Genomic DNA, 200616 nt, shown 5'->3' with positions numbered 1-200616 from the left:
CGGGTGTGTAAGCGTAGCGATACGTTGAGCTAACCGATACTAATGAACCGTGAGGCTTAACCTTACAACGCCGAAGCTGTTTTGGCGAAGAGACGACACTCAGTCAGCTTGATACAGATTAATACCTGACGTGGACAAAGAAGACCACGACAGGTAAACAGAATTTGCCTGGCGGCGATAGCGCGGTGGTCCCACCTGACCCCATGCCGAACTCAGAAGTGAAACGCCGTAGCGCCGATGGTAGTGTGGGGTCTCCCCATGTGAGAGTAGGGAACTGCCAGGCATCAAATACAGAAGTATGGCACTGACCTTTGAGGCAGTTCACTACTCGAGAGAGAGTAGGACAAAAGCGAAAGCTTTTGAACGTTGCGAAGCAACGGCCCGAAGGGTGGATCACCGAGTGATTCATAAACTGCCAGGCATCAAACCAGTAAGAAGCCCATCCTCGCGGATGGGCTTTTTGCGTTTTCAGAACAAGGAACAACAGCAAAGAATCTGCCGGTGCAGGCAACATAAAAGCCTGCTGTAGCCGCCACCTCACCATATTTCACTTTATCCCCGCCCATGCTGTAGTGTTAATTCCGAAAACCACGTTACGAAAAAAAATGTGAATTCAATCACATATAATTCAATAACAATTATATAACATTTGTTTTACTAATTGATTTGTCTCAGTGACGTGGTACGCCCGACAAGACAGATTGCAGTCTTTGCTGGAGCATAATTACAATGGCAGAAAGTAGTATTAACGAACGGGGATCGCACGATCATAGCGATACCCGTCGCCGTATATGGGCAATTGTGGGAGCATCTTCGGGGAATCTGGTTGAATGGTTTGATTTTTATGTCTATTCATTCTGCTCTCTCTACTTTGCGCACATCTTTTTCCCTTCCGGAAACACCACCACTCAGTTATTACAAACCGCCGGGGTATTCGCTGCCGGCTTCCTGATGCGGCCAATTGGCGGCTGGCTGTTTGGCCGGATAGCCGACCGTCGTGGGCGTAAAGCGTCAATGCTTATCTCAGTATGCATGATGTGCATGGGATCGTTAGTAATTGCCTGCCTGCCAGGCTACGAGACGATTGGTACCTGGGCCCCGGCATTATTACTGCTGGCCCGGCTGTTCCAGGGGCTCTCCGTAGGCGGTGAGTACGGGACTAGCGCTACCTACATGAGCGAGGTCGCCATTGAAGGTAAGAAAGGCTTCTACGCTTCATTCCAGTATGTCACCCTGATTGGTGGACAGCTGCTGGCCGTACTGGTCGTGGTTGCGCTGCAACAAATTCTCAGCGATCGGCAGCTGCATGCCTGGGGATGGCGTATACCTTTTGCCCTGGGAGCCGTTCTTGCCATCGTGGCGCTGTGGCTGCGCCGTCAGCTGGATGAAACCTCTAAGCAGGAGACACGCGCGTTAAAAGAGGCGGGCTCCTTCAAGGGGCTATGGCGCAACCGGAAAGCCTTTATGATGGTGCTTGGTTTTACCGCCGCCGGTTCGTTAAGCTTTTATACCTTCACCACCTATATGCAGAAATATCTGGTTAATACGGCAGGGATGAGCGCCAGCACGGCCAGTATGATTATGACCGCTGCGCTGTTTGTTTACATGCTGGTGCAACCGCTGTTCGGGGCGTTGTCGGATAAGATGGGACGCCGGACATCAATGCTGTGCTTCGGCTCATTAGCGACGCTCTTTACCGTGCCGATTTTAAGCGCGTTGCAGGGCGTGACTTCACCGTATGCGGCGTTTGCGCTGGTCATCTGTGCATTGATGATCGTGAGTTTCTATACCTCGATCAGCGGGATCCTGAAAGCGGAGATGTTCCCGGCGCAGGTTCGTGCGCTAGGGGTGGGGTTATCCTATGCGGTGGCGAATGCGCTGTTCGGCGGTTCGGCAGAGTATGTGGCACTGTCGCTAAAATCCGCCGGAATAGAACATGCCTTTTACTGGTATGTTACGGTGATGGCGGCGATAGCATTCCTGGTTTCCCTGATGCTGCATCGTAAAGGTAAAGGGCTACGGTTGTAGGTTTATTGGTGCGCCAGCTGCCACACGGCATAGCCCGTCGTGGCACCGGCCACATCCCAGGCAAAGTCCTTCCAGCTCCAGCCGCTTCCTGCCGGGCGGCTGTCCCAAAGCTCTTTCGACGCCCCCAGGCTGACGGAAAACATAAAGCCGATAGCGGCGCTTCGCTCACGACTGTATCCCTGATGCCGGGCATATTCGTTGCCTGCGGCAGAGAGCATGGCCGAGGCAAGAAAGTGCTGGGCTTTATCCTGGCCGCTCCAGGCGTCATTGGCCATATGGCTACAGCCGGTGAGCAACAGTGGGGTAATCAAGATGAGTTTACGCATAGTCATTCCAGAAAAAAGCCCCGACGATGCGGGGCCGATATTCAGAGAATACGACTGATCAGCCGGTCGATACGGATCCGTCTTAGCCGACGAATCAGTTTGCGTACTTTTACCGGATAATCAGCAATGCTTTGCAGATCGCGATAGTGTTTCACGACGGTGGTGTGCTGGCGAATCAGATGCAGTTCTTTTTCACGCATAGCGCCCAGTTGATGCTGCGGATCGTGAATAAGAATGGCGTTTTCCAGATCCAGGCGCCAGGCCCGCGGATTGAGGTTATTACCCGTCAGCAGCATCCACTCGTCATCGACCCACATCCCTTTGAGGTGATAGCTGTTATCGTCATCTTTCCACAGACGCACAATCAACTGCTCGGTATTGACGTAATACTGCAGTCGACTCAGAAAACGACGCAGATTGATTTCATACAGATAGGGGAGGGCGCCGATAATTTTAAACGGCTGATCTTCCGGAATGTAGAAGTCATTTGCCGTTTTATCGCCAACGATAATCTCCACCTTTTTCCCGCTGCGCAGCAGCTGAATGATGTTACGTACCAGCAGAGCCGGCAGGTTGAAGTAAGGGGTGCAGATAGTCAGCTTATGCTCGGCGCAGGGCATTAGATGAAAAATGGTTTTATTCAGCAGGCTTGATTTGCCCAGACCCACCAGCGGCGTGACCGACAGCTGATCATCATCGGCGTTGCCGAGAAAATGATAGCTGCTGTCGCGAAGCTCCTGGCGGTACTGACGGATATCATTTTTGATTTCCGGGCTTTTCGGGCGAGCGGCGCTGTCAAGGCGGTTCACACCGCGCCCCTGGACCAGGTTGTGTTCGACCCAATCGAACATCACATCGGCCATTTTGCCGTTGCGAATACATTGGTAGCGGTCGTAACGATATTTGTCGTGCTGATGCAGATAAACATCGTTCAGGCTTGCGCCGCTGTAGAGGACGCAATCATCGATAATGAAACCTTTAAAATGCAGAACGCCGAGCGCTTCTCGCGTATTGACCGGCACCCCGTAGACCGGGATATCGACCCCCGGGTTTTCCTGAGCCATACGGCAGTACCAGTCGGCGTTGGTGTTGGCTGCCGCCGCGCCAATACGCCCACGCTGGGCGCGATGCCAGTCAACCAGAACGCGAACGTCTAACTCAGGGCGCTGGCGTTTGGCGTCATACAGCGCCTGCAGAATTCCTTTGCCGCCATCATCCTGTTCCAGATAGAGCGCAATAATGCAAATACGCTGGGTGGCGTGGGCTATCCTGGCCAGTAACGCTTGCCGAAAATCCGCAGGAGCGTAAAAGAACTCGATATCATCAACTGACTGAGAAAGCTTAGGGAGTTGGGCAAGGTGTTGTTGATGTTTATTACGCTTAAATTTTGACAACATCACAGTGCGTTTCTTCTCTGTTTATTGAAGGGTCTTCTGTACCATGCAGACGACGTAAGCGGGCAATAATAACATTACTGCTCGCGAATGTGGTCAACAATTGCGGCCGCCGGTTTATGATTGCTGTGGTGCAAACTGCAGGGACAAACTCACAATCCCCTCTTCCAGTTGAATATCAACGGCAAACCCCAGCTTCCTGGCGAGGCCGATCATGCCTCTGTTATTGGGCATGGTGATCCCATTCAGACGCTGCAGGCCGTGGTTTTGCGTATAGGCAATCAGCTTTTCCAGCAGGCGCCGGCCTAAACCTAACCCTTTTAAATCGGAACGCACCAGTACGGCAAATTCCGCATCAATATTATCCGGATCGGAGATAGCCCTCGTGACGCCGAGGATCTCATTCCCTCCGGCGGTCGCGCGAACGGCAACAAACGCCATTTCTCGATCGTAGTCGATCTGCGTCATATTGGCTAAATCATCATGGGTAAATTCATTGATCTCGCTGAAATAGCGGTAATAAAGATCTTCCTTCGTAACCTGAGCGATAAAGGCCACCAGCAGCGGTTCATCTTCCGGCAGGATCGGGCGGAACAGGCAGCGCTCGCCATTTTTCATGACCACCCACTCTTCTTGCTGCTGCGGATAGGGGCGTATCGCCAGCCGGCTTTCACTGTCGCCGGTAAAGGGAGCAAGGCTTAAGGTGACATCGAGGGCGGTAAACTCGTTACCGGAGGCCAGTAGGGGGTGGATATCCAGTCGCTGGATCTCCGGGCAGTCGACGATAAGATTCGATACCTGAACCAGCAGTTGGCTCAAGCCCGGGACGTCCAGCGGGCGCAGCGGGCTACGACCGCGGATCTTCTTGCTCTTGATCGCCTGGATCACCAGATAGCGGGCCAGATTCATATTTAACGGCGGCAGGGCGACGGCGGCCTGATCTTCAGCACGCCATTCTACCCCGCCTTCACCTAACATAATCAGCGGGCCGAACACCGGATCGTGCTCGACGACGACGCGTAGCTCCTGCGCGCCGGCGCGGTTTGCCATGCTTTGCACCAGCAGGCCGTGAATTCGCGCCTGCGGCCAGGTCATTTTTACGCGGTCGAAAATGGCGTCCGCCGCCTGCTGCACTTCTGCGGCGGTACGAAGATAGAGCATGACGCCCTGAACTTCCGATTTGTGCGGGATATCCGGCGAACGTAGCTTGAGCGCGACCGGGTAACCAATTTGCTCAGCGATATGTACCGCTTCAGCGCTGTCGGCGGCAATCCAGGTCGGTAGGGTGTGGATGCCGTAAGCGTGCAATACCGGGCTCACCTCATGCGTATCTAATGAACCGGCACCCTCGCTAATTGCCCGCTGCAACAGTATATGGGCTTCCGCGGTATTAGCTGTCACCATGTCTGACAGCACCGGCGTCTCCCGCAGCTGTTTCTGGTTACGTCGGTACTCCACCATATGCATAAAGGCGGTAATGGTCCCTTCCGGCGTGCGGTAGGTTGGCAGACCGGCATCGCTGAACAGACGGCGGGCCTCCTGGGAAGAGTATTCCCCGCACCAGTTGGTCAGTACAGTAACGTACTTACCGCGCGGATGCTGCTTCAGGGCGTCAATCAGCGCCAGCGCGCTTTCAGTTCCGGGGGCTGCAGCGCTGGGGGAATGAATCACCAGCAGGGCGTCGTAATCCTGGCTATCCAGCAGTACGTTCAGCGCCTTGAGATAGTGCTCGCTGCTGGCATCATCACGCAAATCCAGCGGGTTGGCGATGCTAACCCCACCCGGTAGCGCCAGGCGCAGTTTGTCGCCGGTCTCTGCGCTGAGGGTGGCAAGCTTGCCTTTGCGTAGCCACAGCTCATCCAGCGCCAGCGCGGCAGGAGCGGCGCCGTTGCTGATAATCATTAATTTCTCGCCGCGCAGCGGGCGCATATGGCTGAGGGTTTCGACCGCCGAGAAGAGCTCATGCGTATCCTGCACCCGCAGTAAACCTGCTCGTTGAATAGCGGCATCCCAGGCCGGATCCATACCTGAATTGACGTGCAGCAGTTTTTGCGCGGCCGGGCTACGACCGCTTTTGATCACCAGAATCGGCTTATTGCGCGATGCGCTGCGGGCTGCGGAAACAAAACGGCGGGCATCACTGATGTGTTCAAGATAGAGCAGAATGGCGCTGGTTTTGCTATCGCGCGCCAGAAAGTCGAGCAGATCGTCAACGTCGATATCCAGGCTATCTCCCAGCGCGATAAAGTAAGAAAACCCCATTTCGCGCTGCTGCGCCCAGTCCAGAATGGTATTGGAAACCGCGGCGGACTGCGAGATAAACGCCAGCTTGCCGCGATGAATCGGCACCGGGGAAAAGCTGGCATTCAGTCCTTGCCAGGGGGCCAGCAGGCCGAGACTGTTAGGGCCCAGCAGGCGCATCTGGTAGCGGGCGGCGCATTCGAGCAGCGCGGGGGACTGTTCCGCTGGCGAAGAGAGAATAATACAGGTCTTACACCCCTTTTGCCCCAGGGCCTCCAGCAGTTCGGGATTGCGCCGGGCGTTGGTGCAGAGTACGGCGAGGTCGGGAGTGAACGGCAGACTATCGATAGTGGGCCAGGCCAGCACCCCCAGAACAGCTTTCCAGGCCGGCGTGACCGGCAGAACCGGGCCGTTGAATCCACCGCCCAGCAGGTTGCGCATCATCAGATAGCCGGCACGCTGTGGTTTCATTGATGCGCCAATAACGGCGATCGATTTTGGTCGCAGCAGCGCTTCCAGGCCTCGTTGGCTCATACCGGTCTCCTTTGATCCCCAGTGACCGAATGATTTTAAACGTTTTCTACCGATTGTGCTGTGATGCTGCCCTTATGCTGAGTCTTTCCTGCCAGATAGCGGGTACGGAACAGGCTAAAGTGGTCCCCGAGCGCGCGGGCCGCCGTTTCATCCCCCGCCAGATCCAGCAGCGCAATGGCGACTTCCGCAGTGCAGTATTGCCCCTCGGCATGAGCTTCTCTCAGGTGATAGGCGGAGATGCGTGACAGATCGACGGAGATAATCGGAAGTGCATCGAGATACGGGCTTTTGCGAAACATTTTTCGCGCTTCCGTCCAGGTACCGTCAAGCATGATAAATAGCGGTGGTTTACCCGCTGGCGGGGCGCTCAACACCTGGCGTTCCGTTCCTGCATATGAGGCCGGAAAGACGACCATGGGCTGGTAATTCGCATCGGCGACGACATCAAGCAACGCCTGCGGCGGTTCAGTTCGCGACCATTGAAATGCTTCGGTGTCCGGCAGGATATCCGCGATTAACCGCCCGGTATTGCTGGGCTTCATTGGTTCGGTATCGAACATTACCAGGCAGAAACGGCTGGCGGCCTGCGCGGGCGCCAGAGTTGCGCACAGGCACTGCTTCAATGGCAGCAGACAGCGTTGGCAGCGGTGAATGCGGTTACCACGGGCCAGAAACGGCCGGGTCGCGCGAGCGAGACGTTCGGCGCGAAGACGAAGGACGGCGTTATCAATCATTAAAGTGTCGCTAAGGAAAAACGCCATTGTCGCAGAGCAGAAAAAGGGGCACAAGCGGTGCCCCTGGCGGTTTATTGCTGGTTGGCTTCGTTTAACCAACTGTCGAATGGCGCTTTGGGTACGGCGCCGTTCAGCATGTCGATGACTTCACCATTTTTAAACATCATAATGGTCGGGATACTGCGGATGCGGAAACGGGCGCTCAGCTCGCGTTCGGCTTCGGTATTCACTTTGACGAAGCGCATCGTGCCGCTGCGTTCTTCCGCAACGTCTTCAAAGATCGGGGCGAAATTACGGCAAGGGCCGCACCATGGCGCCCAGAAATCAACAACAACGGGTAGATCGTCCTTCAGCAGTTTATCCAGCGTTGCCCCGGTCGCGTTGATGACGTCGCCGTCAAAAAGATCGTGGCCGCAGCGTCCGCACTTAGCGCCATCAGCGCTACGTTCGTCGGGGATGCGGTTCAGAGCCTGACAACTGGCACAAACGGTATTCATAACTAACCTCTGGTTATAGGTTGCAGCATGGCACGTGGCCGATTTGTATCTTTAATGTTACATATTATCGATTAGCGACTCTTAAACAACAATGTGTTTTGTTCAATGAATACGATAGACCCTATCTTTTAAACGAAATCATGGCGCAGCGGTGACACATCGGGTAATCTGCGCGCTTCGCGCAGCGCAGGTGGAGAAAATTGATGAGCGACGAACTGAAAAATAAAAGCGGCAAGGTCAAAGTGATGTATGTCCGCAGTGATGATGATTCTGACAGACGCACCCATAACCCGCGTACCGGGAAAGGGGGAGGGCGTCCAGGAAAATCTCGTGTCGACGGCCGTAGCCGCCCTGCCCGCGATGAGCGAAACAGCCGCGGTGATGACCGCAAACGTGACGATCGTAAACGTGATGATGCCGATCGCGAGAGTTCCTCCCCGTGGCGTACGGTGTCGCGTGCGCCAAATGATGAAGCGGCGCTGAAGCCCGATCACGGCGGCATCAGCGGCAAAAGCTTTATCGATCCGGAAGTCCTGCGTCGTCAGCGCGCGGAAGAGACCCGCGTTTACGGTGAGAATGCCTGTCAGGCGCTGTTCCAGAGCCGCCCGGAAGCGATTGTGCGGGCCTGGTTTGTCCAGAGCGTCACCCCGCGTTTCAAAGAAGCGCTGCGCTGGATGGCGGCGAACCGCAAAGCCTATCATGTTGTTGATGAAGCTGAGCTGGCAAAAGCCTCCGGCACAGAACACCACGGCGGCGTTTGCTTCCTGATTAAGAAACGCAACGGCACCTCGGTGGCCCAGTGGGTCGCTAAAGCCGATGCAGAAGACTGCGTACTGGCGCTGGAAGATGTTGGTAACCCGCATAACCTCGGCGCAATCATGCGTAGCTGCGCGCATTTCGGCGTGAAGGGCGTGGTGGTACAGGACGCCGGCATGCTGGAGTCTGGCGCGGCGATCCGTACCGCAGAAGGTGGCGCAGAACACGTAGAACCGATCACCGGCGACAGCTTCCTCGATACGCTGGAGCAGTTCCGTCAGGCCGGCTACGCCATCGTTTCCACCTCCAGCCACAACGGTACGCCGCTGCATAAAGCCGAGCTGCCGAAGAAAATGGTACTGGCGTTAGGCCAGGAGCGTGATGGTCTGTCCGATGCGGCGATTTCCAGCGCCGATCTTAACGTTGCCATTCAAGGTACCGGAAATGTGGAAAGCCTGAACGTCTCCGTCGCGACCGGTGTTTTACTGGCCGAATGGTGGCGGCAGAACAAGGCCTGACGGCTGAGTTCACGCAAAAAAATGCCAGCGCGAGGCTGGCATTTTTGTTTCTGCCGCGTTGCGCCAGCGTTATTCCTGCGCGGCGGGCAGTACCGGCATCCAGTCAATGGGCGCTTCGCCACGCTCGGCCAGCCACTGATTGGCCTGCACAAAATGATTACTGCCAAAGAAGCCGCGATGGGCGGAAAGCGGCGATGGATGCGGCGCTTTCAGTACGCAATGACGCTGGCGATCGATAATCGCCCCTTTCTTCTGCGCATGAGACCCCCACAGTAAAAACACCACCCCTTCCCGATGTTCATTTATCAGCGAAATCACTTTATCGGTAAAGGTTTCCCAACCCAGGCTGGCATGTGAATGCGCCTGGCCTGCGCGCACCGTTAAGACGGTGTTGAGCAGCAGTACGCCCTGTCGCGCCCAGCTTTCGAGGTATCCATGGGGAGGGCGGCTGAATCCAGGGACGGTTCCCTCCAGTTCTTTATACATATTCAGCAGCGACGGCGGCGTCTGGATACCGGGGAGCACGGAGAAGGCCAGACCGTGCGCCTGCCCGGGCCCGTGATAGGGATCCTGCCCAAGAATGACCACTTTAACATCGCCCAGTTCGGTATAGCGAAAGGCATTGAAGACGTCTTTTTGCGGAGGATAAATCGTGATACCCGACTGGCGCTCTTCGGCGACGGTTTTCAGAGTATTGACAAAATAGGGCTGCTGCTTCTCTTCCGCCAGCACGTCGTGCCAGGTCAATGGTGTGGTCATCCTGCTCTCCTGCAAAGTGTTATGGCTATAGCTTAACTGCTTCTTTCGGCATAACAAAATAGGTACTGCGCGGCTGACGTTTTACATGCAAAAAAAATTGAAATTTTACAAAAATATTTTGCGTGGGATATGGCGTAACTTGATGTAAAACAATAATATCCCTCTATACCCATTTTTATTACATGGTTTTTATTGATTTAAGTCAATGAATGCCCGGTGTTTGACTGATATACATACACTCAGACAACATTGGTTTTACCAATTGGCCGGGAAAGGGCCAATAAGACGAATAAAAATTGCCTAAGGGAGGCATCAAATGATTACTGGTATCCAAATTACTAAAGCTGCAAACGACGACCTGCTGAACTCTTTCTGGCTGCTGGATAGCGAAAAAGGCGAAGCGCGTTGCCTGTGTGCAAAAGGCGGTTTTGCTGAAGATGATGTGGTTGCGGTCAACAAACTTGGCGAAATCGAATACCGTGAAATTCCGCTCGACGTTAAGCCGGAAGTGCGCGTTGAAGGTGGCCAGCACCTGAACGTGAACGTGCTGCGTCGTGAAACGCTGCTGGATGCGGTTGAGCATCCGGAAAAATACCCGCAGCTGACCATTCGTGTCTCTGGCTATGCGGTGCGCTTTAACTCCCTGACGCCAGAACAGCAGCGTGACGTTATCGCGCGTACTTTCACTGAAAGTTTGTAAGCGTTAGCAAAAACCCCCGGTTCAATCGATCCGGGGGTTTTTTATTATGTCGGGCTACGGTTCCCGTCTTACCAGCAGCGTAGTGAGCGTGAACGACAATAGTATGGCGATAGCCACGCCTGACAGCGCAAAGATAAAGTAGGGACCGATGTAAGCCGGCAGGCTAAAAATGCTCGATAAAATATAACCGTACAGCCGTACTCCGAAGAAAGCGATAAAGGCTGAGGCCAGCGAACTGGCAATGGTTGCCGCGACGAACGCTTTTTTATAGCGCGTTAAGACGCCAAATAGCGCGGGCTCGGTGATCCCCAGCAGCGCGGAAACTGCCGCGGACAGCGTGACCGTACGCTCCTGCCGGTTTTTGCTTACGCGCCAGATCGCAAAGGTGGCGCCCGCTATCGACATATTGGCCATAAACATCATCGGCATCAGCATGTCGTAACCGCGATCGCTGAAGTTCTGCAGGGCAATGGGCGTCATCGCATGATGCATCCCCGTCAGGATCGCGACCGGGCGGATAGCGCCCACAACCAGCCCGGCAAAACCGGCGGATATGCCGAACAGACCTTCAATAAACCACGCCAGCGCTTTGCCAAGCCAAATGCCAACCGGACCAATAATCACCAGCGCCGCCAGCGCGCCGAGAAACAGCGCCAGCGTCGGCGTGAACACGGTTTTCAGCACTTCGGGCATAATGCGATCGACCCAGGCGTGGATATATTTCAGCGCCAGCACGGAGAAGATAACCGGGATCACGCTGGAGGCGTAGTTGAATACGGGGATGGGAACGGCGTTTAGCAGCCACAGCGCGGAAGCGGCCCCCTCGTGATGGGCTGCCAGCGCCTTCGCGGCATCAATCAGGGTTGGGTACATCAGGCAGGCGGCAACGGCGACGGCCAGATACTCGTTGGTCTTAAAGATCTTTGCCGCCGAGACGGCAAGGAAAAAGGGCAGGAAATAGAATACACCGCTGGCGATAAGGTCGATGATCATAACGGTGTCGCTATTTTGCGGCACCGCCTTCAGCGCGATCAGTCCGGCCAGCAGGCCCTTTATCATCCCGGCTCCGGCAATGGCTGGCACGATTGGGCCAAAAACGCCCGAGACGGTATCCATAAACAGCGACACTGGCCCCTTACGCTGGCGGGGCTTTTCGGCGGCCTCTTCGCCGACGGTACCTAATGCCGCGAGCAGGCGTTCATACCAGTTATTAACCTTCGGCCCGATGATAATTTGAAACTGATCGCTCTGCAGCTGCGCGCCGAGCACGCCGGGCAGTTTCTTAATCTCTTCTTTTTCTACTTTGTTATCATCAATTAAATCAAAGCGTAATCGGGTCATACAGTGCCAGACGTTATTAATATTTTCTTTTCCGCCAATCAGCAAAATAATTCTGCTAATTGCATCTTGCGTCTCCATACCGGCTCCTGAAGCAATATGTTGTGCTGTTTACGTCGTGAAATGGTAAATAAGCCGATTTATAAAAACAAACCAATAAAATATGAGCTCAGTCACAAATTGCCGCGGTTATAGGTAGTATTAGTGGGTTTTATCTAAATTGGTCCGTTTTTTAATGAAATTAAATCTGTTTTACGAACCAAAATTTTATTAAATAAAAAGGTTTACCTTGCGTAATAAATAGGGTGAAGATAATTGGCATCACCTTTTATTTTTGCCGCAGGGAGCCTTGCCGTGAACGCTACGCTAATTACCGATATTGAGTGTTTTATCACCCGCCCCGATCGCCATAACCTGGTCACGGTGCGCGTGACCACCGACAAAGGGGCCGTGGGCCACGGCTGCGCGACTTTCCAGCAGCGCCCGCTGGCGGTCAAAACGATGGTTGATGAATACCTCAAGCCGCTGCTGCTTGGCCGCGATGCGAACAATATTGAAGACCTCTGGCAGATGATGAACGTCAACGCCTACTGGCGAAACGGGCCGGTAATGAATAACGCTATCGCCGGCGTTGATATGGCGCTTTGGGATATCAAAGCCCAGCTGGCGGGAATGCCGCTGTACCAGCTTTTTGGCGGCAAATCCCGTGACGCTATCCCGGCTTACACCCATGCCAGCGGTGAGACGGCGGAGGCGCTGTTTATATCCGTTGAGCGTCTGCTGGAAGAGGGCTATCGCCACATTCGCTGCCAGCTCGGTTTTTACGGCGGCACAGCGCAGGAGATACATACGCCGGAGAACCCGACGCCGGGCGCCTATTACGATCAGGATGAGTACATCAGGAATACGGTGGAGATGTTCCGGCTGCTGAGAGCGCGCTACGGGCACCGTTTTCATATCCTTCATGACGTCCACGAACGGCTCTTCCCGCAGCAGGCGCTGCAGCTGGCGAAGCAGCTCGAGCCCTATCAGCCGTGGTTTATTGAGGATATTTTAGCGCCGCAGCAGAGCGCATGGCTGGCGCAGATCCGCCAGCAAAGCGCAATTCCGCTCGCGATGGGGGAGCTGTTTAATAATCCGGCTGAATGGCATGACCTGATTGTTAACCGGCAGATTGATTTTATCCGCTGCCATATTTCGCAGATTGGCGGGATTACGCCGGCCCTGAAGCTGGCGGTGCTGTGTCAGGCATTCGGCGTGCGCGTGGCGTGGCACGGGCCCGGCGATATGACGCCGATTGGGGTTGCGGTCAATACCCACCTGAATATCTACCTCAATAATGCCGCAATTCAGGAATTTATACCGCGTTCTGCCGCTACTGATGCGGTATTCCCCGGAGCGCCCAGCGTCAATAACGGGTTTATCTATCCACCCACGGCGGCAGGGATTGGCGTCGGCTTTAACCAACAGCTGGCGCAGACGTATCCTGTGGTCTATCGTCCGCACGAATGGACGCAGAGCCGCCTGCCTGACGGTACGATCCATACGCCATAATTAGTCCGAGGGCGCCTGGCGGAAGGTTAAGTTATCGCGATTATGCGGAATAACGTAGGTACAGGAGTAGTTGATATCGATAATATCGCTGATTTCATACACCTGCCCGCCGTCGAGGATCCCTCGATTGTTAATATGCATGGCCGGAATGCCCTTTTTGCAGCCCAGCAGGGCCGCCTGTTCCCGGCTGACGCTCACCGCCTGATAGGTGGTGAGCAAATGTGAAATTTGATAGCCCCTGGAAAGCACGTACTGCTGCAGCGAGCGTTCGATAACCTCCCGGCTAAGATCGGCAAAGGCGGCGGCCGGCATACGCGAAATCTCAATCTGCACCGCTACGTTATCAACGAAGCGCAGGCGGCAAAATTGCCAGATAAACTCCTCATCCGTTATGCCGAAAATCTGCTGCTCCTCGCGGTCGGGGCGCTTTTTATGCAGGCTGATTGTCTGATAGCGCATCCGATCGAAGCGTTTTTCGGTGATGGAGTTATATACCAGCGGGTTGTTGCTCATTCGCTCGTTTATCCAAATCCCTGAGCCCTGTACGATACGTATGACGCCGATGTCAGCGAGTTTTTCCAGCGCCTGGCGAATGGTAAACCGTGAGACGCCATACTCCTCCGCCAGCCGGCGTTCAGGCGGGAGTTTACGGGGGCCGGGGTCATTGTGCTGGTAGATTTTGCTGAGCAGATCCTGGGTGACGAAATCTTTTTTTTTCATGATGACGCATTCCTCACTCAGCGGCCCACAGGGTAACGCTGCCTGTCGCTCCCCGCGGCGCTGTCGCCAGCGGATGTAAATGCAAGAACGCCGGGATATCCCGGCGTTCTTGTACTCTTAGCTCGACTGCTGCGGCGTATCGCTGCCGCTCGGCTTACGACGCTTGCCGATATTCTTAGCATCACGGTGACGTTTCTTCACGCGCGGCTTCTCTTTTTCTTCTTTTTTCTTCTCTGCGCGTTTGGCCAGCACTTTCTTAGACGGTTTGCCGGTTTGCTTCTCGCTCGGCGCACGGGTGGATGGGCGCAGTTCGTCGATAACGCGCGCCTTCAGCGGCTCGTCGATGTAGCGACCAATCTTGCCCAGCAGCAGGTGGTCATGGGCTTCAACCAGAGAAATGGCCACGCCTTTTTTCCCTGCGCGACCGGTTCGCCCGATACGGTGCAGATAGGTATCAGCGGTGCGCGGCATATCGAAGTTGAAGACGTGGCTAACGTCCGGAATATCAATTCCGCGGGCGGCAACGTCTGTCGCAATCAGCACGTTCATACGACCATCGGTCATACGTTTAATCGCTTCGTTACGTTTTGCCTGGACCATCTCGCCTTCCAGCCAGCAGGTATTGATGCCGGCTTCGCGCAGCCATGACGCCAGTTCATGAACACGCTCGCGTTTACGCACAAAGACGATAGAGCGGGTGGCGTCCGGCTGTTTTAGCAGGTTAACCAGCAGGGCGGTTTTATGCTTGACGTCATCGGCGCGATAGTACCATTGATGGATTTTTTTACGTTCGCGAGTGGACGGATTCGCCGACACTTCAACCGGCTCTTCCAGCAGACGCTCGGCAAAATCTTTAATCGCATCGCCTTCAAGGGTGGCGGAGAACAGCATGGTCTGCTTACGCCAGCGGGTTTCACCGGCAATGTGCTCGATATCCTGAGCGAAGCCCATGTCCAGCATACGGTCCGCTTCGTCGAGGATCAGCGTTTCCACCGCCCGGCAATCGAAGTTTTCTTCTTTAATATACTGCAGCAGTCGTCCGGTGGTGGCGACCACGATATCCTGATTCTCGCTGAACACTTCCGCGTGGTTCATATACGCAACGCCGCCGGTGATGGTGGCGATATCCAGATGGGTATGGGCAGCCAGCTCGCGCGCGTGGTCGGCAACCTGCATTGCCAGCTCACGGGTTGGCGTCAGGATAAGAATACGCGGCGGCCCCGACTTCTTACGCGGGAAATCAAGCAGATGCTGCAACGCTGGCAGCAGATATGCCGCTGTTTTACCGGTGCCTGTTGGGGCTGAACCGAGAATGTCACGGCCATCAAGCGCAGGCGGAATAGCGGCGGCCTGAATGGCTGTCGGGCGTGTGAAACCTTTTTCCTGGAGGGCTTCCAGCAGGTTTTCGTCGAGTTCAAGTTCGGAAAAAGTCGTTACAGTCATTATCTACCTCTGAGTGGACCGACGATTATAGACGTTACGGGCACAATGTTCATCTGTTTGTAAGGCTATCTGTTCTCCGGTATTGTGCATAGCCTTAAGCTCCGGAGTTTTTAGCCCGCAAGGTAGTTGAGGATGTCTCAGTCGAAGTTTGCGCTGCCGCGCAATGGTTTTACGTTTAAACAGTTCTTTGTGGCTCACGATCGCTGTGCGATGAAAGTCGGTACCGACGGTATTCTGCTCGGCGCGTGGGCGCCAATCGCGCAGGTAAAACACGTGCTGGATATCGGGACCGGCAGCGGTTTACTGGCCTTAATGCTGGCTCAGCGCACCGATGCGCGGGTAACGCTTGACGCAGTGGAACTTGACGGAGATGCTGCGGAACAGGCGCGAGACAACGTGGCGGCCTCTCCGTGGCCCGCGCGCATCGAAGTGCATCAGGCCGATATTCAACAGTGGCAGCCGCCGCAAACCCGGCGCTATGAACTGATTGTCAGCAATCCGCCGTTCTTTGCCGAAGGCGTGCCTTGCGCGACATCGCAGCGCGAGCAGGCGCGATACACCACCACGCTCGATCACGTGACGCTACTCACCTGCGCCGCGGAGTGTATCACAGAAGAGGGCTTTTTCTGCGTGGTGCTCCCGGTGGATATCGGTAATGAATTTGTGCAGCGCGCGCGCACCCTGGGCTGGCATCTGCGTTTACGTACCGATGTGGCGGAAACGGAGATGCGCCCACCGCATCGGGTGCTGTTGGCCTTTTCGCCGACGGCGGGGGAGTGTTTTAGCGATCGGCTGATTATCCGTGGGCCAGAGCAACAATACTCCGAGGGATTTACTGCCCTGACCCAGGACTTTTATCTCTTTATGTGAACCTGAGGGGAGAGGATTGACGGCCCGCTCTCCGCGAGCTGCTCCGGATAATCCAGCGTATAGTGCAACCCGCGGCTCTCTTTGCGCTGCATCGCGCAGCGGACGATAAGTTCGGCGACCTGCACCAGGTTGCGTAATTCCAGCAAGTTGTTGGAGACGCGGAAGCGGGCATAGTATTCATCGAGCTCTTGTTGCAACATGGTGATTCGGCGCAGCGCGCGCTCCAGGCGACGGGTGGTGCGCACAATCCCGACGTAGTCCCACATCAGCAATCTCAGCTCGTGCCAGTTATGCTGAATCACCACCAGCTCATCGGGGATCTCAACCTGGCTCTCATCCCAGCATGGCAGCCCGTTGGCCGGCTGGGCTGACGGCAGGCGCTGAATAATATCCTCGGCGGCGGACCAGCCGTAGACCAGGCATTCGAGCAGCGAATTGGAGGCCATGCGGTTAGCGCCGTGTAGCCCGGTGTAGCTGACCTCGCCGATAGCGTACAGCCCATCGACATCGGTACGACCGTTGTCATCAACCATCACGCCGCCGCAGGTATAGTGGGCGGCAGGTACGATAGGCACCGGCTCTTTGGTCAAATCGATCCCCAGTCCGAGCAGTTTTTCATAGATCATCGGGAAGTGCTGGCGGACAAAGGCTTCAGGTTTATGACTGATATCGAGATACATACAGTCGACACCGAGGCGTTTCATCTCATGATCAATGGCGCGGGCGACGATATCGCGTGGGGCCAGTTCGCCGCGCTCGTCAAAATCGGGCATAAACCGGGAGCCATCCGGGCGTTTCAGGTATGCGCCTTCGCCGCGCAGCGCCTCGGTCAGCAGGAAATTACGCGCCAGCGGATGATACAAGGCGGTGGGGTGAAACTGATTAAATTCCAGATTGGCAACGCGACAACCCGCGCGCCAGGCCATAGCAATCCCGTCGCCGGAAGAGACATCCGGATTGGTGGTGTACTGATACACTTTTGCCGCGCCGCCGGTGGCCAGGACGACGGATTTCGCGCTACAGGTTTCCACTTTTTCTTTATTACGGTTCCAGATCCAGGCCCCCATCACGCGGCGCGTACCGGGCAGACCGATTTTATCGGAAATGATCAGATCGACTGCGTTACTGCGTTCCAGCACGCGAATATTCGGGTGCGAGAGCGCTTTGCTGACCAGCGTGGTCTCCACCGCTTTGCCGGTGGCATCGGCCGCGTGAAGGATGCGACGGTGGCTGTGCCCGCCTTCGCGGGTCAGGTGATAGCTCTGTTCGCCGTTGGCCTGGGTCTGAGTATCGAACAGCACGCCCTGATCGATCAGCCATTGCACGCAAGATTTGGCATTGCTGGCCACGAAAGAGACGGCATGGCGGTCACACAGACCGGCTCCGGCGATGAGCGTATCTTCAACGTGGGATTCCACGCTGTCCGTCTCATCAAAAACGGCGGCGATTCCGCCCTGCGCGTAGAAGGTTGAACCTTCGCTGATGGGGCCTTTGCTGAGTACGGTAACGGAACTGTGCTCCGCCAGACGCAGTGCAAGGGACAAACCGGCGGCGCCGCTGCCGATGATCAGCACATCACAAGAGTAGTCAGGAGTTGTATTCATGGCCTTTGTTTAATTTACTAAACACGATTGGGCCACAATAGCACCAGGTCGTGATAAATCGTACATTTTTTTTACCGTTCGTTGTGGGGACTAAACATCGGGGCGCGGGCGGGCGAGGTGTAAACGAAAGAAAATATTTGCGAAGCAGATCGTTAGCTTCAGATTTTATAGTGAAATAAAAGCAAGGTTACGTTACCCTTCTGGCGGACCTTACGCTTTTTCATCATCATCTTATCAGGCGTTGAGTAACGGGACATATAATGAGAGATAACAAACCGTCCGCCGTTGCCAGACAAAAATCAAAGGCGTAACGGAACTTTATTGTTTTCAGACACTCCAATCGTCTGCTTGCTCATAATGCAGTGATTGGGTAGTGCTTTGAAGATGCATGGGAATTAGGTTTGGGGAGACATTACCTCGGATGAGCGAGCAGTTAACGGATCAGGTCCTCGTTGAACGGGTCCAGAAAGGAGATCAGAAAGCGTTTAATCTGCTGGTGGTGCGCTATCAGCATAAGGTCGCGAGCCTGGTCTCCCGCTATGTGCCACCGGGCGATATCCCTGACGTTGTTCAGGAATCGTTCGTAAAAGCATGGCGCGCGCTGGAGTCCTTCCGGGGGGATAGTGCTTTTTATACCTGGTTGTATCGTATCGCCGTCAACACGGCGAAGAATTATCTGGTAGCTCAGGGGCGCCGCCCACCGTCCAGCGATGTTGACGCCAACGAGGCGGAAAACTTCGAAAGTGGTGGAGCACTGAAAGAAATTTCGAACCCTGAGAACTTAATGTTGTCAGAAGAACTGAGACAAATAGTTTTTCGTACCATTGAATCGCTCCCGGAAGATTTACGCATGGCAATTACGTTGCGGGAGCTGGATGGCCTGAGCTATGAAGAGATAGCCGCCATCATGGATTGTCCGGTAGGGACAGTACGTTCGCGTATTTTCCGGGCACGAGAAGCTATTGATAATAAAGTTCAACCGCTAATCAGGCGTTGACGATAGCGGAATACTGAAAAGGGTATCAGGCATGCAGAAAGAAAAACTTTCGGCTTTAATGGATGGTGAAACGCTGGATAATGAGCTGCTCAATGAGTTGAGCCGTTCTTCTGAAATGCAAAAGACCTGGGAGAGCTACCATCTCATCCGCGATTCGCTGCGAGGCGATACCGCTGAGATGCTCCATTTTGATATCTCAGCCCGCGTCATGGCCGCCATTGAAAATGAGCCCGTTCGCCAGACGGTGCCGCTTATTCCCGAATCTCAGCCGGCACCACACCAGTGGCGTCAGATGCCTTTCTGGCAGAAAGTGCGTCCATGGGCCAGCTCATTGACTCAGATGGGGGTGGCTGCCTGCGTATCGCTGGCGGTTATCGTCGGCGTCCAACAATATAATGGGCAAAGCGACTCATCTCAGCAGCCTGAGGCACCGGTTTTCAACACCATGCCAATGATGGGTAAAGCCAGCCCGGTCAGTCTGGGCGTTCCGGCTGATGCGTCGGCGGGCAGCGGTCAGCAGGTGCAGGTGCAAGAACAGCGCCGCCGTATTAATGCTATGCTGCAGGACTATGAATTGCAGCGTCGCCTGCATGCAGAACAGCTTCAGTTTGGACAAGCCCAGACTCAGCAAGCCGCTGTTCAGGTGCCGGGTTATCAAACTTTAGGAACGCAATCGCAGTAATGAAGCAACTTTGGTGTGCCATGTCGCTCATGGCAGGCAGCCTGTTCTTCTCTGTCAACGCCTCGGCTGATACATCGTCCGGGGCGTTGTTGCAGCAGATGAACCTGGCCAGCCAGTCCCTTAATTATGAGCTCTCCTTCGTCAGCATCAACAAACAGGGCGTTGAGTCGCTGCGTTATCGCCACGCGCGGCTGAACAACCAACCTCTCGCTCAGCTTTTACAGCTCGATGGCCCGCGCCGGGAAGTGGTGCTGCGGGGCAATGAAATCAGCTATTTTGAACCGGGACTCGATCCGTTCACGCTGAACGGTGACTATATCGTCGATTCATTACCTTCGCTGGCTTATACCGATTTCAAACGTCTGGCTGCCTACTACGACTTTATCTCCGTAGGGCGTACCCGCATTGCCGATCGGCTGTGCGAAGTGATTCGCGTCGTGGCGCGGGACGGCACGCGCTATAGCTATATTGTCTGGCTGGATGCGGAAACCAGGCTACCGATGCGTGTCGATCTGCTCGATCGCGATGGCGAAACCCTGGAACAGTTCCGGGTGGTCGCCTTCAGCGTCGGCGATAAAGTCAGCAGCAGCATGGAAACGCTGGCGAAGGCGAACCTGCCTCCGCAACTGTCGGTGCCGGAAGGGGGCGATAAAGCCAACTTTAACTGGGCGCCTACCTGGCTGCCGCAGGGCGCGGCCGAAGTTTCCAGTAGTCAGCGCCGCCTGCCGACATTTGACGGTCCGGTGGAATCCCGCCTGTATTCAGATGGATTGTTTAGTTTCTCTATCAACGTGAATCGCGCCACGGCCAACAGCAGCGATCAGTTGCTACGCACCGGGCGCCGTACCGTTAGCACAACGGTACGCGATAACGCCGAGATTACCGTGGTTGGCGAGCTGCCGCCACAAACGGCGAAGCGCATCTCCGACAGCATCAAGTTCAAGGCAGTACAATGATTAAAGAGTGGGCAACCGTCGTTTCCTGGCATAACGGCATGGCGCAGGTGCACTGTGACGTGAAAGCCTCCTGCAGCAGCTGTGCTTCGCGTGCCGGCTGCGGCAGTCGGGTATTGAACAAGCTGGGACCGCAAACCAGTCATACGATTAGCGTTCCCAGTGAACAACCGCTATCCGCGGGGCAGAAAGTCGAGCTGGGGATTGCCGAAAGCAGCCTGCTGGGCTCTGCCATGTTAGTGTATATGGCGCCGCTGGTGGGGCTGTTTGTCATGGCATCCCTTTTCCAGGTTTTGTTCGCCAATGACTTCGCTTCGCTATGCGGAGCGCTGCTCGGCGGCGTCGGCGGTTTTCTGGTTGCCCGCGGGCTTTCTCCAGGGCTGGCGGCTCGTCAGTCATGGCAGCCCATCATTATCAGCGTTGGTCTGCCGCCAGATTTGGTGCGCGTAGAGACACCTTCTTCAGAGCCAGGCCAGTGATTCCACTGGCCTTTATTTTTTATTTACCACTCCCGCAGGATCTCGCCATTTATGGCGGTTATGCTGGCGGTAAGAGCATTTCCTGGTTTCGCGGATGTAGTGTAGAATGCGGCGTTTTCGGATTAAAAAACGTCAGGCACAGAACAGCGGCCTCATGATACGCGTAAGGCATAATTAACTCTAAATATGAAGAATATACGTAACTTTTCAATCATCGCTCATATCGACCACGGTAAATCGACGTTGTCTGACCGTATCATCCAGATTTGCGGTGGCCTTTCCGATCGTGAAATGGAAGCCCAGGTACTGGACTCCATGGATCTTGAACGTGAGCGTGGCATCACCATTAAGGCGCAAAGCGTCACCCTGGATTATAAAGCGACCAATGGCGAAACCTATCAACTGAACTTTATCGACACCCCAGGGCACGTTGACTTCTCTTATGAGGTGTCACGTTCTCTCGCCGCCTGTGAAGGTGCGCTGCTGGTGGTCGATGCCGGTCAGGGGGTGGAAGCCCAGACCCTGGCTAACTGCTATACCGCCATGGAAATGGATCTGGAAGTGGTGCCGGTCCTCAACAAAATCGACCTGCCTGCGGCCGATCCGGAGCGCGTAGCGGAAGAAATTGAAGACATCGTTGGCATTGATGCTGCCGATGCAGTGCGCTGTTCAGCGAAAACCGGCGTGGGTGTTCCGGACGTTCTCGAACGTCTGGTGCGCGATATCCCGCCACCGGAAGGCGACGCGGATGCTCCGCTGCAGGCGCTGATCATCGACTCCTGGTTCGACAACTACCTCGGAGTCGTTTCGCTGGTGCGTATTAAAAACGGCACCATGCGTAAAGGCGACAAAATCAAGGTCATGAGCACCGGGCAGATCTATAACGCCGACCGTCTGGGCATTTTCACGCCAAAACAGGTTGACCGTAACGAGCTGAAATGCGGCGAGGTAGGCTGGCTGGTCTGCGCGATTAAAGACATTCTCGGCGCCCCGGTAGGGGATACCCTGACCACGTCCCGTAACCCGGCAGACAAAGCCCTGCCAGGCTTCAAGAAAGTGAAACCGCAGGTGTATGCCGGTCTGTTCCCGGTCAGTTCTGATGATTACGAAAGCTTCCGCGATGCGCTGGGTAAACTGAGCCTGAACGATGCTTCCCTGTTCTATGAGCCAGAAAGCTCCACGGCGCTGGGCTTCGGCTTCCGCTGCGGCTTCCTGGGTCTGCTGCACATGGAAATCATTCAGGAGCGTCTGGAGCGTGAATACGATCTGGACCTGATCACCACTGCGCCGACGGTGGTCTATGAAGTTGAAACGACGTCGAAAGATGTTATCTATGTCGATAGCCCGTCCAAGCTGCCGCCGCTGAATAATATTCAGGAACTGCGTGAGCCGATTGCGGAATGTCACATGCTGCTGCCGCAGGAGTACCTGGGTAACGTCATCACGCTGTGTATTGAGAAACGCGGCGTGCAGACCAACATGGTTTACCACGGTAAACAAGTCGCGCTGACCTATGAAATTCCGATGGCGGAAGTGGTGCTCGATTTCTTCGATCGTCTGAAGTCAACCTCCCGCGGCTATGCGTCGCTGGACTATAACTTCAAACGCTTCCAGGCCTCCAACATGGTGCGTGTGGACGTGTTGATCAACGGCGAGCGCGTCGATGCGCTGGCATTGATCACCCACAATGACAACACGCCGTACCGTGGCCGCGAGCTGGTGGAGAAGATGAAAGAGCTGATCCCACGTCAGCAGTTCGATATTGCTATTCAGGCCGCTATCGGCAACCACATCATTGCCCGTTCCACCGTCAAACAGCTGCGTAAAAACGTACTGGCGAAATGCTACGGCGGTGACGTCAGCCGTAAGAAAAAGCTGCTGCAGAAGCAGAAAGACGGTAAAAAACGTATGAAGCAAGTGGGTAACGTTGAGCTGCCGCAGGAAGCGTTCCTCGCCATTCTGCACGTCGGTAAAGACGGAAAATAATTTAAGGAGTTGGCATGGCGAACATGTTTGCCCTGATCCTGGTGATCGCAACCCTGGTGACGGGGCTTTTATGGTGCCTGGATAAATTTATCTTCGCCCCAAAACGTCGTGAACGTCAGGCCGCTGCCCAGGCAGCGACCGGTGATAGCCTCGACAAGCAGACGCTGAAGAAAGTCGGCCCGAAACCGGGCTGGCTGGAAACGGGGGCCTCGGTGTTCCCGGTGCTGGCAATCGTGCTGGTGGTGCGCTCATTTATCTATGAGCCGTTCCAGATCCCGTCCGGTTCGATGATGCCAACGCTGCTGATCGGCGATTTTATTCTGGTGGAGAAGTTTGCCTACGGCATTAAAGATCCTATCTACCAGAAGACGCTGATCGAAACCGGCCATCCGCAGCGCGGCGATATCGTGGTCTTTAAATACCCGGAAGATCCGCGTCTGGACTATATTAAGCGCGCTGTCGGTTTGCCGGGCGATAAAATCACCTATGACCCGCTGAGCAAACAGGTCACCATCCAGCCAGGCTGCAGTTCCGGCCAGGCATGTGGTAACGCGCTGCCGGTGACTTATTCCAACGTTGAGCCGAGCGATTTCGTCCAGACTTTCTCGCGGCAGAACGGCGGCGAAGCGACCAGCGGATTCTGGCAACTGCCAAAAGGCGAAAGCAAGGATGATGGTATTCGTCTGACCGAGCGTAAAGAGACGCTGGGTGAGGTGACTCACCGCATCCTGACCGTGCCGATTGCCCAGGATCAGGTCGGGATGTACTACCATCAGTCCGCTCTGCCGCTGGCAACCTGGATCGTGCCGCCGGGCCATTACTTCATGATGGGCGATAACCGCGATAACAGCGCTGACAGCCGTTACTGGGGCTTTGTGCCAGAAGCCAACCTGGTGGGTAAAGCCACGGCGATCTGGATGAGTTTCGAAAAACAGGAAGGTGAGTGGCCGACCGGCGTGCGTTTATCACGTATTGGCGGCATTCATTAATTTCCCTGCCTGATTCACGCTGCCATCGCAATATTGGCAGCGTGAATTATTTAATATTTAAATCTATTCAAACTAACGACATCCCTTGTCGTTGCGTATAGAATATCCCCCCGAAGTTTTGGTTGTCTCTCGGAAGAGTGACACTGCACACGAAACCGCGTTGGTTGATTTTACTCTGAATAATTTGGGTTGCAGGAAAGCGGCAGGTTAGCGCACAGGCAATCTGAAGGTTGGCAGGGCTGCCCAGGTCGGTTTCGTGTGCTGCATTTTTGACGCATTCATTTACTGGTAACGCATGAACCCCATCGTAATTAATCGGCTTCAACGGAAGCTGGGCTACACTTTTCATCATCAGGAGCTGTTGCAACAGGCATTAACTCATCGCAGTGCCAGCAGCAAACACAATGAGCGCCTGGAATTTTTAGGTGACTCAATTTTGAGTTTTGTGATCGCGAATGCGCTCTATCATCGTTTCCCACGGGTAGACGAAGGGGATATGAGCCGTATGCGCGCGACGTTGGTACGCGGCAACACGCTGGCGGAAATCGCCCGTGAGTTTGAGCTGGGTGAGTGTCTGCGTCTTGGGCCGGGTGAGCTGAAAAGCGGCGGTTTCCGTCGTGAGTCTATTCTGGCAGATACCGTTGAAGCTTTAATCGGCGGGGTTTTCCTCGACAGCGATATCCAGAACGTCGAGCGCTTGATTCTCACCTGGTATCAAACTCGTCTGGACGAAATCAGCCCGGGCGATAAGCAAAAAGATCCGAAGACCCGTTTGCAGGAGTATCTGCAAGGTCGCCACCTGCCGCTGCCGTCTTATCTGGTGGTGCAGGTGCGCGGTGAAGCACACGATCAGGAATTTACTATCCACTGCCAGGTCAGTGGCCTGAGTGAACCGGTGGTTGGCACAGGTTCCAGCCGTCGCAAGGCGGAGCAGGCTGCCGCCGAACAGGCGCTGAAAAAGCTGGAGCTGGAATGAGCATCGATAAAAGTTATTGCGGGTTTGTCGCCATCGTTGGCCGCCCGAACGTGGGTAAATCCACGCTGTTGAACAAGCTGCTTGGGCAGAAGATTTCGATTACTTCCCGCAAAGCGCAGACCACGCGTCACCGTATTGTCGGTATCCATACCGAAGGGCCGTATCAGGCCATTTATGTTGATACCCCCGGTCTGCATATGGAAGAAAAGCGGGCGATTAACCGCCTGATGAACAAAGCGGCAAGCAGCTCGATCGGCGACGTTGAGCTGGTGATTTTTGTGGTTGAAGGCACCCGCTGGACGGCGGATGATGAAATGGTGCTGGGCAAGCTGCGTGATGCCAGAGCTCCGGTCATCCTGGCGGTCAATAAAGTGGATAACGTGCAGGAGAAGGCCGATCTGCTGCCGCACCTGCAGTTCCTGGCAAGCCAGATGAACTTCCTCGATATCGTACCGATTTCTGCGGAAACCGGGATGAACGTGGATACTATCGCCGGGATCGTGCGTAAGCATCTGCCGGAGGCGATTCATCACTTCCCGGAAGATTACATTACCGACCGTTCGCAGCGCTTTATGGCCTCCGAAATCATCCGTGAAAAGCTGATGCGTTTCCTCGGCGCCGAACTGCCGTATTCCGTTACGGTAGAAATCGAGCGATTCCAGACCAATGAACGCGGCGGTTATGATATCAACGGCCTGATTCTGGTGGAGCGCGAAGGGCAGAAGAAGATGGTGATTGGCAACAAAGGCGCCAAAATCAAAACCATCGGTATTGAAGCCCGTAAAGACATGCAGGATATGTTCGAAGCGCCGGTTCACCTCGAACTGTGGGTGAAAGTGAAATCCGGCTGGGCCGACGACGAGCGCGCGCTGCGCAGTCTCGGTTACGTTGACGATCTCTGAGTTTGCTACCCTATGGCTTTCGAGGTGCAGGCAGGCGGCAAGACCGCGCGTCCCCGGGAGCTTATTTTAGTCAGTGACCGGGGAGAGTGGGCGCAGCCAACGCCCCGGCAAGCTGAAAGACGACGCGTATGATGGAAGGCTGGCAGCGCGCTTTCGTTCTGCATAGTCGTCCCTGGAGCGAAACCAGCCTGATGCTGGACGTCTTCACGGAAGAGTCGGGTCGCGTGCGCCTGGTAGCAAAAGGCGCCCGTTCCAGACGCTCCAACCTCAAAGGCGCACTCCAGCCTTTTACCCCCTTACTTCTCCGCTTTGGCGGTCGTGGCGAAGTCAAAACGCTACGCAGCGCCGAAGCCGTCTCGTTAGCCCTTCCGCTCAGCGGCATCACGCTTTACAGCGGCCTGTATGTCAATGAGCTGCTGTCACGTGTGCTGGAACATGAGACGCGCTTCTCTGAACTGTTTTTCGATTACCTGCATTGTCTGCAGGCGCTGGCGGGCGCAAGCGGGACGCCGGAACCGGCCCTACGTCGTTTTGAACTGGCGCTGTTGGGGCACCTGGGTTATGGCGTCGACTTTCTTCACTGTGCCGGCAGCGGCGAAGCGGTGGATGACACCATGACCTATCGCTATCGTGAAGAAAAAGGCTTTATCGCCAGCGTGGTTATTGATAACAACACCTTTACCGGGCACCATTTGAAAGCGCTGGCTAACCGTGAATTCCCGGATAGCGATGCGCTGCGTGCCGCAAAGCGCTTTACCCGTATCGCCCTGAAGCCGTATCTTGGCGGTAAACCGCTCAAGAGTCGGGAGCTGTTTCGCCAGTTTATGCCCGCACGAGCGGCGCGAGCAGATAAAACGAATAACGATCAATGAGGATTGTCATGGCTGAATTACTGTTAGGGGTCAATATTGACCATATCGCGACGCTGCGTAACGCGCGTGGCACCGCCTATCCGGATCCGGTTCAGGCGGCCTTTATCGCCGAGCAGGCCGGCGCTGATGGCATTACCGTTCATCTGCGCGAAGACCGTCGCCATATTACCGACCGTGATGTCCGCATCCTGCGCCAGACGCTCGACACCCGAATGAATCTGGAGATGGCGGTCACCGAAGAGATGCTGACCATCGCCTGCGAAACTAAACCGCATTTCTGCTGCCTGGTGCCGGAAAAGCGCCAGGAAGTGACGACGGAAGGTGGCCTGGACGTCGCCGGCCAGCGCGAGAAAATGCGCGATGCCTGCACGCGTCTTGCCGATGCCGGTATTCTGGTCTCGCTGTTCATTGATGCCGATGCTGAGCAAATTAAAGCGGCGGCGGACGTCGGCGCGCCGTATATCGAAATCCATACCGGTTGCTACGCGGATGCCGAAACCGACGCCCGGCAGGCAAAAGAGCTTGAGCGTATCGCGACGGCGGCAACCTATGCCGCGAGCCTTGGTCTGAAGGTTAATGCCGGCCACGGCCTGACCTACCATAACGTGCAGGCGATCGCCCGGATCCCGGAAATGCACGAGCTGAACATTGGCCACGCGATTATTGGCCGTGCGGTGATGAGCGGCCTGAAAGAGGCGGTGGCGGAGATGAAACGGCTGATGCAGGAAGCCCGCGGGTAATGGCTATTCTGGGGCTGGGCACCGATATTGTAGAAATTACCCGTATTGAAGCGGTGATCGCCCGGAGCGGCGATCGTCTCGCCCGGCGCGTACTCAGTGACAGCGAGTGGGCGATATGGCAACAGCACCAGCAGCCGGTCCGTTTTCTGGCCAAGCGCTTTGCGGTGAAAGAGGCGGCGGCGAAAGCCCTGGGGACCGGTATCCGTAACGGATTGGCTTTTAATCAGTTTGAAGTTTACAACGATGAACTGGGGAAGCCTAAGCTACGTTTATGGGGCGAGGCTAAGAATCTGGCGGAGCGTCTGGGGGTCAGTAGCATTCACGTGACGCTGGCCGATGAGCGCCATTACGCCTGTGCGACGGTGATTGTTGAGAGTTAAAGTGCCCCGGCCGCGGTTTTAGATTTTATCCGCGTGGTGCATTAAGACAAACTTGTCCCACAGCTGCTCTTCATTTTCGACGTGTGCCGGGTCTTTCTGAATCGTATTCGGGATCGGGCACACTTTCTGGCAGGTCGGGGTCTCATAATGGCCCACGCACTCCGTGCAGCGGTCGCTGTTAATTTCGTAAATGCTATCACCCATCGAAATCGCCTCGTTCGGGCATTCCGGCTCGCACATATCGCAGTTGATACATTTTTTGGTGATTAACAGCGCCATCAGGAAATTCTCAGAAACAACACAAACAGGGCGGGCATTATACGCCCATTTTCTGCTCACACCAGTTTTTTCACCAGCGCCTCGCTGTGGCGGATCCGATCCGGCGCATGTTCCAGATCCTGCTGAACCAGCGCCATAAACAGCAGATCGGTAAGCATCATCTGCGCGCTGGTGGAGGAGATCGCGGCGCTGCGGGTCGCTTGCTCTTCGGCAATAGTATACAGACACTGCGTGGCCTGCTGTTGCAGGGCGTTGGGGGTGAAACCGGTGATCGCCAGGATCCGGCAGCCGACGCGTAGCGCTTCCCCGGCGGCCATGTTGATTTCACGGCGTTCGCCGGAATAAGAAATTGCCAGCAGCAGATCGTCAGACGACATCGCCTGCACGGTGGCGAGCAGGGCATGCATATCCTGTTCAGAGACGGCGTTAATCCCGATTTTCATCAGCTTCCAGCTGAAATTGCGCGCCACCAGGCCCGACGCGCCGATGCCGGTAACGATCACCCGTCGGGCGTTGCGCAGGAGGGCAACGGCTTCAAGCAGCTTCTCTTCGCTGTTGACATCCAGCGAGGCGTGCATCGCCGCCACGTTATCCTTTATCAGCTTCTCGCCGACCAGGCGCAGCGGATCGTCGCCGCGGATCTGGTTATGCACCGGGACCGACTGCGGATCGGGCGCGCTGGCCAGCGCTTCGCTTAATGCCAGCTTCAGCGCCGGGAACCCTTTAAATCCCATCTTCTGCGCGAATTTCACGACGCTGGACTGGCTGACGCCAGCCTCACCCGCCAGCTGCTGTGAACTGAGGTGGCGGGTCTGGTCCGGCTGGGCCAGAATAAAGTCTGCCAGCTTCTTATCGCTTGCCGCCAGCGACGGGTAACGCTGGCGAATGCGGATTAAACAGTTCATCGGTTTTCCTCAGGACAACTTTCGCCCTCTGCTGAAAGAATATTGTATTCGATTATAAGAGGATTACTGCGAATTAAAAATTCTACCGGCGAGATTTATTGGCGGCAGCGAACGACCTAAACCCAGGCTTAACGTCGGCGGATGTTTTTAATATTCCTGGCGCAAGACTGTTAAGCTATCGGCACCAGATTCGATTACCGGTAAAAAAGAGGTCAGGTTTGAATAGCAGCATACGGCGAGTGGTCTTTTTTGATCTCGATGGGACTTTGCACCAGCAGGATATGTTCGGCAGTTTCTTACGCTATGTCCTGCGTCATCAGCCGCTGAACCTGCTGCTGGCGATCCCGTTACTGCCGCTGATTCTGGCGGGGCTATTATTGCACGGCCGGGCGGCGCGCTGGCCGATGAGCCTGCTGCTGTGGGCGGCGACGTTCGGGCACCGCGAGGCCACGCTCAAGCGCCTTGAGGCCGATTTTGTCAGCTGGTTTCGCCAGCATGTGACGGCCTTTCCGGTGGTGCAGGCCCGGCTCACGGACTATCTGACCAGCAGCGACGCCGACGTTTGGCTGATTACCGGGTCACCGCAATCGCTGGTTGAACAGGTCTATTTTGATACCGCCTGGCTGCCGCGGGTGAATGTGATCGCCAGCCGGATGGAGCGCCGCTGCGGCGGCTGGGGCCTGACGTTACGCTGCCTCGGCCATGAGAAAGTCGCCCAGCTGGAGCAAAAAATCGGCGCGCCGCTGCAGCTGTACAGCGGCTATAGCGACAGCGAGCAGGATAATCCGCTGCTCTGTTTTTGCCAGCACCGCTGGCGGGTCACGCCGCAGGGCGATCTTCACCAGTTAGAATAGTGTGTCCTGGCGATCGGCCATGTATAATGCGCCCCGCTTTTTCCGCAGGAGTACCCGCTTTGTCTGACCATGAACTGAACGATGAATACTGGATGCGTCACGCGTTGACGCTGGCGAAACGCGCCTGGGAAGAGGGCGAAGTGCCGGTGGGCGCCGTGCTGGTGCACAACAACCAGGTTATCGGCGAAGGTTGGAACCGTCCTATCGGGCGGCATGACCCAACGGCGCATGCCGAGATCATGGCGCTGCGTCAGGGGGGGCTGGTGCTGCAAAACTACCGTCTGATCGACGCGACGCTGTATGTCACCCTCGAACCGTGCGTGATGTGCGCTGGCGCGATGGTCCATAGCCGGATTTCACGGCTGGTGTTTGGCGCCCGGGACGCAAAAACCGGCGCGGCCGGTTCGCTGATCGATGTCCTGCACCATCCCGGGATGAACCATCGGGTGGCGATCAGCGAAGGTATCCTGGCGGCGTCGTGCTCAGGTATGCTCAGTGATTTTTTTCGCTGGCGGCGCGAAGAGAAAAAGGCGCAGAAAAAGATGCGTCAGGGCGGGGAGGCCTAGTGCCCCAGTCCCGGGATTTTGAATCTGGCGTTGTCGACTAAGGTTTCCGCGCGAAACTGGAAAAAGGGCGCCGGGCGTTCTTCTTTATCGAGTTCTTCCGGCATCACCGCCGGATAGTCGCCGGCAATCGCCAGCCGCTGCTCATCCTTTTTCTCTTTCTCGGACAGATAGCCCACCAGGCTGATGTGGTATTTGCGGATATTCTCGACGTAAGCATAGGCCTCATGACCGCGGGCGTAGCCATATTTCAGCCTGCTGTAATAAGGCTTCTGGCTTAATAGCGGCAGGCGCTGCTTGACGTCCGCCCAGCTGTCGGGGTTGCCCTTCTGTTTTTTCGTCAGGGTGATTGCGTCAAGGATATGGGCGTAACCCATATTGTAAGCCGCCAGCGCAAACCAGATGCGTTCATCTTTGGGCACCGAGTCTGGTATCTTGCTCATCATATCCTGCAGGTAGCGCATGCCACCGCTGAGGCTTTGCTCGGCATCGGTCCGGTCGGTCAATCCCAGACTCTGAGCGGTGTTTCTGGTGAGCATCATCATCCCGCGGACCCCGGTCGGCGAGGTCGCCTGCGGATCCCAGTGTGATTCCTGCCATGAAATCGCCGCCAGCAGGCGCCAGTCGATCTGCCGGGCGTATTTCTCAAACATCGGCTGCAGGTCCGGCAGGACGTTTTCGACGGCACGCAGGAAAGTCCGCGTATCGACATAATCGAAATCGTTGCCGTGACCGAGGTACTTTTCTTCCAGTCGCGCCAGCGTGCCGTCCTCATTCATCGTGTTGAAGAAATCAAGCATCGCCGCGGACAGCGAATTGTCCTCGCTCCTGGCGCTAAACCAGGTGACCGGCTGCTCATCGCTGATATCCAGCGCTACCGCCAGCTCCGGATGCACACGCTGGAACAGACTCACCGCCACCGAGTCGGCAATGGTGTAATCCAGCTCGCCATCAATCACCGCCTGCATCAGCGACGTTGTCCCGCGTTTCTCATCAACGCGCCAGTCGAGGTCCGGATATTTATTGCTTTTCAGGGCCTGCAGGTCATTTATCGCCACATGACCCGGGGCGATCAGCAGCTGTTGTGCCGTGAGGTTGGCGAGGCTACGCGGCCGCAGGCCGCCAACCCGGTAGACCAGCTGCTGCGATACCGAATAGTAGCTCGGCCCGGGCTGATAGTTTTTCACCCGCTCTGAGTTGTAGACCAACCCGGCGGCCAGCATATCGGCGTTGCCGTCATCGAGGTCGTCAAATAGCTGGCTGATATTCTGCCGGACGGTCACTTTCAGCTTCACCCCGAGGTAGTCGGCAAACTGTTTTGCCAGTTCGTAATCCAGCCCGTAGGTGTTGTCATTGATGCTCGCAAAGGTTAGCGGCGAATTGATGGTACTGATGCGCAGCTCGCCGCGCGCCATTATCCCCGCCACCCGGTTCTCGGGTTTGCCGGACCACGGGATCGACGGCCACAGGGCGGCCGCCAGCAACAGGGTCACAATGCCGATGAGCAGATAATTAATCTTTAATTTTTTCAGAGAGTTAATCTTCTGCAGCTCTGTGTTCCTCAGCAGGCTATGAGCGGAAAAGTAAAAAGACAGTCGATGAATGAGCGGCATTTTGCTTAAGAATGCGCCAGTTGGCAACTTATTCGCGAGGCAGGTCACATTAAATGATAAAGCCAGGGAATGATTTTATTTCCACGCAAACGGTTTCGTCGAGGCGCAGGATTCACTATAATGGCGCCCGTTTCCCCCCTGGCTCATATTGAAAGCTGCGAAGACGAGAGACTTATGATGGAAATTTTGCGTGGTTCACCTGCACTGTCGGCATTTCGTATTAACAAACTGCTGGCACGTTTCCAGGCGGCCAACCTGCCGGTTAGCACACTATATGCAGAGTATGTTCATTTTGCCGATCTGAACGCGCCGCTCAGCGCTGACGAACGTGAGAGGCTGGTGCGACTGCTCAAGTATGGCCCCAATTTAAACAGCCATACCCCAACCGGTAAATTACTGCTCGTCACCCCCCGCCCTGGCACCATCTCCCCCTGGTCTTCTAAAGCTACCGATATCGCGCATAACTGCGGCCTCGCACAGGTGGTGCGCCTGGAGCGCGGCGTAGCGTACTACGTTGAAGCAGGTACCCTGAGCGAAGAGCAATGGGCCGTGGTCGCGAGCGAACTCCACGACCGGATGATGGAAAGCGTATTTGCTACCCTGGAAGAGGGCGAGAAGCTGTTCGCTCAGCATCAACCGACGCCGGTAACCAGCGTCGATCTGCTGGGCCAGGGCCGTCAGGCGCTGATAGACGCTAACCTCCGTCTGGGGCTGGCGCTGGCGGATGACGAAATCGACTATCTGCAGGACGCATTTAAAAAGCTCGGCCGCAATCCGAACGACATTGAGCTGTATATGTTTGCCCAGGCGAACTCTGAGCACTGCCGTCACAAAATTTTTAACGCCGATTGGGTCATCGATGGCGAACAGCAGCCGAAGTCGCTGTTTAAGATGATCAAAAACACTTTCGAAAAGACGCCGGATTACGTCCTGTCCGCCTATAAAGATAACGCCGCGGTGATGGAAGGCTCCCGGGTGGGGCGCTTCTTTGCCGATCGTGAACAAGGGCGTTATGACTACCACCAGGAAGCGGCTCACATCCTGATGAAAGTGGAAACCCACAACCACCCGACGGCCATTTCTCCGTGGCCGGGCGCGGCGACCGGTTCCGGCGGCGAGATCCGCGATGAAGGCGCAACCGGCCGTGGGGCGAAACCGAAGGCGGGGCTGGTTGGTTTCTCGGTCTCTAACCTGCGTATCCCGGGCTTTGAACAGCCGTGGGAAGAGGATTTCGGCAAACCGGATCGTATCGTTACCGCTCTGGATATTATGACCGAAGGCCCGCTGGGGGGCGCCGCGTTTAACAACGAATTTGGTCGTCCGGCGCTGAACGGCTACTTCCGTACCTATGAAGAAAAAGTCACCAGCCACAACGGCGAAGAGCTGCGTGGATACCACAAACCGATCATGCTGGCGGGCGGCATCGGCAACATCCGCGGCGAGCACGTGCAGAAAGGTGAGATCAGCGTTGGAGCGAAGCTGATTGTCCTTGGCGGCCCGGCGATGAATATCGGCCTGGGCGGCGGGGCGGCCTCCTCTATGGCCTCCGGTCAGTCTGACGCCGATCTCGATTTTGCCTCGGTCCAGCGCGACAACCCGGAAATGGAACGTCGCTGCCAGGAGGTGATCGACCGCTGCTGGCAGCTGGGCGATGAGAACCCGATTCTGTTTATCCACGACGTCGGCGCCGGCGGCCTGTCCAACGCCATGCCGGAGCTGGTCAGCGACGGCGGCCGCGGCGGCAAGTTCCAGCTGCGCGATATCCTGAGCGATGAGCCGGGGATGAGCCCGCTGGAAATCTGGTGTAACGAATCGCAGGAACGCTATGTGCTGGCGGTGGCGCCAGAACAGCTGCCGCTGTTTGATGAGCTGTGTCGTCGCGAGCGTGCGCCGTACGCGGTGATCGGTGAAGCCACCGAAGCGCTGCATCTGAGCATGAGCGATGCCCATTTCAACGACCAGCCGATCGATCTGCCGCTGGATGTGCTGCTGGGTAAAACGCCGAAAATGACCCGTGACGTGCAGACCCTGAAAGTTAAAGGCGAAGCGCTGGACCGGCAGGAGATCACGCTTGCGGATGCTGTCAATCGCGTCCTGCATTTACCGGCCGTGGCGGAGAAAACCTTCCTCGTCACCATTGGCGACCGCACCGTGACCGGGATGGTGGCGCGCGATCAGATGGTGGGCCCATGGCAGATCCCGGTGGCGAACTGCGCGGTGACTACCGCCAGCCTCGACAGCTACTACGGCGAAGCGATGGCGATAGGTGAACGTGCGCCGGTCGCCCTGCTGGACTTTGCCGCTTCCGCCCGCCTGGCGGTCGGCGAAGCGCTGACCAACGTGGCGGCCACGCAAATTGGCGCTTTAAATCGCGTGAAGCTCTCCGCTAACTGGATGGCGGCTGCCGGTCACCCGGGTGAAGATGCCGGTCTGTATGAAGCGGTGAAAGCGGTGGGTGAGGAGCTGTGTCCGGCCCTGGGGCTGACCATTCCGGTGGGTAAAGATTCGATGTCGATGAAAACCCGCTGGCAGGAAGGCAGCGAGCAGCGCGAGATGACTTCCCCGCTGTCGCTGGTGATTTCCGCTTTTGCTCGCGTGGAAGATGTGCGTCGCACCGTGACTCCGCAGCTCTCCACCGAAGATAACGCCCTGTTGCTGATTGATCTGGGTAAAGGTCGTAACGCGCTTGGCGCTACCGCCCTGGCGCAGGTCTACCGCCAGCTGGGCGATGCCCCGGCTGACGTGCGCGATGTGGCGCAGCTGAAGGGCTTCTGGGATGCGATGCAGGCCCTGGTGGCAGAACGTCAGCTGCTGGCTTACCACGACCGTTCCGACGGTGGTTTGCTGGTGACGCTGGCCGAGATGGCCTTTACCGGTCACTGCGGCCTGACGGCAGATATCGCCGCGCTGGGCGACGATCGTCTGGCGGCGCTGTTTAACGAAGAGCTGGGGGCGGTCATTCAGGTTCGGGCGGCGGATCGCGAGGCGGTCGAAGCGCTGCTGGCCTCGCACGGTCTGGCGGATTGCGTTCATTATCTGGGCCAGGCGACCGCAGGCGACCGTTTTGTTATCACCGCCGATGGCCATCCGCTATTCAGTGAAAGCCGCACTACGCTGCGCGTCTGGTGGGCAGAAACCACCTGGCAGATGCAGCGTCTGCGCGATAACCCGGAGTGTGCCGACAGCGAACACGATGCGAAAAGCCGCGATAACGATCCGGGCCTCAACGTTAAGCTCTCTTTCGACATCAACGACGATATTGCCGCGCCGTATATCGCCACCGGCGCCCGTCCGAAGGTGGCGGTGCTGCGTGAGCAGGGCGTTAACTCGCATGTCGAAATGGCGGCCGCTTTCCACCGCGCGGGCTTTGATGCCATCGACGTACACATGAGCGACCTGCTGGCGGGCCGCACCGGACTGGCCGATTTCCAGGCGCTGGTGGCCTGCGGCGGCTTCTCATATGGCGACGTGTTAGGCGCCGGCGAAGGCTGGGCGAAATCCATTCTGTTCAACGAGCGCGTGCGTGATGAGTTTGCCACCTTCTTCCACCGTCCGCAGACTCTGGCGCTGGGCGTGTGTAATGGTTGCCAGATGATGTCTAACCTGCGTGAGCTCATCCCGGGAAGCGACCTGTGGCCGCGCTTTGTGCGTAACTATTCCGACCGCTTTGAAGCGCGCTTCAGCCTGGTCGAGGTGACGCAAAGCCCGTCTCTGCTGCTGCAGGGCATGGCCGGCTCGATGATGCCGATTGCCGTTTCCCACGGCGAAGGGCAGGTGGAAGTGCGTGACGGCGCGCATCTGGCGCAGCTGGAGAGTAAAGGTCTGGTGGCGCTGCGCTTTGTCGATAACTTCGGTAAGGTGACGGAAAGCTATCCGGCTAACCCGAACGGTTCCGCGAACGGGATCACCGCCGTGACCAGCGAAAGCGGTCGTGCGACGATTATGATGCCGCACCCGGAGCGCGTATTCCGCACCGTGGCGAACTCCTGGCACCCGGAGAACTGGGGAGAGGATAGCCCCTGGATGCGTATCTTCCGCAACGCGCGTAAGCAGCTGGGCTAACCCAGATTACAGGCCTCTCTGATGAAGGAGAGGTCTTCTGCGCGTTACCCAGCACCATTAAGCCTTCTGCTCCGGCAGGGGGCTTTTTTGTTTGTGACGGCGGTCGCCTGAAGGTGTCGGGATTCGCCGACAAACCCAGGAGAAGGGTGTCGCCAGATGGAGACACTTAATTCATTGATTTTAAATAGAGCTGTGGATCGGGCATTTATGTGTTGCTAAAGAGCGACAGTGTGGGTGAAAAGCAACCATGCCGGATAATGAAGACTAATGCTATAAAATCATTATATTTCATTGTGTTAATAAAATGTTTTGTGATGTGGCATAGTTCATGCATAATAATAGCCAGTGGCTCATTCACCTTCTTATGTCAGCCCCTTCGGGACGCGCTACATAAACTTCGAATGACGCACAACAAGGTGCCTGCCGTCCAACTCCTGATAATAGCTCTGCTTTATCAGCCATCGGGCGAAACGTCGAGTTAGGCACCGCCTTATTCCAGAACAAAGCCAGGCTTTTTGCCTGGCTTTGTTTTATCCGTGAGATTTGTCGTCTTCGCGCGGCAGATCGGCTGATTGTCTCTGTTACTCTGCGGCGTCCTCAGTTAGCATCGTCATTAAGCTAATGATTGGGACCCTATCCTTGAAGCGTATCTCTCTTTTTCCCCGTTCGCTGCGCCAGCTGGTCACATTATCCTTTGTACTGATTCTGCTACCGCTGCTGGTGCTGGCCTGGCAAGCCTGGCAGAGCCTGAATGCGCTCAGCGCCCAGGCCGCGCATATCAATCGCACGACGCTGGTCGACGCCCGACGCAGCGAGGCGATGGTTAACGCCTCGCTGGAAATGGAGCGAAGCTACCGGCAGTACTGCGTGCTGGACGATCCGACGCTGGCGAAGGTTTACCAGAATCAGCGCAAACGCTACAGCGAAATGCTGGAAGCCCATGCCGGGGTGCTGCCGGACGAAAAAATCTGGCAGGCGCTGAGGCAGGAACTGAGCGATTTAGCGCAGATCCGCTGTCAAAACAGCAGTCCTGATGCGACATCGGGGGCCAGCCTTGAAGCTTTTGCCGCCGCGAACAGCGAGATGGTGCAGGCCACCCGCACGGTAGTCTATTCCCGCGGACAGCAGCTGCAGCAGGAAATTGCCGAGCGCGGGCAGTTCTTCGGCTGGCAGGCGCTGGTGCTGTTTTTGCTCAGTCTGGCGCTGGTGCTGCTATTCACCCGGATGATTATCGGCCCGGTAAAGGGGATCGAGAAGATGATTAACCGGCTGGGGGAAGGGAAGTCGCTGGATAACGCGGCGCTGTTCACCGGCCCGCGTGAACTTCGCTCGGTCGGCGAGCGTATTATCTGGCTCAGCGAACGCCTGGCCTGGCTGGAATCGCAGCGCCATCAGTTTTTGCGCCATCTTTCCCACGAGCTTAAAACACCGCTCGCCAGTATGCGCGAAGGTACGGAGCTGCTGGCCGATTGCGTCGCCGGACCGTTAACCGCCGGGCAGCGGGAGATTGTCGAGATTCTCGATAGCAGTAGCCGCAATCTACAAAAACTGATTGAGCAACTGCTCGATTATAACCGCAAGCAGGCGGATGGCCCGGTTCCTCGTGAGACGGTCGATATCGCTGAACTGGTCGAAAACGTGGTGGCGGCTCACAGTTTGCCCGCACGCGCTAAAATGATGCATACCGATATTCAGCTGGCCGAAGGCAGCTGCCTGGCGGAACCGGCGCTATTGATCAGCGTGATGGATAATCTCTATTCCAATGCGGTGCACTATGGGGCTGAATCCGGTAACATTCGTATTCATAGCTACCGGCACGGCGAGCAGGTCCGCATCGAGGTGATTAACCGCGGCGAGCCAATACCGCCTGCGGAAAAAAAGATGATTTTTGAGCCTTTTTATCAGGGAAGCCATCAGCGTAAAGGGGCAGTAAAAGGAAGCGGCCTGGGTCTAAGTATTGCCCGGGACTGCGTTCGACAAATGCAGGGAGAATTAAGCCTGGAAGATGATGAGCCCGGGTTTATCTGTTTCCGCATCACGCTACCCGCCGCTGAGCCGGGAAAAACCAACACATGAATCAATAATGGGTGAATATGTCCCACTTTTTCGTAGTGGTTCGTGCTTTCAAAGGATGGCTGTTGTCCGGTATGTCGTGTCTGGCGCTGGCGGGCTGTTCCGCCGCTTTTTCGCCGCACAGCGCAAATGACAAAGCACAACCTGAACTGCCGCAGCATCAGGTTGCGGATTTTCTCTCCGTCGACTGTAGCGATATCTGGTCGCTGGAAAGTGAAGCCAGCGATAAAAATCCGCTGTACTGGCTGCGCGGGATTGATTGCGCGGATCGTCTGGCGCCGGTGCAGGCGCGCGCGGAGGCCAAACTGCACGGCGGCGACAGCTGGCAGGATGCGTTTAAACGCGGCATTTTGCTGGCAGACGCCAGGATTACCCCGGACGAGCGCCGCGATCTGGTTTCACGCCTGGATTCCTTCAGCCCGCAAATCGCCGTGCAGGTCCGCCCGCTGTATCAGCTGTGGCGTGAAGGTCAAAACCGCCAGCTTCAGCTGGTGGAGGAACGTTCCCGCTATGCGAAGTTACAGCAGTCCAGCGACGTCGAACGCGAAACGTTGCGCCAGCAGGAAGAGCAACTGCGCAGCCAGCTGGAGCTGACGACCCGCAAGCTGGAAAACCTGACCGATATTGAACGCCAGCTTTCCAGCCGTAAACCGGGGGGCAATTTTAATAGCGATGGCGGTCACGGCGGCGATAAAGTTCCAGAGGTGATTCATGACGATCCGTAAATCTGCGCATCTGCTGCTGGTGGATGACGATCCCGGCCTGTTAAAACTGCTGGGTATGCGTCTGACCAGCGAAGGCTATAGCGTCGTCACCGCTGAAAGCGGCCCGGAGGCGCTGCGTCTCCTTGGGCGTGATAAAGTTGATCTGGTAGTCAGCGATTTACGGATGGATGAAATGGACGGCCTGCAGCTGTTCAGCGAAATCCAGAAGGTGCAGCCGGGAATGCCGGTGATCATTCTGACCGCTCACGGCTCCATTCCTGATGCGGTCGCCGCCACCCAGCAGGGGGTGTTTAGCTTTCTGACCAAACCGGTGGACAAAGACGCGCTGTATAAAGCCATTGATGATGCGCTGGAACATAGCGCGCCGACGACCGATGAGCGCTGGCGGCAGGCGATTGTGACCCGCAGTCCGCTGATGCAGCGCCTGCTGGAACAGGCCGGGATGGTGGCGCAGTCGGATGTCAGCGTGCTGATCAACGGCCAGAGCGGTACCGGCAAAGAGATCGTCGCCCAGGCGATTCACAACGCCAGCCCCCGCCATGACAAACCTTTTATCGCCATCAACTGTGGCGCGCTGCCGGAGCAACTGCTGGAGTCCGAACTCTTTGGCCATGCCCGCGGGGCGTTTACCGGTGCGGTCAGTAATCGGGAGGGGTTGTTCCAGGCTGCTGAGGGAGGGACGCTGTTCCTTGACGAGATCGGCGATATGCCGCTGGCGTTGCAGGTGAAACTGCTGCGGGTTTTGCAGGAGCGTAAGGTCCGTCCGTTGGGCAGTAACCGTGATATCGATATCGATGTCCGCATTATCTCGGCAACCCATCGCGATCTGCCGAAAGCGATGGCCCGCGGCGAGTTTCGTGAAGATCTGTTCTACCGCCTCAACGTGGTGAACCTGAAGATCCCGCCGTTGACCGAGCGGGCTGAGGATATTCCGCTGCTGGCTAACCACCTGCTGCGCCAGTCCGCCGATCGGCATAAGCCGTTTGTCCGGGCGTTTTCAACCGATGCGCTGAAACGGCTGATGGCCGCCAAATGGCCCGGGAACGTGCGCCAGCTGGTGAACGTGATTGAGCAGTGCGTGGCGCTGACCTCCTCGCCGGTGATCAGCGATGCGCTGGTTGAACAGGCGCTGGAAGGGGAAAATACCGCGCTGCCGACCTTCGTCGAAGCGCGTAATCAGTTTGAGCTCAACTATCTGCGCAAGCTACTGCAAATTACCAAAGGTAATGTGACGCATGCGGCGCGGATGGCCGGGCGCAACCGGACTGAATTCTATAAGTTGCTGTCGCGCCATGAGCTCGACGCCAACGACTTTAAAGAGTAGCTCCGCAGCATGACGCAAGTTATGATACGGTAAGCAACCGGTTACGCGACAAAGACAGGAACACCATGAAAAAGATTGATGCGATTATTAAACCTTTCAAACTGGATGACGTGCGTGAAGCGCTGGCGGAAGTCGGCATCACCGGGATGACGGTAACGGAAGTGAAGGGCTTTGGCCGTCAGAAAGGCCATACCGAGCTGTACCGCGGCGCGGAATACATGGTGGATTTTCTGCCGAAAGTGAAAATCGAAATTGTAGTGACTGACGATATCGTCGATACCTGCGTCGATACCATTATCCGTACGGCGCAGACCGGCAAAATCGGTGATGGTAAAATCTTCGTCTTCGACGTGGCGCGCGTTATTCGTATCCGCACCGGTGAAGAGGACGACGAGGCGATTTAAGCCGCAGCGTCAACGCCCCGTTCTCCGGCCAGCGTCGTGCGGCCGGGGATTCGCCCGGATGACGATATGATGCGTCGCATCCGGGTTATTTCATCACAGCACCTTATGCGGGCCGAAGCATTCGTAATGGATATGGTCGGTGCTGATGCCCTGCGCCACCAGCTGTTGCGCCGCATGTTGCATAAAGGCCACCGGGCCGCAGAGATAAAACCGCATCTGCGGGTCACGCAGCGTGTCGGCCAGCGCCGATAAATCCATCAGACCTTCGCTATTGAACCGTTCTGCCTGGCGGTCTGCTGCCGTCGGCGTGCGATACCAGACGTGGGAAGCAAATTTCGGCAGGCTGGCGCCGAGCGTGGCGACTTCATCGGCAAAGGCGTGAACATCGCCATTCTCCGCCGCGTGGAACCAGTTTACCTGGGCCGGATGCTGCGCTTTTGCCAGCGTGTCCAGCATTGCCAGCATCGGCGTCTGGCCAACGCCGCCGGAAAGCAGCGTAACCGGCGTTTCTGGCTCGACCGCGAGGAAGAAATCACCCGCCGGCGCCGCCAGATACACAATATCGCCTTCACGCGATGTATTGTGCAGCCAGCTGGACACCTGGCCGCCGTTTTCGCGTTTCACCGCGATGCGATAACCTTTGCCGTCCGGCTTACGGGTCAGTGAATACTGACGAATCTCCTGATACTCAAATCCTTCCGGCTTCAGCCAGATAGCCAGATACTGGCCCGGCTGGTAATCCGCCACCGCTTGGCCGTCTACCGGCTCCATGTCGAAACTGGTAATCAGCGCGCTGCGCGGAGTTTTCCGGACGATACGGAACGCGCGGGTACCTTCCCAGCCGCCGGTCTTGCTGGCGTTATCGCGGTAGATCTCAGACTCACGGTTGATAAAGACGTTCGCCAGCACGCCGTAGGCTTTGCCCCATGCGTCGAGGACTTCCTGGCCCGGGCTGAACATTTCGTCGAGGGTCGCCAGCAGATGGCCGCCGACGATGTTGTACTGTTCCGGCTGGATCTGGAAGCTGGTGTGCTTCTGGGCGATTTTCTCCACCGCCGGCAGCAGGGCCGGCAGATTCTCGATATTGCTGGCGTAGGCGGCAATGGCGTTAAACAGCGCTTCGCGCTGGTCGCCGTTACGCTGGTTACTCATGTTGAAGATCTCTTTGAGCTCCGGGTTATGCGTAAACATGCGATCGTAAAAATGGGCAGTCAGCTTCGGACCGGTTTCAACAAGCAGGGGAATAGTGGCTTTGACCGTAGCGATGGTTTGAGCGTCGAGCATAGCAGCTTCCTTTAGCATTATCTTAATGATGTATTTTATATGCATCTTATAAAAATAACCCTGCACTGTAAATGGTTCTTTAACGCTTTTCCCGCAGACGGTAACAACATGAATAATTTGCATCACAAACCTGAAAAGAAATCCGTTGATAATCGCTGATGCGTTATTGCTCAAAGCCTTGTGTCATGCGGAGCCAATCGTTTGCGTAAAATCCTTTGTCAAGACCTGTTATCACACAACGATTCAGTTATACTGTGGGCCGTCGCCCAAAAAGGCCCCCTTTTAGAGCTGTAATCTATTGTTAGCTGAGCAGGAGATGCGGATGTTAAAGCGTGAAATGAACATTGCCGATTATGATGCCGAACTGTGGCAGGCTATGGAGCAGGAAAAAGTACGTCAGGAAGAGCACATCGAACTGATCGCCTCCGAGAATTACACCAGTCCGCGCGTTATGCAGGCACAGGGTTCTCAGCTGACCAACAAATACGCCGAAGGTTATCCGGGCAAGCGCTACTACGGCGGTTGCGAATACGTTGATGTCGTTGAGCAACTGGCTATCGACCGTGCAAAAGCGCTGTTTGGCGCTGACTACGCCAACGTCCAGCCGCACTCAGGCTCCCAGGCTAACTTCGCGGTCTACACCACGCTGCTGGAGCCGGGCGATACCGTGCTGGGGATGAACCTGGCGCACGGTGGCCACCTGACTCACGGTTCTCCGGTTAACTTCTCCGGTAAACTGTATAACATCGTGCCTTACGGTATCGATGAGACCGGCCATATCGATTACGCTGACCTGGAAAAACAGGCAAAAGAGCACAAGCCGAAGATGATCATCGGCGGCTTCTCCGCATACTCTGGCGTGGTTGACTGGGCGAAAATGCGTGAAATCGCTGACAGCATCGGCGCTTACCTGTTCGTTGATATGGCTCACGTTGCCGGCCTGATCGCCGCTGGCGTGTATCCGAACCCGGTTCCGCATGCTCACGTTGTGACCACCACGACTCATAAAACCCTGGCGGGTCCGCGCGGCGGCCTGATCCTGGCGAAAGGCGGTAGCGAAGAGCTGTACAAAAAACTGAACTCTGCCGTCTTCCCTGGCGCCCAGGGCGGCCCGCTGATGCACGTTATCGCGGGTAAAGCCGTGGCGCTGAAAGAAGCGATGGAGCCGGCGTTCAAAACCTACCAGCAGCAGGTTGCGAAAAACGCCAAAGCGATGGTGGAAGTATTCCTGAACCGTGGTTACAACGTGGTTTCCGGCGGGACTGACAACCACCTGTTCCTGCTGGATCTGGTTGATAAGAACCTGACCGGTAAAGAAGCTGACGCGGCGCTGGGCCGAGCAAACATCACTGTGAATAAAAACAGCGTGCCGAACGATCCGAAGAGCCCGTTTGTGACTTCCGGCGTGCGTATCGGTACCCCTGCGGTCACCCGTCGCGGTTTCAAAGAAGCCGAAGTGAAAGAGCTGGCTGGCTGGATGTGTGACGTGCTGGACAGCATTAACGATGAAGCGGTTATCGAACGCGTGAAGGGTAAAGTGCTGGATATCTGCGCACGTTTCCCGGTTTATGCCTGACGCATCGCTACACAGCGTAAAGAAAAAGGCCGCAAATGCGGCCTTTTTTACGTCCAGGGTTCTGCGTTTAGCGGCGGTCGAGGGAAATCGATCCCGGCCCGGTTATCGCCAGCAGCAGGAACGCCCCGGCAATACTGATATTTTTGTAGAAGTTAATCATATTCGGCATCACCGCATCGCCGGTCATGTCCCAGTAATGGTGGCCGATGATCGCGGTACCAATCGTGTAAAAGATAAAAATCACCGCCAGCGGGCGGGTGAAAAAGCCGAGAATAATCAGGATAGCCGCCGGAACCTCCATCAGAACAGCAATAATGGCCGAGAGTGTCGGAAGCGGTGCGCCGGAGGAGGCCATGTACTGTACCGTGCCGCTAAAGCCCAGCAGTTTGGGGTACCCAAACAGAATAAACAGCAGTACCACGGCAATACGGGCGATCAACAGCAGAACCGGGCGGGAGGAGCCAAAGTCAAAATAGCGTAGCGTGTTCATAATCAATCCGTTGTGAAGATGAGTGATTTAAACGTAATACACATTTTTGCTCTTCGCCACGTCCCTGCCGCTATCCACTCAGTGTCTGCAGTTGCTCTTCAACATACAGATAACCAATGCCCAGCAGCTGTTGCTGACGGCTCAATTGTCCAAAGCCAATCTGCGTGGCTCTGGTACGCGGTGTGTCATGGTGATCGAAAGGGTTAAACCCCGTTTGTCTGATAATGGTATTTAACCATGTCTCACCAAAAGCACAACTGCGGCCATATAGTAAAATCTGGTTAATATTGAGTATGTTAAGGAAATTATAGAGGCTCAGGCCAATGGCATTTGCGGAATCTTCTACCCAGTTTTGTAGACGCAAGTCTCCCTGACGCCATTTTTCTATCAGCCCCTGTGTGGTGAGTTCTTCAGGATTACCGGCGATGTCCGGCTGCACTTTGAGCCAAATTCTGGCCTGTTTTTTTAATGCGCTCAGTGACGCCACCGTTTCGAGGCAGCCGTAGCGTCCGCAGTCGCAGGCAATCCCATCGGGATTAATAATGGTGTGTCCTATTTGTCCGCTACCGTAGAGGCTACCGCGCCAGACCTGATCGTTGATGACAAACGATGAACCAATCCCGTAATCGACATTGATAACGCAAAAATCTTGTTGATGTCCGTCATTCTGCCATTTTTCCGCCAGAGCAAGCATGACGCAGTCATTGTCGACCATGACCCTGACGTTGAGTTTCTCCTCCAGCAGGTACTTCATTTCCACCGGCTGTTTCCACGGCGCTTGCGGCATGGTCTGCGATACGCCAGTTCCCGCATCGACCTGGCCATGTACTGCCAGCGCCAGATTGATTTTGCGATTGGGCCAATTTTTACGGAACTGGTGCCAGTATTTTTCAATAGCGGAAAGTAATGCTTTGGGAGAGGGGGCGTCGATGGCGTGGTATTCAAGATCTCCCTTGGGACTCAGGCAGGCATTGCCTAGCTGACACTCGATACTGGTTGGCGTGATATTCATGCAGAGCGTCCAGTCGCCCTCGGGGGCAATAAGCCACGATCCGCTACTGTGGCCGCGGGTCAGGTGTTCGTCCTGAACGTTAATTACTCTGCCTTCTGCTTCCAGCTCCTGAAGAATATTGCTGACTGCAGGAATCGAAATTTGTGCCAGCCGGGCAAGCGTGGATTTGCTCGCCCGTTTTTGGCGGTACAGATATTCAAGGAGCACGCCTTTATTGTAATGGCGTATTTGCTGGTTGTTAATGCAGGCTTTCATAAAAGTAAACCTTGTTAACTATATTGCGTGATTATTGTGCATAAACTACCTGATATTGTCTATTAAACTGCCCACATAATTTCAAATCAGTATGTCTTGTTAACTTTGAGGGCATTATGAGTTCAGTAAACGTGTGGCAGGAAACAGTCCATATTCCAACTTATGAAACCGGCGCTCAGGATATTCATCCAATGTTTCTTGAGAATCGGGTTTATCAGGGTTCCTCTGGCTCGGTGTACCCCTACGGCGTAACGGATACGCTTGGTGAGGAGAAGACGCTGAAGGCCTGGCAGGCGGTGTGGCTTGAAAATGACTATCTCAAGATTATGATCCTGCCGCAGCTCGGCGGGCGCGTACATCGGGCATGGGATAAAACCAGACAGCGCGATTTTGTTTATCACAATGAGGTGATCAAACCGGCACTGGTTGGCCTGCTTGGCCCGTGGATCTCCGGCGGGATTGAGTTTAACTGGCCGCAACATCACCGCCCGACCACCTATATGCCGGTGGATTTCTCGCTAGTAGAAAATGATGATGGCTCGAAAACCGTTTGGGTTGGCGAAACGGAGCCGATGCACGGACTACAGGTGATGACCGGCTTTACGCTTCGCCCTGAACGCGCCGCGCTGGAGATTGGCAGCCGGGTCTACAACAGTAATGCGACGCCGCGCCACTTTTTATGGTGGGCGAATCCGGCAGTGAAGGGCGGCGAAGGACATCAAAGCGTATTTCCACCGGACGTCACCGCCGTATTTGATCATGGCAAACGGGCCGTCTCGGCTTTTCCGATCGCAACCGGAACCTATTACAAGGTGGACTACTCTACCGGCGTCGATATATCACGTTATAAAAATGTGCCGGTTCCCACTTCTTATATGGCGGAGAAGTCAGAATACGATTTTGTCGGCGCCTGGAGTCATGATGAAAACGGTGGCCTGCTGCACGTTGCCGATCACCATATTGCACCGGGTAAAAAACAGTGGAGCTGGGGCTACAGCGAATTTGGTCAGGCGTGGGATAAAAATCTCACCGATAAAAATGGGCCCTATATTGAGCTGATGACCGGTATTTATGCCGATAACCAACCAGATTTTACCTGGCTCGATCCGTTTGAAGAGAAACGATTCGAACAGTATTTCCTGCCTTACCACTCCTTAGGGATGGTACAAAATGCCTCGCGTGATGCGGTTATTAAGCTTGAGCGCAACGATGGGAAGATCGACTGGGGAGTTTATGCCATTGCGCCTCTTCGCGCGCACCGTTTGACTATCTGTGAAGAGGGGAATCCGCAGCCGCTGCTTGATGAAGCGGTTGAACTGACGCCGTGCGCCGTCGCCCAAGGAACGCTGACGGTGGTCGATTCTTCACGTCTGACAATCGAGCTGCTGGATAGCGATGGAAACCGGGTTTTGCATTATCAGGAGCATCAGCCGCAGGAGATGCCGCTGCCGGAGGTGGCGAGTGCGCCGTTAAGCGCTGACGAGATTTTAAGCGTCGATGAGGCATGGTTTATCGGGCAGCACCTGGAACAGTATCACCATGCCAGTCGTTCCCCTTTTGACTATTACCTGCGTGGCGTTGCGCTGGATCCTGAGGATTATCGCTGTAACCTCGCGCTGGCAATGCTGGAATACAACCGGGCGAACTACCCAAAGGCGGTTGATTACGCAACCCGGGCGCTATCACGTGCGCACCGTTTGAATAAAAATCCGCAATGTGGACAGGCCAGCATGATCCGCGCCAGCGCCAGAGAGCAGATGCGGCAGTGGCATGAGGCGCAGGAGGATTTTTGGCGCTCGGTATGGAGTGGTAATAGTAAAGCGGGGGGATTCTACGGTCTTGCTCGTCTGGCGGCGAGAAAAGGCCGCTACGATGAGGCGCTGGATTTTTGCCAGCAGAGTCTGAGGGCCTGCCCAACCAACCAGGATGTGCTCTGTCTCGAAACATGCCTGCTGCTTCTGCTTGGGCGCCGTGCTGCGGCGCTGCAACAGAGTGATTCGTTGCTTAACTCATATCCGCTCAATCCTACGCTGTGGTGGCTGAAGGCGGAAATTACCGGGGCTGAAGCCGATTTTGAACGTTGGAAGACACTCTGCCAGTCGCGGGATATTAACGCACTCCTGACGGCCGGACTGTTGTTAAGTTGGGGGATGGATGCACGTGCAAAAAGCGTGTTGACCCATCTCGGTTGTCAGAAAACGCTGCCGCTCTATTTACAGGCCAGTCTGAGCGACGGCGATGAGCGTGCCGCGTTGTTGAGTCGGGCTCGCGACGCATTCCCCAGTTTTGTTCGTTTTCCCAATACGTTCGTTGAGGTCACGGCCCTGGAAAGCGTAGCGGAGTGCTATTTTGCCCGCCATCTGCTTGCCTGCTTCCATTACAACCGCCGCGATTATGCAAAAGCGACCGCGTTGTGGCAGCGGTGCGTCGAAATGGCCCCTGACTTTGCGGACGCCTGGCGTGGGCTGGCGATTCATGCGTGGAATAAACAAGGCGACTCGCGCCTCGCCGCACAATATCTGGATAAGGCTTGTGCCTTGCAGCCTGAAGATGCCCGCCTGCTGTTTGAACGAGATTTGCTGGATAAGCTGGTCGGTGAACAGGCGGAAAAACGGCTTTCCCGCCTGGAAAGCCGTCTCGCATGTGCGCTCAAGCGAGATGATTTGACGGCGGAACTGCTGCATCTTTGGCATCTGGCAGGAAAAACCGAGCAGGCGGCAGAGATCCTGTCCCAGCGTAAGTTTCATCCCTGGGAAGGGGGAGAAGGCAAAATCACCAGTCAGTTTATCATCAACCATCTGCTTCGCGCCTGGCAGTTGATCGGTCAACAACGACCAGGAGAAGCCACGACGCTGCTTCTATCCGCCCTGCATTACCCGGAAAATCTGAGTGAAGGTCGTTTGCCTGGACAGACGGATAACGATATCTGGTTCTGGCTCGGCATCTGCGCCCGACAGCAAGGCGAAATGGCGCAGGCGACGGACTATTTCCGCAAGGCCGCAATGGGCGATCGGTCTATCAATGTGCACAGTTACTACAACGATCAGCCCGTGGATTATCTCTTCTGGCAAGGTGTCGCGTTACGCATGCTTGGCGATGTCCAGGCCAGTGAACGGATTTTTAGCGAAATGCTGAACTGGTCTCAGCATATGGAAATAGCGCAGATTGAGGCGGATTTCTTCGCCGTCTCACAGCCCGATCTCCTCTCGCTGTACGCGAATATCCAGCAGCAGCATCAGGAGAAGTGTCTTTTTATTCGGGCTCTGGCGGCGGCTGGTCTAGGCGACGGCGCGGGATATGAACAAGCGATAGCCAGGCTGGATTTGTTAAATCCGGCATGGGCTAAGGCGGCGTTATTCCGTCAGGTTATGCCCTTTGTTCTGCACCTGATTAACTAAAGAGCGTTAACTGTAATTTTTGAGCGGCCTGACCCGCCGCTCGAAGCGAGATGTTTAGAATATGTGAAATTTGTCAGCGTCGAGCCTTGGTTGTCGCTGAACCTAAACAACAATAAATGCCTGACCCTACAGGAGGCTCACATGTGTAAAAGTAAAATCTTCTCCCTCGTATCCTGGTTATTGTTAACGTTATTAAGTTTTTCATTCCCAGGCTATAGCGCAGAGAAAGCGCTCACCGTCGGGGCGATTTACCTTGATACTCAAGGCTATTATGCCGGCGTACGTCAGGGGGTTCAGGATGCGGCCAAAGCATCGCAGTCCAGGATCCAACTGATTGAAACCAACGCTCAAGGGGACATTTCCAAAGAGAGCTCGTTTATCGATACGCTGGTAGCGCGCAACGTCGACGCTATCATTTTATCCGCCGTTTCTGAAAACGGCAGCAGTCGCGCTATTCGTCGCGCCAGTGAGGCGAGCATTCCGGTGATTTGCTACAACACCTGTATTAATCAGAAAGGGGTGGATAAATATGTCGCCGCTTATCTGGTGGGCGACCCGCTTGCATTTGGCAAAAAGTTGGGCGATATCGCGGCAGATTACTTTATTGCCAACAATATCAATGCGCCGAGAATCGCGGTGATCAACTGTGAAGCGTTCGAAGTATGCGTGCAGCGGAGAAAAGGTTTTGAACAGGCGTTGAAGGCTCGTCTGCCGGGGATGCAGATCGTGGCGAATCAGGAAGGTACCATTCTGGATAAAGCGATTTCAGTCGGTGAAAAACTCATTATCTCATCATCAGGTCTGGACGCCATTATGGGGGAATCCGGCGGGGCGACGTTAGGGGCAGTCAAAGCGGTACGCAACCAAAATCAGGCTGGGAAAATTGCCGTTTTTGGTGCCGATATGACGACTGAAATTGCCCAGGAGCTGGAAAATCATCAGGTCCTGAAAGGCGTTGTGGATATTTCTGGCAAGAAAATGGGCAATGCCGTTTTTACCCAAACAATTAATGTCATTAATAAACAGCCACCGGCTAACAAAATTATTCCGGTTGATATCGATTCCTACATGAAAGCAGAAGACGGAAAGCAGTGGTTGGCGGCACATGTTGACGGTTTACCTTAATGCCCACGCTCGACGACTTGAGGTAGCGATTGTATGACGGTAGCAGAAAAAATGCGGGTGCCGGTGGCGAGAATCACCGGGGGAAATAAACGTTACCCCGGCGTCGTGGCGCTGGATAATGTCAATTTCACCCTGTCCCAGGGTGAAGTTCGGGCGCTACTTGGTAAAAATGGGGCTGGAAAATCGACCTTAATCAGGATGTTAACCGGTAGCGAAAGTCCTGATAGCGGCGAGGTGTGGCTAGGGGATACCCGACTGGAGGGCAATGAAGCGACGCTTACCCGTCGGGCGGCGGAGCTAGGCGTCAGGGCGGTATATCAGGAACTGAGTTTGGTTGAAGGATTGACGGTTGCGGAGAATCTTTGCCTGGGTCAATGGCCGCGTTGTGGCGGCATGATTGATCGGGCGCAAATGCGCAAACAAGCCGAGGTAGCCCTGGAAATGCTGGGCGTTGATATTCCGTCTGATGCCGTGGTTGATACGCTGAGTCCGGCGCAAAAGCAGCTGGTTGAAATTGCCCGGGTGATGGCGGGCGAGCCGCGGGTCGTCATCCTGGATGAACCTACCAGCTCGCTCGCCAGCACTGAAGTGGACCTGGTCATCAGCGCGGTTAAAAGGATCTCTGCGCTAGGCGTCGCGGTTATTTACGTTAGCCATCGAATGGAAGAGATCCGGCGCATAGCCTCATGCGCCACGATCATGCGTGATGGTCAGATCGCGGGCGATGTCGAGCTGAACAGCACGACAACCCGGGAAATCGTGTCGTTGATGTTGGGCCGTGAGCATATTGATTTACCTCAGGTGACGCCTGCAATGCCGTTAACGATTCCCGTTCTGCATGTTGAACGGCTCAGACATCCGCCGAAGTTAGAAGACATTAGTTTTACTTTGCATCGTGGTGAAGTGCTGGGGATCGCTGGGTTATTAGGATCGGGACGGAGCGAATTACTTAAGGCGATTGTCGGGCTGGAGACGTTTGTTGACGGTGATATTACGCTAAATGACAGGCGTATCACCCGCCCTGAATATAGCAATATGCTGAAAGGCGGCATTGGCTATACGCCGGAAAATCGCAAAGAAGCGGGTATTATTCCTCTTCTGGGCGTTGATGAAAATACGGTGATGACTAACCGGCATAATGTCAGTCGACGCGGAATATTGAACTGGCAGCGCATCCAGCAGATGACCGCTTCGGTCATGGAACGTATGACGGTGAAGGCGGCGAGCACGCAGACTCCGGTCGGGACATTATCCGGTGGCAATCAGCAAAAGGTCGTTATTGGCCGTTGGGTTTATGCCGGAAGCGACATTTTGTTACTTGATGAACCGACACGTGGAGTGGATATCGAGGCCAAACAGCAGATTTACCGTATTGTACGGGAACTGGCTGCTGAAGGAAAAAGCGTGATATTTATTTCCAGTGAGGTCGAGGAATTGCCCTTAGTGTGTGACCGTATATTACTGCTGCAAAATGGCACATTTACCCGTGAGTTTTTCGCACCGGTTAACGTCGATGAGTTAATGTCGGCGATTTTATCCACACATTAGCCAGAACGTTTACTGAGGAATTAACCGATGTCTGCCTTATCCATAACGCTGCCGCAAGGCAAAAATATTGCAGTTAAACAGTTCATCAGTCGCCATATTAATGTCATTGGCCTGCTGGTGGTCATCGCTATTTTATATCTGGTCTTTTCTTTTAATGCTCCCGGTTTTATCTCGTTAAATAATCAAATGAATGTGCTGCGCGATGCCGCGACCATTGGTATTGCCGCATGGGCAATGACGCTTATTATTATTTCTGGCGAAATTGATGTCAGCGTTGGGCCAATGGTGGCGTTTATCTCTGTCTGCCTGGCATTCCTGCTACAGTTTCAGGTACCGCTTGCCGTTGCCTGCCTGCTGGTTTTAGGGCTTGGCGCGGTCCTCGGGACTCTCGCCGGGGTTTTGCGCGGCATATTTAATGTCCCAAGCTTTGTCGCAACCTTAGGTCTGTGGAGTGCATTGCGAGGAATGGGGTTATTCATGACGAATGCCCTGCCGGTGCCGATCGATGAAAATGACGTCCTGGACTGGCTGGGCGGTCAATTTATGGGTATCCCGATCTCCGCATTGATCATGTTGCTACTGTTTCTGATCTTTGTCTTTATCAGTCGTAAGACCGCATTTGGTCGCTCCGTTTTTGCTATCGGCGGCAATGCGACTGCGGCCCAGCTTTGCGGTATTAACGTTAAGCGAGTTCGTATTTTGATTTTTACCCTATCCGGATTACTGGCGGCGATTACCGGCATCCTTCTCGCCGCGCGCCTCGGATCGGGCAATGCCGGAGCAGCCAATGGTCTGGAGTTTGATGTCATCGCAGCAGTGGTGGTTGGCGGAACAGCGCTTTCTGGAGGCCGTGGTTCTTTATTTGGCACGCTATTAGGCGTACTGGTGATTACGCTGATTGGCAATGGCCTGGTATTGCTGGGAATTAACTCGTTTTTCCAGCAGGTCGTTCGCGGAGTAATTATCGTGGTGGCCGTATTAGCGAATATATTACTGACTCAGCGTAACAGTAAAATTAAAAATTAATCTTCATTACTGAATCCAGAGGGAATTATGAAAACGATGTTGGCTGCATATTTACCAGGAAATTCGAGCGTTGAGCTCAGAGAAGTGGCGATACCCACTCCGGGGATTAACCAGGTTTTAATAAAAATGAAGTCTTCAGGTATTTGCGGCAGCGATGTGCATTATATCTATCATCAGCACCGCGCGACTGCTGCTGCGCCAGATAAACCGCTATACCAGGGATTTATCAATGGTCATGAGCCCTGTGGGCAAATCGTGGCGACGGGGGCCGGCTGCCGGCATTTTAAAGCTGGCGATCGGGTACTTGTATACCATATTTCAGGCTGCGGTTTTTGCGCCAATTGCCGTCGTGGATTCCCAATCTCTTGTACCGGAGAGGGTAAAGCAGCCTATGGCTGGCAGCGTGACGGCGGGCATGCGGAGTATCTGCTGGCGGAAGAGAAAGATCTGATTCACCTGCCGGACGCGCTGAGCTATGAAGATGGCGCCTTTATCAGCTGTGGTGTGGGAACCGCATATGAGGGAATTTTGCGCGGGGAGGTTTCCGGCAGTGATAACGTGTTGGTCGTGGGGCTGGGGCCCGTCGGCATGATGGCGATGATGCTGGCGAAAGGGCGGGGCGCGAAGCGTGTAATCGGTGTCGATATGCTACCGGATCGTCTGGCCACAGCAAAACAGCTTGGTGTCATGGATCACGGCTTTCTGGCAACCACCGAAAACTTACCGGCGTTAATTGCCGGGTTGACCCACGGCGGCGCTGACGTCGCGCTGGATTGCTCCGGCAATGCTGTGGGCCGCTTGCTGGCGCTTCAGTCCTCAGCCGACTGGGGGCGAGTGGTTTACATTGGTGAAACCGGGAAAGTTGAGTTTGAAGTGAGCGCCGATTTGATGCACCACCAGCGGCGTATCATTGGCTCCTGGGTCACCAGTTTGTATCACATGGAAAAGTGCGCGCGCGACCTCGCCGACTGGAAGTTATGGCCGCATAGCGCCATCACCCATCGTTTTTCGCTGGAGCAGGCGGGAGAGGCGTACGCACTAATGGCGAGTGGGAAATGCGGCAAAGTGGTGATTAATTTTCCCGATTAAGGAGGTAGAATGGCGCTTTATACCTTGAACAATGGTGAACTGCAGTTGAAGGTTGCGGATTGCGGTGGCGTCATTGAAGGCCTGTGGTGGCAGCATGAAGGGCTGGCGCTTCCGCTGTTACGCACCGGCTTACAAAGCGGTGTCGCGGTGGAGTCTTCCTGCTTTCCGTTAGTTCCGTTCGGCAATCGCGTCAGCGGTAATCGTTTCTCTTCAGCGGCAGGGGAATATCAGCTTCATCCTAACGTTGCATGGGATGACCATTATCTCCATGGCGACGGTTGGTTGAATGTCTGGCATGGATTGGCACAGTCGCCGACGCAGCTCACATTAGAATATGTTCATCGACAGGGGGTATACCACTATACCGCGCAGCAGCATTTTACTTTAACGGGCAACGCGCTGATGGTGGAACTGGTGGTGACGAATGAAAGCGAGGCCACACTGCCGTTTGGTCTGGGCTGGCATCCCTATTTTCCATTAACGCCGCAAACGAAATTGCAGGCCGATGCGAACGGCTACTGGCTGGAAAGAGAGCAATGGCTGGCCGGAGAGTTTCAGTCTCAGATACCGCCTGAGCTCGACTTTAATCATCCTTCGCCGCTGCCGCAACGCTGGGTGAATAACGCCTTCTCCGGCTGGGACGGAAGAGCGACGATTGACCAGCCGGAGCTCGGATATCGGTTGTCATTGACCACTGAGCCACCAGCTCCCTGCTACTTTATTTTCGTTTCTGATCCCGAATTTGATCGGGGCTATGCATTTGATTTTTTCTGTATTGAGCCGATGAGCCATGCGCCGGACGATCACCACCGTTCTGAGTTTGGTCAGCTAACTCTGCTCTCTACCGGAGAAAGTATGCGTCAACAAATGACATTGCAGGTCTACGTTCCTTGAGTCTGACCTGCCCGGAAACGGGCAGGTATAACTTCACCTTGCGGCCTTCGCGCTTTATCGCCAGACTAGCGATTCCATTCGGGAGGGAATCATGGTCTTGCAATCCACGCGCTGGCTGGCGCTGAGTTACTTCACCTACTTTTTTAGCTACGGAATTTTTCTACCTTTCTGGAGCGTGTGGCTGGCAGGTACCGGCTTAACGCCGGAAACCATCGGCATGCTGCTGGGCGCCGGGCTGGTGGCCCGTTTTCTCGGCAGCCTGTTGATCGCCCCGCGGGTGAGCGATCCCGCCCGGCTGATTTCCGCCTTGCGGATTCTGGCGCTGCTGGTGCTGCTGTTTGCTCTGGCCTTCTGGGCCGGTAACCACGTCGCCTGGCTGACCGTCGTGATCGTCGGCTTCAACCTCTTTTTCTCCCCTCTGGTGCCGCTGACCGATGCGCTGGCGAATACCTGGCAAAAACAGATCACCATGGACTACGGGCGCGTACGTCTGTGGGGATCGGTGGCGTTTGTTATCGGCTCGGCGCTCACCGGCAAGCTGGTCAGCCTGTTTGATTATCGGGCGATTCTGCTGATGCTCAGTCTGGGGGTTGCCTCCATGCTGCTGGGCATGTTGCTGAAGCCGTCGGTGATGCCGCAGGGCGAATCCCGCCATCATGAAGGCGCCGGGCTTGCGGCGTGGCTGCGGCTGGTGCGCCAAAGCTGGCGCTTTCTCGCCTGCGTCTGCTTGTTGCAGGGCGCGCACGCCGCCTACTACGGCTTCAGCGCCATTTACTGGCAGGAAGCCGGCTACTCCGCCTCTGCGGTGGGCTACCTGTGGTCGCTGGGCGTGGTGGCGGAAGTGGCTATCTTTGCGTTGAGTAAAAAAGTGTTTAGCCGCTTTAGCGCCCGCGATCTGCTGCTGCTTTCTGCGGTGTGTGGTCTGATTCGCTGGACGCTGATGGGCGCGACCACGGCGCTGCCGTGGCTTATCGTCGCGCAGATTCTGCACTGCGGGACCTTCACGGTCTGCCACCTGGCGGCGATGCGCTATATTTCAGCCCGTCAGGGGAGCGAGGTGATTCGTCTGCAGGCGGTCTATTCCGCCGTGGCGATGGGCGGCAGTATTGCGGTGATGACGGTCTTTGCCGGTTTCCTCTACCAGCACCTCCATCAGGGCGTATTTTGGGTGATGGCGCTGGTGGCGCTCCCGGCGCTGGTGCTGCGGCCGAAAGCGGTCGCCTAATCCTCAAGCATTTTACAAATATGCTGCCGTTGATGATCGCTGAACGCCTCTTCAGCATGAAACAGCGGCGGCGAAAACAGCGGCAATGCGGTGGCATAGGGCGTGACCACCAGCGCCACCCCTTTCGGGGCGCCTTCCCTCTGAAAGGCATGTACGCTCTGGTATTTAATATTCAGCGGCAGGAGGGTCAGCTCGCGTAGCTGCAGCTCAAGGGCCTGTTCAAGGTCGGGATTATCGTGGGTAAGCAACACCACCTGTTTTTCATGCAGATCGGTTTTCTGCATCAGCCAGGCGCCGAAAATCACCGCAATCAGTCCCACCTCCTCCTGATTAAACCGGATCCCATAGGCCGCTTCAAACTCGCCCAGCGCCGCCTGGGTGGTGCGCATCAGGCGCGGATAGAGACGGCTTATCTCTTCCGATAGCGCGTTATCGATACCGATGGCAAAAACGCTACGATTGAGCGCCTGTGACAGATGGATATAGAGCTGATCGCTGAGCCCCCGATCGTCGCTGAACGGGCGACCGGCCAGATCCTGGAAGCGATGAATCAGGCGGGCGATAGCCAGATGCAGCCGTCGGTCCTGGTGGTGGCCATCGCGAATAGGATCCGGGGTTTTCAGCAGCATAAACAGCAGCGTCAGAAACAGCTGCTCGCCGGCGTGCGGCGGCGATGAGACCCGGCGTTGCCAGTGGCGCACAATCTCCTGAGCAAGAGTGAACTCCGCCGCTTGTTGCGCCCAGCGCTGTTGTTCCGCGGTGAAGTCCGGCGTCAGCCCGAGGTGGTGCTGCAACAGGCAGTATTGCAGATACAGGCGCAGGAAATGAATGTCCCGACAGTCAAATTGCCGGTTGAGCATCCGCGCGCAGCGGTTGACCAGCGCCTGCAGATTTGTATCGTCATACAACGTCCGCGCGATGCCCTGCAGTTTAAGCTGCGTTTTTAATGCGGGCGTAAAATGGTGATGAATAAAATGCGGGCATAAGCGCAGCGCTCGCCGCAGGCCGTGCAGCAGGCACAGGCGTTGATCGATCACGGCACCTTCAATCCGATAGCTGCCGTCCACCTGCGACGAGAGCGTCAATCGGTGGTAACGCTGGATTTCGCGTCCCGTCTCCGCGATATCTTGCCGGGCCGTTGCTTCATCAACAAGGTTGATGTGGCTCAGCCGCTCGGGCGTAACGGGCTGCCCGGGCAGATAAAACATCAGGAGAACCTGGCTACGGCGCTGTGGACTGGAAAGCGCAGATGGTGGTTCAATGACGGTCATCATCTGGTAAGTTCCAGTTAGGGTTTTCGCTAAGAATAGCCAATGGATGCGTGGAGATCAGGGCCGTTCGCCCCCTTTACGTCAGGATTGCAGGCTAAGTTCACAGAATTTTTCACGTGAGGAACGGATGAAGAGAGTGAAACAATGCACCAGTGCGGCATTTTTCATGGTTTTATCATTTAGCGTGCTAGCGCACCCGCATAGCTTCATCAGCCTGAAAACGCAAGCGGTGGCGGATAACGGACTGCTCACCGGTTTTAAAATGCGCTGGACTATGGATGAGATCACCTCCGCGGATCTGCTCTACGATGCGGGGAATGCACAGCCCGGCGATGAGGTGTGGAAAAAGCTGGCGGCGGAAGTGATGGCCAACGTGCTTGGCCAGCATTACTTCAGCGAGCTTTGGCATAACGGTCAGCGGGTGAAGTTTGACAACCGGCCCGCTGGCTATGGCCTCGAACGCGAGGGGCACCAGGCGGTGCTGACGTTTACCCTGCCGCTGGCAAAGCCTCAGCCGCTGGCCGGACAAACGCTGACGTTATCGACATTTGACCCGACCTATTACGTCGATATGCACTATGACAAAGCGGGCGATTTCTCGCTGCCCGCCGGGCTGCAGGCGGGATGTAAGGTCAAGGTGGTCACGCCGGAGCCGAATGAAAAAATGGCCGCTTTTGCCCAGTCTCTCGATAAAGCCGACGCGCCGCCGGAGGATATGGAACTGGGAACCTATTTTGCGCAGAAGGTAACGCTGACATGTCAGTAATTTTCTCTCCCGCCACACGCGTTTCGCGTCTGCGTCAGCTGTGGCCGCTGGCGCTTTTTTTACTGCTGGCGATAGCGGCAGGATGGTGGCTATGGCAGGCCTGGCCTCGGGTGATGCTGCAAAGTGCCGTCTGGCAGCGGGATCTGAATCTTGAGCTGAGCCATCTGCTGAAAACGGTTGCGGAAAACCCGACGGCGGCCGGATTTTCGCTGCTGGCCTTCAGTTTTGTCTATGGGGTGCTGCACGCGCTGGGGCCGGGGCATGGCAAAGTGGTGATTACCACCTGGCTGGCGACGCATCCGACAAAGCTTAAATCAAGCATCGCCCTGACGCTGGCGGCCTCGCTTCTGCAGGGGCTGGTAGCGATTGCGCTGGTGGTGGTGGTGCTGTCCCTCCTGCAGCTGCCCGCCCGGGAGCTGCATCTCAGCAGCTTCTGGCTGGAGAAGGGGAGCTATCTGCTGGTGGGGGCGCTGGGCTTGCTTCTGTGCTGGCGGGCGCTGAAAAAACTGCGGACGGCGTTACGACGCCCGACGTTCATCGCCTTTACTCCGCACCACGTCCATCATGCTCATTGCGGCTGCGGGCATCAGCATATGCCCGCGCCGGAGCAGCTACAGGGCGACGATGACTGGCGCGCGCGGCTGGTCATCGTCCTTTCTATGGGGATGCGGCCCTGTTCCGGGGCGCTCATGGTCCTGCTGTTCAGTAAAGTGATCGGCGTCTTCAACTGGGGAATGGCGGCGGCGCTGGCGATGGCGGCGGGCACCTCGTTGACAATCTGCGGGCTGGCGCTGCTGGTGCACGGTTTTCGGCAGCTGGCGGTTAAGCTCAGCGGCAATAAGACGCCGCCGTTATGGCAACAGGTTGGCTGGGCGACGCTGGCGCTGGCGGGGGGGCTGATTTTAGTCGCTGCGGCGGCGGTGATGTGGAGCAGCGCGGTGCCGGTCGGCAGGGGATTACGGCCGTTTTGAGAAGATATCTCGCCCCGTGAACCGGGGCGAGAGGAGAGATTAACGCTTCAGCGCTTCGCTCAGTTCGTCGCGCATATTCGCCAGCATGGCTTTCACGACGCGCGGGTTACCTGCAACGATGTTGCCGGTGTGCATGTAGTTATGGCCGCCGGTGAAGTCGCAGACCAGCGCGCCCGCTTCACGAGCAATCAGTTCACCTGCTGCGAAATCCCACGGTTTCAGCGCGATTTCAAAATAACCATCAACGCGGCCAGCGGCCACGTAAGCCAGATCCAGAGCGGCAGAACCGGTGCGGCGGAAATCAGCGCACTCGGTAAACAGCTTACCGAGAATATTCATGTATGCCGTCGCGTGCTGTTTTGCTTTGAACGGGAAGCCGGTCGCCAGAATGGTGCCATCCAGATCGCGAGCGTTGCTGCCGCGCAGACGATAGCCGTTCAGCTGCGCGCCCTGGCCGCGGGTCGCGGTGAACAGTTCGTTACGCATTGGGTCGTAAACCACAGCCACTTCGGTACGGCCTTTGATGCGTACGGCGATGGATACGGAGAAGTGTGGCAGGCGTTTAACAAAGTTGGTAGTGCCATCCAGTGGATCGATAACCCATTGAACATCCTGATCTTCACCTGCGTGTTCACCGCTTTCTTCGGTGATGATGGTGTGCTGCGGGTAAGATTTGCGAATGGTTTCGATAATCAGCGCTTCAGCTGCTTTATCGACGTTGGTCACAAAGTCATTGCTGCCTTTCTGGCTCGTTTCTACGGAGTCTGGGGTTTCGTAGTGCTTGGCAATTAAATTACCCGCCTTGCGCGCTGCGCGCACGGCGATGTTCAGCATCGGATGCATCGGTCTCTCTCACTGGATGTTAAAGAACGGGAAAAAACGGCGCACATAGTAACAGCGAAATCTGCTTATGTCTCCGTTTTATGATAGCATGCGCGAATAATCTTTAGCCGAAGAACCATAATGCTACAAAATATTCGAATCGTACTGGTAGAAACATCACATACTGGAAATATGGGTTCCGTTGCCCGGGCCATGAAAACCATGGGGTTAACCAACCTGTGGCTGGTGAATCCGTTAGTCAAACCTGATTCGCAGGCTATCGCGCTGGCAGCGGGCGCCAGCGATGTGATCGGCAACGCGCAGATCGTCGATACCCTCGACGAGGCGCTGGCTGGTTGCAGTCTGGTGGTGGGGACCAGTGCGCGTTCGCGTACGCTACCGTGGCCGATGCTTGACCCGCGCGAGTGCGGCCTGAAGAGCGTGGCGGAAGGGCAGCATGCGCCGGTGGCGCTGGTGTTTGGCCGCGAACGCGTCGGGCTGACCAACGATGAACTGCAGAAATGCCACTACCATGTCGCTATCGCCGCCAACCCGGAATACAGCTCGCTGAACCTGGCGATGGCGGTGCAGGTTATCGCCTACGAAGTGCGTATGGCCTGGCTGGCGACGCAGGAGCAGAACGAAGCGGCGGTGGAGCACGAAGAGACGCCGTATCCGCTGGTGGATGACTTAGAGCGCTTTTACGGCCACCTTGAGCAAACCCTGCTCGCTACCGGCTTTATCCGTGCCAACCATCCCGGGCAGGTGATGAATAAACTGCGCCGCCTGTTTACCCGCGCGCGCCCGGAAAGCCAGGAGCTCAATATCCTGCGCGGCATGCTGGCGTCGATTGAACAGCCGCAGAAAAACAAAGACTAAGGTTCCTTCCTGGCGCTGTTTCGCCGCCTTTTGGATTTCCGCCGCCGCGAGCGGTGAACGGACAGAGGGCGGCAAAGCCCCGCAGAGCGGGACTTGCGGCGCGATAATGCGATAGGGCACAGATGGTTAAATACCTGACTAAAACAGTCAAGTAAATAGTTGACCAAATTACTCGGGAATGTCAGACTTGGCCCTGCTATGCAATACCCCATATTAATAAAAAGCCCGGGCAGGGGCGAGTTTGAGGTTAAGTAAGACATGAGACTGACATCTAAAGGGCGTTATGCTGTGACCGCGATGCTGGACGTCGCGCTCAACTCTGAATCGGGCCCGGTTCCGTTGGCTGATATTTCTGAACGTCAGGGGATCTCGCTGTCCTATCTGGAACAGCTGTTTTCCCGTCTGCGTAAAAACGGTCTGGTATCCAGCGTGCGTGGCCCAGGCGGCGGTTATTTGTTAGGTAAAGAAGCTGGCAGTATCGCCGTAGGCGAAGTGATCAGCGCGGTAGACGAATCGGTTGACGCCACCCGCTGTCAGGGTAAAGGCGGATGCCAGGGCGGCGATAAGTGTCTGACCCACGCGCTATGGCGCGACCTGAGCGAGCGTCTGACCGGCTTCCTGAATAACATCACCCTCGGTGAACTGGTCAATAACCAGGAAGTCCTTGATGTTTCAGGCCGTCAGCATAGCCATGAATCCCAGCGCAATACCCGTACCCAGGACGCTATCGACGTCAAACTGCGTGCGTAGTACTCGTTCTGTTTCCGTTTGCGGCTTATTCGCTGCAAGGTGAAATGTTCAGGGTAAAAATTATAAAAGATTTTCGAATCAGGCCGGGATGTTACGACATCCCGTGTCCCGGACGTACATCAAGCCGGTTGCCTGGTTCCTTGCATTGAGTGATGTACGGAGTTAAAGAGCAATGAAATTACCGATTTACCTCGATTACTCCGCAACAACGCCGGTGGACCCGCGTGTTGCCGAGAAAATGATGCAGTTCCTGACCCTGGACGGGACCTTTGGTAACCCGGCCTCTCGTTCACACCGTTTCGGCTGGCAGGCTGAAGAGGCGGTTGATATCGCCCGCAATCAGATTGCCGAGCTGGTCGGCGCCGATCCGCGCGAAATCGTATTTACCTCCGGCGCAACGGAATCCGATAACCTGGCGATTAAAGGCGCTGCCAACTTTTATCAGAAAAAAGGCAAGCACATTATTACCAGCAAAACCGAGCACAAAGCGGTTCTGGATACCTGCCGTCAGCTGGAGCGTGAAGGCTTCGAAGTTACCTACCTGGCGCCGCAGCGCAACGGGATTATCGACCTCAAAGAGCTGGAAGCGGCGATGCGTGACGACACCATCCTGGTGTCCATCATGCACGTGAACAACGAAATTGGCGTGGTACAGGATATCGCCACCATCGGCGAACTGTGCCGTGCGCGTGGCATCATCTACCACGTTGACGCGACCCAGAGCGTGGGCAAACTGCCTATCGATCTGAGCCAGCTGAAAGTTGACCTGATGTCTTTCTCCGGTCACAAAATTTATGGCCCGAAAGGGATTGGCGCGCTGTACGTTCGCCGTAAACCGCGTATCCGCATTGAAGCGCAGATGCACGGCGGCGGTCACGAGCGCGGCATGCGTTCCGGGACTCTGCCAGTCCACCAGATCGTCGGTATGGGTGAAGCTTACCGTATCGCGAAAGCAGAGATGGAAACCGAGATGGCGCGTCTGCGCAGTCTGCGTAACCGTCTGTGGGAAGGCGTTAAAGATATGGAAGAGGTTTACCTCAACGGTGACCTGGAGCAGGGCGCGCCGAACATTCTCAACGTCAGCTTCAACTATGTTGAAGGCGAGTCGCTGATTATGGCGCTGAAAGACCTGGCCGTTTCCTCCGGTTCCGCTTGTACTTCTGCCAGCCTTGAGCCGTCCTACGTGCTTCGCGCACTGGGCATGACTGACGAACTGGCACACAGTTCTATCCGTTTCTCTTTAGGTCGCTTCACTACCGAAGAAGAGATTGACTACACCATCGACCTGGTTCGTAAATCCATCGGCCGTCTGCGCGATCTGTCTCCGCTGTGGGATATGTTCAAACAGGGCGTGGATCTGAACAGCATCGAATGGTCTCATCATTAATCGGTAGGGTATAAGGAGAATTCATCATGGCATACAGCGAAAAAGTTATTGATCATTACGAGAACCCGCGCAACGTCGGCTCTTTCGACAACAGCGACGAAAATGTCGGCAGCGGCATGGTTGGCGCCCCGGCGTGTGGCGACGTGATGAAGTTGCAGATTAAAGTCAACAATGACGGTATCATTGAAGACGCGCGTTTCAAGACCTATGGCTGCGGTTCCGCTATCGCTTCCAGCTCCCTGGTCACCGAATGGGTGAAAGGCAAGTCTCTGGACGAAGCGCAGGCGATCAAGAACACCGATATCGCCGACGAACTGGAACTGCCGCCGGTGAAAATTCACTGCTCGATCCTGGCGGAAGACGCGATTAAAGCCGCGATTGCGGATTACAAAAGCAAACGTGAAGCGAAATAATTAAGAGGTTATTGTATGTCGATTACTCTTAGCGACAGCGCAGCGTCGCGGGTTAATTCCTTCCTGGCCAACCGCGGCAAAGGCTTCGGTCTGCGCTTAGGTGTCCGCACTTCCGGCTGTTCAGGTATGGCCTATGTGCTGGAATTTGTTGACGAGCCGGCGGCAGAAGACACCGTGTTTGAAGATAAAGGCGTCAAGGTAGTGATCGACGGCAAAAGCCTGCAGTTCCTTGACGGTACTCAGCTGGACTTTGTCAAAGAAGGTCTGAACGAAGGGTTTAAATTTACCAACCCGAACGTTAAAGATGAGTGCGGTTGCGGCGAAAGCTTTAACGTATAATTCCGACGCTACCCGGTACATTCAGGCCGCAGCGAGGCGCTAAACGCGCGAGTCATGATGCGCTTACCGCAGTAAGTTCATCAGGTGAGCGTGTATAGCCAGCGCCAGGGCGGCCCGAAATACGCGGGTAGAGGACCCCACCGCGGTTAACCGTGAGTGGGGTTTGCTTTATCTCGTTAACCCTGAGGTTGTTATGGACTATTTTACCCTCTTCGGGTTACCGGTCAGTTATACCCTTTCGCAAGAACAGCTGGCTGCCCGGTACCAGGATTTACAGCGCCAGTACCATCCTGACAAGTTCGCCAGCGCGAGCGCGGCCGAACAGCTCGCCTCCGTGCAGCAATCCGCTACCATCAACCAGGCGTGGCAAACGCTGCGTCATCCGCTGACCCGCGCCGAATATATCCTTTCGCTTCATGGCTATGATTTAGCCAGCGAACAGCACACCGTGCGTGATACCGCGTTCCTGATGGAGCAGCTGGAGCTGCGCGAAGAGCTGGATGAGATTGAAAAATCACAGGATGAGGCGCGTCTGGCGGCCTTTATCAAACGCGTGAAGGGGATGTACGACGTTCGTCATCAGCAGGTTGTCGAACAACTCAATAACGAGACGTGGGACGCGGCGGCGGATACCGTGCGTAAACTGCGTTTTCTCGATAAACTTCAGAGCGTTGCAGAACAACTCGAAGAAAAGCTGCTCGATTTTTAATTTTCGGAAGCAATTATGGCCTTATTACAAATTAGTGAGCCTGGCCTGAGTGCCGCGCCGCACCAGCGTCGTCTGGCGGCGGGTATTGACCTGGGCACCACCAATTCTCTGGTCGCTACCGTGCGTAGCGGTCAGGCCGAAACACTGCCCGATCATCAGGGGCGCTACCTGCTGCCTTCCGTGGTGCACTACCACGCATCCGGTCTCGACGTCGGGTACGATGCCCGGCAAAATGCGGCCCACGACCCGGTGAACACCATCAGCTCCGTGAAGCGGATGATGGGGCGCTCGCTGGCCGATATTCAGACCCGCTACCCCCATCTGCCTTACCAGCTGCAGGCCAGTGAAAACGGTCTGCCGATGATCCAGACCGCCGGCGGTCTGCTCAATCCGGTTCGCGTCTCCGCCGATATCCTGAAAGCGCTGGCCGCCAGGGCGACAGAAGCCCTCTCCGGCGAACTCGACGGCGTGGTCATTACCGTTCCAGCCTATTTTGACGACGCCCAGCGGCAGGGCACCAGGGACGCCGCGCGGCTGGCTGGCCTGCACGTGCTGCGTCTGCTGAACGAACCGACCGCCGCGGCGATTGCCTACGGCCTCGATTCCGGTCAGGAAGGGGTTATCGCGGTTTACGATCTCGGCGGCGGCACCTTTGACATTTCGGTACTGCGCTTAAGCCGCGGAGTATTTGAAGTGCTGGCGACCGGCGGTGATTCCGCGCTCGGCGGCGATGATTTCGACCATCTGCTGGCGGATTACCTGCGCGAACAGGCGGGCCTGAGCGATCGCAGCGATAATCGTCTGCAGCGTGAACTGCTGGATGCGGCGATCGCGGCGAAAATCGCCCTCAGCGACGCCGACTCCGTCAGCGTGGACGTCGGCGGCTGGCAAGGCGAGATCGCCCGCAGCCAGTTCGATGAGCTGATTGCTCCGCTGGTTAAACGTACCCTGCTGGCCTGCCGCCGCGCGTTGAAAGATGCCGGCGTGACGGCGGAAGAGGTGCTGGAAGTGGTGATGGTCGGCGGTTCGACGCGCGTGCCGCTGGTCCGTGAGCGCGTCGGCGAATTTTTTGGCCGTACGCCGCTGACCACGATTGATCCGGACAAAGTGGTGGCCATTGGCGCCGCGATTCAGGCCGATATCCTGGTGGGTAACAAACCGGATAGCGAACTCCTGCTGCTTGACGTCATTCCGCTCTCCCTGGGGCTGGAGACGATGGGCGGCCTGGTGGAGAAAGTGATCCCGCGCAACACCACGATCCCGGTGGCCCGTGCGCAGGAGTTCACGACCTTCAAAGATGGTCAGACGGCGATGTCTATCCACGTGATGCAGGGCGAGCGCGAACTGGTGCAGGACTGCCGTTCTCTGGCGCGTTTTGCGCTGCGCGGGATTCCGGCTCTGCCGGCCGGCGGGGCGCATATTCGCGTGATCTTCCAGGTCGATGCCGATGGTCTGCTGAGCGTGACCGCCATGGAAAAATCGACCGGTGTCGAAGCCTCCATTCAGGTGAAGCCGTCCTACGGCCTGACCGACGGTGAAATCGCCACCATGATTAAAGATTCGATGAGTCACGCCGAACAGGATATCAAGGCGCGGATGCTGGCTGAGCAAAAAGTCGAAGCCGCGCGCGTTCTTGAGAGCCTGGAGAGCGCGCTGGCCGCCGATGCCGCGCTGTTAAGCGCCGCAGAACGTCAGGCTATCGATGAGGCGACGGCGCAGCTGCGCGCGGTCGCGGCAGGCGATGACGCCGACGCAATTAAAGATGCGATTAAAAATACAGACACACAAACCCAGGAATTTGCCGCACGCCGCATGGACCAGTCGGTCCGTACTGCGCTGAAAGGCCAATCCGTGGACGAGGTTTAATATGCCAAAGATTGTTTTTCTGCCCCATCAGGACCTGTGCCCGGATGGCGTAGTTGTGGAAGCTGAGATCGGTGAGACCATTCTGGATGCCGCGCTGCGTAGCGGTATCGAGATCGAACACGCCTGTGAAAAATCCTGTGCCTGCACCACCTGCCACTGCATCGTGCGTGAAGGTTTTGACTCGCTGGCGGAAAGTACCGAAGATGAAGACGATATGCTGGATAAGGCCTGGGGGCTCGAACCCGACAGCCGTCTGAGCTGCCAGGCGCGCGTGACCCATGACGATCTGGTCGTCGAGATCCCGCGTTACACCATCAACCACGCACGCGAGCATTAATATGGGACTGAAATGGACCGACAGTCGTGAAATCGGCGAAGCGCTGTATGATGCCTTCCCGGATCTCGACCCGAAAACCGTTCGCTTCACCGATATGCATCAGTGGATTTGCGAACTGGAAGACTTTGACGACAATCCGACCGCATCCAATGAAAAAATTCTGGAGGCGATTCTGCTAGTCTGGTTAGATGAAGCAGAATAATTTCCGTATCATTAAGCGGAAAAATAATATGGGCTGCCTTTTGGCGGCCCTTTTGCCAAATGCGGCTCCTTTGCCAAAGAAGGATAAAGATAACATGACCGAAGCCATGAAGATTACGCTGACAACCCAACCCGCCGACGCGCGCTGGGGAGAGAAAGCGGCTTACAGCATTAACAATGACGGCATCACCCTGCATCTGAACGGTAAAGACGACCTGGGCCTGATTCAGCGCGCGGCGCGTAAAGTTGACGGCCTGGGCATCAAGCACGTTGCGCTGAGCGGTGAAGGCTGGAATACCGACCGCGCGTGGGCATTCTGGGCCGGTTACAAAGGGCCGAAAGGCAGCCGCCAGGTGGAATGGCCGGCGCTGGATGATGCGCAGAAAAGCGAACTGGACAACCGTCTGACGATTATTGACTGGGTGCGCGACACCATTAACGCGCCGGCGGAAGAGTTAGGCCCGGAACAGCTGGCTCAGCGCGCCGTCGATCTGCTGTGCAGCGTGGCCTGCGACAACGTGACTTACCGTATCACGAAAGGTGAAGATCTGCGCGAGCAGGGCTACCTTGGCCTGCATACCGTGGGGCGCGGTTCCGAGCGACCGCCGGTGCTGCTGGCGCTGGATTACAACCCAACCGGTGATAAAGAAGCCCCGGTGTATGCCTGCCTGGTCGGGAAAGGGATCACCTTCGACTCCGGCGGTTACAGCATCAAGCAAAGCGCGTTTATGGATTCGATGAAGTCCGATATGGGCGGCGCGGCAACGGTCACCGGCGCGCTGGCCTTCGCGATTACCCGCGGCCTGAACAAACGCGTGAAGCTGTATCTGTGCTGTGCAGACAACCTGATCAGCGGTAATGCCTTTAAGCTGGGCGATATTATTCGCTATCGCAACGGTAAAACCGTGGAAATCATGAACACCGACGCCGAAGGCCGTCTGGTGCTGGCGGATGGTCTGATTGACGCCTCGGCGCAGAAACCGGAGCTGATTATCGATGCCGCCACGCTGACCGGCGCGGCGAAAACCGCGCTCGGCAATGATTACCACGCGCTGTTCAGCTTTGACGACCCGCTGGCGAACCGCCTGCTGGCAAGCGCGCAGGCGGAAAATGAAGCCTTCTGGCGTCTGCCGCTGGCCGAATTCCACCGCGGCCAGCTGCCGTCGAACTTCGCGGAACTGAACAATACCGGCAGCGCCGCTTACCCGGCGGGGGCCAGCACCGCGGCAGGTTTCCTGTCTCACTTCGTCGAGAACTACCAGCAGGGCTGGCTGCATATCGACTGCTCGGCAACCTACCGTAAAGCGGCCGTTGAGCAGTGGTCCGCAGGGGCGACCGGCCTCGGCGTACGCACGATTGCTAATCTGTTAACCGCAGAGTAAAAAAGAGAGGGGCGCCAGCCCCGGATTATCGCCCCGGCGGGCGCTGCGCAACCGGGGCACTTTCGATTCTGACGTTGTGAGCATTATGTCCGAAACTAAAAATGAATTAGAAACCCTGCTGGAAAAGGCGGCCACCGAGCCGGGCCATCGCCCCGCATTTTTCCGTACGCTGCTGGAGTCCAGCGTCTGGGTTCCCGGCGCGGCGGCGGAAGGCGAGCCCATTGTTGAAGAGAGTGCCGTCGACCTCCAGCACTGGGAGAAAGACGACGGCGCGTCGGTTATTCCGTTCTTCACTTCGCTGCAAGCCTTGCAGCGGGCGGTCGAAGATGAACAATCTTTCGTGGTGATGCCGGCGCGTACGCTGTTTGCGATGACGCTCGGCGAAACGCTGTTCCTCAATGCGAAGCTGCCAACCGGCAAAGAGTTTATGCCCAATGAGATCCGCCATCTGCTGGGGGAAGAGGGCAATCCGCTGAGTACGCAAACCGTGCTCGAAGGCGGCGAGTCTTTACTGTTGTCTGAGGTGGCCGAGCCGCCGGCGCAGATGATTGACTCATTAACGACGCTGTTCAAAACCTTGAAAACCGTCAGGCGGGCGTTTCTGTGCTCAATTAAAGATAGCGCCGATGCGCCGGCAAACCTGCTGATCGGTATTGAAGCGGAAGGTGATATCGAAGAGGTGATTCAGGCCACCGGCAGCGTGGCGACCGATACGTTACCGGGCGATGAGCCGATTGATATCTGTCAGGTGGTCGAGGGCGAAAAGGGGATCAGCCACTTTATGATGGCCCACATCACGCCGTTTTACGAAAAGCGCTGGGGCAGCTTCCTGCGCGACTTCAAACAGAACCGCATTATCTGATGATGGCGGGGGCATCAGCCCCCGCTGCGGCGGCTATTGCGCCGGTTCGATCGGAAGATCGCTACGCGCCCCCCATTCGCTCCACGAGCCGTCATACAGGCAGACGCCGTTGACGCCCAGCGTCGTCAGCGCCAGCACCACCACCGCCGCCGTCACCCCTGAACCGCAGCTGGCGATAATCGGTCGCTCGAAATCCACGCCCTGGCGGATGAAGATATCATTCAGTTCGTCAATGGTTTTGAGCTCACCGTTGATGACCAGATCGCTCCACGGGACGTTGAGCGCGCCGGGAATATGCCCGCGACGCAGCCCTGGACGCGGTTCGTCCACCAGGCCATTAAAGCGCCCGGCCGGGCGGGCGTCGACGATCTGCGCCGATCCTTCATGGCTCACCAGCAGCACATCGGTCAGGCGTTTGATCACTTCAGGATCGAAGCGGCCGTCAAACTCACCTTCCGGCAGTTCCGGGACACCCTGTTCCAGCGGCAGCTCGTCGCGCTGCCAGCCGGCCAGACCGCCGGCGAGAATGGACACCTTCTCGACGCCAAAGGTTCGCAGCATCCACCAGGCGCGCGGCGCTGAAAACAGGTTGCCTTCATCATAAACCACCAGATGTTTATCGCTGCTGACCCCCAGTTCACGCATCGCCACGGCAAAAGCCTCCGCGCGCGGCATCATATGCGGCAGCGGGCTGGTGTGATCCGACAGGGCTTCGATATCGAAAAATACCGCGTTGGGAATATGGCCTGCGCGGTATTCCGCGCTGATATCGCGCGATGCTTCCTGACCCGGGGGCAGCATCCGTGCGTCGATAATCTGGATTTCCGGGTCATCAATATGTTCCGCCAGCCAGTCGGCGGCGACAAAAAACGAGGTGGACATGGGGGCCTCCGTTTTATTATCCATCAATCAATGAATTGTCGACGTTTTCCCGACGGCTGACAAGCTCAGAGCACCGGAGTTGCGACGCCGCGACGTACCTTAAAATAGGTTTAGCCAGATTCTATTATGGTGGCTATTGGTAATTCCGTCGTTGGCGCATAATACTGTGTTCACCGTTTGTATCCGGTCTTTCGGCCGAGGGGTTAAAGGATGAAACCATTTCGATTCGCGGCGTTGTCTCTGGCGCTACTGACTGCACTATCGCTGACCGCCTGTGATGACAGCGGTAAACCACAGGCCGTCGCACCGGCCGCCTCTTCCTCTGCTTCTGCGGACAAAGGCGGGGCAAAGCCCGATAGCGCCCGGCTGGCGGCGCTGGCGGAAAAAAACAAAGGCAAGGCGCTGACGCTGCTTGACGCTTCGGAAGTGCAGCTGGACGGGGCGGCCACGCTGGTCCTCACCTTCTCGGTTCCGCTTCAGCCGGATCAGGATTTCTCCCGCAGCGTGCATCTTGTCGATAAAAAAAGCGGCAAGGTTGACGGCGCATGGGAACTGGCGCCGAATCTGAAAGAGCTGCGCTTGCGCCATCTTGAGCCGAAACGCGAGCTGATTGTCTCCGTTGACCCGACGCTGAGCGCGCTGAACGCCGCCACCTTCGACACCCATTTTGAAAAAACCATCGCTACCCGCGACATTGCCCCGAGTATTGGCTTCGCCAGCCGCGGTTCGCTGTTGCCGGGCAACGTGGTCGCCGGCCTGCCGGTGATGGCGTTGAACGTCGATAATATCGATGTGAACTTTTTCCGTATTAAGCCGGAATCGCTCCCGGCCTTCGTCAGCCAGTGGGAATACCGCAATTCATTGAGTAACTGGGAGTCCGATGAGCTGCTGAAAATGGCCGATCTGGTTTACACCGGGCGTTTCGACCTCAATCCGGCGCGCAATACGCGGGAAAAACTGCTGCTGCCGCTGGCGGATATTAAACCGCTACAGCAGCCGGGCGTGTATATCGCGGTGATGAATCAGGCCGGGCGCTATAGCTACAGCAACGCCGCAACCCTGTTTACGCTGAGCGATATCGGCGTGTCGGCGCACCGCTATCATCACCGGCTGGATGTCTTTACCCAGAGCCTTGAGAACGGAGCGGCGCAATCTGATATTGAGATACAGCTGCTGAATGCGAAGGGGCAGACTCTGGCGCAGGCGCAAAGCGATGGCCAGGGGCATGCCACCCTGCAGACCGATAAAGACGCGGCGCTGCTGCTGGCGCGCAAAGCGGGGCAAACTACCCTGCTGGATCTCAAACTGCCCGCGCTGGACCTCGCCGAGTTTTCGATTGCCGGTGCCCCGGGGTTCAGCAAACAGTTCTTTATGTTTGGTCCGCGCGATCTCTACCGCCCGGGCGAAACGGTGATTCTCAACGCGCTGCTCCGTGATGGCGACGGTAAGCCGCTGGCCGAGCAGCCGGTGAAGCTTGAGGTGGTTCAGCCGGACGGCCAGACGATCCGCTCGCAGGTCATCAAGCCGGTCAACGGTCTGTATCAGTTTACCTTTGCGCTGGATAGCGGCGCGGCAACCGGCATGTGGCATATCCGCGCCAGTACCGGCGACAATCAGCCGCGCGAGTGGGATTTCCACGTCGAAGATTTTATGCCTGAACGGATGGCCTTAAATCTGACGCCGCAAAACGCCCCCGTTGCCCCTGACGCCGATGTCCGCTTCGCTGTCGCTGGCGCCTACCTCTACGGCGCGCCGGCCAGCGGCAATCAGCTGCAGGGAAAACTGTTCCTGCGCCCGCTGCGCGACGCGGTCGCGGCGCTGCCGGGCTTCCAGTTCGGCGATATTGCCGAAGAAAACCTCTCCCGCAGTCTGGATGAAGTCCAGATGACGCTGGATGAAAAAGGGCAGGGGGAAGTGACCACCGCCAGCCAGTGGCAGGATAGCCATTCGCCATTGCAGGTGATTTTACAGGCCAGCCTGCTGGAATCCGGCGGCCGGCCGGTGACCCGTACGGTGCAGCAGGCGATCTGGCCTGCCGCCGCGCTGCCGGGCATTCGTCCGCAGTTTGCTCTCAAAGAGGTGTACGACTACCGCACCGACAGCACGGTGAAGCAGCCGGTGGTGGATGAAAACAGCAGCGCCGCGTTTGAGATTGTCTATGCCGACGCCAAAGGCGACAAACAGGCGGTCTCCGGGCTACAGGTCCGCCTGATCCGTGAACGTCGCGATTACTACTGGAACTGGTCGGACAGCGAAGGCTGGCAGTCGCAGTTTGATCAAAAAGATCTCCAGGAAGGGGAGGCGTCACTGGATCTGCAGGCGGGGCAAACGGCGAAGGTGAGTTTCCCGGTGGAATGGGGGTCCTACCGGCTGGAGGTGAAAGGTCCGGATGATATCGTCAGCAGCGTGCGCTTCTGGGCAGGCTACAGCTGGCAGGATAACAGCGATGGGGCAGGCGCCGCGCGCCCGGATCGGGTCACCATGAAGCTGGATAAGCCGGCCTACAAACCGGGCGATACCATCAGGCTGCATATTGCCGCCCCCGCGGCGGGTAAAGGCTACGCGCTGGTGGAATCCAGCGATGGGCCGCTGTGGTGGCAGGAAATTGATGTCCCGGCGAGCGGGATGGATCTGTCGATTCCGGTCGATAAAGCCTGGAACCGCCACGATCTCTACCTCAGCACGCTGGTGATTCGCCCCGGCGATAAATCCCGTTCCGCGACGCCGAAACGGGCGGTGGGTCTGCTGCATCTGCCGCTGGGCGATGACAACCGCCGTCTGAGCCTCGCCCTGGATGCGCCTGACAAAATGCGCCCGAACCAGCCGCTGACGGTAAAAGTCAAAGCCAGCGTGCCGCAGGGCGAGGTGCCGAAACAGGTGAATGTCCTGCTCTCCGCCGTGGATAGCGGGGTATTGAATATTACCGATTATGCCACTCCGGATCCGTGGCAAGCCTTCTTCGGCCAGAAGCGCTACGGGGCGGATATCTATGATATCTACGGTCAGGTGATTGAGGGACAGGGGCGTCTCGCCAGCCTGCGCTTTGGCGGTGACGGCGATGAACTCAAACGCGGCGGTAAGCCGCCGGTAAACCACGTCACGATTATTGCGCAACAGGCGCAGCCGGTGGTGCTGGATGATAAGGGCGAAGGGTCGGTCACGCTGCCGATCGGCGATTTTAACGGCGAGCTGCGGGTGATGGCTCAGGCGTGGACCGCCGACGACTTTGGCAGCAGCGACGAGAAAGTGGTGGTGGCGGCGCCGGTGATTGCCGAGCTGAACACGCCGCGTTTCCTCGCCAGCGGCGATGCGACCCGGCTGGCGCTGGATCTCAGCAACCTGACGGATCGGCCGCAAACGCTGAACGTGGCGCTGACCGCCGGCGGTTTGCTGCGGCTCGACGGCGAGGCTATTCCGCCGGTTCAGCTGGCCCCCGGCGCTCGTCGTACCCTGTTTGTCCCGGTGAGCGCGAGTGAGGGATTCGGCGATGGTCAGGTTAACGCCACCATCAGCGGTCTGGCTCTGCCGGGGGAAACGTTCACCCCGCTGCAGAAACAGTGGAAAATCGGCGTTCGCCCGGCCTTCCCGGCGCAAACCGTGAATAGCGGGGCGGTGCTGCAGCCGGGAGAAAGCTGGCAGGCACCGGCCGGGCAAACGCAGGGCTTCTCTCCGGCGACGCTGCAGGGACAGCTGGTGCTCAGCGGCAAGCCGCCGTTGAACCTGGCCCGCTATATCCGCGATCTCAAGGCCTACCCTTACGGCTGTCTGGAGCAGACCGCCAGCGGGTTGTTCCCGTCGCTCTATACCAACGCCGCCCAGCTAAAAACGTTGGGGATTGCCGGCGACAGTGATGAAAAACGACGGGCGGCGGTGGATATCGGCATCTCCCGTCTGCTGCAGATGCAGCGTGATGACGGCGGTTTTGCCCTCTGGGACAAAGAAGGGCCGGAAGAGTACTGGCTGACCGCCTACGCCATGGATTTCCTCGTCCGGGCGGGCGAGCAGGGCTATAGCGTACCAACCCGGGCGCTGAACAACGGCAACCAGCGTCTGCTCCGCTATCTGCAGGAGCCGGGTTTGATGACCGTGCGCTATAGCGATGATGCGCAGGCCAGCCGTTTTGCCGCTCAGGCCTATGCTGCTCTGGTACTGGCGCGGCAGCAAAAAGCGCCGCTGGGGGCCCTGCGCGAAGTCTGGAGCCGCCATGATCAGGCGCGCTCCGGCCTGCCGCTGTTGCAGCTGGGCATCGCTCTGAAAGCGATGGGCGATGCGCCGCGCGGCGATGAGGCGCTGCAGCTGGCGATGACGACGCCGCGTCAGGATCAGAACCGCTGGCTGGGCGATTATGGCAGCGCGTTGCGCGATGATGCCCTGAAGCTGGCGCTGCTGGAGGAGAACAAGCTGCTGCCGGACGCACAGAACGTCTTACTGAGCAATCTGGCGGAAGAGGCCTACGGCCAGCGCTGGCTCTCCACCCAGGAGACCAATGCGCTGTTCCTGGCCGGGCGGACGCTGCAAGATTTACCCGGCAACTGGCAGGCGCAAACTTCGCTCCAGGCGCAGCCGCTGTCTGCGGACAAAGCGCAGACCCGCAATCTCAGCGCCGATCGGCTGGTGACGCTGCAGGTCAGCAACAGCGGCGATCGGCCGCTCTGGCTACGTCTTGATAGCAGCGGCTATCCGCTGACCGCTCCGCCGTCTGCGGGGAACGTGCTGGGTATCGAACGGCAGATCTTTGATACCCGTGGCCAGCAGAAATCGCTGACCTCGCTGCGTAGCGGCGAGCTGGTGCTGGTGAAACTGGAAATCACCGCCAGCCGCAATGTACCGGATGCGTTGGTGGTGGATCTGCTGCCGGCGGGGCTGGAGCTGGAAAACCAGAACCTGGCGAACAGCAGCGCCAGCCTGCAGGAGAACGGCGAGGGGGTACAGAATCTGCTGAACCAGATGCAGCAGGCGGATATTCAGCATATTGAGTTCCGCGACGATCGTTTTGTTGCCGCCGTCGCGATTAATGAAGGGCAGCCGGTGACCCTGGTTTATCTGGCGCGGGCGGTCACGCCTGGGCGCTACCAGGTACCGCAGCCGCAGGTGGAATCGATGTATGTTCCGCAGTGGCGGGCTACCGGTGCGGCCAGCGGTCCGCTGATTGTTACTCCGTAAATGCGGCCGTTGAGCAATGTAAAACGCCGCTGGCGCTGGCTGGCGGCGTTCGTTCTTCTGCTATGGCTGGCGGTGCTGGCGGCCGATCGTCTGTGGCCCTTACCGCTGCATGAAGTGGCGCCGGCCCGGGTGGTGGTGGCTGAGGACGGTACGCCGCTATGGCGCTTTGCCGATGAGCAGGGCGTCTGGCGTTATCCGGTTACCCTCGGGGATGTCTCTCCGCGCTATTTGCAGGCCCTGATCCAGTATGAGGATCGCTGGTTCTGGGATCATCCGGGGGTCAACCCGTTTTCTATCGTGCGCGCCGCCTGGCAGGATGTCGCCTCCGGGCGAGTGATCTCCGGCGGCAGTACGCTGACTATGCAGGTCGCCCGGCTGCTCGATCCCCATCCTCGTACCTTCGGCGGCAAGCTGCGTCAGCTCTGGCGCGCGCTGCAACTGGAGTGGCATTTATCGAAAAGCGATATTCTGACCCTGTATCTTAACCGCGCCCCCTTTGGCGGGACGCTGCAGGGGATTGGCGCCGCCAGCTGGGCCTATCTCGGCAAAGCGCCCGCGCAGCTGAGCTATGGCGAAGCGGCGCTGCTGGCGGTGTTGCCGCAGGCGCCGAGTCGTTTACGTCCGGACCGCTGGCCGCAGCGTGCCCAGGCCGCACGGGATAAGGTGCTGCAGCGGATGCGTACGCAAGGGGTGTGGCCTGGCAAGGCGGTAGATGAAGCCATTGAAGAGCCGGTATGGCTGTTCCCGCGGCAGATGCCGCAGCTGGCCCCGCTGTTTTCCCGCCGCGTGCTGGCGCGTAGCGACAAAGAGAAAGTCGTGACCACTCTGGATGCCGGACTCCAGCGACAGCTGGAGGACCTGGCGCTCAACTGGAAAGCACGGCTACCGTCGCGCAGTTCGCTGGCGATGGTGGTGGTCGATCATACCAATATGAAAGTGCGAGGCTGGGTTGGGTCGGCGGATATCGCCGACGACAGTCGCTTTGGCCATATCGATATGGTGTCGGCGATTCGTTCGCCTGGCTCGGTGCTGAAGCCGTTCGTCTATGGCATGGCGCTGGATGAAGGGCTGATTCACCCGGCCTCGTTATTGCAGGACGTTCCGCGTCGTTTCAGCGATTACCGGCCCGGTAACTTTGATAGCGGCTTTCATGGGCCGGTCAGCGCCAGCGAAGCCCTGGTTCGCTCTCTGAATCTTCCGGCGGTACAGGTGCTGGAAGCCTACGGGCCGAAACGCTTTGCCGCAACGCTGCGCAACGCCGGGCTGCCGCTGATGCTGCCGGCGGGCGCGGAGCCGAATCTATCGCTGATCCTGGGCGGAGCGGGCGCGAAGCTGGAGGATATCGTCGCCGGGTATAGCGCCTTTGCGCGTCATGGCAAAGCCGCCCGGCTGCGGATGAAAGCGGACGACCCGCTGGTAGAGAGGCCGCTGTTGTCGCCTGGTGCGGCATGGATAGTCCGGCGGATCCTGGCTGGCGAAGCCCAGCCGGTGCCGGACGCTTCGCTGGTGCAGGTGGTTCCGCTGGCGTGGAAAACCGGCACCAGCTACGGCTATCGCGATGCCTGGGCGATTGGCGTTAACGCCCGCTATCTTATTGGTATCTGGACCGGGCGACCGGACGGGACGCCGGTGGTAGGGCAGTTTGGTTTTGCCAGCGCGGTCCCGCTGCTTAACCAGGTTAACAATATGCTGCTGGCCCGCCCGGCGATGGGGCACGGCGGATTGCCCACCGACCCGCGTCCGCAAACGGTCAGCGCGGCGACGATTTGCTGGCCGGGCGGGCAGAGCCTGGCGGCCGGTGACGTCAATTGTCGGCGTCGGCTGGCCACATGGCTGCTTGACGACGGCCAGCCGCCGACGCTGCTGCTGCCTGGTCAGGAAGGCGTTCGCGGTATTCGTTTCCCGGTGTGGTTAAATGCGCAGGGGCTGCGGGTCGCGGCGGATTGCCCCGGCGCGATGGAGAAAGAGGTGGATGTCTGGCCGCTGCCGCTGGAACCCTGGCTGCCGCCGGGCGAGCGGCGAGCGGCGAGGCTGGGGGGCGTTTCGGCAGACTGTCCGCCGCCGCAGGCGACGGATGCCGTACCGCTGGTGCTCTCCGGCGTGCGCGACGGGACCGTGATTAAACGCCTACCGGGTGAGGCCCGGGTGATGCTGTCGTTGCAGACTACCGGCGGGGAGGGGCGGCGCTGGTGGTTCCTCAATGGCGAACCCCTGGACGCCGCCGGCGCCAGCGCCACGGTTGCGCTGGCGCGGCCCGACGGTTATCAACTGGTGGTGATGGATGAGGGCGGGCAGGTAGCGGCGGCGAATTTTACTTTGCAATAAAAGCCGGACGAACAATCCCCCTGCTTTTTGTGTTGCCAAAACTCGTCTTATTTTAACAAAATGTTACCTTCATCCATAGGCAGCGCCGGCGTTGCTCATTATAATGCGCGCCAGGCCATACGATCGTATGCGCAACAACAGAACATTTTATTAGAGGTAATCATGGCTATTGAACGTACTTTTTCCATCATTAAACCAAACGCGGTGGCAAAAAACGTTATTGGCGGCATCTTTTCTCGCTTTGAAGCTGCAGGGTTCAAAATCGTCGGCACCAAAATGCTGCACCTGACCGTTGAGCAGGCTCGCGGTTTCTATGCTGAGCACGAAGGTCGCCCATTCTTTGACGGTCTGGTTGAGTTCATGACTTCCGGCCCGATCGTGGTTTCCGTTCTGGAAGGCGAAAATGCCGTGCAGCGTCACCGTGACCTGCTGGGCGCCACCAACCCGGACAACGCGCTGGCGGGTACTCTGCGCGCTGATTACGCAGACAGCTTCACCGAGAACGGCACCCACGGTTCCGACTCCGTTGAATCTGCTGCGCGCGAAATCGCCTATTTCTTCGCTGAAGGCGAAGTTTGCCCGCGCACCCGCTAATCTCCTGCGTCTTTCACGCCGCCGCGTTGTTGGCTTCATTCGCGCACCCCGGTCACAGAGTTATCTCTGCTCCCGGGGATTTGCGAACTCGCCGCCTCGCCGTGACGTGAAATACTTTGGAGACTTCGATCCTCGCCTTTTCGACAATCGAAAATCCATAGAGGCTCAAGTACGCAGTTACAGATTTTTTCATCATTGCCACGTGCAAACGTGGTATTGATACACCAGAATTTGTACAATGCAGCGCCCCTGGACGAGCACTCGTTCATAGGGGCGTTTCTTTTTTCAACCCTCCTGGGGCCATAACGTGTAACAACGAGGCCGGAATAGATTATGTCTGAACATATTGTCACACCTGATACCGCCGCTCTGACGGTGCCGAACAAAGATGCCAAAATCAACCTGCTGGACCTGAACCGTCAGCAGATGCGCGAGTTTTTCAAAAACATGGGCGAAAAGCCTTTCCGCGCCGATCAGGTGATGAAATGGATGTATCACTACTGCAGCGACAACTTTGATGATATGACCGATATCAACAAGGTGCTGCGCAATAAACTGAAGGACGTCGCCGAGATTCGCGCACCGGAAGTCGTCGAGGAGCAACGCTCCAGCGACGGGACCATCAAATGGGCGATTGCCGTCGGCGATCAGCGCGTTGAAACGGTTTATATTCCGGAAGACGACCGTGCCACCCTGTGCGTCTCATCACAGGTCGGGTGCGCGCTGGAGTGTAAATTCTGCTCGACGGCGCAGCAGGGCTTTAACCGCAACCTGCGGGTGTCTGAAATTATCGGCCAGGTATGGCGCGCGGCGAAAATCGTCGGCGCGGCGAAAATTACCGGCCAACGTCCGATCACCAACGTGGTGATGATGGGGATGGGCGAACCGCTGCTGAACCTGACCAACGTGGTGCCGGCGATGGAAATCATGCTGGATGACTTTGGTTTTGGTCTCTCCAAACGTCGCGTGACGCTCTCGACCTCCGGGGTGGTTCCGGCGCTGGATAAGCTCGGCGATATGATCGATGTCGCGCTGGCGATTTCTCTGCACGCGCCGAACGACACGATTCGCGACGAAATCGTGCCGATCAACAAGAAGTATAATATCGAGACCTTCCTGAACTCGGTGCGCGGCTACATTTCGAAGTCCAACGCCAACCAGGGCCGCGTCACTATCGAGTACGTGATGCTCGATCATGTCAACGACGGTACCGAACATGCGCATGAGCTGGCTGCGCTGCTGAAAGATACGCCGTGCAAGATCAACCTGATCCCATGGAACCCGTTCCCGGGCGCGCCGTATGGCCGTAGCTCCAATAGCCGCATCGACCGTTTCTCCAAGGTCCTGATGGAATATGGCTTCACCACCATCGTGCGTAAAACGCGCGGCGACGACATCGATGCCGCCTGCGGGCAGCTGGCCGGTGACGTTATCGACCGCACCAAACGTACGCTGCGCAAGCGTATGCAGGGCGAAACGATCGACGTGAAAACGGTCTGATAAATGATGCAGCGCAAAGCATCCCGCCTGCGCTGCGCATTTAGGGTTAATCGCCAGGCGAAATACGCTGATTCGGTCAATAATTACGGTGCGTTTTTATCGACTTTGAGGCAGTATGTAGCGGCACTACAACCGCTTAGCATTCAATTTTGATAAGTGTCTGTGATAGTTGGTCATACGGACTTATACTCTTTGTCTGACGTTTAGCAGATGTTTCGCGGCGCGGGGTTAACCGGCGCTGAACTTTAAATTCACGTACCAGTAGTTGTCGAATGAACACTGAAGCCACTCAAGACCATCAAGAAGCAAATACGACGGGTGCGCGTCTGCGCAATGCCCGTGAACAACTCGGACTCAGCCAGCAAGCGGTGGCGGAGCGCTTATGCCTGAAAGTTTCCACGGTTCGTGATATTGAAGACGATAAGGCGCCAGCCGATCTGGCTTCCACCTTTCTGCGCGGCTATATCCGCTCCTATGCGCGCCTTGTGCACATCCCGGAAGAAGAACTGCTGCCGATGATGGCCAAACAGGCGCCGATTCGCGCGGCGAAAGTCGCGCCGATGCAAAGCTTCTCGCTGGGCAAGCGCCGTAAAAAGCGCGACGGCTGGCTGATGAGCTTTACCTGGCTGGTGCTGTTTGTGGTCATTGGCCTCAGCGGCGCCTGGTGGTGGCAAGACCACAAAGCGCAGCAGGAAGAGATTACGTCGATGGCTGACCAGTCAACCGCGGAACTGAACGCGGGCGACAGCAGCCAGAATATTCCGCTGGATACCGGTGCGGATAGTGGGGCAGCGGACAGCACCGCCAGCGTCGCCAACAGCGCGCCGGTTGATACCTCCACTGCGCCGGCGGCCTCTACCCCGGCGCCGGTTGATAACAACGCCGTTGTGGCGCCGTCGCAGGCCAATGTTGATAGCGCACCGGCGGCCGCGACGCCGGCTTCTCCGCTGCCAACCGATCCGGCTAACGCCACCGCGACGGCGGCTGCGGCTCAGGATCTGGTGCTGAACTTCTCTGCCGATTGCTGGCTGGAAGTCAGCGACGCTACCGGGAAGAAGCTGTTCAGCGGTCTGCAGCGCAAGGGCGGGAATCTGAATCTCAGCGGTCAGGCGCCGTATAAACTGAAAATTGGTGCGCCGGCAGCGGTACAGATCCAGTATCTGGGTAAACCCGTCGATTTGAGTCGTTTTATCAGAACTAACCAGGTTGCGCGTCTGACCCTTAATGCCGAAACGTCACCGGCGCAGTAACAGACGGGTAACGCGGGAGATTTTTCATGCATAACCAGGCTCCGATTCAACGTAGAAAATCAAAACGAATTTACGTTGGGAATGTGCCGATTGGCGATGGTGCTCCCATCGCCGTACAGTCGATGACCAATACGCGTACCACGGATGTGGTCGCGACAGTAAATCAAATCAAAGCGTTAGAACGCGTTGGCGCGGATATCGTCCGCGTCTCCGTGCCGACGATGGATGCGGCAGAAGCGTTCAGACTCATCAAACAGCAGGTTAACGTCCCGCTGGTCGCCGATATTCATTTTGACTACCGTATCGCCCTTAAAGTGGCGGAGTACGGCGTGGACTGTCTGCGTATCAACCCGGGCAACATCGGTAACGAAGAACGTATCCGCATGGTGGTTGACTGCGCTCGCGATAAAAACATTCCTATCCGTATCGGCGTCAACGCCGGTTCACTGGAAAAAGATCTGCAGGAAAAATACGGCGAACCGACGCCGCAGGCGCTGCTGGAATCAGCCATGCGTCATGTCGATCATCTCGATCGCCTCAACTTCGATCGGTTTAAGGTCAGCGTGAAGGCATCGGATGTGTTCCTGGCCGTCGAGTCCTATCGGCTGCTGGCGAAACAGATCGATCAACCGCTGCATCTCGGGATCACCGAGGCCGGCGGCGCGCGTAGCGGTTCGGTGAAATCGGCGATTGGCCTCGGCCTGCTACTGTCCGAAGGGATCGGTGACACCCTGCGCGTGTCGCTGGCGGCGGATCCGGTCGAAGAGATCAAGGTCGGCTTCGATATTCTGAAATCGCTGCGCATCCGCGCTCGCGGCATCAACTTCATCGCTTGCCCAACCTGCTCGCGTCAGGAGTTCGACGTTATCGGCACCGTCAACGCGCTGGAACAGCGTCTGGAAGACATCATTACTCCGATGGATATTTCGATCATCGGCTGCGTGGTGAACGGCCCGGGCGAAGCGCTGGTTTCCACACTCGGCGTGACCGGCGGCAATAAAAAGAGCGGCCTGTACGAAGATGGCGTGCGCAAAGACCGACTGGACAACGACGATATGATCGATCAGCTGGAAGCGCGTATCCGGGCGAAAGCCTCGATGCTTGACGAAACGCGGCGCATCGATGTTCAGCAGGTTGAAGAGAAATAATCGGGGGCGGTGGCTAACTTCCCGTGTATGATTGAACCTGCGGGCGCACGGCGCCGGGGTTCATTTTTGTATATATATAAAGAGAATAAACGTGGCAAAGAACATTCAAGCCATCCGTGGCATGAACGATTATCTGCCGGGCGAGACCGCTCTCTGGCAGCGCATTGAAGGCTCACTGAAGCAGGTGCTCGGTAGCTACGGTTACAGCGAAATACGTTTGCCGATTGTAGAGCAGACCCCGTTATTCAAACGCGCGATCGGCGAAGTGACCGACGTGGTTGAAAAAGAGATGTACACCTTCGAAGACCGCAATGGCGACAGCCTGACGCTGCGTCCGGAAGGGACGGCGGGCTGCGTACGTGCCGGCATCGAACATGGTCTGCTGTACAATCAAGAACAGCGTCTGTGGTACGTTGGGCCGATGTTCCGCCACGAGCGTCCGCAAAAAGGCCGCTATCGCCAGTTCCATCAGATGGGCGTGGAGGTCTTTGGCCTGCAGGGCCCGGATATCGACGCCGAGCTGATTATGCTGACCGCTCGCTGGTGGCGTGAACTGGGGATCGCCGACCACGTAGCGCTGGAGCTGAACTCCATCGGTTCGCTGGAGGCGCGCGCTACCTATCGCGATGCGTTGGTCGCCTATCTTGAGCAGTTTAAAGAGCAGCTTGACGAAGACTGCAAGCGCCGGATGTATACCAACCCGCTGCGCGTACTGGATTCCAAAAATCCGCAGGTACAGGCGCTGCTCAACGATGCGCCTGCGCTGGGCGATTATCTGGATGAAGATTCCAAAGCCCATTTCGCCGGGCTCTGCGCGCTGCTGGATGACGCAGGCATTCGCTATACCGTGAACCAGCGCCTGGTGCGCGGGCTGGATTACTATAACCGTACCGTGTTTGAGTGGGTCACCACCAGCCTCGGTTCTCAGGGTACCGTCTGCGCCGGCGGTCGTTATGACGGCCTGGTGGAGCAACTGGGCGGGCGCGCCACGCCGGCTGTCGGTTTCGCAATGGGCCTCGAACGTCTTGTTTTACTGGTTCAGGCAGTCAATCCGGAATTTAAAGCCGATCCTGTTGTCGATATATACCTGGTAGCCTCCGGAACCGATACCCAGTCTGCGGCAATGCGTCTGGCTGAACGGGTTCGCGATGCGCTGCCCGGCGCTAAGCTGATGACTAACCACGGCGGCGGCAACTTTAAGAAACAGTTTGCCCGCGCGGATAAATGGGGCGCTCGTGTCGCTCTGGTGGTCGGTGAGTCAGAAATTGCTGACGGAAACGTGGTAGTGAAGGATTTACGCTCAGGCGAGCAAACTACCGTAACGCAGGATAGCGTAGCTGCGCATTTGCGTGCACTTCTGGGTTAATCTCCCGGGAAACATTAGTCAGGAGAAGGACTGCGTGGAAACGTATAACAACGAAAACGATCAGGTCGATGCGCTCAAGCGCTTCTTTGCCGAAAATGGCAAAGCGCTGGCCGTTGGGGTAATTTTAGGGATTGGCGCGTTGGTAGGCTGGCGCTACTGGAGTTCTCATCAGCAGGATACGGCGAGAGAGTCCTCTTTAGCCTATGAAAACGCCATTGCCGCGCTTAAATCAGACCAGCCGCAAGCGCTGAATACGGCGGAGAAATTTGCCGCTGACAGCAAAAATAGCTATGGCGCGTTCGCATCGCTGGAACTGGCGCAGCGTTTTGTCGATCGGAACGATCTGCAAAATGCGGAAAAGCAGCTTCAGCAGGGGCTGGCCGCCGCGCCGGATGATAACCTGAAGTCGGTTATCAATATGCGTCTCGCACGCGTACAGCTGCAGCTGAAGAAACCGGATGATGCGCTGAAGACCCTTGATAGCATTAAAGGTGAAGGCTGGGTCGCCATTGTTGCCGATCTCCGCGGTGAGATTCTGCTTAACAAAGGCGATAAGCAAGGCGCTCGCGCCGCCTGGGAAGCTGGCGTGAACAGCGATGCTTCACCTGCGCTCAGCGAAATGATGCGTATGAAAATAAATAATTTGTCCATCTGAGAGGGACTCGATGCAATTGCGTAAATTACTTTTGCCAGGGCTGCTTTCCGTTACCTTACTAAGCGGTTGTTCGTTGTTTAACAGCGAAGAAGATGTGGTGAAAATGTCACCGCTGCCGACGGTGGAAAATCAGTTTACGCCGTCCACGTCCTGGAGCACCTCTGTTGGCGACGGTATCGGCGATTTCTATTCCAACCTGCACCCGGCTTTTGCGGATGGCGTCGTCTATGCGGCAGACCGTAAAGGCACCGTTAAGGCGCTGAACGCCGACAGCGGTAAAGAGGTGTGGTCGGTGAATCTGGCTGAGAAAGACGGCTGGTTCTCCCGCGCGCCTGCGCTGCTCTCCGGCGGCGTTACCGTTTCCGGCGGCCACGTCTATATCGGTAGCGAAAAAGCACAGCTGTACGCATTGAATACCAGCGATGGGACCGTTGCGTGGCAGACTCGCGTCGCCGGCGAAGCCCTTTCGCGTCCGGTGGTCAGCGATGGCATGATTCTGGTGCATACCAGCAACGGCCAGCTGCAGGCGCTGAACGAAGCGGATGGCGCGGTGAAATGGACCGTTAACCTGGATATGCCTGCGCTCTCTCTGCGCGGCGAATCCGCTCCGGCGACCGCCTATGGCGCAGCCATTGTTGGCGGCGATAACGGTCGCGTGAGCGCCGTGCTGATGCAGCAAGGGCAGATTATCTGGCAACAGCGTATCTCCCAGGCGACAGGCCCGACGGAAATCGATCGCCTGAACGACGTCGATACCACGCCGGTGATTGTGAACGGTGTGGTTTACACCCTGGCTTATAACGGTAACCTGACCGCGCTGGATCTGCGCAGCGGCCAGATCATGTGGAAACGTGAACTGGGTTCGGTGAACGACTTTATCGTCGATGGCGATCGTATCTACCTGGTCGATCAGAATGACCGCCTGCTGGCGCTGAGCACCGAAGGCGGCGTGACCCTGTGGACGCAAAGCGATCTATTGCATCGCCTGCTGACCGCGCCGGTGTTGTATAATGGCAATCTGGTCGTCGGTGATAGCGAAGGCTATATGCACTGGGTGAACCCGGAAGACGGCCACTTTGTGGCCCAGCAGAAAGTGGATAGCTCCGGCTTCCGCACCGACGCGGTGGTAGCCGATGGTCGACTGCTGATCCAGGCAACCGACGGCACGCTGTATTCTATTACGCGTTAGTCAGCGACATACCCCATGGATTTCGGGTTTCTTCGCCGCGCCAGGTAACGCGCTACCGGGTCGCTGATTGAGGTCAGTGATTCGGCTGCGCCGCCGGGAAGAAGGAAGCTGAAAACAACGGGTAGAGTGCGATTGAGAAACGGCTCCTGGCAGACAGGGGCCGTTTTGACTTTTTTTAAAACGTCGTTAAAACGATGTTGCATAGCAATTTGTAAGAGGCATTTAACATGATACCTGTGGTCGCGCTTGTCGGGCGCCCTAATGTTGGAAAATCCACGCTTTTCAACCGTTTGACGCGCACTCGTGATGCGTTGGTCGCGGATTTCCCGGGGCTGACTCGTGACCGTAAGTACGGTCGTGCTGAAGTTGAAGGTCGTGAATTTATCTGTATCGATACCGGCGGTATCGATGGCACAGAAGATGGCGTTGAAACCCGAATGGCGGAACAATCGCTGCTGGCGATTGAAGAGGCGGATGTGGTGCTGTTTATGGTCGATGCGCGCGCGGGTCTGATGCCTGCCGATACCGCTATCGCCAAACACCTGCGCTCTCGTGAAAAGCCCACCTTCCTGGTGGCCAACAAAACCGACGGCATCGATGCCGATCAGGCGATTGCCGACTTCTGGTCGCTGGGCCTGGGCGATATCCATCCGATCGCGGCTTCCCACGGCCGCGGCGTGACCAGCCTGCTGGAACATGTCCTCCTGCCGTGGGCGGAAGAAATCGACCCGTCGGAAGAAGTCGATGAAGACGCGGCCTACTGGGCGCAGTTTGAAGCCGAACAGAACGGTGAAGAGAGTGAAGAGCCGGAAGAGGACTTCAATCCGCAAGATCTGCCGATCAAGCTGGCGATTGTCGGTCGTCCGAACGTTGGTAAGTCCACTTTGACCAACCGTATTCTCGGTGAAGACCGCGTGGTGGTCTACGACATGCCGGGCACAACGCGCGACAGCATCTACATTCCGATGCAGCGCGATGAGCGTGAATACGTGCTGATCGACACCGCGGGCGTGCGTAAGCGCGGTAAAATTACCGATGTGGTGGAAAAATTCTCGGTCATCAAAACCCTGCAGGCGATTGAAGACGCCAACGTGGTGCTGCTGGTTATCGATGCGCGTGAAGGCATCTCCGACCAGGATCTCTCTCTGCTTGGCTTTATCCTCAACAGCGGTCGTTCGCTGGTGATTGTGGTTAACAAATGGGACGGCCTGAGCAACGAAGTCAGAGAGCAGGTGAAAGAGACTCTGGACTTCCGTCTGGGCTTTATCGACTTCGCGCGCGTGCACTTTATCTCCGCGCTGCACGGCAGCGGCGTCGGTAACCTGTTCGAGTCCGTCCGGGAAGCGTATGACAGCGCCACCCGCCGCGTCGGGACGGCAATGCTGACCCGCATCATGACGATGGCGGCAGAAGACCATCAGCCGCCGCTGGTGCGCGGTCGTCGCGTGAAGCTGAAATATGCCCACGCCGGGGGGTATAACCCGCCGATTGTGGTCATCCACGGTAACCAGGTGAAAGACCTGCCGGACTCCTATAAGCGTTACCTGATGAACTACTTCCGCAAATCGCTGGACGTCATGGGTACGCCTATTCGTATCCAGTTCAAGGAAGGGGAAAACCCGTTTGCCAACAAACGTAATACCCTGACGCCGAACCAGATGCGTAAGCGCAAGCGCTTGATTAAGCACATCAAGAAAAGCAAATAAGTAACAAACCCGCCGGCGGCGGGTTTTTTTATGTCAGTTAGGCTCTACAGCCGCCGACAGCACGGCGTGTATAATACCCCTGTCAATTTCGCTGATAATCCAGCAATAACGGTGGCAGGGTGACTATGCAGGTAGGATTTGTTGGGCTGGGCGCGGTGGTGGAAACCGCCTATCTTCCCGCGCTGGGCCGTCTGGCGTTACCGCTGACGGCGTGCTGGGGTTTTGATGCCAATCCCGCGAGAACGCTGGCGGGGATAACCCGCTGCGACTCGCTGGCGGCCCTGCTGGGGCAATCGCTGGATCTGCTGTTTATTACCACCGCGTCGCTACAGCATCTGCCGGTTCTGGAAGCGGCGCTGGCATCTTCCTGCCCGCGTATTGTGGTGGAAAAACCGATTGTAGCGACTCTCCAACAGGTGGCCCGTTTGCGTACCGTACTCAGCGACCCGCAAATCGCGCGTCGGGTGCTGGCGCTCGATCACTGGATAGCGCGTGACGGGGCATTGAAACTGGCGTTGGGTAAGCTGGACGATCGCTGGCAGGGGGAAGATGAGGTGCCGATCGCCCTGCCGCCGATCTCCTCTGTGCAGAACATTATCCGTATCGACGGTTATTTGCAGGAGCTCAGCGGCTTTAACGACCGCGGCGAGCCCGTGGCGCTCAATTTTGCCACCGGTGAACCGGATACGCGCCAGTTGTGCCATCCTGACGGTGTGATTCTTGATATTGGTACGCATGTGCTGGCGATGCTGCGCGAAACAATCCGCTACTGTGGTGGTTCGGATGACCTCCGCCTTGAGGTTATGCAGGCGAAGGATCGTCACGGCAAGGCGATTGCCCGTGGCGACACGCAAACGGCCGAAGGTGAAGCCCACCTACAGGGCGAGCTAAGCGGCATCCCGCTCAATATCTGGCTGAACAAATATGCCGGGCCGGCCGGGGGGCAGAAAGGGCTGCGCATCTGGCTGCGCGACGGGCGCATTATCAATCAGGACCGGCGCGATAATTGCGAAGTGGTGGAGCTGATTGATGGCGATCGTATTGCGCGCTGGCGGCGTCCGGGGGCTATCTATGAGCATTGCCTGGGCGGGTATATTCTGGGGAAAGACGGCCTGTTTGTTCGCGCTCCCGAGGAAGTGTCCCGGTTAACGCAGCGACGGATCGGCGAAGTGGCGCTCTTGCTTGAGTTACAGCAGCAATTGCGTGGGCCGCACTGAACCACCGCCGTGGTAAACTGAACAGAAGAACATTCGGTAAGGAATCATCATGGAACTCGTATGCCCCATCTGTCGCGCGCCGCTGGAACTACAGGATCAGAATGCACACTGTCAGCAGTGTGCGAAAGAGTTTGCCCTGGAAGCCCGCTGCCCGGATTGTCACAAGCCGCTGGAGATTTTAAAAGCGTGTGGCGCAGTGGATTATTTTTGCCAGAACGGGCACGGGTTGATTTCGAAAAAACGCGTCGAGTGGGCGGCGGTAGAATAACCGTTGTTACTTCTTCTTCGCCCGCGTTTTCTTCACGGGCGTAATCGTTTTCACTTCGCTTTCGACCCAGCCGTCATTTAACCGGGTGGTCAGTAGATCGCCCGCCTTCACCTGTTTGGTTTGTTTCAGCACTTTGCCGTCGCTGGCGGAAGTGACGCTATAGCCGCGGGCCAGCGTCGCCAGCGGGCTAACGGCTTCGAGGTGCGTCACCGTATTGCCAAAGCGTTCCCGCTGTTCGCTTAAACGCGAGCGGATGCTCTCCGCGAGGCGGTATTCCAGCTGCTGAATTCGTGACTGACTACGATGAATGCGCGGCTGCGGGTTTTGCATATTCAGGCGTTGAACCACCCGCTGCTGACGCTGATCGGCGCGTTTCATCTGCGTATCCAGCGCCAGGCGCAGCCGCTGACGCAGTCGTTCGAGCGCCGTTTGCTGACGGGCCAGGCGCAGCTGTGGGTGCTGTTGCTGCAGACGGTGGAACAGTTGGGTGAAGCGGCGATGGCGGTTGGCGAGGAAATAGTCCATCGCCATTTCCAGACGCTGCTGCCCGGACTGCAGCTGACGCAGTAGCTCCTGCTGATTGCGGCTGACAATCTCTGCCGCCGCCGAGGGAGTAGGGGCCCGCAAATCGGCGACAAAGTCGGCGATAGTCACGTCGGTTTCATGACCCACGGCGCTGACGACCGGAATGCGGCTGGCGAAAATCGCCCGCGCGACCCGCTCATCGTTAAAACTCCATAAATCTTCCAGCGAACCGCCGCCGCGGCCGACGATTAGCACATCACACTCCTGGCGAAGGTTGGCCAGCTCGATGGCGCGAACGATGTGCCCCGGGGCATCTTCGCCCTGTACCGCCGTTGGGTAGATAACCACCGGCAGGGACGGATCGCGGCGTTTCAGCACCTGCAAAATGTCATGCAGCGCCGCGCCGGTTTTCGAGGTGATAACGCCGACGCAGTGGGCAGGCGAAGGCAGCGTTTGTTTATGCTGCTGGTCGAAAAGGCCTTCCGCCGCCAGCAGCGCCTTCAGCTGTTCATATTTCTGCTGCAGCAAACCTTCCCCGGCGGGCTGCATGCTCTCTACGATAATCTGGTAGTCGCCGCGCGGCTCATACAGCGTGACGTTGGCGCGAACCAGCACCTGTTGCCCGTGCTGCGGACGAAAGGTGACGCGGCGGTTGCTGTTGCGGAACATTGCACAGCGTACCTGGGCGTTATCGTCTTTTAAGGTGAAGTACCAGTGGCCGGAGGAGGGCTGGCTGAAGTTGGAGATCTCGCCGCTGATCCAGACCTGGCCCATTTCCTGTTCCAGCAGCAGACGCACCGTCTGGTTGAGGCGGCTTACGGTGAAAATTGCGGGGGATTGAGATGGCAACATGTGAGCAAGATCAAATTTTAAATCAGCAGGTTATTCAGTCGATAGTAACGCGCTGAGAGGCGATCGCAAGTATTATTTGCAAAAAAGGGTAGATGCAATCGGTTACGCTCTGTATAATGCCACGGCAATATTTATCCACCCTGGTCGAGATATTGCCCATGCTACGTATCGCTAAAGAAGCTCTGACGTTTGACGACGTCCTCCTCGTTCCCGCTCATTCTACCGTTCTGCCGAATACTGCCGATCTCAGCACCCAGCTGACCAAAACCATTCGTCTGAATATTCCAATGCTCTCCGCAGCCATGGATACCGTAACGGAAGCGCGTCTGGCAATTGCCCTGGCACAGGAAGGCGGCATCGGCTTTATTCACAAAAACATGTCTATCGAGCGCCAGGCGGAGGAAGTCCGCCGGGTGAAGAAGCATGAGTCCGGCGTGGTTTCTGACCCACAGACCGTTCTGCCAACCACCACTCTGCGCGAAGTGAAAGTACTGACCGAACGTAACGGTTTTGCCGGCTACCCGGTGGTGACCGAAGATAACGAACTAGTGGGGATCATCACCGGTCGTGACGTGCGTTTTGTGACCGATCTGAACCAGCCGGTCAGCGTTTATATGACGCCGAAAGAGCGTCTGGTCACCGTACGTGAAGGTGAAAGCCGCGAAGTCGTATTTGCCAAAATGCACGAGAAGCGCGTCGAAAAAGCGCTGGTCGTCGACGACGGCTTCCATCTGATCGGCATGATCACCGTAAAAGATTTCCAGAAAGCGGAACGTAAACCGAACGCCTGTAAAGATGAGCGTGGTCGTCTGCGCGTTGGCGCCGCGGTCGGTGCGGGCGCGGGTAACGAAGAGCGCGTAGATGCGCTGGTTGCCGCCGGCGTTGACGTTCTGCTGATCGACTCCTCCCACGGCCATTCCGAAGGCGTACTGCAGCGCATTCGTGAAACTCGTGCTAAATACCCGGACCTGCAAATTATCGGCGGCAACGTGGCGACCGGCGCTGGCGCACGCGCGCTGGCGGAAGCTGGCGTGAGCGCGGTGAAAGTGGGTATCGGTCCTGGCTCTATCTGTACCACCCGTATCGTCACCGGCGTTGGGGTTCCGCAGATTACCGCCGTTTCTGACGCTGTTGAAGCGCTGGAAGGTACCGGCATTCCGGTTATCGCCGATGGCGGTATCCGTTTCTCCGGCGATATTGCTAAAGCGATTGCCGCCGGCGCGGCTGCCGTCATGGTGGGTTCTATGCTGGCCGGTACCGAAGAATCCCCGGGTGAAATTGAGCTCTACCAGGGGCGTTCTTACAAATCTTACCGCGGGATGGGTTCTCTGGGCGCGATGTCCAAAGGTTCCTCTGACCGTTACTTCCAGAGCGATAACGCTGCCGATAAACTGGTACCGGAAGGTATCGAAGGCCGCGTTGCCTATAAAGGCCGCCTGAAAGAGATCATTCACCAGCAGATGGGCGGCCTGCGCTCCTGTATGGGTCTGACCGGTTGTGGTACCATTGACACCCTGCGTACTAAAGCGGAATTCGTGCGTATCAGCGGTGCAGGCATCCAGGAAAGCCACGTTCACGACGTGACGATCACCAAGGAATCCCCGAACTACCGCATGGGCTCCTGATTTACATCGCCCGGCCATGCGCCGGGCGATTTTATTTAATCGCTACTGCTCTGGAATAAACGTCAATGACGGATAACATTCATAAACATCGCATTCTTATCCTGGACTTCGGTTCTCAGTACACCCAGTTGGTTGCGCGTCGCGTACGTGAATTAGGGGTTTATTGCGAGCTGTGGGCCTGGGACGTGACTGAAGCTCAAATTCGTGAGTTCAACCCAAGCGGCATCATTCTTTCCGGCGGCCCGGAAAGTACCACTGAACATAACAGCCCGCGCGCGCCGCAGTATGTTTTCGAAGCCGGCGTACCGGTATTCGGCGTCTGCTACGGTATGCAGACCATGGCAATGCAGTTGGGCGGTCACGTTGAAGGTTCTAACGAGCGTGAATTTGGCTACGCGCAGGTCGAAGTTGTCACTGACAGCGCGCTGGTGCGCGGTATTGAAGACTCCCTGACGGCAGACGGCAAGCCGCTGCTGGATGTGTGGATGAGCCACGGCGATAAAGTCACCGCGATCCCGTCTGACTTCGTGACCGTTGCCAGCACCGAAAGCTGCCCGTTCGCGATTATGGCGAACGAAGAAAAACGCTTCTACGGCGTGCAATTCCACCCGGAAGTGACCCACACCCGCCAGGGTATGCGTATGCTGGAACGCTTTGTGCGCGATATCTGCCAGTGTGAAGCGCTGTGGACGCCGGCGAAAATCATCGACGACGCCGTTGAGCGTATCCGCCAGCAGGTTGGCGATGACAAAGTGATCCTCGGCCTGTCCGGCGGCGTTGACTCCTCCGTCACCGCGATGCTGCTGCACCGTGCTATCGGCAAAAACCTGACCTGCGTATTCGTCGACAACGGTCTGCTGCGTCTGAATGAAGCCCAGCAGGTTATGGACATGTTCGGTGACCACTTCGGCCTGAACATCGTGCACGTGGAAGGCGAGAAGCGCTTCCTGGACGCGCTGGCGGGCGAAAACGATCCGGAAGCGAAACGTAAAATTATCGGCCGCGTCTTCGTGGAAGTCTTCGACGAAGAAGCGCTGAAGCTGGAAGATGTGAAGTGGCTGGCGCAGGGCACCATCTATCCTGACGTTATCGAATCCGCGGCTTCCGCAACCGGGAAAGCGCACGTCATCAAATCTCACCACAATGTCGGCGGCCTGCCGAAAGAGATGAAGATGGGCCTCGTTGAGCCGCTGCGTGAGCTGTTCAAAGATGAAGTGCGTAAGATCGGTCTGGAACTGGGCCTGCCGTACGATATGCTGTATCGTCACCCGTTCCCGGGGCCGGGTCTTGGCGTTCGCGTGCTGGGCGAAGTGAAGAAAGAGTACTGCGACCTGCTGCGTCGTGCGGACGCTATCTTCATCGAAGAGCTGCACAAAGCCGATCTGTACAACAAAGTGAGCCAGGCGTTCACCGTATTCCTGCCGGTTCGTTCGGTGGGCGTGATGGGCGACGGCCGTAAATACGACTGGGTGGTTTCCCTGCGTGCGGTCGAAACCATCGACTTTATGACCGCTCACTGGGCGCACCTGCCGTATGACTTCCTCGGCCGCGTGTCCAACCGCATCATCAACGAAGTGAACGGCATCTCCCGCGTGGTTTATGATATCAGCGGCAAGCCGCCTGCGACGATCGAGTGGGAGTAAAGCCCCCGTCAACTCATTGATTTAATTCAATAAAAATAATGCCATTAGTGATTTTTACATCATTAATGGCATTTTTTATGGCATGTCAAAAGCCCGCGCTACCAGGGCGTTCACCCTTGCGTTGTTCGCCGCATTCGAGAAATGGGCCCCTGCGCCTGTATTTATGCCCATCCTACCGCTTCGCGTTCGATCTCTGCTGTTCGGCCCCAGGTGAGCTTTTCCTGGCAGATCCATCGGCGGACATCTTTCTCAACCAGGCATCCTCTATGTGAAAGGCCGCACGTTTAATTTAATTCTGCCCTGAGAGATCGTCGGGAGCGCCATGCGGAGGCTCCTGCGGGGACGGGGATGCCTCCCGCGCATAGCGGGCTGGGGGCATGCCGACATACCGCGCAAACGCAGCGCTAAAACTGCTTGCCGAACCGTAGCCCACCTGCATCGCTACGCGATCGATGCTGAGCTCCCGGCTCCGCAATAGCTGCTTTGCCAGCGCCATCCGCCAGGCCAGCAAATATTCCATTGGCGGCAGGCCGACGATGCGGTTGAATCGGGCAAAGAAGGCTGAGCGGGACAGCGCGGCGCGGGTGGCCAGTTCGGCAACTGTCCAGGAATGTTCAGGCCGGGCATGCATGGCACGAAGCGCGGCCGCAAGACGCTCATCAGCCAGGCCGCGGCTCAGGCCTGGCGCGGATGTGCTCTCCGTGGCGGATCGCAACGCCTCGATCAACAGTACCTCGAGAAGCCGCTCCAGCACGAGTTCTTTTGCCGCCCGGCGCTCGCGTGTTTCCTCGTCGATCAGCTGTATCAGCGTGGCGAGTCGGGGCCGATCGCGCACTACAACCACGTCCGGCAATAGTGAAACGAGCAGCGCCGCATCCGGCGCTCCAAAGCTGCAATGCCCGATCCGCATGCGCAGATCGGCTGGGCCGTGCTGGCGTCCGACGCGAAAATGGCCTTCGCTGACCCGGATGGGCGATGTAGGAGGCATGTCGTCCGGTGCATTGAGACTCTCGTTGACCATCTCCCGCATCGCCGGGGCGAGAATAAAGTCGCCGGCCCTGAGAACGAATCGCTGGTGCCCGCCTAAGGTGATACGGCAGCTTCCTTCAAGGATTGCGCAATAAAAGGGTTCTCCCGTCGCCTCGCGATGAATCTGCCAGAAGCCGGCACATGCCACCAGTTTTGAAAAACGCGCGGCAGGCTGTAGTAGTGTGACGATTTGGGCCAGAGGATCGACGTTCATAAACAGGACTATTTCTAAAGTAATGGCGACTATAAACTATATTACGTCCATCTCTGCGCCGCTACCATGAACGAGTCAACGTTTAGTGGAGATGCTTATGCCTACGATATTGATCACGGGTTGTTCGTCCGGCTTCGGTCTGGAAACCGCGAAGCTGTTTATTGAAAAGGGCTGGGATGTGATTGCAACGATGCGAACGCCGCGTGAAGGCCTGCTGCCGGTTTCGCGACGGCTACGCCTGCTTGAGCTCGATGTCACCTCACCGGCAAGTATCGCCCGGGCAGTGGAGGCTGCTGGCCCAATCGATGTTCTGGTCAATAATGCCGGCTTCGGGGCGCCGGCGCCGGTCGAGCTAACGGCGCCAGAAACAATCCATGCTCTGTTTGCGACCAATACGATCGGAACGCTGGCGATGGTGCAGGCTATTGTGCCGCAAATGCGCCATCGCCGGGCCGGTGTGGTCATCAATGTGACATCGACGGTAACGCTCAAAACGTTGCCGATCGTCGGAGTCTACCGGGCAAGTAAGGCCGCCGTAAACGCCTTCACCGAGTCTCTGGCGGTGGAAATGGCGCCTTTCGGCGTCCGCGTGCACATCGTTTTGCCCGGCCGTTCGCCGGAAACCCGATTCGGCGACAATGCCCGCCCGCACTTGCGCGGCATGGAGGAGCCGGACTATGCGCCGATGCTGCAACAATTTGTAAGGAGTGTCCAGGACGACTCAGCTCCTGTGACTCATGCCTCCGACGTGGCCGCCGCCGTCTGGCGGGCGGCTACCGATCCCTCCGCCCCGTTACGTATTCCCGCAGGCGCAGATGCGGAGATTTGGATGAATGAGGCCGGTTTGTAACCGAAAGGCGTCTGTCTTTTAATTAAGCCCGCGATAACGCGGGCTTTTTTATGCCGCTTACCCGATTCGGGGCAGCAACGCTATGGGGTTGCGGAGGGCCAGCTGCTGAGCGCGTGGTCGACCAGCGCCTCAAGCATCTGCCTGCTGGCTCCGGCTTTGGCCTGTACGGCCATCCCCTGAGATAACGTCATCACGAAGGTTGCCAGGGTGGCGCAGTCCACGGATGGCGGTAAATCGCCTTCGCGTTGCGCCTGTTCCAGACGTTGACTCAGCGCCAGCTGCGTTGCGCTTCGGCGGCGAATGAGCTCGCGACGAATGGGTTCCGCGTCATCGGAGCAGGCCAGCGCGCCGTTGAGGCCCAGGCAGCCCAGGTGTTCGGCGCTTGCGGTCTGGACGCCGGCAGACTCGCGCAGGATTCGCTCAACGACCCTGTGCGACGTGGGTTCGTTGAGCGCCTCGCGCATAAAGCCCATGTAGCGGCTGTCGTAGAGATCGAGAGCTTTGATGAAAATTTGTTGCTTGTTCCCGAAGGCCGCATAGAGACCGGGACGGGCCACGCCAGTGGCTTGCGTCAGATCCTCAAGAGAGGTGCCCTCGTAACCTTTTTGCCAAAAGACAGAGAGCGCCGCGGCCAGCGCTTCGTCTTCGTTGAATTGTCTGTGACGTCCCATTTCCATTCACCCCATATTTCAATACCGATCAGTATAAATCCCTTGACACCTCGGCGGCAAATACAATACCTTTCGATACTATATCGATCGGTATTGTATTTGTAAGCAGGAGGGATCGCGCCAGCGCTCTGAGCTGAAAAGGGTAGCCGACGGCGTCAGTGATTTCTTATCGATTCTTCCGACCCAACCTTAGCCAATAAAGGGATGTCATTATGACGAATAACAATCCACCGCTTCACGCTAAGGTCGCACTGGTGACCGGAGGCGCGCGAGGTCTCGGTCTGGAGATCTCTCAGCAGCTTGCTGCGCTTGGCGCCCACGTCATAGTTGGCGCGCGTGACGAGAAAAAAGCCCGGGAGGTGGCGGACAGACTGTGTGGCCAGGGCGGCAAGGCCTCGGCGCTGAAGCTCGACGTTACCCGCGAGTCGGATCGACAGGCGGCTTACAGGGACATCGGCAACGCGCACGGCAGGCTCGACATCCTGATTAACAACGCCGGCATCCTGTTGGACAGTCCCGATGGCGGGACGCCGGCGCTTCGGCCGCCGAGCGAGGCTCTATCCGACGTGGTGCGTGACACATTTGAGGCCAACTTTTTCGCTCCCGTCTTTCTGACCCAAGCCTTGCTGCCGCTGCTCAGGCGCGCGGTGGCGGGTCGCGTCGTCAATGTCTCCAGTATCCGTGGGTCGCTTAGCCATTTATCCGATCCGAATTCGCCGGTCTATCCGATTCGCGCGCTGGGCTATGACACATCGAAAGCTGCGCTCAACGCCTTTACCATCCTGATTGCGGAAGAGTTGCGCGGCACATCGATCAAAATTAATGCGGTTCACCCCGGCTGGCTGCAGACCAGCATGGGCGGTGAGCGGGCAGACATGAGCGCCGAAAGCGGCGCACGTACCGTCATCCGGTATGCCCGCATCGGGGAGGAGGGGCCAACGGGCGGTTTCTTTTTCCAGGACGAACGCCTGCCGTGGTGAGCCGAATCCTCCTTTCTACCCAACCTACTCAGGAATCTGACATGAACAAAAAACTCGCAGGAAAAGTGGCGCTCATCACCGGTGGGTCGCGCGGTCTCGGGGCGGCGATCGCGGGCGCTCTGGCAGACCAGGGGGCGGATATTGCTATTACTTACGTTGCTTCCGCGGAGAAGGCGCTTGCCGTCGTGGAAAAGCTCCGTGCAAAAGGCGTGCGCGCCATTGCGATCGGCGCCGATCAGGGAGATCCCTCCGTCGCGGAATCCCTGGTGCGCGAAGTGGTGGAGAAACTCGGTAAACTCGACATTCTTGTCAATAACGCGGCCGTCGCGTGGCAGGGAAAAACGATTGATGCCCCCGATATCGACAATGGGGCGATGGATCGGCAATGGCTTATCAATACGATGGGCGTTATTGCCAACATCCGCGCGGCGGTGAAGGTCCTGCCAGACGGTGGGCGGATTATCTCGATCGGCTCCGGTCTTGGTACGCGCATCGCTTTCCCCGGTACGACCGATTATGCCGCCAGTAAAGCGGCTATCGTAGGCTACAGCAAGGGTGCGGCGCGCGATCTGGGCGCGCGAAATATCACCGTCAATGTGGTTCAGGCGGGCATCATGGATACCGACATGGCGGCCGGTTCGAAGGACAATCTGCCACCCGCGGTGATGGCATCGCACGCTATTCAGCGCTATGCGAGCGTTGAGGAGGTTGCCGCCACGATTGTTTTCCTGGCCGGGCCGGAGGCGGGCTTTATCACCGGCTCGGTCATTGATGTTAATGGCGGATTCACGGCCTGATTCTGACGGGGCTGTTCATCGTCTGCGCTGGAACATGACGCGGGTACCGCGCCATGGCCAGCGCCAGCCCGGCACTGACCCGCGCCGCGGAAACAACCAGGCTCCCCTGGATCCCCAGATGATGATTAAGCCAGGCGTAGGCAAACGGCGCGGCGATGGCCAGCAGCTGCGGCTGGACCCTCCGCTGCTGACGGTGGGCGTTACGACCGGAAATACGCTGGATAGTGTGCGTCAGTCGCTGACGCCGCTTCTGCACCGTCAGCCAGGCGTGGTGATGCGCCAGGACAAAATTCTCAGTAAAGGGATCGGCGAAATGCTACGCCAGCTGGGTGACATGGAGCTGACCGTTTAAGCAAATATGATCGTGTAGGCAGAAATCGGGGGCTGTGCACACCGATGCGATGGCCTATTCCCGGGGCGGTGTATCTACCGTAATCGTCGATTGCTGAGACTCGATCTTGCCCTGATGATGGTACCAGGCACCGATAGAGGAGTAGACGAAGCGTCCAAAGAAAAAGAGAAAGCTGATAAGCAGTACGATACGGGTCATGCGACGGTTAAATCGATGTCGATTACGCATACTGGGTGCCTGACTCACAAAAGGTTCCTTAAAGTATACCCACAAGAGGGGCGATATGGGTATTAAGGCACAGGATAGCAGCAGGGTCAATTGATGTGGATGTAAAAAACCGCCGCTCAAACATTACCTGATGTTATACAAGATAATAATCACATTCACATGCTTTTTTCTTCACTCGATCTGACGCAAAAAATAAGTTTTATTAATCTTAGCTAAATGATTTCTTGATTTGTATCAACTGCCTGCTTTCGTTGATAACTAAAATCTCCAGCCTGTTCCGCGTCGTTATTCCTTGCGCGGCGAAGATGGTTGGGTTGGATGCCTGCCTGAATATACCCTGCTGGAATTTGGGTAACACGTAGAGCATCAATGAAAATAATTAATCTATACAGACAATATCGGGATAAATGGTGGGCGCTGCCGCTCATCTTACCCACGCTGTTACTGCCTCTGGCGAGGGGGGCGAATACTTACGCGGAGCTGAACGGTAATGAGGTCCCTCTTTACTATTTACCGTTGGCGCTGGTCCTGAGCCTGATGCTATTTTTTGACTGGGCCGCGCTGCCTGGCATTATTATCGGTCTGCTGGAGACCATTGCTCGCGGCATGTCCGCGGGGCAAGCCATCGTTATCCTGTTCCATTTTTTGATCCCCACCGTGCTGTGTTGGGGCGGGTATCGCATTTTTGTGCCGCGCCGACAGCATATTTCACATGGTACGGTCAGCCTGATGCCGCAGCGGCTGCTATGGCAGATGCTGCTACCGTCGGCTATTTTTCTTGTGCTCTCCCAGTTCGCCGAGTATTTGGGGATGCATCCCCGGGCGACGGGGTTGATGGGGGTGGATCCTCTCAGCTTGCGAGCGTTAATTACTTTTCAGGCCTTAATGGTCGGCTGTTTAACCGGCGTCCCGTTGTGCTACTTTTTGATTCGTATTATCCGTAATCCATTATATCTACGCAGTTTTATTTCACAGGCCAGGTTACAGGTCGACCCAAAAATAAAACGTATCGAGCGCGTTTTATGGATGCTGTCGTTGTTAATATTATTAGTGTTGTTATTAATTCCTCTGAGTAGCAGTAGTACAATATTTAGCACAAATTATACATTGTCATTACTTATGCCGGTGATGCTATGGGGAGCGATGCGTTTTGGCTATCGCTTGATCGCGGTGATCTGGACGCCCGTTTTAATTGTTATTATCCACTTTCATTATCGCTATTTGCCCTACTCCCTGAGCTACCATCACCAGCTGGCGATGACCTCTTCGAGCTATCTGGTGTCTTCTTTTATTATTGCTTATATGGCGATGCTGGCGACCCAGCAGCGTGTGATTCATGCTCGCGTGCGCCGGATGGCATTTCTCGATCCGGTAGTACATATGCCCAATTTGCGGGCGCTTAGCCGGGCGCTCGACAGCGCTCTCTGGTCGGTACTCTGTTTTTTACGCATCCCGGAACTGGAGCTGTTAGGGCGTCATTATGGTGTGCTGTTACGCATTCAATATAAGCAAAAGCTGGCTGAGTATCTGAGCGATTTACTCCAGCCGGCGGTGGGAATCAGCTACTGCAAGGTTCGCTCACCGGTTAAGCATCTCTATCTGCTCTTAGGCGAGCTGAATAACATTGCCGATATGTCGTTGACCAGCGGTCAGCCGGAAAATATGCAGCGCCGCGGCGCCGTGCATGTGCAGCATGGTTTGAAAGACAAAGTGGCGATGATGAACCTGATCCTGCAGGCGCTGGAGCAGAACCGTTTTTGCCTGATGGCGCAGCCGATTATCGGTATTCGCGGCGATAACTATCACGAAGTGTTGCTGAGAATGAAGGGGGAGAGCGGCGAGCTGATTTCGCCGGATGATTTCCTCCCGGTGGCGCATGAATTTGGTCTCTCGTCACGGATTGATCTGTGGGTGATCGAGCATACGCTCGCTTTTATGGATAAGCATCGGCAAAATTTGCCTGGGCTGCGGCTGGCGATTAACCTGTCGCCGGTTTCCGTTAGCCGCAGTCAGTTCCCTGAAGAGGTGGAGCGGCTGCTGGCGCACTACCATGTTGAAGCCTGGCAGTTAATATTTGAACTGACGGAGAATCACTCGCTCAGTAATCCTCATCAGGCGCGGCAAACCCTGAAGCATCTGCAGGCGCTGGGATCTCGGGTGGCAATCGATGATTTTGGTACCGGCTATGCCAGCTACGCGCGGCTGAAAAGTCTGAATGTCGATCTGCTGAAGATTGACGGCAGCTTTATTCGCAATCTGCTCTCCAGCAGCCTGGATTACCAGGTGGTGGCATCCATTTGCCATCTGGCGCGGATGAAAAATATGCAGGTGGTGGCGGAGTATGTGGAGACGCCGGAGATTCGTCAGGCGGTGCTGTCATTGGGGATCGATTATCTGCAGGGTTATGATATTGGGAAACCGGTCGCGCTGGCGTCGTTGGCGCAGGAAGTTACGGCGGATGCGGATTGACGGGGAGAGAAGTGGCCGGGTGATGTAAACCCGGCCTGTGGGCTAGTTATCGCTATCGGAGTCTTCTTCGGCAATCTTCAGCAGCCAGTCAGGCACCCCTTCCCAGTACTGCTGCTCTTTTTCCAGATCGAGCAGCACCAGCGCATTTTGGCTAAACCAGTCATGCGGGAAGACCAGCGTCCAGTGGTTGGCTTCGGTCTTCAGCTTGAGCGTCGGCGGCGTGGTGGTGGCCTGACGCTGGTTGTTGAGCAAAATCCCCAGGCGCAGTAGCTGAATGAGCGGCAGGAACTGCTTTTTCTTGAACAGCGTAAAGCGGGGTAAATCATCCAGCTTGATCGCTTTACGGTGATAGCGAACCAGCGTCGCCATCAGCATCTGCTGCTCCTGATTGAAGCCGGGCAAATCGCTGTTCTGCAGAATATAGGCCGAGTGACGGTGCATCCCGCTGTGGTTAATATTCAGCCCCACTTCGTGCAGCATCACCGCCCATTTCAGCAACGCCGACAGGTGTGGGTTGGCCAGTTTGGGGTTCTGATCCTGCCATTGCTCGAAGATGTGGGTGGTGGTTTCCAGCACCCGACGCGCCTGTTCGCGGTCAATATTGTACTGGTTTGCCAGACTTTGCGCGGTCCGGCTGCGAATATCCTGATGGCGGAAACGTCCTTCCATCTCGTACAGCACGCCTTCGCGCAGCGCGCCGTCGGACAAACGCAGCTCTTTGATCGCCAGCGCATCGAAAACGCCGCACAGGATCGCCAGCCCGGGCGCAAAGACCGCTTTACGCTCTTCCGACAGCCCCGGCAGGCTGAGGGCGTCGAAGTTTTTATACTTCAGCAGTTCATCCACCAGCATTTCAAGGCGTTCCGGGGTAATAAACCCGTCTTTTTCCCCCATCGCCACCAGCACTTCCTGGGCGGCTTTGATGGTACCGGATGCGCCCAGCGCCACGTTCCAGCCCTGGATGCGGAACTGCCAGGCCAGGGTTTCCAGCTTCTGTATGGCCGACAGGCGCGCCCGCTGGAAATTCTCTTTGTTGATAGTGCCGCCAGGGAAGTAGATCTGCGAGAAGCTGACGCAGCCCATGCGACGACTTTCAACCAGCCGTGGTTCGAAATCCTCGCCAATAACCAGCTCCGTCGAGCCGCCGCCGATATCGATGACCAGCTTGCGGCCCCGTTCGGGTTGCGTATGTTCCACGCCCATAAAAATCAGGCGCGCTTCTTCGTTACCGGAGATTATCTCAATCGGATAGGGGATCACTTTCTCCGCCCGCTTGAGAAACTCCGCCGCATTTGCCGCCTGGCGCAAGGTATGAGTCCCGACGATGCATACGCTGGAGGGGGAAAAACCCTGCAGGCGTTCGGCAAACAGCGACAGACAGTTAAGCCCGCGGGTCATCGCCTCTTCGCTGAGCACGGAATTTTCATCCAGTCCATCGGCCAGGTGAACCCGCTGTTTCAGGCGGCCGATGATCTGCATAGCTCCGTCGACGACACGGGCGATCACCATATGAAAACTGTTTGAACCAAGGTCGACCGCCGCGAACTCCTGCGGACGAGGGGTTTTTTCGTTTATTGGCATAGGTTAGTCGGGTTGTTCGAGTGATTTGAGATAGTCGTAGATCGCCAGCTGTGCGCGTACTTTACGGCGATTGCCGCGCGGCACGTAGCGATTACTCAGTTCTTTATCAAGATAGCGTGCTTTGACCGTATCGTTGAACAAGATATCAAAAATATCCAGCACGCGCTGTTTCAGACGAGGGTCTAACAGCGGCGCGGCGACTTCAATACGATAGTCAATATTGCGCGTCATCCAGTCCGCGGAAGAGAGCCAAACCTGTTTGTCACCGCCGTTTTCGAAAACATAGACGCGGTCGTGTTCGAGGAAACGGTCAACGATGCTGGTGACGCGAATATTGTCGCTAATCCCTTCCAGTCCGGGGATCAGGGAACACATGCCGCGAATCAACAGGTTAACCGGCACGCCTGAGCTTGATGCGGCATACAGGCGGTCCACCAGCCCTTTATCGACCAGGTTGTTCAGCTTGAGGGTAATCCCGGAAGGCTGGCCATTCTGGGCGTTGGCAATCTCTCTGTCGATCATTTCATACAGCAGACGACGCGAGTTCTGCGGCGACACCAGCAGGTAATCGAAGCTGACCGGGCGATATGGGTTTTCGATAAAGTTGAACACCCTGCGGACTTCATTGGTGATGCGCGCATCCGCCGTCAGCAAGGAATAGTCGGTGTACAGACGCGCGGTTTTTTCGTTGAAGTTACCGGTCCCGATATGGGCATAGCGGACGACTTCGTCTCCCTCTTTGCGCGAGATCAGGAACAGCTTGGCGTGAATTTTCAGCCCCGGCGCGGAGAAGATAACGTGTACCCCCGCTTCGGTCAGACGCTTAGCCCAATGAATGTTGGCCTCTTCGTCAAAACGCGCCTGCAGCTCCACCACCACGGTGACTTTTTTACCGTTGTGCGCGGCATGAATCATCGAATCGATGATGCGTGAATCTTTGGCCACGCGGTAAATATTGATTTTGATCGCCAGTACGCTGGGGTCGAATGAGGCCTGACGCAGCAGTTCCAGCACATGTTCGAAGGTATGATACGGGTAGTACAACAGCACGTCGCGTTCGCGAATGGCGTCAAATCCGTTACGGAATTTATCGAACCAGGTGTGACGCAGGCGCGGCAGCGGCTTGTTGACCAGATTGGCCTTCCCAACGTTCGGGAAGCCGATAAAGTCTTTAAAGTTGTGGTAACGCCCGCCGGGCAGCATCGAGTCATAGCGTGAAATGGCGAACATCGCGCGCAGCATTTCGACCATGGTGTCCGGCATATCGCGCTGATAGACAAAGCGCACCGGTTCAGCCGTCAGACGCTGTTTCAGGCTGGAGGACATCAGCTCCATCAGGCTCGACTCCATCTCGTGCACCAGGTCGTACTCGGCGTCACGGGTCATTTTCATCGAGTAAGCGTTCAGCGTGTCGTAGTCGAAGAAACCTTTAAAAATATCATCCAGGCAATAGCGCAGGATGTTATCAAGCAGAATCATCGGCTTACGGCGGCGAGGGGCTTCCGGAGGCAGGTTAACAAAACGCGGGACTTTATCGGACGGAATTTCCAGCAGGGCGTAATTAATGGTGTCCCCGCGGATAATTTCTACCGCCAGATAGGTGTAATCATCTTTCAGGAACTGAATCAGATCCGTCTCACGGTTAATCAGGATCGGGGTGATGTGCTGGCGTAGGTACTGTTTAAAGTAGTTGCGTAGCCAGGACTGCTGATTGACCGAAAGCTGCCGTTCGTTGATCAGGAAGATCTGGTTACGCGCCATCTCCAGCAGCAGCTCATTATACAGGCTGTCGAACTCCTGATCGGCCTTCAGTACGCGGGCCTGGATTTTGCCTAACAAATGGCGAGAATGGGCGGTACTGCCTTGTTCTTCGCTAATTATGATGCGGCGCTTAAGTTCAGCGAAGCGCACTTTATAAAATTCGTCGAGGTTGTTGGAGTAAATTCCCAAAAAGCGCATGCGCTCAATCAGTGGGTTGCTTTTATCCGCCGCTTCCTGAAGTACGCGTTCGTTAAAGGACAACCAGCTGAGTTCTTTCTCGATATATAGCTTTTCCTGGCCCATTACAACTCACACTCCGGTTGATTGATGTTGCTTTTTCATTATGGCGAGCTTTGCCATTGAATGTCCAACTATGTCAAAGAAGTATGACAGTTTTCTTTCAACGGGCAGTGAAGCGAAGCGGATGCGCGCGTCCGCTGCTATTGTGAGCAACGGCAGGGGGGGCGCGGGCATAAGCTGGGCATCAATCGTGCGGTGAGCGTAGCGGAGTGGGGAGGCGAGCGGAAGACGATACGTCAGTAAAAAGCGCCCCTGACGGCAGACAGAGGCGCTGAGAATTACTCTTCGGCCGCATAGCCCTGCGGCGGCAGGGGAGCATCATCAAGCCACGCCTGATTCCCCTCCATGCGCAGTCGGCCGTCGATAAACCAGCTCACCACCAGCGGATAAATCGCATGTTCCTGCGCCTGGACGCGAGCGGTAATGTCGTCTTCGCTATCTTCGGCGAAAACCGGCACTTTGGCCTGCAGAATCACCGGGCCACCGTCCAGCTCGTCGGTAACGAAATGCACCGAGGTACCGTGCTCCTCATCACCATTTTCCAGCACCTGGCGATGCGTGTGCAGCCCCGGGTATTTTGGCAACAGTGAAGGATGGATATTCAGCAGACGCCCCTGATAGTGGGCGACAAACGCCGGACTCAGAATACGCATATAGCCCGCCAGCACCACCAGATCCGGCGCGTACGCATCGATCTCCTGCATCAGTTCACGATCGAAGGCTTCGCGATTGGCAAACTGGCTGGCGGTGAGCGCGTGGGCCGGAATACTGGCCTCACGCGCGCGTTCAAGGCCGAACGCATCGGCCTTGTTGCTAAATACCGCTCGCAGGGTGCCGCCGATCTGTTTCCGGGCGCAGGCATCGATAATCGCCTGCAAATTGCTTCCGTTACCGGAAATCAGCACCACAATATTTTTCATTCAATGACCACACGCTGTTCGGAATCAGAGGCTTTGATATAGCCTATTTTCCACGCGTTTTCACCTTTCTCGTTCAGCAGAGCGATGGCTTTATCCGCGGCTTCCGGCGGCAGGGCGATGACCATGCCGACGCCGCAGTTAAAGGTACGGTACATTTCATGGCTGCTGACGTTACCGGCCGTTTGCAACCAGTTGAACACTTCCGGCCACTGCCAGGAGGATTCATCGATGACCGCCTGGGTATTATCCGGCAGGACGCGCGGGATGTTTTCCCAGAAGCCGCCGCCGGTCAGGTGCGCAATGGCGTGAACTTCAACGTTGGCGATCAGCTCCAGTATCGACTTAACGTAGATACGGGTAGGCGCCAGCAGATGGTCGGCCAGCGAAGAACCGTTCAGATCGGTCGTTTGCGGGTCAACGCCGCTCACTTCGATAATTTTACGCACCAGCGAGTAGCCGTTGGAATGCGGGCCGCTGGAAGCCAGCGCCACCAGCACGTCGCCATCGGCAACTTTGCTGCCATCAATAATTTCTGATTTTTCTACTACGCCGACGCAGAAACCTGCCACGTCATAGTCATCGCCATGGTACATGCCCGGCATTTCCGCCGTTTCGCCACCGACCAGCGCGCAGCCGGACTGCAGGCAGCCTTCCGCGATACCGCTGATGACGCTGGCAGCCGTATCGACATCCAGCTTCCCGGTCGCGTAGTAATCGAGGAAAAACAGCGGCTCGGCGCCCTGAACCACTAGGTCGTTGACGCACATCGCCACCAGATCGATACCGATCGTGTCGTGGCGTTTCAGGTCCATCGCCAGACGCAGCTTGGTACCGACGCCGTCAGTGCCGGAAACCAGTACCGGTTCGCGGTATTTTTGCGGCAATGCGCACAGTGCGCCGAATCCGCCCAGTCCACCCATCACTTCAGGGCGGCGGGTTTTCTTCACCACACCCTTAATACGGTCGACGAGAGCGTTGCCTGCATCGATATCTACGCCGGCATCTTTATAGCTGAGAGAGGTTTTATCGGTCACTGCGAAATCTCCACACATTTGCGGTAGCAAGAAAAATCGGCGCAATTCTAACAGGGAAAGCAAACGTTTGCGAGCCTGCTTTACAGTCGGCGTTAATCAGCGGCGAGATGAACAAATTTGATACTGTTCACGAAAATGAAACCGGGTACATCCTTGTGCTTGCCTCGGTAAGTGGGAATCGCCATCATGCCACTGAAACCGGTTTCTTTTTTTTATCAGGAGAGCCGAACGTAGATTCCGTGGGGATTCAGGAGGGAGGGACGCGATGAACATTGCCGCATTTGATATCGGTGGCACGGCATTAAAAATGGGCGTGATCAGCGATACGGGCAGGCTGCTTGCAAAAGGCAAACAGTCGATCGGCGACAGCGATGGCGAGCAGATTCTGCAGGCGATGCTGGCGTGGATTGCCGCTCACCCGGAGTGCGAAGGCGTGGCGATCGGCGCGCCCGGCTATGTGAATCCGCATACCGGCTATATCGAAATGGGCGGCGCGATCCGGCGCTTCGATAATTTCGCGATCGTCAGCTGGCTGGAGCAGCGGACCCATCTTCCCGTCACCATCGAAAACGATGCCAACTGCGTCCTGCTGGCCGAGCGCTGGCAGGGGAAAGCCGCGGAGATGAGCGACTTTCTGGTCCTGACGATCGGCACCGGCATTGGCGGCGCGATTTTCTGTAATCACCAACTGGTGCATGGCGCCCGCTTTCGCGCCGGCGAGTTCGGCTATATGCACACCGAGCGTCCCGGCGCCCGCGATGTCCGTCGCTACTCAATGAATGAAAACTGCACCCTCCGCGTACTGCGCCACCGCTATGCCCGGCACATTGGCAAGACGCTGGAAGCGGTAACCGGCGAAGAGATATTCGATCGCTATGAGGCGGGCGATGCGGTTTGCCAGCGGCTGGTGGCTGACTTCTTCAACGGGATCGGTAGCGGCCTGTATAACCTCGTGAACATTTTTGATCCGCAAGCGATTTTCATCGGCGGCGGCATCGTAGAACGGCCGGGCTTTTTGCCGCTGCTGCGTGAACATCTGGCCTGGTTCGGCATCGCGGACGCTCTCGACACCGTCAGTCACGGCAACGATGCCGGGCTGCTGGGGGCCGTTTACCATTTTAATCAGCAAACCCGATCGCGGAATGGCGATCGCGCATAAGGAAGAGAACATGTCTGGATTTAAAGAAGGTTTTCTGTGGGGCGGCGCGGTGGCGGCGCATCAGCTGGAAGGGGGCTGGCAAGAGGGCGGTAAAGGCGTTAGCGTGGCCGATGTCATGACCGCCGGCGCGCACGGCGTACCGCGTGAAATTACCGACGGCGTGCTGCCGGGTAAAAATTACCCCAACCATGAGGCGATTGATTTTTACCATCGTTATAAAGAGGACATTCAGCTATTTGCTGAAATGGGTTTCAAATGTTTCCGCACCTCAATTGCCTGGACGCGCATATTCCCGCAGGGCGATGAACGGGAGCCGAACGAAGCCGGTTTGCAGTTCTACGACGATCTGTTCGATGAATGCCTGAAACACGGCATCGAGCCGGTGATTACGCTTTCTCACTTCGAGATGCCTTACCATCTGGTGACGGAATATGGCGGCTGGCGCAACCGCCAGCTGATTGATTTCTTCGTCCGCTTTGCGCAGGTGGTATTTAAGCGCTATCAGCATAAAGTGAAGTACTGGATGACCTTTAATGAGATCAATAACCAGGCTAACTTCCACGAAGATTTTGCGCCGTTTACCAACTCCGGTCTGAAGTACCTGCCGGGGGAAGATCGCGAGCCGGTGATGTACCAGGCCGCGCACTACGAGCTGGTCGCCAGCGCGCTGGCGGTGAAAGTTGCCCGCGAGATTAATCCATCGCTGCAGGTCGGTTGCATGATTGCCATGTGCCCGATTTATCCGCTCTCCTGCGCACCGAATGACATGATGATGGCGATGAACGCCATGCATCGCCGCTACTGGTTCACCGATGTGCACGTGCGCGGCAGGTATCCTCAGCATCTGCTGAATTACTTCGCACGTCGCGGTTTTGCGCTGGATATCACCGAAGAGGATCGTCGGGCGCTGGCCGAGGGCTGCGTCGACTATATCGGCTTTAGCTACTATATGTCGTTCGCCACCAAAGCGACCGCGGATAACCCGCTGCTGGATTATGACGAAACGACCAGCCTGGTCTCCAACCCGTATGTGCAGAAGTCAGACTGGGGTTGGCAGATTGACCCGGTAGGCCTGCGCTATTCCCTCAACTGGTTCTGGGATCACTATCAGCTCCCGCTCTTTATTGTCGAAAACGGGTTTGGCGCCATCGATGTGCGCGAAGCCGACGGCTCGGTGGACGATAGCTATCGCATTGATTATCTCTCCGCTCATATTGCCGAGATGAAAAAAGCGGTGGTTGAGGACGGCGTCGATCTGATGGGCTACACCCCGTGGGGCTGCATTGACCTGGTTTCCGCCGGTACCGGCGAAATGAAAAAGCGCTATGGCTTTATCTATGTCGATAAAGACAATGAAGGCAACGGGACGCTCGATCGCAGCCGCAAAAAATCATTTGCCTGGTATCAACAGGTTATTAGCAGCAACGGCGAAACGTTGTAAATCATCGATAACTCTCGTTCAACCCCGCCGGTGCGGGGTTTTTTTATTTTGTTTTATACTGGCTCAGGCAGCGCAAAGCATTTTGGTTGATCCCGGTCAAACATATCGGCTATGGCGCAAATGGAAAAAAGCGGTATAATCCCGCGATTTTTTTTGTGGCTGCCCCTCAGAGGAGAAAGAGAATGAAGATTGTGGAAGTGAAACACCCGCTCGTCAAACACAAGCTGGGCCTGATGCGTGAGCACGACATCAGCACCAAACGCTTCCGTGAACTCGCCTCAGAGGTTGGTAGCTTACTGACGTATGAAGCCACCGCCGATCTGGAGACCGAGAGAGTCACCATTGAAGGCTGGAATGGCCCGGTAGAAATCGAGCAGATCAAAGGTAAGAAAATTACCGTTGTGCCGATTCTGCGCGCGGGTCTCGGGATGATGGAAGGGGTTCTGGAACACGTCCCGAGCGCGCGCATCAGCGTCGTGGGCGTCTATCGTGACGAAGAGACCCTCGAGCCGGTGCCCTATTTCCAGAAGCTGGTGTCGAACATCGACGAGCGTATGGCGCTGGTGGTTGACCCGATGCTGGCAACCGGCGGTTCGATGATCGCCACTATCGACCTGCTGAAAAAAGCGGGCTGCTCCAGCATTAAGGTGCTGGTGCTGGTTGCCGCTCCGGAAGGGATTGCCGCGCTGGAGAAAGCGCACCCGGACGTTGAGATGTATACCGCCTCCATTGACCAGGGCCTCAACGAGCACGGATATATTATTCCAGGGCTCGGCGATGCCGGCGATAAGATTTTTGGTACCAAGTAATTGAATGAATAATAAGAAGCCGACTTTAACAGTCGGCTTTTTTTTGAATAAAACAAACTCACAGCAACTAATAAACGACTCTTAGAGGAAAACGCCATGACGCGCCGTGCCATCGGGGTGAGTGAAAGACCGCCGCTTTTACAGACAATTCCGCTTAGTTTGCAACATCTGTTCGCTATGTTTGGCGCAACGGTACTGGTGCCGGTCCTGTTTCATATTAACCCGGCTACCGTCCTGTTGTTTAACGGCCTCGGGACGCTGCTGTACCTTTGCATCTGTAAGGGGAAAATTCCGGCATACCTGGGGTCGAGCTTTGCCTTTATTTCTCCGGTACTGCTGCTGTTACCGCTGGGCTATGAAGTGGCGCTGGGCGGCTTCATTATGTGCGGCGCGCTGTTCTGCCTCGTCTCCTTTATTGTGAAAAGAGCCGGAACCGGGTGGCTGGATGTGATGTTCCCGCCAGCCGCGATGGGGGCGATTGTCGCGGTTATCGGCCTGGAGCTGGCCGGGGTGGCGGCTAATATGGCCGGCCTGCTGCCGGCGGAAGGGCAATCTCCTGACAGCAAAACCATTATCATCTCGATGGTCACGCTCGGCGTGACGGTGTTTGGTTCGGTCCTGTTCCGCGGCTTCATGGCGATTATCCCGATTCTTATCGGCGTGCTGGTGGGCTACGCGCTCTCGTTTGTGATGGGGGTTGTCGATACCACGCCGATTGCCGAGGCGCACTGGTTCGCGCTGCCGACCTTCTATACCCCGCGTTTTGAGTGGTTTGCTATCTTCACCATCCTGCCCGCCGCGCTGGTGGTCATCGCCGAGCACGTCGGTCACCTGGTGGTGACGGCTAATATCGTTAAAAAAGATCTGATCCGCGACCCGGGTCTGCATCGTTCGATGTTTGCGAACGGTCTGTCGACGATGATCTCCGGCTTCTTCGGATCGACGCCTAACACCACCTACGGCGAGAATATCGGCGTGATGGCAATCACCCGCGTCTACAGTACCTGGGTTATCGGCGGGGCGGCGATCTTCGCGATTCTGCTCTCCTGCGTCGGCAAGCTGGCGGCGGCGATCCAGATTATCCCGCTGCCGGTGATGGGCGGCGTTTCGCTGCTGCTCTACGGGGTGATCGGCGCGTCCGGTATTCGCGTGTTGATCGAGTCGAAAGTCGATTACAACAAGGCGCAGAACCTGATCCTGACCTCCGTTATTCTGATCATTGGCGTCAGCGGCGCCAAGGTGCATATCGGGGCGGCGGAACTGAAAGGGATGGCGCTGGCGACCATTGTCGGCGTCGGCCTGAGCCTGATCTTCAAACTCATCAGCGTCCTGCGTCCGGAAGAGGTGGTTCTGGATGCGGCCGATAGTGAAAACGGCAAACCCTGATCCTGCATCCGGGCGGCGATCCCGCCCGGTTCTCTCGAGGCATACTTCGTGATAAACTCTTCGCGTTTTTCTGTAAGCCTATGATGAGGTCCATCTGAACGCACCGGCACAGCTCTCTCTGCCACTGTATCTTCCCGACGATGAAACTTTCGCGAGTTTTTGGCCGGGGGGTAACCCTTCTCTTCTTGCTGCCTTACAGAATGTTCTGCGGCAGGAGCATAGCGGGTACATCTATATCTGGTCACGCGAAGGCGCGGGGCGCAGTCACCTGTTACACGCCGCCTGTGCGGAGCTTTCCCAACGCGGCGATGCGGTGGGCTATGTCCCGCTGGATAAGCGTACGTGGTTTGTTCCGGAAGTTCTTGACGGGATGGAGCAGCTTTCGCTGGTGTGCATTGATAATATCGAGTGCGTGGCTGGCGATGAGCCGTGGGAAATGGCGATCTTCAATCTGTATAATCGGATCCTCGAATCGGGGAAAACCCGTTTACTGATCACCGGCGATTGTCCGCCCCGCCAGCTTAATCTTGGTCTGCCGGATCTGGCGTCGCGCCTCGACTGGGGGCAAATCTATAAGCTGCAGCCGCTGTCGGATGAAGATAAGCTGCAGGCGCTACAGCTTCGCGCGCGCCTGCGGGGGTTTGAGATGCCGGAAGACGTCTGCCGTTTCCTGCTTAAGCGCTTAGACCGTGAAATGCGTTCGCTCTTTATGACGCTCGATCAGCTCGATCACGCCTCGATTACCGCGCAGCGCAAACTGACGATCCCCTTCGTGAAAGAGATCCTCAGGCTCTAGTCGGGCCGGGGCGCTGCATTTCCGCATCCCTTCGCTGCGCCATCATCGGTTACCGCGATGGCGCATGCGCTCAGTTAACGATTTCCAGTACCTGCTCCGGCGGCCGGCCGATCCGCGCCTGGCCGTGACTGACGACGACAGGCCGCTCCATCAGCTTCGGGTTATCGACGATGGCCTGAATCAGCGCATCTTCGCTGAGCTGGGGGTCGGCGAGGTTCAGAGATTTATACAGATCTTCCTTTTGGCGCATCAGTTCACGAGCGCTCACCATTCCCAGCATTTTCAACAGCTGACGCAGCGTGGCGGCATCCGGCGGCGTCTCCAGGTAGAGCACAACTTCAGGGTCGATACCGTTAGCCTTCAGCAGGCTTAAGGTGTCGCGGCTCTTGGAGCAGCGAGGGTTATGGTAGATTTTTACCGCGTCAGACATGTCGTCTCCTTACATTTTTTGATAGGGGCGGAATCGCGCCTGCAGCTGGCGCAGCTGATCGATACGGGCATCGTAGCGAGCCTGCTGCAAACTGCCCAATTTCACCTGCGAACTGGCGCTGCTCAGCAGCGTAATCGCCTGATCGAGCTGGCCTACCAGCGCCATTCCTTCCGCGCGAGCCGCCAGCTCCTGATCGCGATGGCCGAGCGCCGCTTCTGACTGCGCCAGCAGATCCCAGCCGTTGCCGTCATCCTTATTATTAAAGGTGTAGCGGTTGAGAATTTTTTCCGCTTCTGCCGGTTGGCCACCCTGCAGGTAGGCGTTGGCGAGGTTCAGCTGCAGAACCGGGTTGGTGCGGATTTCGCGGGCATTTTTCAGGCGATTAATCGCCTCGGCCGTTTTCTTCTGCCCGAGATCGATATCGGTGGCCAGGTCGAGGTACCAGGCGTTTTGCGGTTCGGCGCTCAGCAATGGCTGCAGCGTTTTACGCGCCAGATCGTAGTTATTGCTGCCCATGGCCAGCAGCGCACGCCCGTACTGGGCGGCGTGCTGCTCGCGGATATTGCCTTTCGCCCAGGCGTTCAGCAAATCATCGCCGAGCTTATTTTCCCCGGAGTTATACATGCCCAGGGTCCGCGCCTTGGCGAGATAAAAATCGGCGGAGGACTGGACAACCACCGGACGCATCTGGTTGGCGCGGTTGCGGGCATCGGACAGACGGCTTTCCGGCAGGGGGTGAGTCAGCAACATTTCCGGTGGGCGGGTGGAGTAGCGCGACTGGTCGAGCAGCTTACTCATAAAGGCCGGCATCGCCTGCGGATCAAAACCGGAGCGCTGCAGCACCTGAATCCCGATGCGGTCAGCCTCTTCTTCATTCTGCCGGGTAAAGCTGATCAGACCCTGTTGGCTCCCCGCCAGCGTACCGGTCAGGGCCGCCATACCCGCCTGCGGGCTGGCCATCGCCAGCAGAATAGAGCCCAGCGCCCCGACCCAGGTCAGCGGGGCGTTGCGTTTCTGGTCTTCCATCGCGCGCGCAAGATGGCGCTGCGTCACGTGTGAGATTTCGTGCGCCATCACCGATGCCAGCTCGCTTTCGGTATCTGAATAGCGGAAGAGGGCGGAGTGTAGCACCACGTTGCCGCCAAAGAAGGCGAAGGCGTTAATCTGGTCGTTGTTAATCAGGTAGAAGTGAAAAGGGGTGCGCACCGAGTTGGCGTGGGCAACCAGACGCATCCCTAAGCCATTAATATATTGCACCAGCAGAGGGTCGTTGATTAATGGCGCGCTACCGCGTAGCTGGCGCACATAGTAATCCCCCATCTGCATTTCCTGGCCAATGGAGAGCGTGCTTCCTGCAGAGGTGCCCATATCTGGCAGAGTATCTGCGGGGTCAGCAAAAGCAGGCAAAATCGAACCCAGCGTCAGCGACGCTATGACGGTTGCCACCAGCGTTTTCTTTAACTGCCTGAACATAACCTCTGTCCTGTAATGTGGGTGTGCCAGTTTGACCGATAGGGCGGCGTAATGTTCCATATCCGCGCGTCCTGCGAGTTTAGCTGGCGTTGGGGCTATTGAAAATATGATCTTCACGGCGGGGTGAATGTTTGTGGCTTTGCTAATAAAAGCGAAGTCTTTCTGGTGACATTTAGATACAATTCCCACAGTTTTGCGGCTTCGCGCTTCATGGAAGGGTTTATGCTTGAGATGTTAATGCAGTGGTACCGTCGCCGGTTCAGCGATCCGGAGGCGATAGCGCTGTTGGTTATTTTGCTGGCCGGGTTCGGCATCATGTTCTTTTTCAGCGGCCTGCTGGCGCCTTTACTGGTCGCTATTGTGCTGGCTTATCTGCTGGAATGGCCAACCGTCCGCCTGGAGCGCGTGGGGTTATCGCGAACCTGGGCTACCTCGTTCGTACTGATTTTGTTTGTGGGCATTTTGCTACTGATGGCGTTTGTGGTGATGCCCGTCGCCTGGCAGCAGGGGATCTATCTGATTCGCGATATGCCCGGGATGCTCAATAAACTCTCCGATTTTGCCGCGACGGTGCCACGCCGCTATCCGGCGCTGATGGATGCCGGCATTATCGACGCCATGGCGGACAATATGCGTAACCGCGTGCTGACCGTTGGCGACTCGGTGGTCAAATACTCCCTGGCCTCGTTGGTGGGGCTGCTGACCCTGGCGGTCTATCTGGTGCTGGTGCCGTTAATGGTGTTCTTCCTGTTAAAAGACAAAGAGCAGATGTTGAATGCCGTGCGCCGCGTGCTGCCGCGCAACCGTGGGCTGGCGGGGCAGGTGTGGAAAGAGATGAACCAGCAGATTACCAACTACATCCGCGGTAAGGTGCTGGAGATGATCGTCGTCGGCGTAGCGACGTGGATTGGCTTTATCCTCTTCGATCTCAACTATTCGCTACTGCTGGCGGTGCTGGTTGGCTTCTCGGTCCTGATTCCCTATATCGGCGCCTTCGTGGTGACCATTCCGGTGGTCGGCGTGGCGCTGTTTCAGTTTGGCGCGGGTCCGGAGTTCTGGAGCCTGTTTGCGGTGTACCTGATTATTCAGGGGCTGGACGGTAATCTGCTGGTGCCGGTACTGTTTTCGGAAGCCGTTAACCTGCATCCGCTGGTCATTATTCTGTCGGTGGTGATCTTCGGCGGCCTGTGGGGATTCTGGGGCGTGTTCTTTGCGATTCCGCTGGCGACGTTAATCAAAGCGGTGGTACATGCCTGGCCGGATGGCCTGATTGCGGAAGATGAGAAATAGCCTTACGCCTTGCCAACATACGCATTCAAACGGACGCCGGGTCAGTGATTCACTCCCCGGCGTCCGGCGTTTGCTCGCGCGTTAGCCGTTTTCTTTCAGCCAGTTCAGCACCACGTCGTGGTGATTACTGGTTTTAAAGTTATCAAATACGTGTTCGACTTTACCGTCGGTATCGATCAGGAAACTAATGCGGTGAATACCATCATAGGTTTTCCCCATAAACGATTTTTCGCCCCAGACGCCAAACTGCTCGCACACCTGATGATTTTCATCAGACAGCAGCGTGAAGTTCAGCAACTCTTTTTCGGCGAAACGGGAGAGTTTTTCTGGTTTATCGGTACTGATACCCAGGACCTCAACACCCGCTTTTTTTAAGTCATCCATGTTATCGCGCAGGCCGCAGGCCTGGACGGTACAACCGGGGGTCATGGCTTTCGGGTAAAAATAAACCAGAACACGCTGTCCCTGGAAGTCGGTCAAATTTACTTCCTCGCCGTCCTGGTCTGGTAAGCTAAATTTCGGTGCAATATCACCGGCTTTCAGTGGATTCATTACTCAAACTCCATCCTGTTCATCATGCTGTGAATAATTAACGATGTTAATACTGCCTTGTGCGTTCAATTCTGTACATAGGGCTTTGAACGCTTGTTCGATATTTGCTGCATTTTGTGTTGCCGGGCTGTGTGCGGTTATCTGGATAAATAACTGCGCTGAATCGTCATCGCCGCTGACCTGAGTACGAGAAACCAGCTCGGCAATGTTCATATTCCACGTATCAAAAAGGGCAGTGAAACGCTCGATAATATGTGGCGAGTCAGGTACCTCAACCTGGACCCAGACGGTGTTTGGCATGGCCTGAGGAGGCCGCGCGGTCGTGCGCTTCATTACGATCAGCAAATCCAGCTCGGCTCCTTTCAGCGGCAGGGTCGATTCGATAAGCGTAATCGCATTCCATGAACCTGAAAGCAGCATGATAAACGTAAATTCGTCACCAAGCATGGCCAGCCGGCTGTCTTCGATATTACAGCCGCAGCTGCTGACGTGGCGGGTGATAGTGTTCACGATGCCGGGACGGTCAGCGCCCAAAGCGGTAATAACCAGATAGTGTTGTAATGAGGCGGTCAAACCTGTTCTTCCTTCAAAAAGGTGAGGTAACATTAGGAAAGCATAAAAAAAACCGGCATACAACATCCCTGATGGCATCGGGTCTCTTGCTTTTATTACGGCACCAAACGTAACATTGAGAATCTTGTCGCACTTCTGCTCTGAGGATGGCCCATGTTCACGGGAAGTATTGTAGCGCTTGTCACGCCGATGGATGAAAACGGTAATGTCTGCCGGTCAAGCCTGAAAAAACTGATTGATTACCATGTCGCCAGCGGAACCTCGGCGATCGTTTCGGTAGGGACTACCGGAGAGTCTGCGACCCTGAGCCATGAAGAACATGGCGATGTCGTGATGATGACGCTTGAACTGGCTGACGGGCGTATCCCGGTTATCGCGGGTACCGGAGCCAATGCAACCGCAGAGGCGATTAGCCTGACGAAACGGTTTAACAATAGCGGCGTCGTCGGCTGCCTGACGGTCACCCCTTATTACAACCGTCCGACCCAGGAAGGTCTGTTCCAACACTTTAAAGCTATCGCAGAACACACCGACCTGCCGCAAATTCTGTATAATGTGCCGTCCCGTACCGGTTGCGATATGCTGCCGGAAACCGTCGGGCGTCTGGCGGAAGTAAAAAATATTATTGGTATTAAGGAAGCGACGGGGAACTTAAGTCGTGTTCACCAGATCAAAGAGCTGGTTTCAGATGACTTTATTCTGTTGAGCGGCGATGATGCCACCGGGATGGACTTTATGCAGCTCGGCGGTCACGGCGTGATTTCCGTCACGGCGAACGTGGCGGCTCGCGACATGGCGGAAATGTGCCGTCTGGCAGTAGAAGGCCAGTTTGCGCAAGCTCGTGCAATTAACCAACGTCTGATGCCATTGCATACAAAATTATTTGTCGAACCCAACCCGATTCCCGTGAAATGGGCATGTAAGGCGTTGGGTCTTGTGGCAACCGATACGCTGCGCCTGCCGATGACGCCGATTACCGAACAGGGTACTCAGGCCGTCACCGCCGCGCTGAAGCATGCCGGTTTGCTGTAAAGTTTAGGGAGATTTGATGGCTTACTCAGTACAGAAGTCGCGCCTGGCGAAGGTTGCGGGTGTTTCATTGGTCCTGCTTCTCGCGGCCTGTAGTTCCGATTCGCGCTACAAACGTCAGGTGGGTGGCGACGAGGTTTACCTGCAAGCTACGCCGCTCAGTGAACTTCACGCGCCTGCGGGCATGATTCTGCCGGTTCAGGTTGGCGATTATAATATTCCGGTTGCGACCAGCAACGGCGCGGTGGGTAAAGCGCTGGACATTCGGCCACCGGCGCAGCCACTGGCGTTGGTCAGCGGCGCACGCACCCAGTTTGCCGGTGATACCGCGACGCTGATGGTGGAGAACGGTCGTAGCGGTTCGCTGTGGGCGCAGGTAGCCAGCATCGTGCAGTCAAAGAACTATGTCATCACCAAACGTGACGATGCCAGCCAGACGCTGAGCACCGACTGGGTAGAATGGAATCGCCTCGATGAAGACCAGCAGTATCGTGGTCGCTATCAAATCTCAGTTAAACCACAGGGCTATCAGCAGGCGGTGATCGTGAAGCTGGTTAACCTTGAGCAGGCCGGGAAACCGGTATCCGACCCGGCATCCCTGCAACGCTACAGCACCTCTATGCTGAACGTCATTTCCGAAGGTCTGGACATGAACGCCACCAATGCGCAGAACGCGGCGCAGAAAAACGCCGGCGCGACCTTCGACGTGCAGAGCGCTGCCGACGATACCGGTCTGCCGATGCTGGTGGTGCGCGCACCGTTTAACATGGTGTGGCAACGTCTGCCGGGCGCCCTGGAAAAAGTGGGTATGAAGGTGACGGATAGCACCCGTTCGCAGGGCAGCATGGCGCTGACCTACAAGCCGCTGTCTGACAGCAGCTGGCAGGAACTGGGCGCTCGCGATCCGGAACTGGTCTCCGGTGATTACAAACTGCAGGTCGGCGATCTCGATAACCGCAGCAGTCTGCAGTTCATCGACCCGAAAGGTCATACGCTGACCCAGTCGCAGAATGACGCGCTGGTGGCCGTATTCCAGGCCGCATTCAGTAAGTAATAAAACAGGGCTGGAGCAATCCGGCCCTTTTTTCTGTATAGTGACGCAAACGTGTGCGTCGGCAGAAAAGCGCAATTTTCAACGCTAATTTTTATTGGAGTGACAAAGATGCAAAAGCAAGCTGAGTTGTATCGTGGTAAAGCGAAAACCGTTTACAGCACCGAGAATCCGGATCTGCTGATACTCGAATTCCGTAACGATACATCAGCAGGGGATGGCGCGCGCATCGAACAGTTCGATCGTAAGGGCATGGTGAATAACAAGTTCAACCATTTCATTATGAGCAAGCTGGAAGAAGCCGGCATCCCGACCCAGATGGAAGCGCTGCTCTCCGACACCGAATGTCTGGTGAAAAAGCTGGAGATGGTGCCGGTTGAGTGCGTGATCCGTAACCGCGCCGCCGGTTCTCTGGTGAAGCGCCTGGGCATCGAGGAAGGTATTGAGCTCAATCCGCCGCTGTTTGATCTGTTCCTGAAAAATGATGCGATGCACGATCCGATGGTCAACGAATCTTACTGCGAGACGTTCGGCTGGGTGAATAAAAAGAACCTGGCACGCATGCAGGAGCTGACCTACAAAGCCAACGAGGTTCTGAAGAAGCTGTTTGATGACGCCGGTCTGATTCTGGTCGACTTCAAGCTGGAGTTTGGTCTGTTCAAAGGCGAAGTGGTGCTGGGCGATGAGTTCTCGCCGGACGGCAGCCGTCTGTGGGATAAAAACACCCTCGACAAAATGGACAAAGACCGCTTCCGCCAGAGCCTCGGCGGCCTGATTGAGGCCTATGAAGAAGTGGCCCATCGCCTGGGCGTTAAGCTGGACTAATCCTCTCTTCGCCAGAAGACTCAGCGGTCTTCTGGCGCTCTTCTTGTTGTTTCCTGTGGTAATTCTCCGCTTAACCGCCTACGATCTCTCATATTCAAATTTGATATCTTGAGGTGCCTATGCGTTGGCAAGGGCGTCGCGAAAGCGACAATGTAGAAGACAGACGAAATAGTTCAGGTCCATCACTGGGCGGCGGAGGCGGTGGTTTTCGTCTGCCCAGCGGTAAGGGCGGTATCGTACTGCTGATTATCGTGCTGGTCGCGGGCTATTACGGCGTGGATTTAACCGGCATGCTGACGGGAGAACCGATCGGCCAGCAGCAGACGACCACCCAGCGTTCCGTCAGTCCGAAGGATGATGAAGCCGCGAAGTTTACCTCGGTGATTCTGGCGACCACGGAAGACACCTGGGGGCCTATCTTTGAAAAGATGGGGCGTCAGTATCCGCAGCCGAAGCTGGTGCTCTACCGCGGAGCCACGCGCACCGGTTGTGGTACCGGGCAATCGGTGATGGGGCCGTTCTACTGCCCGGCTGATAGCACCGTCTATATTGACCTGTCGTTCTACGACGAGATGAAAACGAAACTCGGAGCGGATGGCGATTTTGCTCAGGGCTATGTCATCGCGCATGAAGTGGGCCACCATGTGCAAAAACTACTGGGGATTGAAGCGAAAGTGCGCCAGCTGCAGCAGAATGCGTCGCAGAGCGAAGTGAACCGGCTGTCGGTCAAAATGGAGCTGCAGGCGGACTGTTTTGCCGGCGTCTGGGGTCATAACATGCAGACTCAGGACATTATGGAAACCGGCGATTTGCAGGAAGCCCTGAACGCCGCGGAAGCCATCGGCGACGATCGTCTGCAGCAGCAGAGCCAGGGGCGCGTGGTCCCGGACAGCTTTACGCATGGCACCTCTGAGCAGCGCTACACCTGGTTCAAACGCGGTTTCGACAGCGGTGACCCGGCGCAGTGCAATACCTTTGGCAAAGCGCTCTGATCGCCATTGCTCATGGATAAACTGCTGCACCTGACGGCGCAAATGGCGCAAGAGGGGATTCGTCGCCTGCTGGTGCTCAGCGGCGACGAGGCATGGTGCCTGCAACAGGCGCTGCTGCTGCGTGAACGGCTGGCCGGCGATGGCCTGTGGGTCGGACCGCAGCCCGTCGTCGCCCCCTGTACCGCACCTGGCGCGCTCAAATCCTTACTCGGACGTGAATATCTCCATGCTTTCTTTGATGCCCGCGGCGCTTTCGATGTCGCGGCATTTGCCGCGCTGAGCGGAACCCTGCGCGCGGGAAGCTGGTTGGTGTTACTGGTTCCTGCTTTTGCGCGCTGGCCAACGCTGCCGGACGCGGACTCGCTGCGCTGGAGCGACGCGGCGGAGCCGATTCCGACGCCGAACTTTGTCCACCGTTTCTGCCGGCTGGTGTGCGCCAATCCTGACGCGGTGGTCTGGCGGCAGGGCGAGCCCCTGACGTTGCCGGAGGCGTTGCCCCGTCGGCCCTGGCAGCCGGCGGATGGACACCCTCAGCAAGAGCAGGCGATGCTCCTCGCAGAGCTCGCTGCACTACCGCCCGGCATTGCCGTGGTGACCGCCGGACGCGGGAGAGGGAAGTCCGCGCTGGCCGGGATGCTGATACGCAAGCTCGGCGGCGATGCCATCGTCACCGCGCCGGCGCGGGGGGCGACCGAGGTGATGGCTGCTTTCGCCGATGATGCTTTTCGCTTTATGGCCCCCGATGCGCTGCTGGCTTCCGACGTTCAGGCCGCGTGGCTGATTGTGGATGAAGCGGCGGCCATCCCCGCACCCGTGCTTCATCAACTGGTCGCCCGTTTCCCTCGAACTTTACTGACCACCACCGTCCAGGGGTATGAAGGTACCGGGCGCGGGTTCCTGCTTAAATTTTGCGCCAGCTTCACGCACCTGCGCCAGTTTAGCCTCACTGCGCCAATCCGCTGGGCATCCGGCTGCCCGCTGGAAGCGCTGATCGGTGAGGCGCTGCTATTTGATGACGAGACCTTTGCGCGCGCTTTGCCGGGCGCTGCGGCGCTGGAAACGGTGAGTCAGCACAGCTGGCAGCATCAGGCCGGACTGGCGGAGGCGATGTATCAGCTCCTCTCCGGCGCGCATTACCGTACGTCGCCGCTGGATTTGCGACGGATGATGGATGCCCCCGGCCAACACTTTATCTGTGCTCGCGTGGAAAACGGCGCGGCCGGGGCGCTGTGGCTGGTGGAGGAGGGCGGTCTTGCGCCCGCGCTCAGCCAGGCGGTGTGGGCCGGCTTTCGCCGCCCGCGCGGCAATCTGGTGGCGCAGTCGCTGGCGGCCCACGGCGGTAGTCCGCTGGCGGCCACGTTATCCGGCCAGCGGATCACCCGTATTGCCGTCCATCCTTCGCGCCAGCGCGAAGGGCTGGGCCAGGCGCTGGTGGCCCGGGCGGTGGCGCAGGGGGCCTCCCTGGACTATCTTTCGGTCAGCTTTGGCTATACCCCTGAGCTATGGCGTTTCTGGCAGCGTTGCGGCTTTACGCTGGTGCGCTTAGGCACCCATCGCGAGGCGAGCAGCGGGTGCTATACGGCGATGGCGCTTTATCCGTTAACGCCTGCGGGCCGCGAGCTGGTTCAGCAGGAGTCGCAGCGTCTGGCGCGGGATGAATACTGGTTACGTGACTGGCGTGAAGAACCCTTCCCTCTGGCGGTTGAACAAACAGCTATGCTTACAGATGAGGACTGGCTGGAAACGGCGGGCTTTGCCTTTGCCCATCGCCCGCTGCAGGCGGCGATCGGTAGCCTGAACCGCCTGCTGCCGCGGGTTGCGCTGGCGCTTCCCGCCCTGCGTGCTCGCCTGCAGCAGCAGGATGAGGCGTTAATCTGCGCCACGCTAGGGTTGACCGGGCGTAAAGCGCTGCTGGCGACTCTGCGCCACGAGGCGGGAGAAGCGTTATTCAACCTGGATGCGGCGCGTGCTGATGCGCTGCGCCAGCAGGTCAGGCAACTGCAATTTTTTTAACTAACTCATTCAGTTAAATGTCATGGTCATATTCCGCGTGCGGCGTAAACTGCCCACGTACACTAAGGAGACCGCCATGAAACACGACCATTTTATTGTTCAAAACCCTGCGACACCTGCCCAACAGCTGCTGTTGCTGTTTCATGGCGTCGGGGATAACCCGGTGGCAATGGGGCAAATCGGTAGCTTGTTCGCGCCACAGTTTCCCGATGCGCTGATTGTCAGTATCGGCGGTGCAGAACCCTGTGGCCCGCCTCCCGGCCGGCAGTGGTTTTCCGTGCAGGGCGTCACTGAGGACAATCGCCAGGCGCGGATTGATGCGATAATGCCGACCTTTATTGAGACGGTACGCTACTGGCAGAAACAGAGCGGCGTGGGGCCGCTGGCCACGGCGCTGATCGGTTTCTCCCAGGGGGCGATTATGTCCCTTGAGAGCATCAAAGCCGATCCGGGTCTGGCGTCGCGGGTTATCGCCTTTAACGGACGTTACGCTACGCTGCCGCAGTCGGCGACGACGGCGACGACCGTTCACCTGATTCACGGCGGAGAGGATCGCGTTATCGACCTGGCGTGGGCGGTGGCGGCGCAGGAGGCATTGGTACAGGCTGGCGGGGATGTGACGCTGGATATTGTGGAGGATCTGGGGCATGCCATTGACGATCGGAGCATGCAGTTTGCGCTTGAACGTCTGCGCTATACGGTACCGAAACACTATTTCGACGAAGCGCTAAGCGGCAGTACGCCAAAGGATGACGATCTTATTGAGCTGCTGTAGTCGCGCAGCCTGGCACCCGGAGCGGGCAGATTATGCCCTCATCCGGGAAACCCCGGCGCGTTGCGCTGTACCGGGGGGAGCAAATCGGTAACCTTACTTCTTCGGCTGGTCGTGCTTCGGCCAGTCGTCGTCATCGTCCCACTTATCGTTGCAATCACGATGGGGGGGAAGATCCGGTTTATTGGCGAGAAATTTTTTGTGGTCAACGCGATTAAGATCCTTAATCACATTGATAATGACGCCCACTAAAAATACCAGCACCAGAATCCACCAGTGGTTGATTAGCCATTCCATGTGCGCTTCCTCTTTTTACGTCAGGATTGTCAGGCGACCAGTTGTTCCATGATGCGTTGATACATCCGCGCCAGCAGCTGCAGGTCGGCGGCATTAACACATTCATTAATTTTGTGAATGGTGGCATTCACCGGTCCCAACTCCACCACCTGCGCCCCCATCCGGGCGATAAAGCGGCCGTCGGAGGTGCCGCCGTTGGTCAGCAGCTGGGGCTTGATCTCATTATAGTGCTCAATGGCGTTCACCACCGCTTCGACCAGCTTACCGCGGCTGGTGAGGAACGGCTGGCCCGAAAGCCACCAGTCGATGCTGTAGCGCAGCTGATGTTTTTCCAGCAGCGCCACGACGCGGGCTTTGATCATTTCGTCGGTCAACTCGGTGCTGAAACGGAAGTTGAACTGGACGTACATATCGCCTGGGATCACGTTGTTGCTGCCGGTACCGGCCCGTACGTTGGCAATCTGCATGCTGGTGGGGGGGAAAAATTCGTTGCCTTTATCCCACTCGATGCCCACCAGTTCCGTCAGCATCGGCGCCGCGCGGTGAACCGGGTTGTCGGCCAGATGCGGGTATGCGACATGGCCCTGCACGCCATGAATGGTCAGGTTACAGGTTAATGAGCCACGACGGCCGTTTTTGACCACGTCGCCCACCACTTCGGTGCTTGAGGGTTCACCCACCAGGCAGTAGTCCAGACGTTCGTTACGGGCCATCAGCGCGTCGACCACTTTCACCGTTCCGTTCTGGGCGCTGGCTTCTTCATCGGAGGTGATTAAAAAGGCCAGACGACCTTTATGGTGCGGGTACTGGGCGACAAAGCGTTCGGCGGCAACGACCATCGCGGCCAGCGAACCTTTCATATCTGCGGCGCCGCGGCCAAACAGCATGCCGTCGCGAATAGTGGGCTCAAACGGCGGGTTAATCCAACGGTCAGCATCGCCTGCCGGGACGACGTCGGTATGACCGGCGAAGGCCAACGTTTCACCGTGCCCGCGCCAGGCCCAGAAATTTTGCGTATCGCCGAAATCCATCGGTTCAACGGTAAAGCCAATCGCACGCAGGCGTTCAATCATTAACGCCTGGCATCCCGCATCATCGGGGCTGAGGGAAGGGCGGCGAATAAGCTGCTGAGCCAGCTCAATGACCGGGCAAGACATAGACTATACCTCGTTAACAAGCTTCTTATAAGTGAGTTCACTGAAGCCCAGCAGCATAGGCTGCCCGGGCGCGCAGAGCAATGGGCGTTTGATAATTGCCGGCATTTCCAGCATCAGCGCGGCGGCGGCATCGGCGTTATTGATGCTGGCGCGGACCGTTTCATCGAGTTTGCGCCAGGTGGTGCCGCGGGTGTTGAGTAACGCTTCCCAGCCCAGTTCGGTGATAAACGTGTTGAGCAACTCGCGATCCAGGCCATCAGCACGATAATCATGGAAACGGTATGCAACCTGATTCGCCTCCAGCCAGCGGCGGGCCTTTTTAATGGTGTCGCAGTTCTTGATTCCATACAGGGTAAGCATAATTAAACCTTTTCCTTTACATTGAATTAAGTGATTTTCTCAGAATTTTCCGTATATATCAGGCTGTCTAAAATAATACGTGAATCACTTTAATAAATATAATCTTTTGCCGTGACGGCCGCGGTTGGTTGGATATTAATCACGCGATTAACGACGCGCGGTATATCACCGTGCGTCACGGATCAAGGGCCGGATAGCCGTCGGGCGATAGTCCGAAAATGACTATCATGTTGCAGAATGTTGCTATGCATCACATTAAATTTCCACCCGCAGGCCCATAGTAGCGGCAAATCAGCGAGGGCCATAGCACAGATGAGCTTGATAGCAATTGCAGCGATAACCTCAATGAACTTCCCACAACCAATGGATTTGCATAGAATGACCCATAATAATAAGAGAGGCTATTATGATTGAGCATGAACTAGGGAACTGGAAAGATTTTATTGAAGGTATGCTTCGTAAATAAATTCCGCAATGTGAGCCGTTCATCTTGTCAGCGAAATAATCGTCTGGCAGGTCAGAAGGCATAAAAAAGGCGACCTCAGCGGTCGCTTTTTTGTTATTTTTCCCCCGGAGATGCTCTTCTCCGGGGCGGGGTTGATTATTGCGGCCGTTCTCTTAACGGGAAGCGGCGGCGCACCAGCACGAAGAACAGCGGCACGAAGAAGATGGCCAGAATGGTGGCGGAGATCATCCCGCCCATTACCCCGGTACCCACCGCGTGCTGGCTGCCGGAGCCGGCGCCGGTGCTGGTGGCCATCGGCAGGACGCCGAAGATGAAGGCCAGCGAGGTCATCAGAATCGGGCGCAGACGCTGGCGGCAGGCCGACAGCGTGGCGACGAGGAGATCCTCTCCTTTCTCATTGAGCTCATTGGCGAATTCAACAATCAGGATGGCGTTTTTCGCCGACAGGCCGATAACCGTCAGCAGGCCAACCTGGAAGTAAACATCGTTTTCAAGGCCGCGCATCCAGGTTGCCAGCAGCGCACCAATGACCCCCAGCGGTACCACCAGCATGACCGAGAACGGCACCGACCAGCTCTCATACAGCGCCGCCAGACAGAGGAAGACCACCAGCAGCGAGATGGCGTACAGCGCCGGCGCCTGGGCGCCGGACAGCCGCTCCTGATAGGACATCGCCGTCCATTCCAGACCAAAACCGTTCGGTAGATGCTGAGCCAGCTCTTCCATAATGTCCATCGCGGTACCGGTACTGACGCCCGGCGCGGCTTCGCCCACGATCTCGACGGCGGAATAGCCGTTATAGCGCTCCAGACGCGGCGAACCGGTTTCCCAGCGTGAGGAGGCAAAGGCGGAGAAGGGCACCATGGTGCCGCTGTTATTGCGGACGTACCACAGGTTAATATCGTTCGGCAGCATGCGGTAAGGGGCCGCGGCCTGCACGTAGACTTTTTTCACCCGTCCGCGGTCCATAAAGTCGTTCACGTAGCTCGAACCCCACGCGGTTTGCAGCGTATCGTTGATATCGTCAATGGAGACGCCCAGCGCCTGAGCTTTGCGCTGGTCGATATCGATCTGCAGCTGCGGGCTGTCGTCAAGGCCATTGTGGCGAACGCGGGTTAACCTGTCGTTCTGCGCGGCCAGGTCCAGCAGGGTATCGCGGGCGGCCATCAGCGCATCGTGTCCGTTACCGGCGTGGTCTTCCAGCTCCATATCAAAACCGGCAGAACTTCCCAGCCCGCTGATAGCCGGCGGGCTGCTGGCGTAGACGCGCGCTTCCTTAATTTTGTTAAAGGCTTTCGTTGCCCGTTCGATGATGGCGAAGGACGAACCGCTTACCGGGTTACGCGCGTCCCAGTCCTTCAGACGGACGAACATACGGGCCACGTTCTGGCCGTTGCCGCCAGGACCGGAGCCGATGGTCGCAAACACCGATTCTACGTTGTCCTTCTCAGTTTTCAGGAAGTAGTCTTCGGCTTTCTGTACCACTTTCAGCGTCTGCTGCTGGGTGGAACCGGCCGGAAGCTGTACCGAGGTGGTGAACATGCCGCGGTCTTCCTGCGGCAGGAACGAGGTGGGCAGATGCAGGAACAGGAACACCATTCCGCCCAGCAGCAGGACGTAGATCATTATCCAGCGCAGCGAGCGATGGAGGATTTTACCGACGGCGGTTTCGTAGCGGCTGGCGTTGCGGTTAAACATCCGGTTAAACCAGCCGAAGAAACCTTTCTGCCCGTGCATTTCACCCTTATGTACCGGCTTGAGCAGCGTTGCGCACAGCGCCGGAGTAAGGATCATCGCCACCAGCACCGACAGGACCATCGCGGAAACGATAGTAATCGAGAACTGGCGGTAGATGGCGCCGGTGGTGCCGCCGAAGAAGGCCATCGGGATAAATACCGCTGAGAGCACCATCGCGATGCCGACCAGCGCCCCCTGGATTTGCCCCATTGACTTGCGGGTCGCGTCGCGCGGCGAAAGGCCTTCCTCGCTCATAATACGCTCGACGTTCTCCACCACCACGATGGCGTCATCCACCAGCAGACCTATCGCCAGCACCATCGCAAACATGGTCAGGGTATTGATACTGTAGCCGCAGCTGAACAGGACGGCGAAGGTCCCCATCAGTACCACCGGTACGGCAATGGTCGGGATCAGCGTGGCGCGGAAGTTTTGCAGGAACAGGTACATCACCAGGAACACCAGCACGATCGCTTCAATCAGCGTTTTCACCACGTCGGTAATCGAGGCTTTGACGAACGAGGTGGTTTCGTAGGCGACTTTATATTCGAGGCCATGGGGGAAATACTGCGACAGCTCGTTCAGACGGTTGATGACGCGCTCGGCCGTCGCCATTTCGTTAGCACCGGAGGCGAGCTTAATTCCCAGGCCAGACGCCGCCTGGCGGTTGTAGCGGCTCAGATAATCATACTTCTCCGCCCCCATCTCGACGGTGGCCACATCGCCGAGGGTGACTTCAGAGCCATCCTGATTCACCCGCAGGGTAATATCGCGGAACTGATCCGGCGTTTGTAACAGCGACTGCGAGTTAATGGTGGCGTTGAGCGCCTGCTTATCCACCGACGGCGTGCCGCCGAGCTGGCCGACGGCGATCTGGGCGTTCTGAGATGTGATGGCGTCGGTCACATCTTTCGTCGTCATCTGGAAGCTGTTTAGCTTCGCCGGGTCGAGCCAGATGCGCATGGAGTACTGGGAACCGTAGGCATCGATATCCCCGACGCCGTTAACGCGGCTCAGCGGGTCCTGAATATTACTGGCGACATAGTCGGCGATATCCTGTTTATCCATGCTGCCATCGGTAGAGACGAAGGCGAGGGTCAGGATGTTGGTATCGCCGGTTTTGCGTACCGTGACGCCCTGGTTTTGCACCGCCTGCGGAAGTTTACGCATCGCGGACTGCAGCTGGTTCTGCACCTGCTGCACCGCTTCATCCGGGTCGGTACCCGCGGTAAAGCTCAGGGTGATCGTTGCCTGCCCGGTCGCGCTGCTTTGCGACGACATGTACATCAGGTTATCGAGGCCGGTCATATTTTGCTCGACGACCTGGGTAACGGTATTTTCCAGCGTTTGTGCGGAGGCCCCTGGATAGTTGGCGGTAATGCGCACGTTCGGCGGCGCAAGATCGGGATACTGCTCAACGGGCAGCGACAAGATTGCGAGTGTGCCGGTCAGGCATAGCAAGATCGCCAGAACCCATGCAAAGATGGGGCGATCGATAAAAAAATTCGCCATCAGAATTGAGACCTCATTGTGTACATTTTTTGTTATTGCACAGTCCGTGACACTCTATAGCTAACCCCACAGGCAATCGTGGAGAAATTAAGGAGATAGTGTAATTTATCGTGTGCCTTTTGCGACATAGTAAAGAAGTGTGCTTCTCTCTGGCGAATATCTCTCCCACCTCTGAGCCGTTTCGTCACACGGTGTCATTTTCGCTGCCTGCCAGGCTAAATAAAACGCAATTTCATTTAAGTCAAAGAATTTGATCCAAAACGGGTTCTCGCGAGAAAAACAGGATTCTGGGCAAATGAACATTGTTCCCGCCCCGGCTTGTCGGGTAATAAATAGTCATGCCAACCGAGGGGTTATTTACCGAAGGCCGAAGGATACCATGAACCACTTTATTATCAGCGATAGTCGCCAGTGCATTGGGTGTAAAGCCTGCGAGGTGGCCTGCGTGATGGCGCATAACGACGAGCAACACGTATTGACCCCGCAGCGCTTTTTGCCGCGTATTAGCGTAATTAAGCACGAACATCAACGTAACGCCATAACATGTCGGCATTGTGAAAGCGCGCCCTGCGCGCGCAGCTGTCCGAATGGCGCGATTAGCCAGCTCAACGACCGCGTGCTGGTGCATCAGGAAAAGTGTATCGGCTGTAAATCCTGCATGGTGGCCTGCCCGTTTGGCGTGATGCAGATCGTGCTTGCGCCAGCCGCCGCGGGAAAGGTGAAGGCGACGGCGCATAAATGCGATTTGTGCAGCGGCCGCGCCGAAGGACCGGCCTGCGTGCAACACTGCCCGGCGCAGGCCTTACAGCTGGCGACAGAAGAGACGCTGTCCACGATGACCAAACAGCGCCGTCTGCGTGCCGCGCGCCTGGATGCGCAGCCGTGGCATGCTTATCCCGACGCTCGCGCGTCGGCAGGGGGGGGTGATAAAGCCAGCCAGATGGCGGCGACCCCACCGCGCGGCGAGGCCGAAAAACGGACGGCTGCGCAACGTAAAACGGATTTTGCCGAGATCTACCTGCCTTTTAACCCCGATCGGGCGCATCAGGAAACGCAGCGCTGTTTACAGTGCGGCGAACACAGCATCTGCGAATGGACCTGCCCGTTGCACAACCATATCCCGCAGTGGATTGAGCGGGCGCGGGCGGGAGATATCGCCGCCGCCGTTGAGCTTTCCCACCAGACCAACTGTCTGCCGGAAATTACCGGCCGCGTCTGCCCACAGGATCGCCTGTGCGAGGGCGCCTGCACGCTTCGCGATGAGCAGGGGGCGGTGACGATCGGCAACATCGAGCGCTATATCTCCGACCAGGCTCTATCTCAGGGCTGGCGGCCGGATCTCTCGCAGGTGGCCGACAGCGGGAAAAAAGTGGCGATTGTCGGCGCCGGGCCGGCGGGGCTGGCCTGCGCTGACCGGTTGATTCGTCATGGCGTACAGTCGGTGGTCTTTGACCGCCATCCGGAGATCGGCGGCCTGCTGACCTTTGGTATTCCGGCCTTCAAACTCGATAAATCGCTGCTCGCCCGGCGGCGGGAAATTTTTACCGGGATGGGGATCCGCTTTGAGCTGGGCTGCGAAGTGGGTCGGGACATTGCGCTAACCTCGCTGCTGGAGGAGTACGATGCGGTATTTATCGGCGCCGGAACCTATCGTTCAATGAAAGCGGATCTGCCCAATGAGGATGCGCCGGGGGTCTATGACGCACTGCCGTTCCTGATTGCCAACACCAGGCAGGTGATGGGGCTCGACGAGCGGCCGGAAGAGCCGTATATCGATACTCACGGACTGAATGTGGTGGTGCTGGGAGGCGGCGACACGGCGATGGACTGCGTGCGCACCGCGCTGCGTCACGGCGCGGAACAGGTCACCTGCGCCTATCGCCGCGATGAGGCCAATATGCCGGGATCGAAAAAAGAGGTGAAGAACGCCCGGGAAGAGGGGGCGGTATTTGAATTTAACGTCCAGCCGGTGACCCTGGAGCTGGATAGCGGCGGCCGGGTCAATGGCATACGTTTTCTGCGTACGCAGCTGGGTGAACCGGATGCGCAGGGGCGACGTAGCCCGTCGCCGATTGCGGGCAGCGAGTTCGTGATGCCAGCCGATGCGGTGATTATGGCGTTTGGCTTTCATCCGCACGGGATGCCGTGGCTGGAGTCCGTCGGCGTCGAGCTTGATAGCCGCGGGCGAATTAAAGCCCGGGTGGAGAGTCGCTATCGCTTGCAGACCACCCACGATAAGATTTTTGCCGGCGGCGATGCCGTTCGCGGCGCCGATCTGGTGGTGACGGCGATGGCTGAAGGCCGCCATGCGGCGCAGGGAATTATGGATTACCTTGGGGTTAAATCGACCGCGATCCACTAACGACAAACCCGGCGCTGCGGCGTAGTATGATGGCGTCATTCTACGCAGCGGGGCCGTATGCCACTCACTATCAACGTCATCAAAGATAAACTCCTCTCCGAAAACTACTTTATTTTGCGCAATATGACCTACGAGCTAACGCGAAGCGACGGCAGCGTGGTCCGGCATAAGCGTGAGGTCTACGATCGCGGCAACGGCGCTACGGTGCTGCTGTACAACCCCCGCAAGCAAACCGTCGTGCTGGTCCGCCAGTTCCGCGTCGCCACCTGGGTCAATGGCAATGACGATGGTATGCTGATCGAGACCTGCGCCGGACTGCTGGATGACGATGAGCCGGAAACCTGCATCCGCAAAGAGGCCATCGAGGAGACCGGCTACGAAGTCGGCGACGTGCGCAAGCTGTTTGAACTGTTTATGTCCCCCGGTGGGGTGACCGAATTGATCCATTTCTTTATCGCTGAATACAGCGACGCCCAGCGTAAAACTCGCGGCGGCGGCGTTGATGATGAAGATATTGAGGTGCTGGAGCTGCCTTTCAGCGAGGCGCTGCAAATGGTGACCCGCGGGGAAATTCGCGATGGTAAAGCGGTTATTCTGCTGCAATACCTGCAAACCTCGGGGCTGATGAGCGGGGATATCTGATAAATCCGATTGAGTCACTCGTGGTAGCTGGTGAAGATAGCGGCTGTTTTGCGCGTTTTTCTCTGGGGTTGTGCCGCACATGCTGTATCGGGTTCTCATTTTTCTGCTTTTAGGCTGGTTACCGACGTCGTGGGTGTGGGCGGCGCCGGCGCAACAGGCGTTCGGCGACTGGCAGGTCACCTGCAATAACCAGAATTTCTGCGTCGCCCGCAATGTCGGCCTGCATCATGGCCTGGTCATGACCCTGAGTCGCAGCGCCGGTGCCACCACCGATGCCAGCTTGCGCATTGAGCTGGGCGGGATTGGCAACCCGGTCGCCGCGCTGGCGCCGATCGCGCCGCGGCTGCTGCTTGATGGCAAACCGCTGGCATTGACTGATAAACACTGGCTGGTCGCGGATAAATTGCTCAAAACCGGGGATAGTGTGACGATCGATGCTTTCCTGCAGCAGGTACAGGAAGGGCAGGTGATAACCCTGGTGAACGGACTCCAGTCCATTTCTCTGCAAGGGCTGAAGGCCGCCTTGCTGTTTATCGATAGTCAGCAAAAACGCGTCGGCAGCGAAACCGCCTGGGTGGGGAAAGGCGAAGAGCCGCCGCTGAGCGTCCCGCCGGCCCCCGCGCTACGCGCGGTGGGCAAAGTCGATTTCGCGCAATCGCCGCTAAGTCGCGATGAACTTAATGATCTGATGGACTACGGTAACGAACGAATGACCAATAGCGCATGCTCATTGGATCCTTTCCGTCGTGAGATTCGGGTGACCGCGTTGACCGATGACAAAGTGCTGCTGATGGTCAGCTGTGAAGCGGGCGCTTACAACACTATCTGGCTGGCGTGGCTGGTGTCGCGCCAGCAGCCCTATATCGCACGCCAGGTGCGCCTGACTCTACCCTTCCAGCCGCCGGGCGATGCGGCGCGCGAAATTGAGCTGGTTAATGCCAGCATCGATGAGCAGCGCCATGAGCTGGTCACCCTTGATAAAGGGCGCAGCCCCGGCGATTGTGGCATCCAGACCCGCTGGCGCTACGACGGCCAGCGGTTTAGTCTGGCGCGCTATGCCCGGCAGCCGCAGTGCGATAACTGGCAGGGGCCAGATGCCTGGCCCACCCTGTGGATCACCCGTTAAGCAGCTTGTCGGCCACCTCGACGATATGTTCCACGGTAAAGCCAAAGAACGGGAACAGCTTATCCGCCGGCGCCGATTCACCGTAGCTTCTCATGCCGACGATCGCCCCTTTCAGGCCGACGTATTTATACCAGTAGTCGGCAATCCCGGCCTCGACGGCAATTCTGGCGCTGACATCGCCGGGCAGAACCGACTCACGATAGGCCTCATCCTGGGCATCAAACACATCGGTTGAGGGCAGGGAAACGACCCGCACATTAACGCCTTTGGCGAGCAGTTTTTCTGCCGCCAGCACGGTTATCTCCACTTCAGAGCCGGTGGCAATCAGGATCAGGTCCGGTTTACCTCCCGCATCTTTCAGGACATAGCCGCCGCGGGCAATTTCCTGCACCTGTTCCGGCGTGCGCGCCATTTGCGCCAGATTTTGCCGCGACAGAATCAGCGCGGTCGGGCCGGTCTGCCGTTCGATCGCCGCCTGCCAGGCGACCGCCGTTTCTACCTGGTCGCAGGGGCGCCAGGTGCTGAAGTTGGGCGTCAGCCGCAGGCTTGCCAGCTGTTCCACCGCCTGGTGGGTGGGACCATCTTCCCCCAGCCCAATCGAGTCATGGGTATAGACCATGATCTGCCTGGCCTTCATCAGCGCCGCCATACGCGCCGCGTTACGGGCATATTCGACAAACATCAGGAAGGTCGAAGTGTATGGGATAAAGCCGCCGTGCAGGGCAATCCCGTTGCCGATCGCCGTCATGCCGAATTCGCGCACGCCGTAATGGATATAGTTACCGGCGGGATCTTCTTTGATCGAGTGTGAACCGGACCAGATGGTGAGGTTGCTGGGGGCCAGATCCGCCGAACCGCCGAGCAGCTCCGGCAGATCCGGACCGTAAGCATTCAGCGTATTTTGCGAGGCCTTACGGCTGGCAATTTTCGCCGGCTCGGCCTGCAGCTGCGCAATATAGTCGCGCGCCACTTCCGCCCAATTCTGCGGCAGCTCGCCGTCCATCCGGCGCTTCAGTTCTGCCGCCAGATCGGGATGCTGCTGTTGGTAAGCGGCGAATTGTTGATTCCACGCCTGCTCAGCTTCCTCGCCGCGCGGGCGGGCATCCCACTGCTGATAGATCTCTTTCGGGATTTCGAACGGCGGGTATTTCCAGCCCAGTTTCTCGCGGGTTAAGGCTACCTCTTTTTCCCCCAGCGCGGCGCCGTGCGACTCTTCGGAACCGGCTTTATTCGGCGAACCAAAACCGATCACGGTACGGCAGATAATCAGCGAGGGTTTATCCGTGACGCTGCGCGCCTCGATAATCGCCTGTTTCACCGCCTGCGGGTCGTGGCCGTCAATATCGCCAATCACGTGCCAGTGATAGGCCCGGAAGCGCTCGGCGGTATCGTCGGTAAACCAGCCCGCGGTTTTACCATCGATAGAGATGCCGTTATGGTCATAAAACCCGATCAGCTTACCTAGCCCTAAGGTTCCCGCCAGCGAGCTGGCCTCATGGGAAATCCCCTCCATCAGACAGCCGTCGCCCATAAAAACGTAGGTGTAGTGATCGACGATATCGTGGCCGGGACGGTTGAATTGCGCCGCCAGGGTGCGCTCGGCGATAGCCATCCCCACGGCATTAGCCAGCCCCTGGCCGAGCGGACCGGTGGTGGTCTCAACGCCGGGGGTATAGCCATGCTCCGGGTGTCCGGGGGTTTTTGAATGCAGCTGACGGAAGTTTTTTAGTTCGGAAAGCGGCAGGTCGTAGCCGGTCAAATGCAGCAGGCTGTACAGCAGCATGGAGGCATGGCCATTGGAAAGAATGAAGCGGTCACGGTCGTACCAGTGCGGGTTTTCGGGGTTGTGTTTGAGGAAATCATTCCACAGCACTTCGGCGATATCCGCCATCCCCATCGGGGCGCCAGGGTGGCCGGAATTGGCTTTCTGTACGGCGTCCATGCTCAGGGCGCGAATGGCGTTGGCAAGTTCTCTTCGGGACATATATGGACTCCTGAAACAAGATGTTGCATGCGTTTTTGTTGGTTTTCGGCCGCGGTCTTTATGGGGTGCATAACTAAAAAGCATAGCAGACGGCACTATCATTGCTTTCGAAATAAAGTTACATAAATGTTATAAATCGATAACAAATATACCTTTGTGATGGCGAGAGTTTGGCGGCGTTCAAAGTTTGAAAAGCCATCAGGCGAGATACTAGGCGCTACCTTAGGGTGGGCACCGGGATAGTTATTGCGCTTCACCCCCTACGATCGATACGTGAAAGGAACAATAAAATGGATGAGCAGTTGAAACAAAGCGCCCTCGATTTCCATGAATTTCCCGTTCCAGGGAAAATTCAGGTCGTGCCAACCAAGCCCCTCGCGACGCAGCGCGATCTGGCTCTGGCCTACTCGCCGGGCGTCGCGGCGCCGTGTCTGGAGATCGAAAAAGACCCGTTGGCCGCCTATAAATACACCGCCCGCGGCAACCTGGTGGCGGTCGTTTCCAACGGCACCGCCGTGCTGGGACTGGGGAATATCGGCGCCCTCGCCGGCAAGCCGGTGATGGAAGGCAAAGGCGTTTTATTTAAGAAATTCGCCGGTATTGATGTGTTCGATATTGAAGTCGATGAGCTGGATCCGGATAAATTTATCGATGTCGTCGCGGCGCTGGAGCCGACCTTCGGCGGTATCAACCTCGAAGATATCAAAGCGCCCGAGTGTTTCTACATTGAGCAAAAACTGCGTCAGCGCATGAACATTCCGGTATTCCATGACGATCAGCATGGTACGGCCATTATCAGTACCGCCGCCATCATCAACGGCCTGCGGGTGGTAGAGAAAAATCTCTCCGACGTGCGGATGGTGGTATCCGGCGCGGGGGCGGCGGCTATCGCCTGTATGAATCTGCTGGTGGCGCTGGGAATGCAGAAACACAATATCGTGGTCTGCGACTCCAAAGGCGTGATTTATAAAGACCGCGAGCCGAAAATGGCGGAGACCAAAGCGGCCTACGCGGTGGACGATGACGGCAAACGCACTCTGGATGAGGTCATTGACGGCGCGGATATTTTCCTCGGCTGTTCTGGCCCGAAAGTTCTGACCCCGGAAATGGTCAAGAAAATGGCCCGCGCGCCGCTGATCCTCGCCCTGGCTAACCCGGAGCCGGAGATTCTGCCGCCGCTGGCGAAGCAGGTGCGCGAAGATGCGATCATCTGTACCGGCCGCTCTGACTACCCGAACCAAGTGAACAACGTGCTGTGCTTCCCGTTTATCTTCCGCGGCGCGCTGGACGTCGGCGCAACGGCGATTAACGAAGAGATGAAACTGGCGGCGGTTCATGCGATTGCCGAGCTGGCGCACGCCGAACAGAGCGAAGTGGTCGCCTCCGCCTACGGCGACCAGGACCTGAGCTTTGGCCCGGAATATATCATTCCGAAACCGTTCGATCCGCGCCTGATCGTCAAGATCGCGCCGGCGGTAGCGAAAGCGGCGATGGACTCCGGCGTGGCCATGCGTCCGATTGCCGACTTTGACGCCTACATCGAGAAACTCAGCGAGTTTGTCTACAAAACCAACCTGTTCATGAAGCCGATTTTCTCGCAGGCGCGCAAAGAGCCGAAGCGCGTGGTGCTGGCGGAAGGCGAAGAGACGCGCGTTCTGCACGCCACCCAGGAGCTGGTGTCGCTGGGGCTGGCGAAACCGATTCTGATCGGCCGTCCGAGCGTGATCGAAATGCGTATCCAGAAGCTGGGTCTGCAGATCAAAGCCGGCGTCGATTTTGAGATCGTCAACAACGAGTCCGATCCGCGCTTCAAAGAGTACTGGAATGAGTACTATCAGTTAATGAAACGCCGCGGCATCACCCAGGAGCAGGCGCAGCGGGCGGTGATTGCCAATACGTCGGTGATCGGGGCTATCATGGTGCACCGTGGCGAAGCGGACGCGATGATCTGCGGCACCATTGGCGATTACCACGAACATTACGCCGTGGTGCAGCCGGTTTTCGGCTACCGCGAGGGGGTCAATACCGCAGGGGCGATGAACGCGCTGCTGTTGCCAAGCGGTAACACCTTTATTGCCGATACCTACGTCAACCACGATCCGACGCCGGAACAGTTAGCGGAGATTACCCTGATGGCGGCGGAAAGCGTGCGTCGTTTCGGTATTGAACCGCGCGTGGCTCTGCTGTCGCATTCGAACTTCGGTTCCTCGAACTGCCCGTCCGCCAGCAAAATGCGCGAAGCGCTGGAGCTGGTGAAAGCGCGCGCGCCGGATCTGATGATTGATGGCGAAATGCACGGCGATGCCGCGCTGGTGGAAAGTATTCGCCACGAGCGGATGCCGGACAGCCCGTTGAAAGGTTCAGCTAACATTCTGGTGATGCCGAATATGGAGGCCGCCCGTATCAGCTACAACCTGCTGCGGGTCTCCAGTTCTGAAGGGGTGACCGTCGGGCCGGTACTGATGGGCGTGGCGAAACCGGTGCATATTCTGACGCCGATTGCCTCCGTTCGTCGTATCGTCAATATGGTGGCGCTGGCGGTAGTGGAAGCGCAAACGCAGCCGCTGTAATCAACCCGGCCCCGAGCGGGGCCGGGTTTTAAATCCACTCTTTGACTTTGATAAAGTCACTTAAGGCAGCCTCCGGGCTGCCTTCTTCCGGCCGGTAATCATACTCCCAGCGCACCAGCGGCGGCATCGACATCAGAATAGACTCCGTACGCCCGCCGGTCTGCAGGCCGAACAGCGTCCCCCGATCCCACACCAGGTTAAACTCCACGTAGCGGCCGCGGCGGTAGAGCTGGAAATCGCGCTCACGTTCGCCATACGCCATCGCTTTACGCCGCTCAACAATCGGCAGATAGGCCCCGGTGAAGCCGTTACCCACCGCCTGCATAAACGCGAAGCAGCGGTCAAAATCCGGGGTGTTTAAATCATCAAAGAACAGGCCGCCGATGCCGCGCTGTTCATGACGATGTTTGAGGAAGAAGTAATCATCGCACCATTTTTTATAGCGCGGATAGACCTCTTCGCCGAACGGCAGACAGAGATCGCGCGCGGTGCGGTGCCAGTGAACGGCATCCTCATCAAAGCCGTAAAAAGGGGTCAGGTCAAACCCGCCGCCAAACCACCAGACCGGGTCCGCGCCGGGCTTTTCGGCGATGAAAAAGCGCACGTTGGCATGGCTGGTCGGCACGTAGGGATTACGCGGATGGACCACCAGCGAAACCCCCATCGCTTCAAAACTGCGACCGGCCAGCTCCGGGCGATGCGCCGTGGCCGAGGCCGGCATGGCGTCGCCATGCACGTGGGAGAAATTAACCCCAGCCTGCTCAAACACGCCGCCCTCGCGCAGCACCCGGCTGCGACCGCCGCCGCCGCCTTCACGCTGCCAGCTATCTTCGACGAATTCACACCCGTCGATGGCGCTCAGCTTGCGGCAAATAGCGTCCTGCAGCTGGAGGAGATAGCGTTTTACCTGGTGCACATCGGGCTTCATTTGCGTCTCTTCGAGTGGGCTTTCTGGTTATCGAACCAGTGGAAGTAGCTGAGAATGCCAGAGGCGATCGCGCTGGCGATTTTCTGCCGGAACGCGGTGGTACCTAACAGTTTTTCCTCACCTGGATTGGTAATAAATGAGGTTTCTACCAGCACGGAGGGGATCGATGGCGACTTCAGCACCACGAACGCCGCCTGCTCGGTGTTGCGGCTATGCAGCCTGTGCACCGGCTTAATATTTTTCAGGATGTGCGAACCCAGCGTCAGGCTGTTTTTAATCGTGTCAGTCTGCACCAGGTCAAACAGCACCTGCTGTAAAAGATGGTCTTTATCGGTGGTTTTTTTACCCGCCACCTCATCGGCGCGGTTTTCACGTTCGGAGAGATACTTCGCCATGGCGCTACTGGCGCCGCGGTTGGAGAGAGCAAACACCGATGCGCCGGCCGCGCTGGGGTTAGTAAAACCGTCGGCGTGAATCGACATAAAGAGGTCCGCGCCGTGCTGATGGGCAATTTCCACGCGGTCGTACAGCGGAATAAAGGTATCGCCCGTCCGCGTCAGACGCGCATCGATGCCGTTGCTGCGCAGGATGCTGCGGACGTTTTTGGCAATGGCCAGAACAACATGTTTCTCTTTGGAACCGTTATGACCAATAGCGCCGGTATCGATACCGCCATGACCCGGATCGAGCATAACGATACGTTTAGCGCCCGCCTTCTTGGCGGCTGGTTTACTGTGTCCATTGGCGGTCTTCAACGGCTGTTCTTTGGCGATGACCTGCGATGAAACCCCGGAAAGGGTCATGGCAGCCAGCCCTGCTTTCAGCACCTGGCGGCGCGAAGCAAGTATTTTTAAGGGTTTAAAAGTGCTCATTCGGCCTGAATTGCAAACAAGTGGTAGCAAGTGTTATATCGTATCGTGTTTTCCGTTACGACCATTCAAAAAAAGAATTGTTTTACTTTTCATTTCAATACATGACAAGTTTGTATTATGTCATTTTTTCCGGCTCATTTCGCCTGATATTGGCTATCCGGTGAAATCGCGCCATAATCGCTGTTTTTAAGCCTAAAAGGTGGGGAATACCATGGAGATACGCGTTTTTCGCCAGCAGGACTTCGAAGAAGTGATCACGCTGTGGGAGCGCTGTGAGCTTCTGCGCCCGTGGAATGACCCGGAAATGGACATTGAGCGTAAGGTTAACCACGATGTCAGCCTGTTTCTGGTGGCGGAAGTCAATGGTGAAGTGGTTGGCACGGTGATGGGCGGTTACGACGGTCATCGCGGTTCGGCCTATTATCTGGGCGTTCACCCGGAATATCGTGGACGCGGTATTGCCAATGCGCTGCTTAACCGGCTGGAAAAGAAGCTGATCGCCCGCGGCTGCCCGAAAATTAATATCATGGTTCGCGATGATAATGATGTGGTGCAGGGGATGTATGAGCGGCTGGGTTACGAATATGCGGATGTCCTGAGTCTGGGTAAACGTTTGATTGAAGATGAAGAATACTGAGTTCATTGCTGCGGATTATGATGCCCAGGGGCGGCTCAGGCTACCGTTTCTGTTCTGGTGCGTACTCCTGCTGCAGGCGCGCACCTGGGTGCTGTTCATTATGGCAGGCGCCTCGCGTCAGCAGGGCGATGTGCTGCTGAATCTGTTCTATCCCGATCGCGATAATTTCTGGCTGGGATTGTTACCCGGCATACCGGCGGTACTGGCGTTCATCGTGAGCGGGCAACGCCAGCGTTTTCCTCGTCTCTGGCCGCTGATGCGCTGGCTGCTGGCGCTTTCACAGGCGCTGCTGCTTATCTGGCAGCCGCTGTTGTGGCTCAGCGGCGAGTCGCCTTCGCCGCTGACGATTGGCCTGCTGGTTGCGGATCTCTATACCTTCTGGTGGCTGTTGACCAGTCGACGACTTAAAGCCTGTTTCCAGGAAGATCGGCTTTAACGGCACTTTTTGCCGATCCCGCACTCCAACAGGGGTCAAATTAACAAGAAAGGACGATGTTATGAAATCGCTACGTTTACTTCTCTGCGCCTTACCGCTGGCGTTAACCGGCTGCTCCACGATGAGCGCCGTCAACTGGTCAGCGGCGTATCCCTGGAACTGGTTCGGTTCTTCCATGGTGGTGACCGAGCAGGGCGTGGGCAAACTGACGGCAGCCACCCCGCTTAACGAGCAGGCCATCAGCGATGCGCTCGGCGGCAGCTATCGTCTGCGCAGCGGGATGAAAACCGCCAATGGCAATATCGTGCGCTACTATGAGGCGCTGAAAGATGACAAAGTCGCCATGACTATCAACGGCGACGCCGGCACCATCAACCGTATCGAAGTGCGGGATAGCGATATTAAAACCGACGGCGGCGTGCAGGTCGGCACCCCCTTTAGCGAGCTGTACAGCAAGGCGTTCGGCCACTGTCAGAAGGGCAGCAGCGATAACGGGGCCGTTGTCGAGTGTAAAGCCGACGGCAGCCAGCATATCAGCTACGCGTTTACCGGCCACTGGAACGGTCCGGAAGAGCTGATGCCCGCCGACGACACGCTGAAAAACTGGAAAGTCAGCAAAATTATCTGGCACCGCTAATTTGATCTGAAGAGACACGACGGCCGGAAAAAACGGGTACAATAGCGCGCTTAACGTGCCACAGCGTTGTGGTTGTATCATTTCAGGAGGAGCGATGTCTCAGGTTCAGAGCGGCATTTTGCCGGAACATTGCCGCGCGGCGATTTGGATTGAAGCCAATGTCAAAGGGGACGTCAACGCCCTGCGTGAAGCCAGCAAAGTGTTCGTCGATAAATTAGCGACCTTTCAAATGCAATACCCGGACGCACAGCTGGGTGCGGTGGTCGCTTTTGGCCATAACGTCTGGCGCGAGCTGAGCGGCGGCGTGGGCGCAGAAGAGCTCAAAGATTTCCCGGTTTACGGCCGGGGTCTGGCGCCGTCCACGCAGTACGATGTGCTGATTCACATCCTTTCCGCGCGTCATGAAGTGAACTTCTCCGTCGCGCAGGCGGCAATCGCGGCCTTTGGCGACCTCATTGACGTTAAAGAAGAAGTGCACGGTTTCCGCTGGATCGAAGAACGCGACCTGAGTGGTTTTGTTGACGGCACGGAAAACCCGGCCGGCCTTGAGACCCGCAGCGACGTCGCCATTATTAAAGACGGCGTGGATGCCGGCGGCAGCTACGTGTTCGTTCAGCGCTGGGAGCATAACCTTAAGCAGCTGGACCGCATTAGCGTCCCGGACCAGGAAATGATCATTGGCCGGACCAAACAGGCGAACGAAGAGATTGACGGCGACGAGCGCCCGGTCACCTCGCACCTCAGCCGTGTGGATTTGAAAGAAGACGGCAAAGGGCTGAAAATCGTGCGCCAGAGCCTGCCTTACGGCACTGCCAGCGGTACCCATGGCCTCTATTTCTGCGCCTACTGCGCGCGTATCTATAACATTGAACAGCAGCTGCTGAGCATGTTCGGCGATACGGACGGCAAGCGTGATGCCATGCTGCGCTTCACCAAACCGGTGACCGGCGGCTACTACTTCGCACCCTCCCTCGACCGTCTTCAGGCGCTGTAAACCTTCTCTGCGCCCTGGCCCTCCACCCATCGGAGGAGGGCTGATCTCCTCTGAAGCTTCGCTTACCCCGTCGGCAGGAATGGCTTCCGGGCGGCTTATTCTCTTTTCGACTTCCAAATCGCCAAACGGTATATAAAACCGTTACTCCTTTCACACTCGTTATAAATATTATGGCTATAAGAAAGTCATCAAATTAATAAGGGTGCGCAATGGCCGTTAAATCACTGAACAAAGGATATCTGGCGCTGGCGGCTTCTGTGCTGCTGGTTGCGCAGGCTCAGGCGACTGAATTGCTGAACAGTTCTTACGATGTCTCCCGCGAGCTGTTTGCCGCCCTTAACCCGCCGTTTGAGCAGCAGTGGGCGAAAGATAATGCCGGCGATACGCTGACCATTAAACAGTCCCATGCCGGCTCATCTAAGCAAGCGCTGGCGATACTGCAGGGCTTAAAGGCTGATGTGGTGACCTACAACCAGGTCACCGACGTGCAGATTCTGCATGACAAAGGCAATCTGATTCCTGCCGACTGGCAGGCCCGTCTGCCGAACAACAGCTCGCCGTTCTATTCCACCATGGCGTTCCTGGTGCGTAAGGGCAACCCGAAGAACATTCACGAATGGAGCGATCTGGCGCGTCCGGACGTCAAGCTGGTGTTCCCGAATCCGAAAACCTCGGGCAACGCGCGTTATACCTATCTGGCGGCGTGGGGTGCGGCGGATAAATCCGACGGCGGCGATAAAGCCAAAACCGAACAGTTTATGACCCGCTTCCTGAAAAACGTGGAAGTGTTTGATACCGGCGGCCGCGGAGCGACCACTACCTTTGCCGAACGCGGGCTGGGCGACGTGCTGATTAGCTTTGAATCGGAAGTGAACAACATCCGCAAACAGTATGAAGCGCAGGGTTTTGAAGTGGTGGTGCCGAAGGTCAATATCCTGGCGGAGTTCCCGGTCGCGTGGGTGGATAAAAACGTCAAAGCCAACGGCACCGAAAAAGCGGCGAAAGCCTATCTGAACTGGCTCTACAGCCCGCAGGCGCAGACCATCATTACCGACTACTACTACCGGGTGAACAACCCGGCGGTGATGGATACGTTAAAAGATAAATTCCCACAGGTGGATCTGTTCCGCGTGGAAGACCAGTTTGGCTCCTGGCCGCAGGTGATGAAAACGCACTTTGCCAGCGGCGGTGAGCTGGACAAACTGCTGGCGGCGGGGCGTAAGTAATGTTTGCTGCTGCGTCTAAGCGCGTGCTGCCGGGCTTTACCCTGAGTCTCGGCACCAGCCTGCTGTTTGTCTGTTTGATTCTGTTGTTACCCCTTAGCGCGCTGGTAATGCAGCTGGCGCAGATGACCTGGGGGCAGTACTGGGATGTGGTCACCAACCCGCAGGTGGTGGCCGCCTATAAAGTAACGCTGCTGTCAGCGTTTGTTGCCTCAATTTTTAACGGCGTATTTGGCCTGCTGATGGCCTGGATCCTGACGCGCTACCGCTTTCCGGGTCGTACGCTGCTTGATGCGCTGATGGATCTGCCGTTTGCGCTGCCGACGGCGGTTGCGGGCCTGACGCTGGCTTCGCTGTTTTCGGTTAACGGCTTTTACGGCGAGTGGCTGGCGCAGTTTGATATCAAGGTGACCTATACCTGGCTTGGGATCGCGGTGGCGATGGCGTTTACCAGTATTCCGTTCGTGGTGCGCACCGTACAGCCGGTACTGGAAGAGCTGGGTCCGGAGTATGAAGAAGCGGCGGAAACGCTTGGCGCCACGCGCCTGCAGAGCTTTCGCAAAGTGGTGCTGCCCGAACTCTCTCCGGCGCTGCTGGCCGGGATTGCGTTGTCGTTTACCCGCAGCCTTGGCGAGTTTGGCGCGGTGATTTTCATCGCCGGTAATATTGCGTGGAAAACCGAAGTGACCTCGCTGATGATTTTCGTGCGTCTGCAGGAGTTTGATTACCCGGCGGCGAGCGCGATTGCCTCGGTGATCCTTGCGGCCTCGCTGCTGCTGCTGTTTTCCATCAACACCCTGCAAAGTCGCTTTGGTCGACGTGTGGTAGGTCACTAATGGCGGAAGTTACTCAATTGAAGCGTTACGATGCCCCCCGCATCAACTGGGGGAAATGGTTTCTGATTGGTACCGGAATGCTGGTTTCCGCCTTCATTCTGATCGTGCCGATGGTGTATATCTTTGTTCAGGCCTTTGGCAAAGGGCTGATGCCGGTCCTGCACAACCTTGCCGACCCGGACATGCTGCACGCTATCTGGCTGACGGTGATGATCGCCTTGATTACCGTGCCGGTAAACCTGATCTTCGGCACGCTGCTGGCGTGGCTGGTGACGCGCTTTAACTTCCCGGGGCGCCAGCTGCTGCTGACGCTGCTGGATATTCCTTTCGCCGTCTCGCCGGTCGTGGCGGGTCTGGTATATCTGCTGTTTTACGGCTCCAACGGCCCGCTTGGCGGTTGGCTGGACGAGCATAACCTGCAAATTATGTTTGCCTGGCCGGGCATGGTGCTGGCGACTATCTTCGTCACCTGTCCGTTTGTGGTGCGTGAGCTGGTGCCGGTGATGATGAGCCAGGGCAGTCAGGAAGATGAAGCGGCGATTCTGCTCGGCGCGTCCGGCTGGCAGATGTTCCGTCGGGTTACCTTGCCGAATATCCGCTGGGCGCTGCTGTACGGCGTGGTGCTGACCAACGCGCGCGCCATCGGTGAGTTTGGCGCGGTATCGGTCGTGTCGGGATCGATTCGCGGCGAAACCCTGTCACTGCCGCTGCAAATTGAATTACTGGAGCAGGACTACAACACCGTGGGTTCCTTTACCGCCGCAGCCCTGCTGACGTTAATGGCTATTTTGACCCTGTTTTTAAAGAGTATGTTGCAATGGCGCCTGGCCAATCAGGAAAAACGCGCGCAACAGGAGGGAAATCATGAGCATTGAGATTGCCAATATTAAGAAGTCGTTTGGTCGCACCCAGGTGCTGAATGATATCTCTCTGGATATCCCTTCCGGGCAGATGGTTGCGCTGCTGGGGCCATCCGGCTCCGGGAAAACCACGCTGCTGCGGATCATCGCCGGCCTGGAGAATCAAACCAGCGGCCATATTCGTTTCCACGGTACTGATGTGAGCCGGGTGCACGCGCGCGACCGTAAAGTGGGTTTCGTCTTCCAGCACTACGCCCTGTTCCGTCATATGACGGTATTTGAAAACATCGCCTTTGGCCTGTCGGTACTGCCGCGTCGTGAACGCCCGAACGCGGCGGGCATTAAGGCCAAAGTGACCCGGCTGCTGGAAATGGTGCAGCTGGCGCATCTTGCGGATCGTTACCCGGCCCAGCTTTCCGGCGGGCAGAAACAGCGCGTGGCGTTAGCGCGCGCGCTGGCGGTGGAGCCGCAAATTCTGCTGCTTGACGAACCTTTCGGCGCGCTGGATGCCCAGGTGCGGAAAGAGCTGCGTCGCTGGCTGCGTCAGCTGCATGAAGAGCTGAAGTTTACCAGCGTGTTTGTCACCCACGACCAGGAGGAGGCGATGGAAGTCGCGAACCGGGTGGTGGTAATGAGCCAGGGCAATATTGAACAGGCCGATGCGCCGGAACAGGTCTGGCGCGAGCCGTCCACCCGCTTCGTGCTGGAGTTTATGGGGGAGGTTAACCGCCTGAAAGGCACTATTCGCGGCGGCCAGTTTCATGTTGGCGCGCACCGCTGGCCGTTAGGTTATACCCCGTCTTATCAGGGGCCCGTAGACCTGTTCCTGCGCCCGTGGGAAGTTGACATCAGCCGCCGCACCAGTCTGGACTCACCGCTGCCGGTGCAGGTTCTGGAAGCCAGTCCGAAAGGACACTACACCCAGCTGGTCGTGCAGCCTCTGGGCTGGTATGACGAACCGCTGACCGTGGTTCTTCCGGGCGATGACGCGCCGTATCGCGGCGAACGGCTGTTCGTCGGCTTACAGAATGCGCGCTTGTATAACGGCAATGAGCGTATCGAACCGCGTGAGGAGCTTGCTCTGGCTGAATCGGCCTGATAGCTTAATCTCCAGTTTATCGCCGTGAACGCAACGGCAGGGTTTGGTAATCCGGACAGGGCGTGATGCGCCGTCATCCGGGATGGTTGCAGGCCGGGTAAGCACAATCTACCCGGCCTTTTTATTGGGTCAAAACCGTGAATACATTAGAACAAACCATCGGCAATACTCCTCTGGTGAAATTGCAACGGCTGGGGCCGGATAACGGTAGTGAAATCTGGGTCAAACTGGAGGGCAACAACCCGGCGGGTTCGGTTAAGGATCGCGCCGCGCTTTCGATGATCGTGGAAGCCGAAAAGCGCGGTGAAATCAAACCCGGCGACGTGCTGATTGAAGCCACCAGCGGCAATACCGGCATCGCGCTGGCGATGATTGCGGCGTTGAAAGGCTACCAGATGAAGCTCCTGATGCCGGATAACATGAGCCAGGAGCGCCGGGCAGCGATGCTGGCCTACGGCGCCGAACTGATTCTGGTCAGCAAAGAGCAGGGGATGGAAGGCGCACGCGATCTGGCGGCGGAAATGGCGCAGCGCGGCGAAGGTAAGTTACTGGATCAGTTCAATAATCCGGATAACCCCTACGCGCATTACACCACTACCGGGCCGGAAATCTGGCAGCAGACCGCAGGACGAATCAGCCATTTTGTCTCCAGTATGGGCACCACCGGTACGATTACCGGCGTATCTCGCTTCCTGCGCGAACAGGATAAAGCGGTGAGCATCGTGGGGCTGCAGCCGGAGGAGGGCAGCAGCATTCCCGGAATTCGCCGCTGGCCGGCAGAATATATGCCGGGGATATTTAATGCTTCGCTGGTCGACGCGGTACTCGATATTCACCAGCGGGATGCGGAAAACACCATGCGTATGCTGGCGGTGCGGGAAGGTATTTTTTGTGGCGTCAGCTCCGGCGGCGCGGTGGCGGGGGCGTTACGCATTGCGCGGGAAAACCCCGGCGCGGTGGTGGTGGCGATCGTCTGCGATCGCGGCGATCGCTACCTGTCTACCGGGGTCTTCGGCGAAGAGCATTTCAGCCAGGGGGCGGGTATCTAAACCTCAGGCGAGGCCAGCAGGTCGGTGCGCCAGGAGTTATCGATGGTACATAGCCAGCGCTGGCCCTGCAGGCGAAAGACATAGGTTGCGCGGCGCGTGACCTGTGTTATTCCGCCCTCCGGAGTCGGAATATCCAGCCGGGTTTCACCACCAGCACGGCGTCGTCAGCGTAATATTCCATTAAGGTGGCATAGTCCTCCGGCGAAATAGCGCGATCGCAGGCTTCAATAACGGCTTTTAACTGCGGGTTGACCATCAAGAGCCTCCGGGGTCAGCGTAGGGAGCTGGCGAGCGGATTATTGAGGAATGTCTACCGTTTCAGGTTCGTCTCGCGTTAATCCTGGAAAAGTTCGTGGACGGTCAAATGGCGCGGTTCCTGTTATGGGGGGAGTACAAGGCGTAAATCATTGGCCAGCTGGTCAATTTCGTCGTCGTCCAGCGCTCCGGTCGAGAGCCGTAGTCCATGCGCCGGCGTGCGGATGCCGAACGCTTCACCTTCGCGGACTAACCAACCGGCGCGGGCTAAACGCAGGGCGACCGGTTGGCTCGATTCCTGTAACGGTAGCCAGAAGCTGAGGCCATCCCCCGGGGGCAAGGGGCTAAAACCGTGTCGGAGCAGGGCCGCGGCCAGTTTTTCATTCTGCCGGCGATAATGGCGCTGGCTCGCCGCCAGCGAGGCCACAAAGGCGCTATCATTCAGGCAGGCAAAGGCTAAATCCTGCAACAGGTGGCTGACCCACTGGCTGCCGGCATTGAGCCGCAGACGCAGCGCCGCCGAGGTGGTGCTATCGCTGGCGACAAACGCCAGGCGCAGATCCGGCCCCAGCGCTTTTGACATTGAGCGTACCAACGCCCAGCGTTGAGCGGTGGCGGGAATCGGCGAGTGCCAGGGCATGGCGGATAGCAGGGCAAAGTGGTCGTCCATAATCACCAGCACCTGCGGATAGCGGGCCAGGATCTGGCGAATGGCCGCCGCCCGGGCCTGGCTGAGGCTACAGCCGGTAGGATTATGCGCCCGTGGGGTCAGAATCACCGCCCGCGCGCCGTTGCGCAGGGCCATTTCCAGTTCGGCGGGCTGCATTCCCTCATTGTCGACCGCGACCGGGCAGGGGGTAAACCCGGCGTAGCGCAGCATATGCATACTGCTGAGGAAACACGGGTCCTCGACGGCCACGCCGTCGCCGGGCAGAAGCAGAGCGCAAAGCAGTCGTTCCAGCGCGTCGATAGCGCCGTTGGTCAGATTGATATCGGCATCAATGCCCAGATCCTGGTGGATCCAGTTTTGCGCCCAGCGGGCCAGCTGTGGCTCAACGATGGCGTCGCCGTAGAGCCGTGGAGGGGGGGTTAGCATCGGCAGATAGCGGCTGAGATCCGGCAGGCGCTGAGGATCGGGATTCCCGCCGGAAATATCCTTCAGCGGGGAAGAAGGATCGCCCCCTTCCAGCGCTTGCGGCCTGTTTATTGCTTTGATCGCCGTGCCGTTGCGCCCCTGACTGATGGCCAGCCCGGAGCTCACCAGCCGCTTGTAGGCCGCGGCGACGGTGTTGCGGTTCACCATTAGTTTAGCGGCCAGTTCCCTTACCGGCGGCAACGTTTCTCCAGGTTTTAACGCGCCGCTCTGCACCAGATGGCGGATGTTATCAAAGATCTCACTGGCGGTTTTTCCGTCGATCATTATTGACCTATGACAAAATGAAATTTAGCATAGGACGAATGATAATCAGAGTATGACCCGCTGTCCAGCGGGGGGAGAAGGGATGGGCCAACAAGACGAAATACAATCGGTGCTCTTCAACGATAAGAGCCGGGCGTTGCAGGTCGATATCGTCGCCGTGCAATCGCAGGTGGTGTATGGCAGCGTCGGCAATAGTATTGCCGTACCGGCAATTAAGCAGCATGGACTGCGGGTGATGGCCGTACCAACGGTGTTGTTCAGTAATACGCCGCACTACGATACGTTCTACGGCGGCGTGATTCCGGAGGCGTGGTTTGTGGGTTATCTGCAGGCTCTGGAGGAGCGCGATGCGCTGCGGGAGCTGCGGGCGGTGACCACCGGGTATATGGGCAGCGCGGTCCAGATCGCGCGTCTGGCGCAGTGGCTACGCAGGATCCGCGAATCTCATCCGCAGCTGTGTATCCTTGTCGACCCGGTGATTGGCGATGTGGATAGCGGGATGTACGTGAAGGCGGAAATACCGGCGGCTTATCGGACCCACCTGCTGCCGCTGGCGCAGGGCATTACCCCAAATCTGTTCGAACTGGAAACGTTGAGCGGGCTCTCCTGCCGTAATCAGCAGGAGGCGATTATTGCCGCGCGCAGCCTGCTATCTGATTCGCTGAAATGGGTGGTGATCACCAGCGCGCCGGGAATGGACAGCGCGACTATTAACGTGCTGGTGGTGACGGCAGATTCGGTTGAGGTGGTAGTCCATCCGCGGGTCGAAACGGAACTGAAGGGGACCGGTGACCTGTTTTGCGCCGAGCTTATCAGCGGATTGCTTTCGGGCCTGGCGTTGGGTGAGGCGACGCACGCTGCGGCGCAGCGCGTGCTGGCGGTCATGACCTGGACCCGTGCACAGGGTTGCGATGAACTGATCCTGCCGCCGCCGTCGGTGACAGCATAAAGCGCCATCGGTTAGCGGCTCGCCAAAAGGACGAGTCGTTGAGCATGTTGCTACCACCGGCAATAAGGCGCCGGAAGATGCCAGGGGGCCGGGGGATTTGCTGGTCGCAGCAGGTAAGCGGCGGATTCTGGAAACTAGCCCGCAGGGGATGAAGGGGCAGTCACAGAAGAAGTGCTATCGGCCGCTGAAATCGGCAAGATAAAAAAATGGCGCCATCAGGCGCCATTTTTCTGCGGCAAGAATTACTTCTTGATGCGAATAACCGGCGTTTCACCCACGGTTACGCTACCGGACAGTTTGATCAGCTCTTTGATCTCGTCCATGTTGGAGATAACAACCGGAGTCAGGGTAGACTTGGCTTTCTCTTCCAGCAGCGGCAGATCGAATTCAATGACCGGGTCACCCACTTTCACGCGCTGACCTTCTTCGGCGATGCGTTTGAAGCCTTCGCCTTTCAGCTCAACGGTATCAATACCGAAGTGAACAAACAGCTCAATGCCGCTATCAGATTCAATAGAGAATGCATGGTTGGTTTCAAAGATTTTACCGATGGTACCATCTACCGGCGCAACCATTTTGTTGCCGGTAGGTTTGATGGCAATGCCATCACCCACAATTTTTTCCGCAAAAACCACATCCGGCACGTCTTCGATGTTGACGATCTCGCCAGAGAGCGGAGCAACAATCTCAATAGTTCCGGAGTCTTTTTTGTCATCAGAAACCAGAGATTTCAATTTATCGAACAAACCCATGATCTTCTCCTAAGCAGTAATTTGGGCCGCGCATCTCGTGGATTAGCAGATTGTTTTTTCTTCAATGAACTTGTTAACCAGCGTCATTAACTCGTCCGTTGTCGGTTGAGCAAGAGCCTGCTCTGCTAATACTTTCGCATCTTCGAAGTTCGTGTTACGAATAATCTTCTTGATACGCGGGATGGAAATGGCGCTCATAGAGAATTCGTCCAGCCCCATACCCAGCAACAGAAGTGTAGCACGTTCATCGCCCGCAAGCTCACCGCACATGCCAGTCCATTTGCCTTCGGCGTGAGAAGCATCAATAACTTGCTTAATCAGCGTCAGAACAGACGGCGACATTGGCTGGTAAAGATGTGAGATCATATCATTACCACGGTCAACTGCCAGAGTATATTGTGTTAAATCATTGGTGCCGATACTAAAGAAATCTACTTCTTTGGCTAAATGGCGCGCAATCGTTGCGGCGGCCGGTGTTTCAACCATCACGCCCACTTCGATGGTTTCGTCGAAGGCTTTGCCTTCATCGCGCAGTTCCTGCTTATAGATCTCAATCTCTTTCTTCAGTGCACGCACTTCTTCAACAGAGATGATCATCGGGAACATGATGCGCAGTTTACCGAAAGCAGAGGCGCGCAGGATGGCGCGAACCTGGTCACGCAGAATCTCTTTGCGGTCCATCGCGATACGCACGGCACGCCAGCCGAGGAACGGGTTCTCTTCTTTCGGGAAGTTCATGTACGGCAGTTCTTTATCGCCGCCGATGTCCATGGTGCGAACGATAACGGCCTGAGAGCCGCACGCTTCGGCAACCGCTTTATAAGCGGCGAACTGTTCTTCTTCAGTCGGCAGCGCGTCGCGGTCCATGAACAGGAATTCAGTACGGTACAGACCTACGCCTTCTGCGCCGTTGCGCTCAGCGCCATCGACGTCGCGTACGGTACCGATGTTGGCGCAGACTTCAACCTGATGTCCGTCCAGCGTAATCGCCGGCAGATCTTTCAGCTTAGCCAGTTCCGCTTTTTCTTCCGCAACCTGAGCCTGCAGTTTACGCAGCTCTTCGATTTGCTCATTGTCTGGGTTAACCAGAACCTGGTTGTTAACCGCGTCGAGGACCAGATAATCGCCGTTTTTCACCTGCGACGTCACGCTACCGGTGCCGACGATGGCCGGCAGCTCAAGGGAGCGCGCCATGATAGAGGTGTGGGAAGTACGGCCACCGGCGTCGGTGATAAAGCCCAGCACCTTATTCAGGTTCAGCTGCGCCGTTTCTGACGGGGTGAGATCGGCGGCAACCAGGATCACTTCGTCCTGAATCGCGCTCAGATCGATGATAGCCAGACCAAGGATGTTGCGCAGCAGGCGCTTACCAATGTCACGTACGTCAGCCGCACGTTCTTTCAGGTATTCATCATCCAGCTCTTCCAGGGCGGTGGCCTGACCTTCGATAACTTCACTGGCCGCCGCGTCGGCAGTCATGTGCTTATCTTTAATCAGGGCTATGATTTCCTGCTCAAGCTCCTCATCTTCCAGCAGCATGATGTGCCCTTCGAAGATGGCTTCTTTTTCTTCACCGAAAGTTTCACCAGCTTTGGTTTTGATGACCTCCAGCTGGGCGGAGGCCTTGGTGCGGCCGCTCAGGAAACGCTCGACTTCCTGATCAACCTTATCGGCAGAAATTTTCTTCCGGTCGATGACAATTTCGTCTTCTTTCAGCAGGAGTGCCTTACCGAAAGCGATACCCGGGGATGCTAAAATGCCTGAAATCATAACCCTACCTTACTTGTGACTGATATTAAAAAGAACCCGTGAACTTATTCGAGTTCAGCCATCAGTTTTACCAGATGCTCAACTGCTTTCTGCTCATCTTCGCCTTCCGCGGAGATGGTGACTACGGTACCCTGAGTCAGACCCAGAGTTTGCAGTTTGAACAGGCTTTTGGCGCTGGCGCTTTTGCCGTTGGAGGTCACAGTGATCTCAGAAGTGAAGCCTTTCGCTTCTTTAACAAACTGAGCAGCAGGGCGGGTGTGCAGACCGTTCGGAGCGGTAATGGTAACTTCTTGCTGGAACATTATATTTCCCCAACTTATAGGTTTAGTGTTGTGGACCTAAAGTCTAGCCTAACGGCGAGGCTTTAGCCTGTATTGTTAGCGCCGGCGTTACGTGTCTGGCTAAGGTGTCAGCAGCGTGTGCGCTGTGAAGACCATCTGGCCGTTGACGTCTGGCACGTCATTAAACATTATGCCGCGAAAGGAAGACTTGAACCAAATCATAAAATCGATTCAGCTTATGGAAATCCGATTTTGAATAATTTCGCGCATCAAAATAAATGTGCTGGTTAAATACCAGACCCTACGCGGTGAATCAATGCCAGGAGGGGTAAAACTTTGACCTATGCCACAAAAAAGCACCTAAAAAGGTGCTTTTTTACACGATGCTGACTAGCTGGCATCACTGTTGCAATTCTTTCTCGGTAAAGAGATCGGCAAACAGGGCTGTGCTTAAATAACGCTCACCTGAAGAAGGTAGGATAACCACAATATTCTTATTGGTAAAGGCCTCATCTTCCTGCAGCTTCAGCGCCGCGGCGACGGCGGCCCCGGAAGAGATGCCTGCCAGAATGCCTTCTTCATCCATCAGACGACGCGCGGTGGAGATCGCTTCTTCGTTGGTGATGGCGACAACTTTATCGACCAGCTTCAGATCGAGGTTGCCAGGAATAAAGCCTGCGCCGATACCCTGAATTTTGTGCGGGCCTGGTTTGAGCTCTTCGCCTGCCAGCGCCTGGGCGATAACCGGTGAGTCGGTAGGTTCGACCGCAACGGTGATCAGATCTTTTTTGCCTTTGGTGCCTTTGATGTAGCGGCTCACGCCGGTCAACGTACCACCGGTGCCGACGCCGGAGATAAAGACATCAACCTGACCGTCGGTATCTTCCCAGATTTCCGGACCGGTGGTCTTTTCATGAATTTCCGGGTTGGCCGGGTTGCTAAATTGCTGCAGCAGGAGAAATTTTTCCGGGTCGCTGGCAACGATTTCTTCGGCTTTCTGAATGGCGCCTTTCATGCCTTTCGCGCCTTCTGTCAGCACCAGGTTCGCCCCCAGCGCCTTCAGCAGTTTACGGCGTTCGATGCTCATGGTTTCCGGCATGGTCAGCGTCAGCTTGTAACCACGCGCTGCCGCGACGTAGGCGAGGGCGATGCCGGTATTGCCGCTGGTCGGTTCTACCAGCTCGACGCCCGGTTTCAGCACGCCACGTTTTTCGGCATCCCAAATCATATTGGCACCGATACGGCATTTCACGCTAAAGCTCGGGTTGCGTGATTCAACCTTTGCCAGGATGCGTCCGTTACCGATTCGGTTCAGTCGTACTAACGGCGTGTGGCCGATAGTCAGGGAGTTATCTTCAAAAATCTTACTCATGGCCCGTCCTTAACTGTATGAAATTTGGGAGTACGGCTCCAGCATACCCGCTTAAAGAATATGCGGAAGTAAGGATTTAGCATATCTATATTCGGAAGGGAAATAATGGTGAGCGAGAAGGAATAAGCATCGGCATATGGCCGTTATGCTTCAGGCCGCGGCCTGAAGCATCTTAAGGAGGGGGAGAGGGCGCTATTTCCACATTGCGTGTTTACCGCGGTAGCAATCAACCCACATCGCCGTGGCGCCGCAAATGGCCACCGGCAGAATCACCAGATTCAGCACCGGGATCATGGTAAACAGGCTGGTCAGAGCGCCAAACTGCATATTGGTGACTTTACGCGAACGCAGCGCCTCGCGCATGGTTTTAAACGGCACCTTGTGGTTGTCGAACGGATAGTCGCAGTACTGAATCGCCAGCATCCACGCGCTAAACAGGAACCACAGCACCGGTGCCAGGGTCTGCCCGATACCGGGAATAAAATAGAGTATCAGCAGGACGATCGCGCGCGGCAGATACCAGGCAAACTTCTGCCATTCGCGCTTCATAATACGCGGCACATCTTTCATGATGCCAAATACGCCGACATCCGGAGGCGTAGCGCCGGTCAGCCGGGCTTCCAGCTGCTCTGCCAGCAGGCCGCTAAAGGGGGCGGCAATCCAGTTGGCAAGGGTCGAGAAGAAGTAGCCGAACACTAACAGGATCGACAGGACCACCATTGGCCAAAGCAGGTAGTTCAGCCACTGTAACCAGTCGGGGACGTGGCTCATCAAAGATGGGATCCAGCTATCAAGACGGGTAAACAGCCACCAGAAGGCGCCGCCCATCAGGATGATGTTGACGAATAAAGGCAGGAATACGTAACGACGAATTCCCGGCAACCCGATCAGTTTCCAGCCCTGCGAAAAATAGTAGACGCCGCTACGCGGGGTAGATGCGGATGTTGAAACCATGGTCAGGCGATGCTCCTTTTTTTGACATTCAGAGTGAATGCCCGCTTATTTTATCGGGTTGTCAGACAATAACCAGTTAGGAAATGTTCGAAAAAACAGCAAAAAGCACGATTTAGTTCATCTTTATGTAGTGAAAGCGGTAGACGCACTTGCACTCGACGTAATCGGCAAATACTCTTAGTAAGTAAATGTTTGCCGTGGTGGCAAGGTGTTAGAACAACAGAGAATATAATGATGCAGGATTTGCGTCTGATATTAATCATTGTTGGCGCGATCGCCATAATCGCTTTACTGGTACACGGTTTCTGGACCAGCCGTAAAGAACGTTCCTCGATGTTTCGCGATCGCCCAATGAAACGTATGAAGTCTCGCGATGACGAAGAGTCTGAGAGCGATGATTTTGATGACGATGTTGAAGGCGTAGGTGAAGTTCGCGTTCACCGGGTGAACCATGCCCCCAATGGCGTAGAGCAAGAAGCACCGCGTCAGGCGCCGCAGCACCAGTATCAGCCTCCTTACGAACGTCAGGTGCAGCAGCAGCCCGTTCGCCCGGAAGAGCCGGTACGGCAGCCGCCTGTTCAGCCTCAGGTTCAACAACCTCAGGTGCAGCAGCCACCGCAGCATGTTGCGCCGCCGCAGCCTGCGCCACAACAGCAGCCTGTGCCCCCGCAGTATCAGCAGCCGTCGCAGCCACCTCAGCAGCCGGTGGTTCAGCAGCCAGCTCAGGTACAGCCACCGCAGCCCGCTGCCCCACAGCAACCTGCCTCCGCGCAGCCGCAGCCTGCGCCTGAACCGCGGGCCGCCGAACCGCAGCAGCCGGCGCCACCGCCGAAAGAGCGCAAAGAGACGGTCATTGTCATGAATGTCTCCGCGCACCAGGGTACTCAGATCAACGGTGAAGTGCTGATCAACAGCATCCAGCAGGCGGGCTTTAAATTTGGCGATATGAATATTTTCCATCGTCATCTCAGCCCGGACGGTAGCGGCCCGGTTCTGTTTAGCCTGGCGAATATGGTTAAACCGGGTACCTTCAATCCGGACGGTATGGCCGATATGACGACTCCGGGCGTTACTATCTTTATGCAGGTGCCGTCGTTTGGTGATGAGCTGCAGAACTTTAAACTGATGCTGCAATCCGCACAGTACATCGCCGATGAAGTGGGTGGCGTGGTGCTGGACGATCAGCGTCGGATGATGACTCCGCAAAAACTACGCGAATATCAAGATCGTATTCGTGAAGTGAAAGAGGCTAACGCCTGATTTATTCCCCTGGCGTTTCGTCTACCAATCCAGAACCCCCGCCTGCCGGGGGTTTTTTATCATTGATGGTGCGATATGGACCCGATCGAACAAAAACTGACTGAACTGCGAACCACGCTTCGCCATCATGAATATCTGTACCATGTTATGGATACCCCGGAAATTCCCGATGCGGAATACGATCGGTTGATGCGCGAACTGCGCGAGCTGGAAACCCAGCATCCGGAGTTGATAACCCCTGATTCGCCTACCCAACGTGTGGGGGCGGCGCCGCTGGCTTCGTTTAGCCAGATCCGCCATGAAGTCCCGATGCTGTCGCTGGACAACGTCTTTGACGAAGAGAGTTTTCTTGCTTTCAATAAGCGCGTACGGGACCGGCTGAAAAGCAGCGACGACCTGACCTACTGCTGCGAGCTGAAGCTGGATGGTCTGGCGGTGAGTATTCTGTATGAAAACGGCGTGCTGGTGCAGGCGGCAACCCGCGGGGACGGCACCACCGGCGAAGATATTACTTCTAATGTCAGAACGATTCGCGCGATCCCGCTGAAGCTGCGCGGCGATAATATTCCTGCTCGCCTGGAGGTGCGCGGCGAAGTGTTCCTGCCGCAGGCCGGGTTTGAAAAAATTAATGAAGAGGCCCGCCGCAGCGGCGGCAAAGTATTTGCTAACCCGCGCAACGCGGCAGCGGGTTCCCTGCGTCAGCTCGATCCGCGGATTACGGCGAAGCGACCACTTACTTTCTTCTGCTATGGCGTTGGCACGCTGGAAGGCGGTGAACTACCGGCCAGCCATTCCGGCCGTCTGCAGCAGTTCAAGGCCTGGGGGCTGCCGGTTAGCGACCGGGTTAAGCTGTGCCATACCCCAGAGGAAGTGCTTACTTACTACCGCCAGGTTGAAGAAGAACGCCCGGATTTGGGGTTTGATATTGATGGCGTGGTGATCAAAGTCGATTCGCTGGCGCTGCAAGAGCAGCTTGGCTTTGTGGCTCGCGCCCCGCGCTGGGCGGTAGCCTTTAAGTTCCCGGCGCAGGAGCAGATGACCTTCGTGCGCGATGTGGAGTTTCAGGTTGGCCGTACCGGGGCAATCACGCCGGTGGCGCGTCTGGAACCGGTACATGTCGCGGGGGTGCTGGTCAGTAACGCCACTTTGCACAATGCCGATGAGATTGCGCGTCTGGGCCTGCGAATCGGCGATAAGGTGGTTATCCGTCGTGCGGGTGACGTTATCCCGCAGGTCGTTAACGTTGTGCTGTCCGAGCGCCCGGAGGAGACGCGGGAGATCGTGTTTCCAACCCACTGCCCGGTATGTCACTCCGATGTCGAGCGGGTAGAAGGCGAAGTGGTGACGCGCTGTACCGGCGGGCTGATTTGCGGGGCGCAGCGTAAAGAGGCGCTCAAACATTTTGTCTCCCGCCGCGCCTTAGATGTCGACGGGATGGGGGATAAAATCATCGACCAGCTGGTGGAGAAAGAGTATGTCCATACCCCGGCAGACCTGTTCCGCTTAAGCGCAGGTATGCTGACCGGCCTCGATCGCATGGGGCCAAAATCAGCGCAAAACGTGGTGAATGCGCTGGAAAAAGCCAGGCACACCACCTTTGCCCGTTTCCTGTACGCCTTAGGTATTCGCGAAGTCGGTGAAGCCACGGCGGCGGGGCTGGCGGCCTATTTCGCCACCCTCGAGGCGCTGGAGCAGGCGTCGATTGAAGAGCTGCAAAAAGTCCCGGATGTGGGCATCGTCGTCGCCACCCATGTCTTTAACTTCTTTGCCGAAGAGAGCAATCGCGATGTTATCGCTCAGCTGCGTGCCGAAGGGGTGAGCTGGCCTGCGCCGGTGGCGGTGAATGCCGAAGAGATCGACAGTCCGTTTGCCGGTAAAACCGTCGTTCTGACCGGTAGTCTCAGCCAGCTTTCACGCGATGACGCGAAGGCGCGTCTGGTGGCGCTGGGAGCGAAAGTCGCTGGCAGCGTATCGAAGAAAACGGACCTGGTGATTGCCGGTGAAGCCGCCGGCTCTAAGCTCGCTAAAGCGCAGGAGCTGGGGATTGCCGTGATCGACGAAGCCGAAATGATGCGTCTGCTGGGAGAATAAGGTGGATAAAGCGCAGCTGATTGAGATTGCCAATACCGACATGCCGTTTGGCAAATACAAAGGCCGTCGCCTGATTGACCTGCCGGAAGAGTATTTGCTGTGGTTTGCCCGTAAGGATCAGTTCCCTGCCGGGCATCTTGGCGAGCTGATGGTATTAACCTTGCTGATTAAAACTGAAGGGCTGACCCAGCTGGTTCAGCCCTTGAAACAGCCGCGTTAAGCTTCCGAGGCGCGGGCCTTCTCCTGCGCCTGTACGGCTTCCGCCTGCCGTTTGTAGCGGCGCGCCAGCACGGCGCACACCATCAGCTGAATCTGATGGAATATCATCAGCGGCAGCACCATGATTCCCAGAATCGAGGTTGGAAAGAGGATGTTGGCCATCGGTATACCGTTTGCCAGGCTCTTCTTCGAGCCGCAAAAAACAATCGTAATCTCATCCGCTTTGTTAAAGCCGCATCTACGCGCGACGAACACGTTGATCGCGATGACGATAGCCAGCAGCACCAGGCTGACGACCACGATGAACAGCAGTGAACCCAGGCCTACTTTATGCCAGATGCCGTTAACAACCGCTTCGCTAAATGCGGAGTAGACCACCAGCAGAATCGAGGTCTGGTCGGTTTTTGAGATCCACTTTTTATGTCGGGCAACCCATTCGCCAATCCACGGGCGAGACAGGTGGCCGAGCACAAACGGCAGCAGAAGTTGCAGCATAATCTTACCGACCTGTTCCAGACTGCCGCCCGCGCCGTGCAGATTCATCAGCAGCCCCACCAGCAGCGGCGAAACAAATATTCCCAGCAGGCTGGAGGCCGATGCCGAACAGACCGCCGCCGCGACGTTGCCCCCCGCCAGCGAGGTAAAGGCAATGGCCGACTGAACGGTCGCAGGCAGGATGCACAGATAGATAAACCCGGTATACAGCGCAGGGTCGACATTAATCGGCGCCCACCAGGCAAACAGCACGCCTAAAACCGGGAACACCACAAACGTGCTGCACATGACCCACAGGTGTAAACGCCAGTGGCTGCCGCCGGCGACGATGGCCTCGCGGGAGAGTTTTGCCCCGTGCATAAAAAACAGCAGCGCAATGGCGGCGGTGGTTAAATGCTCAAAGAAGGGGACAAAACCGCCGCGGGCCGGAAAGAAAGAGGCCAGCAGAACGACGGTAACCAGAGTGAGGGTAAAGGGATCAAGAATGCGGAAAAGTTTCATAGATGCTCCTGAAAATCGATGTGGCTATTGTGCTTTTTCTATTTTGAGAAATAAAATTGATTTATTGCATCTATTCATGAATAAAAAAGATGAATTACTCGCTACGTCAGTTAAAAGTTTTCGTCACCGTCGCCAGAGCAAAAAGCTTCAGCCGGGCGGGAGAGATTATCGGTCTCAGCCAGTCGGCGGTCAGCCACAGCGTAAAAGAGCTGGAGCATCAAACCGGCGTACGGTTGCTCGATCGTACCACCCGGGAAGTGCTGCTGACGGAGGCGGGACAGCAGCTGGCCGGCCGGCTTGAACGGCTGCTGGATGAATTAAATAGCACGCTGCGCGACGCCGGGCGGGTCGGGCAGCAGCTGATGGGGAGCGTACGGGTGGCCGCCAGCCAGACCATTTCCGCGCATCTGATTCCCCAGTGTATTGCGCACAGCAATCGACGCTATCCGCAGATCGATTTTGTGCTGCACGATCGCCCCCAGCAGTGGGTGCTGGAAAGTATTCGTCAGGGGGAGGTCGATTTCGGCATCGTTATCGATCCGGGCGTAACGACGGATCTGCAATGTGAAACGGTACTGGCGGAACCTTTTTTACTGCTCTGCCGCCGCGATCACCCTTTTGCGCAAAAGGCATCGGTGGGCTGGCAGGATCTCCAGCATCAGCGCCTGGTATTACAGGATTATGCATCCGGTAGTCGGCCGCTGATTGATGCGGCGCTACAGCAGTTTGCGATTGAAGCCAATATTGTGCAGGAGATTGGCCATCCGGCGACGTTGTTTCCGATGGTGGAATCCGGGATTGGGATTAGCGTTTTACCGGCGCTGGCACTGCCTTTGCCGCAGGGCAGCCAGCTGCAGGTGAAGCGGCTAACCCCGGTGGTGGAGCGTCAGCTGATGCTGGCGCGACGCAAAAACCGTTCGTTATCAACCGCCGCGCAGGCAATTTGGGAACTGGTACGTGAAGAAGGGGATAATCTGACGTCAGCCAGAGCTCAGGATCCGTTGTATCAGCGTTGACAGCCGGAAACCGGGCCTGCGCAAGATCGGGCTCGGTATCCGAAAACGACAAAAGCGCCGTAAGGCGCTTTTGTCTAAATTTGGTGGGTCGTCAGGATGACCCGGCTTCGCCTCGCCCTACGGGCCGTCGCCGCAAGCGGCTCCGTTGTCTCACTACGTTCGACCCGAACCTGTCGCAGGTGCGAATTTATATCCCGCAGATAGCAAAAAAGCGCCTTTAGGGCGCTTTTTTACATTGGTGGGTCGTGCAGGATTCGAACCTGCGACCAATTGATTAAAAGTCAACTGCTCTACCAACTGAGCTAACGACCCGAAGTGGTGGGTGATGACGGGATCGAACCGCCGACCCCCTCCTTGTAAGGGAGGTGCTCTCCCAGCTGAGCTAATCACCCACTTCGGTACTTCACATTTTAACAAGAAATCCAGCTGGCGAGAAAGTGGTGGGTGATGACGGGATCGAACCGCCGACCCCCTCCTTGTAAGGGAGGTGCTCTCCCAGCTGAGCTAATCACCCACTTCTCAATTTCTTGCTACACGGCGGAGACTACCTAAGTAGTGGTGGGTGATGACGGGTTCGAACCGCCGACCCCCTCCTTGTAAGGGAGGTGCTCTCCCAGCTGAGCTAATCACCCCCGCTGTGTGGAGTCGCATTATAGGGAGAGTTGAAAATGAGTCAACGCCTTTTCTAAATAATTTGTTCGTTCGTCGTAAAATTAAACAAAACGATCGCCAAAGCAGTCGTAAAGCATGATTTATAAACAAAAATGGCAAAGCGTAACGTTCAGACCTGAACAACATTGAGGAATCAGCCCACGGTGTTAGAATATTCACCCATAAATACCCACGGACTCTGCCGGTTGTCGGCATCTTTATTAAACGTAAGGCCATTTCATGAAAATCAAAACTCGCTTCGCGCCCAGCCCGACAGGCTATCTGCACGTTGGCGGTGCGCGTACTGCTCTCTATTCCTGGCTTTTTGCTCGTCACAACGGCGGTGAGTTTGTACTGCGTATTGAAGACACCGATCTCGAACGCTCCACCCCGGAAGCAATTGAAGCCATCATGGATGGGATGAACTGGCTGAATCTGGAATGGGACGAAGGTCCGTATTTCCAGACCAAACGTTTTGACCGCTATAACGCGGTTATTGATGAAATGCTGGAAGCAGGCACGGCTTATAAGTGCTATTGCTCTAAAGAACGTCTGGACGCGCTGCGCGAAGAGCAGATGGCTAAGGGCGAAAAACCGCGTTACGACGGACGCTGCCGTCACGGTCACGAACATCACGCCGATAATGCGCCGTGCGTCGTTCGTTTTGCTAACCCGCAGGAAGGTTCGGTCATTTTTGACGACCAGATCCGTGGGCCGATTGAATTTAGTAACCAGGAACTGGACGATCTGATTATTCGCCGTACCGATGGTTCCCCGACCTACAACTTCTGTGTCGTGGTGGACGACTGGGACATGGAGATCACCCATGTGATCCGCGGTGAAGACCATATCAACAATACTCCGCGTCAGATCAACATCCTGAAGGCGCTGAACGCGCCGGTACCGGTGTATGCGCACGTCTCGATGATTAATGGCGATGACGGTAAAAAACTGTCCAAACGCCACGGCGCCGTGAGCGTGATGCAATATCGCGACGATGGCTATCTGCCAGAAGCGCTGCTGAACTACCTGGTGCGTCTGGGCTGGTCCAGCGGCGACCAGGAGATCTTCAGCCGTGAAGAGATGATTAAGCTCTTCTCCCTCGGCGCGGTGAGCAAATCTGCCAGTGCGTTCAATACCGATAAACTGCTGTGGCTGAACCACCACTACATTAACTCGATGGCGCCGGAGTACGTGGCGACCTATCTGCAGTGGCACATTGAGCAGGAAAATATCGATACCCGCAACGGTCCGCAGCTGGCTGAGCTGGTGACGCTGCTGGGCGAACGTTGCAAGACGCTGAAAGAGATGGCGGCAAGCTGCCGTTACTTCTATGAAGAGTTCGACGAGTTTGATGCCGACGCGGCGAAGAAACATCTGCGCCCGGTCGCTCGTCAGCCTCTGGAAGTCGTACGTGACAAACTCGCCGCCATCAGCGACTGGACGGCGGAAAATGTCCACCACGCGATCCAGGCGACGGCGGATGAGCTGGAAGTCGGGATGGGTAAAGTTGGGATGCCGCTGCGCGTTGCGGTTACAGGGGCAGGTCAGTCACCGGCTCTTGATGTGACGGTGCATGCGATTGGCAAAACCCGTAGCGTAGAACGTATCAACAAAGCGCTGGCATTTATTGCTGAACGCGAAAGTCAGCAGTCCTGATTGCAGGCTTAAAAAAACGGCAGGGTCATCCTGCCGTTTTTTATCGCTTATTTCTGGCTGGCGATGCCCAGCCGGGACAAAAATCCACTGATCCCTTCACGGGCGAGAAGATCCCGCAGGTGCTGCTGTTCTTCCGCCGTCATCAGATGCAGCGTCTCGGCAATTTGCCGCCAGATCGCCCCGGCATCGTTAACAAAATAGTTACCGGACGGTTCCGCCAGCTGCGATTCGGTGAGCAGATGACGCAGCGCCGGGATGTTGGCCAGAAAATCGAGCACCGGCTTATCGATAACGATGAGACGCGCGCGGCCGCCTTTAACGCCGGGAATGGTCTCGGTGCGCCATTTTTGTTCTCTGGCCCAGCGGTTAATGGTTTGTCTGGCAAGACCAAGACACTCCGCCAGCTCGGCCGGGGTCATTTTATCTTTTAATTTCATCATTATGTTACTGGTCACGAATATCCAGACGCTGGAGTAACCCGGTAATGCCTTCGCGCAGCAGTAGCGACATAAGCTGTTTTTGTTCGCCGGGGGTCAGCTCTTTAGTGAGCGTCAGAAGTAAAGGTTCGAGGTCGTTTTCTGCTGCGGAATAAGAAGACGCGGGTTCCGCCACGCGCTGCGCGCTGCGAATAAATTCTTTGACCTGCTCATTAACGTGCACGAGGCGTGCCTTACCGCCTTGCACGCCGGGCCGAGGTGATGTCTGCCATCCCTCTTTACGTACCCATTTATTGATCGTCTGCCGACTGAAGCCGGTAAGGTGCGCGATTTCTTCAGGTGTCATTCGTTCCTTGAGCATCCTATTTCCTGAGTAAACATGTGGGAATTAGTTGTCCATGTTATAGCATCCTTTTACAGGAAAGGGTGACATGTTTAACGTCTCCCTGCGATAAGGCTCGCAATGTCAGCGAGTTGCCTGCTTTTTCAGCGATCAAATAGCGCGGAGGCATTTTGCCGTTGACACCTGACGAAGGAATTCATATTATGCCGCCCGTCAACACGACACGTTTTACGGTTAGGGGCTATAGCTCAGCTGGGAGAGCGCTTGCATGGCATGCAAGAGGTCAGCGGTTCGATCCCGCTTAGCTCCACCAAATCCTGCTCCCATCAGGTTTGGTTCGTAACAACGTTCTGTGGGGCTATAGCTCAGCTGGGAGAGCGCTTGCATGGCATGCAAGAGGTCAGCGGTTCGATCCCGCTTAGCTCCACCAAATTCAGAACCCTCGCTTCGGCGGGGGTTTTTTGTTTTCTTCGCTTGCCAATGTAAAGCACTTTCTGTTTAAGTCAGAAACCGTTCCGCGATTAGAATTAAATGTAATTTCAGATTCTTCCTCGAGTTATTTCCTTGCCTGCCATAATTAACCCCCTTAGTATTTCCCCATATAAGATCTTATTTCCGGCGCTGGAGTTTTGATTAACAATAATGATTGGTAAATTTAACATTAATATCAGAAAGACTTTACTGGCGCTGATAGTTTGTTTAATCACTATCCCTTTGGCACGGTATATTTCACCGCAGGCAATTATTGATGGAAATCAAGTTTTCCTCGCCTGGTTGCCATTAAGCATGATGTACGCGGTGCTTTTTATTTTTGGGCGAAATGCAGTTGCCCCATTGATTATCGCATTTGCCATTACCAACCACCTGATTCTCTCCCTGACGCCAGTACAGGCCGCGCTCCTGTTATTCTGTCAGTTATTCTCGGTACTGGTATCCTGTGCGCTGGTCAGAATGCTGATCGGGGCGCGATGGCGCAACGGGCTCACGGCAAAATATATGGGGACAAGAATTTTCTGGGGCGGTTTTTTTACCCCCGTGTTAATGAAGCTGACGATGTATCTGGTCGGCGTATTTTTCTCATTTCCTCTGGCTATCTCCAGCTACTTCAAGGGGATGTCGGCTGTTTATATCATTATTGATATTCAAAGTCTGATTGGTGCCGCATTAATATTCACTACCTTCTTTTATTATCCAGTACGGATGATTATCAGTCCGCGTTATGCAAAAGCTTTCTGGCGACGTCATTGTCAACCATGGCTCACTGGTGAGCATCGGGTATTTACGCGATATTGGTTTATGGCCCTCGCCGCCATATTACTGGTACTCTGTATGCCTTATGATTCTGATTTTATTGCGGGCTATTTAGTTCCCCTTGTTTTTATTCTGTACTTTATTGGTATTAGCCGTCTGGGACATGTACTCATTCGCATCTCGTGGTCTGTTTCGGCATTTTTGCTCGTTGCCTGTAATCAAAATTTCCTCCATGGCGTACGGACCGAATACTCACTATCATTTGTCCTTTCCGTGCTGATCTCATTTACCATCTGTCTGTTTTATATGGTCGATATGTATGGTCAGAATGAAAGAACCAAACTCCGCTGGCGGGATCGGGCTCAGGAAGATCCTCTCACCGGTTTACCCAATCTCCGGGCGCTGGAGTGCTATTTACGCCGTAACCCCGATGTCACGGTCAGTAGTCTACGCATCGTCAATCTGGACTTCCTTAGTCGCCATTACGGTATGATGATGCGGGTGCATTGCAAACGGCAAATTGCCAGCAAAATACACCCGCTGTTGGGCGCGGACGATAAGCTCTTTCAACTGCCCGGCAGCGAATTATTGCTGGTTTTAGGCGGCCCCGAACCCGCCGCGCGGCTGGGGCATCTCGTCGCCATGCTTAATCACACCCGGTTTAGCTGGCACAACCAGACGCTGGACCTGGAGTTTGGCGCCGCGTGGGAAAGATACCGCGGCGTGGAGGAGGGGCTGCACCCCATGCTGGGCCAACTGAGCTGGCTGTCGGAGCAGGCGGGCGCCGATCGCCAGGTGCTGGCGCTGGATGCGGCGCAGGAACAGGTCTGCGACCAAACCAGCGAGCAGGTCAGGCTCCTGACTCAGGTCAAGCAGGCGCTTAAGGAACGTGGTCTGGTGCTGTATGCCCAGCCGATACAAAACCCGGCGGGGGAGGGGTATTACGAAATCCTGACCCGTATGCGCTGCGATGGTTCAATCATGACCCCGGACCAGTTTATTCCGCTGATTGCGCAGTTCAATCTGAGCCAGCGTTTCGATATGCTGGTTCTGGAGACGCTATTCAGCACACTCCATCAGCATCCCGGGCAGCACTTCGCGGTGAATTTACTGCCTTATACCCTGATGCAAAAAGATAGCGCCGCGCAGATTATCGCCCTGTTTAAACGCTATCAGCTTTCTCCGGCAGCGATAACGGTCGAAATTACCGAAGAGCAGGCGTTCAGCGATGTCGGCGACAGTATGCATAACATTCATCAGCTGCGGGATTTTGGCTGCGCTATCGCCATTGATGATTTTGGTACCGGTTATGCGAACTACGAGCGGCTGAAGCACCTGCAGGCTGATATCGTCAAGATTGACGGCTGCTTTGTGCGTGACCTCGGGCGCGAGCCGCTGGATGCGATCATGATTAAATCGATAATTGAGATGGCGAAGGTGAAAAACCTGAAGGTGGTGGCGGAGTATGTCGAGACACAAGCGCAGCGAGAGCTACTTCTGGCATTAGGTGTCGACTATTTACAGGGATACTTAATTGGCAAACCGCGGCCGCTTAGCGAACTCCGGGCGTAAAAAAACCGGGTCAAGCCCGGCTTTTTTACAACATGGGAGGCTTACAGTACCAGTGCGGCGATAGACGCAGAAAGCACGCTCACCAGCGTTGAACCGTAAACCAGCTTCAGACCAAAGCGGGAAACCACGTTACCCTGTTCTTCATTCAGGCCCTTAATCGCCCCGGCAATAATCCCGATGGAGGAGAAGTTGGCGAAGGAGACCAGGAAGATAGAGATGATGCCTTCAGCGCGCGGAGAGAGCGTGCTGGCAATTTTCTGCAGATCCATCATCGCCACGAATTCGTTAGACACCAGTTTGGTGGCCATGATACTGCCCACCTGCAGCGCTTCACCTGCCGGAACCCCCATCACCCAGGCAACCGGGTAGAAAATGTAGCCAAGGATGCCCTGGAAGGAGATGCTATGGCCGAACCAGCCGGTGACGGTGGCGAACAGGGCGTTCAGCGCGGAAATCAACGCGATGAAACCGATCAGCATGGCCGCAACGATAATCGCCACTTTAAAGCCTGCCAGAATGTATTCACCCAGCATTTCAAAGAAGCTCTGACCTTCGTGCAGGTTGGACATCTGCAGATTTTCTTCGCTCTCATTCACGCGATACGGGTTAATCAGCGACAGCACGATAAAGGTGCTGAACATGTTAAGAACCAGCGCGGCAACGACATATTTTGGCTGCAGCATGGTCATGTACGCGCCCACGATTGACATGGAGACGGTCGACATAGCGGTCGCCGCCATGGTGTACATGCGGTTGCGCGACATTTTGCCCAGAATATCTTTATAGGCGATAAAGTTTTCCGACTGGCCGAGAATCAGCGAGCTGACGGCGTTGAAGGATTCCAGTTTGCCCATGCCGTTCACTTTTGACAGCACGGTACCAATCGCGCGAATGACGACGGGCAGGATACGGATATGCTGCAAAATCCCGATCAGCGCAGAGATGAAGACGATAGGACACAGCACCTTCAGGAAGAAGAAGGCCAGGCCTTTGTCATTCATATTGCCGAAGACGAAGTTTGTCCCTTCGTTGGCAAAACCGAGCAGTTTTTCGAACATCTCGGAGAAGCCTTTCACAAAGCCCAGGCCGATATCGGAGTTCAGGAAGAACCACGCCAGTAATACTTCAATGACAAGTAATTGAATAACATAACGAATGCGAATTTGCTTACGGTTATGGCTGACCAGAAGGGCCAGTATAGCCACCACTACGATCGCGAGGATAAAATGCAAGACGCGGTCCATATTTGCTCCAAATATGAGGCAGGTTAAATTTCTTTGCACATTCTATGTAACAAGAACAAAGAAAACGAGATCAAATCCACACTATTACAAGGAACTGTGACCAATCACCAAAATAGTGATCGAACATACATTTTTGTTATGTTGCGTAAAGGTTTTAAAAGTTGCTGAGTTTGTACTAATCTGTGACCAGGCGAGATGCAATTTCATCAATGCCACTTTTTCGTTGTTAGCCGCTGGTGTTCCCTCCTATCACAGCAATAATGATCATCTTTCTCAATGAACTTGATAATCATTCGCATTTTGATAGCATGAAACATAGCAAAGGCTATATTTCAGAGGCAGAAAATGACAAGCAGTCGCGTTGAGAATAGCAGCGGTCGCGCAGCGCGCAAGATGAAGCTCGCATTGATGGGGCCTGCCTTCATTGCTGCCATTGGTTATATCGATCCGGGCAACTTTGCCACCAATATCCAGGCCGGGGCCAGCTTTGGCTACCAGCTGCTATGGGTAGTCGTGTGGGCAAACCTGATGGCGATGCTGATTCAGGTGCTATCTGCGAAGCTTGGGATCGCCACGGGTAAAAATCTCGCGGAGCAGATCCGCGATCACTACCCGCGCCCGGTGGTGTGGTTCTACTGGGTCCAGGCGGAAATTATCGCCATGGCGACCGACCTTGCTGAGTTTATTGGCGCCGCCATTGGCTTTAAGCTGATCCTTGGCGTCTCTTTACTGCAGGGGGCCGTATTGACGGGGGTTGCCACTTTCCTGATTTTGATGCTTCAGCGCCGCGGGCAAAAGCCGCTGGAGAAAGTGATTGGCGGACTGCTGCTGTTCGTCGCAGTCGCCTATATCGTTGAGCTTATTTTCTCGCAACCGGCGCTGGCGCCGCTGGCAAAAGGGATGATCGTCCCGAGTCTGCCGAACGGCGAAGCGGTGTTCCTTGCCGCCGGGGTGCTGGGCGCAACCATCATGCCGCACGTTATCTATTTACACTCTTCGTTAACCCAGAATCTGCATGGCGGTACGCGTAAAGAGCGTTATCACGCGACCCGCTGGGACGTCGCGATTGCCATGACCATCGCCGGCTTCGTTAACCTCGCCATGATGGCGACCGCTGCCGCCGCCTTTCACTTTAACGGCCACACGGGCATTGCCGATCTGGATCAAGCGTATTTGACCCTGGAACCGCTGTTAAGTCATGCGGCGGCGACGATATTTGGTCTGAGCCTGGTGGCCGCCGGTCTGTCGTCAACGGTGGTGGGGACGCTGGCCGGCCAGGTGGTTATGCAGGGTTTTATCCGCTTCCATATTCCGCTGTGGTTTCGTCGTCTGGTTACCATGCTGCCGTCGTTTATCGTTATTATGATGGGGCTGGAGCCGACCCGTATTTTGGTGATGAGTCAGGTATTGTTGAGCTTTGGTATCGCCCTGGCGCTGGTACCGCTGTTGATTTTCACCAGTAATTCCCAACTGATGGGCGAACTGGTGAATACGCCGTGGATTAGACGTACGGGGTGGGTGATTGTGGCGATTGTGGTGCTGCTCAACGGCTGGCTACTGGTCGGTACGGTGTCGGGACTGTAATTCGTTCGGCCAATCAAGCGGGGAGCCCTGGGGCTCCCCGAAGTGATTAGTGATGACCATGACCGTGGCCACCCGGCCCACGCCCCCAGCCGCCGCGATGGTCGCGACGATCGTTCCAGCCCTCGCGATAACCGCGTTCGTAAGCCTTCCGTTTATCCCAACCGTGATGACGCCTGTTATCATAATGACGCCAGCGGTTGTCACGCCATTCATAGTGACGACGCCAGTAATCACGGTCGCGCCAGCCGCCACCGTCCCAGTAATTACCGTAATTATCACGATCGCCTATTTGTAATTTTACAGATGGCAGCAGGGTGATCTCTCCGGCATTAGCGGCCCATGGCGCTGAAGCCAAAAGCACTGCTGCCAGAATCAGTGACCTGAACATACTCTTCTCCTTCACGATCGGGGCCTGAGAACCTGATGAATAGGCTCTCATTGGACCTGTAACGTGATATTACGGGGCGGTAAAGCCCCGCAGCATTGGATGAACTCCTAAATCGCGGATAAGAGCACTTTTTGCTAAAGGAAATCTTCGTTTACGCCGCAAGGATGGCGTCAATCGCCATGCGCTCTTCAGCGCTGAAATGCCGGTTGCTCAACATGCCGACGGCATCGTCAAGCTGTGCCGTTTTGCTGGCACCAATCAGTACCGAGGTTACTTTCTCATCCCGAAGCACCCAGGCGAGCGCCATCTGCGAGAGCTTCTGCCCGCGGGCCTGCGCCAGCGCGTCCAGCTGGCGCACTTTTGCCAGCTTCGCTTCGGTTAACTGATCGGCCTGCAGGAAGCGGCTGCCGCTGGCAATGCGGGAATCCGCAGGAATACCGTGCAGATAGCGGTCGGTCAGCTGGCCGCCGGACAGCGGTGAAAACGCAATGCTTCCTACCCCTTCCGCCTGCAGAAAATCGAGTAACCCCTCCTCAACCCACCGTTCGAGCATCGAGTATTTAGGTTGATGGATAAGGCACGGCGTACCGAGATCATTGAGGATGCTCACCGCCTCAGCGGCCTGCGCCAGCGGATAGTTGGAAAGCCCGACGTACAGCGCTTTACCCTGACGTACGATATGGTCCAGCGCGCGCATGGTTTCCCGCAGCGGGGTTTGCGGATCGGGGCGGTGATGATAGAAGATATCCACGTATTCCAGCCCCATACGCTTCAGGCTTTGGTCGAGGCTGGCCACCAGATATTTGCGCGACCCCCAGTCACCGTAAGGCCCGTCCCACATGGTGTAACCGGCCTTAGTGGAGATGAGCAGCTCGTCGCGCCAGGGCAAAAAATCTTCCCGCAGAATGCGGCCGAAATTGCTCTCCGCCGACCCGGGAGGCGGCCCGTAGTTGTTGGCTAAATCAAAATGCGTGATGCCTAGATCAAACGCGTGCCGCAGCAGCTGGCGGCTGGTTTCCACCCGCGTTTCGTCGCCAAAGTTGTGCCATAGGCCGAGTGAAATTGCCGGTAGCTTTAAGCCGCTCCGCCCGCAACGACGATATTCCATGGTTTGATATCGCGCCGCATTTGCCTGGTAAACCATACTTCCTCCGCAGATAGGACCGGTTGTGTATACGTTTACACTAAAGAATGTTCAGCGCGGAGTACACTCCCCAAATGCGTAAATTTTGCTTTCCACCCCGATTATTGTTCGCAATCTGGACAGTTTGATCGCTTATTCAATACTCAGATTACCTGCACGGGAGGAGGAGTATGGATATGCAACCGACTTATACCATTGGCGATTATCTGCTGGATCGTCTCGTAGATTGCGGCATAGACCGCTTGTTTGGCGTACCTGGCGATTACAATTTACAGTTCCTCGACCGCGTCATCGCCCATGATGCGTTGGGATGGGTTGGCTGTGCGAATGAGCTCAATGCCGCCTACGCCGCCGATGGCTATGCGCGTATTAAAGGGGCCGGCGCGCTGCTGACGACCTATGGCGTGGGCGAGCTGAGCGCGCTTAACGGCGTGGCCGGCAGTTATGCGGAACATATTCCGGTTCTGCACATCGTCGGCGCCCCCTGTTCCGGGTCGCAGCAGCGCGGAGAGCTGTTGCACCATACTCTGGGAGATGGCGACTTCACCCATTTCTCGCGCATGAGCGAACAGATCACCTGCACCCACGCCACGCTGACGGCGGGGAATGCCTGCCATGAGATCGACCGCGTGCTGAGCGACATGTTAACCCATCATCGCCCCGGCTATTTGATGCTGCCGGCCGACGTGGCAAAAGCGAAAGCGACGCCGCCTGCCCGGCGCCTGGCGATCGAGGGGCCGCCGGCGGATGAGAATCAGCTGGCCAGCTTTCGTGAATATGCCGGGCAGATGCTACGCAGCAGCCGGCGGGTCTCGCTGCTGGCGGATTTCCTTGCGCAGCGCTATGGCCTGCAGGATACGCTGCGGGCGTGGGTGGCGAAAACGCCGATCGCTTACGCCACGATGCTGATGGGCAAAGGGCTGTTCGATGAGCAACAGCGCGGTTTTGTCGGCACCTACAGCGGAATCGCCAGCGCTCCGCAAACCCGGGAAGCCATCGAAAATGCCGATACTATCATCTGCGTAGGCACCCGCTTTACCGATACCATTACCGCCGGGTTCACCCAACACCTCCCCCTTGAACAGACCATTGAAATTCAGCCGTTTGCCGTCAGAGTCGGCGAGCACTGGTTCAGCCGTATCCCGATGGATCAGGCGCTGGGGGTGTTGATGACGTTGTCCGCTGGCCTGGCCGCGGAGTGGAGGTTGCCGTCGTGCTCCGCGCCGGAGGCGGGAGGGGCCGCCGGGGGTAGTCTGACGCAGCGTAATTTCTGGAGCACGGTACAGGAGCAGCTGCGTCCTGGGGATATTATTCTCGCCGACCAGGGGACGGCGGCCTTCGGGGTTGCCGCGCTGAAGCTGCCGTCCGACGCGACGCTGCTGGTGCAGCCGCTGTGGGGATCGATAGGCTTTACCCTTCCGGCAGCCTACGGCGCGCAAACCGCGGCGCCGGGCCGGCGGGTGGTATTGATCGTCGGCGATGGGGCCGCTCAGCTGACGATCCAGGAGATGGGCTCAATGTTGCGCGATAAACAGAACCCGCTGATTTTGCTGCTCAATAACGAAGGATACACGGTCGAGCGCGCCATCCACGGACCGGAGCAGCGCTATAACGATATCGCGCTGTGGGACTGGAACCGGCTGCCGGGAGCCTTCGCCCCGGGAGTACCGTCCCGCTGCTGGCGCGTGACGAACACGGAGGAGCTTGAAGAGGCGATGGCCGACAGCGTCGGCTCAGACAAGCTGACGCTGGTGGAGGTCATGCTGCCCAAAATGGATATCCCGGATTTCCTGCGAGCGGTTACCGAGGCGCTGGAGGAGCGAAACAGCCGCGTCTAATCGTTGCGATGTCGGGCGATCATCAACGGCTTCCCGGCCAACAGCAGCCAGGCCGGGAGCATCACGATGCACAGCAGCGGCAGCAGGGTCGTATCCGGCACCACGACCGCCGCCATAAACAGGCTCAGCCAGCCATCGCGGGTGACCACCAGAGTCATGCCGAGGATGGCGCAGGAGACCGTGATGGCGGCCGGAACCGCGTCCACGTGCGCGTGCAGCATTAAACCGAGCGCCACGCCGACGAACACCGCGGGGAAAATGCGCCCGCCGCGAAAACCGCTGGCGGCGGCCAGCACCAGCGCCGCCAGCTTCACCAGCGCAATCAGCAAAAAGTCGCCGGCGGTCAGGGTCTGGCTAAAGGCGATCTGCTGCATTTCATCCAGCCCTTTGAACAGCGTGATATGCCCGCCAATTGCGCCAAGAATACCCAGCAGCAACCCGCCGACGCCCAGCGTCAGGACGGGGTTTTTCAGGCGATGCATCAGCGCGTGCAGCCGCGGTAGACACCAGACGGCAACCATTCCCACGGCAATCGCGATAAGCGTGACGATAGCGCCGCTAAAGATGTCCACGAGGTGCATTTGCGGATACTGCGGGATCGGCAGCGAGAAGCCGGGATGGAAAAACAGATCGGTGGTCAGCGCGCCGGCCGCTGCCGCCAGCAGCGGGGCGAACAACCGATCCCACAGCGGCACCTCATTGCTGCTGTTGAGGGTTTGCGAAAAAATGAGCGCCGCGGCCACCGGCGTACCGAACAGCGCGCCGATGGTGCCGGCGGCGGCAAGGATCGTCCAGTCCAGCGAGCTGACCCGGGGAAACAGGCGTGAACCCAGCGCCACCGCAAGGGCAATATTGACCACCATGATCGGGTGTTCCGGTCCAAGGCTGACGCCGCCGGCGAGACCTAAAATCAATGCCGCAAGCAGGCCGGGCAGCGCGTTGGTGCTGATGGGGGCGCTGATTAACGACTCGCTAGCCGGATCCGGGCCGGCATGCCCGGGGCTAAAACGCACGATCAGTCCGACGGCGATACCGGTCATCGTCAGGAGGGCAATGGTCCACAGTTGACCGCTGCCCTCGATACCTAAGCTTAGCGGCACGACGGACCACAGGAGATTTTGCAATACCGCTGCAATCTTCATCGTCACAATCAATACAAGGCTGGAAGCGATACCAATAATCAGTGCGGGTATCGATAACAACAGCATCGTTCTGGCGCGCGGATGCAGCATGAAAAATTTCCTTTTGATGGTTACGCGGCACGCGTTTGCTTCGACGCTCTCCGCGCACGGAGACAAGCGCGTGCTGAAACGAGAAAGTGGCGGCTATGCCTGACGATCTCGCGCGGCGTCGATAATCATTTTTCACAGATTACAACCTAAATGTGACATAGATCGCTAAACTGTGGGCGCTTGTGCGTTGGTCGTTGTTGTTAAGGCATCATGAATTTACAGTGTGCCAAAGAATCATTTTGACTTTAGTGGAGCCGTAACGGAATGACAAAATTTGCTTTAGTAGGAGACGTCGGCGGAACCAATGCCCGACTGGCATTATGTGATATGGCAAGCGGGGAGATTTCGCGGGCAAAAACCTATTCCGGGCTCGATTATCCCAGTCTTGAAGCCGTTGTTCGCGTCTATTTGCAAGAGCAGAACGTCGAGGTTGAAGACGGCTGCATCGCGATTGCCTGTCCGATTACCGGTGACCGGGTGACGATGACGAACCATACCTGGGCCTTTTCCATCGCTGAAATGCAAAAGAACCTCGGGTTCTCCCATCTGGAAATCATCAACGATTTTACCGCGGTATCGATGGCGATCCCGATGCTGAAAGCTGAACATCTGATTCAGTTTGGCGGTACGGCGCCGGTGGAGGGGAAACCTATCGCCGTCTACGGCGCGGGAACCGGTCTCGGCGTCGCACATCTGGTGCCCGTCGATAAACGCTGGGTAAGCCTGCCGGGCGAGGGCGGCCACGTTGACTTCGCGCCAAACAGCGAAGAAGAGGGCCTTATCCTCGAAGAGCTGCGCGCCGAACTGGGCCACGTCTCTGCCGAACGCGTATTGTCCGGCCCGGGTCTGGTGAATCTTTATCGGGCGATTGTGAAATCTGACGGCCGTCTGCCGGAAAATCTCCAGCCGAAAGATGTGACCGAACGCGCGCTGGCGGATAGCTGTATCGACTGTCGTCGCGCGCTGTCGCTGTTCTGCGTGATTATGGGGCGCTTTGGCGGCAACCTGGCGTTGACGTTGGCCACCTTCGGCGGCGTGTATATTGCGGGCGGCATTGTACCGCGCTTCCTGGAGTTCTTTAAATCCTCCGGCTTCCGCGGCGGTTTTGAAGACAAAGGGCGATTTAAAGCCTTCGTTCAGGATATCCCGGTATACCTGATCGTCCACGACAACCCGGGGCTGTTGGGGGCCGGGGCGCATCTGCGTCAGACCCTGGGTCAGATTCTCTGAGACTCAGCCAGCCAGCCCGTACCGGCGTTGCCACGCCCGGGCGGGCTGCCATCCTGCTCCTTTCCCCGCTACAAATGCATTAACTGGCGAAACTCTTTGACCTTGCTGCGGCTGACCGGGACCTGAAATTCCAGATCGCGTAAGCGCAGGATATAGGTGTTGTTGAACCACGGTTCAATTTCGCGGATTTTATTCAGATTGACGCAGTAGGAACGGTGGCAGCGGAAGAAGTGCGCGGTTGGCAGCTTGCCGCAAAACTCCGTAATGTTCATCGGCATTACGAACGATTCCCGGCGGGTATAGACGAAGGTCATTTTTTCGTGCGCCTCCGCGTAGTAAATATCGTGAATGCTGGTGACGATAATCCGCTCATCTTTAATCAGATTGATGGTGTCATTTTCGCGCTGCGGGTTGGCGACGACGCCGGCATGGCTCTCTATCTGCTGCTGTTGCTGCCAGGCGCTGGCCAGCTTTTGCAGCATATTCACGATCCGCGACTCCTGATACGGCTTGAGAATGTAGTCGAACGCCTCCAGTTCAAAGGCTTCCACCGCATGCTCTTTCCAGGCGGTGATAAACACAATAAACGGTTTATGTGCGAACTGACTGATGTTCTGCGCCAGCAGGACGCCGTCGAGCGAGGGGATATTGATGTCGAGAAAAATGGCATCGACCTTGTTGTGCTGCAGAAATTTCAGCACGTCCAGCCCGTCGTCAAAGGTGCCGACAATCTCCATCTGGCTGTGGGTGTTAATCAACCAGGTGAGCTCCTGTTGCGCCAGGAACTCATCTTCAACAATGATGACTTTCATTTTTTCTCCGCTCATGGCAACAGAGACACCGGCGTGGTCTGGGATACGAGCTTGTTTGGCACGTAGAAGGCAATTTCCGTCCCGGGGGTCATGCGGCGGATATGCAGCCCTTCGCCATACAGCAGTTTGACCCGATGATGGACGTTGAGCAGGCCGATTTTATTGCCCGGCATTTCATCGGCTTCCACCCGCGCGACCACCGCAGGATCGATCCCATTGCCGGTATCGCGAACGCTAATCCGTACCCGATTGCCGCACTCATTGATGCCGATGGTCACCACGCCTTTCCCCTTGCAGGGCTGGATGCCGTGGACGATGGCATTTTCCACCAGCGGCTGGATCAGCAGGCTGGGTATCACGCAGCTGACTTCATCATCAATATCGTAGATAACGGTCAGCTTATCGCCGAAGCGCGCCTGCTCGATGGCAATATAATCCTTAATCTGGTACAGCTCCCTTTTGATATCAATCTGCTCGTCATCTTTTAATTCAATGTTATAGCGCAGATAACGCGATAAATTAAAAATGAGCTGACGGGCGGTGTCCGGGTTCATACGAATTGAGGATGAAATCGCATTAAGCGCGTTAAACAGAAAATGGGGGTTGATTTTACTTTGCAAGGCGCGCAGTTCCGCCTTGTTAGCCATTTCCCGCAGCTGTTCCGCCCGCGACACCTCCAGCTGAGTGGAGATGATTTGCGACAGTCCAACCGCCATCTCCTGCAGGGATGAGGTGATGCGGTGGGCGTGACAGTAGTAAATTTTCAGCGTGCCGGTGACGACGCCTTTCTCGCGCAGCGGGATCACCAGCATCGAGTGTATTTCCGGGGTTCTGTAAGCCTCATCATTATTTTTAATGATGATTTTCCCGCTTTCTATCGCCAGGCGGGTGGTGGGGCTGATGCTGTTGTCATGGTCGTGATAGTTGCTTTCGCCAAAGCCGACATAGGCCAGTACCCGGTCGGTGGTGGTAATGGCCACCGCATCGGCGTTGATATCCCGGCGGATGATGTCGCAAACCTGGCGCAGGGATTCACTATTTACGTGGCGGAACAGCGGTAGCGTTTTATTGGCGATATCCAGCGCCAGTTTTGCCTGGCGCGCGGCGCTGGCCTCTTTTTCCCCCTCGACGCTCTGCACCAGCAGGACGATAAATCCGATACAGATGCTGCCAAGGATCATCGGAATACCGATTTTGGAGACAATATCCACGCCCAGCGACCACGAAGGCGCCCACAGGATCACGAGGATCATGGTCAGCGTTTCGCAAACCATACCGGCGAGGATCCCGACTTTCCAGCGCTGGGCTTTCGGGACTTTGCGGTTAATCAACCCGGACAAGAGCCCGGCGACGATGCTGGTGATAAAGCAGGGCACGGCGGTCACGCCGTCGATATCGATAAGATAACGGTGCACGCCGGCAATGACGCCAACGATGGCCCCGACCCACGGGCCAAACAGGATCCCGCCGGACATCACCGCAATAATACGGACGTTGACCAGAGAACCTTCAACCGGTACGCCGGACCAGGTGCTGAACAGGGCAAACATCGAAAAGATGGCGGTGACGGCCAGCAGCTCTTTCGGCGTGTGCGCCGATTTATGCAGGAGTTCGCGGAACAGGCGCAGGCGGATCAGGAAAAAAAGGCAAATCAACATGAGCGCCGCGCGGTCAAAAACCGCCAGCAGCATAGTGAATATTTCGTGCATGGGTGCGCCGTGTCTGTCGCGGGAAAGCGCTATGATAAAAAACCTGGCGGCAGAAGGCCAGCCGAAGCGATAAACAGGGAACAGCCACACTAAAAAAAGGGGATTTTCGGCGCGGTAAGAGCAGCCGCGATGCTCTTCGGCAACATGATAACATCAGGTAAACCAATAGATATTAATATGTTGCATTCAATTTTCGCCGCCGCTAAATCAGGGACCTTTGTTACCGTATTTAATGGAACCGATGCCCGTTTTTTTCGCCAGAGATTATTTTTTTCTTCCCCTCTCGACAGCATCAATTTTTTCGGGTTATTTTCTCAACATGTCGCAAAGGCGACAGCGTCGCTCGGACGGTCCGGGCGCTCACGTTAATCCGAGGAATCTATGACTGAATCCAGTCCTGAACGCCGCTTCACGCGTATCGATCGTCTTCCCCCGTACGTTTTTAACATTACCGCTGAACTGAAAATGGCTGCGCGTCGGCGCGGCGAAGATATTATCGATTTCAGCATGGGTAACCCCGACGGCGCGACCCCGCCGCATATCGTGGAAAAATTATGTACCGTTGCCCAGCGGCCGGATACGCACGGCTACTCCACATCCCGCGGCATTCCTCGTCTGCGCCGCGCGATTTCGCGCTGGTATCAGGATCGCTATAACGTCGACATCGATCCGGAATCGGAAGCGATAGTCACCATCGGCTCGAAAGAGGGGCTGGCGCATCTGATGCTGGCGACGCTGGATCATGGCGACACGGTGCTGGTGCCGAATCCCAGCTACCCGATTCATATTTACGGCGCGGTGATTGCCGGCGCCCAGGTACGTTCGGTACCGCTGGTCGAAGGCGTTGATTTTTTCAACGAGCTGGAGCGTGCGATTCGCGAAAGCTACCCGAAACCCAAAATGATGATCCTCGGTTTCCCTTCCAACCCGACCGCGCAGTGCGTCGAACTGGAATTCTTTGAGAAAGTGGTCGCCCTGGCGAAGCGTTACGATGTGCTGGTGGTCCACGATCTGGCCTATGCCGACATCGTCTATGATGGCTGGAAAGCGCCGTCGATCATGGAAGTCCCCGGCGCGCGCGATGTGGCGGTAGAATTTTTTACGCTGTCCAAGAGCTATAACATGGCCGGCTGGCGTATTGGCTTTATGGTCGGCAATAAAACGCTGGTCAACGCGCTGGCGCGGATTAAAAGCTATCACGATTACGGGACTTTCACACCGTTACAGGTTGCGGCTATCGCTGCGCTGGAAGGCGATCAGCAGTGCGTACGCGATATCGCTGAGCAGTATAAGCGCCGCCGCGATGTGCTGGTTAAAGGGCTACACGAAGCGGGCTGGATGGTGGAGTGTCCGAAAGCGTCCATGTACGTGTGGGCGAAAATTCCTGAACAATATGCGGCGCTGGGCTCGCTGGAGTTTGCGAAAAAGCTGCTGCAGGATGCGAAGGTCTGCGTTTCGCCAGGTATCGGCTTCGGCGATTATGGCGACACCCACGTGCGCTTTGCCTTAATCGAAAACCGCGATCGTATCCGGCAGGCCATTCGCGGGATCAAGTCGATGTTCCGTGCTGACGGACTGCTTCCCCCCTCAGCCAGGTCTGCTGGCGAAAGCCAGGAATAAAAAAAGGGAGCCGCTGGCTCCCTTTTCTTTGACGCTGGTATGGTTTAGATCATCAGGGCAAAAGTACCGGCCCATACGATGACCATAAAAGATACGCCCATAATAAAGTATTTCACGACTCATCACTCCGCGTTCTCGGCGAAACGCCTAAATGAATTTAATCTTCATTATTGTTGACTCTGATCTGTCGCAGTAAAAACCAGAACATTCTGGCGGCTGCGGCAGCTCGAAATTCTGTGCGCTAACTGCTCCAGATGGCGCTAATGTACGCCTAAAAAATGAGGGAAACAAGAGGCGTTTTTTTATTAATTTTTAGTTACTTACGAGTGTCGTGATTCGGCGACACATTAATTTCATTCGGTAATAAAATCCATTCCGGCGACGGCTGCCAGCGCCGAGCAACTGCTGAGAGATAGCTGTTTGATTTTGGGATTTTTTCTCTTGCGAGCGGGCGGGTCTGCGACGCGGAAACGGACTTCCGGCGCCGCCAGGAAACGTTTAATCGACAGTCGGCTGCGCTTTTCGCCATTCCCGCGGATAGTGGGCGGGAACGAAACGCAGGGTCATCCCCATCAGTACGACGACGCAGAGGGCGTGAAACGCCCAGTCCAGCAAATAACCGCCGCTCAGGCTGCGTAGCAGGCCCGACAGCCACGGAGAGGCGCCGGCCACGATAAAGCCAATGCCCTGCATAAAGGCCACCAGTCGGCCTGCCACCGCGGGCTGCGGCGAGTGGTCGAGCGCCAGCACCAGGCAGAGGGGAAATGCGCCGCCTAAACCAATACCGCAGCCCACCGCCCAGAGCAGCGGCGCCTGCAGCGGCAGCCAGAGAAAGCCGCAGAAACCGATGAGCTGCAGCAGTAACGTCAGCATCAGCAGCTGGCGCCGATCGTCATGCCGGGCGAGCATCGGTATCAGCAGCGCGCCTGCCGTCTGGCCGACGGTCATCATTGCCAGCAGGGTACCGCTAAACTGGGCGCTATAGCCCAACTGCATATAATAAGGCGGCAGCCAGGCGATTAAACTGGCGTAGCCGCCGTTAATCAGGCCAAAGTAGAGTCCGAGCGTCCAGGCGCGGCGGCGGCGAAAGAGCGGAAGCGGTATTGCGGCTGCGGCCGGCGGCGTCCTGCCAGACCGTGTGCGGTTGACGAGCCACCAGCCGAAGAGGGCGGCGACCGCGGGCAGTGCCCACCAGGCAAGCGCCTGATGCCAGACGGCGCTGCGCTGCGCCAGCCATGGCGTTAATGCCGCCCCCAGACCGCCGCCACCCATCAGCGCGGCAGACCACAGCCCCATCACCTGAGGCGTCCGCTGATAAAACTGGCGTTTAATGAGTGCCGGGATCGTCGCCTGAATAATACCTATACCGACGCCGCCGAGCAGGGCGCTACTGAGCAGCAGCCCGCTGCGTGGGGCTAATTCGCGCAGCAGGGCGCCTGCGGCAATCAACAACAGGCTCAGCGCGATTCCGCGGCCTGCGCTGATATGGCGGTCAAGCCACGGACTCGCCAGCGCCAGCGCGCCCATGGCGATGACCGGGATCGCGGTGAGCAACGAAACGAGGGTAAAGCCCATCCCGCTGGCCTGCTGTAGCTGGGGAAGCAGCGGGCCGATGGAGGTCAGCAGCGGGCGCATATTGAGGCCAATCAGCACCAGTACGAGGAGCATCAGAGGGTTGCGCGGGGTCGGGCTCATTTCTGCTTATCCACCCAGGGTTGATAAAGCGCAGGCCCGTCGGGCTGCGGGCAGTAGAGTACGGTGAACGGCTGTTTTATCCGCGCAATGGCGTGCTGCAGGTCGTTATCGTGGACGGACATACGGACTCCTGAATATCGATGCGGGTTCGGGGGTGGCAAGGCAGCATTGCCTTTGCATATGCGGATAGGGTACGTAGCTTATTCCATAAGGGAAAAGACTTATTTATGATTAACTCTATTTGTTTTACTTATAGGTAATCCGATGCTGCTACGTCATCTCACCTGTTTTCTGGCCGTTGCCGAACATCGCGGCTTTACCCGGGCCGCGACGGCGCTGCATGTCTCACAGCCGGCATTATCACAACAGATTCGCCAGCTTGAAGAGACCCTGGGCGTTCAGCTTTTTGACCGAAGCGGGCGTACTACCCGCCTGACGGATGCTGGTGAGGTCTGGCTGATCTATGCCCGCCGGGTGCTGCGGGATTTGGCTGAAGGTCGGCGGGCGCTTCATGACGTTGATGACTTACAGCGAGGCACGCTGCGGGTTGCAATGACGCCGACGTTTACCTCCTATTTTATGGGACCGCTGGTGGCTTCCTTCTATCAGCGCTATCCCAACATTACGTTGAGCATGCGCGAAATGACCCAGGACCAGATGGAAGCACTGTTACTCAACGACGAACTGGATCTCGGGATTGCCTTTGACGACAGCGGCTCGCGGGATATCGAGACCTTGCCTTTACTGACCGAAACCCTGGCGCTGGTGGTGGGCCGTCACCATCCGTTAGCGACGCAGCGCCGGATAACGCTGGAGGTTCTCAATCAGACCCCGCTGATCTTATTGAGCGCGGAGTTTGCCACCCGCGATCAAATCGATCGCAACTGTCGGCGGCATGATATTCAGCCGAAGGTACAGATGGAAGCCAACTCCATCAGCGCGATACTGACCGTTATTCAAAGTACGATGCTCTCGACGCTGTTACCGGCCGCTATCGTGCGCGAGCGTGACGATCTGGTGGCGGTGGAGCTTATGCCGTCGCTGCTGGAGAGAACCGCCTGTCTGTTACAGCATAAGGATGCCTGGCAAAGCGTCGCCGCGCGTGAATTTCGCGCAATGGCTTGCCATGTGGCCGCAGGTCTCAATGTTGAGAAGAGTGAATGCCCGTAGCGCTCGTCCACCTGTGCGTGTCGGTACCCTTCCATCCGGATATCCCTTGAGGGGCAAAATGTCGGGGGGATAGGCGGTGAGGTGAATAAGCTGAGAGAGAGAGGACATCTCCGGGTACGGAAACGGTATCTCAAGGCGATGGGGGAAACAGGCGAGGAAGGGTAATGGTGTCCCCTGCAGGAATCGAACCTGCAACTAGCCCTTAGGAGGGGCTCGTTATATCCATTTAACTAAGGGGACGAAGCGGCGGGAGTATAGCGTTTTTTTCCTTGCAGGTTAAGCATCTATAGCTTGACTGCTTAAACTGTCGCCACTTAAGGGTGTTTTTTAGCCTTGCGCTGCGCTTTTTTCTCGGTGCTCATGTCATTACGAATCTGCGCGTGGCTGAGCAGCGCAAAAATAAAGGTTCCGCCGCAGATGTTGCCGGCCAGGGTGGGCAGCGCAAAGGGCCAGATGAAATCCTGCCACGGTAGCGCACCGTTGAACACCAGGTAAAAAATCTCGACGCTGCCGACCACAATGTGGGTGGTATCGGCAAGGGCGATCAGCCAGGTCATCATTATGATCACCACGATTTTTGCCGCGCCCGCGGCGGGAAACATCCAGACCATGGTCGCCACCAGCCAGCCGGAGATAATCGCGTTAGCGAACATTTCGGTCGGCGTATTCGCCATCACCTTTAAACTGATCTCCTGAAAAGCGCCGCGGGTGGCGTCGTCAAAAATGGGCATAATAGTAAAGGCCCACGCCGCAATGGCGGTGCCGATCAGGTTACCCGACAGAACAAGGCCCCACAGCCGTAATAAGAGGCCAATATTGCCGGGCGTCGGCTTATGCATGATCGGCAACACCGCCGTCACGGTATTCTCGGTAAACAGCTGCTGGCGGGCCATGATGACGATAACAAACCCGAAGGTATACCCCAGATTTTCCAGCAAAAAACCGCCGGGAAGTTCGCTCAGATGGACATGAAAAATCCCTTTGGCCACCAGCGAAGCCCCCATCGACAGGCCAGCAGCCACCGCAGACCACAGCAGGGCGAGGGCATCGCGTTCCAGCTCCTTCTCTCCCTCCTGGCGGATCTCTTCATGGGTCGCCATCGCACGTGAGGGCAGACGCTCCTCGTTGACTTCGATCTGTTCGCCGTCCTGCTTTTCTTCGCTTTCGACTTCCATCTCATCGTGATGCGGGCGGTCGTGAGGTTTTGGATCTGAGGTCATGCCGTTTCCCCTGTGCAATTTTTCCTTCTCATAAGCGTAGAGAGATTTCCCCCGTCTGGCCCGGGATAACCTGCTAAATTTTTCACAATGGCAAGATTAGCAATACGGATATTGCAAAATATGTATAGAATCAGGACGCAATACTTATACCAAAGAGGGCTATGCTGAAAGCAGGCACCAGAGTGCACCTGCTTCGGGCGATATCTTCATGGAGGCTGTAGTCCCCGGATGACCCACAGCGATAGCCAAAATTAACAGGGAGACACACCTATGAATTATCGCCTGTCGGCGCTTGCGCTCGGCGCCACACTGCTGGTGGGATGTGCCAGTTCCAGCCCTGACGATTCGCCGCAGGGGCGTTCAGACCCGCTTGAAGGGTTTAACCGTACGATGTTCAACTTCAACTTTAACGTGGTGGATCCGTACGTTCTGCGTCCGGTAGCCGTGGCATGGCGTGACTATGTCCCGCAGCCGGCGCGTAACGGGCTGAGTAACTTTACCAGCAACCTTGAAGAACCGGCGGTGATGGCAAACTACTTCCTGCAGGGCGATCCCTATAAAGGTATGATCCACTTTACCCGCTTCTTCCTCAATACCATCCTCGGGATGGGCGGCCTGATTGACGTCGCCGGGATGGCGAATCCGCAGCTGCAGCGCGTCGAACCGCATCGCTTTGGTAGCACTCTGGGCCACTATGGCGTTGGCTATGGCCCGTATGTGCAGCTGCCGTTCTACGGTAGCTTTACGCTGCGTGATGAAGGCGGTGATATGGCCGATGGGCTGTATCCGGTGCTCTCCTGGCTGACCTGGCCGATGTCGATCGGTAAATGGGCGGTTGAAGGGGTGGAGACCCGCGCCCAGCTGCTGGATTCCGATGGCCTGCTGCGCCAGTCCTCAGATCCGTATATCCTGGTGCGTGAAGCCTACTTCCAGCGCCATGACTTTATCGCCAATGGCGGTAAGCTTACGCCGGCAGATAACCCGAACGCTCAGGCGATTCAGGGCGATCTGCAAGATATCGACTCGCAGTAATCGGTTGATATAAATAAAAAGGGTGAACGTGATGTTCACCCTTTTTTGTGCCGGTAGCTTATCAGAAGCGGTAGTTGAAGTTCGCGCCGTACAGCCAGGCTTTGCCTTCGGAACGGAAGGTGTAAGGACCTTCTTTGATTTCTACGTGCTGGCCATGCATGTAGGATACGCCAACGTCTACGGATGCATCTTTATTGAAGGCGTAGGTGGTACCCGCGCTCAGCCACAGGCGGTCCTGATCCGGGATGGAAATGGATCGGGTGCCTGCAGGTACCGGGCTATCATCGAAGGCGATACCGGTACGGAAGGTCCAGTTATCGTCATAGTAATAGGTGGTACCCAGCGCGATGCGGTAGGCGTCCTTAAAGCTCTCGTCTTTATAGAACAGGGTTTGGCCGTTGCTGCCGGTCGCTTTCAGCTCCTGGAACTGGCTCCAGCTGGTATAAGCAAGGCTATAGTGCACGGCCCATTGTGGCGCGACGCGGTTGTAACCTGAAAACTCCCACATTTCTGGCAGGTTCAGCGTCAGAGAGCCGTTGGTAGTCTGGCCGTTGGTCCCCGCCGGCAGGCCGAAATTACCGAGGATTTGGTTATAGGCTGACGGCAGGCTGCTCTTGTAGTTGCCATCAAAGTCGATTTTCACTTCTGAACGATAGGTGAAGCCATAGCGGTTGTTCTGGTCGACTTCATACAGAATACCGGCGTTCCAGCCGAAGCCCCAGGCGTTACCGTTCAGGTGTGCAATCTGCGTATCCGCCGGGATTTGCGATACCGGACCCGCCAGCTGCGGCGGCAGGGCGCCAGAACCGGCAACGATTTGCCCCAGGTCACCCGCGTAGCGTTCGATCTTCGCTTTCGCATAGACCGCATCGAACCCTAAGCCAAAGCTCCAGTGGTTGTTCAGACGATAGGCACCGCTCAGGTTGAAGTTCGCGGTGGTTAAATCGGTTTTTCCGCCCATGCTGCCAGCGGCATAATCGTCGTTATACTCGGTGGCCAGCCCGTAGTTAGAGGTAATGGACGCCCCCCAACCAAACCGATCGTTAATCGGCGACACAAAGTGGAAGTTAGGGACCCACGCGGTCGGCGCAATATTATCGGAGTTCAGGCTTTTGCCCGTTGGCGAGCGGCCGGAAATATTGACGTCAGGATCGACAAACACGGCGCCCATAGACATCGTCGGGCGATCGAACATCATAATCAATGCCGGGTTACGGCTGGCGTTGCCCGCATCGTCAGCAATTGCGCCTTCACCGGAATAGGCGCGGCCCAGACCTGATGAAGAGAATTCATTTAACTGAAAGCCTGCTGACCAGGCCTGGGTGGAAACAAGTGCTACAGCCACTGCGAGGGCAGATTGGGTAAAGCGGGTTTTCTGGCTCATGCCCATAACCTCATTGAGTTATTTTTATTTAAACTATGTTACATGCCGTAACAGAAGCGCGAAGTGTAGGGTCTGCTTTACGACATAGAAATCAGACCAGTGCGCTGAGTATAGGTCTGACCAGATGAGATGTTGCAAGTTTGTTTATGAGATTTTTCATTTGTGATACGAAAAAAGCGATCCAGCTGGCAAAATTGCGATCGTCAGGGGGGACAAAACCGGGCGTTTTTTGTTTTGGATCATTTTTAAGTGTGATTTCGGTCACTTAGACGGCGTGTGGCGATTAACAACTGGAGGCGGGCAGGCGTCGGGCGTAAAATAACCCCATTATTTGTCTGGCACCTTGCGTGCATATACAGAGGAAATCTACGATGAGTAAAGTTAGTGCAGATGAAACCCCGGTTTGCTGCTGTATGGACGTTGGCACCATTATGGACAACACCGATTGCACCGCCTCTTACAGCCGCGTTTTCGCCAACCGCGCCGAAGCGGAACAAACCCTTGCCGCGTTGTCGGAAAGAGCCCGTGGCGTGGAATCTGAACCGTGTAAAATTACCCCGACCTTTACCGACGTTGAGGGCGGCGTACAGATGGATATCGACTTTGTCTTCTGCTGCGAAGCAGAAACGCTGATTTTCCAGCTCGGCTTACGCTAATTCCTCCCCGACGCCCCTCCCCGCAGGGGCGTTATCTTCTCTTTTCAATGTGTTTTGGCTCCCACTTTTTTCCTTCGCCGATTGGCTTAATGTAATAAATTAGTTAAAACTGTTATCAGGTCAGACCACTTGGGTTTATCGGTTAACAGGGGAAAGTTATGAGTCAGGCATTACCGCTTGTCACCCGTCAGGGCGATCGCATTGCCATTGTCAGCGGTTTACGTACCCCGTTTGCCCGTCAGGCAACGGTATTTCACGGCGTTCCCGCCATCGATCTGGGAAAAATGGTCATCAGCGAAATGCTGGCTCGTAGCGATATCCCCCCGGAAATGATTGAACAGCTGGTCTTTGGCCAGGTGGTGCAGATGCCGGAAGCGCCGAATATCGCTCGCGAAATCGTCCTGGGCACCGGGATGAGCGTCCATACCGATGCCTACAGCGTCAGCCGCGCCTGCGCCACCAGTTTCCAGGCGGTGGCTAACGTTGCCGAAAGCCTGATGGCCGGGACCATCCGCGCGGGTATTGCCGGCGGAGCTGACTCTTCCTCCGTACTGCCTATCGGCGTGAGTAAAAAGCTGGCCCGCACCCTGGTGGATGCCAATAAGGCGCGAACCCTCGGCCAGCGGCTGAAGCTGTTTTCTCGCCTGCGTTTTCGCGATCTTTTACCCGTACCGCCTGCGGTAGCGGAGTATTCCACCGGGTTGCGCATGGGCGATACCGCAGAACAGATGGCGAAAAGCTGGGGGATCACCCGCGAGCAGCAGGATGCGCTGGCGCTCCGTTCGCACCAGCTGGCGGCCAAAGCCTGGGAAGAGGGCAAGCTGGCGGCAGAGGTGATGACCGCCTACGCCCCGCCGTTTCGTGAGCCGCTGGAAAGCGACAACAATATTCGTAAGAATTCAACGCTCGCAGATTACCAAAAGTTACGCCCGGCCTTCGACCGTAAGCACGGGACGGTCACCGCGGCCAACAGTACGCCGTTAACCGACGGCGCGGCGGCGGTCATCATGATGACTGAGTCCCGCGCGAAAGAGCTGGGGTTAACCCCGCTAGGCTATCTGCGCAGCTATGCGTTTACCGCCATTGATGTTCGCCAGGACATGCTGCTGGGCCCCGCGTGGTCGACGCCGATGGCGCTGGAAAGGGCGGGGCTAACGCTGGCGGACTTAACCCTTATCGACATGCATGAGGCGTTTGCCGCGCAAACGCTGGCCAATCTGCAGTGTCTGGCCAGCGACCGCTTTGCGCGCGAAGTGCTTGGCCGCGCGCAGGCGACCGGAGAAGTGGATGACAGTAAATTCAACGTCCTCGGCGGGTCAATTGCCTATGGTCACCCGTTTGCCGCCACCGGCGCGAGGATGATCACCCAAACGCTACATGAACTGCGGCGCAGAGGCGGCGGGTTTGGTCTGGTCACCGCCTGCGCGGCGGGTGGGTTAGGCGCGGCGATGATTCTGGAGGTCGAATAATGGCAACGGCATCGGCATTTACCCTTGATATTCGCCCGGACAACGTCGCGGTCATCACCCTTGATACGCCAGGCGAAAAAATGAATACCCTGAAAGCCGAATTTGGCAGCCAGATACGGGCGATCGTGCGCCAGATTCGTGACAATAAATCCTTACGCGGCGTGGTGCTGATATCCGCTAAGCCGGATAATTTTATCGCCGGCGCGGATATCAACATGATTGCCCGCTGTACCAGCGCCCAGGAAGCTGAAGCCCTGGCCCGTCAGGGGCAACAGATTATGGCGGAGATCCATGGGCTAACGATCCCGGTGATTGCCGCCATCCACGGCGCTTGTCTGGGCGGCGGCCTGGAACTGGCGCTGGCCTGTCATGGACGGGTATGCAGCGATGATGATAAAACGCGGCTGGGTCTGCCGGAGGTACAGCTGGGCCTGCTGCCGGGCTCCGGCGGAACCCAGCGGCTCCCGCGGCTGATTGGCGTCAGCAGCGCGCTGGACATGATTCTGACCGGCAAGCAGCTTCGTGCGCGCCAGGCATTAAAAGCGGGGCTGGTGGATGATGTGGTCCCCCGTTCCATTCTGCTGCAGACGGCGGTGGAGATGGCGCTGAAGGGGCGTCCGACGAGCCGCAATATGCCCGTACGCGAGCGGGTGCTGGCCGGGCCGCTGGGCCGCAGTCTGTTGTTCAGGCTGGTGGGGAAAAAGACGCGGCAGAAAACCCACGGCAACTATCCCGCCGCCGAACGGATCCTGCAGGTCATTGAAAACGGGCTGGCGCACGGCTGCAGCAGCGGCTACGCCGAGGAGGCGCGCGCCTTTGGCGAACTGGCGATGACGCCGCAGTCTCAGGCGCTACGCGCCATCTTCTTCGCCAGTACCGATCTGAAAAAAGATCGCGGCGCCGATGCGCAATCCGGGCCGCTGCACAGCGTAGGTATCCTGGGGGGCGGCCTGATGGGCGGCGGAATCGCTTACGTGACCGCCTGTAAAGGCGGGCTGCCGGTGCGTATCAAAGATATTCAGGCGCGTGGCATCAACCACGCGCTGAAATACAGCTGGGAGCTGCTGGACAAGCAGGTTCGTCGTCGCCATCTGCGCGCCAGCGAGCGGGACCGCCAGCTGGCGCTGATTTCCGGCGGCACCGATTATCAAGGTTTTGCCCATCGTGATGTGGTGATCGAGGCTGTATTTGAGGATTTAGCGCTCAAACAGCGGATGGTCGCCGAAATTGAACAGCACTGTAGCCCGCAGACGATCTTTGCCTCCAATACCTCATCGTTGCCGATCGGCGAGATCGCGGCGCAGGCCGACAGGCCCGAACGGGTCATTGGCCTGCATTTCTTCAGTCCGGTGGAGAAAATGCCGCTGGTAGAGGTAATTCCGCACCTGCACACCGCCCCGCAAACGATCGCGACGGTGGTAAAGCTGGCCAAAATGCAGGGCAAAACGCCAATCGTGGTAGCCGACAAAGCGGGCTTTTACGTGAACCGTATTCTCGCGCCCTACATCAATGAGGCGATGCGCTTACTGGTGGAAGGCGAGCCGATTGAACACATCGATAACTCATTGGTGAAATTTGGTTTTCCGGTGGGGCCTATCCAATTGCTGGATGAGGTCGGTATTGATACCGGAACCAAAATTATCCCGGTGCTGGAGGCGGCGTGGGGAGAACGTTTTAGCCCACCGGCAAATATCATTAATGCGATCTTGAATGACGATCGCAAAGGCAGAAAAAATAGCCGCGGTTTCTATCTTTATGAGACAAAAGGGCGTACAAGCAAAAAACGACCTGATGCGACCGTGTATGCGCTGCTGGGCGTTTCTGCCCCGCAGGCGCGCTTATCCGCTCAGCAGATCGCCGAGCGTTGCGTGATGATGATGCTTAACGAAGCGGCGCGTTGCTTTGATGAGCAGGTGATTCGCAGCGCCCGCGATGGCGACATCGGCGCGGTGTTCGGCATTGGCTTTCCGCCGTTTCTTGGCGGCCCGTTCCGCTATATGGATAAGCTGGGGGCGGGTGAAGTGGTTGCTATTTTGCAACGTCTGGCCGCTCAGTACGGCCCACGGTTTACCCCATGTGAAAATTTATTGCGCATGGCCGGGCAGGGGGCAACCTTTTGGCCCACCGATGAACGGATGACCTAAGTTCTGGTCAAAGAAGATAAATCCGGCGATGAATGACGCTGCTGGTTGGCTGTTTTGTAAACAATCATTGACTATACTTACGCCATTGAGGTAAAAAACAGCGTTTCATTCGTTGGATGGATCAGGCACAATGCCCGGCCACCGGGTCGAATGCGTGCTATCTATGCAGGTAAGACTGCGGTGCTTCTGGTTAACAAAAGCGGTGCAATATGCAAGTTTTTATCATGCGTCACGGCGACGCTGCCCTCGATGCAGCCAGTGACTCGGTTCGTCCATTAACCGTATGCGGTTGTGACGAGTCCCGTCAGATGGCAACCTGGCTGAAAGGTCAAAAAGTGGATATTGAACGGGTTCTGGTGAGTCCTTACCTGCGTGCTGAACAGACGCTGGATGTGGTAAGAGAATGCATGAACCTGCCAAAAGATGTCGACGTGATGCCGGAGCTCACGCCGTGCGGCGATGTTGGTCTGGTCAGCGCCTATCTGCAGGCGCTGGCAAATGAAGGTATTGCGACGGCGCTGGTTGTTTCGCACCTGCCGCTGGTGGGGTACCTTGTCTCAGAGCTGTGCCCGGGAGAAACTCCCCCGATGTTTACCACTTCGGCGATTGCCTGTGTCACCCTCGATGCCGACGGCAAGGGGACCTTCAACTGGCAGATGAGCCCCTGCAACCTGAAGATGGCAAAAGCGATCTGACGACTCCGGGGCTGACGTATTACGGAAGCTCCGGCGGTTGCCACTCCTCAATCTCAATCAGCACCAGCAGTGCGGCGTCTCCGCCGTACTCTTTTGGCGCCTGATGAAATGCCATAATATGCGGGTGTTGCGCCAGCCAAAGCGGCGTTTGCTGCTTGAGAATGTGTTTCCCATGCCCGTGCATCACGCAGGCGCAGAACACATGTTCGCGACGGCAGGCGGCGATCAGCGCCCCCAGCTCCTGCTTCGCCTGCTGCTGGGTTAACCCGTGCAGATCGAGAAACAGCTCCGGGGAATAATCGCCACGACGCAGTTTCTTCAGTTCGAAATGGCTGACGTCCGAACGCACATACTTTACCGACCCCTCCATATTCAGCAGCGGCTGAAACTCATCGGAAAAATAGTGGCTATTATCAGCTTGCTCCTGAAGCAAGCGCTTTGGCGCTACCTCGGTGATTTTCTTACGCAGCGGACGGTGAACGATGGTGTCTTGCTTAATCTGACGCGTGCCGGTCATTAATTGCCGGAACAGCGCCTGATCTTCCTCGCTTAGCGATGTTTTCTTTTTCATTGCCCACTCTCATTAATTCTTTTCGCTAGTTTACCCGACCCGGACTGCATTCGGGCAAGCAAAACGTATTTTTCCCCGCTGCCCTGACGTAAGAATGCTGATTTATCGCCGTCTTCGTGGCAAACTAGCCGCCGAATTTACAGTAGAGCGTGTCCTGGAGGATGGCGTGGATAAAATTTTTGTTGATGAAGCAGTCAATGAGCTGCATACCATTCAGGACATGCTGCGCTGGGCGGTAAGCCGCTTCAGCGCGGCGAATATCTGGTACGGCCATGGCACCGACAACCCGTGGGATGAGGCGCTACAACTGGTGCTGCCATCGCTGTATCTGCCGCTGGATATTCCGGAAGATATGCACTCCGCACGGCTGACCTCCAGTGAAAAACACCGCATTGTTGAGCGCGTGATTCGCCGCATCAACGAACGTATTCCGGTTGCCTATCTGACCAATAAAGCCTGGTTCTGCGGCCATGAGTTCTACGTTGATGAACGCGTGCTGGTGCCGCGTTCGCCGATTGGCGAGCTGATCAATAATCGCTTCGCCGGCCTGATTGATCATCAGCCCCGGCACATCCTGGATATGTGCACCGGCAGCGGCTGTATCGCCATCGCCTGCGCCTGGTCTTTCCCGGAGGCGGAAGTAGACGCGGTGGATATCTCCATTGACGCGCTGGCCGTGGCGGAACACAACGTCGAAGCGCACGGTCTGATTCATCAGGTGACGCCGATTCGTTCCGATCTGTTCCGTGACCTGCCAAAGGTACAGTATGACCTGATCGTCACCAATCCGCCGTACGTCGACGAGGAAGACATGTCCGATCTGCCGGGCGAATATCGCCACGAGCCGGTCCTGGGTCTGGCCTCCGGCAGCGACGGTCTGAAACTGACCCGCCGGATCCTGGCCTGTGCGCCGGATTATCTCAGCGATGAGGGGATTCTGATTTGTGAAGTCGGTAACAGCATGGTACATCTGATTGAGCAGTATCCGGACGTGCCGTTCACCTGGCTTGAGTTTGATAACGGTGGGGATGGCGTCTTTATGCTGACCAAACCGCAGCTGATCGCCGCCCGCGCGCATTTCGGCATTTATAAAGATTAAAAACAACACGTAAACATGACGGAGCCCTGATGGCTGGAAACACAATTGGACAACTCTTTCGCGTAACTACGTTCGGCGAGTCGCACGGTCTGGCGCTGGGCTGCATTGTTGACGGCGTGCCGCCGGGCATTCCGCTGACCGAAGCTGACCTGCAACACGATCTGGATCGCCGCCGTCCGGGAACCTCGCGTTACACCACCCAGCGTCGTGAACCGGATCAGGTTAAGATTCTCTCCGGCGTATTCGAAGGGGTAACAACCGGGACCAGCATTGGCCTGCTGATTGAAAATACCGACCAGCGTTCGCAGGACTACGGCGCGATCAAAGACGTTTTCCGTCCAGGACACGCCGATTACACCTATGAGCAGAAATATGGTCTGCGCGACTATCGCGGAGGCGGTCGTTCCTCGGCGCGCGAAACCGCGATGCGCGTTGCGGCAGGCGCCATTGCCAAGAAATTCCTCGCCCAAAAATTCGGTATCGTGATCCGCGGCTGTTTGACCCAGATGGGCGACATCCCGCTGGCGATGAAAGACTGGGATCAGGTCGAACAGAACCCGTTCTTCTGCCCGGATCCGGACAAAATCGAGGCGCTCGATGAACTGATGCGCGGCCTGAAAAAAGAGGGCGACTCGATTGGCGCCAAAGTGACCGTGGTCGCCGATGGCGTACCGCCGGGATTAGGTGAACCGGTCTTTGACCGCCTGGATGCCGACATCGCCCACGCGCTGATGAGCATTAATGCGGTGAAAGGTGTGGAGATTGGCGATGGTTTCGAGGTGGTGAAACTGCGCGGCAGCGAAAACCGCGATGAAATCAGCAAAGCCGGTTTCCAGAGCAACCACGCGGGCGGCATTCTTGGCGGTATCAGCAGCGGTCAGCAGATCGTGGCGAACATCGCCCTGAAGCCGACCTCCAGTATCACCGTTCCCGGCCATACCATTAACCGCCACGGTGAAGAAGTTGAGATGATCACTAAAGGGCGTCACGATCCTTGCGTGGGGATTCGCGCGGTGCCAATCGCCGAAGCCATGCTGGCGATCGTGTTAATGGACCACTTTATGCGTCAACGCGCGCAAAATGGTGACGTGACGACATCTATTCCACGCTGGTAATCGATGAAAAAAACCGTTATCGCTCTGCTGGCGCTGGTCGCCAGCTCTGCCTGCCTCGCGGCGACGCCGTGGCAAAAAATCACCCAGCCGATTAGCGGCAGCGCGCAATCTATTGGCGCGTTTGCCAACGGCTGTATCATCGGCGCGCAGGCGCTGCCGCTGAAGGCGACCGGCTATCAGGTGATGCGCACCGACCAGCGTCGCTACTTCGGTCATCCGGACCTTATCCAGTTTATTCAACGTCTGAGTCAGCAGGTGCACAGCCGGGATATGGGAACGCTGCTGATTGGCGATATGGGGATGCCGGCGGGCGGGCGTTTTAACGGCGGTCACGCCAGCCATCAGAGCGGGCTGGATGTTGATATCTTCCTTCAGCTGCCGCGGACGCGCTGGAGCGCTGCGCAGCTCCTGAAGCCGCAGGCGCTGGATCTGGTTGCCCGTGATGGCAAACGCGTGGTGCCGTCGCTGTGGAGCCCGCAAATCAGCCAGCTGATTAAACTGGCGGCAGAAGATAACGACGTGACGCGTATCTTTGTCAACCCGGCCATCAAGCAGCAGCTCTGCCTGGATGCCGGAAACGATCGCGATTGGCTGCGCAAAGTCAGACCGTGGTTCCAGCACCGGGCGCATATGCACGTTCGCCTGCGTTGTCCGGCGGGCAGCCTGGAGTGCGAAGAGCAGGCGCCGCCGCCGCCGGGCGATGGCTGCGGCGCGGAGCTACAAAGCTGGTTTGAACCACCGAAACCGGGAACCTCCACTCCTGTGAAGAAGACGCCGCCTCCGTTGCCGCCTTCCTGCCAGGCGCTACTGGACGAGCATGTGCTTTAATGGAAAGCTTTATTGATCTGTTTATGGTGTCGCCGACGGTACTGGCGGCGCTGTTTTTCGTGGCCGTTCTGGCGGGCTTTATTGACTCACTGGCGGGCGGCGGCGGTCTGCTGACCGTCCCGGCGCTGATGGCGGCGGGGATGTCTCCGGCGCAGGCGCTGGCGACCAACAAACTACAGGCCTGCGGGGGCTCGCTTTCCGCCTCGATCTATTTTATCCGCCGCAAAGTGGTGAGTCTGGCCGACCAGAAGCTCAACATTTTGATGACCTTTATCGGCTCGACCACCGGTGCGCTGCTGGTGCAGCACGTCCAGTCCGATGTTCTCAGGCAGATTCTCCCCTTGCTGATTATCGGCATCGGCCTCTACTTCCTGCTGATGCCGAAATTAGGCGCAGGAGACCGCCAGCGTCGGCTGTATGGTCTGCCGTTTGCCCTGGTTTCCGGCGGCTGTGTGGGGTTCTATGACGGTTTTTTCGGCCCCGGCGCCGGCTCTTTCTATGCGCTGGCCTTTGTCACCCTCGCCGGGTTCAACCTCGCCAAATCAACCGCTCACGCCAAGGTACTTAACGCGACCTCGAACATCGGCGGGCTGCTGCTGTTTATCATCGGCGGAAAAGTGCTCTGGGCGACCGGCTTCGTGATGCTGGCGGGGCAGTTTATCGGCGCTCGCGCCGGTTCACGACTGGTTCTCAGTAAAGGGCAATCGCTGATCCGCCCGATGATCGTGGTGGTCTCCGCGGTGATGAGCGCCAAACTTCTTTATGATAGCCACGGTGCTGAAATTCTGCAGTGGTTGGGAATTCATTAATGCAACAACAACACCATTATCAACAGCTAATCGCTATTTTTGACGGCTGCTTTGCCGGGGATTTTAATACCCGTCTGATTAAAGGCGATGACGAACCGATCTATCTTCCGGCAGATAGCGACGTGCCGTATAACCGCATTGTTTTCGCCCATGGTTTTTACGCCAGCGGCCTCCATGAGATTTCTCACTGGTGCATTGCGGGTAAAGCGCGGCGTGAGCTGGTCGATTTCGGTTACTGGTATTGCCCGGATGGCCGCGATGCGATGACCCAGGCGCAGTTTGAAGATGTCGAGGTCAAACCGCAGTCATTCGAGTGGCTGTTTTGCGTGGCGGCGGGTTTTCCGTTCAACGTGAGCTGCGACAATCTGGAAGGGGATGTCGAACCTGACCGCATTGCTTTCCAGCGGCGGGTCCATGCCCAGGTGATGACCTGGCTGGAGCAGGGGATCCCTGAACGCCCGGCGCGGTTTATTCGCGCATTACAACAGTATTATCAAACGCCGCCATTGACGGCAGAACTATTCCCGTGGCCGGAAGACCTGCAATAAAGCCACGCCTGACACTAGAAGAGGAAAGACAATGCTCGCGGAGTTTGAATCACGCATTCTGGCGCTGATTGATGAAATGGTAGAACATGCCAGCGATGATGAACTGTTTGCCAGCGGCTATCTGCGTGGCCACCTGACGTTGGCGGTAGCCGAGCTGGAGGGAAGGGACGACCACTCCGCGAAAGCGATCAACGAGCAGGTTGTGCGTAGCCTGGAGAAAGCGATTGGCGCTGGTGAACTGTCACCGCCGGACCAGATCCTGGTGCAGGAAATGTGGGACAAGTTGTATCAGCGGGCAAAACAGTAGTTATCTCTGACCACAGCAAACGTCTGCCCGCCCGGGCAGCGTGACGCCGGAGATCGCCCACATGCCGCCCTGTTCTCCCGGGCGAGCGGCGGGCATCACCGGCGTCAAGCCTATTTCACCGCTTTGCCTTTCAGTAGTTTTCGTACCCACAGACGATTCGGATTCAGCGCCGCCAGGGTTGTCCTGTTCAGCGGCAGCGGTTCACCGCTCATCTGCGCCGCCAGAATTTCCGCCGTCAACGGGGCAGAGCATAGCCCGCGTGAACCCAGGCCGCCCAGCAGATACAGGTTGCGATAAACCGGTGCCGTGGGGGCCTGATCCTGCCGAGCGACCAGCTTAGCGTACTGCGTCAGGGTCGCCTCATAGTCCGGAACATTCCCCACCATCGGTAGATGATCGCGGGTAGCGCAACGTACGCCGCTGCGCGCCTGGTTAGCGCTGACGTCCACCTCGCGCGCCCACGGGGCCTGCGGGAAGCAGTCGATCAGCCGCTGCCGGTTCTGCTGCTGGTCCTCGGCGCTGAATTCGGCTTCCCTCTGCCCGCGATGATAGCTGGCGCCAATACAGTGCTGCTGGTTATGGGGATTCTGCGGCGTCAGGTAGCCGTCGTAACACAAGACCTGGCGCAGTGCGGAAAGCCCCGGCGTGGTCGGAATATGGCTCACCTGTCCACCTACCGGATATGCCGGCAGGCGTTTCGTCTGCGGGAAACCGGTCAGATGGTGGCCGTTCGCCAGCACCACCACCTCATGCCGTTGCTGCTGATTGAGCAGCCAGCCGTCCCCGTCTTCGCTCAGCGTCCTGACCTTAAAAGCATAATGCGTGCGTAAGCCTCGGGTCGCCGCCAGGGCAAAAAGCTCCGCCGTCAGCTGCTGGGGGGAGAGCCAGCCGCCGGACGGATAGGCGATTCCGCCACAGCCGGTTTCCACGCCGGTGGTGCGAGCAACGGTCTCTGCGCTGACGGCCACGGCGATCTCAGCCGGTAGCGCGCTCGCCAGCATCTGTTCTATTTTCTTTGCGCTCTTCTCGTCCCAGGCGAGCTGCGTGACGCCGCACCATTGATGGTCGAACATGACCGGCAGGGCGTCATAAAAACGGCGGGCAAAGGTAAAAGCGGCGGGGAAGAAGCGGGCCAGCGCCGGGTCGTGCTGGCTCAGTAAGGGGTAGAGCGCCCCCTGGCGGTTCCCGGATGCCCCATCCGCCGGGGCCTTGTCGGCGCAATATAAGGTCACCTGCCAGCCTCGACGCAACAGTCCGAGGGCGAGCAGGGCGCTGGCAATGCCGCCGCCGACGATCGCGACCTCGCGCTGCGGGCTGCCGGTGCGGGCAAACCACGGCGTGCTGGCCGGTAAATTCAGCGTCTCGCTCATTTCGCCGCTGAGCATTTCGCGTTTGCGGCCAAACCCTTTGCACTTGCGCATGGTAAATCCGGCATCCTGCAGACCGCGGCGCACAAAACCGGCGGAGGTAAAGGTGGCCAGCGTTCCGCCAGGCCTTGCCAGCCTTGCCATGGCGGAGAATAGCTCCGGCGTCCACATGTCCGGGTTTTTCGCTGGCGCAAAACCATCGAGAAACCAGGCATCGACCTGCTGATTCATTGAGTCGTCAAGCTCGTGGGTCAGCTCATTGATATCTCCGAACCACAAATCCAGCGTGACGCGCCCGTCATCCAGCAGCAGGCGATGGCACCCGGCTAATGGCTGCGGCCACTGCGCCTGCAGTTGTTCAGCCCACGGTTCCAGCTCCGGCCAGTGCCGGTGAGCCTGCCGGAGGTCGGCAGACTTCAGCGGGAATTTTTCGAAACTGATGAAATGTAATCTTTGCAGGGTAGCTTCGGGGTTATCGCGGCGAAAAACAGCAAACGCCTGCCAGAGGGTCAGAAAGTTGAGGCCGGTGCCAAACCCACTCTCGGCGACCACAAACAGCGGGCGTGGATGGGCGGGAAAGCGCTCGTTAAGGCGGTTGCCGCCGAGGAAAACGTAACGTGTCTCTTCCAGACCATTGTCATTGGAAAAGTACACATCATCGAAATCTCGGGAAACAGGTGTACCCTCAGCGTTAAATTCCAGGTTGGCAGGTTGTATGGCGTTTTGTTTCACGTAAGTTACTCGAATCTCAAGGCGTAGAACGATCTTAACGATGTGTGTCAGGGGGCGCAAATTTATACACAAAATGGCTGATCGGACTTGTTCGGCGTACAAGTGTACGCTATTGTGCGACTCGAAACTTAAAATAGTGCGACTTACAGAGGTATTGAATGAAACGTGCAGTGATTACTGGCTTGGGCATCGTTTCCAGCATCGGTAACAACCAGCAGGAAGTCCTGGCATCTCTGCGTGAAGGACGTTCAGGGATCACTTTCTCTCAGGAATTTCAAGATTCAGGTATGCGCAGCCACGTATGGGGTAACGTTAAGCTGGATACCACCGGTCTGATTGACCGTAAAGTGGTGCGCTTTATGAATGATGCCTCCATCTACGCTTATCTCTCAATGCAGCAGGCCGTTGCGGACGCTGGATTGAAAGAGGAAGTTTATCAGAATAACCCGCGTGTAGGTCTGATTGCCGGTTCTGGCGGTTCTTCAAAATATCAGGTGTTTGGCGCCGACGCGATGCGCAGCCCGCGCGGTCTGAAGGCCGTTGGCCCGTATGTGGTGACCAAAGCAATGGCCTCTGCCGTTTCCGCCTGCCTCGCCACCCCGTTTAAAATCCACGGCGTTAACTACTCTATCAGCTCCGCTTGCGCGACCTCTGCGCACTGCATCGGCAACGCCGTTGAGCAGATTCAGCTGGGTAAACAGGATATCGTTTTTGCCGGCGGCGGCGAAGAGCTGTGCTGGGAAATGGCCTGTGAATTCGACGCGATGGGCGCACTGTCCACCAAATACAACGAGGCGCCGGAAAAAGCGTCCCGTACCTATGATGCGAACCGTGACGGTTTCGTGATCGCAGGCGGCGGCGGTATGGTGGTTGTTGAAGAGCTGGAACACGCTCTGGCGCGCGGCGCGCACATCTATGCCGAAGTTGTCGGTTACGGCGCGACTTCCGATGGCGCGGATATGGTTGCCCCGTCAGGTGAAGGCGCGGTGCGCTGCATGCAGATGGCGATGCACGGCCTGGATACCCCGATCGATTACCTGAACTCCCACGGGACGTCAACGCCGGTTGGCGACGTGAAAGAACTGGGCGCGATTCGTGAAGTTTTCGGTGACAACAGCCCGGCTATCTCCGCCACCAAAGCGATGACCGGCCACTCTCTGGGCGCCGCAGGCGTACAGGAAGCTATCTACTCGCTGCTGATGCTGGAACACGGCTTTATCGCCCCAAGTATCAACATCGATGAGATGGATGAGCAGGCTGCAGGTCTGAACATTGTCACTAAACCGACCGAGCGGGCGCTGACCACCGTGATGTCCAACAGCTTCGGCTTCGGCGGCACCAACGCCACGCTGGTGATGCGTAAACACGACGCATAAGCGGCAGGCGATTCAGTCAGGTTTAAAAGGGAGCCCATCGGCTCCCTTTTTTGTCTTCTTGACAGATCCTGACATCAGCAGGCAAACTGCTGGCGAAACATTATCTCCCCGGTAATGCGTAAGCGTTTAACGTTATCCAACGCGCCTTAACCCTGATAATCAGGTGGAGGGGGGCGTGGCTATCGTCCTCGCCTTACTCTGCGAACTGGAGTAAAGCATGTCCGCAGCGACTGAAACAATATCTTCCTCTTCAGCGAATATTTCGCTATTTCGTATTACCTTCTCCGTCTTTCTGACCTATATGACCGTGGGCCTTCCGCTGCCGGTGATCCCGCTTTTTGTGCACCAGGAGTTGGGCTTTGGCAACACCATGGTCGGTATCGCCGTGGGCATTCAGTTCCTGGCGACGGTTCTGACGCGCGGTTACGCCGGCCGCCTGGCTGACCAGCATGGCGCCAAACGCTCGGTACTGCAGGGCATGCTGGCCTGCGCCCTGGCCGGGACGGCATGGCTGCTGGCGGCTCTGCTGCCGGTTTCGCCGCTGGCGAAATTTGCGCTGCTGATACTGGGGCGTCTGATCCTTGGTTTTGGGGAAAGCCAGCTGCTGACCGGTAACCTGAGCTGGGGAATGGGGCTGGTCGGTCCCGCGCGATCGGGGAAAGTGATGTCGTGGAACGGCATGGCGATGTACGGTTCGCTGGCCGTTGGCGCACCGCTGGGGCTACTGATCTACGCGCAATTTGGGGCTGCCGCCCTGGCCTGCGTCACCATGGCGCTACCGCTGCTGGCATTCGCTATCAACGGCACGGTCAGGAAGATTCCGCCTCACGGCGGCGAGCGGCCATCGCTATGGAGCGTGGTCGGCATGATCTGGCGTCCGGGGATTGGCCTTGGCCTGCAGGGGGTTGGCTTTGCGGCGATCGGCACCTTTGTGTCGCTCTATTTTGCCAGCCGCGGCTGGGCGATGGCTGGCTTCACCCTGACCGCCTTTGGCGGCGCATTTGTCCTGATGCGGATCCTGTTTGGCTGGATGCCGGACCGTTTTGGCGGTATCAAGGTCGCGATAGTGTCGCTGCTGATTGAGGCCGTCGGGCTGACGCTGTTAGGGCTGGCGCCGGGCGCCTGGGTTGCCCTGGCGGGGGCGGCGCTGACCGGCTGCGGCTGTTCGCTTATCTTCCCGTCATTGGGCGTCGAAGTCGTGAAGCGCGTACCGGCACAGGTACGAGGTACTGCCCTTGGCGGCTATGCGGCGTTTCAGGATATCTCCTACGGCGTGACCGGCCCGCTCGCCGGACTGCTCGCCACCTCTTTTGGCTATGCTTCCGTCTTTATGGCGGGGGCGATCTGCGCCGTGCTGGGTATTCTGATGACGCTGCTCTCGTTGCGTAAATAGTCTTATTGCCCGGTCTTCAGCGCGTGGAGGCCGGGCGCTTTGCGCGGAAGGTAGTACTTCACCTGAAATTCAAACATGTTGGTATAGAGGATGGAGTAGTCAATCGGCTGGTGCTGCTCGTCTATCGCCTGGGTTTGCATCCTGATGATCGGGTCTTTGGTGCTGATATGCAAAAGCGCCGCCAGTTCCGGAGAGGGCAATATCGGCACGATAGATTCGTAACAGCCATCTATGCGGATACCACATTCATTTTCAATATATGAAAATTTCGACTTTTTCATATGGGCGATCGTCAGATCAGGAAAGCGCGTGGCCGAAAGCCAGGTCTCTTCCAGCTGCATTGCGATATTATCGATAAAGCGTAGCCTTTTAGCATAATAAACGGGCTCACCGTGCTGTAACGACAACCCCTTAGCTATTTCCTCTGACGCCGCCTGCAACTCAAATTTAAGAATCTGGCTGGAGGGGGTTTTACCTTCGTTGCGGGCAATTTCGGTAAAACTGTCTAAATGGGTGACCGATGCCTGAAAATGTTTATTCCTGATCCAGGTTCCCGAACCATGCCGGCGCTCAATTAATCCATCCTCCTCTAAGGTCTTTAGCGCTTTGCGTAGCGTATTGCGTGAAACATTATAAAGCTCTGCTAATTCTTTTTCTGATGGCAGAAGATCGCCAATGCTATACAACGGACTATTGATTTTGTTTTTCAGTAAATGAATGACATTTTTATAAACCACTTTTGAACCTCAATAATCCATTTGAAAACATGGGGTTGCTGTTGAGAGTGAAGAGGATAACGCTTACACGTTCATTTTTTTGCTGGCTTTTGCACCACTT

General features: G+C 56.7%; 173 protein-coding genes, 7 tRNA genes, 1 rRNA gene, 1 other RNA gene and 5 pseudogenes. 118 read left to right on the top strand and 69 right to left on the bottom strand.

From position 1 onward, the window contains the following. Positions 1-167 precede the first annotated feature (167 nt). Positions 168-283, top strand: a 5S ribosomal RNA gene (gene rrf / locus EDF73_RS04410). Between the two features lie 446 nt (positions 284-729). Then, a complete protein-coding gene (locus tag EDF73_RS04405) occupies positions 730-2028 on the top strand; it encodes an MFS transporter (protein ID WP_132726204.1) in 1299 nt (432 codons plus the stop codon). A 2-nt stretch (positions 2029-2030) separates the two neighbouring features. Here EDF73_RS04405 and EDF73_RS04400 read toward each other — a convergent pair whose 3' ends face one another. The 5 genes from EDF73_RS04400 to trxC all read right to left on the bottom strand — a co-directional run bounded on the left by EDF73_RS04400 (position 2031) and on the right by trxC (position 7754). Next, a complete protein-coding gene (locus tag EDF73_RS04400; RefSeq protein ID WP_132726201.1) occupies positions 2031-2354 on the bottom strand; it encodes a YfiM family lipoprotein in 324 nt (107 codons plus the stop codon). A 41-nt stretch (positions 2355-2395) separates the two neighbouring features. Next, complete coding sequence (pssA, locus tag EDF73_RS04395) at positions 2396-3751, bottom strand: CDP-diacylglycerol--serine O-phosphatidyltransferase (RefSeq protein WP_132726311.1); 1356 nt, start codon at positions 3749-3751, stop codon at positions 2396-2398. 114 nt (positions 3752-3865) lie between these two features. Beyond that, the gene (gene pat / locus EDF73_RS04390; protein WP_132726198.1) at positions 3866-6523 is read right to left on the bottom strand and encodes a protein lysine acetyltransferase; all 2658 of its coding nucleotides are present in this window, start codon (positions 6521-6523) and stop codon (positions 3866-3868) included. A 35-nt stretch (positions 6524-6558) separates the two neighbouring features. Next, entirely contained in the window at positions 6559-7257 is a 699-nt protein-coding gene (locus tag EDF73_RS04385; RefSeq protein WP_132726195.1) for a tRNA-uridine aminocarboxypropyltransferase, read from the bottom strand. Positions 7258-7328: 71 nt separating this feature from the next. Further along, positions 7329-7754, bottom strand: coding sequence for a thioredoxin TrxC (gene trxC, locus EDF73_RS04380; RefSeq protein WP_132726193.1), 426 nt, complete (start codon positions 7752-7754; stop codon positions 7329-7331). Between the two features lie 203 nt (positions 7755-7957). Between trxC and EDF73_RS04375 the strand changes: the two genes are divergently transcribed. Continuing rightward, positions 7958-9028, top strand: a complete 1071-nt coding sequence (locus EDF73_RS04375) for a tRNA/rRNA methyltransferase (protein ID WP_132726190.1) — start codon at positions 7958-7960, stop codon at positions 9026-9028. A 69-nt stretch (positions 9029-9097) separates the two neighbouring features. On the opposite strand, the gene ung is transcribed toward EDF73_RS04375, so the two are convergent. Continuing rightward, positions 9098-9787, bottom strand: a complete 690-nt coding sequence (gene ung, locus EDF73_RS04370; protein ID WP_132726187.1) for a uracil-DNA glycosylase — start codon at positions 9785-9787, stop codon at positions 9098-9100. Positions 9788-10103: 316 nt separating this feature from the next. Here ung and grcA point away from each other — a divergent pair, with 316 nt between their 5' ends. After that, positions 10104-10487, top strand: coding sequence for an autonomous glycyl radical cofactor GrcA (gene grcA / locus EDF73_RS04365; protein ID WP_004866471.1), 384 nt, complete (start codon positions 10104-10106; stop codon positions 10485-10487). A gap of 54 nt (positions 10488-10541) precedes the next feature. On the opposite strand, the gene EDF73_RS04360 is transcribed toward grcA, so the two are convergent. Continuing rightward, positions 10542-11906, bottom strand: coding sequence for a PTS transporter subunit EIIC (locus EDF73_RS04360; RefSeq protein ID WP_132726184.1), 1365 nt, complete (start codon positions 11904-11906; stop codon positions 10542-10544). 273 nt (positions 11907-12179) lie between these two features. Here EDF73_RS04360 and EDF73_RS04355 point away from each other — a divergent pair, with 273 nt between their 5' ends. After that, positions 12180-13379, top strand: a complete 1200-nt coding sequence (locus tag EDF73_RS04355; RefSeq protein WP_132726181.1) for an enolase C-terminal domain-like protein — start codon at positions 12180-12182, stop codon at positions 13377-13379. Here the strand turns inward: EDF73_RS04355 and EDF73_RS04350 are convergent, their stop codons facing one another. Together EDF73_RS04350 and srmB are read right to left on the bottom strand one after the other, a co-directional pair. After that, positions 13380-14099, bottom strand: a complete 720-nt coding sequence (locus tag EDF73_RS04350) for a GntR family transcriptional regulator (protein WP_132726178.1) — start codon at positions 14097-14099, stop codon at positions 13380-13382. Positions 14100-14216: 117 nt separating this feature from the next. Further along, entirely contained in the window at positions 14217-15542 is a 1326-nt protein-coding gene (srmB, locus tag EDF73_RS04345; RefSeq protein WP_132726175.1) for an ATP-dependent RNA helicase SrmB, read from the bottom strand. A 132-nt stretch (positions 15543-15674) separates the two neighbouring features. Here srmB and EDF73_RS04340 point away from each other — a divergent pair, with 132 nt between their 5' ends. Beyond that, complete coding sequence (locus tag EDF73_RS04340; protein WP_132726172.1) at positions 15675-16412, top strand: tRNA1(Val) (adenine(37)-N6)-methyltransferase; 738 nt, start codon at positions 15675-15677, stop codon at positions 16410-16412. Here EDF73_RS04340 and nadB read toward each other — a convergent pair. Next, a complete protein-coding gene (nadB, locus tag EDF73_RS04335) occupies positions 16397-18016 on the bottom strand; it encodes an L-aspartate oxidase (RefSeq protein ID WP_132726169.1) in 1620 nt (539 codons plus the stop codon). The genes EDF73_RS04340 and nadB overlap by 16 nt on opposite strands. 421 nt (positions 18017-18437) lie before the next feature. Here nadB and rpoE point away from each other — a divergent pair, with 421 nt between their 5' ends. The 11 genes from rpoE to acpS all read left to right on the top strand — a co-directional run bounded on the left by rpoE (position 18438) and on the right by acpS (position 27972). Beyond that, complete coding sequence (rpoE, locus tag EDF73_RS04330; RefSeq protein WP_004866461.1) at positions 18438-19013, top strand: RNA polymerase sigma factor RpoE; 576 nt, start codon at positions 18438-18440, stop codon at positions 19011-19013. A 31-nt stretch (positions 19014-19044) separates the two neighbouring features. Further along, positions 19045-19695 (top strand): anti-sigma-E factor RseA, encoded by a 651-nt coding sequence (rseA, locus tag EDF73_RS04325; protein WP_132726166.1) that lies wholly within the window; start codon positions 19045-19047, stop codon positions 19693-19695. Continuing rightward, entirely contained in the window at positions 19695-20651 is a 957-nt protein-coding gene (gene rseB, locus EDF73_RS04320; protein ID WP_132726164.1) for a sigma-E factor regulatory protein RseB, read from the top strand. The genes rseA and rseB overlap by 1 nt, the downstream gene beginning before the upstream one ends. Continuing rightward, positions 20648-21127, top strand: coding sequence for a SoxR-reducing system protein RseC (gene rseC, locus EDF73_RS04315; RefSeq protein ID WP_132726161.1), 480 nt, complete (start codon positions 20648-20650; stop codon positions 21125-21127). Before rseB ends, rseC begins: the two co-directional genes overlap by 4 nt. A gap of 186 nt (positions 21128-21313) precedes the next feature. Beyond that, positions 21314-23113 (top strand): translation elongation factor 4, encoded by a 1800-nt coding sequence (gene lepA, locus EDF73_RS04310; protein ID WP_132726158.1) that lies wholly within the window; start codon positions 21314-21316, stop codon positions 23111-23113. A gap of 14 nt (positions 23114-23127) precedes the next feature. Next, complete coding sequence (lepB, locus tag EDF73_RS04305; protein ID WP_132726155.1) at positions 23128-24102, top strand: signal peptidase I; 975 nt, start codon at positions 23128-23130, stop codon at positions 24100-24102. A 295-nt stretch (positions 24103-24397) separates the two neighbouring features. Then, the gene (gene rnc / locus EDF73_RS04300) at positions 24398-25078 is read left to right on the top strand and encodes a ribonuclease III (protein ID WP_004866451.1); all 681 of its coding nucleotides are present in this window, start codon (positions 24398-24400) and stop codon (positions 25076-25078) included. Next, entirely contained in the window at positions 25075-25980 is a 906-nt protein-coding gene (era, locus tag EDF73_RS04295; protein WP_004866448.1) for a GTPase Era, read from the top strand. Before rnc ends, era begins: the two co-directional genes overlap by 4 nt. A 131-nt stretch (positions 25981-26111) precedes the next feature. Further along, positions 26112-26852, top strand: coding sequence for a DNA repair protein RecO (gene recO, locus EDF73_RS04290; protein WP_132726308.1), 741 nt, complete (start codon positions 26112-26114; stop codon positions 26850-26852). An 8-nt stretch (positions 26853-26860) separates the two neighbouring features. After that, positions 26861-27592, top strand: coding sequence for a pyridoxine 5'-phosphate synthase (gene pdxJ, locus EDF73_RS04285; RefSeq protein ID WP_132726152.1), 732 nt, complete (start codon positions 26861-26863; stop codon positions 27590-27592). Next, on the top strand, positions 27592-27972 hold the full coding sequence (gene acpS / locus EDF73_RS04280; RefSeq protein WP_132726150.1) for a holo-ACP synthase: 381 nt from the start codon (positions 27592-27594) through the stop codon (positions 27970-27972). Before pdxJ ends, acpS begins: the two co-directional genes overlap by 1 nt. Positions 27973-27990: 18 nt before the next feature. Here the strand turns inward: acpS and EDF73_RS04275 are convergent, their stop codons facing one another. After that, the gene (locus EDF73_RS04275) at positions 27991-28251 is read right to left on the bottom strand and encodes a YfhL family 4Fe-4S dicluster ferredoxin (protein WP_132726147.1); all 261 of its coding nucleotides are present in this window, start codon (positions 28249-28251) and stop codon (positions 27991-27993) included. Positions 28252-28307: 56 nt separating this feature from the next. Then, positions 28308-29156: a MurR/RpiR family transcriptional regulator gene (locus EDF73_RS04270; RefSeq protein WP_132726144.1), complete on the bottom strand. Its 849-nt coding sequence runs from the start codon at positions 29154-29156 to the stop codon at positions 28308-28310. Between the two features lie 218 nt (positions 29157-29374). Between EDF73_RS04270 and yfhb the strand changes: the two genes are divergently transcribed. Both yfhb and tadA read left to right on the top strand, forming a co-directional pair. Continuing rightward, on the top strand, positions 29375-30010 hold the full coding sequence (yfhb, locus tag EDF73_RS04265) for a phosphatidylglycerophosphatase C (protein WP_132726141.1): 636 nt from the start codon (positions 29375-29377) through the stop codon (positions 30008-30010). Positions 30011-30069: 59 nt separating this feature from the next. After that, positions 30070-30576 carry a tRNA adenosine(34) deaminase TadA gene (gene tadA, locus EDF73_RS04260; protein WP_207896580.1) on the top strand — a complete coding sequence of 169 codons (507 nt, stop codon included), beginning with the start codon at positions 30070-30072 and terminating at the stop codon, positions 30574-30576. Here the strand turns inward: tadA and mltF are convergent. Continuing rightward, positions 30573-32186: a membrane-bound lytic murein transglycosylase MltF gene (mltF, locus tag EDF73_RS04255; protein WP_132726136.1), complete on the bottom strand. Its 1614-nt coding sequence runs from the start codon at positions 32184-32186 to the stop codon at positions 30573-30575. The genes tadA and mltF overlap by 4 nt on opposite strands. A gap of 174 nt (positions 32187-32360) precedes the next feature. On the opposite strand from mltF, the gene purL reads away from it, so the two are divergent. The 5 genes from purL to glnB all read left to right on the top strand — a co-directional run bounded on the left by purL (position 32361) and on the right by glnB (position 40774). Beyond that, positions 32361-36248: a phosphoribosylformylglycinamidine synthase gene (gene purL, locus EDF73_RS04250; protein ID WP_132726134.1), complete on the top strand. Its 3888-nt coding sequence runs from the start codon at positions 32361-32363 to the stop codon at positions 36246-36248. A 639-nt stretch (positions 36249-36887) separates the two neighbouring features. Then, entirely contained in the window at positions 36888-38324 is a 1437-nt protein-coding gene (locus EDF73_RS04245) for a HAMP domain-containing sensor histidine kinase (RefSeq protein ID WP_132726131.1), read from the top strand. A 17-nt stretch (positions 38325-38341) separates the two neighbouring features. After that, positions 38342-39046, top strand: a complete 705-nt coding sequence (qseG, locus tag EDF73_RS04240) for a two-component system QseEF-associated lipoprotein QseG (RefSeq protein WP_132726128.1) — start codon at positions 38342-38344, stop codon at positions 39044-39046. After that, complete coding sequence (glrR, locus tag EDF73_RS04235) at positions 39033-40370, top strand: two-component system response regulator GlrR (protein ID WP_132726125.1); 1338 nt, start codon at positions 39033-39035, stop codon at positions 40368-40370. Before qseG ends, glrR begins: the two co-directional genes overlap by 14 nt. A 65-nt stretch (positions 40371-40435) precedes the next feature. Next, the gene (gene glnB, locus EDF73_RS04230; RefSeq protein ID WP_041146740.1) at positions 40436-40774 is read left to right on the top strand and encodes a nitrogen regulatory protein P-II; all 339 of its coding nucleotides are present in this window, start codon (positions 40436-40438) and stop codon (positions 40772-40774) included. A 93-nt stretch (positions 40775-40867) separates the two neighbouring features. Here glnB and hmpA read toward each other — a convergent pair whose 3' ends face one another. Next, complete coding sequence (gene hmpA / locus EDF73_RS04225) at positions 40868-42058, bottom strand: NO-inducible flavohemoprotein (protein ID WP_132726123.1); 1191 nt, start codon at positions 42056-42058, stop codon at positions 40868-40870. 322 nt (positions 42059-42380) lie between these two features. Between hmpA and glyA the strand changes: the two genes are divergently transcribed. After that, positions 42381-43634 carry a serine hydroxymethyltransferase gene (gene glyA / locus EDF73_RS04220; protein ID WP_132726121.1) on the top strand — a complete coding sequence of 418 codons (1254 nt, stop codon included), beginning with the start codon at positions 42381-42383 and terminating at the stop codon, positions 43632-43634. A gap of 67 nt (positions 43635-43701) precedes the next feature. Here glyA and EDF73_RS04215 read toward each other — a convergent pair whose 3' ends face one another. Both EDF73_RS04215 and EDF73_RS04210 read right to left on the bottom strand, forming a co-directional pair. Beyond that, on the bottom strand, positions 43702-44124 hold the full coding sequence (locus EDF73_RS04215; protein WP_132726118.1) for a DoxX family protein: 423 nt from the start codon (positions 44122-44124) through the stop codon (positions 43702-43704). A 70-nt stretch (positions 44125-44194) separates the two neighbouring features. Continuing rightward, positions 44195-45391 (bottom strand): ROK family transcriptional regulator, encoded by a 1197-nt coding sequence (locus EDF73_RS04210; RefSeq protein WP_132726116.1) that lies wholly within the window; start codon positions 45389-45391, stop codon positions 44195-44197. Between the two features lie 116 nt (positions 45392-45507). Between EDF73_RS04210 and EDF73_RS04205 the strand changes: the two genes are divergently transcribed. The 7 genes from EDF73_RS04205 (at position 45508) to EDF73_RS04175 (ending at position 55696) form a co-directional block, all read left to right on the top strand. Further along, positions 45508-48789, top strand: coding sequence for a DUF5107 domain-containing protein (locus EDF73_RS04205; protein ID WP_132726113.1), 3282 nt, complete (start codon positions 45508-45510; stop codon positions 48787-48789). Positions 48790-48930: 141 nt separating this feature from the next. Then, entirely contained in the window at positions 48931-49914 is a 984-nt protein-coding gene (locus tag EDF73_RS04200; protein WP_132726306.1) for a substrate-binding domain-containing protein, read from the top strand. Between the two features lie 51 nt (positions 49915-49965). Further along, the gene (locus EDF73_RS04195; RefSeq protein ID WP_207896584.1) at positions 49966-51462 is read left to right on the top strand and encodes a sugar ABC transporter ATP-binding protein; all 1497 of its coding nucleotides are present in this window, start codon (positions 49966-49968) and stop codon (positions 51460-51462) included. A gap of 27 nt (positions 51463-51489) precedes the next feature. Beyond that, entirely contained in the window at positions 51490-52488 is a 999-nt protein-coding gene (locus EDF73_RS04190; protein WP_132726108.1) for an ABC transporter permease, read from the top strand. A gap of 27 nt (positions 52489-52515) precedes the next feature. Continuing rightward, positions 52516-53577 (top strand): zinc-binding dehydrogenase, encoded by a 1062-nt coding sequence (locus EDF73_RS04185; protein WP_132726106.1) that lies wholly within the window; start codon positions 52516-52518, stop codon positions 53575-53577. Positions 53578-53586: 9 nt separating this feature from the next. After that, a complete protein-coding gene (locus EDF73_RS04180) occupies positions 53587-54471 on the top strand; it encodes an aldose 1-epimerase (protein WP_132726104.1) in 885 nt (294 codons plus the stop codon). 91 nt (positions 54472-54562) lie between these two features. After that, the gene (locus EDF73_RS04175) at positions 54563-55696 is read left to right on the top strand and encodes a 3-phenylpropionate MFS transporter (protein ID WP_132726101.1); all 1134 of its coding nucleotides are present in this window, start codon (positions 54563-54565) and stop codon (positions 55694-55696) included. Here EDF73_RS04175 and csiE read toward each other — a convergent pair. Then, positions 55693-56970 carry a stationary phase inducible protein CsiE gene (csiE, locus tag EDF73_RS04170; protein WP_132726099.1) on the bottom strand — a complete coding sequence of 426 codons (1278 nt, stop codon included), beginning with the start codon at positions 56968-56970 and terminating at the stop codon, positions 55693-55695. The two genes, EDF73_RS04175 and csiE, sit on opposite strands and share 4 nt — an antisense overlap. A 124-nt stretch (positions 56971-57094) precedes the next feature. Between csiE and EDF73_RS04165 the strand changes: the two genes are divergently transcribed. Together EDF73_RS04165 and EDF73_RS04160 are read left to right on the top strand one after the other, a co-directional pair. Then, positions 57095-57733: a DUF1007 family protein gene (locus EDF73_RS04165; RefSeq protein ID WP_132726096.1), complete on the top strand. Its 639-nt coding sequence runs from the start codon at positions 57095-57097 to the stop codon at positions 57731-57733. Continuing rightward, the gene (locus EDF73_RS04160; protein ID WP_132726094.1) at positions 57724-58704 is read left to right on the top strand and encodes a nickel/cobalt transporter; all 981 of its coding nucleotides are present in this window, start codon (positions 57724-57726) and stop codon (positions 58702-58704) included. The genes EDF73_RS04165 and EDF73_RS04160 overlap by 10 nt, the downstream gene beginning before the upstream one ends. Before the next feature lie 39 nt (positions 58705-58743). Here EDF73_RS04160 and suhB read toward each other — a convergent pair whose 3' ends face one another. Beyond that, positions 58744-59547: an inositol-1-monophosphatase gene (gene suhB / locus EDF73_RS04155; protein WP_004866394.1), complete on the bottom strand. Its 804-nt coding sequence runs from the start codon at positions 59545-59547 to the stop codon at positions 58744-58746. Between the two features lie 120 nt (positions 59548-59667). On the opposite strand from suhB, the gene trmJ reads away from it, so the two are divergent. From trmJ to sseB, 11 genes are all read left to right on the top strand, one after another. Beyond that, positions 59668-60405 (top strand): tRNA (cytosine(32)/uridine(32)-2'-O)-methyltransferase TrmJ, encoded by a 738-nt coding sequence (trmJ, locus tag EDF73_RS04150; RefSeq protein ID WP_132726091.1) that lies wholly within the window; start codon positions 59668-59670, stop codon positions 60403-60405. 258 nt (positions 60406-60663) lie between these two features. Then, a complete protein-coding gene (iscR, locus tag EDF73_RS04145) occupies positions 60664-61155 on the top strand; it encodes a Fe-S cluster assembly transcriptional regulator IscR (protein WP_132726089.1) in 492 nt (163 codons plus the stop codon). 172 nt (positions 61156-61327) lie between these two features. After that, complete coding sequence (iscS, locus tag EDF73_RS04140) at positions 61328-62542, top strand: cysteine desulfurase (RefSeq protein ID WP_132726086.1); 1215 nt, start codon at positions 61328-61330, stop codon at positions 62540-62542. 26 nt (positions 62543-62568) lie between these two features. Further along, on the top strand, positions 62569-62955 hold the full coding sequence (gene iscU / locus EDF73_RS04135; protein WP_132726084.1) for a Fe-S cluster assembly scaffold IscU: 387 nt from the start codon (positions 62569-62571) through the stop codon (positions 62953-62955). A gap of 15 nt (positions 62956-62970) precedes the next feature. Further along, on the top strand, positions 62971-63294 hold the full coding sequence (iscA, locus tag EDF73_RS04130; protein ID WP_004866380.1) for an iron-sulfur cluster assembly protein IscA: 324 nt from the start codon (positions 62971-62973) through the stop codon (positions 63292-63294). A 193-nt stretch (positions 63295-63487) separates the two neighbouring features. Then, entirely contained in the window at positions 63488-64003 is a 516-nt protein-coding gene (gene hscB, locus EDF73_RS04125; RefSeq protein ID WP_132726081.1) for a co-chaperone HscB, read from the top strand. A 15-nt stretch (positions 64004-64018) separates the two neighbouring features. Next, on the top strand, positions 64019-65869 hold the full coding sequence (gene hscA / locus EDF73_RS04120; RefSeq protein ID WP_132726079.1) for a Fe-S protein assembly chaperone HscA: 1851 nt from the start codon (positions 64019-64021) through the stop codon (positions 65867-65869). Between the two features lies 1 nt (position 65870). Then, positions 65871-66206, top strand: coding sequence for an ISC system 2Fe-2S type ferredoxin (gene fdx, locus EDF73_RS04115; protein ID WP_004866372.1), 336 nt, complete (start codon positions 65871-65873; stop codon positions 66204-66206). Between the two features lies 1 nt (position 66207). Further along, positions 66208-66408: a Fe-S cluster assembly protein IscX gene (iscX, locus tag EDF73_RS04110; RefSeq protein ID WP_004866369.1), complete on the top strand. Its 201-nt coding sequence runs from the start codon at positions 66208-66210 to the stop codon at positions 66406-66408. Between the two features lie 94 nt (positions 66409-66502). After that, positions 66503-67789, top strand: a complete 1287-nt coding sequence (gene pepB / locus EDF73_RS04105; protein ID WP_132726077.1) for an aminopeptidase PepB — start codon at positions 66503-66505, stop codon at positions 67787-67789. Between the two features lie 85 nt (positions 67790-67874). Further along, entirely contained in the window at positions 67875-68651 is a 777-nt protein-coding gene (gene sseB, locus EDF73_RS04100; RefSeq protein ID WP_132726075.1) for an enhanced serine sensitivity protein SseB, read from the top strand. Between the two features lie 33 nt (positions 68652-68684). Here sseB and sseA read toward each other — a convergent pair whose 3' ends face one another. Beyond that, entirely contained in the window at positions 68685-69533 is an 849-nt protein-coding gene (gene sseA, locus EDF73_RS04095; RefSeq protein ID WP_132726072.1) for a 3-mercaptopyruvate sulfurtransferase, read from the bottom strand. A 210-nt stretch (positions 69534-69743) separates the two neighbouring features. Here sseA and EDF73_RS04090 point away from each other — a divergent pair, with 210 nt between their 5' ends. The 12 genes from EDF73_RS04090 (at position 69744) to EDF73_RS04035 (ending at position 87914) form a co-directional block, all read left to right on the top strand. Further along, positions 69744-74696, top strand: a complete 4953-nt coding sequence (locus tag EDF73_RS04090) for an alpha-2-macroglobulin (RefSeq protein WP_132726069.1) — start codon at positions 69744-69746, stop codon at positions 74694-74696. Further along, the gene (gene pbpC, locus EDF73_RS04085; RefSeq protein ID WP_132726066.1) at positions 74697-77021 is read left to right on the top strand and encodes a peptidoglycan glycosyltransferase PbpC; all 2325 of its coding nucleotides are present in this window, start codon (positions 74697-74699) and stop codon (positions 77019-77021) included. A gap of 162 nt (positions 77022-77183) precedes the next feature. Then, complete coding sequence (ndk, locus tag EDF73_RS04080) at positions 77184-77615, top strand: nucleoside-diphosphate kinase (RefSeq protein WP_132726063.1); 432 nt, start codon at positions 77184-77186, stop codon at positions 77613-77615. A 333-nt stretch (positions 77616-77948) separates the two neighbouring features. Continuing rightward, positions 77949-79115: a bifunctional tRNA (adenosine(37)-C2)-methyltransferase TrmG/ribosomal RNA large subunit methyltransferase RlmN gene (locus EDF73_RS04075; RefSeq protein ID WP_132726060.1), complete on the top strand. Its 1167-nt coding sequence runs from the start codon at positions 77949-77951 to the stop codon at positions 79113-79115. Positions 79116-79387: 272 nt separating this feature from the next. Next, positions 79388-80365 (top strand): cytoskeleton protein RodZ, encoded by a 978-nt coding sequence (gene rodZ, locus EDF73_RS04070; protein ID WP_132726057.1) that lies wholly within the window; start codon positions 79388-79390, stop codon positions 80363-80365. A gap of 26 nt (positions 80366-80391) precedes the next feature. Continuing rightward, a complete protein-coding gene (gene ispG, locus EDF73_RS04065; RefSeq protein WP_132726054.1) occupies positions 80392-81513 on the top strand; it encodes a flavodoxin-dependent (E)-4-hydroxy-3-methylbut-2-enyl-diphosphate synthase in 1122 nt (373 codons plus the stop codon). 91 nt (positions 81514-81604) lie between these two features. After that, complete coding sequence (gene hisS, locus EDF73_RS04060; RefSeq protein ID WP_132726052.1) at positions 81605-82879, top strand: histidine--tRNA ligase; 1275 nt, start codon at positions 81605-81607, stop codon at positions 82877-82879. 34 nt (positions 82880-82913) lie between these two features. After that, positions 82914-83534 (top strand): YfgM family protein, encoded by a 621-nt coding sequence (locus EDF73_RS04055; RefSeq protein ID WP_132726049.1) that lies wholly within the window; start codon positions 82914-82916, stop codon positions 83532-83534. 10 nt (positions 83535-83544) lie between these two features. After that, positions 83545-84723, top strand: a complete 1179-nt coding sequence (gene bamB, locus EDF73_RS04050; protein WP_132726046.1) for an outer membrane protein assembly factor BamB — start codon at positions 83545-83547, stop codon at positions 84721-84723. A 227-nt stretch (positions 84724-84950) separates the two neighbouring features. Then, complete coding sequence (gene der / locus EDF73_RS04045) at positions 84951-86429, top strand: ribosome biogenesis GTPase Der (protein WP_132726043.1); 1479 nt, start codon at positions 84951-84953, stop codon at positions 86427-86429. A 125-nt stretch (positions 86430-86554) separates the two neighbouring features. Next, positions 86555-87646 (top strand): Gfo/Idh/MocA family oxidoreductase, encoded by a 1092-nt coding sequence (locus tag EDF73_RS04040; RefSeq protein WP_132726040.1) that lies wholly within the window; start codon positions 86555-86557, stop codon positions 87644-87646. A gap of 49 nt (positions 87647-87695) precedes the next feature. Continuing rightward, positions 87696-87914: a zinc ribbon domain-containing protein gene (locus EDF73_RS04035; protein ID WP_132726037.1), complete on the top strand. Its 219-nt coding sequence runs from the start codon at positions 87696-87698 to the stop codon at positions 87912-87914. 6 nt (positions 87915-87920) lie between these two features. Here EDF73_RS04035 and xseA read toward each other — a convergent pair whose 3' ends face one another. After that, positions 87921-89291, bottom strand: a complete 1371-nt coding sequence (gene xseA, locus EDF73_RS04030; protein WP_132726034.1) for an exodeoxyribonuclease VII large subunit — start codon at positions 89289-89291, stop codon at positions 87921-87923. Between the two features lie 158 nt (positions 89292-89449). Between xseA and guaB the strand changes: the two genes are divergently transcribed. Beyond that, on the top strand, positions 89450-90916 hold the full coding sequence (gene guaB, locus EDF73_RS04025) for an IMP dehydrogenase (protein ID WP_132726031.1): 1467 nt from the start codon (positions 89450-89452) through the stop codon (positions 90914-90916). Positions 90917-90981: 65 nt separating this feature from the next. Further along, positions 90982-92559: a glutamine-hydrolyzing GMP synthase gene (guaA, locus tag EDF73_RS04020; RefSeq protein ID WP_132726028.1), complete on the top strand. Its 1578-nt coding sequence runs from the start codon at positions 90982-90984 to the stop codon at positions 92557-92559. Between the two features lie 289 nt (positions 92560-92848). Here the strand turns inward: guaA and EDF73_RS04015 are convergent, their stop codons facing one another. Then, complete coding sequence (locus EDF73_RS04015; protein ID WP_132726025.1) at positions 92849-93802, bottom strand: AraC family transcriptional regulator; 954 nt, start codon at positions 93800-93802, stop codon at positions 92849-92851. Positions 93803-93899: 97 nt separating this feature from the next. Between EDF73_RS04015 and EDF73_RS04010 the strand changes: the two genes are divergently transcribed. Continuing rightward, complete coding sequence (locus EDF73_RS04010; protein ID WP_132726022.1) at positions 93900-94652, top strand: SDR family oxidoreductase; 753 nt, start codon at positions 93900-93902, stop codon at positions 94650-94652. An 80-nt stretch (positions 94653-94732) separates the two neighbouring features. On the opposite strand, the gene EDF73_RS04005 is transcribed toward EDF73_RS04010, so the two are convergent. Beyond that, positions 94733-95323, bottom strand: a complete 591-nt coding sequence (locus EDF73_RS04005; RefSeq protein ID WP_132726019.1) for a TetR/AcrR family transcriptional regulator — start codon at positions 95321-95323, stop codon at positions 94733-94735. 212 nt (positions 95324-95535) lie between these two features. Between EDF73_RS04005 and EDF73_RS04000 the strand changes: the two genes are divergently transcribed. Beyond that, a complete protein-coding gene (locus EDF73_RS04000) occupies positions 95536-96303 on the top strand; it encodes an SDR family oxidoreductase (protein WP_132726016.1) in 768 nt (255 codons plus the stop codon). Between the two features lie 41 nt (positions 96304-96344). Further along, positions 96345-97100 carry an SDR family oxidoreductase gene (locus EDF73_RS03995; protein WP_132726013.1) on the top strand — a complete coding sequence of 252 codons (756 nt, stop codon included), beginning with the start codon at positions 96345-96347 and terminating at the stop codon, positions 97098-97100. On the opposite strand, the pseudogene EDF73_RS27610 reads toward EDF73_RS03995, so the two are convergent. Next, positions 97090-97269: pseudogene (locus tag EDF73_RS27610) on the bottom strand (MFS transporter); the annotation flags it as partial. The gene EDF73_RS03995 and the pseudogene EDF73_RS27610 overlap by 11 nt on opposite strands. A 51-nt stretch (positions 97270-97320) precedes the next feature. On the opposite strand from EDF73_RS27610, the pseudogene EDF73_RS03985 reads away from it, so the two are divergent. After that, positions 97321-97452, top strand: a pseudogene (locus EDF73_RS03985) (LysR family transcriptional regulator); the annotation flags it as partial. 54 nt (positions 97453-97506) lie between these two features. Here EDF73_RS03985 and EDF73_RS03980 read toward each other — a convergent pair. Beyond that, positions 97507-97698 (bottom strand): YfgG family protein, encoded by a 192-nt coding sequence (locus EDF73_RS03980; RefSeq protein ID WP_132726010.1) that lies wholly within the window; start codon positions 97696-97698, stop codon positions 97507-97509. Positions 97699-98049: 351 nt separating this feature from the next. On the opposite strand from EDF73_RS03980, the gene EDF73_RS03975 reads away from it, so the two are divergent. Continuing rightward, a complete protein-coding gene (locus tag EDF73_RS03975; protein ID WP_132726007.1) occupies positions 98050-100149 on the top strand; it encodes an EAL domain-containing protein in 2100 nt (699 codons plus the stop codon). Between the two features lie 42 nt (positions 100150-100191). Here the strand turns inward: EDF73_RS03975 and ppx are convergent, their stop codons facing one another. The 4 genes from ppx to purM form a co-directional block, all read right to left on the bottom strand. Further along, complete coding sequence (ppx, locus tag EDF73_RS03970; RefSeq protein ID WP_132726005.1) at positions 100192-101730, bottom strand: exopolyphosphatase; 1539 nt, start codon at positions 101728-101730, stop codon at positions 100192-100194. A gap of 3 nt (positions 101731-101733) precedes the next feature. After that, entirely contained in the window at positions 101734-103794 is a 2061-nt protein-coding gene (gene ppk1 / locus EDF73_RS03965) for a polyphosphate kinase 1 (protein WP_132726002.1), read from the bottom strand. A 275-nt stretch (positions 103795-104069) separates the two neighbouring features. Further along, positions 104070-104711 (bottom strand): phosphoribosylglycinamide formyltransferase, encoded by a 642-nt coding sequence (purN, locus tag EDF73_RS03960; RefSeq protein WP_132725999.1) that lies wholly within the window; start codon positions 104709-104711, stop codon positions 104070-104072. After that, positions 104708-105745 carry a phosphoribosylformylglycinamidine cyclo-ligase gene (gene purM, locus EDF73_RS03955; protein ID WP_132725996.1) on the bottom strand — a complete coding sequence of 346 codons (1038 nt, stop codon included), beginning with the start codon at positions 105743-105745 and terminating at the stop codon, positions 104708-104710. The genes purN and purM overlap by 4 nt, the downstream gene beginning before the upstream one ends. A gap of 265 nt (positions 105746-106010) precedes the next feature. Here purM and bglK point away from each other — a divergent pair, with 265 nt between their 5' ends. The 5 genes from bglK (at position 106011) to EDF73_RS03930 (ending at position 111336) form a co-directional block, all read left to right on the top strand. Next, positions 106011-106904 (top strand): beta-glucoside kinase BglK, encoded by an 894-nt coding sequence (gene bglK / locus EDF73_RS03950; protein ID WP_132725993.1) that lies wholly within the window; start codon positions 106011-106013, stop codon positions 106902-106904. A gap of 10 nt (positions 106905-106914) precedes the next feature. Beyond that, entirely contained in the window at positions 106915-108345 is a 1431-nt protein-coding gene (locus EDF73_RS03945; RefSeq protein WP_132725990.1) for a 6-phospho-beta-glucosidase, read from the top strand. Between the two features lie 182 nt (positions 108346-108527). After that, on the top strand, positions 108528-109154 hold the full coding sequence (upp, locus tag EDF73_RS03940) for a uracil phosphoribosyltransferase (RefSeq protein ID WP_132725987.1): 627 nt from the start codon (positions 108528-108530) through the stop codon (positions 109152-109154). Positions 109155-109250: 96 nt separating this feature from the next. Continuing rightward, positions 109251-110540 carry a uracil permease gene (gene uraA, locus EDF73_RS03935; RefSeq protein WP_132725984.1) on the top strand — a complete coding sequence of 430 codons (1290 nt, stop codon included), beginning with the start codon at positions 109251-109253 and terminating at the stop codon, positions 110538-110540. A 94-nt stretch (positions 110541-110634) separates the two neighbouring features. Beyond that, positions 110635-111336 carry a DnaA inactivator Hda gene (locus EDF73_RS03930; RefSeq protein ID WP_132725981.1) on the top strand — a complete coding sequence of 234 codons (702 nt, stop codon included), beginning with the start codon at positions 110635-110637 and terminating at the stop codon, positions 111334-111336. A gap of 70 nt (positions 111337-111406) precedes the next feature. On the opposite strand, the gene arsC is transcribed toward EDF73_RS03930, so the two are convergent. Together arsC and bepA are read right to left on the bottom strand one after the other, a co-directional pair. Continuing rightward, positions 111407-111766 (bottom strand): arsenate reductase (glutaredoxin), encoded by a 360-nt coding sequence (arsC, locus tag EDF73_RS03925; protein WP_132725978.1) that lies wholly within the window; start codon positions 111764-111766, stop codon positions 111407-111409. 9 nt (positions 111767-111775) lie between these two features. Beyond that, positions 111776-113239 carry a beta-barrel assembly-enhancing protease gene (gene bepA / locus EDF73_RS03920; protein ID WP_132725975.1) on the bottom strand — a complete coding sequence of 488 codons (1464 nt, stop codon included), beginning with the start codon at positions 113237-113239 and terminating at the stop codon, positions 111776-111778. A 222-nt stretch (positions 113240-113461) separates the two neighbouring features. On the opposite strand from bepA, the gene EDF73_RS03915 reads away from it, so the two are divergent. Further along, positions 113462-114529, top strand: coding sequence for an AI-2E family transporter (locus EDF73_RS03915; protein ID WP_132725971.1), 1068 nt, complete (start codon positions 113462-113464; stop codon positions 114527-114529). 81 nt (positions 114530-114610) lie between these two features. Here the strand turns inward: EDF73_RS03915 and bcp are convergent, their stop codons facing one another. Continuing rightward, the gene (gene bcp, locus EDF73_RS03910) at positions 114611-115081 is read right to left on the bottom strand and encodes a thioredoxin-dependent thiol peroxidase (protein ID WP_132725968.1); all 471 of its coding nucleotides are present in this window, start codon (positions 115079-115081) and stop codon (positions 114611-114613) included. A gap of 3 nt (positions 115082-115084) precedes the next feature. After that, on the bottom strand, positions 115085-115654 hold the full coding sequence (locus EDF73_RS03905; protein WP_165905642.1) for a glycine cleavage system transcriptional repressor: 570 nt from the start codon (positions 115652-115654) through the stop codon (positions 115085-115087). A 153-nt stretch (positions 115655-115807) separates the two neighbouring features. On the opposite strand from EDF73_RS03905, the gene dapA reads away from it, so the two are divergent. From dapA to ypfH, 6 genes are all read left to right on the top strand, one after another. Beyond that, positions 115808-116686 carry a 4-hydroxy-tetrahydrodipicolinate synthase gene (gene dapA / locus EDF73_RS03900; protein WP_132725965.1) on the top strand — a complete coding sequence of 293 codons (879 nt, stop codon included), beginning with the start codon at positions 115808-115810 and terminating at the stop codon, positions 116684-116686. A 16-nt stretch (positions 116687-116702) separates the two neighbouring features. After that, on the top strand, positions 116703-117737 hold the full coding sequence (gene bamC, locus EDF73_RS03895) for an outer membrane protein assembly factor BamC (protein WP_132725963.1): 1035 nt from the start codon (positions 116703-116705) through the stop codon (positions 117735-117737). Between the two features lie 108 nt (positions 117738-117845). Then, the gene (purC, locus tag EDF73_RS03890; protein ID WP_132725960.1) at positions 117846-118559 is read left to right on the top strand and encodes a phosphoribosylaminoimidazolesuccinocarboxamide synthase; all 714 of its coding nucleotides are present in this window, start codon (positions 117846-117848) and stop codon (positions 118557-118559) included. Positions 118560-118678: 119 nt separating this feature from the next. Next, on the top strand, positions 118679-119551 hold the full coding sequence (locus tag EDF73_RS03885) for a neutral zinc metallopeptidase (RefSeq protein ID WP_132725958.1): 873 nt from the start codon (positions 118679-118681) through the stop codon (positions 119549-119551). A gap of 12 nt (positions 119552-119563) precedes the next feature. Next, positions 119564-121564 (top strand): GNAT family N-acetyltransferase, encoded by a 2001-nt coding sequence (locus EDF73_RS03880; protein WP_132725955.1) that lies wholly within the window; start codon positions 119564-119566, stop codon positions 121562-121564. Positions 121565-121640: 76 nt separating this feature from the next. Then, positions 121641-122339, top strand: a complete 699-nt coding sequence (gene ypfH, locus EDF73_RS03875) for an esterase (protein ID WP_132725952.1) — start codon at positions 121641-121643, stop codon at positions 122337-122339. A gap of 93 nt (positions 122340-122432) precedes the next feature. Here ypfH and EDF73_RS03870 read toward each other — a convergent pair whose 3' ends face one another. The 3 genes from EDF73_RS03870 to EDF73_RS03860 are packed head-to-tail and all read right to left on the bottom strand — an operon-like array spanning position 122433 to position 124150. Beyond that, on the bottom strand, positions 122433-122633 hold the full coding sequence (locus EDF73_RS03870) for a YpfN family protein (protein ID WP_132725949.1): 201 nt from the start codon (positions 122631-122633) through the stop codon (positions 122433-122435). Between the two features lie 29 nt (positions 122634-122662). Continuing rightward, the gene (gene dapE / locus EDF73_RS03865; RefSeq protein WP_132725947.1) at positions 122663-123790 is read right to left on the bottom strand and encodes a succinyl-diaminopimelate desuccinylase; all 1128 of its coding nucleotides are present in this window, start codon (positions 123788-123790) and stop codon (positions 122663-122665) included. Positions 123791-123793: 3 nt separating this feature from the next. After that, positions 123794-124150 (bottom strand): ArsC family reductase, encoded by a 357-nt coding sequence (locus tag EDF73_RS03860; RefSeq protein ID WP_132725944.1) that lies wholly within the window; start codon positions 124148-124150, stop codon positions 123794-123796. 406 nt (positions 124151-124556) lie between these two features. Between EDF73_RS03860 and ypfM the strand changes: the two genes are divergently transcribed. Next, a complete protein-coding gene (gene ypfM / locus EDF73_RS03855; RefSeq protein ID WP_100181659.1) occupies positions 124557-124616 on the top strand; it encodes a protein YpfM in 60 nt (19 codons plus the stop codon). A 135-nt stretch (positions 124617-124751) separates the two neighbouring features. Here ypfM and acrD read toward each other — a convergent pair whose 3' ends face one another. Continuing rightward, a complete protein-coding gene (acrD, locus tag EDF73_RS03850; protein ID WP_132725942.1) occupies positions 124752-127865 on the bottom strand; it encodes a multidrug efflux RND transporter permease AcrD in 3114 nt (1037 codons plus the stop codon). 379 nt (positions 127866-128244) lie between these two features. On the opposite strand from acrD, the gene aegA reads away from it, so the two are divergent. From aegA to EDF73_RS03835, 3 genes and pseudogenes are all read left to right on the top strand, one after another. Further along, positions 128245-130227, top strand: a complete 1983-nt coding sequence (gene aegA, locus EDF73_RS03845; protein WP_132725939.1) for a formate-dependent uric acid utilization protein AegA — start codon at positions 128245-128247, stop codon at positions 130225-130227. Between the two features lie 57 nt (positions 130228-130284). Then, positions 130285-130882 (top strand): annotated as a pseudogene (gene nudK, locus EDF73_RS03840) (GDP-mannose pyrophosphatase NudK). A 66-nt stretch (positions 130883-130948) separates the two neighbouring features. Beyond that, on the top strand, positions 130949-131995 hold the full coding sequence (locus EDF73_RS03835) for a DUF1176 domain-containing protein (RefSeq protein ID WP_132725934.1): 1047 nt from the start codon (positions 130949-130951) through the stop codon (positions 131993-131995). On the opposite strand, the gene tkt is transcribed toward EDF73_RS03835, so the two are convergent. Further along, positions 131985-133979, bottom strand: a complete 1995-nt coding sequence (tkt, locus tag EDF73_RS03830; protein ID WP_132725932.1) for a transketolase — start codon at positions 133977-133979, stop codon at positions 131985-131987. The genes EDF73_RS03835 and tkt overlap by 11 nt on opposite strands. A 290-nt stretch (positions 133980-134269) precedes the next feature. Here tkt and maeB point away from each other — a divergent pair, with 290 nt between their 5' ends. After that, a complete protein-coding gene (gene maeB / locus EDF73_RS03825) occupies positions 134270-136549 on the top strand; it encodes an NADP-dependent oxaloacetate-decarboxylating malate dehydrogenase (protein WP_132725930.1) in 2280 nt (759 codons plus the stop codon). Between the two features lie 28 nt (positions 136550-136577). Here the strand turns inward: maeB and hemF are convergent, their stop codons facing one another. Next, entirely contained in the window at positions 136578-137477 is a 900-nt protein-coding gene (gene hemF / locus EDF73_RS03820; RefSeq protein WP_132725929.1) for an oxygen-dependent coproporphyrinogen oxidase, read from the bottom strand. Next, complete coding sequence (amiA, locus tag EDF73_RS03815) at positions 137474-138349, bottom strand: N-acetylmuramoyl-L-alanine amidase AmiA (RefSeq protein ID WP_132725927.1); 876 nt, start codon at positions 138347-138349, stop codon at positions 137474-137476. Before amiA ends, hemF begins: the two co-directional genes overlap by 4 nt. Before the next feature lie 211 nt (positions 138350-138560). Here amiA and EDF73_RS03805 point away from each other — a divergent pair, with 211 nt between their 5' ends. The 9 genes from EDF73_RS03805 to cysM all read left to right on the top strand — a co-directional run bounded on the left by EDF73_RS03805 (position 138561) and on the right by cysM (position 146120). Next, positions 138561-138986 (top strand): GNAT family acetyltransferase, encoded by a 426-nt coding sequence (locus tag EDF73_RS03805; protein WP_132725924.1) that lies wholly within the window; start codon positions 138561-138563, stop codon positions 138984-138986. After that, positions 138973-139422 (top strand): DUF2919 domain-containing protein, encoded by a 450-nt coding sequence (locus tag EDF73_RS03800; protein ID WP_132725922.1) that lies wholly within the window; start codon positions 138973-138975, stop codon positions 139420-139422. Before EDF73_RS03805 ends, EDF73_RS03800 begins: the two co-directional genes overlap by 14 nt. A gap of 61 nt (positions 139423-139483) precedes the next feature. After that, positions 139484-140059: an RpoE-regulated lipoprotein gene (locus EDF73_RS03795; RefSeq protein ID WP_132725921.1), complete on the top strand. Its 576-nt coding sequence runs from the start codon at positions 139484-139486 to the stop codon at positions 140057-140059. 94 nt (positions 140060-140153) lie between these two features. Beyond that, positions 140154-141053 (top strand): Dyp-type peroxidase, encoded by a 900-nt coding sequence (locus tag EDF73_RS03790; protein ID WP_132725919.1) that lies wholly within the window; start codon positions 140154-140156, stop codon positions 141051-141053. Positions 141054-141262: 209 nt separating this feature from the next. Then, complete coding sequence (locus tag EDF73_RS03785; protein WP_132725917.1) at positions 141263-142279, top strand: sulfate ABC transporter substrate-binding protein; 1017 nt, start codon at positions 141263-141265, stop codon at positions 142277-142279. Further along, the gene (cysT, locus tag EDF73_RS03780; protein WP_132725916.1) at positions 142279-143112 is read left to right on the top strand and encodes a sulfate/thiosulfate ABC transporter permease CysT; all 834 of its coding nucleotides are present in this window, start codon (positions 142279-142281) and stop codon (positions 143110-143112) included. Before EDF73_RS03785 ends, cysT begins: the two co-directional genes overlap by 1 nt. Continuing rightward, complete coding sequence (gene cysW, locus EDF73_RS03775) at positions 143112-143987, top strand: sulfate/thiosulfate ABC transporter permease CysW (protein ID WP_132725914.1); 876 nt, start codon at positions 143112-143114, stop codon at positions 143985-143987. Before cysT ends, cysW begins: the two co-directional genes overlap by 1 nt. Next, entirely contained in the window at positions 143977-145071 is a 1095-nt protein-coding gene (gene cysA, locus EDF73_RS03770) for a sulfate/thiosulfate ABC transporter ATP-binding protein CysA (RefSeq protein ID WP_132725912.1), read from the top strand. Before cysW ends, cysA begins: the two co-directional genes overlap by 11 nt. A gap of 137 nt (positions 145072-145208) precedes the next feature. Beyond that, positions 145209-146120, top strand: coding sequence for a cysteine synthase CysM (cysM, locus tag EDF73_RS03765; protein ID WP_132725909.1), 912 nt, complete (start codon positions 145209-145211; stop codon positions 146118-146120). On the opposite strand, the pseudogene EDF73_RS03760 reads toward cysM, so the two are convergent. Together EDF73_RS03760 and ptsJ are read right to left on the bottom strand one after the other, a co-directional pair. After that, positions 146117-146376 (bottom strand): annotated as a pseudogene (locus EDF73_RS03760) (hypothetical protein). The gene cysM and the pseudogene EDF73_RS03760 sit on opposite strands and share 4 nt — an antisense overlap. A gap of 123 nt (positions 146377-146499) precedes the next feature. Next, on the bottom strand, positions 146500-147795 hold the full coding sequence (gene ptsJ, locus EDF73_RS03755) for a transcriptional regulator PtsJ (RefSeq protein WP_132725906.1): 1296 nt from the start codon (positions 147793-147795) through the stop codon (positions 146500-146502). 82 nt (positions 147796-147877) lie between these two features. On the opposite strand from ptsJ, the gene pdxK reads away from it, so the two are divergent. Together pdxK and EDF73_RS27605 are read left to right on the top strand one after the other, a co-directional pair. Beyond that, positions 147878-148744, top strand: a complete 867-nt coding sequence (gene pdxK / locus EDF73_RS03750; RefSeq protein ID WP_132725903.1) for a pyridoxine/pyridoxal/pyridoxamine kinase — start codon at positions 147878-147880, stop codon at positions 148742-148744. Further along, a pseudogene (locus EDF73_RS27605) lies at positions 148741-148946 on the top strand (cytoplasmic protein). The gene pdxK and the pseudogene EDF73_RS27605 overlap by 4 nt, the downstream one beginning before the upstream one ends. A 40-nt stretch (positions 148947-148986) precedes the next feature. Here the strand turns inward: EDF73_RS27605 and crr are convergent. The 5 genes from crr to cysZ form a co-directional block, all read right to left on the bottom strand. Then, a complete protein-coding gene (crr, locus tag EDF73_RS03740; RefSeq protein ID WP_003861316.1) occupies positions 148987-149496 on the bottom strand; it encodes a PTS glucose transporter subunit IIA in 510 nt (169 codons plus the stop codon). Between the two features lie 42 nt (positions 149497-149538). Then, entirely contained in the window at positions 149539-151266 is a 1728-nt protein-coding gene (gene ptsI, locus EDF73_RS03735) for a phosphoenolpyruvate-protein phosphotransferase PtsI (protein ID WP_132725900.1), read from the bottom strand. Positions 151267-151310: 44 nt separating this feature from the next. Further along, the gene (gene ptsH, locus EDF73_RS03730; RefSeq protein WP_000487600.1) at positions 151311-151568 is read right to left on the bottom strand and encodes a phosphocarrier protein Hpr; all 258 of its coding nucleotides are present in this window, start codon (positions 151566-151568) and stop codon (positions 151311-151313) included. A 379-nt stretch (positions 151569-151947) separates the two neighbouring features. Continuing rightward, positions 151948-152919, bottom strand: a complete 972-nt coding sequence (gene cysK, locus EDF73_RS03725; protein WP_132725897.1) for a cysteine synthase A — start codon at positions 152917-152919, stop codon at positions 151948-151950. A 192-nt stretch (positions 152920-153111) separates the two neighbouring features. Then, complete coding sequence (gene cysZ / locus EDF73_RS03720) at positions 153112-153873, bottom strand: sulfate transporter CysZ (protein WP_132725894.1); 762 nt, start codon at positions 153871-153873, stop codon at positions 153112-153114. Between the two features lie 231 nt (positions 153874-154104). On the opposite strand from cysZ, the gene zipA reads away from it, so the two are divergent. From zipA to EDF73_RS03705, 3 genes are all read left to right on the top strand, one after another. Continuing rightward, on the top strand, positions 154105-155133 hold the full coding sequence (gene zipA, locus EDF73_RS03715) for a cell division protein ZipA (protein WP_165905632.1): 1029 nt from the start codon (positions 154105-154107) through the stop codon (positions 155131-155133). A 75-nt stretch (positions 155134-155208) separates the two neighbouring features. After that, on the top strand, positions 155209-157224 hold the full coding sequence (gene ligA / locus EDF73_RS03710; RefSeq protein WP_132725891.1) for an NAD-dependent DNA ligase LigA: 2016 nt from the start codon (positions 155209-155211) through the stop codon (positions 157222-157224). Between the two features lies 1 nt (position 157225). Beyond that, positions 157226-157444 carry a DUF3820 family protein gene (locus tag EDF73_RS03705; protein WP_132725888.1) on the top strand — a complete coding sequence of 73 codons (219 nt, stop codon included), beginning with the start codon at positions 157226-157228 and terminating at the stop codon, positions 157442-157444. Here EDF73_RS03705 and EDF73_RS03700 read toward each other — a convergent pair. Further along, positions 157441-158439 (bottom strand): bile acid:sodium symporter family protein, encoded by a 999-nt coding sequence (locus EDF73_RS03700; RefSeq protein ID WP_132725885.1) that lies wholly within the window; start codon positions 158437-158439, stop codon positions 157441-157443. The genes EDF73_RS03705 and EDF73_RS03700 overlap by 4 nt on opposite strands. Positions 158440-158528: 89 nt before the next feature. Here EDF73_RS03700 and EDF73_RS03695 point away from each other — a divergent pair, with 89 nt between their 5' ends. Next, the gene (locus EDF73_RS03695; RefSeq protein ID WP_132725883.1) at positions 158529-159455 is read left to right on the top strand and encodes a LysR family transcriptional regulator; all 927 of its coding nucleotides are present in this window, start codon (positions 158529-158531) and stop codon (positions 159453-159455) included. Positions 159456-159536: 81 nt separating this feature from the next. Here the strand turns inward: EDF73_RS03695 and EDF73_RS03690 are convergent. From EDF73_RS03690 to EDF73_RS03670, 5 genes are all read right to left on the bottom strand, one after another. Beyond that, positions 159537-159667: non-coding RNA, RtT sRNA (locus tag EDF73_RS03690), on the bottom strand. 24 nt (positions 159668-159691) lie between these two features. After that, positions 159692-159767: transfer RNA gene (locus tag EDF73_RS03685), tRNA-Lys, on the bottom strand. A gap of 4 nt (positions 159768-159771) precedes the next feature. Then, a tRNA-Val gene (locus EDF73_RS03680) sits at positions 159772-159847 on the bottom strand. Between the two features lie 46 nt (positions 159848-159893). Further along, a tRNA-Val gene (locus EDF73_RS03675) sits at positions 159894-159969 on the bottom strand. Between the two features lie 42 nt (positions 159970-160011). Then, a tRNA-Val gene (locus EDF73_RS03670) sits at positions 160012-160087 on the bottom strand. Positions 160088-160346: 259 nt separating this feature from the next. Between EDF73_RS03670 and gltX the strand changes: the two genes are divergently transcribed. Continuing rightward, complete coding sequence (gene gltX, locus EDF73_RS03660; RefSeq protein ID WP_132725880.1) at positions 160347-161765, top strand: glutamate--tRNA ligase; 1419 nt, start codon at positions 160347-160349, stop codon at positions 161763-161765. 47 nt (positions 161766-161812) lie between these two features. On the opposite strand, the gene EDF73_RS03655 is transcribed toward gltX, so the two are convergent. Together EDF73_RS03655 and EDF73_RS03650 are read right to left on the bottom strand one after the other, a co-directional pair. Further along, positions 161813-162205: a YfeC-like transcriptional regulator gene (locus tag EDF73_RS03655; protein WP_132725877.1), complete on the bottom strand. Its 393-nt coding sequence runs from the start codon at positions 162203-162205 to the stop codon at positions 161813-161815. 4 nt (positions 162206-162209) lie between these two features. Next, positions 162210-162563 carry a YfeC-like transcriptional regulator gene (locus EDF73_RS03650; RefSeq protein WP_132725875.1) on the bottom strand — a complete coding sequence of 118 codons (354 nt, stop codon included), beginning with the start codon at positions 162561-162563 and terminating at the stop codon, positions 162210-162212. A gap of 219 nt (positions 162564-162782) precedes the next feature. Here EDF73_RS03650 and EDF73_RS03645 point away from each other — a divergent pair. From EDF73_RS03645 to EDF73_RS03635, 3 genes are all read left to right on the top strand, one after another. Further along, positions 162783-162858, top strand: a tRNA-Ala gene (locus tag EDF73_RS03645). A 41-nt stretch (positions 162859-162899) separates the two neighbouring features. Further along, a tRNA-Ala gene (locus tag EDF73_RS03640) sits at positions 162900-162975 on the top strand. A 212-nt stretch (positions 162976-163187) separates the two neighbouring features. Continuing rightward, the gene (locus EDF73_RS03635; protein ID WP_132725872.1) at positions 163188-165368 is read left to right on the top strand and encodes an EAL domain-containing protein; all 2181 of its coding nucleotides are present in this window, start codon (positions 163188-163190) and stop codon (positions 165366-165368) included. 41 nt (positions 165369-165409) lie between these two features. On the opposite strand, the gene EDF73_RS03630 is transcribed toward EDF73_RS03635, so the two are convergent. Beyond that, on the bottom strand, positions 165410-166612 hold the full coding sequence (locus EDF73_RS03630) for a NupC/NupG family nucleoside CNT transporter (RefSeq protein ID WP_132725869.1): 1203 nt from the start codon (positions 166610-166612) through the stop codon (positions 165410-165412). 345 nt (positions 166613-166957) lie between these two features. On the opposite strand from EDF73_RS03630, the gene EDF73_RS03625 reads away from it, so the two are divergent. Further along, positions 166958-168196 carry an Nramp family divalent metal transporter gene (locus EDF73_RS03625; RefSeq protein WP_132725866.1) on the top strand — a complete coding sequence of 413 codons (1239 nt, stop codon included), beginning with the start codon at positions 166958-166960 and terminating at the stop codon, positions 168194-168196. A gap of 46 nt (positions 168197-168242) precedes the next feature. Here the strand turns inward: EDF73_RS03625 and EDF73_RS03620 are convergent, their stop codons facing one another. Further along, complete coding sequence (locus EDF73_RS03620; protein WP_132725863.1) at positions 168243-168584, bottom strand: DUF2502 domain-containing protein; 342 nt, start codon at positions 168582-168584, stop codon at positions 168243-168245. Positions 168585-168735: 151 nt separating this feature from the next. Beyond that, a complete protein-coding gene (mgrA, locus tag EDF73_RS03615) occupies positions 168736-169728 on the bottom strand; it encodes an L-glyceraldehyde 3-phosphate reductase (protein WP_132725860.1) in 993 nt (330 codons plus the stop codon). A gap of 176 nt (positions 169729-169904) precedes the next feature. Between mgrA and EDF73_RS03610 the strand changes: the two genes are divergently transcribed. Beyond that, complete coding sequence (locus tag EDF73_RS03610) at positions 169905-171566, top strand: thiamine pyrophosphate-binding protein (protein ID WP_132725857.1); 1662 nt, start codon at positions 169905-169907, stop codon at positions 171564-171566. Here EDF73_RS03610 and EDF73_RS03605 read toward each other — a convergent pair. Then, positions 171563-172798 carry an ion channel protein gene (locus EDF73_RS03605; RefSeq protein ID WP_132725854.1) on the bottom strand — a complete coding sequence of 412 codons (1236 nt, stop codon included), beginning with the start codon at positions 172796-172798 and terminating at the stop codon, positions 171563-171565. The two genes, EDF73_RS03610 and EDF73_RS03605, sit on opposite strands and share 4 nt — an antisense overlap. 264 nt (positions 172799-173062) lie before the next feature. On the opposite strand from EDF73_RS03605, the gene glk reads away from it, so the two are divergent. Continuing rightward, on the top strand, positions 173063-174028 hold the full coding sequence (gene glk, locus EDF73_RS03600; RefSeq protein ID WP_132725851.1) for a glucokinase: 966 nt from the start codon (positions 173063-173065) through the stop codon (positions 174026-174028). Between the two features lie 68 nt (positions 174029-174096). On the opposite strand, the gene EDF73_RS03595 is transcribed toward glk, so the two are convergent. Both EDF73_RS03595 and EDF73_RS03590 read right to left on the bottom strand, forming a co-directional pair. Then, entirely contained in the window at positions 174097-174840 is a 744-nt protein-coding gene (locus EDF73_RS03595) for a LytTR family DNA-binding domain-containing protein (protein ID WP_132725848.1), read from the bottom strand. An 11-nt stretch (positions 174841-174851) separates the two neighbouring features. Further along, complete coding sequence (locus tag EDF73_RS03590) at positions 174852-176531, bottom strand: sensor histidine kinase (protein WP_165905641.1); 1680 nt, start codon at positions 176529-176531, stop codon at positions 174852-174854. 399 nt (positions 176532-176930) lie between these two features. On the opposite strand from EDF73_RS03590, the gene alaC reads away from it, so the two are divergent. Next, positions 176931-178169 (top strand): alanine transaminase, encoded by a 1239-nt coding sequence (alaC, locus tag EDF73_RS03585; protein WP_132725842.1) that lies wholly within the window; start codon positions 176931-176933, stop codon positions 178167-178169. Positions 178170-178213: 44 nt separating this feature from the next. Here alaC and ypdK read toward each other — a convergent pair whose 3' ends face one another. The 3 genes from ypdK to EDF73_RS27915 form a co-directional block, all read right to left on the bottom strand. Further along, positions 178214-178285 carry a membrane protein YpdK gene (gene ypdK / locus EDF73_RS03580; RefSeq protein WP_099130696.1) on the bottom strand — a complete coding sequence of 24 codons (72 nt, stop codon included), beginning with the start codon at positions 178283-178285 and terminating at the stop codon, positions 178214-178216. Positions 178286-178667: 382 nt separating this feature from the next. Then, entirely contained in the window at positions 178668-179864 is a 1197-nt protein-coding gene (locus EDF73_RS03575) for a cyanate transporter (RefSeq protein WP_132725839.1), read from the bottom strand. Then, entirely contained in the window at positions 179861-179986 is a 126-nt protein-coding gene (locus EDF73_RS27915; protein ID WP_279387972.1) for a hypothetical protein, read from the bottom strand. Before EDF73_RS27915 ends, EDF73_RS03575 begins: the two co-directional genes overlap by 4 nt. A 142-nt stretch (positions 179987-180128) precedes the next feature. On the opposite strand from EDF73_RS27915, the gene cynR reads away from it, so the two are divergent. After that, complete coding sequence (cynR, locus tag EDF73_RS03570) at positions 180129-181034, top strand: transcriptional regulator CynR (RefSeq protein WP_132725836.1); 906 nt, start codon at positions 180129-180131, stop codon at positions 181032-181034. A 165-nt stretch (positions 181035-181199) separates the two neighbouring features. On the opposite strand, the gene EDF73_RS03565 is transcribed toward cynR, so the two are convergent. Both EDF73_RS03565 and EDF73_RS03560 read right to left on the bottom strand, forming a co-directional pair. Next, positions 181200-181274 (bottom strand) — tRNA-Arg (locus EDF73_RS03565). A gap of 74 nt (positions 181275-181348) precedes the next feature. Beyond that, positions 181349-182254 (bottom strand): formate/nitrite transporter family protein, encoded by a 906-nt coding sequence (locus EDF73_RS03560; protein WP_132725834.1) that lies wholly within the window; start codon positions 182252-182254, stop codon positions 181349-181351. 270 nt (positions 182255-182524) lie between these two features. Here EDF73_RS03560 and mlaA point away from each other — a divergent pair, with 270 nt between their 5' ends. Further along, a complete protein-coding gene (gene mlaA / locus EDF73_RS03555) occupies positions 182525-183286 on the top strand; it encodes a phospholipid-binding lipoprotein MlaA (protein WP_132725831.1) in 762 nt (253 codons plus the stop codon). Positions 183287-183347: 61 nt separating this feature from the next. Here mlaA and fadL read toward each other — a convergent pair whose 3' ends face one another. Continuing rightward, positions 183348-184670 carry a long-chain fatty acid transporter FadL gene (gene fadL / locus EDF73_RS03550; RefSeq protein ID WP_165905630.1) on the bottom strand — a complete coding sequence of 441 codons (1323 nt, stop codon included), beginning with the start codon at positions 184668-184670 and terminating at the stop codon, positions 183348-183350. 371 nt (positions 184671-185041) lie between these two features. Here fadL and EDF73_RS03545 point away from each other — a divergent pair, with 371 nt between their 5' ends. From EDF73_RS03545 to sixA, 4 genes are all read left to right on the top strand, one after another. Further along, positions 185042-185326: a YfcZ/YiiS family protein gene (locus EDF73_RS03545; protein ID WP_132725825.1), complete on the top strand. Its 285-nt coding sequence runs from the start codon at positions 185042-185044 to the stop codon at positions 185324-185326. Positions 185327-185484: 158 nt separating this feature from the next. After that, the gene (gene fadI, locus EDF73_RS03540; RefSeq protein ID WP_132725822.1) at positions 185485-186795 is read left to right on the top strand and encodes an acetyl-CoA C-acyltransferase FadI; all 1311 of its coding nucleotides are present in this window, start codon (positions 185485-185487) and stop codon (positions 186793-186795) included. Beyond that, positions 186795-188939, top strand: a complete 2145-nt coding sequence (gene fadJ, locus EDF73_RS03535) for a fatty acid oxidation complex subunit alpha FadJ (protein ID WP_132725819.1) — start codon at positions 186795-186797, stop codon at positions 188937-188939. The genes fadI and fadJ overlap by 1 nt, the downstream gene beginning before the upstream one ends. A gap of 209 nt (positions 188940-189148) precedes the next feature. Beyond that, a complete protein-coding gene (sixA, locus tag EDF73_RS03530) occupies positions 189149-189634 on the top strand; it encodes a phosphohistidine phosphatase SixA (RefSeq protein WP_132725817.1) in 486 nt (161 codons plus the stop codon). A gap of 19 nt (positions 189635-189653) precedes the next feature. Here sixA and smrB read toward each other — a convergent pair whose 3' ends face one another. Continuing rightward, positions 189654-190205: an endonuclease SmrB gene (smrB, locus tag EDF73_RS03525; RefSeq protein WP_132725814.1), complete on the bottom strand. Its 552-nt coding sequence runs from the start codon at positions 190203-190205 to the stop codon at positions 189654-189656. Positions 190206-190371: 166 nt separating this feature from the next. Here smrB and prmB point away from each other — a divergent pair, with 166 nt between their 5' ends. Genes prmB through EDF73_RS03495 form a run of 6 tightly spaced genes read left to right on the top strand, consistent with a single transcriptional unit; the run spans position 190372 to position 194911 of the window. Beyond that, positions 190372-191304, top strand: coding sequence for a 50S ribosomal protein L3 N(5)-glutamine methyltransferase (gene prmB, locus EDF73_RS03520; protein ID WP_132725811.1), 933 nt, complete (start codon positions 190372-190374; stop codon positions 191302-191304). A 29-nt stretch (positions 191305-191333) separates the two neighbouring features. After that, entirely contained in the window at positions 191334-192419 is a 1086-nt protein-coding gene (gene aroC, locus EDF73_RS03515; RefSeq protein ID WP_132725808.1) for a chorismate synthase, read from the top strand. Between the two features lie 3 nt (positions 192420-192422). Further along, the gene (mepA, locus tag EDF73_RS03510; RefSeq protein ID WP_132725806.1) at positions 192423-193247 is read left to right on the top strand and encodes a penicillin-insensitive murein endopeptidase; all 825 of its coding nucleotides are present in this window, start codon (positions 192423-192425) and stop codon (positions 193245-193247) included. Then, positions 193247-194056, top strand: a complete 810-nt coding sequence (locus EDF73_RS03505) for a sulfite exporter TauE/SafE family protein (RefSeq protein ID WP_132725803.1) — start codon at positions 193247-193249, stop codon at positions 194054-194056. Before mepA ends, EDF73_RS03505 begins: the two co-directional genes overlap by 1 nt. After that, positions 194056-194604, top strand: coding sequence for an elongation factor P hydroxylase (locus EDF73_RS03500; RefSeq protein ID WP_132725800.1), 549 nt, complete (start codon positions 194056-194058; stop codon positions 194602-194604). Before EDF73_RS03505 ends, EDF73_RS03500 begins: the two co-directional genes overlap by 1 nt. A 31-nt stretch (positions 194605-194635) precedes the next feature. Beyond that, on the top strand, positions 194636-194911 hold the full coding sequence (locus EDF73_RS03495) for a YfcL family protein (protein WP_132725797.1): 276 nt from the start codon (positions 194636-194638) through the stop codon (positions 194909-194911). Positions 194912-195021: 110 nt separating this feature from the next. On the opposite strand, the gene mnmC is transcribed toward EDF73_RS03495, so the two are convergent. Then, on the bottom strand, positions 195022-197010 hold the full coding sequence (mnmC, locus tag EDF73_RS03490) for a bifunctional tRNA (5-methylaminomethyl-2-thiouridine)(34)-methyltransferase MnmD/FAD-dependent 5-carboxymethylaminomethyl-2-thiouridine(34) oxidoreductase MnmC (protein ID WP_132725794.1): 1989 nt from the start codon (positions 197008-197010) through the stop codon (positions 195022-195024). Between the two features lie 158 nt (positions 197011-197168). On the opposite strand from mnmC, the gene fabB reads away from it, so the two are divergent. Both fabB and EDF73_RS03480 read left to right on the top strand, forming a co-directional pair. Beyond that, positions 197169-198386, top strand: coding sequence for a beta-ketoacyl-ACP synthase I (gene fabB / locus EDF73_RS03485; RefSeq protein WP_132725792.1), 1218 nt, complete (start codon positions 197169-197171; stop codon positions 198384-198386). Between the two features lie 217 nt (positions 198387-198603). Continuing rightward, entirely contained in the window at positions 198604-199779 is a 1176-nt protein-coding gene (locus tag EDF73_RS03480; protein WP_132725789.1) for an MFS transporter, read from the top strand. 2 nt (positions 199780-199781) lie between these two features. On the opposite strand, the gene EDF73_RS03475 is transcribed toward EDF73_RS03480, so the two are convergent. Further along, entirely contained in the window at positions 199782-200516 is a 735-nt protein-coding gene (locus EDF73_RS03475) for a GntR family transcriptional regulator (protein WP_132725786.1), read from the bottom strand. Positions 200517-200616 lie beyond the last annotated feature (100 nt).

It is taken from the genome of Klebsiella sp. BIGb0138 (genome assembly GCF_004342285.1).
Classification (GTDB): domain Bacteria; phylum Pseudomonadota; class Gammaproteobacteria; order Enterobacterales; family Enterobacteriaceae; genus Klebsiella.
Note: the sequence above shows the minus strand (reverse complement) of the source record. Positions and strands in the feature narration are given on the sequence as shown.

Coding starts and splice junctions, on each gene's coding strand:
- EDF73_RS04405 (WP_132726204.1), top strand. CDS start 730: ATGGCAGAAAGTAGTATTAACGAACGGGGATCGCACGATCATAGCGAT.
- EDF73_RS04400 (WP_132726201.1), bottom strand. CDS start 2,354: ATGCGTAAACTCATCTTGATTACCCCACTGTTGCTCACCGGCTGTAGC.
- pssA (WP_132726311.1), bottom strand. CDS start 3,751: ATGTTGTCAAAATTTAAGCGTAATAAACATCAACAACACCTTGCCCAA.
- pat (WP_132726198.1), bottom strand. CDS start 6,523: ATGAGCCAACGAGGCCTGGAAGCGCTGCTGCGACCAAAATCGATCGCC.
- EDF73_RS04385 (WP_132726195.1), bottom strand. CDS start 7,257: ATGATTGATAACGCCGTCCTTCGTCTTCGCGCCGAACGTCTCGCTCGC.
- trxC (WP_132726193.1), bottom strand. CDS start 7,754: ATGAATACCGTTTGTGCCAGTTGTCAGGCTCTGAACCGCATCCCCGAC.
- EDF73_RS04375 (WP_132726190.1), top strand. CDS start 7,958: ATGAGCGACGAACTGAAAAATAAAAGCGGCAAGGTCAAAGTGATGTAT.
- ung (WP_132726187.1), bottom strand. CDS start 9,787: ATGACCACACCATTGACCTGGCACGACGTGCTGGCGGAAGAGAAGCAG.
- grcA (WP_004866471.1), top strand. CDS start 10,104: ATGATTACTGGTATCCAAATTACTAAAGCTGCAAACGACGACCTGCTG.
- EDF73_RS04360 (WP_132726184.1), bottom strand. CDS start 11,906: ATGGAGACGCAAGATGCAATTAGCAGAATTATTTTGCTGATTGGCGGA.
- EDF73_RS04350 (WP_132726178.1), bottom strand. CDS start 14,099: ATGAAAAAAAAAGATTTCGTCACCCAGGATCTGCTCAGCAAAATCTAC.
- srmB (WP_132726175.1), bottom strand. CDS start 15,542: ATGACTGTAACGACTTTTTCCGAACTTGAACTCGACGAAAACCTGCTG.
- EDF73_RS04340 (WP_132726172.1), top strand. CDS start 15,675: ATGTCTCAGTCGAAGTTTGCGCTGCCGCGCAATGGTTTTACGTTTAAA.
- nadB (WP_132726169.1), bottom strand. CDS start 18,016: ATGAATACAACTCCTGACTACTCTTGTGATGTGCTGATCATCGGCAGC.
- rpoE (WP_004866461.1), top strand. CDS start 18,438: ATGAGCGAGCAGTTAACGGATCAGGTCCTCGTTGAACGGGTCCAGAAA.
- rseA (WP_132726166.1), top strand. CDS start 19,045: ATGCAGAAAGAAAAACTTTCGGCTTTAATGGATGGTGAAACGCTGGAT.
- rseB (WP_132726164.1), top strand. CDS start 19,695: ATGAAGCAACTTTGGTGTGCCATGTCGCTCATGGCAGGCAGCCTGTTC.
- rseC (WP_132726161.1), top strand. CDS start 20,648: ATGATTAAAGAGTGGGCAACCGTCGTTTCCTGGCATAACGGCATGGCG.
- lepA (WP_132726158.1), top strand. CDS start 21,314: ATGAAGAATATACGTAACTTTTCAATCATCGCTCATATCGACCACGGT.
- lepB (WP_132726155.1), top strand. CDS start 23,128: ATGGCGAACATGTTTGCCCTGATCCTGGTGATCGCAACCCTGGTGACG.
- rnc (WP_004866451.1), top strand. CDS start 24,398: ATGAACCCCATCGTAATTAATCGGCTTCAACGGAAGCTGGGCTACACT.
- era (WP_004866448.1), top strand. CDS start 25,075: ATGAGCATCGATAAAAGTTATTGCGGGTTTGTCGCCATCGTTGGCCGC.
- recO (WP_132726308.1), top strand. CDS start 26,112: ATGGAAGGCTGGCAGCGCGCTTTCGTTCTGCATAGTCGTCCCTGGAGC.
- pdxJ (WP_132726152.1), top strand. CDS start 26,861: ATGGCTGAATTACTGTTAGGGGTCAATATTGACCATATCGCGACGCTG.
- acpS (WP_132726150.1), top strand. CDS start 27,592: ATGGCTATTCTGGGGCTGGGCACCGATATTGTAGAAATTACCCGTATT.
- EDF73_RS04275 (WP_132726147.1), bottom strand. CDS start 28,251: ATGGCGCTGTTAATCACCAAAAAATGTATCAACTGCGATATGTGCGAG.
- EDF73_RS04270 (WP_132726144.1), bottom strand. CDS start 29,156: ATGAACTGTTTAATCCGCATTCGCCAGCGTTACCCGTCGCTGGCGGCA.
- mltF (WP_132726136.1), bottom strand. CDS start 32,186: ATGCCGCTCATTCATCGACTGTCTTTTTACTTTTCCGCTCATAGCCTG.
- purL (WP_132726134.1), top strand. CDS start 32,361: ATGATGGAAATTTTGCGTGGTTCACCTGCACTGTCGGCATTTCGTATT.
- qseG (WP_132726128.1), top strand. CDS start 38,342: ATGTCCCACTTTTTCGTAGTGGTTCGTGCTTTCAAAGGATGGCTGTTG.
- glrR (WP_132726125.1), top strand. CDS start 39,033: ATGACGATCCGTAAATCTGCGCATCTGCTGCTGGTGGATGACGATCCC.
- glnB (WP_041146740.1), top strand. CDS start 40,436: ATGAAAAAGATTGATGCGATTATTAAACCTTTCAAACTGGATGACGTG.
- hmpA (WP_132726123.1), bottom strand. CDS start 42,058: ATGCTCGACGCTCAAACCATCGCTACGGTCAAAGCCACTATTCCCCTG.
- glyA (WP_132726121.1), top strand. CDS start 42,381: ATGTTAAAGCGTGAAATGAACATTGCCGATTATGATGCCGAACTGTGG.
- EDF73_RS04215 (WP_132726118.1), bottom strand. CDS start 44,124: ATGAACACGCTACGCTATTTTGACTTTGGCTCCTCCCGCCCGGTTCTG.
- EDF73_RS04210 (WP_132726116.1), bottom strand. CDS start 45,391: ATGAAAGCCTGCATTAACAACCAGCAAATACGCCATTACAATAAAGGC.
- EDF73_RS04205 (WP_132726113.1), top strand. CDS start 45,508: ATGAGTTCAGTAAACGTGTGGCAGGAAACAGTCCATATTCCAACTTAT.
- EDF73_RS04200 (WP_132726306.1), top strand. CDS start 48,931: ATGTGTAAAAGTAAAATCTTCTCCCTCGTATCCTGGTTATTGTTAACG.
- EDF73_RS04195 (WP_207896584.1), top strand. CDS start 49,966: ATGCGGGTGCCGGTGGCGAGAATCACCGGGGGAAATAAACGTTACCCC.
- EDF73_RS04190 (WP_132726108.1), top strand. CDS start 51,490: ATGTCTGCCTTATCCATAACGCTGCCGCAAGGCAAAAATATTGCAGTT.
- EDF73_RS04185 (WP_132726106.1), top strand. CDS start 52,516: ATGAAAACGATGTTGGCTGCATATTTACCAGGAAATTCGAGCGTTGAG.
- EDF73_RS04180 (WP_132726104.1), top strand. CDS start 53,587: ATGGCGCTTTATACCTTGAACAATGGTGAACTGCAGTTGAAGGTTGCG.
- EDF73_RS04175 (WP_132726101.1), top strand. CDS start 54,563: ATGGTCTTGCAATCCACGCGCTGGCTGGCGCTGAGTTACTTCACCTAC.
- csiE (WP_132726099.1), bottom strand. CDS start 56,970: ATGATGACCGTCATTGAACCACCATCTGCGCTTTCCAGTCCACAGCGC.
- EDF73_RS04165 (WP_132726096.1), top strand. CDS start 57,095: ATGAAGAGAGTGAAACAATGCACCAGTGCGGCATTTTTCATGGTTTTA.
- EDF73_RS04160 (WP_132726094.1), top strand. CDS start 57,724: ATGTCAGTAATTTTCTCTCCCGCCACACGCGTTTCGCGTCTGCGTCAG.
- suhB (WP_004866394.1), bottom strand. CDS start 59,547: ATGCATCCGATGCTGAACATCGCCGTGCGCGCAGCGCGCAAGGCGGGT.
- trmJ (WP_132726091.1), top strand. CDS start 59,668: ATGCTACAAAATATTCGAATCGTACTGGTAGAAACATCACATACTGGA.
- iscR (WP_132726089.1), top strand. CDS start 60,664: ATGAGACTGACATCTAAAGGGCGTTATGCTGTGACCGCGATGCTGGAC.
- iscS (WP_132726086.1), top strand. CDS start 61,328: ATGAAATTACCGATTTACCTCGATTACTCCGCAACAACGCCGGTGGAC.
- iscU (WP_132726084.1), top strand. CDS start 62,569: ATGGCATACAGCGAAAAAGTTATTGATCATTACGAGAACCCGCGCAAC.
- iscA (WP_004866380.1), top strand. CDS start 62,971: ATGTCGATTACTCTTAGCGACAGCGCAGCGTCGCGGGTTAATTCCTTC.
- hscB (WP_132726081.1), top strand. CDS start 63,488: ATGGACTATTTTACCCTCTTCGGGTTACCGGTCAGTTATACCCTTTCG.
- hscA (WP_132726079.1), top strand. CDS start 64,019: ATGGCCTTATTACAAATTAGTGAGCCTGGCCTGAGTGCCGCGCCGCAC.
- fdx (WP_004866372.1), top strand. CDS start 65,871: ATGCCAAAGATTGTTTTTCTGCCCCATCAGGACCTGTGCCCGGATGGC.
- iscX (WP_004866369.1), top strand. CDS start 66,208: ATGGGACTGAAATGGACCGACAGTCGTGAAATCGGCGAAGCGCTGTAT.
- pepB (WP_132726077.1), top strand. CDS start 66,503: ATGACCGAAGCCATGAAGATTACGCTGACAACCCAACCCGCCGACGCG.
- sseB (WP_132726075.1), top strand. CDS start 67,875: ATGTCCGAAACTAAAAATGAATTAGAAACCCTGCTGGAAAAGGCGGCC.
- sseA (WP_132726072.1), bottom strand. CDS start 69,533: ATGTCCACCTCGTTTTTTGTCGCCGCCGACTGGCTGGCGGAACATATT.
- EDF73_RS04090 (WP_132726069.1), top strand. CDS start 69,744: ATGAAACCATTTCGATTCGCGGCGTTGTCTCTGGCGCTACTGACTGCA.
- pbpC (WP_132726066.1), top strand. CDS start 74,697: ATGCGGCCGTTGAGCAATGTAAAACGCCGCTGGCGCTGGCTGGCGGCG.
- ndk (WP_132726063.1), top strand. CDS start 77,184: ATGGCTATTGAACGTACTTTTTCCATCATTAAACCAAACGCGGTGGCA.
- EDF73_RS04075 (WP_132726060.1), top strand. CDS start 77,949: ATGTCTGAACATATTGTCACACCTGATACCGCCGCTCTGACGGTGCCG.
- rodZ (WP_132726057.1), top strand. CDS start 79,388: ATGAACACTGAAGCCACTCAAGACCATCAAGAAGCAAATACGACGGGT.
- ispG (WP_132726054.1), top strand. CDS start 80,392: ATGCATAACCAGGCTCCGATTCAACGTAGAAAATCAAAACGAATTTAC.
- bamB (WP_132726046.1), top strand. CDS start 83,545: ATGCAATTGCGTAAATTACTTTTGCCAGGGCTGCTTTCCGTTACCTTA.
- der (WP_132726043.1), top strand. CDS start 84,951: ATGATACCTGTGGTCGCGCTTGTCGGGCGCCCTAATGTTGGAAAATCC.
- EDF73_RS04040 (WP_132726040.1), top strand. CDS start 86,555: ATGCAGGTAGGATTTGTTGGGCTGGGCGCGGTGGTGGAAACCGCCTAT.
- EDF73_RS04035 (WP_132726037.1), top strand. CDS start 87,696: ATGGAACTCGTATGCCCCATCTGTCGCGCGCCGCTGGAACTACAGGAT.
- xseA (WP_132726034.1), bottom strand. CDS start 89,291: ATGTTGCCATCTCAATCCCCCGCAATTTTCACCGTAAGCCGCCTCAAC.
- guaB (WP_132726031.1), top strand. CDS start 89,450: ATGCTACGTATCGCTAAAGAAGCTCTGACGTTTGACGACGTCCTCCTC.
- guaA (WP_132726028.1), top strand. CDS start 90,982: ATGACGGATAACATTCATAAACATCGCATTCTTATCCTGGACTTCGGT.
- EDF73_RS04015 (WP_132726025.1), bottom strand. CDS start 93,802: ATGAACGTCGATCCTCTGGCCCAAATCGTCACACTACTACAGCCTGCC.
- EDF73_RS04010 (WP_132726022.1), top strand. CDS start 93,900: ATGCCTACGATATTGATCACGGGTTGTTCGTCCGGCTTCGGTCTGGAA.
- EDF73_RS04005 (WP_132726019.1), bottom strand. CDS start 95,323: ATGGGACGTCACAGACAATTCAACGAAGACGAAGCGCTGGCCGCGGCG.
- EDF73_RS04000 (WP_132726016.1), top strand. CDS start 95,536: ATGACGAATAACAATCCACCGCTTCACGCTAAGGTCGCACTGGTGACC.
- EDF73_RS03995 (WP_132726013.1), top strand. CDS start 96,345: ATGAACAAAAAACTCGCAGGAAAAGTGGCGCTCATCACCGGTGGGTCG.
- EDF73_RS03975 (WP_132726007.1), top strand. CDS start 98,050: ATGAAAATAATTAATCTATACAGACAATATCGGGATAAATGGTGGGCG.
- ppx (WP_132726005.1), bottom strand. CDS start 101,730: ATGCCAATAAACGAAAAAACCCCTCGTCCGCAGGAGTTCGCGGCGGTC.
- ppk1 (WP_132726002.1), bottom strand. CDS start 103,794: ATGGGCCAGGAAAAGCTATATATCGAGAAAGAACTCAGCTGGTTGTCC.
- purN (WP_132725999.1), bottom strand. CDS start 104,711: ATGAAAAATATTGTGGTGCTGATTTCCGGTAACGGAAGCAATTTGCAG.
- bglK (WP_132725993.1), top strand. CDS start 106,011: ATGAACATTGCCGCATTTGATATCGGTGGCACGGCATTAAAAATGGGC.
- EDF73_RS03945 (WP_132725990.1), top strand. CDS start 106,915: ATGTCTGGATTTAAAGAAGGTTTTCTGTGGGGCGGCGCGGTGGCGGCG.
- upp (WP_132725987.1), top strand. CDS start 108,528: ATGAAGATTGTGGAAGTGAAACACCCGCTCGTCAAACACAAGCTGGGC.
- uraA (WP_132725984.1), top strand. CDS start 109,251: ATGACGCGCCGTGCCATCGGGGTGAGTGAAAGACCGCCGCTTTTACAG.
- arsC (WP_132725978.1), bottom strand. CDS start 111,766: ATGTCTGACGCGGTAAAAATCTACCATAACCCTCGCTGCTCCAAGAGC.
- bepA (WP_132725975.1), bottom strand. CDS start 113,239: ATGTTCAGGCAGTTAAAGAAAACGCTGGTGGCAACCGTCATAGCGTCG.
- EDF73_RS03915 (WP_132725971.1), top strand. CDS start 113,462: ATGCTTGAGATGTTAATGCAGTGGTACCGTCGCCGGTTCAGCGATCCG.
- bcp (WP_132725968.1), bottom strand. CDS start 115,081: ATGAATCCACTGAAAGCCGGTGATATTGCACCGAAATTTAGCTTACCA.
- dapA (WP_132725965.1), top strand. CDS start 115,808: ATGTTCACGGGAAGTATTGTAGCGCTTGTCACGCCGATGGATGAAAAC.
- bamC (WP_132725963.1), top strand. CDS start 116,703: ATGGCTTACTCAGTACAGAAGTCGCGCCTGGCGAAGGTTGCGGGTGTT.
- purC (WP_132725960.1), top strand. CDS start 117,846: ATGCAAAAGCAAGCTGAGTTGTATCGTGGTAAAGCGAAAACCGTTTAC.
- EDF73_RS03885 (WP_132725958.1), top strand. CDS start 118,679: ATGCGTTGGCAAGGGCGTCGCGAAAGCGACAATGTAGAAGACAGACGA.
- EDF73_RS03880 (WP_132725955.1), top strand. CDS start 119,564: ATGGATAAACTGCTGCACCTGACGGCGCAAATGGCGCAAGAGGGGATT.
- ypfH (WP_132725952.1), top strand. CDS start 121,641: ATGAAACACGACCATTTTATTGTTCAAAACCCTGCGACACCTGCCCAA.
- EDF73_RS03870 (WP_132725949.1), bottom strand. CDS start 122,633: ATGGAATGGCTAATCAACCACTGGTGGATTCTGGTGCTGGTATTTTTA.
- dapE (WP_132725947.1), bottom strand. CDS start 123,790: ATGTCTTGCCCGGTCATTGAGCTGGCTCAGCAGCTTATTCGCCGCCCT.
- EDF73_RS03860 (WP_132725944.1), bottom strand. CDS start 124,150: ATGCTTACCCTGTATGGAATCAAGAACTGCGACACCATTAAAAAGGCC.
- acrD (WP_132725942.1), bottom strand. CDS start 127,865: ATGGCGAATTTTTTTATCGATCGCCCCATCTTTGCATGGGTTCTGGCG.
- aegA (WP_132725939.1), top strand. CDS start 128,245: ATGAACCACTTTATTATCAGCGATAGTCGCCAGTGCATTGGGTGTAAA.
- EDF73_RS03835 (WP_132725934.1), top strand. CDS start 130,949: ATGCTGTATCGGGTTCTCATTTTTCTGCTTTTAGGCTGGTTACCGACG.
- tkt (WP_132725932.1), bottom strand. CDS start 133,979: ATGTCCCGAAGAGAACTTGCCAACGCCATTCGCGCCCTGAGCATGGAC.
- maeB (WP_132725930.1), top strand. CDS start 134,270: ATGGATGAGCAGTTGAAACAAAGCGCCCTCGATTTCCATGAATTTCCC.
- hemF (WP_132725929.1), bottom strand. CDS start 137,477: ATGAAGCCCGATGTGCACCAGGTAAAACGCTATCTCCTCCAGCTGCAG.
- amiA (WP_132725927.1), bottom strand. CDS start 138,349: ATGAGCACTTTTAAACCCTTAAAAATACTTGCTTCGCGCCGCCAGGTG.
- EDF73_RS03805 (WP_132725924.1), top strand. CDS start 138,561: ATGGAGATACGCGTTTTTCGCCAGCAGGACTTCGAAGAAGTGATCACG.
- EDF73_RS03800 (WP_132725922.1), top strand. CDS start 138,973: ATGAAGAATACTGAGTTCATTGCTGCGGATTATGATGCCCAGGGGCGG.
- EDF73_RS03795 (WP_132725921.1), top strand. CDS start 139,484: ATGAAATCGCTACGTTTACTTCTCTGCGCCTTACCGCTGGCGTTAACC.
- EDF73_RS03790 (WP_132725919.1), top strand. CDS start 140,154: ATGTCTCAGGTTCAGAGCGGCATTTTGCCGGAACATTGCCGCGCGGCG.
- EDF73_RS03785 (WP_132725917.1), top strand. CDS start 141,263: ATGGCCGTTAAATCACTGAACAAAGGATATCTGGCGCTGGCGGCTTCT.
- cysT (WP_132725916.1), top strand. CDS start 142,279: ATGTTTGCTGCTGCGTCTAAGCGCGTGCTGCCGGGCTTTACCCTGAGT.
- cysW (WP_132725914.1), top strand. CDS start 143,112: ATGGCGGAAGTTACTCAATTGAAGCGTTACGATGCCCCCCGCATCAAC.
- cysA (WP_132725912.1), top strand. CDS start 143,977: ATGAGCATTGAGATTGCCAATATTAAGAAGTCGTTTGGTCGCACCCAG.
- ptsJ (WP_132725906.1), bottom strand. CDS start 147,795: ATGATCGACGGAAAAACCGCCAGTGAGATCTTTGATAACATCCGCCAT.
- pdxK (WP_132725903.1), top strand. CDS start 147,878: ATGGGCCAACAAGACGAAATACAATCGGTGCTCTTCAACGATAAGAGC.
- crr (WP_003861316.1), bottom strand. CDS start 149,496: ATGGGTTTGTTCGATAAATTGAAATCTCTGGTTTCTGATGACAAAAAA.
- ptsI (WP_132725900.1), bottom strand. CDS start 151,266: ATGATTTCAGGCATTTTAGCATCCCCGGGTATCGCTTTCGGTAAGGCA.
- ptsH (WP_000487600.1), bottom strand. CDS start 151,568: ATGTTCCAGCAAGAAGTTACCATTACCGCTCCGAACGGTCTGCACACC.
- cysK (WP_132725897.1), bottom strand. CDS start 152,919: ATGAGTAAGATTTTTGAAGATAACTCCCTGACTATCGGCCACACGCCG.
- cysZ (WP_132725894.1), bottom strand. CDS start 153,873: ATGGTTTCAACATCCGCATCTACCCCGCGTAGCGGCGTCTACTATTTT.
- zipA (WP_165905632.1), top strand. CDS start 154,105: ATGATGCAGGATTTGCGTCTGATATTAATCATTGTTGGCGCGATCGCC.
- ligA (WP_132725891.1), top strand. CDS start 155,209: ATGGACCCGATCGAACAAAAACTGACTGAACTGCGAACCACGCTTCGC.
- EDF73_RS03700 (WP_132725885.1), bottom strand. CDS start 158,439: ATGAAACTTTTCCGCATTCTTGATCCCTTTACCCTCACTCTGGTTACC.
- EDF73_RS03695 (WP_132725883.1), top strand. CDS start 158,529: ATGAATTACTCGCTACGTCAGTTAAAAGTTTTCGTCACCGTCGCCAGA.
- gltX (WP_132725880.1), top strand. CDS start 160,347: ATGAAAATCAAAACTCGCTTCGCGCCCAGCCCGACAGGCTATCTGCAC.
- EDF73_RS03655 (WP_132725877.1), bottom strand. CDS start 162,205: ATGATGAAATTAAAAGATAAAATGACCCCGGCCGAGCTGGCGGAGTGT.
- EDF73_RS03650 (WP_132725875.1), bottom strand. CDS start 162,563: ATGCTCAAGGAACGAATGACACCTGAAGAAATCGCGCACCTTACCGGC.
- EDF73_RS03635 (WP_132725872.1), top strand. CDS start 163,188: ATGATTGGTAAATTTAACATTAATATCAGAAAGACTTTACTGGCGCTG.
- EDF73_RS03630 (WP_132725869.1), bottom strand. CDS start 166,612: ATGGACCGCGTCTTGCATTTTATCCTCGCGATCGTAGTGGTGGCTATA.
- EDF73_RS03625 (WP_132725866.1), top strand. CDS start 166,958: ATGACAAGCAGTCGCGTTGAGAATAGCAGCGGTCGCGCAGCGCGCAAG.
- EDF73_RS03620 (WP_132725863.1), bottom strand. CDS start 168,584: ATGTTCAGGTCACTGATTCTGGCAGCAGTGCTTTTGGCTTCAGCGCCA.
- mgrA (WP_132725860.1), bottom strand. CDS start 169,728: ATGGTTTACCAGGCAAATGCGGCGCGATATCAAACCATGGAATATCGT.
- EDF73_RS03610 (WP_132725857.1), top strand. CDS start 169,905: ATGCAACCGACTTATACCATTGGCGATTATCTGCTGGATCGTCTCGTA.
- EDF73_RS03605 (WP_132725854.1), bottom strand. CDS start 172,798: ATGCTGCATCCGCGCGCCAGAACGATGCTGTTGTTATCGATACCCGCA.
- glk (WP_132725851.1), top strand. CDS start 173,063: ATGACAAAATTTGCTTTAGTAGGAGACGTCGGCGGAACCAATGCCCGA.
- EDF73_RS03595 (WP_132725848.1), bottom strand. CDS start 174,840: ATGAAAGTCATCATTGTTGAAGATGAGTTCCTGGCGCAACAGGAGCTC.
- EDF73_RS03590 (WP_165905641.1), bottom strand. CDS start 176,531: ATGCTGCTGGCGGTTTTTGACCGCGCGGCGCTCATGTTGATTTGCCTT.
- alaC (WP_132725842.1), top strand. CDS start 176,931: ATGACTGAATCCAGTCCTGAACGCCGCTTCACGCGTATCGATCGTCTT.
- EDF73_RS03575 (WP_132725839.1), bottom strand. CDS start 179,864: ATGAGCCCGACCCCGCGCAACCCTCTGATGCTCCTCGTACTGGTGCTG.
- EDF73_RS27915 (WP_279387972.1), bottom strand. CDS start 179,986: ATGTCCGTCCACGATAACGACCTGCAGCACGCCATTGCGCGGATAAAA.
- cynR (WP_132725836.1), top strand. CDS start 180,129: ATGCTGCTACGTCATCTCACCTGTTTTCTGGCCGTTGCCGAACATCGC.
- EDF73_RS03560 (WP_132725834.1), bottom strand. CDS start 182,254: ATGACCTCAGATCCAAAACCTCACGACCGCCCGCATCACGATGAGATG.
- mlaA (WP_132725831.1), top strand. CDS start 182,525: ATGAATTATCGCCTGTCGGCGCTTGCGCTCGGCGCCACACTGCTGGTG.
- fadL (WP_165905630.1), bottom strand. CDS start 184,670: ATGAGCCAGAAAACCCGCTTTACCCAATCTGCCCTCGCAGTGGCTGTA.
- EDF73_RS03545 (WP_132725825.1), top strand. CDS start 185,042: ATGAGTAAAGTTAGTGCAGATGAAACCCCGGTTTGCTGCTGTATGGAC.
- fadI (WP_132725822.1), top strand. CDS start 185,485: ATGAGTCAGGCATTACCGCTTGTCACCCGTCAGGGCGATCGCATTGCC.
- fadJ (WP_132725819.1), top strand. CDS start 186,795: ATGGCAACGGCATCGGCATTTACCCTTGATATTCGCCCGGACAACGTC.
- sixA (WP_132725817.1), top strand. CDS start 189,149: ATGCAAGTTTTTATCATGCGTCACGGCGACGCTGCCCTCGATGCAGCC.
- smrB (WP_132725814.1), bottom strand. CDS start 190,205: ATGAAAAAGAAAACATCGCTAAGCGAGGAAGATCAGGCGCTGTTCCGG.
- aroC (WP_132725808.1), top strand. CDS start 191,334: ATGGCTGGAAACACAATTGGACAACTCTTTCGCGTAACTACGTTCGGC.
- mepA (WP_132725806.1), top strand. CDS start 192,423: ATGAAAAAAACCGTTATCGCTCTGCTGGCGCTGGTCGCCAGCTCTGCC.
- EDF73_RS03505 (WP_132725803.1), top strand. CDS start 193,247: ATGGAAAGCTTTATTGATCTGTTTATGGTGTCGCCGACGGTACTGGCG.
- EDF73_RS03500 (WP_132725800.1), top strand. CDS start 194,056: ATGCAACAACAACACCATTATCAACAGCTAATCGCTATTTTTGACGGC.
- EDF73_RS03495 (WP_132725797.1), top strand. CDS start 194,636: ATGCTCGCGGAGTTTGAATCACGCATTCTGGCGCTGATTGATGAAATG.
- fabB (WP_132725792.1), top strand. CDS start 197,169: ATGAAACGTGCAGTGATTACTGGCTTGGGCATCGTTTCCAGCATCGGT.
- EDF73_RS03480 (WP_132725789.1), top strand. CDS start 198,604: ATGTCCGCAGCGACTGAAACAATATCTTCCTCTTCAGCGAATATTTCG.